Here is a 225,822-nt window from a genome sequence, read left to right as displayed (position 1 = left end):
GTGGGCGAAGTCAGGCTGGAAGGTGTGCGCGTGCCGGCCTCGGCCATCGTCGGCGGCGTCGAAGGGCAGGGCTTTCGCACGGCGATGAAAACGCTGAACAAGCAGCGCATCAACCTGGCCGCGCTGTGCATCGGCCCGGCGATCCGGCTGGTGGAGGAAATGGCGCGGCAGGCACAGTCGCGCCGGCAGTTCGGCCAGCCCATCGGCGACTTCCAGCTGGTGCAGCAGATGATTGCCGAGAGCAACACCGAGGTGCACGCGGCGCGCGCGCTGGTGCTGGAGACGGCGCGCAAGAGGGACGAGGGCATCGACGTGACGATGGAAGCGTCGATGTGCAAGCTGTTCGCCTCCGAGATGTGCGGCCGGGTCGCCGATCGGGCCGTGCAGGTCTTCGGCGGCAGCGGCTTCATCGCAGGCAACGTGGCCGAGCGCTTCTACCGCGACGTTCGGCTGTTTCGCCTCTACGAGGGGACGAGCCAGATCCACCTCGTCAACATCGCGAAGCGGACCCTGGCGCTGGCCGCGCAGGGCGCCGCTTCCTGAAGCACTGTTTACTTGTCGTGGTGCAGGTACGTCGCCTGCTTCGGCAGCAGCATGCTCACCAGGAACACCACGCCCATCATCGCCGTCACGTACCAGTAGAAGTACGACTCGTGCCCGATCGACTTCAGCCCCAGCGCCACGTACTCCGCGCTGCCGCCGAAGATCGCATTGCCCACCGCGTAGGACAGCCCCACGCCCAGCGCGCGGATCTCGGGCGGGAACATCTCGGCCTTCACGATGCCGCTGATCGAGGTGTAGAAGCTCACCACCGCCAGCGCGAGCGTGATCAGCACACCGGCCACCAGCGGGCTGCCGACGCTCTGCAGGTTGCTCAGCACCGGCACCGTCATCAGCGCACCCAGCGCGCCGAACAGCAGCATGTTGTTGCGCCGGCCGATGCGGTCGGACAGCGCGCCGAACACCGGCTGCATGCACATGTAGATGAACAGGCAGGCCGTCATCACGTTGCTGGCGGTCTTGATCGACATGCCCGCCGAGTTCACCAGGTACTTCTGCATGTAGGTGGTGAAGGTGTAGAAGATCAGCGAGCCGCCGGCCGTGTAGCCCAGCACCACGAAGAAGGCGCGCTTGTGGTTCGTGAACAGCTCGCGCATGGTGCCGGCGCCCTTGGCGGCGCGGGTCTTGGTGCTGGCGGTCTCGGTCAGCGTGCGGCGCAGCATGAGGGCCACCACGGCAGCCACGGCGCCGAGCACGAACGGAACGCGCCAGCCCCAGCTCTTGAGCTCGGCCTCGTCGAGCACCTGCTGCAGCACCACGACCACCACCACGGCCAGCAGCTGGCCACCGATCAGCGTGACGTACTGGAACGACGAGAAGAAGCCGCGCTGGCCGCGCATGGCCACTTCGCTCATGTAAGTGGCGGTGGTGCCGTATTCGCCGCCGACCGACAGGCCCTGCAGCAGCCGCGCCGCCAGCAGCAGCGCGGGCGCGGCGGCGCCGATCTGCGCATAGGTGGGCAGGCAGGCGATGACCAGCGAGCCCACGCACATCATGACCACCGAAGTGACCATCGATGTCTTGCGGCCCTTGCGGTCGGCCAGCCGGCCGAACAGCCAGCCGCCGATGGGACGCATCAGGAAGCCGGCGGCGAACACGCCGGCGGTGTTCAGCAGCTGCACGGTCGGGTCCGACTTGGGGAAGAAGGCCGGCGCGAAATAGATGGCGCAGAAGGCGTAGACGTAGAAGTCGAACCATTCCACCAGGTTGCCCGACGAGGCGGCAAAGATGGCGAAGATGCGCTTGCGCTTTTCTTCGAAGGTATACGGCGTGTTGTTGGCGGTCGCGTCCGGGCCGGAGGCGCCGACGCTCGCACTGGCGATGGTGGTCATGGAAAGGTGTCCTTGTCTCTGGCTGCGGCTCGCCGCAAAGCCGCGCGAAACCGTACCGGCAAGTCTGTCCGGCCGCCGCCGCGCTGTCGTCCGTAGCCGCCCGCCGCGCGGCTACGTATCGGTACGCAAGGGTAAATACCTAGAAAGGACTACAGCCCGTGTTCCCGCAGGAACCGGTCGAGCTGGTGGCTGTTCGCGAGCCCCAGCTTGGCGAACACGTGGGCGCGGTGCGTTTCCACCGTGCGCTGCTCCAGCGGCGCGAGTTCCAGGGCGATCTGCTTGTTGGGCTTGCCCTCGGCCACCAGCCGGGCCACCTGCATCTCGCGCGGCGTGAGCTTGTCCCACAGCGCCTGCGCGGCCTGGCGGGCCTGCCGGCGCACGGCGATCTCGCCGGCGCGCTGCAGGGCCCGGGCGATGCTGTCGAGCAGGCGCTCGTCGTTGCAGGGCTTCTCGAGCCAGCCGAAGGCGCCGTTCTGCACCGCCTCGACGGCCATCGGAATGTCGCCGTGGCCGGACAGGAAGATCACGACCAGCGGGCTGTCCTGCGCGCGCAATTCATCGAACACCTGCAGCCCGCTCACGCCCTCCATGCGCAGGTCGAGGATCACGCAGCCCGCGCGCTGCAGGTCGGCGCCGGCCAGGAAGGCCTCGCCCGAGGCAAAGGTCTGCACCGCGTAGCCGCGCGACAGCAGCAGCAGGCCCAGCGAGCGGCGCACGGCTTCGTCGTCGTCCACCACGCACAGGTTGTTGGCAAGGGCGTTCATGGGGGTGAGATCTCCAGCTCGAGGGTGAAAACCGTGCCACCGCCGTCCCGGTTGGCAAAGGACAGCCGGCCGCGATGGGCCTCGACGATGGTGCGGCAGATGTTCAGGCCCAGCCCCAGTCCGCCGGTCTTGGTGGTGAAGAAGGGTGCGAACACCTGCTCGGCCAGCGCTGCGTCGATGCCCGGCCCGCGGTCTGCCACGCGGATGTGCATGCGTCCTGCCAGCACCTCGGCCTCGACCTCCACGAGCCGCTGTTCCGGCGGCGTGGCCTGCATCGCCTGCAAGCTGTTGGACAGCAGGTTCAGCAGCACCTGCTCGAGCAGCACGCGGTCGCCGCGCACCTCGGGCAGCCCCGCCGGTATGCGGACTTCGGCGCGCGCCTGCCGCATCCGCATCTCGCCTTGCAGCAGCGCCAGCGCGTTCGCCACCAGCGCTGCCACGGCGCAGTCCTCGGTGCCGACGGTGCGCTGGCGCACGAAGCCGCGGATGCGCCGCACGATCTCGGCGCTGCGCTGGGCCTGCACCATGGTCTCGTCGAGGCTGCTGACCAGCAGCTGCTGGTTGCCCTGTTCGGCGAAGGCCTTGGCCGCGCTCGCGAAATTGCTCAGCGCCATCAGCGGCTGGTTCAGCTCGTGGGCCAGCGTGGAAGCCATCTCGCCGAGGCTGGCCAGGCGTTGGGCGTGCTGCAGCTGCTCGTCGTTCTGGCGCTGGCGCAGCTCGGCGCGCTTCTGCTCGGTGATGTCCACCACCGAGCTCATCCAGCCGCTGTGCTGGCCGTCGGCGTCGATCAGCGCGGCGGTGTAGACCATGGTGATCACGTCGTGCCCGTCGCGGTGCCGCAGGCGCGACTCGAAGCCCGAGCGCGCGGGCTGGCCGCTCATCATGGCGTCGTACTGGCGCCAGTGCTGCGCCACGTCGTCGGGGTGCCAGTAAGGGTAGGGCGGCAGCTTGCCGAGCAGTTCGTCGGCGTCGTAGCCGGTCATCTCGCAGAAGGCCGGGTTGACGTAGATGATGCGGCCCTCCAAGTCGCGTGCGCGCATGCCCACCAGCAGCGAGTCTTCCATCGCCTTGCGGAACGCGTGGGCCTCGTCGAGCTCGTGGGTGCGTTCGCGCACACGCAGCTCCAGGTCGCGCCGTGCATCGCGCTGCTCGGCGAAGCGGCGTTCGCGCAGCTGCCAGTACAGGCCGCCCAGCAGCAGCACGCCCGCGCACAGCAGGCCGAGCATCCAGGTGCGCTCGCGTGCGCGGGTGACTTCGGCGTGGTCGGCCATCACCGTCAGCGTCCAGCCCAGGTCGGGCAGCGGCTCGTCCACTGCGAGGAAGCGGCGCGGCTGGCCGCCGATGTCGGTGCGCACGAGGTAGCCGGGCTCGCCTTCGCCACGCTCCACCTTCCACGGCAGTGCCGCGAAGCTGGTGCGCGCGCCGTACTGCTGGTCGCGCTGCATGCCGTCGAGTTCCGCGGCGCCCAGCGTGCGCGTGGCCTGGTACATCCACGACGGCACTGAACTCAGGAACACGATGCCGCGCGCGTCGGTCAGCAGGATCGGGTCGCGCGAGAAGGTCCAGGCTTCCTGCAGCTGGCGCAGGCTGACCTTCACCGTCACCACGCCCAGCACCGCGCCGCCGTCGGGCCGCACCGGCGCGGAGATGAAGAGCCCCGGCTCGCCGGTGGTCTGGCCCACGCCGTAGAACAGGCCGTTGCGCCCCGCGCGCGCGTCGCGGAAGTAGGGGCGGTTGGCATACGACTCGCCGACGAAGCTCTGCGGCGTTGCCCAGTTGCTGGCCGCCAGCGTGAGTCCCTGCAGGTCGATGAGGTAGAGCGCGTCGGAGCCCGCCTGCCGGTTCACCTCTTCGATGTAGCGGTTGGCGCGCTGCTTCACGGCCGCGTCCTGGGGATGGGCCAGCGCGGCCAGCACGTCCGGATGGAGGCTCGCGGTGAATGGCAGGTAGCTGTACTTGCCGGCGGCGTCGCGCAGGCCCAGCACGTGGACTTCCATGGCGCGGCGGATCGAGTCGGCCTGGAAGTTCGCCTCGCGCCTCGCGGCCCACTGGCCCGCCACGCCGATCAGCAGCAGTGCCAATACGCCCGCGGCGATCCAGCCGGCCAGCGCGCGGTGGCGCGGGCGGGGCGGGGAGGGCGGAGGTGTTTCGGGCGTGATGGGCGGCGGGGGCGGCATGGACGGCACGGGGGATGGGGCCGATCGGCGCGGCCGGGGGATTTTGCCCTCATCCTTGCGCCTGCGCCCGCCCTCGCGGGCGCGACAATGCCAGCCTCCCAGATCGACCCGAACCCATGAGACCCGACCTCGATTCGCTGGCGCTTTTCCTGCGTGCCATTGAGCACGGCAGCCTGTCGAAGGCTGCCGCCGAGAGCCACATGGTGCTGTCGGCCGCAAGCCGCCGCCTCGCCATCCTCGAAGGCCAACTTGGCGTCGCGCTGCTCAATCGCACGTCGAAGGGCGTGACGCCCACCGGTGCCGGCGAGTCGCTCGCCATGCATGCGCGCCAGATCCTGCGCGACGTCGACCGCATGCGCGCCGACCTGTCCGACTATGCACAGGGCGCCACCGGCCGCGTGCGGCTGCATGCCAACGCGTCGGCCATGGGCCAGTTCCTGCCCGACGACGTGGCGAGCTTCCGCCAGCGCTACCCGGAGATCCGCGTGAGCGTGGAGGAGCACCGGAGCGTCTACATCGTGCAGGCCATCCGCGACCGGCAGGCTGACGTGGGCGTCATCACCAGCGAGGCGGCCGACCCGGCGCTCAACTTCATTCCCTACCGCACCGACCGGCTGGTGGCCATCGTGCGGCAGAAGCATCCGTGGCGCGGGCGCGAGGTGTCGTTCGAGGAACTGCTCGATTTCGATTTCGTGGGGCTCGAAGACGATTCCGCCATCTCCCGCACGATGGAAGACGCCGCCATGAGCGCGCGCAAGGTGCTGCGCCTGCGCGTGCGGGTGAAGAGCTTCGAGGCGGTGTGCCGGATGATCGAAGCGGGCATGGGCGTGGGCATCCTGCCCGAGGGCGCCGCTGTGACTTACCGCAAGGAGATGAAGCTGCGCTTCATCAATCTCACCGATGCATGGGCTTCACGGCGGATGTACCTGTGTACGCGGCAGGAGGCGTTGAGCTTTCCGCAGCGCCGGCTGGTTGATCACTTGCTGGCGCGCGGGATGCCTTAGAGCTCGCGCTCGGGGTCATTCGGGGCGACGCTCACGCCGACGGGGTACCTTGCTCCGCGAATGTCCCCCGGCCTGCGGCCTCCTCCTTTATTTCGCTGCGCAAGGCACCCCATCGACGTGAGCGTTCAGAGCCGCTGCTGACTGACACGACACTGGCCCATGAGGTCCGCGCGTGGCGCATTGCGGAAGCTGCATTTGTTGGCGGTTGCCGGGACTTCGTGCCGGATGGAACGGCTACTTCGCCGGGTTCTTCTCTACAGTGGATGCCCCTGTCACTCCATACCCCAACAAGGGAACAAGGAAGGCGCCACACACCAAACCACCGAGATGTTTGAAGGCTGCTTGCCTCGCGGCAGGTTGTCGGTGCGAAAGCAGCGATGCAGATGCGAGGTATCAAAAGGCGACGGCCGAGGTGTTATCAGCACCCCGACCGTCTAACCAAGTTCGTGCAACACCCTCTAAAGGACCGCACAAAAATGGCTACCAAGACTATAGCCCGGCCTCGCACGCCGGTAGCTTCCGAAGAAAACGCCCCAGACCCGACGGATCTTCTTGAAAACACCCTCTCTCAGCTCGAGGCTCTCCTGTGGGTCTGCCACGGGGAAGAGATCGACTGGTGCAGCGGGGATGGGCCTCGACAACTGAACAACCTGCTTTGGCTTGCGGCTGAACTCGCTCGCAAGGCTGGAGAACTGTTTCAGGTGAGCGAGAAGGCGCGACGCGGAATGCCTGAGATTGGCGGTTAGCGGTTGGGGTAGACCGCCGGCAGATCATCTCCTTTGATGGCGGATGGACCTCTGGCAGCACAATGTGAGCTTGGCGGTCACGCCCGCCGCCTCGTCAACTTGCAACAGCTTTTTTTTAAAGGACTGATGTCGATGATCTACGAACTACGCATCTATACCGCAATGCCTGGCCGGCTACCCGACGTTCTTGCCAGATTTCGCGATCACACCGCGGGCATCTGGAACCGGCTGGGAATTCGTCAACTCGGATATTGGACGACTGCAATCGGACCTGACAGCAACGCGCTTACCTACATGCTTGTCTGGGAGAGCCTGGCCGATCGTGAGGTCAAGTGGGGCAAGTTTGTCGTCGATCCCGAATGGGTCGAGGTCAGAAAGGCGAGCGAGGCAGCCGGACCGATCGTCGCGAAGATGGACAACTCGTTCTTGGCGCCAACCTCTTTCTCGCCTGCGAAATAGTCTCGTCCGCGGCGGCCGCTTACCGGGACACCGATCACCGAGGGATTGGAGCGCGAGAGAGCGCGCCGCAAACGATAGGAACATACTGCGCCCAGGTCGGCAATCTCGCCTTCGCGAGCGGCAGCTATGCAGCGATTGTGTTGAAAAACTCGGTCGCAGCGTTCGCCGCTGCCCCGCAGCAAAAATCGACCTCTCAGATCGCCCCAGGATCGACGATCGTGACTCGCGGAATGGTTTGACCACCCCTGCAAACAGGCCAAAGAGACCACTACCCGAGTTTTTCAACACAATCCAGCGGAAGCGAACTGTCGTTGGCCGAAGCTAGACTTCCGGGTCCGGCCAGGAGCGGTCAGCCGGCGCGGGATTGTCTGATCGTCAGCTTCCATACTCTGGGAAGCGGACGTACGCCGGGATCTGCAACTGCCGCACATGGAGTGGCGACAATAGAAGTACAGAAATGGCTGTAGACAGGGATATTAGAACCACATAACAACGAGCTCCGGTAAAAAAAGGAATTGACGTGTCTTCCCTTAAGGTCAGTCAGATAAAGCAGAAAGTGCGATCAATGTTCGAGGCACACCTCGACTTGGCAGACATCGGCGCTCAAGACTCGGAGCGTGATCAAAAGATCCTCAGTCGGTGCCTAGCCGCGTTAGCGGTCTACCTACAGGCCGGCTGCTCTGAAAAGGAGGCCGCGCTTGCTGTTTGGGATGGATCTGACGACAACGGCATCGATGCGGCATTTTTCGACCCGTCGGATCTTCGTGTGATTCTTGTGCAATCCAAATGGATCAATAAAGGCAGCGGCGAGCCCGAAGCGAAAGATCTAGGAGCATTCACGAAGGGTGCTCGTGACATCATCGAGCAGGACAATACGGGCTTTCGGCCTGCGCTCCATACTCGCTTCGGCGACATTGCATTGCGACTTGCCAATCCTGGTACATCCGTCCACTTAGTGGTTGTTTCGACCGGCGCCAGCGCGTTGGCGAAGCATGGCGCAGCAATCCTGAAAGCCTATGCGAAAGACATGAACGGCGATGATCCAGATGCGATCGCAACGTTCGAAGTCATGGGCTTGGCTGAGGTCTACTCGGGCCTTGCGCACGATCCAACGCAAAGCAACGTCGCCGTTGATGCAACCCTTCTCGATTGGTCATACATCTCGAGTCCCTATCAAGCTTACTTCGGTCTAATCGACGGCCTTCAATTAAAGGGGTGGTGGAAGACTCACGGCAAAGGGCTGGTCGCATCAAACATTCGGCATGCGCTTGGAAGCACTGAAGTAAACAATGAAATAAAACAGACGGCTACTTTGAGCCCCGAGAAATTTTGGTACTTCAACAACGGCATCACCCTAGTCGCGAGTGAGGCAGCGAAAGCTCCAGCGGGTGCTGCTTCGAGGGCGGCTGGAAATTTCTCATTTAAAGGTTCCTCTATTGTCAACGGGGCACAGACAGTCAGTTCGCTAGCAAAAGTGGATGACGATCACAAACTCGCACTTGTTCGCGTCCCTGTAAAAGTAATCCTATTGAAGGGAACTCCAGCTGGGTTTGGGGATGAAGTTACGCGAACCAACAATCTGCAGAACAAAGTTGAACCCAGGGATTTCGTTGCCCAAGATCCTGAGCAAAAGAGGATTCGACAAGAAATGGCGATCGAGGGGATCGACTACCAGTTCGTACGAAGCGAAGATGCAGTTCAGAGCCCGACTTCTTGCGAATTAATTGAGGTGACGACTGCCCTTGCATGTGCCGCAGAGGATCCCGCCCTCACGGTACAACTCAAGACAGGCATTGGGCGCTTTTTTATCGACTTGACTAAGGCCCCGTACAAGACCATCTTTAATCCGAGTGTCAGCGGCGCAAAAGCCTTTAATGCAGTGCTACTGAACCGCGAGATCGAAAAGTGGATCGAACAAACGAAGGGGGCGCTTGGAAAGAAGAGCGGTGTCGGCTGGGGAGCTCTGGTGCATGGCAATCGGATACTGACCGCAGCGGTCTTTAACAAGTACGGGACGTCGAAGCTTCTCCAGCCAATCGTAGCGTTTAGCGGCAGCTTATCGGTGCCCGACCTCGACAAGATTTGCGAAGACGCCTACATGAAAATGGTTGCCGGCATCGAGACTGACTACAACGGTAAGTTTCTTGCAGTTCTTTTCAAAAATCCGACGATGAGCAAACGTGTCTATGAGCTTGCGAGAGCGTGATCGTCTAGAAGGGGCCGGTCTAATGATGAAAGAACGAGCGCCTTCGTAGACTGACGAATCAGACTGCGCGATGCAGGGCGGAAGCGGACGCCCAGTGCTCGCGTCGCGTACAGCTGCAATGGGCGCACAGCAGTCATTCAGCGGGCCGCGCCGACTGCCTGCAACCAGTCTGAATCGAGCATTGAACGCAGTCATGCCAATGTCGACCGCGGCCGACGCCGGCCCTTCGGAGTTCTGCTTGTCCAGCACCCGTCTCTCACGAAAGCTCAGCGGTGCGCCCGCGCATGTCCATCTGCGATCCGCCGCAGCGGCCGAACCACCAACGCCACAGCCGCGCTCATCGTGCGCAGGGCACCGGGTGCTCCCCGCAGCGAAATAAAGGAGGAGGGCGAAGCCCGGGGGACATTCGCGGAGGGGAGTACCCGGTGCCCTGTGCACGCACCCCGAACAACGGCGGCGCAAAGAGCAAGAGCAAAAAGAATCAGCGCAGCGCTTCGACCAGATCGAGCACCATCCGGTCCGGCCCGAATTTCTCGACACCCTGCGTCAGCAGCGCATCGACAGCCTGCGCAATGCCATGGCTGGAAGACGACTGCTCCGCCATGTCGTTGTAGTACCCCAGGTCCTTCTTGGCATTGGCCATCGAGAACTTCAACGAGTCGGTGCTGCCCGTCAGCAGCTTGGGCTTGACGCGTTCCAGCGCCACGCCGTTGCCGCCGCCCTTGGCGAGCACGTCCACGAACACATCCGGCGCCACGCCCGCGCGCTGCGCACAAGCAGCCGCTTCGCACAGCAGCGCGACCGTGCCGAGCGACACGAAGTTGTGCAGCAGCTTCATCGCATGACCGGCGCCGATGCCGCCCACATGCGTGACGTTCTCGGCAAAGCAGCGCAGCAGCGGCAGGCACGAAGCCAGCACCTCGGCGTCGCCACCTACCAGCAGGTTCAGCCGGCCCTCGGCGGCTTCCTTCGCCGTGCGCGTCATGGGCGCGTCGATGAACCTGCCGCCCTTGGCGCTCACCGCTTGCGCCACCTTCGCGGTGGAGGCGGGCACGGCCGTCGAGCAGTCGATCACCACCGTGCCGGGACGCAGGGCAGTCAATGCACCCTTGTCGCCGAGCATCACCGCCTCTACCTGCGGCGTGCCCGTGACGCAGAGGATCAGCACGTCGACCTGCGCGGCCAGCGCGGCCACGTCCTTCACCGAGGTGGCACCCGCCTTCAGCAGGCCGTCGATCGGCTGGTTGCCCGCGTGCTCCAGCACGGTCAGCTGGTGGCCGTGCTTGACGATGTTGCTGGCGATGCCGTGGCCCATCAGGCCGACGCCGACGAGGCCGACTTTGCGTGGGGCTTGCTGTTCAGTGGTGGTCATGAATTGTTCATCCGTGCTTGATGGCGATGGTCTTGAGGGTCGTGAATCCGAGCAGGGCCTCGAAGCCCTTCTCGCGGCCGAAGCCACTCGATTTCACGCCGCCGAAAGGCAGTTCTACACCACCCGCCGCACCGTAATTGTTCACGAAGACCTGGCCGCAATGCAGCTTGTGCGCCATGCGCAGCTGGCGCGCGCCGTCGCGCGTCCACACGCCGGCCACCAGGCCGAAGTCCGTGCCGTTGGCCAGGCGCACCGCCTCGGCCTCGTCGGCGAAGGGCGTCACGGCCAGCACCGGGCCGAAGACCTCGCGCTGCGCGATGTCGCTGTCGTGCGGCACGTCGCGGAACAGCACGGCCTCCTGGTAGAAGCCGGTGGTCGAGGCGTTGGGCGACACCGTGCCGCGTGCCGCCACCTTCAGGCCACCTGCTTCTGCCGTCGCGACCATGTCGCGCACCTGGCGGAACTGCTTCTCGTTGATGAGCGGACCCATGTCCAGGTCTTCGGCGGGCGTGCCCGCGCGAACGGCCGCGAAGCGCTTCGCGAGTCGCTGCACCACTTCCTCGTAGACCGACTGCTCCACCAGCACACGGCTGCCCGCCGAGCAGGTCTGGCCGGCGTTCTGGATGATGGCGTTGAGCAGCACCGGCTCGGCCGCGTCAAGGTCGGCGTCGGCGAACACGATCTGCGGCGACTTGCCGCCCAACTCCAGCGTCACCGGGCAATGGCGCTCGGCCGCGGCCAGGCCCACGCTGCGGCCCGTCATGGTCGAGCCGGTGAACGAGATGTGGTCGATGCCCGGGTGCGCGCACAGCGCCGCGCCGGCTTCATTGCCGTAGCCCGTCACCACGTTGAGTGCGCCGGCCGGAAAGCCCACCTCGGTCGCGATCTCGGCCAGGCGCAGCAGCGACAGGCTCGCGTCTTCTGCCGGCTTCACCACGCAGGCGTTGCCCGCCGCGAGCGATGCGCCCACGCTGCGGCCCGCGATCTGCATCGGGTAGTTCCAGGGAATGATGTGCCCCGTCACGCCGTGGGGGATGCGCACGGTCAGCACGGTGTAGCCGCGCTCGTAGGGCAGGGTGTCGCCATGCAGCTTGTCGCAGGCGCCGGCGTAGTACTCGAAATAGCGGGCCAGCGCGGTCGCGTCGTTGCGCGCCACGCGCAGCGCCTTGCCGGTGTCGCGCGCTTCCAGCTGGGCCAGCTCCTCGTGGTGTTCCAAGACGGCGGCGCCGAGCTTGGCGAGCAGGCGGCCGCGCTGCAGCGCGGTCATGCCGCCCCAGGGGCCGTCGAAGTTCTCGCCCATGGCCTGGCGTGCGGCGCGCACGGCGGTGTCGACGTCGGCAGCCGTGCCGCGCGCGATCTCGCCGAATTTCTGGCCGTCACTCGGGTCGATCACGTCGATGGTGGCGTTGCCTTCGGACGGTACGTGGCGGCCGTCGATGTAGTGGGTGGCGTTCATGAGGTTGTCTCCTTGCGGCCGATCACTTCGGTTCGGGCCAGGGGTGTTGGGCTTCGCGGATCTGCTCGAAGGCGCGGCTGAACTGCAGCACGCCGAGGTCGTCGAAGCGGCGCCCGGCGATCTGCAGGCCGATGGGCAAGCCCTCGGCCGAATAGCCGCAGTTGATCGAAGCGGCAGGCTGCTCCGACATGTTGTAGGGCACCGTGAAGCCGATGTGCTCCAGCGGCAGCATCGGGTCGTTGGTCGGCGAGGCGTGGTCCGCGGGCGCGGGCATGTTGGGCGACACGGGCGAGATCACGAAGTCGTAGGCCTTCGTGGCGGCGACGGTGGCCGCGCGCGTGGCGACGAACTGGCTGTAGGCGTCGAAGATGTGCGCGCCCGAAAAGCCGGCGGCACTCTCGGCCCACTCGCGGATGTACGGCAGGATCTTCGCGCGCTTTTCCGCTGCCATCGCCTGCATGTCGATGCACGAGCGCATGCGCCAGAAGTGGTCCATGCCCTGCAGCATCTTCGGCGTCATGAAGGCACCGATTTCCTCCACATGCGCGCCGGCTGCCTCGATGCGCTTCGCGGCGCGGCGAACAGCCTCGGCGATCTGTGGGTCGAGCGGCAGGCCGCAGCCGGCGTCCATGTGCAGCGCCACGCGCTTGCCCTTGAGAAACGACGGGTCGACCTCGAAGGCGCTCCAGTCGATCGCCGGTGGCGGTAGTTCCGAGTAATCGCGGTCGTCGGGCTGCGCGATCGACGCCATCATCAGCGCCGAGTCGGCCACCGTGCGCGTCATCGGCCCGGCGCAGCGGCCCATGTAGGGCGTGCTCAGTGGAATGCGGCCGAAGCTGGGCTTGAGCGTGTAGATGCCGCACCAGCTCGCAGGCAGGCGCAGCGAGCCGCCGATGTCGGTGCCCACGTGCAGCGGGCCGTAGCCGGCGGCAGCCGCCGCACCCGCACCCGCGCTGGAGCCACCGGGCGTGCGCGACAGGTCCCACGGGTTGCGCGAGAGCTCGTGAAAGCTCGACAGGCCCGACGACAGCATGCCCAGGTCGGGCATGGTGGTCTTGGCGACCAGCACCGTGCCGTCTTCCTTCAGGCGGGCGGCGGGTGGCGAGTCTTGCAGCATCGGCACGAGGTCGTAGGCTGCGGTGCCCAGCGGCATCGGGTCGCCTTCGGTCGCGAGGTTGTCCTTGATGGTCACGGGCACGCCGTCGAGCGTGCCGCGCGGCTGGCCGGCCAGCCAGCGTGCTTCGGAGGCGCGGGCTTGCTCGAGCGCGCGCTCGGGGCGGAACAGCCATGTGGCATGCAGCTCGGGCTCGTACGCGGCGATGCGCTCGTTGACCGAGCGTGCCACTTCGACCGGCGAGAGTTCCTTGGCGGCGTAAGCTGCATGCAGCTCCTGCACGCTCAGGGAATACAAGGGCTTGGTCATCGCATCAGCCCCACGAGATCGCGGCCAGGTCGTTCACCACGATCGGCATGCTCGGCCACAGGCCCTTCACCTCCTTGCGCGCGATGGTCGGGAACACCGCCTGGTACAGGAAGCCGTTGACCGCGTCGGTGGCCAGCTCGCGCTGGGCCTCGGCCAGCAGGTCGGCGCGGCGCTTCTTGTTCTCTTCGTTCTGGATGGTGGCGAACAGGTCGCGGAACTTCTTCGAGTCGTAGCCCCAGTAGTAGTCGGGCTCGGTGTACTTCACGAGGTCGAAGGGCTCCACGTGCGCGACCATCGTCAGGTCGAAGTCGTGCGCACCGCCGAAGGTGCCGCTGAGCCACTGGGCCCATTCGACGTTCTGGATCTTCACGTTGATGCCGACCTGCGCGAGCTGCGCCGCGATCACCTCGCCGCCTTGCCGCGCATACGAAGGCGGTGGCAGCTGCAGGCGCAATTCGAGCGGCGTCTTCACGCCGGCCTCGGCCAGCAGCTTCTTCGCCTTCTCTACGTCGTAGGGGTTCAACGCCGTGGTGTCGATGAAGCCTGGCGCGCCCAGCGCGTAGTGGCTGCCGATGGGCTTGCCGAAGCCGTCCGCTGCGCCCTGGACGATCGCGTTGCGGTCGATGGCCGCCAGGATCGCCCGGCGCACGCGCACGTCGTCCAGCGGCTTCTTGCGGTTGTTGATGGTGAGGATCACCTTGCCGCGCGTGCCGACCTCGATCACCTGGAAGCGCGGGTTGCCCTTGAACTGGCTCACCGAGCGCGTGCCCGCGCGCGGGAAGATGTCGATGTCGTTGGCCATCAGCGCGGCGGTCTGCGCGGCGGTGTCCGACATGAAGCGGAAGACGAACTTCTCGGTCTTCGCGAGGTTCGGGTCGCGGTACGTTGGCGACTTCACCAGCGTGCACGAGGCGCCGCGCTGCCACGCGCTCAGCTTGTACGGGCCGGTGCCCACTGGCGCGGTGGCGTTGGTCTCGGCGCTCTTGGGCTCCACGATGCAGGCGGTCGACTGGCCGAGCATGAAGGGCAGGTCCGGGTTGGGCAGCGTGCTGTTCACGCCGACCATGTGCTCGTCGAGCACCACGGTGCCGATCTCGCTGAAGAAGCGCTTGTCCTTGTTGGTGCTTTTGGCGCCGCCCGCGCGGTCGAAGGAGAACTTCACCGTGTGCGCGTTGAATGGCTGGCCGTTCTCGAAGCGCACGCCCTTGCGCAGCTTGAAGACGAAGGTCTTCATGTCGGGCGACGAGGTCCAGCTCTCGGCCAGCATCGGCGTGACCGAGCCGTCGGCGTTCACCTTGGTGAGCGTCTCGAAGATGTTGTACTGCGTGATCTCCGCGATGGCCGATGCGGCGCCGGTCGTCGGGTCCAGGCCCGGCGGTTCGAGCGGCATGCCGATCGTCAGCGTGTTCTTGCCGGCCTGCGCGCGCGCCTGGGGCAGGAAGACACCCGGGATTGCCGCGGCCATGGCGGAAGTCATGAGTGTGCGTCGCTTCAACATTCGGTAGTTCCTGGAGGTGAGGGTGGTGGAAAGAAAGAACGACTGCCCGGCTAGCGGGACGGCGTGTGCAGAACGGCGGAAAGCAGGGTGCGCGTGTACTCGTGCTGCGCGTGCCGGAACAGGTCGGCCGGGCGACCTCGCTCGACGATGCGGCCCTTGAAGACCACGCACACTTCATCGCACAGGTGGTTGACCACCGCGAGGTCGTGGCTGATGAGCAGGTAGCTGATGCCGAACTGCTGCTGCAGGTCCTGCATGAGGTTGAGCACCTGGGCNTCGCACAGGTGGTTGACCACCGCGAGGTCGTGGCTGATGAGCAGGTAGCTGATGCCGAACTGCTGCTGCAGGTCCTGCATGAGGTTGAGCACCTGGGCCTGCACCGACACATCGAGCGCGCTGACGGGCTCGTCGGCCACGATGAGCTTGGGGCGCGTGATCAGCGCGCGCGCGATCGCAATGCGCTGGCGCTGGCCGCCCGAGAACTCGTGCGGGTACTTGTCCATGTCGGTGGTGCGCAGGCCGACTGCGGCGAGCGCTTCGGAGGCACGCTCGCGCTGCACGGCGCGGCTCGTTTCGGCCAGCGCCTCGAGCGGCTCGGCGACGATGCGCGCGACGGTCTGGCGCGGGTCGAGCGAGCCGTAGGGGTCCTGGAACACCATCTGGAAATCGCGCCGNGCCAGCGCCTCGAGCGGCTCGGCGACGATGCGCGCGACGGTCTGGCGCGGGTCGAGCGAGCCGTAGGGGTCCTGGAACACCATCTGGAAATCGCGCCGTGCGGTGCGCAGCTCGGCTTTCGGCAGCGTGTGCAGGTCGCGGCCTTCGAGGCGCACGCTGCCCGAAGTCGGCGTGTCCAGCGCCATCACGAGGCGCGCGATGGTCGACTTGCCCGAGCCCGATTCGCCCACGATGCCCACGCTCTTGCCGGCGCGCACTTCGAAGCTCACGCCATTGAGCGCCTTCACGGTCGGCGGCGGGCCGAAGAGCTTTTCGCGCGGCAGCGCGTAGTGGCGGTAGAGGTTGTTCACGGCCAGCAGGGGCTGGCCGGCGGCGGTGCTGGGTGGCTGGCTCATGCGGTGGCCGTCCTGGCGTTCGACGCGGCGATTTCGGCCAGCCGCAGGCAGCTCACGGCATGGTCGTTCGGCAGCATCGTGGTGCGTGGCCGCGTGCTCTGGCAGAGGTCGATGGTGTGGGCGCAGCGGCCCGAGAAGGCGCAGCCCCGGGGCATGTCGACCAGCTCGGGCACGCTGCCCTGGATGGTCGGCAGCCGGCCTGCGCGCACCGCGCCAATGGCGGGGCGCGCCGCGAACAGGCCGCGCGTGTAGGGATGGGCGCGACCGGCAAAGACCACGTCCGTCGGGCCGCTCTCGACCGCACTACCGCCATACATCACGAGCATGCGCTTCACGCTGTTGGAAATCACGCCAAGGTCGTGCGAGATCAGGATCAGCGCCATGCCCATTTCCTTGACGAGGCCCTGGATCAGGTCGAGCACCTGCTTCTGGATGGTGACGTCGAGCGCGGTGGTCGGTTCGTCGGCAATCAGCAGGTCGGGCCCGCAAGCGAGCGCCATCGCGATGCCGATGCGCTGGCGCTGGCCGCCGGAGAACTGGTGCGGATAGGCGTCGAGGCGCGAGGTCGCGTCGGGAATGCCCACGCGGTCGAGCAGGTTCAACGCCTCCTTGCGGGCCTGTTCCTTGGTCAGGCCGCGGTGCAGCCGCAGCGGCTCGCCCACCTGGCGCGCGATGGTGTGCACCGGGTTCAGCGCCGTCATCGGCTCCTGGAAGATCATGCCGATGCGGTTGCCGCGGATATGGCACATCTGCTTCTCGGGCAGGCCGACGAGTTCCTTTCCATCGAGCTTGATGCTGCCCGTGACCTTGGCGTTCGACGGCAGCAGGCCCATGAGCGACATCACGGTGATCGACTTGCCGCAGCCCGATTCGCCGACGATGCCCAGCGTTTCGCCGCGCTCCAGCGAGAACGAGATACCGCGCACGGCCTGCGCCGGCCCGCGCTGGGTCTGCAGGCCTATCTGGAGGTTGTTGACTTCGAGGAGGGGCATGGCGCTTACCGGGCTCTGGCCAGGCGCGGGTCGAGCAAGTCGCGCAACCCGTCGCCCAGGAGGTTCAGCCCGAGCACAGCGAAGGCGATCGCCATGCCGGGGAAGACGGCCAGCAGCGGCTGCTGGAACATGAGGGTCTGCGCCTCGCTGAGCATGCGGCCCCACGAGGGTTGCGGCGGTTGCGTGCCCAGGCCCAGGTAGGAGAGGGCGGCCTCGGCAAGGATGGCGATGGCGAAGCGGATCGTGATCTGCACGATCAGCACGGCCGAGATGTTCGGCAGCACGTGCTGCATCGTGATCGCGAAACTGCCCTTGCCGCAGGCGCGCGCGGCGGCCACATACTCGCGCGACCAGATGGCGTTGGCCGAGGCGCGTGTGATGCGCGCGAAGGTCGGGATGTTGTAGATGCCGATGGCCACGATGGCATTCACGATGCCCGCGCCGAACACGGCGGTCATCATGATGGCCGAGAGGATCGCGGGAAAGGCCAGCGTGAAGTCCGACAGCCGCATCACTGCTTCCTCGACCCAGCCGCGCTTGGCGGCCGCCAGCAGACCCAGCGCCGTACCGACCACGAGGCCGATGCCCACCGCGATCACGCCGACAAGGATCGATGCGCGTGCGCCGACCAGCAGCAGCGAAGCCACGTCGCGCCCGAACGCGTCGGTTCCGAGCCAATGCGATGCGGAGGGCACCTGCATCTTGTTCGCCATGTCCATCGCATACGGCGACCACGGTGTCCACACGAACGAGAGCAGGGCGGCGACGAGCAGCAGCGCGGCCAGCACGCCGCCGATGACGAAGCTGCGGTGCTTCAGCGCGCGCTGCCAGAAGCCAGGGAGCTTGATGAGCGCCGCAGCGCTCGGGGCGGTGATGACGGAGCTCATATGTCGCTGGCCTTGATGCGCGGGTCGATCACTGCGTACAGCACGTCGACCACGAAGTTCACGATCACCACCATGGCCGCCAGCAGCATCACGCAGTTGCGCACCACGATCAGGTCGCGGTTGCTGATGGCCTGGAAGATCAGCCGGCCCAGGCCCGGCAGGTAGAACACGTTCTCCACCACGATGGTGCCGGCCAGCAGCTCGGAGAACTGCATGCCCATGACCGTGATGACCGGGATCATGGCGTTGCGCAGCACGTGGGTCCACAGCACGGCACGCTGTGAGACACCCTTGGCGCGCGCCGTGCGCACGAAGTCCTCGCGCATCACCTCCAGCACTGCCGAACGCGTGATGCGCGCGAGGATCGCGGCCTGCACCACCGCCAGCGACAGCGCAGGCAGCAGCAGCGACTTGATGCCCGCGAAGAAGCCCTCGCCCCAGCCCTCGAAGCCGCCAGCGGAGAACCACTGCAGCTGCACCGAGAACACGAGGATCAGCAGGATGGCGAACCAGAAGTTCGGGATCGCGATGCCGACCTGGGCCATGCCCATCAGCCCGACGTCGCCGAGCTTGTTGTGGCGTGCGGCAGCCGTCACGCCCACCAGCAGCGCGATGACGACGGTCAGGGCCATCGCCATCATGGCCAGTGGCACGGTGAGCGCGAGGCGTTCGAGGATCAGGTCGAGCACGGGCGAGCTGTAGGCGTAGCTGTCGCCGAGGTTGCCGGTCAGCAGGCCGCCGATCCAGTGCCAGTAGCGCGTCCATGCGGGCTGGTCGAGACCGAGCTTGGTGGCCAGGGCGGCGACGGCTTCGGGCGAGGCGTCCGGCCCCATGAGCATCTGCGCTGCGTTGCCCGGAAGAATTTCCAGAACGAGGAACACGATGACCGAGGCGCCGATCAGCGTGCCGATCAGCGTCAGCGTGCGCTTGAGCAGGAAGAGGCCCATGTCAGTGACTCCGCTGCGTGGTGTTGTGTTGCGGTGTGTTCGGGGTGCGTGCACAGGCCACCGGGTACTCCCCTCCGCGAATGTCCCCCGGCCTGCGGCCTCCTCCTTTATTTCGCTGCGGGGAGCACCCGGTGTCCTGTGCACGAGGGCACGCTCTGGGTGCACGGCTGATCAACGACTGCTCTGTCCAACGCTCACGCCGACGGGGTGCCTTGCGCAGCGAAATAAAGGAGGAGGCCGAAGGCCGGAGGACATTCGCGGAGCAAGGTACCCCGTCGGCGTGAGCGCACCCCGAACGACGCACCCCGTACCGACCCCTGGCTTCCAGATGCGTCATGCAGAAATGCACTCGGCAATCGCGCGGCCCACGTCCACGGTGTTGGCCGTGCCGCCCATGTCGCGGGTGCGCGGACCTTCGCTCAGTACCGTCTCGATGGCCGACAGCACGGCGGCGGAAGCCTGCGCGTAGACGGGATCGTCGCCGCCGAGGTGGTCCAGCATCAGCGCGGCCGACCAGATCTGGCCGATGGGATTGGCGATGCCCTTGCCTGCGATGTCGGGCGCCGAGCCATGCACGGGCTCGAACAGCGACGGGAACTTGCGCTCCGGATTCAGGTTGGCCGAGGGCGCGATGCCGATGGTGCCGGTGCAGGCCGGGCCCAGGTCGGACAGGATGTCGCCGAAGAGGTTGGAGGCCACGACCACGTCGAACCAGTCGGGGTGCTGCACGAAGTGCGCGCAGAGGATGTCGATGTGGAACTTGTTCGTCGCCACGTCGGGGTAGCGCGTGGCCATCTCGGCCAGGCGTTCGTCCCAGTAGGGCATGGTGATCGAGATGCCGTTCGACTTGGTGGCGGCCGTCAGGCTCTTGCGCTTGCGGCGGCTGGCGAGCTTGAACGCGTAGTCGATGATGCGGTCTACGCCGGTGCGGGTGAACACGGCTTCCTGGATCGCCATTTCGCGCGGCGTGCCTTCGAACAAGCGGCCGCCGACCGAGGTGTATTCGCCTTCGGTGTTCTCGCGCACCACCAGGAAGTCGATGTCGCCGGGCTTGCGGTGTGCCAGCGGACCGGGCACGCCGGGCATCAGGCGCACGGGGCGCAGGTTGACGTACTGGTCGAAGTCGCGGCGGATCTTGATGAGCAGGCCCCACACTGCGATGTGATCGGGCACCTTGTCGGGCGCGCCCACCGCGCCGAAGTAGATCGCGTCGTGGCCCTGGATCTTGTCGGCCCAGTTGGCCGGCATCATCAGGCCGGTGCGCACGTAGTGGTCGGAGCCCCAGTCGAAGTGGTCGTAGGAGAAGTCGATGCCGAAGCGGCGGCCCACCGCGTCGAGCACGCGCAACCCTTCGGGCATGACCTCGACGCCGATGCCGTCTCCGGGAATGACGGCAATCCTGTGCTTTTTCTGCATTGACTCAACCTGTTCCAAGTTCGTTGCGTTCGGGGGCCGGCGCCTGCGACGCTGGGCTGTTGAAAAATTCTAGGAGCGAGGGGTGCGGGTGCGGTGGGGGTTGGCACTCAAACCGCATTGACAAGATCAGAAGGCGAAGCGTCGAGGTTTCAGAGAGGAGCTTGTCAATCCACTGTCACGAAATCGACTTCGATTTCGAAAAATTAGAAGGCTGGAAGAGCCTTGGGCGAACGCGATGCTGCTGCACGGAGCACTGGGACAGCCGTCGCCAGAGGGCTGACACGGCCTTGTGTCCCCCGTACCATGGCCCGATGCGAACACTCCAACTTCCCACTGGCGGCGAGATGCCCGTCCTCGGCCTGGGCACATGGCGGATGGGCGAAAACGCGGGTCATCGTGCGGCGGAGGTGAAGGCCGTGCGCGAGGCCATCGCCCTCGGCTACCGGCTCATCGACACGGCCGAGATGTACGGCGAAGGCGGGGCCGAAACGGTGGTGGGCCAGGCCATTGCCGAGGCCCTGCGCGTGGGCGACGCGCGCCGCGAAGAGCTCTTCGTCGTCAGCAAGGTCTATCCGCACAACGCCAGCCGACGCGGCACGCGCGACGCGTGCGAGCGCAGCCTGAAGCGGCTGGGCCTCGACGCCATCGATCTCTACCTGCTGCACTGGCGTGGCAGCCATCCGCTGCGCGAGACCGTCGCGGCGATGCAGTCGCTGGCGGCCGACGGACGCATCGGCCACTGGGGCGTGAGCAACTTCGACACCGACGACATGGAAGAGCTGACGCGGGCCGTGGGCGGCGGCCCGGGCTGTGCGGCGAACCAGGTGTACCTGTCGCTCGGCGAGCGCGGCCCCGAGTTCAGCCTGCTGCCCTGGCAGCGCGAACGCGGCATGCCGCTGATGGCCTACAGCCCGATCGACCAGGGGGCGCTGGCTGAAGACGATGGGCTGGGCGAACTGGCCGGCCGGCTCGGCGTGACGGCTGCGCAGCTTGCATTGGCCGCCGTCGTCGCACGGCCCGGCGTGGCCGCGATTCCGAAGGCGGTGCGCAGCGCGCACCTGAAGGAGAACCTGGCCGCCGCCGATCTGCAGCTCGATGCGGCGACCCTGGCCGAGCTGGACCGCCTGCATCCACCGCCGCGGCGCAAGACGCCGCTAGCGATGATCTGAGAAGAAGAAAGAAGGATCAGTGCGCCTCGGCCTGCTTGGCCGCGGCGATCACAGCCTGCTCGTCGTGCTTCGCGCCGTTGAGGAACAGGTTGAGCAGCACGGCCGCAATCGACGCCAGCAGAATGCCCGACTCGATCAGCGAGTGGATTGCGTGCGGCATCCATTGCTTGAAGTTGGGCGCGATCAGCGGAATCATGCCCACGCCGATAGCCACCGCGACGATCATCGCGTTGTGGCGGTTGGTCTTGAAGTCCACGCCTGAGAGGATGCGGATGCCCGTGGCGGCCACCATGCCGAACATCACGAGGCCCGCGCCGCCGAGCACCACGGTGGGCAACGACTCCACCAGCGCGGCCATCTTCGGCAGCAGGCCCAGCACGATCAGGATCGCGCCGCCGGCCACGCACACGTAGCGGCTCTTGATGCCCGTGACGGCCACCAGGCCCACGTTCTGCGAGAAACTGGTGTACGGGAAGGTGTTGAAGATGCCGCCGATCAGCGTGCCCAGGCCGTCGGTGCGCAGGCCGCGCGCCAGGTCCTTCTGGCTGATCTTGCGGTCGGTCATTTCACCGAGCGCGAGGAACATGCCGGTCGATTCGATCATCACCACGATCATGATCAGCGTCATGGTGAGGATCAGGATCGGGTCGAACTGCGGCATGCCGAAGTGAAAGGGCAGCACCACGTCCACCCACGCGGCCTTGCCGACCTTCTCGTAGGTCATGAGCCCGGTGGCCGAGGCCACCACCGCACCGATCACGATGCCCAGCAGCACCGAGATGTTGGCGATGAAACCCTTGGCGTATTTGACGATCAGCAGGATCGACACGAGCACCAGCGCAGCCACGCCGAAGCCGGAGAGGTCCGCGTACTTGGGGTTGGGCACGGTGGGCATGATCGCAAAGCCCTTGGGCACCGCGGGAATGGAGCTGCCGGGCGAGGTGACCTCGGCCAGCCACTTCGCATACACCGGGTCGACCAGCGCGGGCGCCGTCGGGCCCACGGGATTGCCGAAGATCCAGTTGATGCCCACGCGCATCAGGCTGATGCCGATGACCGTGATGATGGTGCCTGTGACCACCGGCGGAAAGAAGCGCAGCATGCAGCTCACCAGCGGCGCGATCAGTATCGACACCACGCCCGCGCCGATGATGGCGCCGAACAGCAGCTGCGCGCCGTTCTGGCCCGGGTTGGCGTTGGCGATGGCGACCATTGGCGCCACCGACGCGAAGGTCACGCCCATCATCACGGGCAGCTTGATGCCGAAGAACTGCGTGGCACCCAGCGCCTGGATCAGCGTGGCGATGCCGCAGCAGAACAGGTCGGCCGAGATCAGCAGCGCGACCTCGTCGGGCGAGAGCTTGAGCGCTCGGCCGACGATGAGCGGCACCGCGACCGCGCCCGCATACATCACCAGCACGTGCTGCAGGCCGAGGGCCGCGAGCTTGCCTGAAGGCAGGCGCTGGTCCACGGGATGGACTGTTGGAACAGTGGAAGAGGTCTCGGCCGTCATCGTGTATCTCCTGGCGCAGCAAGGGGAGAGAGCGTGAACGGCGCGGTGTTCCGTGGCGTCCACCTAGTGTGTACGCCAAACTGTATACAATTTATGCGGCAATCCGGATGCAGGAAAACCCGCATCGCGGGCGCCGGGCGAAGACGATCAGTTTTCCAGTTTCAGCCGCCGCATGAGCCAGTTCGCGGTGAACTCGAAGTGCTCTCGCATGTTCGACTCCGCCGTGTGGCCATCATCCCCAAATACCAGTTGCGTCACATTGAAGCCAAGAGCCGCAAGAGATGCGGGTTCATCTCTGGAGATGAGATCTTCGCGGGCGCCGTTCACCATGAGAATGGGTTTGTGCAACTGCACCGCGGTTGGCATCTTCAATTGATGTGAGAGTTGGAATGCTTCGTAGTATTCGCACATCGCCTGACGAGGCGTCGTCTGCGGATTCATGTTGGCAAACACGGTGTAGGGCGCGACGATCCATGCAGGCGCTGTCTTGCAATGCGCTTGTCCGAAGCTCGAGTCGCTGGGGCCGCCTATGTTGACGATCGCTTTGTAGAAGTCGTTCTTAAGCCCGCCAAGCGTTCCCAAGTAGCCCCCCATGCTCCAGCCGTACACGGCCACTCGGCTTGCGTCCAGATCGCTGCGGGTCTTGATGTAGTCCGCAACCGTGTCGAGCATCGCGGAGGACTCCGGACGGAATCCCAACTGGTTCTCCCCGGTGTCCGGATTCTCCACAATGAGGGTTGCGAACCCGCGGCTCATGAAGTAGTCGCTGTGCCGGATCATCTCCGTCTTCAGGTTGTCGAGGCCGCCCAGAATGACCAGCACCGGCAGCTTCTCGTTGCTGCCGCGTCGTACCGACGGTGCTCGGGAGTAGCCGATGAATTCTTTCTCTCCGGTCTTGAACGTGATCCGCTGGAGCGGTTTTCCCTGGACCGCGTAGGCTCGTTCGGTCGCCTGCAGATCCGCAGTGGGGACACGCTTGGGCAGTCGATTCATCCGCAGATAGAAAGCGGCCTTTTTGTATTCGGCCGATGCGGTCGTGCTGTCGCCCCGCTCTTCGGCCACGCGGGCTCGTTCCAGATGCAGCTGGGCGGGCTTGCTGAAAGTCGCTTGCCAGGCTGCCTGCGACGGCCCGGCATGTTCCGGCAGCGTTCCAGCGACGTCGTCGAACGTACTTGCGTCGATGCCGGCATCCTCGAGCCACCAACAGATGTTGAATTTGAACGAAGGATGCATGCGAGCGACGCCTCCCGGGTACTCCGCCTGTCCTTTCCTGCAGAACTCGGCCATGCTGTCCGCCGCCCTGGCCGAGGGGATGCCCTGCGCCGCGGATTCGTGCGGCGCTGCCGCGACAAGAAGGACGGCTCCGAAGGCCGTCAAGAATTTCAAGATCAATTTGTTCGTCACGGTCTTTCCTTTATTGGGGCGACGCACCGGGCAGCCAGCCATTGCCGCGGTACCAGGCGACCGTATCGGCAACGGTTTGCTCGATCGGGCGAAACTTCAGTTGAAGCTTCTGCTCGCTCTTCGTGTGGTTGAAATGACTGCGCCCCGCCTCCTTGCGCATCAGCCGCACCGTCGCCAGGCTGAGCAGGATGGGTTTGCCGCTGATCCGCGCATAGAGCTCCTGTGCCGCCGCCAGGAGATACAGGAGCGGGAAGGGCAAGTTGCGTGTCGGCGTCTTGATGCCCGCGATCTTCCCCAGCAAGGGCACCAATTCCTGCATCGTCATGTGGCGGCCGGCAGCCAGATAGCGTTCGCCGCGCTGCCCGTGCTCCGCGGCCGAAATCTGCGCCCTCGCCACATCGCGGGCATCGACAACGGAAAAGCTTCCAGGCAGCAACCCAGGCAATTTCCCAAGCACCACATCGTTGACAAATTGTCCTGACGAGGTGGGGCCGATATCGGCTGGCCCCCACATCCACCCTGGCAAGACAAAGCTCGCGTGCATGTCCGGGTGCGTCGCAAGAAAGGCCGACACGACTTGATCGGCCAGTATCTTGCTGCGGTAGTAGTCGTCGTCGGCATCTGCCAGGTCACGCAGACAGGTCTCGTCGATGGGCATGCCAGGTTCGCCATTCAGCACCGCGATGGATGAGGTCTGGACGAAGCGCCGGATGCCGGCGTCGTATGCCCGCTCGATGAGCTGCTGTGTGCCGTCCACATTGATGCGTTTGAGCTCTTCCCAGTGGCTGCCGCCCTTGAAGTTGTCCCGGAAGAAGGCGGCGGTGTGGAACACCACGTCGCATCCTTGCAGTGCCCTGGAGAAAGCGGGTACATCCGCCATGTCGCCCAGCACCAATTCGACGCCTTTCACCCCCGCAAACTGCTGCTGACCTTTGGTCTTCGAGCGGGCGAGGGCCTTGACGGAGACGCCGCGCGCGACCAGTTCGCGCACAAGGTTGTTGCCGAGAAGGCCAGTGGCGCCGGTGACAAACGCGGACCTCGGGCTCTTGGGTTTTTCCATATCGATTGAATTTCAAAGATCAAATGAGTTTTGAATGTACCTTCGACATTTTGAAATATCAAGTGATATCTGGAGCGGTGTGCAGCCTCGCCTCCGGAAGCACGCGCCCCGCCGGTCGATATCCAAAGTTCATGTGATATCTTTTGAGGCATGAGCCCCACGACAGCAAGAACGCGCCTGACCCGTGAGGAAAGCCGGGCGCAGACTCGCGAGCGTCTGGTCGATACCGCGCAGAACCTGTTCGTGTCGAACGGCTATGGGGGCGCGTCGATCCGAGACATCGCGGACAAGGCGGGCTACTCCCAAGGTGCCTTCTATTCGAACTTCTCGAGCAAGGAAGACGTCCTGCTGGAGTTGCTGCGACGGCACATGGAAGCGGAAGCGACGCAGCTTTCCACGGTCTTGGGCAACGACGCGCAACAGCCCGAACAGATGCTGGCCGAACTGGAAGCCTGGGCTTCCACGCTCAATCACGATGCCGACTGGTGCATGCTTTCCATCGAACTGCAGTTGCATGCCAATCGCAGCCCGACGTTCGCTGCGGAGTACCGGAAGGTGTGGGACAAACACCGCTCCGAAATCGGCGGCGTGATCGGCCTATTGTTCGACAAGCTCGGGCGCTCGCCCCCTGCCGCACCGGACGAACTGGCCGCGGCCTTCATGGCACTCTCGCATGGACTGGCACTGCAGCGGATGAGCACGCGCCCGGATCCCTCGGGCCGGCTGATCATGGTGTTCCTGCGCGGACTGATCGCAAGTGCGGAATGCCTGGGAACCGCAGCTGTCGCACCGGCCGACTCTTCTTCGCGCGAGCCCAGGAAGCGCGCTGCGAAGAAAGCTCGGCGCTGAATCACACCCGGGGTGCCCAGGACACCGTCGAGGTGTCTGTCTTGCAGGCCCTCCCTAGGCGAGCAGCGCCTTCACCAGATCGAGCTGCCGGTCGGGCTTCTCGGTGCCCAGTTCGAGGCTGGCCTCGATGCGCTCCAGGTGGTCATTCATGCTCTTCACGGCGGCCTCGGCATCGCCTTTGCGGCACAGGCGCAGGAAATCGGCGTGCTCGTCCGACGAGCAGTGCGGATCGTTCGACGAGTGGTACAGCATGGCGATCAGCGAGCTGCGTGCCACCAGTTCGCGCACCAGCTCGGCCAGCGTGCGGTTGCCCGTGGCCTCGGCCAGCGCCACATGGAAGTCGCCCAGCAGCTTCTCGCGCACGGTGCCCGTGGTAGTGGTCTGGCGCAGCGCTGTGCGTTCGAACTTGATGTGCTGCTCCAGCACTTGGTAGTCGCGCGGCCGTGCGGCGGCGACGAACAGGCGCACCACCTCGCTTTCGAGAATGCGGCGCACCGCGAACACCTCGCGGGCCTCTTCCACCGTCGGCTGGCAGACGAAGGCGCCCTTGTCGGGAATCATCTCGATGAGCTTGTCCTTCGACAGCATCAGCAATGCGGCGCGCACCTTGGTGCGGCTGACCGAATAGACCCGGCCCAGCGCCTCTTCGCGCAGCCAGGTGCCGGGCGGCAGGCGCTTCTCGACGATCGCGGTGGCGATGTCGTTGGCGATGCTTTCGATGGAGCTGTTCTTGTCGGCTGCGGCCGCGCCGTTCTCGGCTGGAACGGCGATGGCGGGGGGTACGGAAGATTTGGAACTGGCGCGGGGCATGCGCGGATTGTGGCCTAGCTCGAAAGCGTAAAGCCTTCCAGTGCGCCAACGATGGGCTTGGGCAAGGGCTTCGCCAGCTCCCCGCGCTTGCTGGTGCGCAGCTTCAGGGCGACGAGCGACTCGATGAGCTTGGTGCCCGCGGCCACGCCGTCGATCACGGGCACGCCGAGCACTTGCTCGATATGCGCGCACAGGTCGGTCATGCCGGCGCAGCCCAGCACGATGCAGTCGGAGCCGTCTTCCTCGAGCGCGCGCCGGCATTCGTCGACGATGCGTTCGCGCGCACGCGAGCCGGGCTCCTCGAGTTCGAGCACCGGCAGCTCGCAGGCGCGCACGTTGGCGCAGAAGCGCTCCATGCCGTAGATCTCGGCCAGGTGCCAGGCCTGGCCCATGGTGCGGCCCAGCGTCGTCACCACGCTGAAGCGGCTGCCCAACATGCTGGCCAGGTGCATCGCGGCTTCGGCGATGCCCACCACCGGTCCGCGCGCCAGTTCGCGCGCGGCCTTCAGGCCCGGGTCGCCGAAGCAGGCGATCACGTAGCCGTCGATGTTGCCCTCGCGTTCGCCCGCCGCGATCTCCTGCAGCAGGCCCGGCACGGCCAGCGCTTCGTCGTAGTGGCTCTCGATGGAGACCGGCCCCATGGCCGGGCTCACGGCGACGATCTCGGTGCCGGCGTGCGCCACCGCGCGGGCGCAGGCACCGATCTTCTCGGTCATGCTCCAGGTGGTGTTGGGGTTGATGATCTTGATGCGCACGGCGCTCCCTTTCTCTTCAGTTCAAGTCTTGTTGTTGCGGTTCAGCACGGCATAGAGCACGAAGCCCAGGCCCATGCCGATGAACCACGCATAGTTCGCGCCACCGCGCAGCGCCGGCACCATCACGCACAGGATCGGCACCAGTGCGGAGGGCACCAGCGCCTGGATCGCCTTCGGGTTGTAGCCGCTGCTGTACCAGTACTCACCCTTCGGGCTCATGCTGTAGAGCGCGTCCACGTCGATGCGCTGCTTGCGCACGATGTAGTAGTCGGCAATCAGAATGCCGAACAGCGGCCCGATGAACGAACCCAGCACGTCGAGCGTGTAGTGAATGACCTCGGGGCTGTTGTACAGGTTCCATGGCGTGAGAAACACCGAGCCTACGGCCGCGATCATGCCGCCCGTGCGCCAGCTGATGTGCTGCGGCGCCACGTTCGAGAAGTCGAAGGCCGGCGAGACGAAGTTGGCCACGATGTTGATGCCGATGGTTGCGATCATGAAGGTCAGCGCGCCCAGCACGACGGCGGTGGTGCTGTCGATCTTGCCCACGGTATGCACCGGATCGGTGATCAGTTCCCCAAAGACGGGCAGCGTGGCGGCGGTGGTGATGACAGTCAGCAGCGAGAAGAACACGAAGTTCACCGGCAGGCCCCAGAAGTTGCCCTTCTTCACCGCGTCGAAGCTCTTGCCGTAGCGCGAGAAATCGCCGAAGTTGAGCATCGGGCCGCTGAAGTAGCTCACCACCAGCGCAATGGCCGAGAGCATCACGGGCAGCGCGTCCCAGCCCTGGAACTTGATGCCGCCCAGGTTAAGGTCGATCTTGCTCCAGCCCGCCTTCCACACCAGCCAGCCGCACAGCACGGCCATGACCACGTACACCGCCGGGCCGGCCCAGTCGATGAACTTGCGGATGGCGTCCATGCCGTGCCAGAAGACGAAGGCCTGCAGCACCCACATGACCATGAACGCGACCCAGCCGAGGGCCGACAGGCCGACGAAGCCGTGTTGCGCGACATCGGCATACGGCGCCAGGCCCGGCGCCATGTGCAGCGCCAGCACCATGAACGCCGCCGATGCGAGGTACGTCTGCACGCCGTACCAGGCCACGGCGATCAGCCCGCGGATGATGGCGGGGATGTTGGCGCCCAGCACGCCGAAGGGCGCGCGGCACACCACCGGGTAGGGCACGCCCGTCACCTGGCTGGGCTTGGCCACGAGGTTGCAGAAGAACTGCACGATCACGATGCCGACCAGCAGCGACACCAGCACCTGCCAGCTCGACAGGCCCAGCGCGAACAGGCTGCCGGCCGTGATGTAGCCGCCCACGCTGTGCACGTCGGACATCCAGAAGGCAAAGATGTTGTATTGGCCCCAGGTCTGCTTCTTCAGCGGGGCGAGGTCTTCGTTGGTCAGGCGCGGGTGGTAGCCCGGCTTGATGACGGCGTTTGATTCCGCGTGCGGCGCAATGCCGGCTTCGCTTGCCCCCGCGGGGGCCTGGCTGACGACTGTGCTCATGGTCATTCCTCGTGCGAGTGAGTTGGATTGGGACCGGTTTTGACGCAAATTTCGCGCCGGATATTCGGATGCGTTATTTGTATACAAAAATTGCACTCAATCAAGGCCATTCGAGGAACCATATATCCGTAGATTCCCTGATGCGATGTCAATAGCGAATAACGCTAATATTTTGTTTGTATGTTTTAAATATATTAATAAGATATTTGAAATCGACCACCCTGTTACCCAAGGAGCACCATCCGTGACCAATCCCCGCTGGCAAGGCATCTTCCCCGCCATCACCACCAAGTTCCACGCCGACGAGAGCATCGATGCCGAGGGCACCGCNAGGAGCACCATCCGTGACCAATCCCCGCTGGCAAGGCATCTTCCCCGCCATCACCACCAAGTTCCACGCCGACGAGAGCATCGATGCCGAGGGCACCGCCCGGCACATCGACTTCCAGATCCGCAACGGCATCCATGGCCTCGTCACCTGCGGCTCGCTCGGCGAAGCCAGCACGCTGACGCTGGAAGAAAAGCTCCAGGTCGCGAAGATCGCGCTGGACGCCGCCGACGGCCGCATCCCGGTGCTGGCCAATGTGTCGGAAACCAGCACGCGCGAAGCGCTGCGCTACGTGGACGGTGCCAACAAGCTCGGCGTGGCCGGCTTCATGGTGATGCCCTCGGTGATCTACGTGGCCGACGCACGCGAGGCGATGCTCAATGTGCGCACCATCGCCAACGCCGCGCAGAAACCCATCATGGTCTACAACAACCCGGTGGCCTACCGCGTCGACCTCAAGCCCGAGCACATGGTCGAGCTGGCCGACTGCGAATGGATCGCGGCGATCAAGGAGAGCACCGACGACATCCGCCGCATCACCGACCTGCGCAACACGGTGGGYGACCGCTACCAGCTGTTCCTGGGCGTGGACGACCTGGCCTACGAAGGCCTGGCCCTGGGCTGCGACGGCCTGCTGGCCGGGGTGGGTTGCGCCTTCCCGCGCGAGACGGTGGCGCTGTACGACCTGATGAAGGCCGGCCAGTTCGCCGAGGCGCTCAAGCTCTACCAGTGGATGACGCCGATGCTGCACCTCGACGTGTCGACCAAGCTGCACCATCGCCAACGCCGCGCAGAAACCCATCATGGTCTACAACAACCCGGTGGCCTACCGCGTCGACCTCAAGCCCGAGCACATGGTCGAGCTGGCCGACTGCGAATGGATCGCGGCGATCAAGGAGAGCACCGACGACATCCGCCGCATCACCGACCTGCGCAACACGGTGGGYGACCGCTACCAGCTGTTCCTGGGCGTGGACGACCTGGCCTACGAAGGCCTAGCCCTGGGCTGCGACGGCCTGCTGGCCGGGGTGGGTTGCGCGTTCCCGCGTGAGACGGTGGCGCTGTACGACCTGATGAAGGCCGGCCAGTTCGCCGAGGCGCTCAAGCTCTACCAGTGGATGACGCCGATGCTGCACCTCGACGTGTCGACCAAGCTCGTGCAGAACCTCAAGCTCATCGACGTGCTGGTGGGCGTGGGCASCGAGCACATGCGCCGCCCGCGCCTGCCGCTCATCGGCGAGGAGCGCGCCTTCATCGAGGCCGTCGTGAAGAAGGCGCTCGCCACGCGGCCTGCGCAGTACCAATCGGTTATGTAATACGCCCCTCTTTTCATCGTCCCCAACCTAGGAAGAAGCATGAAGTCAAAAGCAAACATGGTTTCGTTTCTCGGCCTCGTGGCCATCGCCATCGCAGGTCAGGCACAAGCACAGGAGCAGGTGGTCAAGATCGGTCACAGCGGTCCGCTCTCGGGCCCCAATGCCTTCGCGGGCAAGGACAATGAAAACGGCGTGCGCCTCGCCGTCGAGGAACTCAATGCTAAGAAGCTCAGCGTCGGCGGCAAGACGCTGAAGTTCGAGATGGTGTCTGAAGACGACCAGTGCGACGCCAAGACCGGCGTGAGCGTGGCGCAGAAGTTCGTCGACGACGGCGTCAAGTTCGTCATGGGCCCGTACTGCTCGGGCGTGGCCATTCCGGCGTCGCGCATCTACAGCGACGGCGGCACCATGGTCTCCACGGTGGGCACCAACCCGAAGGTCACGCAGGGTGGCTACAAGAACCTCTACCGCATCATCGCGAGCGACAACCAGATCGGCGGCGCCATGGCGGTCTACGCGGCCAAGGTGCTGAAGGTAACCAAGGTCGGCGTGATCGACGACCGCACCGCCTTCGGCCAGGGCCTCGCCGAAGAGTTCACCAAGGAAGCGAAGAAGCAGGGCCTGACCGTGGTCGGCCAGGAGTTCACCACCGACAAGGCCGTGGACTTCACGGCCATCCTGACCAACATGAAGGCCAAGGCGCCCGAGGCCATCTTCTTTGGCGGCTATGCACCGCAGGCCGCGCCCATGGCGCGCCAGATGAAGCAGCTCGCCGTACCCGGCAAGCTGCTGGGCGGCGACACCGTGTGCAGCCCCGCCACCGGCAAGCTCGGCGGCGACGCGGTCAACGATCTGGTGTTCTGCGCGCAGGGTGGCTCTATCCTCGAGAAGGCGCAGAGCGGCCCGGCCTTCAAGGAGAAGTTCAAGAAGCGCTTCAACGTCGATCCCGACGCGTACGCTGCTTCGTACTACGACCAGGTGCTGTTCATCGGCGAGTCGATGAAGAAGGCCAACTCCATCGACCCCGACAAGGTGGGCGCCGAGCTCTACAAGACCACCTACAAGGGCGTGGCCGCAACCTATTCGTACGACGACAAGGGCAACATGAAGCAGGCGCCCATCACCGTCTTTACTTTCAAGAACGCGGCGCCCGTTCCCCTCGCCAGCTATTGATCGGACCCAGCCACATGCAACGCATCCAGGTCATCGATTCGCACACGGGCGGCGAGCCCACGCGCCTTGTGATCGGCGGGTTTCCCGATCTGGGCGGCGGCAGCATGGCCGAGCGCCGTGCGCTGCTGGCCGAGCGGCACGACAAGTGGCGCGCGGCGGCCGTGCTGGAGCCGCGCGGCAGCGACGTGGTGGTGGGGGCGCTGCTTTGCGAGCCCGTGTCGCCGGATGCGGCTGCCGGCGTGGTCTTCTTCAACAACGCCGGCTACATCGGCATGTGCGGCCACGGCACCATCGGGCTGGTCGCGAGCCTTGCGCACATGGGGCGCATCGGCGTGGGCGAGCACCGGATCGAGACGCCTGTAGGCACGGTCACGACCACGCTGCACGAAGACGGCTCGGTGAGCGTGCGCAACGTGCCGGCCTACCGGCATCTGCACCAGGTGGCGGTCGAGCTGCCGGGCCATGGCACCGTCCGCGGCGACGTGGCCTGGGGCGGCAACTGGTTCTTCCTGGTGAGCGAGCACGGCCAGCGCGTGGCGAGCGACAACCTCGCGGCGCTGACCGGCTACACCTCTGCCTTGCGCCGCGCACTGGCGGCGCAGGGGATCACGGGCGCGGACGGCGCGGAGATCGATCACGTCGAACTCTTTGCCAACGACGACGAAGGCGCGGACAGCCGCAACTTCGTGCTGTGCCCGGGCAACGCCTACGACCGCTCGCCCTGCGGCACCGGCACCAGCGCCAAGATCGCCTGCCTCGCGGCGGACGGCAAGCTCGCGCCGGGCGAAGTGTGGACGCAGGCCAGCGTGATCGGCAGCCGCTTCGAGGCCAGCTACGAGATGGCGGATGGCAAGGTCATTCCCACGCTGCGAGGCCGCGCGCACATCAGCGCCGAAGCCACGCTCCTGATCGAAGAAGACGATCCCTTCGGCTGGGGCATCCGGCTCTGACATCGGGCGGCATGGACGTGGATGTCATCGTCATCGGCGCCGGCATCGTCGGCGCGGCGTGCGCACAGGCGCTTGCACAGGCGGGGCGCAGGGTGCTGGTGCTCGATGCGCGCATCGGCGGTGCCACCGGCGCGGGCATGGGCCACCTCGTGGTGATGGACGACAACGCGGCCGAGCTCGAACTGAGCCGCCATTCGGTCGCGCAATGGCGCGAGCTGGCGCCGCGCATGAGCGACGACTGCGCGTACAGCGCCTGCGGCACGCTCTGGATTGCCGCGAACGACGAAGAGATGGTGGAGGCCGAGCGCAAGCAGCAGCGGCTGCGCGCGCACGGCATCGGCAGCCGGCTGCTCGATGCGCGCGAACTGGCAAGCGCGGAGCCCGCGCTGCGCAAGGGTCTGTCGGGCGCTCTCGAAGTGCCGGGCGACGGCATCCTCTATGCGCCGAATGCCGCGCGCTGGCTGCTCACCCAAAACACGGAATCGATCAGCGTCGAGCATGCGAAGGTCGAGGCCATCGAAGACGACGGCACGTTGCGGCTCGCCGACGGCAGCCGCCGCACAGCGGCGCAGGTCGTGCTGGCCAACGGCATCCAGGCGACGACGCTGTGCCCCGAACTGCCGATCCGCCCGAAGAAGGGCCATCTGCTGATCACCGACCGCTATCCGGGCACGGTGCATCACCAACTGGTCGAACTCGGCTACGTGACCAGCGCGCACCACAGCGACGGCGACTCGGTCGCCTTCAACGTGCAGCCACGGCCCACGGGGCAGCTGTTGGTCGGCTCGTCGCGCCAGTTCGACACGACCGACCCGGCGGTCGAGGCGCCGATGCTCGCGCGCATGCTCCAGCGCACGCTGGACTACCTGCCGGGGCTCGCGAACCTCAACGCGGTGCGCTCGTGGACCGGCATGCGCGCGGCATCGCCCGACGGGCTTCCGCTGCTGGGCAAGCACCCGTGGCGCGAGAAGCTCTGGCTCGCTGTCGGACATGAAGGGCTCGGTGTGACCACCGCGCCGGGCAGCGCGCATCTGCTTGCTGCGTTGATGACCGGCGCGACCCCCGACTTCGATGCGGCGCCCTACGCGCCGCGCGGCCTCCGGGAGATCGCATGAGCGGCCACACCCTGTTGAACATCGACGGCCATCTGGTGCGCGTGAAGGCGGGCAGCTCGGTCGCTGCCGCGCTGCGCGTGGCCAGCGGCATGGGCGTGGCGCGCACTTCGGTCACGGGCCAGCCGCGCGCGCCGTTCTGCGGCATGGGCGTGTGCCAGGAATGCCGCGTGCTGGTCGACGGCCGGCGCAGGCTCGCGTGCCAGACGGTCTGCATCGAAGGCATGCGCGTGGAGACGACGGAATGACGACCGGCATGGCACAGGAAGAATGCGACGTGCTCGTCGTCGGTGCAGGGCCGGCCGGCATGGCCGCAGCGGTGGCGGCTGCGCCCAGCGGCGCATCGATCGTCGTGATCGACGACAACCCCGTGCCCGGCGGACAGATCTGGCGCGATGGCCCCGGCGCGGCGTTGCCGCCTGCGGCGCGCAAACGGCGCGATGCGCTCGAGCACCATGCCAACATCCGCGTGCGCAGCGGCACGCGCGTCGTCGCCGTGCCCTTGCCGCATGAACTGCTGCTCGAAGACGCCGAAGGCGCCACGCGCATGCGGTGGAAGAAGCTCATTCTCTGCACCGGTGCACGCGAACTTCTGCTGCCCTTCCCCGGATGGACGCTGCCCGGCGTGACCGGCGCGGGCGGGCTGCAGGCGCTCGTCAAGGCGGGCATGCCGGTCGAGAGCGAACGCATCGTCATCGCCGGCAGCGGCCCGCTGCTGCTTGCCGCTGCAGCCACTGCGCGCGCAGCCGGCGCGAAGGTGCTGCGCATCGCGGAGCAGGCGTCGTTCGCCTCGGTCGCGCGCTTCGGCGCCAGCCTCGCTCGCTGGCCCGGCAAGGCCGCGCAGGCGGTGACATTGGCCGATCCGCGGTACCGCACTTCGTCGCGCATCGTCTCGGCGCACGGCGCGACGCAAGTCGAATCGGCGCGACTTCGCCAAGGCAGCAGCGAAATCGAGATTGCCTGCGACCGCATCGCCTGCGGCTTCGGCCTCACACCCAACACGCAGCTCGGCCAGCTGCTCGGCTGCGCGCTGAAGGCCCAAGCCCTGTGGGTCGATGCCCTGCAAGCCACCAGCGTTCCCGGCATCCATGCAGCCGGCGAGTGCACCGGCTTCGGCGGCAGCGAACGCGCACTGGCGCAGGGCACGATCGCAGGCCATGCGGCTGTCGGCAACGAACATGCAGCCAAGGCGCACGAAGGCGAACGCGCCCGCTGGAACGCCTTTGCCGCGCAGCTGCACCGCAACTTCGCGCTGGCGCCAGATATCAAGACGATGCCGCAGCCCGACACGCTCGTGTGCCGCTGCGAAGACATTCCTTTCTCCTCGCTGGCAGGTTGCACCGGCTGGACCGACGCCAAGCTGCATCGCCGCTGCGGCATGGGCGCCTGCCAGGGCCGCGTCTGCGGCGACGCGGCGCATTTCCTCTTCGGATGGACGCCGCCCGCGCCGCGCCCTCCGCTGTCGCCGGCCCGCATCTCGACGCTCGCAGGCTTGGCGAACGACGGCGACCGCCGACAATGACGCCGCCGCATCTGCAGAACAAGACCATGCCCGCCTCGAAGACCGCATCCCGCCCACCGCCCAAGCGCCGCGCTGCCGACCTGGCCTACGACGCCATCGAGACGCTGCTGTCGACCATGCAGCTGCAGCCCGGCAGCCAGGTCGTCGAGGCCGAACTCGCCGAGCGCACGGGGCTCGGCCGCACGCCGGTGCGCGAGGCGCTGATGCGCATGGTGTCCATCGGACTCATCGTGCAGCAACCGCGCCGCGGGCTGCTCGTGTCGGCCATCGACCTGGCCGACCACCTCGACGTGATCCAGACTCGGCGCGTGCTCGAACGGCTGATCGCCGCCTGCTCGGCGCGCCGGGCCACCGCGCAGCAGCGCACCGACATCGTCCGCTGCGCCCGGACCATGGTCGAGGCCGCGGCACGCGGCGACCTCACCGGCTACATGCGCGCCGACCATGCACTCGACCTCGTCAACCACCAGGCGAGCCACAACGACTCGGCAGTGAGGGCGGTGATCCCGCCGATCGTGCAGTGCCGGCGCTTCTGGTATGCCTACCAGCACGAAGGCGAGATCGTCGAGGGCGCCAACGCGCACCTCGAGCTGGCGCAGGGCATCGCGACCGGCGACGAAGCCGCCGCCGTCGCGGGCGCCGAGCGGCTGATGGATTACCTCGAAGTCTTCGCGCGCAAGATCATCGACAAGTAGGCCGAAGGGCCTCGCCTCCACTCGCCGCTGCACTGCGGGGAATTCCGCGTGCCTTGCCCGGGCCGGCGGCGCATACTGGCCCGCATGGCCGCCGCTCCCCGCGCCCAACCCGAAGAGTTCTTCACCGCCGAAGAATGGCAGTCGCTCACTGCGCGTTCTTCGTGGAAGGGCCTGTGGCTGGTGCTGCATTGCTGGGCCGTGATCGGCGCAGCAATGCTCGTGGGCATCGTGTGGCCTTGGACCCTTCCGCTCGTGGTGCCGGTAGTGGGCACGCGGCAGCTGGGGCTGTTCATCCTCATGCATGACGCGGCGCACGCGGGGCTGCACCGCAATCGCAAGATCAACGACTGGGTGGGCTATTGGCTGTGCTCGTCGACGCTGCGCGACTACCGGCCGTACCACCTGCAGCACCACCGCTTCGTGCAGCAGACCGAAGACCCGGACCTCGTGCTGTCGGCGCCCTTCCCCATCACGCGCGCGTCGATGTGGCGCAAGGTGGTGCGCGACCTGAGCGGACAGACGTTCTACAAGCAGCGCTTCGGGCATGTCGCCGAAGGCATCCGCAAGCGCGGGCCGGGTGAGTCGGTCCCTGCGGTGCTCGGCCGGGAGCTTGCGAAAGACAGGCGCTTTCTCATTGTCAACAGCCTCGGATTTCTGGCCTTCGCGCTCGCCGGCTGCTGGTGGGCATGGCTGCTGATGTGGCTGCTGCCCATGGCCACTTGGCTGCCGCTCGTGAGCCGCGTGCGCAACATTGCCGAGCATGCGCTGGTCGCGCAGAACGAGGCCGATCCGCTGCGCCAGGCCCGCACCACGCACGCCGGCTGGCTCGAACGCATCCTGGTGGCGCCCTACTGGGTCAACTACCACTGCGAGCACCACATGTTCACCAACCTGCCTTGCTGGACGCTGCCGAAGGCGCATCGCCTGCTGCAGAGGCAGGGCGCCATCGCGCGCATGGAAGTGCAGCCCGGCTACCTGAGCCTGCTGAAGCGCGCGACCTCGACCTCGGCTCAGCCGGCTTGACGCGCGGCCGGCATGGCTCGCACCACAGGCTGCGCCCCGCGCTGGCTGAGCCAGATGCTCGCAATGACGATGCCGATCCCCGTCACCTGCCACGCCGACAGCGCCTGCCCCAGCAGCGCCCAGCCCAGGATCATCGCCGTCACGGGGCTCAGGAAAGCCAGCGGCGCGATCGCCGAGGGCTCCAGCCGCGCCACGCCGCGGAACCACACGATGTAGGTCAGCGCGGCGCCCACGAGGCCGAGCCAGCCGAGGCCGATCCAGTTCTGCGCCGTCAGCGCGGGCAGCGGTGGCTCCAGCAGCAGCGCCACCGGCAACAGCAGCAGGCCACCGGCGGTGAGCTGCCACGCCGTGAAGGTGAGCGCCGACACCGGCGGCTGCCAGCGCCGACTCAGCACCGTGCCGAAGGCCATCGACACCGCGGCGGCAATGGCCGCGGCAATGCCGATGGCATCGAGCGCCGCATTCGGCGTGAGCACCAGCAGTGCGACCCCGCCGATGCCGACCACCGCCGCCGCGACCGACAGCGCGCGCATCGGTGAGCCCAGGAAGACGCTGGCCAGGAACACCACGAGCAGCGGCTGCACCGAAGTGATGGTGGCCGCGACGCCGCCCGGCAGCCGGTATGCCGCCAGGAACAGCATCGCCCAGAGGACCGAGAAGTTCAGCGCGCCGAGGATGAGGATGCGCCCCCACCACGCGCGCTCGGGCAGCTTGCGCACGATCAGCAGCAACAGCAGGCCGGCGGGCAGCGCGCGCAGCATGGCGACCGTCAGCGGGTAGTTCGGCGGCAGCAACTCGGTCGTGACGATGTAGGTGCTGCCCCAGATGGCAGGCGCGCTCGCGGTGAGCAGGAGGTCGGTGGTGCGACTGGTCATGCTCGCGCCGTATCAGTCGTCGGCCGGCTCGGGCTCGGGTGTGCCCCAGCCCAGCAGCTCGGCCAGCCGCTGCACGATCCACGTGGCCTCGGCCGCCGTCACGCCTGATTCGGGCGCGGCGAGCCCGGCGTGGATGCGCCGCAGGATCTCGCTTTCGACCGGCACCTCGGTGTGGTGCTGGATCTGCGCGTGGCCCACGAGATGGTTGGAGAGGTCTTCGCACATCTCGTAGCGCTCGCGCACCACGCCGATCGGCTCGCTCAGGCGCTGGCGTGTATCGGTGTAGACCGCGAAGAACGAGGGAGGAATGAAGATCTGGTTGTCGTCGGACATCGCTGCCTTATAGCTGCCCCAACGACAAAACGCGCCCGTGGGCGCGTTCGTCGTGGCTCCGGGGAGCCAGCGGGGGCCGGATCAGCCGCCCTTCTTGGCGCGCTTGCCGGGGTTCTTCTTGCTGCGCGTTGCGGTGCCGCGTTCGAGGCTGACCTTCTGGCCGCCACCGGAGCGAGGCACGGTGTAGCCGGGCATCGGCGTCGGCTTGGGGGTGGCAACGCGTTCGGCTTCGGTACGGAATGTCTTGGGCATGAAAAGCTCGGGTAAAAGTGATGTTCGAACCTGCAATTAGGCCACATCGGGAATTTCATATGCCAATAACCGCAACGGCGGGTGGTGTCGAGCGCGCGCGCTTCGTTTCGGGGTCGTTGATGCGCCATGTCTGCGTGATGGCGGGCACGGGGGCCATCGGGCTGATCGCGGTGTTCGCGGTCGACCTCATCAACCTGTTCTATATCTCGCTGCTCGGGGAGAAGGAGATTGCCGCGGCGGTCGGTTTTGCGGGCGTGGTGGGCTTCTTCCATGCGTCGCTGTGCATCGGGCTGACGATCGGCATCGCGGCGGTGGTGTCGCGCACCGTGGGGGCCGGCCGTGGCGAGGACGCGCGCCGCATCGCCACATCGAGCCTGGTGCTGATGACGGCGGTGTCGGTGGTGGCGGGCACCGGCACGGCGTTCTTCCTGCATCCCGCGCTGCAGGTGCTGGGCGCCCAGGGCGAGACGGCGCGGCTCGCGCATCGCTACCTCTCGGTGACGGTGCACACGCTGCCGCTGCTGGGCATCGGCATGGCGACTTCGGCGCTGCTGCGTTCCATCGGCGATGCGCGCCGCTCGATGACGGTGACGCTCGGCGGCGCCTTCGTGACGGCGGTGCTCGACCCGATCCTGATCTTCGGCTTCGGCCTGGGGCTCGACGGCGCCGCCATCAGCGCGGTGGTCTCGCGCATCGTGCTCGCGGCCATCGGGTTGCACGGCGTGACGATGAGGCACCGCATGCTCGGGCGCTTCGAGCCGTCGCGACTGGGCGGCGATGCGCGCGCGCTCGGCAAGGTGGCCGCGCCGGCGGTGCTGACCAACCTCGCCACGCCGGTGGGCGCGGCCTTCGTCACGCATTCGGTCGCGCAGTTCGGGCCCTCGGCGGTAGCGGGCGCGGCCACCATCGACCGGCTGACGCCGGTGGCCTTCGGATTGGTCTATGCGCTCAGCGGCGCGGTCGGGCCGATCCTCGCGCAGAACCTGGGCGCGGGGCAGTTCCGCCGCGTGCAGGAAGGGCTGCGCGACAGCCTGTTGTTCATGGTGGCGTCGGTGGCCGTGGCGTGGCTGGTGCTGGCGCTCGGGCAGGGCGTGCTGATCCGCGCGTTCTCGGCCGACGGGCAGGCGGCCGAGCTGATCTCGCTCTTCTGCAGCTGGCTGGCCGCGAGCTTCTTCTTCGCGGGCGGGCTGTTCGTGGCGAACGCCTCCTTCAACAACCTCGGGCATCCGCTGCTGTCGACCGCATTCAACTGGGGGCGCGCCACGCTGGGCACGATTCCGTTCGCGTGGTGGGGCTCGCACTACGGTGCGGCAGGCGTGCTGATCGGGCAGGCCGTGGGCTCGTCGATCTTCGGCCTGCTGGCGGTGATCGTGGCGTTCCGGCTGGCCGCGAAGCTGGCGCGGCAGGAGGCGCCCGCGCCCGCTGCGCCCGCTGCGGCCGCGGCGCCGCCGCTCGACGCGCCGGTGGCCCCGACCTCGCCGCAGGCCGGTGCGGCGGCTACTGCTCCAGCAGCCGCACCTTGACCGACTTGCCTTTGACGCGGCCGGCCGACAGCTTGCGCGCGGCTTCTTCGGCGATCGCGCGGTCAACCGCCACGTAGGTCGAGAACTCGTTGACGTTGATCTTGCCGACCTGGTCCTTGGCATAGCCGCAGTCGCCGGTCAGCGCGCCCAGGACGTCGCCGGCGCGGATCTTTTCCTTGCGCCCGCCCACGATCTGCAGCGTGGCCATCGGCGGCTTCAGCGGCTCGCCCTTGCCCGGCGTGAGCTCGGCCAGTTCGTGCCATTCGGATTCGCGGCCCTGCAGCTGCTCGATCTTCCCGACGAAGCCCATCTCGTTCATGCTGGCCAGGTTCAGCGCCAGGCCTTCCGAGCCGCCCTGCTGGCCCACGCGGCCGGTGCGGCCGACGCGGTGGATGTGGATTTCGGAATCGGGCGTCACGTCGACGTTGATCACGGCTTCGAGGTGCGAAATGTCGAGCCCGCGCGCTGCCACGTCGGTGGCAACCAGCACCGAGCAGCTGCGATTGGCGAACTGCACCAGCACCTGGTCGCGCTCGCGCTGCTCCAGCTCGCCGAACAGCGCCAACGCGCTGAAGCCCTGGGCCTGCAGCACCTCGACGAGGTCGCGGCACTGCTGCTTGGTGTTGCAGAAGGCCAGCGTGCTGACAGGGCGGAAATGGTCGAGCAGCAGGCTCACGGTGTGCAGCCGCTCGCTGTCCTTCACCTGGTACCAGCGCTGGCGGATCTTGCTGCCTTCATGCTGCGCCTGCACCGTGATCTGCTCGGGGCTCTTCATGAACTGCTGCGCGAGCTTGGCGATACCTTCGGGGTACGTGGCCGAGAACAGCAGCGTCTGGCGGGCCGAAGGGCACTGGCGCGCCACCGTCACGATGTCGTCGAAGAAGCCCATGTCCAGCATGCGGTCGGCCTCGTCGAGCACCAGGGTGTTGAGCGCCTCGAGGTTCAGGTTCTCGCGCTCGAGGTGGTCCATGATGCGGCCCGGCGTGCCCACGACGATGTGCGCACCGTGCTCCAGGCTGGCGATCTGCCCGCGCAGGGCGACGCCGCCGCAGAGCGTGACGACCTTGATGTTTTCTTCGGCACGCGCCAGGCGGCGGATTTCGGTCGTGACCTGGTCGGCCAGTTCGCGCGTCGGGCACAGCACCATCGCCTGGATGGCGAAGCGGCGCGGGTTCAGGTTGGAAAGCAGCGCCAGCGCAAAGGCGGCGGTCTTGCCGCTGCCGGTCTTGGCCTGCGCGATCAGGTCCTTGCCGAGCAGCGCCGGCGGCAGCGCGGCGGCCTGGATGGCCGTCATCTGCGTGTAGCCGAGCTGGGTGAGATTGGCCAGCATCTGGGGCGAGAGCGCCAGCGAGGCAAAGCCGTTGTCGGCTGGGGTGCCGCCGGCTGTGGGGTTGGGTGTGGTCATCGTTCAGCAGCCGGGAAGCGCAAAAAACAAAAGCCTTGCGGGCGCCCTTTGCGGGCACCGCAAGGCCTTTCGTCAGTTGCGGATCAGCGGCGGGGGGAGTTGTTGCCGCCGGTGGTCGGCGGCGGGCCGCGACGTTCCAGGTGACGGAAGGTGATACGGCCCTTGGTCAGGTCGTAGGGCGAGAGTTCGAGCGACACCTTGTCACCCGCCAGGATGCGGATGTGGTGCTTGCGCATCTTGCCGCCGCTGTAGGCGATCAGCTGATGGCCGTTGTCCAGCGTGACGCGGTAGCGCGAGTCGGGCAGGACTTCGGTCACTGCGCCATTCATTTCGATCAGTTCTTCCTTGGGCATATGTGGTTACCTCTGACTCGTTCGATGTTTGTTGGAGATGGAATTGGGCGTAATTGTTTCAGCCCGCGCACGGAAGCGCGAGAGGGGCCGTCTTCGAAACCTGGGGGGCGCGTTCGCGCACCCAGCCGAGGCCCTGGTCGATGGCGTAGCCGACGGCGGCGGCGTGGCTGGCAAAGCGCGGCGTGAAGCGCATCACGCGGTCGTGCATGCCGCTGCCGTGGCCGGAGCGGATCGAGACCGAAGCGGCGTACTTGCCGTCGTCCTGATGTCGGATGAGCGGGGAAACAAGGTACTTGCCCACCGCGATACTGTGTTGAATGATGTCCATGAAGCCTTGGCACAGCGCGCAGATGCAAAGCGCGAAGTGCCTGAAAAATAATTGAAAACGGGCGTGGGCCGGCCGGAATGGCGCGGCGGACGCGCTATTCGCTTCAACAGGAACGAAGGCAGTGGTGGCAATCATGGGCGCCCGGTCTGGCGCTCCAACACACTGTAAAAGCCGGCTTGGAAGTGAGAGGCCTGAAGAATCCAAGGGACAGTGCAGGTCAGCCGGCGGTATTGACGAAATTCTTCGTCGTGGTATCGAAACGAACCCGACATTATAGCTTGCAGGGCATGACAGTTGCTTGTCTTTAAAACAACGATCTCATCAAAAAGGCCCCGAAGGGCCGTTGCTCAAGCACTATTCGCTATCAAAAACATAGTTTGACGAGGCGCTGCGGGCCGCGCGTGGCGCGCGCAACAGTAGCATCAGCCCCGTGAACTGGCAGGCCGCCCCCACCCAGCCCACCGCGCCGACGCCGGCCAGTTCGATCGCCATGCCGCCCAGTGCCGAGCCGGCCGCAATGCCAAGGTAGATCGCCGATGCGTTGAGCGACAGCGTCATCGGCGCGCGCTCCGGCGCCAGCCGGATCAGCCGCACCGCCTGCGCCGGGCCGAACCCCCAGCCCGCAAAGCCCCACAGCGCCGACAGTCCCACGATCAGCGGCAGTGCCAAACCGCGCGGCAGCATCTGCGCCGAGAACGAGAGCCCACCCAGGATCAGCACCAGCATCAGCGCGAAGCCCTGTGCCATGCGATCGGCACCGAAGCGGTCGGTGGCCCAGCCGCCAGCCGCGGTGCCGATGGCTGCCGCCACGCCGATGGCGAAGAACACCGCACTCGCGCCTTCGGCGCCAAAGCCCAGCGTTTCCGAGAGGAACAGTGCGATGTAGGTGTAGAAGCTGAAGCCGCCCGTGGCCCACAGCATGCTGATCAGCAGTGCCGGCAGCACGCCCGGCTCGCGGGCCACGGCAAAGGCCGGCGCGCGCTTTGCAGCCACCGGGGCCTGCGCCAGCTGGCGCGGCAGCCCGAGGGCGAGGCCCAAGGTGGCAAGCGCCGCAGCCGCCGCGATCAGCAGGTAGGCCGTGCGCCAGCCGCCCCAGCCGGAGATCCACGCGCCCAGCGGCACGCCCAGTGCCACCGCCACCGTACCGCCGCCGGTCACGATGGCCAGCGCTCGGCCGCGCAGCGCGGGCGACACCATCGCGGCCGCCACCGCGCTCGCGGTCGGCAGGAACACGCCAGCCACCAGCCCCAGCGCGACCCTCGCGAATGCCAGCTGCGCAAAGCCGTGCGCCATCGATGCCGCCAGCGTCAGCGCCGAGAAGGCCGCGAGGCTGGCAATCAGCAGCGGCCGGCGACCGAAGCGCGCCAGCAGCGCCGCCATCACCGGCGAGCCGATCGCATAGCTCAGCGCGAACAGCAGCACCAGCTGCCCGGCCCGCGCGGCGCTGACCTGCAGGTCGGCCGCCAGCACCGGCAGCAGCCCCGCGACCATGAAGCTTTCGGTGCCGATGGCGAAGGCGCCCAGCGCGAGCCAGCCCAGGCTCAGGGGCAGGCGTTCAGGCGGTCGCGAGGTCGGGAGATCGGTGTCGTTCATGAGGAACTCCGTTGAAGCTGTGTTCGAGGCCTCCAGAGTACGTTTGCAATTGGCTCTTCAAAAGAACCACAATTGACGAAGTTCATGGAGCCACTTTTCGAACTCGCCATCCACCTGCCGGGCGCCGGCTCGCGCGAACTGCTGCGCGAGGTGCACCGCCAGCTGCGCGGCGCCATCCTCGACGGCCGGCTGCAGCCCGGCGCGCGCCTGCCCGCCACGCGCGCGCTGGCGCAGCGGCTGGGCGTGTCGCGCAACACTATGCTCGCGGCCTACGACCTGCTGCTGAGCGAGGGCTACCTGCTGGCGCGCCCCGGCGCCGGCACCTACGTGGCCGACACGCTGCCGGCCTCCCGGCGCGGCCGCGCCACCAAAGCCTCGACAGCCCGGCGCGACCCCCGTCTGGTGCCACTCACCCTTCCGGGCGCGGACCTCGCACCCACGCTGCAGCCATTGCCAGCGCGCGACGACTTCCGGGTCGGCCTGCCCGACGTGAGCGCCTTTCCCTTCGACATCTGGCGCCGCCTGAGCGACCGCGCGCTGCGCCGCATCGCACGCCAGACCGCCGACTACGCCGACCCGCAGGGCCAGGGCGCGCTGCGCGAGGCCATCGCGAAGCACGTGTCGTTCACCCGCGCCGTCGGCTGCACCGCCGGCGACATCGTGGTCACGGCCGGCGCGCAGCAGGCCTTCGGGCTGCTCGCGCGCATCCTCGTCGTACCGGGGCGCACGGTGGTCGCGGTCGAGCAGCTGTTCTATCCCTCGCTGCGCGAAGCCATGCTGGCCGCTGGCGCGAAAGTGGTGACGGTGCCGACCGACGACGAAGGAATGTGCGTGGACCGCATTCCGCCCGAAGCCCGCGTGGTCTGCGTGACGCCCTCGCACCAATTCCCCACCGGCGTGGCGATGTCGCCGCCGCGCCGTGCCGCGCTGCTGGCCTTCGCGCGGGCGCGCAACGCGGTCGTCATCGAGGACGACTACGACGGCGAATTCCGCTTTGCAGGCCGCCCGCTCGATGCGCTGCAGACCCTCGACCGCGCCGAGTCGGTCTTCTACATCGGCACCTTTTCCAAGAGCCTGTTCCCCGCGCTGCGGCTGGGCTTCGTGGTGGCGCCGCCCTGGGCCCGCGCGGCGCTGGTGCGCGCGCGCGAACTGGCCGACTGGCACGGCCCGGTGCTGGGACAGGAGGCGCTGGCCGCCTTCATCGCCGAAGGGCACCTGGCGCGACACATCCGCAAGATGCGCAAGCTCTACGGCGCGCGGCGCACCGCATTGCTCGAGGCCCTGACACGCCACGGTGCGGGCCGGCTCGAAGTGATTCCTTCGGACGCCGGCCTGCACCTGTCGGCCCGGCTGCACGGCGGTACGCGCGCCGATGCGGTAGTGGAGCGCGCCGCCGCGGCCGGCATCACGCTGCCGCCGCTCTCGCGTTTTGCGCTCGATCCGCACGCGCCCGGCGTGGCCAACGGCCTCGCCTTCGGCTACGGGCTGATCGCCGAGCAGCAGATCGACGGCGCGATCCGTCGGCTGGTCGCGTTGCTCTGAGGGTCAGGTCAGCCGATTCCGAGCATCCGCCTGTTGGCCGCCACGTCCACCCCGCCCGCCGCGAAGTCGTCGAACGCCCGGTCCGCCACGCGGATGATGTGGTCGGCGATGAACTTCGCGCCTTCGCGCGCGCCGTCTTCCGGGTGCTTGATGCAGCACTCCCACTCCAGCACCGCCCAACCCGGAAAGTCGTACTGCGCCATCTTCGAGAAGATGGCCTTGAAGTTCACCTGCCCATCGCCTAGCGAGCGGAAGCGCCCGGCCCGGTTGATCCAGCTCTGGAAACCGCCGTACACGCCCTGCTTGCCGGTCGGATTGAACTCGGCGTCCTTCACGTGGAAGATCTTGATGCGCTCGTGGTAGTGGTCGATGTAGGCCAGGTAGTCGAGCTGCTGCAGCATGAAGTGGCTCGGGTCGTACAGCAGGCAGGCGCGCGGGTGGTTGTTCACGCGCTCCAAAAACATCTCGTAGCTCACGCCGTCGTGCAGGTCTTCGCCGGGGTGGATCTCGTAGCCCACGTCCACGCCCACGGCGTCGAAGGCGTCGAGGATCGGCCGCCAGCGGCGCGCGAGTTCGTCGAAGGCTTCCTCGACGAGGCCCGGCGGGCGCGGCGGCCACGAATACAGGTACGGCCATGCCAGCGCGCCCGAGAAGGTCGCGTGCGCCGTGAGGCCAAGGTTGGCCGAGGCCTTCGCCGCGAAGTGCAGCTGTTCGACCGCCCACTGCTGCCGCCGCACCGGGTCGCCGCGCACCTCGGGCGCCGCGAAGCCGTCGAAGCCCGCATCGTAGGCCGGATGCACCGCCACCAGCTGGCCCTGCAGGTGCGTCGAGAGTTCGGTGATCTCCAGGCCGTGCTTCGCCAGCGTGCCCTTCACCTCGTCGCAGTAGGTCCTGCTCTCGGCGGCGCGCCGGAGGTCGAACAGGCGCGCGTCCCAGCTCGGGATCTGCACGCCCTTGTAGCCCAGCCTGGCGGCCCAGCCGGCGATGCCGTCGAGCGTGTCGAACGGGGCGGTGTCTCCCGCGAACTGGGCCAGGAATATGGCGGGACCCTTGATGGTTTTCATCGGCTTGTCTTCCTTCTTCGTTGGGGCGGCGTTGAAAGCATACTTGGCGTGTCGTCCGACCCCGTGCGAGAGGCCAACGAGCCAAAATGGACTTTCCTTTTCGCATCCATCGTCCGGTTCCCACTGACGACAGTCCCGCGATGACACAACCTGTTTCCGCCCGACTCAAGATCGGCCTGTCCGCCTGCTTTTCGCATGCCGACCCGGCCCGCTCGCTCTTCACCAACAAGACGCTGCAGTACGTCGAGCAGTCGATCGCGCACTGGCTCATGTCCGCCGGCGCGATGGTGGTGATGGTGCCCTGCCCCACCGGCGAAACCGCGCGCGGCGACACCAAGCTTTCACACTACGCAGAGTGGCTCGACGGTGTCGTGATGCACGGCGGTGCCGACGTCTGGCCCGGCAGCTACGGCGAAGTGCCGCTCAAGGATGCGTGGATCGGCGACCAGATCCGCGACCTCTACGACCTGGCGCTGGTCGAAGCCTTCGAGCAGGCCGGCAAGCCGATCTTCGGCGTGTGCCGCGGGCTGCAGCTCATCAACGTGGCCTTCGGCGGCACGCTCTACCAGGACATCGAGGCCCAGCACGCGGGCGGCCTGCGCCACCGCGACCCGGTCACCTACGACCAGAACTTCCACGAGATCGAACTGGTGCAGGGCACGCGGCTTTCCAAGCTCTTTCCGCAGGTGCAGAAGGCGCGCGTCAACAGCATCCACCACCAGGGCATCAAGGGGCTCGCACCGGGCTTCGAGATCGAGGCCTGGAGCCTGCCCGACCGCGTGCCCGAGGCCATCCGCCGCCGGTCCGACAAGGGCCGCAGCTACATCGCCGCGACCCAGTGGCACCCCGAGTTCCACAAGTACGGCAGCACCGAGACGGTCGACGACACGCCGATCCTGCATGACTTCTTGTGGGCCTGCGCGACTGCCCGGGTCGCGCCCAAGACGTCGCCGGGGTCCGGCCCCGCCAAGATCCGCGACCGCGCGGCGCGAGTGCTGCGACAGGCGTTGCTGCGGCGCTGACGCGATCGGGAGAATGGCCGCCCGCCGGGCCTAGCGCCGGTCGGAGCGGTTCGTGCTGCCGCTGACGCCGGCATCGATGGTGCCGAACACCGTGACACCGCTGCCCGGCGACGCACCGGCGGATCCGGCCGAGCCCGTTCCGGCACAGCCCGCCAGGACGGCCCCCATCGCAAGGGCGAACACAGCTGCAATGAATGACTTCACGGAAAACTCCAGGAAAAGGTGGGACTGCAGACCACTATAGGCCGCAGCCCTGGCCGGCCTTGTAACAGCCCCGGCCCTTGCTCCGTTGCTACTCCGGCTTCGCGCCAGACGCCTTCACCGCCGTGCCCCAGACGCCGATCTCGCTCGCCACGAAGCGGTCGAACTCGGCCGGCGTCGTGGGCGCGGGCTCGGAACCGCGCTCGCGGATGAAGCGCGCCATCTGCTCGCTCTTCAGGATGTCCGTGACTTCGCGGTTGAGCCGCTCGACGATGTCGGGTGGCGTACCGCGCGGCGCCATCAGGCCGAGCCAGCCCACGGCCTCGAAGTTCTTCGTGCCCGCCACGCCGCTTTCGCGCACGGTGGGCACGTCGGGCAATTGCGAGGAGCGCGTGGCCGAGGTCACGGCCAGCGCCACCGCCCTGCCCGACTTGATGTGCGGCAGCGCGGCCGTCACCGAGTCGACCATCAGCGGAATCTGGTTGCCCAGGAAGTCCGACTGCGCGGGTCCGCTGCCGCGGTACGGAATGTGCGTGATGAACACGTGCGCCGCCGACTTGTACATCTCGCCCGAAAGATGCTGCGTGCCGCCGATGCCGGCGCTCGCGTAGCTCAGCCGCCCCGGCTCGGCCTTGGCGCGCGCGGTGAGGTCGGCGAGCGTGCGGATGCCGCTCTCGGGCGTGGCGAGGAACACCAGCGGCACCTTGGCGATCAGCGAGATGCCGACCAGGTCCTTGCGCGGGTCGAAGCCCGGCTTGGCATAGAGCGTCTGGTTCACCGCCATCGCGCTGCCGGCCACCACCAGCGTGTAGCCGTCGGGCTGCGAGCGCACCACGAACTCGGTGCCGATGTTGCTGCCGGCACCGGCCTTGTTGTCGACGACCACCGGCTGGCCCAGCCGTTTGCCGAGCTGCTCGGCGAGCGCGCGGGCGAAGATGTCGGTGGCCTGTCCCGGCGGGAAGGGCACGACCAGCTTGACGGGCTTGTCAGGCCAGGCCGCGGCTTGTGCGAGGCAGGCTGTGCCCAGCAGCATCGCTGCAGCCAGGCCGGCGGCGAGATGTCGGCGCCGCATGGCTCAGGGCGCCGAAAGGTGTTTACCCACGATGCCCGCGAGCTCGAACATCGTCACCTGGTCCTTGCCGAACACCGGCTTGAGCTTGGCGTCGGCATTGATCGCGCGCTTGTTGGCCGCGTCCTGCAGGCCGTTGGCCTTGATGTAGTCCCACAGCTTCTTGATGACCTCGGTGCGCGCCACTGGTTCGGCGCCGATCACCGCGGCCAGTGAGTCGCTGGGCTTCAAGCCCGCGCCGGGCTTGCGCGGCGCGGCCGCCTTCTTCGCTGCCGGGGCCTTCTTCGCGGCGGGCGTCTTCTTCGCCGCCACCTTCTTGGCCGCGGGCGCGGCCTTGCCGAAGGTCTTGCGCGGCGGGAACTTGCTGCCGCCCTCGCGCGGCGCGAACTCGAAGGTCACCTTGCCCTCTTCGGCATTCCAGGTCAGGAAGGCCTTGAAGGCGCGGCGCGTGCGCATGCTCACGAACTTGTCGAGCAGGTCGGTCTTGCCGGTGGCGAGCAGCTTTTCCATCTGCGCGCGCTCCACTGGCTGCTGCAGGATGATCTTGCCGGTCTTGAAGGTGCAGCTGGGCGTCGGCTGCGCATTCGTCGGTACCGACTTCTCGCAGACGTAGTTGCTGCCGTGCTCGAACACCGGCGCGCCGCACACCGGGCACGGACCCACGGTGTCCTGCTCGCTGAAGTCGACGATCTCGCCGGTGTCGCCGTTCTTGTCGTCGCCGAAGTCGAATTCCAGCTTCCAGTTCTTCGCTTCCTCGTCGAACTTGAGAATGATCTCGGAGGTGAAGGGCCAGCCGGCCTTGGAGCGGAAGCCTTCCAGCGGGCCGATGTGCTTGTCGTGCAGCAGCGCCTCGGCCTCGGCCACCTCGAAGGTGCGCCCGGCCGGCGACTTGCCGAACGAGAAGCCGCAGGCGTCCTCGCCCGTGCCGCTCTTGCCGACGCAGCCGTAGCGGCGGTAGTTTTCCTTCACCACGCCGCCGCAGTTGGGGCACGGCGTCTGCAGGGTCGCGTAGTCGCCCGGCACGGTGTCGCGGTCGTATTCCTTCGCCTTCTTGACGATGTGCTCCGTCATCTCGGCGATCTCGCGCATGAAGGCATCGCGGCTCAGCGCGCCCTTTTCCATCTGCGCGAGCTTGTATTCCCACTCGCCGGTCAGCTCGGCCTTGGAGAGTTCTTCCACACCCAGGCCGCGCAGCAGCGTCATGAGCTGGAAGGCCTTGGCCGTGGGGATCAGCTCGCGGCCTTCGCGCAGCATGTATTTCTCGGTGATCAGGCCTTCGATGGTGGCCGCGCGCGTGGCTGGCGTGCCCAGGCCCTTTTCCTGCATGGCCTCGCGAAGTTCGTCGTCGTCGATGGTCTTGCCAGCACCTTCCATCGCGCCGAGCAGCGTGGCTTCGGAGTAGCGCGCCGGCGGACGCGTCTTCAGGCCCTTGGTGTCGACCGACTCGGCCTTCACGATCTCGCCCGGCTTCACCGGTACGAGGCGCTTGCCGTCCTTGTCGTCTTCCTTCTCGTCGTCCTGCGCTTCCTTGCCGTAGATGGCGAGCCAGCCCGGCTTCACCAGCACCTTGCCGTCGGTGCGGAACGGATACTTCCTGCCGCCCTGCTCCACCGTGCTGATGCGTGTGGTCACCTGGTACTCGGCGCTCGGGAAGAACACCGACATGAAGCGGCGCACGACGAAGTCGTAGAGCTTCTGCTCGGCATCGCTCAGGCCGCTGGGCGCCTGCAGGGTCGGGATGATCGCGAAGTGATCCGACACCTTGGCGTTGTCGAAGATGCGCTTGTTCGGCTTCACGTAGTTGCCGTCGACCGCCTGCTGGGCGAACGGCGCCAGGTGCTTCATGCCGCTGTTGGCGAGCATGCCCATGGTCTGCTTGACGACGGGCAGATAGTCTTCCGGCAGCGCGCGCGAATCGGTACGCGGGTAGGTCAGCGCCTTGTGGCGTTCGTACAGGCTCTGCGCCAGCGCCAGCGTGGTCTTGGCGCTGAAGCCGAAGCGGCCGTTGGCCTCGCGCTGCAGCGAGGTCAGGTCGAACAGCATCGGCGAGGCTTGCGTGGTGGGCTTGCTCTCTTCCGTCACCGTGGCGGGCTTGTCGCGCGAGGCGTCGGCGATGGCGCGGGCTTCCTGCTCGTTCCACACGCGGTCGGCGCGCTGCTCGGGATCGGGTTCGCCGTTGGCCAGCAGCGGCGCGTTGGCCTTCTTCCAGTCGGGGTTGAACCACTTGCCCGGGTAGTCGCCGGCCTCGGCCGCGAAGCTGCCGTGGATTTCCCAGTACTCGCGCGAGACGAACTTGCGGATCTGCTCCTCGCGCTCCACCACGACGGAGAGCGTCGGCGTCTGCACGCGGCCCACGGTCGTGAGGAAGAAGCCGCCGTCGCGCGAATTGAAGGCGGTCATGGCGCGCGTGCCGTTGATGCCCACGAGCCAGTCGGCCTCGGAGCGCGAGCGCGCGGCATCGGCCAGGCCCTGCATCTGCTTTTCGGTGCGCAGCGCGTCGAAGCCGTCGCGGATGGCCTGCGGCGTCATCGACTGCAGCCACAGCCGCTTCACCGGCTTGTGCAGGCCCGACTTGCCGCCGGCGTACTGCTCGATCAGCCGGAAGATCAGCTCGCCCTCGCGGCCCGCGTCGCAGGCGTTGATCAGTTGCGTCACGTCCTTGCGCTTGGCCTGCTTGACCACGGCGTTCAGGCGCGTCTTGGTCTTGTCGACGGGCTTGAGGTCGAAGTGCGGCGGGATCACCGGCAGGTTGGCGAAGCTCCACTTGCCCCGCTTGACGTCGAACTCCTCGGGCGCCTGGATCTCGACCAGATGGCCCACGGCGCTGGTCACGACGTAGCTTTCGTTCTCGAAATGCTCGTCGTGCTTGTCGAATTTCCCTGCCACCGGCGTGAGGGCGCGGACGATGTCCTGTGCCACCGACGGTTTTTCTGCGATTACCAAAGTCTTTGTCATCTAAGGGCTCTCTATACTCTGCGGCTTCCCGCGTGTGCACACGCGCACACGCGCATGTGTGCATATTCAAACTAACAGACTTCGGCGATGCCTTCCAAATCCCCACATTCCGCCGGCCGCCGCATCCAGATGCGGCGCTCGGATGTCCACGGCAACGGCGTCTTCGCCGTGCAGGATCTGGCCGAAGGCGAGACGCTGATCGAATACAAGGGCGAGGTCATCAGCTGGAAAGAGGCGCTGCGCCGCCATCCGCACGACCCTGCCCAGCCGAACCACACCTTCTACTTCCACATCGACGACGGGCGTGTGATCGACGGCAACGTCAAGGGCAACGATGCGCGCTGGATCAATCACTCGTGCGAACCGAATTGCGAAGCGGACGAAGTCGATGGGCGCGTTTATATCAAGGCGCTGCGAAACATCTCTGCAGGCGAAGAACTCAATTACGACTACGGCCTGATCATCGACGAGCCGTACACGCCGAAACTCCTGTCCGAATTTCCCTGCTGGTGCGGCTCGGAGGAGTGCCGCGGCACGCTGCTGACGCCCAAGGACGACGAGAAGAAAAAGAAGAAGAAAGCCAAGAAGGCCGAAAAGAAAAAGGCCGAGAAAAAAGAAGCGAAGAAGGCTGAAAAGAAGGCCGAGAAAAAAGCCGACAAGAAATCGGAAAAGAAGTCCGCGAAGAAAGACAAGTCCGACAAGGACTGACCATGAGCAGCAGCACAACGGCCGACTGGTTCGAAGACCGGATCGCCGCGGCGGTTGCACCGCTGCTGCCCGGCTTCGCCGTCGAGGCCGTGGCCGAAATCGATTCCACCAACACCGAGCTGATGCGCCGCGCGCGCGCCGGCCGCGTCGAGCCCGTGCTGCTCGTGGCCGAGCGCCAGACTGCGGGGCGCGGCCGCCTCGGGCGGCCCTGGCAGAGCGCGCAGCAGAACGAAGAGCCCGCGTCGCTGACCTTCTCTCTCGGCCTGCCGCTCGCGCCGGCCGACTGGTCGGGCCTGTCGCTGGCCGTCGGCGTTGCCGTGGCCGAAAGCCTCGACCCTTCGGGCGCGCACAAGATCGGCCTCAAGTGGCCCAACGACGTGTGGGTCGGCGACTGCAAGCTGGCCGGCATCCTCATCGAGACCGCGCTGCCGTCCACCGGCCGGCCGGATGCGTCGCGCTACCTCGTGATCGGCATCGGCATCAACATCGGTGCGCGCGAAGCCGAGGGCATGCGCACGCCGCCGGCCTGGCTGCGCCAGTGGCGCCCCGAGGCCACCGCGCCCGAGGTGCTGCACGAACTGGCCGAGCCGCTGGTGCGCAGCGTGCTCGACTTCGAAGCCCGCGGCTTCGCGCCGTTCGCCGAGCGCTTTGCCGCACGCGACGTGCTGCGCGGCCGCGAAGTGGCGCTCAGCGACGGCACCGCCGGGCTGTGCGAAGGCGTGGCCTGGGGCGGCGAGCTGCAGGTGCGCACCGACGCCGGCCTGCAGCTGGTCTCCAGCGACGAAGTCAGCGTGCGCCCTCGCGGCATGGGGTTCTGATCCGCATGAAGCTGCGCCTGTTGCTCGTCGTTCTGCTGATTGCCAACGCCGGCTATTTCCTTTGGGCGCGGGGCGATCTCGCCGGCTTCGGCCTGGTTCCCGCCGCGCTCAGCGAGCGAGAGCCGCAGCGCGTGGCGCGGCAGATCCACCCCGAATGGCTGCAAATCCGCAAGGAAGCGAGAACCGGCGCGCCGACGCCCTGATCCAGCGGGTCAGGAGGGCGTCTCGCTCTCGAAGCGCACCGTGAACAGCGCGCCCGGCGGCTGCTTGCCGGGATGCGCATCCTCCAGCTTCACCTGCGCGCGGTGCTGGTTCGCGATCTCCAGCACGATCGGCAGCCCCAGCCCCGAGCCGTCGGCCTCGTTGCCGAGCACGCGGTAGAAGGGCTCGAACACCAGCTCGCGGTCGCTCTCGGCGATGCCGGGGCCGTTGTCTTCCACCTGCAGCAGCAGCACGTGGCCGAAGGGGTCGGCCAGCACGCGCACGGTGATCAAGCCCGGGCGCTCGGGCGTCGAGGGCGTGTAGTTGATCGCGTTGTCGACGAGGTTGCGCACCAGCTCCTTCAGCAGCGTCGCGTTGCCGTCGAACACCACGCCCGGCGCGCCGGCCTCGGCGCCGTCGTAGCCCAGGTCGATTCGCTTCTCGATCGCGCGCGGCACGGCCTCGCGCACCACCTCGATGGTGAGCCGCGCCAGGTCGCAGGGCTGGTGGTGCGCGTTGGCGCTGTTGCCCTCGGCGCGAGCCAGCGACAGCAGCTGGTTCACGGTGTGCGTGGCGCGCTTGCTCGCACGGCCGATCTGCTTGAGCGACTGCTTCAGCTCGTCGGCATTGGCGCCTTCGCGCTGCGCCAGGTCGGCCTGCATGCGCAGGCCCGCCAGCGGCGTTTTCAACTGATGCGCCGCGTCGGCCAGGAATCGCTTCTGCGTGCCGATCGAATCGTTGAGCTTGTCCAGCAGCTCGTTGACCGAGGACACCAGCGGCACCACTTCCTGCGGCACCGACGATTCGTCGAGCGGGCTCAGGTCGCCCGGGCGCCGCTCGCGGATGCGCGCCTCCACCACCGACAGCGGCTTGATGCCGCGCACCAGCGCCAGCCAGATCAGCAGCACCGCCAGCGGCAGGATCGCGAACTGCGGCAGCAGCACGCCCTTGATGATCTCGGCCGCGAGCACCGACTGCTTCTCGCGCGTCTCGGCCAGCTGCAGCAGCGAGGGCGGCACGTCCTCGGCGCCGCTGGCGATCCACAGGGAGGCCACGCGCACCGGCTTGCCGTGCACGTCGCTGTTGTGCAGGAACACCTGGCCGGGCGGCAGCGGCTCGTCGAGCCCGGGCAGCGGAATGTCGCGCTCGCCGCTCAGCAGCGTGTCGTGCCCGTCGAACAGCTGGTAGTACACGTGGCCGGTGTCGTCGGCCCGCAGGATCTCGCGCGCCGACTGCGACAGCACGAACTGCGTGTGCCCGTCCTTCACCGTCACCAGCTCGGCCAGGGCCTTCACGTTGTGTTCGAGCGCGCGGTCGAAGGGTGCGTTGGCAATGCCCTGCGCCACCAGCCACGTGACGCCGATGCTCACGGGCACCAGCAGCAGCAGCGGCGTGAGCATCCAGTCGAGGATCTCGCCGAACAGGGAGCGCTGCGCGCGCTGGAAAAGCTTCACTGGGCTCGCCCCGAGGCTTCGCGCTTGGCAAGGGGCATCAGGGCTGGATCTTCTCGAGGCAGTAGCCCAGCCCGCGTACCGTCGCAATGCGCACCGGACCCTTCTCGATCTTCTTGCGCAGGCGGTGGATGTAGACCTCGATGGCGTTGAGGCTCACCTCCTCGCCCCATTCGCACAGGCGGTCGACCAGCTGGTCCTTGCTCACCAGCCGGCCGGCGCGCTGCAGCAGCACTTCGAGCAGGCCGAGTTCGCGCGCCGACAGTTCGATCATCTTGCCGTCGATGGTCGCCACGCGGCCGGCCTGGTCGTAGACCAGCGGGCCGTGGCGGATCGTGTTGCTGGTGGTGCCCATGCCGCGCCGGGTGAGCGCGCGTACGCGCGCCTCGAGCTCCTGCAGGCTGAAGGGCTTGGCCATGTAGTCGTCGGCGCCGTGGTCCAGGCCTTTGACGCGTTCCTCCACGCTGTCGGCCGCCGTGAGCACCAGCACCGGCAGCTGCGAGCCGCGCGCGCGCAGGCGCTTGAGGATCTCGATGCCGTGCAGGTTGGGCAGCCCGAGATCGAGGATCAACAGGTCGAATTCGTCGTGCGTCATGAGGGCGGTGTCGGCCTGCGAGCCGTTCGCCACGTGGTCGACCGCCGCGCCCGAGGTGCGCAGGCTGCGCAGCAGGGCATCGGCCAGCACCTGGTCGTCTTCGGCAATCAGAATCCGCATATGCGCCACCTCCGGCTGTATCGGCGCCCCTGGGCGCGCGTTGGTCTCCGCCTTGGAGTCTAGCCCGCCGTATAGGCTTCGAGTCCGATGGTTACCACGGTGGCAATGTCGTTTCCCACGCTGCCGCGGAACTCGCCTTCGGCCTGCGTCACCGCACTGCGGAAGGCGTCGAGCCAGGCCAGGCCGTCGGCCGTGAACAGCACGCGCCGCGCCCGCGCGTCGAGCGGGTCGGGACCGCGCGTCACCAGCCCCCAGGCTTCGCACTGGTCGACCAGCGCGCCCATGGCCTGCTTGGTCATGCCGGCGCGCTCTGCCAGTTCGGTCAGGCGCGAGCCTTCGCGTGCCAGGTGGCGCGTGATGTGGATGTGCGCCGCGCTCACCTGCGCGCGCGCCGCGAGGTTCGACAGGGCCAGCGGCACGCCGACGTCATGCGCCATCAGCTCCAGCACGCGCTCGTCGAAGCGGCGCATCGCGTGGCCCAGCAGGCGGCCCAGGTGGGTCTGGCGCCAGGCGTCGGGATCGGTCGGGAACGCGGCTTCGGACATGGCGCCAAATGGTAAAGCAAACTGACCAAAAAATGGGTTTACTCGAATCCATGAGCCCCTACACTACTGTTCAAGCATCCAGCCTGTAATTAAAAGCAGATGGATTGAAACCCAACACAAACCGTTGATATTCAAGGAGTTTCCACATGGACGCAGTCGTCAAGGGCGCAAGCATCTCGGTCGCCAACAGTGAAAAGGCCAAGGCCCTCCAGGCCGCACTGGCCCAGATCGAAAAGCAGTTCGGCAAGGGCACGATCATGCGGCTCGGCGAAGGCGAGGCGCTCGAAGACATCCAGGTGGTCTCCACCGGCTCGCTGGGCCTGGACATCGCCCTGGGCGTCGGCGGCCTGCCGCGCGGCCGCGTCATCGAGATCTACGGCCCTGAATCGTCGGGCAAGACCACGCTCACGCTGCAGGTCATCGCTGCCATGCAAAAGCAGGCCGGCACCTGCGCCTTCGTCGACGCCGAGCACGCGCTCGACGTGCAGTACGCCCAGAAGCTGGGCGTGAACCTGTCCGACCTGCTCATCAGTCAACCCGACACCGGCGAACAGGCGCTCGAAATCGTCGACTCACTGGTGCGCTCGGGCGCTGTCGACCTGATCGTGGTCGACTCCGTCGCCGCGCTCACGCCCAAGGCCGAAATCGAAGGCGAAATGGGCGACTCGCTGCCCGGCCTGCAGGCCCGCCTGATGAGCCAGGCGCTGCGCAAGCTCACCGCCACCATCAAGAAGACCAACTGCATGGTCATCTTCATCAACCAGATCCGCATGAAGATCGGCGTGATGTTCGGCTCGCCCGAAACCACCACCGGCGGCAATGCGCTGAAGTTCTACGCCTCGGTGCGCCTGGACATCCGTCGCATCGGCACCATCAAGAAGGGCGACGAGGCCATTGGCAACGAAACCAAGGTGAAGGTGGTGAAGAACAAGGTGTCGCCGCCGTTCAAGACGGCCGAGTTCGACATCCTGTTCGGCGAGGGCATCAGCCGCGAGGGCGAGATCATCGACATGGGCGTCACGGCCAAGATCGTCGACAAGTCGGGCGCCTGGTACGCCTACAACGGCGAGAAGATCGGCCAGGGCCGAGACAATGCCCGCGAGTTCCTGCGCGAGAACCCCGAGCTGTCGCGCGAGATCGAGAACAAGGTGCGCGAATCGCTGGGCATCCCGCTGCTGGCCGCCGATGCCGGCGCCACGCCCGAGAAGCCGCAGAAGGCCGCGAAGGCGGACAAGGCCGACAAGGGCGAGTAAGTACAGGCGCGGCTCCCCGGGGGCCGCGCGAGCGACCCCCGCATGGCATTCAACGCCCCGTCCCTCAAAGGCCGCGCACTGCGCCTGCTGAGCCAGCGCGAACATTCGCGCGCGGAACTGGAGCGCAAGCTGGCCAGGCACGAAGAAGAGCCCGGCACGCTGGCGAAGGCGCTCGACGAACTGGCCGCTAAGGACTTCATCAGCGAGCCGCGCGTGGTGGCCTCGGTGCTGAACCAGCGCGCCGCCCGCTCGGGTGCGCTGCGGGTCAAGCAGGAACTGCAGGCCAAGGGCATCGCGCCCGAGGCCATTGCCGAAGCGGTGGCCGGGTTGCAAGACACGGAGGTCGAGCGCGCCACCGCCCTGTGGCGCCGCCGCTTCGACGCCCCGCCCGCCGATGCGAAGGAGCGGGCAAAGCAGATGCGGTTCCTGATGGCGCGGGGCTTTTCAGGTGCCGTCGTGTCGAAGGTGCTCAGGAGCGATTTCGATGAAACCGGCGAATGACGCTGCGCAACCTTCCCGAGGCAGGCTGAATCAGTTCGCTTCGGGCACTTCGTCGAGCGAGGGCGTCTCGCTCTTGTGCGCGGCGATGTCACGCACATTCTTCTGCACCGCGACCGCACCGAACAGGCTCAGCAGGAATGCCATGGCATAGAAGCCTTTCTCGCTGGCAGCCAGCGTGGCATTGAACAGGCCGACGGCGAGCAGGGCGACCGACAGCAGCAGCGAGATCCAGCACAGGCCGTAGTAGATGCCGGTCACGGTCGTGCCTTCGAGGCGGTCGCGCACGGTCTTCTGCAGCGACACGGCGGAGAACAGGCCGTACATCAGGATGGTGAAGTAGTAGCCCTTCTCGTTGAGCTGCATGGAGGCGTTCCACAGCCCGATCAGGTAGACGATGGCGCCGATGAGCAGTGCGGCCCAGGAAGCGGCAACGAATGCCGCGGTCGGCTTCTGGAATTTGACGGCCATGGAATCCTCCTCGTGTAGATGGGTGCGCGATTATGGTGTGGAGCGCCAATGGCATGATCCGCCGCGCGCCGGCAGCTCGCACTGCAACCCACAAGAAGGACCGGCCGTCAACTTTCGGAGGAGCTTTTCCATGTCACCTGAGCCCATCGGCCAGCCGTCTCTCGTTCGCACCGGCGCCAAGGCCGGCCTTTCCTTCGCCGGCTCCGTGATCAAGGGCAGTCTCCTCGGCCTGGTCCTGGGCGGCGGCGTTTTCTTCTTCTACCTGGGCCAACTGCACGGGCCGGGCAACACGGCGGCGCGTGCCGGTGGGGCTGGCGCCATCCTCGCGCTCGTCACCTCGCCGCCGCTGCTGGTGGCCGTTTTGCTGCTGCTGTTCGTGGCCGTTTACGCGATGCTCGGCGTGCAGCAGGGCCGCGCACGAGCGATGCAGCATCTGGTCGCGGCGCGTGGCGAGGCGGTGTCGCAGCGGCTCGGTGGCGCGATTGCCGGGCGCATCGAGGCGATGCCGCGTGCCCACGGCACCCTGCAGCGCGCAGCCGAATGGCTGTCGGTCGATGCCTTGAGCAAGCAGCTCGCGCCGGTGCTGGGTGAGGGCAGGGCGGTGCGTTCGGTGGTGAGCTTCGTGCTCGACCGGCTGCCGCTGAGCGAGATGCTCGCCGAGTGGCAGCAAAGCCGCGCCGAGCATGGCGAGCCGCCGGTGGGCGAGGGCGCTGAGCAGGACCCGGCCCTGCGTGCCTTGCTCACGCGCCGCATCCACGAGACGCTGCAGGACATGGCGACGCCCTCGCGCAAGCCGCTGTACATCGCGCTGGGCGCGCACGCGGCGCTGCTGGGCGTCGGGCTCTGGCTGGTGAACTGACGAGGAGGCGCGGCGCTCAGAGCGCCAGCATCAGCTTCAGGTTCTGCACCGCGGCGCCGCTGGCGCCCTTGCCGAGGTTGTCGAGGCGGGCGATCACCACGGCATGGCGGTGGTCTTCGTTCGGGAACACGCGGATCTCGAGCTCGTTGGTGTCATTGAGCGCCAACGCCTCGAGCTTGCCGTCCTCGGTGGGCGGCAGTACCTTCACGAATTTTTCGGGCGTGTTGCTGCGCGCGTAGTGCGCGGCCAGCGCGTCCTGCAGGTCGCCGGCCTTCGGCTTGCCCGGGAGCAGGTCGAGGTGCAGCGGCAGTTGCACCAGCATGCCCTGTTTGAAGTTGCCCACCGACGGGATGAAGACCGGCCGGCGGGTGAGGCCGGTGTAGGTCATGATTTCGGGGATGTGCTTGTGCTTCAGGCCCAGCGCGTAGGTCTCGAACAGCGGGGCTTCGCCCTTTTCGTAGGCCTCGATCATGGTCCGGCCGCCGCCCGAGTAGCCGCTCACCGAGGGCAGCGAGATCGGGAAATCGGCGGGCAGCAGGCCTGCGTCGACCAGCGGACGCACCATGGCGATGGCGCCGGTGGCGTAGCAGCCGGGGTTGCCGACGCGCTCGGCCTTGGCCACTGCCTGCCAGTGGCCTTCCACCAGTTCGGGAAAGCCGAACACCCAGCCCGGGGCGATGCGGTGCGCCGTGGAGGCGTCGATGATCTTGGGCTTCCTGCCGGGCAGCTGGTCGATCAGCGCGACCGACTCGCGCGCCGCGTCGTCGTGCAGGCACAGCACCACCAGGTCGACGCCGGCCATCAGGTCGCGCTTGGCGTTGGCGTCTTTTCGCAGCTCGGGTGCGATGCTCACGAGTTCGATCTGCGGCATCGCCTGGAGCCGTTCGCGAATCTGCAGGCCGGTGGTACCGGCTTCGCCGTCGATGAAAACCTTGGCCATGATGGAGTGTGCTCGGGTGGCTAGAAGAAAGTACGTATTGACCGCAAACCCGCGTACGGTATTGGTGCGGCGCACCATGATACAGTCCGCGGTTGTTCGCCGCCCCCAGCCGTCAGGCTGCCGTCGCCCGCGAGCAACAGAGCCAACGAAGCCTCAGACCCCAGATCTCCTGTTCTCAACCTCCTCCTTCCGAGAGACATCCCTCATGAAGATTCACGAGTACCAAGGCAAGGAAATCCTTGCCAAGTTCGGCGTGCCGGTGCCGCGCGGCATCCCGGCCTATACGGTCCAGGAGGCGGTGGAAGCCGCCCAGAAACTTGGAGGCCCGGTCTGGGTCGTCAAGGCCCAGATCCACGCGGGTGGCCGCGGCAAGGGCGGCGGCGTCAAGGTCGCCAAGTCCATCGAAGACGTCAAGAAGCTCGCCGGCGAAATCCTCGGCATGCAGCTCAAGACGCACCAGACCGGCCCCGAAGGCCAGAAGGTCCGCCGCCTCTACATCGAAGACGGCGCCGACATCAACAAGGAATACTACGTCTCGGCCGTGACCGACCGCGCCACCCAGAAGGTGGCGTTCATCGCTTCGAGCGAAGGCGGCATGGACATCGAGGAAGTGGCCCACTCCTCGCCCGAGAAGATCATCACCGTGTTCGCAGACCCCGAAAAGGGCCTGACCGACGAACAGGCCAAGCAGATCGCCGACGGCATCGGCATGCCCGCCGATTCGACCGCCCAGACGGTCGACATCCTCAAGAAGCTCTACACCTGCTACATGGAGACGGACGCTTCGCTGGTCGAGATCAACCCGCTCAACCGTGACAGCAAGGGCAAGGTCATGGCGCTGGACGCCAAGTTCAACTTCGACAGCAACGCGCTGTTCCGCCACCCTGAAATCGTGGCCCTGCGCGACCTCGACGAAGAAGACGCGGCCGAAGTCGAAGCCTCCAAGTTCGACCTCGCCTACATCAGCCTCGACGGCAACATCGGCTGCCTGGTGAACGGTGCCGGCCTGGCCATGGCCACCATGGACACCATCAAGCTGTTCGGCGGCGAGCCGGCCAACTTCCTGGACGTGGGCGGCGGCGCCACCCCCGAGAAGGTCACCGAAGCCTTCAAGATCATGCTGAAGAACAAGAACGTGGAAGCCATCCTCGTGAACATCTTCGGCGGCATCATGAAGTGCGACACCATCGCCACCGGCGTGATCGCAGCCTGCAAGGCCGTGAACCTGCAAGTGCCGCTGGTCGTGCGCATGAAGGGCACCAACGAAGTCGAAGGCAAGAAGCTGCTGGCCGATTCGGGCCTGCCGATCATCAGCGCCGACACCATGGCGGAAGCGGCCCAGAAGGTCGTGGCAGCAGTCAAGAAGGCCTAAGGAACAAGTCATGTCGATCTACATCAACAAAGACACCAAAGTCATCACGCAAGGCATCACCGGCAAGACCGGCCAGTTCCACACCGAGAAGTGCCAGGAATACGCGAACGGCAAGAACGCCTTCGTGGCGGGCGTGAACCCGAAGAAGGCCGGCGAGTCGATCTTCAACATCCCGATCTTCGGTTCGGTGAAGGAAGCCGCTTCGCAGACCGGCGCCACCGTGTCGGTGATCTACGTGCCGCCGGCAGGCGCAGCGGCCGCCATCTGGGAAGCTGTCGAAGCCGACCTGGACCTGGCGATCTGCATCACCGAAGGCATCCCCGTCCGTGACATGCTCGAAGTGCGCAACAAGATGAAGGCCAAGGAAGCGGCTGGCGGCAAGAAGACGCTGCTGCTGGGCCCGAACTGCCCCGGCCTCATCACGCCCGACGAAATCAAGATCGGCATCATGCCCGGCCACATCCACCGCAAGGGCCGCATCGGCGTGGTCTCGCGCTCGGGCACGCTGACGTACGAAGCCGTGGCTCAACTGACGGAAATCGGCCTGGGCCAATCGTCGGCAGTCGGCATCGGCGGCGACCCGATCAACGGTCTGAAGCACATCGACGTGATGAAGGCCTTCAACGACGATCCGGACACCGACGCCGTCATCATGATCGGCGAAATCGGCGGCCCCGACGAAGCCGATGCGGCTCGCTGGTGCAAGGAACACATGAAGAAGCCGGTCGTCGGCTTCATCGCCGGTGTCACCGCCCCTCCCGGCAAGCGCATGGGCCACGCCGGCGCGCTGATCTCGGGCGGTGCCGACACGGCCGATGCCAAGCTGGCCATCATGGAAGAATGCGGCTTCACCGTGACGCGCAACTTCTCGGAACTGGCCAAGCTGCTCAAGGCGCAGCTCTAAGAGACGGCCCCGCGATACCGGCCGCAGAGCCGGGTCATGAGAGGACCACGCAGAAATAGAAAAGCGCCCGCACTCGATTGCGGGCGCTTTTTTCAATAAAACACAGTGGGATCAGAGACATGGAAATTCTTCAAAGCACCGATTTCTGGCTGGGTCTGCTCAAGATCGTCTGGATCAACATCATCCTGTCGGGGGACAACGCGGTGGTGATCGCCATGGCGGCGCGGTCGTTGCCGCCCGCACAGCAGAAAAAGGCCGTGCTCTTCGGCTCGGGCGCGGCCGTGGTGCTGCGTATCGTGCTCACGGTGGTGGCAGCCAAGCTGCTCGCCCTGCCTTACCTGCAGATCATCGGCGGCCTGCTGCTGCTGTGGATCGGCCTGCAGCTGCTGAGCGAGGAAGACGAGGGCGAGGGCGAGTCCAAGGAATACGGCAGCATGATGGCCGCGGTGCGCACCATCCTGCTGGCAGACCTGGTGATGAGCCTGGACAACGTGATTGCCGTCGCGGCCGCCGCGCAGGGCAGCATGGTCCTGCTGGTCCTCGGCCTGGCGATCAGCATTCCCTTGGTGATTTTCGGCAGCACGCTCATGATCAAGCTCATGGAACGCTTCCCGATCATCGTCATGCTGGGTGCTGCGCTGATCGGCTGGGTCGGCGGCGAAACCATCGTGCAGGACGCGATCCTGCGCGACACGCTGGCGGCCAACCCTTGGCTGCACTACGCGGCGGCTGCCGCCGGCGCAGTGTTCGTCGTGGCTGGTGGCCGCTTGCTGCAACGGCGCGCACGTGCCGCTGCTCACTGAGTTTTAAATAAGTCAGCACTGACAAACCATGGCGAGTGTCGGCGTTTCCCTGTTCTCCACTCGCCCTGCGCTGACCTGGGAATTCGCCTCCCTGACCGACGTCGGCCGAACGCGCGCCCATAACGAGGACGCCGTGCACGTGGACCCCGTCCTCGGGCTGGCCCTGCTGGCCGACGGCATGGGCGGCTACAAGGGCGGCGAGGTGGCTAGCGCCATGGCCGTCTCCCTGATGCACGCCAGCTTCGGCCGCTGGTTCGCCCAGGCCGGGATGCAGGCGCCTGCCCGCGTGGTCCGGCGGGCGCTGCAGGCGGCCACGGACGAGGCCAACGGCTCGATCCTGCATGCCGGCACGACCAACCCCGAACTGCAGGGCATGGGAACGACCCTGGTGCTGGCGGCGTTTCGGCCGCAGCGCGTGGTGGTCGGCCACATCGGCGACTCGCGGTGCTACCGCGTGCGCAACAACAAGCTGGAACTGCTCACGCGTGATCACTCGCTGCGTCAGCAGCAGCTCGACGCCGGCGCCATCACCGCCGAGGAAGCCCTGAATTCGCCCACGCGCAACCTGGTGACCCGCGCCATGGGTGTGGAGGCCCAGGTCTTGCTGGAAATGCACGAACACAGCGCAAGACCGGGCGATCTCTATATGCTCTGCTCCGACGGGCTCAGTGAGATGGTTTCGGACGAGCAGCTTTTCACGCTTCTAGGACACGATGTCGGGCTTCAGAAAAAAGTATCACTTTTGGTTGCAATTGCCAACGAGAATGGCGGACGGGACAACATCTCTGTTGTCCTGGCCAGCGCGAGCGTTGCATAGGCGCCTCGCACGGCCAGGTAGCAGGCCCCGGCGGCATCACGCCGATGCGCTTGTCGTCTTTCAAGCTTTGGATACCGGGGGTCGGCAATGCCGAGGATGATCATTTCGGTCGATGGCGTTGTCATCGGGCAAGTGGCGCTTGCCAAGGAGCGCACGACACTGGGACGCCGTGCCTACAACGACATCGTGATCGACAATCTGGCGGTCAGCGGCGAACACGCCGTGCTCCACATGAGCGGTGGCGAAGTCGAAATTGAAGATCTCAACAGCACCAACGGCACCTACGTCAATGCGCTCGCCATCCAGAAGCAGGCGCTCAAGGACAACGATGTCGTCGAGGTCGGCGGCTGCCGTATCCATTTCCGCGCGCGCAGCAACCTGGCCGTCAGCGCCAGCTCGGTCCGCACCGCATCGGCCGAGTTCCCGTCGGGGAACATGCCCCTGTCGTCGGCACCCACGGAATCGGGCGCGCTGGTCGAACTCGGCGTTCCGGTGCTGCGCGTGCTCTCCGGCGCCAACGAGGGGCAGGATGTTTCGCTGCAGAAGGTCGTCACCACCATCGGCAAGCCCGGTGTCGCGGTGGCGGTGGTCACGCGCCGGCGCATGGGCTACGTGGCCGCGGGCGTCGAAGGACGCGTCATGCTCAACGGCCAGCAACTGGGGGCCGAGGCGGTCGCGCTGCAGGAGCACGACGTGCTCGAGCTCGGCGGTGCCACACGCATGCAGTTCGTGCGCATCTGAGCCGCTTTTTCTCCCGGCCTGTTGCGGCAAAGCCCGTAGGGGTGCAGCGCCGTGAGAGGGCTGCGGCGGCACTGGCCGCGCGTCGCCATCACCTTGCTGCCGGTGCTGCTGGCGCTGGCGCATGCCACCGGCGCGTGGCCGCTGAGCGCACTCGAACGCCTTGACCGACTGATCTACGACATCCGCCTGCGCGCCACCATGCCGGGCACGTTCGATGCGCGCGTCGTGATCGTCGACGTCGACGACGCCAGCCTGGCGCGCCAGGGGCAATGGCCCTGGGCGCGCGACAAGATCGCTCGCCTCACCACGGAACTGATGGCCCGCCAGCAGGTGGCCGTGCTCGGCTTCGACGTCATGTTCCTCGAGCCGGACCGCAGCTCCGGCCTCGACAGGCTGCGAGAAATCGCCAGCGGGCCGCTGGGCAGCACGCCGGGCTTGGCCGCCGAGGTCGAGCGGCTTGCGCCCTCGCTCGATCACGATGCCACGCTCGCCGCGGCGCTCGAGGGCCAGCGCGTGGCGCTGGGCTACTACTTCACGCGGACCGAAACGCCGAGCGCCAAGGGGCAGCTGCCTCCTGCTCCCTCGTTGCCGGAGGGAGCGTTCCCCCCGGGCGGCGTTTACGCCACGAACTGGAATGGCTTCGGAGCCAGCCTGCCGGCGTTGGCGCAGGCCGCGCCCATCGCGGGTTTCCTGAATACGCTGGTTGGCGCCACCGGCGACGGCGTCATTCGCAGCGTGCCGCTCATCGCCCGCTACGAGGGCGACAAGGCGCAGCCGGGCTACTACGAATCGCTCGCGCTCGCGGTCTACCGCCTCGCGAACGGATTGCCGCCCGTGCAGCCCGCCTTCGCGCCCGGCGGCGCCAAGCCGCAGCTCGAATCGTTGAGAGTGGGCGCCCTGCGCATTCCGGTCGACACAACGGGCAGCATGCAGGTGCCGTTTCGCGGCCATGGCGGTGCGGACGGAGGATCGTTCCGCTATGTGCCCGCCGCCGACGTGCTCGAGGGCCGGCTCGGGCCGGGCGAACTGAAGGGCAAGATCGTGCTCGTGGGCGCTACCGCCCCGGGCCTGCAAGACCTGCGCGCCACCCCCGTCGAAGCCGCCTTTCCGGGCGTGGAAGTGCATGCCAACATCGTCTCCGGCCTGCTCGACCATCGGCTGCTCAGCGTGCCCGACTATGCCTCGGGCTACGAGACGCTGCTGGTCGCCGTTACGGGGCTCGTGCTGGCCTTCGGGCTGTCGCTGCTGTCGGCGCCGCGTGCCGTGTTGCTGGCCGCGGGGGCGATCGCCGTGCTGATCGGCCTCAACACCTGGCTGTACGCGAGCCACGGCCTCGTGTTGCCGCTGGCGTCGGCCCTGGCCATGACGGCGCTTGCCTTCGCCTTCAACATGAGCTGGGGCTACTTCGTCGAATCGCGCGCGCGGCGCGGCCTCATGCGGCTCTTCGGCACCTACGTGCCGCCCCAGCTCGTCAACGAAATGATGGCCCAGCCCGACCGCTACAGCATGCGCGCCGAGAGCAAGCCCATGACCGTCATGTTCTGCGACATGCGCGACTTCACCCGCCTGTCGGAGCAGATGGCGCCGGCCGAACTGCAGGCCTTTCTCAACACCGTTTTCAGCCGGCTCACCAACGTCATCAGCGCGCACCGCGGCACCGTCGACAAGTACATGGGCGACTGCGTCATGGCCTTCTGGGGTGCGCCCATCGACACGCCCGAGCACGCCACGCTCGCTGTGCGCGCCGCGCTCGACATGGCCGATGCCGTGCACGACATCAACCGCATTCACCGCGCCAGCGGCCGGCCCGAGATCAGCGTGGGCATCGGCATCAACAGCGGCGTGATGAGCGTGGGCGACATGGGCTCCACCACGCGCCGCAGCTATACCGTGGTCGGCGATGCGGTCAATCTCGCATCGCGCCTCGAAGGCCTGAGCGGGCACTACGGAATGGAAATCGTCGCCAGCGGCGCCACCCGCGAACTGGCGCCCGGCTACATCTGGCAGGAACTCGACAGCGTGCGCGTCAAGGGCAAGGCACAGGCCGTTGCCGTTTTTACGCCCCTGGCCGCGCGCACGCCCGAAGCGGCGAAAGAAACGCAGCAGTTGCTTGACCGCTGGAGCGAAGTGCTCGCGGCCTACCGTCGGCAGGACTGGGCGGTGGGCCGAAACTTGCTGGCTCCCCTGCTCGCCGCGGACGCGAAAAAAGTCCTTTACCAGCTCTACGCCCAGCGTTTAGCCTCGATGGCGTTGCGCCCGCAAGACCCGGATTGGGACGGCGCAACCCGGTTCGAAACCAAATGACGGCAGACACATACGAGGGGTCTCTCACAATGCAGGTTCGTGTGCTGGGTTGCTCGGGCGCCATCGCCAAAGACTGCCGCACCACCTCGTTCCTGGTCGACACGGACCTGCTCGTCGATGCGGGCACCGGCGTCGGCGATCTCACGCTCGAAGAGATGGCCCGCATCGACGACGTCGTGCTCACGCACAGCCACCTCGACCACATCGCCGCCTTGCCGCTGATGCTCGACGCCGTGGGCAGCCGCCGTACCCGACCGCTGCGCGTGCACGCACTGCGCGCCACCATCGAGGCACTGCGCACGCACGTGTTCAACAACGTCATCTGGCCGGATTTCGAGAGCATTCCCAGCGCCGATGCGCCCTTCGTGAGCTTTCATGACATCGCCGTGGGGCAGACGCTGCAGCTGGGCAGCCGCGAGCCCAAGCTCGTCGAGGTGCTGCCTGCGGTCCATACGGTGCCGGCCTGCGGCTTCGCCGTACGGCGGGCCGAAGGCGGCGCCCACTGGGTCTTCAGCGGTGATACCGAGCGCAACGCGCCGTTCTGGGAGCGCGTGAACGCGCTGGACGTGGCGATGCTGGTGATTGAAACGGCCTTCAGCAGCCGCGAGCATGCGCTGGCGGAGCGCAGCCAGCATCTCTCGCCTGCCGTGCTGGCCGATGAGCTGGCGCATATCGGGCCGGGGAAGCAATACCCGATCTACATCACACACACCAAGCCGGCGGAGACGGACGAGATCATGAGCCAGATTGAGACGCTGGCGGTCGGACAGGTGGCGGGGTTGGCGCAGCGGGATATTCGCTGGTTGAAGGCGGATGGGGTGCTGACTTTCTGACTTTTGGCTGCGCACTGGAATGACAAAATTGTCAACATGTGTAGCATCTCGAAGCAAGTTATGTCACACCATGTAACGCAAATGTGAACAAAGATGACGCGTTCGGTCACTACAACGCTCCGCAGGGGGTGGCACAGATGCTGCGGAAGGTACCTCGCTCCGGGCAGGTTCCCGGGCGTAACAACCAACCAACCTGGAGTTAGTTCAATGAATCGTCGTACTCTCGCTCGCCGCGCACAGGCCGGCTTTACCCTTATCGAATTGATGATCGTTGTGGCGATCATTGGTATCTTGGCAGCGGTGGCTCTGCCGGCATATCAGGACTACACGACGCGTGCCAAGGTCAGCGAAGTGATCCTGATGGCAGCGCCTGCAAAATTGGCAGTTTCCGAAACCAGTTCTTCGCTCGGGGATCTTGCTTCTGTTACCGCAACTAATACCGGATATTCGTTCCCGGGTGCTACGAAGTACGTTAGCAACGTCGTGATCACGGCAACGACCGGCGTTGTCACGGTCACGTCCGCCGTGCCTGGTGCAGCAGGTGACATCATTCTGACGCCAACCGTAGTCGCGGCTGGCACCGGTCAGTTGAAGTGGAAGTGCACGACCACTATCACCGAAAAGTTTGTCCCGGCTGAATGCCGCGCCTAATCCTTTGGATCTGCGGACTATGAGTTGAAAGGCGGCCTTCGGGCCGCTTTTTCTTCGCTATCTCCAAGGCGTCGACATACATGTTCGCATCGTTCTCAAGCCGGCCTGCTGCAAGACGGCCGGTTTGGCCTGAACGCGCCGCTGCATATGGGATATGCACCGTTTTGGTAATCGCTTGGACGCTATATGCCGGCAAGGACGTTCCTTGGGATGCGCTCCACTATCACCTGTATGCGGGCTTTAGCGCGCTCAATGAGCGCCTGTCGATCGACTTCTACCCGGCCGGTTCGCTGACCTATCTAAACCCCTACGCACACCTTCCGCTCTACCTGATGGTGCACGCTCAGTGGCCATCGATTGCCATCGGCGTCACTTTCGCGTGCCTGCACAGCGTAATGCTGTGGATGACTTACGAATTAGCGCGCGCCGTCAGCCGCCGAGGTGATGGTACGAGCCCCGCTATCGTGGTATGGACCGCAGTCGGTCTCGCCCTGCTCAACCCTGTACTGCTGCAGGAAATCGGCTCGTCGTTTACCGACGTTACGACGGGTACGCTGGCGCTCGGCGGATATGTCGCACTTGCAAACGCCTTCATCGGGGGCCGTCTCCGCCTCGTCGCCTTGGCCGGAGTGCTGCTCGGGGCTGCCGCGGCGTTGAAATTGTCCAATGCTTTCTTGGCACTTGTCCCGGCCCTGCCACTCGTGCTGGGCTGCGTGGCGACGGCTCGATTGCGAGTGCGCACAGTGCTGATATTTACGGTCTGTGCGAGCGGGGCTGCGCTCTTCATCTTCGCGCCATGGGCATGGCGTCTCGAACAAGCTTTCGGCAATCCGTTCTTCCCGATGCTGAACGACGTCTTCCATCCACTCGACACCATGAAAGGGGCGATGCGCAGCCAGACCGCCCCGCATACTTCGGCTGTCGAAGCGTTGGGACGATTGTTCAACGCCATGCGCGACCCGCGCTTTCTGCCGCCGTCGCTGGTCGAAGCGCTTGCCCGACCATTCGAAATGTTGCGTCCGCGGCGGCTAATTCACACCGAAACCATGGCGCCTGACGCGCGCTATGCAGGCCTGCTGCTGTTATGTGTATCGGCGCTGGCGGCCGTCGCATGGCGGCGCTGGCACGGCGTGAAGGCGGCCATGGCGTCCTCCGATCAAGCCTTTACCTTTCTGGCGGCGGCGTTCCCTATTGGGTGGGTGATATGGCTAGCCATCAGTGGCAACAGCCGTTACTTTCTGCCCATGGCATGCGTTTCGGCTGTGCTCCTAGCAGCGGGGCTGCATCGCGTGTTTGCCGATGCGCCGCGTGTGCTGGCCTATGCGCTGGCCGCGGTCTTCGGTGTCCAGGGGCTGCTGCTGTGGCAAGCGACCGAATTCCGCTGGGGCGCGCAGCCATGGGGCGGGCAGTGGGTGCAAGCGACGATTCCGCTGCACCTGCAGACGGAACCGTACCTCTATCTCCCGATGGATCCGCAATCGCAGTCGTTTCTTTTACCGTCGTTAGCGCCCGGCTCCGCTTTCTTGGGCATCAGCACCGGCCTTACGCCGGAGGGGTCTGATGGCCGGCAGACGCTGACGTTGATCAACACCAATCTCGCACGACTGCGCATGCTCAAACTCGTGAAGGCCATCGAATCAGACGGGCGCCCTGTGGCACCCGCCGCGTCGACTTTCGACTACCCGCTACGCCGTTTTGGGCTGCGTGTCGATACCTCGGACTGCGACTACATCAACTATCGGGGCAACCCGGACGTTGTCGAGCGACTGGGCCCTCGCTCCGGCCCGCGCGATCAAGTCTACCTATACACCTGCCGTGTAGTGTCGGGACCGAGCCTGACCGAAGCCGAGCGCGAGCGCAAAGTCGTCACCGATCTTGTGCTCGATCGGGTCGAAGACGCGTGTCCCGAGTTATTTCCTTCGCGGAGGGCCAGCCTGCGCAGCGGTGCTATCTGGCGCCGCAACTATGCCGATGTAGTCATTTGGGTCAACGATGATGGCCTTGTGCGATTTGCCGATCTGCTTCGTGGCGGCGGAGATTTCGTCGCTATTGGGCGTGAAGAGGACTGGATCAGATCGCCGCAGAAACTCACCTGCTGGCGCTCGGAGGGCCGCGCTCATGTCGAATTTGGGAAAGGCTGAAATGACGATGCAAGTTCAGCTAACGTCGGGCGGCCGCACTGCAGAAGTATCAAATGCAGCCCACTCGCCAGGCTTCGTATTGGCTGGGCGTAGCGGAGAACGACCCATGGAAGCTAGCCTTGTATTGCATTATTCGAGCGAGCAGTCTGATCGTGACGACCGCGCGCCGGGCACGCCCGTGGGCGAAGTCGCCGCATGCTCGATCTCTGATCCAGCATCACGCTTCGCGGTGCCCGCTGCGGGGATCGAACCGCAGTTCGAACTAACGATCCTGATGCCCTGCCTTAACGAGGCGCGCACGCTGCCAACCTGTATCGGCAAGGCAAAAGCCTTCCTGGCGCACTCGGGCGTTCGTGGCGAGGTGCTGGTGGCCGACAACGGCTCGACTGATGGGTCGCAGACATTGGCCATGTCGTGTGGCGCAAGGGTCGTCGACGTGCCTGTTCGCGGCTACGGGGCGGCGCTGATCGCCGGCATCGACGCTGCGGCAGGCCGCTACGTAATCATGGGCGATGCCGACGACAGTTACGACTTCAGTGCGCTTGCCCCCTTTGTCGCCGAACTGCGCCAAGGGAGCCAACTCGTGATGGGGAACCGCTTCCGCGGTGGCATCCTGCCCAGCGCAATGCCTCCATTGCACCGCTACCTGGGCAACCCGGTACTGAGCTTTATGGGACGGTTTTTTTTCAAGTCCAAGATTGGTGACTTCCACTGCGGCTTGCGTGGCTTCGAGCGCCAGGCCATTCTGCAGTTAGGGCTGTGTTGCGAGGGCATGGAGTTCGCCAGTGAGATGGTCGTCAAAGCCTCTTTGCATGGGTTGCGCGTCGCCGAAGTGCCGACCGTCCTTTCTCCGGACGGGCGAGACCGTCCTCCACATTTGCGCACTTGGCGTGACGGCTGGCGCCACTTTCGCTTCCTGCTTCTGTTTACGCCGCGGTGGTTGTTTCTGTATCCGGGTGTGGTGTTGGCCCTGTTGAGTCTCGCGCAGTTGCTGCTTGCGCAGTCCCACCCGGGCAACTTGGGTCGCTGGCCAGTAGGCATTCATACCCAATTGTTCGCCGGTGCCGGCATGGTGCTCGGCTACCAGACCATGTTGTTTGCCATGGGTGCCGTACTTGCGCGCCATTGCGCGCGGCTGAACACGCCGCACCCGCGGGAGCGATGGGCGCTGCGCGCGGCCAGCGGAGGATGGCTATCGATAGGGGGCGCACTGGCGACGTTGTTCGGACTGACAATGTGCGCGAGCCTAACGTGGCAGTGGGGGCGCACCGGCTTCGGCGCGCTGGATCCCGAAACCGCGATGCGCCAGGTCATTCCTGGTATAGCGCTGCTGTTGATGGGCACGCAATCATTGTTGGCCGCAATTTTCTTTGCAGCACTTCGAAGCGCTTTCGACCTGCGGCAAGAGGTTATGCATACGGATGTCGCCGTGAAACATGTATCGGATGATTCCCCTCAGACGGTGGACAGAGCACAGCGTTCCAAGGTGAGCGGATGACCCCTCTCTACGTAACACGGCCGCAGTTGCCGTCTCTCAAGGACCTGCAGCCCCTGCTTGAAGATATCTGGTCAAGCCGCGTGTTGACTAATGGCGGCAAGTACCACCAACGGTTTGAAGAGGCCCTTGCTGAGCATCTCGGAGTGCAGCATGTATCGCTATTTACGAATGCGACCATCGCTTTGGTGACAGCACTTCAAGCCTTGCGCATCACCGGTGAGGTCATCACGACGCCCTACTCGTTCGTCGCTACCGCGCATTCATTGTTATGGAACGGCATACGCCCGATCTTCGTCGACATCGATGAAGAGTCGCTCAACATAGACCCTGTAAAGATCGAGGCAGCTATCACTCCGCAAACGACGGCGATTCTCGCTGTCCATTGCTACGGGCGTCCCTGCAACGTAGAAGCTCTTCAAAAAATAGCCGACACCTACGGGCTCAAACTGATCTATGACGCCGCTCATGCATTCGGGGTGTGCGACGCGGGTGGATCGCTGTTGCGGCATGGTGATCTTTCGATAGTGAGTTTTCATGCCACCAAGGTAATGAACACCTTCGAAGGTGGCGCGATCATCTGTCCTGATCGGAAGTCCAAGGAGCGCATCGATCATCTCAAGAATTTCGGATTTGTTGACGAGGTCACGGTGGTTGCTCCGGGCATCAACGGAAAGATGAACGAACTGCAGTCGGCGATTGGTATCCTTCAACTCGCCGAAATTGGCAATGCAATATTGTCACGCCAACGCGTGTCCGCGCGGTACCGAGAGGAACTCTCGACCATTCCGGGTCTTAGATTGTTGGAGGATGATCCAGCGATCACGGCTAACTATGCGTATTTTCCCGTCCTGATCGAGAACGACTTCTGGTGTGGAAGAGACGAACTCTACGAGCATCTGAAGCGCTCGGCTGTCTTTGCCAGGCGGTACTTTTATCCTTTGATTACGACGTTCCCGATGTATCGCGGACTCCCCTCTGCCGCGAGTTCAAACCTTCCTATCGCGACGCGCAAGGCCGACCAGGTTCTTTGTTTGCCGCTCTATCCAGAGCTTTCGAGGATCGATCAAGATCGAGTAATCGCAGCGATCAAGGGGGATGGAAAGTGACATGGCTAACCGAGCAAGAAATAGAACGAATGGGATTCGCCTTTGTGGCATCCGATGCAACGCTTTCAGCTAAGGCGTCCTATTTCAACTGCGGCCAAATCGCAATCGGCAGTCGGTCTCGGATCGATGACTTCGCAATTCTCTCCGCAGGCGATGGAGGCATCACAATTGGCTCCAACGTGCACATCGCAGCGTTCTGCCTCCTTGCAGGAAAGTCGGAAATCCGACTTGATGACTTCTCGGGTCTTTCCTCGCGAGTTTCTATCTATTCGAGTTCCGACGATTACTCCGGTGCCGCCTTGACCAACCCTACGGTCGCGAAAGAGTTCACTGGCGTGCGATCGGCGCCCGTCCACCTTGGCAAGCACGTCATCCTCGGAAGCGGCAGTGTGGTGTTGCCTGGCACACATTTCGGTGAGGGCGCTGCATTAGGAGCATTGAGCCTCGCCAATGGAAAGTACGAAGCGTTTGGTGTATTCGCCGGCGTGCCCGCTCGTCTTGTGCGTGATCGACAGCGAGGCTTGATCGAGAAGGAGCGCCAGTACAGGGTGTTTCTTCAAGATAAGAATGATGAGCAGCCCAAGGGATAAGTACTATGCCCACGGCTCGCAGCTATATGGCGCGGGCTTGCTGATCCTGCTGCTGCCGCTCTATCTGACTCAGCTTGGCGCAGAGCAGTTCGCGCTCATGATGATGTTCTTTGCTGCGCAGGGTTGGATCCAGATCGCAGATTTCGGCTTCCCACTTGCCTTGTCTCGCGAAGTTGCCATATCGCGCAGGGAGCATCGACCCGACAGGATCGGGTCGATGCTAGCGTCTTTGCAGCTTCCTATGTTGCTGGGCATGGTGCTGCTCGGTATCGCAATCCTTGGGATTAGCAAATGGATCGCAGGGCGCGGGGGCGAGGGAATTTTCGTCAATACCGGCGTTGCGAGTCTCTCGATATTGGCCGTTACTCTGGCGCTCTCCTTACGCTGGGGCAGCGAGCTTTACCGTGCGGCGCTGGGGGGCGCAGAACAGTTCGCGGGATTGGCTGTGTTGAACGTCTTTTCTGCTACGGCGCGATTGGCCGGCGCACTAGTTGTTCTTAAATGGGCAGGTGGAGGAGTTTTTGTCTGGTTGATTTGCCAAGCAGTCCTATCGGCCGTAGAGATGCTGTCGCTGGTACTCCTGTGCCGACGGAAACTGCATCTGCAGTTCGGTAATAGCTGCAGCGAGTCGACGAGGGTCCTGCATGCCTTATGGCCCATCGCGGCACAAATTTCAGCAGCCTCAGCGATCTGGATCTCGATCACTCAGCTGGATAAGTTGGTGCTTTCCCAAACACTTTCGTTGCACAAATACGGGGCGGTGGGGATCGCGGCGGCAATCCCTGCTGGTTTGTTGACACTTGCGATTCCACTATTACAACTTTCTTATCCTGCTTTGGTCCGACTTCATGGTCGTGAGTCCAGACGCGAGCAAACAGACCTCTATCTATCGTTGACCGCAGCTACGTGCTGCCTTCTTTTTCCCACGGCCCTGGTCTGTGTCGCCTTCTCTGAAAAACTACTAATGGTATGGTTCGCTGGGCGCTTGGATGCTGTCGGATTTGATGCAGCTTCTCTGATTCCACTATACGCAGTTGGGGCTTCGCTTCTTGCACTCTCGTCGATGCCATATGGTCTGCTCAATGCAGCGGGCGAATTGCGAAGACACGTTGCTGCGTCACTGGCCCTCGCGGCGTGTATAGCTGTAGCGCTCGTCACCGGTTCGTTGCACTCAGGTGCTAACGGTGCTATAGCCTTGTGGTGTGGAAGTTTCGGGCTGTTCTTTCTGATCTGGCCGCAGGTTGTCCATCGCAGGCATCTCGAAGGAGGCTGGTGGCCCTGGGCACGGACAGTCGCCCTGTTCGCTTTGCCGCTCGGTATTGTGGCGTATGCACTGAAGTGGCTTTTTCCAGACTCCAGTTCGCTGCTTCTACGCTTCGGCGAGCTTGCAACAGTTTGGATTGTTCTTCAGGGGCTTGCTCTTTGCATGCTCTGGACTTGTCATCGGCACTGGAAGCAGTTCCCGCAGACTCGGAAACTGACCGATCCTGCTTCCTGACACTCTCTCCAATAAAAATGCTGCTCAAATTCTGGCGAGCGTTCTTTCTCGGCCTCAATTTCCTGCCGTTTCCGAGGTCTCGCTACTGCTGCATTTGCGAGCGCGGCGTGTTGCGCTTTGTTCCGTATCGCGGAGGAAGCATGTTCTTGCCGCCTCTTGCTCGTGTCCTCAACGTGGTCGGAAGCGATGTCGATCACTTCGAGTGTCCCCATTGTGGGGCGAGTGATCGAGATCGGCACTTGGCACTCTATCTTCGCGCTACCGGGCTGACTGCGCGCATTGCCGGCGCGAGAGTCTTGCATTTTGCACCGGAGAAACATGTCGCGGAATTAATCGTAGCGCATCAACCGGCACTATATATCCAGGCCGACAAGTTTCCAACTCGCGCAGGTATTGTCGAGCTGGACCTCACCCGGATTGCTGCAGAGGATCAAAGCTTTGACTTCGTGATAGCCAATCATGTAATGGAGCATGTGGACGACGCGCAGCAGTCCTTAGTGGAGATATATCGAGTGCTCGCTAATGGTGGTTTTGCGATTCTCCAAACGCCCTTTGCATCGACGCTTACTAGAACTTTCGAGGATTCTGGTATCCAGGACAAGAGCGCGCGTCTACAAGCCTATGGGCAGGAAGATCACGTACGCATGTACGGCCGCGACATCGAAGCTGTATTCACGTCTCAAGGCCTAGTCAGTCGGATTAAGACCCATCAGGTACTTCTTCCGGAAATAGACGCTGCGCGATACGGCGTAAATCCAGCAGAACCATTCCTGCTTTTTCAAAAACTACTCAAGAACTAAAGTCATGAGTCAAGATGAACGATTGCCGATCGTCACGGTCTGCGTGGCGACGTTCAATCAAGCTCAATATCTTGAGCGCTGCATTCAAAGCATATTCGCTCAAGATGCTGTGATTGACGGCTCGCTGAAGGTGGAAGTGATCGTCGGTGACGATTGTTCAAGCGATACGACGGGCGCTGTACTCGAAGGCCTGCAATGTCGATACGGCACGTCGTTGATTATCGTTCGCCATGAATCGAATATCGGCCCCGCCTTCAACTACCTTTCAATCCTCTCTAAAGCTTCTGGCGACTACATCGCGCATCTCGATGGCGATGACTATTGGGAGCCAAGCAAGCTCCGTGTACAGATTAAGTTCCTCGATCAGCATCCGGACAATGAAGCGGTGTGTACCAATGCCCGCGTCGTGAACAAGCATGAGGAAGAATGCGGGATATTCACTAATGTCGAGTCACGGGCAGTCGACCTGGATTACCTGACTGGGTCAGGAAACTTTCTCAATCACAGCTCGCTACTCTATCGACGCGCGGCGCTCTCAACAGTTTGCAGCCTCATCCCGCCTTTCATTGACTATGGCATCTTGCTCGCGCTTGCGCGCAGGGCACCGATCGGATTCATCGCTCAGCCTCTGGTTTGTTATCGCGCGGGCTTGCCTGGCTCAATACAGCGGCTACAAGGAGGGCAAGTGCAGGATCTTTATCGCGAGGCCTTGTTTGCGGCGCTGCCATTCATTGAAAAAAAAGTCGCTCGAAGAAGTGCGGCGAACTATGTGGCATACAGGATTGTATTTGCGCTACGCGGTAGGGGCGTACGATTGGACATGGCCACGCTCACACAGTTGGCTGCAATCGCCCACACTTCCCGCCAGTTCCTTGCAACCTTCGCGGCGGTCAGAATCGGTGTGCTTGCCACGAAAGCTTTCCATGCTTGGAGCGTGCGAAGGTTATGCGGCGGACCCTATGTTCATCATCCGAGATATTGAGCGAGGACCTAACGGCGCGAAGCGAACGGAGAATCGCGACGAGCGACTAGTTCGAAAGCCACAAGCAATCTGAACAGCAGTTCGTCTCTCAGGAACTGCCTTCTGCGCTCCATCGAGAAAATTACGCGAAATGCATCTCGCGCCCCCTGGATTGTCATGCGATCAAGGGATCTCTTCTGAGAGGCCGAGATATCACTTCCAAAGCTGGAAGCAAACTCGCGTAGATGAGCTTGCATGATGCCTAACCAACTCTGGCGCCTGATTGCTTGCATGATTCTCAAGTACCTGGCTGCCCCCGACGACATGCCCAACGCATTTTGCCTGTGCTGCCGATATCGAATTTGCGGAACGGGGTCGTACAAGACCTCTCCGAAGGCTGCCACGACGAGATAGCACCACCAATCGTGATAGCGAATTTGCTCCGGGCGGTTGGTTCGCAGAATGAGAGTGACCGCGGCTCGATTGAGAGCGACGGTACACCCGGTCGCAATATTTTCGACCAGAGCGTTGTCAAAACTTGGTTTGCGTGGCCAGAGGGGAGAGCGCCCCAAGGACTCAAGATGTTCAGAAACAAGGAGGAGACCCGAACAGTAAAGTCTTGGAATCTCTTCTCTGCCAGCTAGCGCCGTGCAGCCAGTGGCAATCTTCTTTGGCTCCCAGACATCATCCTGATCGGAAAAAAAAACGGAAGTCGACGACTCGGGAATCATCTTCAGCAGACATAAAAAACTTGATGCGAATCCTATGTTCTTGCCTTGCACCAGTCTGATCCGGTCGTCCTTGAAGGCGACGACCTTGGCAACAGTTTGATCCGTGGAACCGTCATCCCTGATAAGTAGGGTCCCATCGTCGGGAAGCTGCTTGAGAATGGAGCGGACTTGTTCTTCCAAAAACTGCTCGCCGTTGTAGGTGGACATTAAAACGGCTACTGTCACGTTGCTTCCAATCTGATGAGGGTGCTAGCTTTTAAGTGAGTGACGATACCAACAAAAAGTAGACGGTCAATAAACCGTCCGCATGTTGGCGCACCCAAGGCCGTCATCTTCTGGTTGCCGCCGGTCTCCTGGATGAGGGTCGTGACCTGCTCCCATTGTTCGACCACTCATGTGTCCATCGTAAAGATTGCCAGTGAAGCAGCGAGCGCCCATCACGAGCGCCCTGTTTGTGCGCGACTGGCAATGCTCCCTTCTATCGGCAGCCGAAGCGACTCGGCTGCAGCACTCAATCTGCCGTCGGCACTTCCCGCCAGTTCAGCAACCGCAGCGTGGTACCGGCCGGCGGCGTGAAGCCAACGTTGCGCAGGTCTCCGCGCACGTCACCGGAGATCAGGCGCACCCTGCCGTCGACGCCCACGAACTTGAGGTCGGTGATCGCGGTGCTGTACTGCGCGTACGCGGCGCCGCTGGCCAGCACTGTGCGGCCGGTGTTGAAGTCGATGGCGTAGACCCGGCTCTGGCCCGAGGGGCTGCACGCATCGCCGCTGGTGAGCAGCGAAGAGAACGCCACGATGCCGTTGAAAGAGGTCGGGCTCGCCACCAGGCGCAGGCCGATGCGGCCTTCCGTGCCCAGGTCGAGGTACCAGCCGAGCGAATCGGTGGGTACGACCGTGCCGCTCACAAGATCGGTGACCGCGGTGAGCGAACTGCGCGTCACGGGCATCGTGCTGTCGGCCGGCTTGAAGGCGGTGGCGGTTCCGTCGATGACGGCATAGAAGCTCTGTGCCGCGGCGGAGTTGATATCGCTCGAATCGAGCAACTGGCCGGTGCCTACCATCACATAGCGCTTGCGGGTCGAGGGCTGGATCTGCACCAACGGGCGCGAGGTGATGGGTTGGGCGTTCGGGGTCGTGGCGCCATCGGTGAAGAGGGCGATCTTGGCCGGTGCCGGGTAGGCTGCGGTCGAGCCCGCGGGGGCGGTCACGTCGAAGCGCCAGAGCTGGCCGTTGAGGTCGCCGACGTAGATTGCGTCGGCCGTGCCGTCGGTCAGGTCGGAGATGAAGGCCGTGGCGTGGGTCATGCCGTTGGCCGTCGCGCCGGTGCTCACCTTCTGCAGCAGCGCGCCGGTTTGCGGATGTACGAAGTAGAGATAGCCGTTGTGGCTGCTGTTGTCGTTGTGGTAGCCCGAGGTCAGCACTACCACCCAGCCGTAGCGCTTGGTCTTCAGGATCAGCGGCGCGCCGTAGCTGAAGCCCATGTCCGCATCCGTGAACTCCCACAGCACCTTGCCTGCCACGATGGTTTCATCGGTCATCGCGGCCGGATCGGTCACGTCGATGGCGTAGAAGCTCTTGCCGCCCTTGCCGAGGCCGCCGACCAGCAGCGAATGCCAGTTCGACCCCGTGGCCGCAAAGGTGCCGCCGGCACGGGCGAAGTCGACGTCGACCACTTCGGGCGTCGCATCGACGTAGTACTTGTGCAGGTAGTTCGGATTGCCCAACTGGGCTAGGCCGTCTGCAGCAGGCGTGGCAGGGGAGCTGGGGCCGTTGAAGAGGGCGCTCGGCACATAGGCGAACTGTTCGAGGCCGGCGTTGGTGCCGGTGAGTTCGCCGCGGAATGCGTGCAGCATGCCGTCGTTCGCGGCGGCATAGACCATCGTGGGGCGCGCGGCCTTGGCCGTCTTGAAGGCTGCGTAGCCAGGGTTCACTGCGTCGGAGTAGCTCGATGCGGGCGGGCCGACGGGCTTCACCTTCGAGTTGACGATGTCGCCCAGCAGCTTGCTGCGAAGCCGGTAGGGCTTGGTTCCGTCGGAGGCCGTCTTTTCCTGACTGCGATCGCCGCGCAGGTAGTTCAGGTAGTTGGCGCTGTCGTCGCCGGTGACGTAGAGCGTGTCGAGCGCGGCTGCCTGGCTGCCTGTTCCGGTAGTGAGGCTGCCGATGCGGAAGGGCACGCCGGCCGTGCCACTCCATGTGGCGATGCGGCGGTTGGTGTCCCAGCCCGTGCCGGCGAACTGTGTCGCGAGCTTGTCGGTGCTGCTCCATGCTGCCGTGAGCGAGGGCGTGCCGTCGGCGGCAAAGCTGATGCTGCTCGCGCTCACGACGCCACTCCAGTCCTGGGCGTCGTATTGGGAGGCATACGAAGCCGAGCCCGTGGCCGCAACCTGCAGGGCCGAGAGTGAGAACGAGGTGGTGTACGCCTGGATGGCATTCACGATGCGCTCGAAGGCTTGCGTCAGGCCGCTCACCATGGTGTCGGGTCGGCCTGCGGCAAAGTAGTTGTCCGGACGCGGCTGCGTCAGGTTCGCGGCGCGCGCGTCGGTCAGCGTCTCGCCGCTGGTCGACCACCAGTCCAGCGGAATGGTGCCAGCGAAGGTGTAGGGGTCGAAGTTGGCCGGCAACTTCTTCTGGTCCAGTCCGCCGAACTTGGCGGCAAGGTAGAACTGGTTGTTGTATTGGAAGGGCTGCTCCAGAACGTCCACCCAGTAGGTGCTGACGGTCTGCTTGCCGATGGTGTTGGCTTGCCCCGCCACGTCGGGACGGATGTCCTTGGTGTTGGCGTCGAAGGCCAGACCCGCGATGTAGGCGGAGTTGTTGCGGCCGCTGTAGTCGTTGGTGTTGCCGAGGTCGCCCAGGCCCTGCAGCGCGCCGACGCGGTTGGTGGCCGTGACCGCGTTGACGGTGGTGTCGGCCGCCACTTCATCAGGCATGGTGGGCTCGCGGGTGCGGTATGTGGTGTTGCCGGCCACGTTCTTGTCGACGTGGGTGTAGATGTCGCCGATGCCCAGCACGAAGTTGCGTTGGCACGAGTACTGGATCGGGTCGGCCCAGTTGGTGATCACGGGGAAACCGTCGACCCAGCTGGTCTTCGTCGGGGCATCGGCAGTCCCCATCGAGCTCCAGGCCGCGACATTGCCGAGGTTCCTGTAATACCGCATGACCGCGTAGTAAAGCTCGCTGACCGGATCGTAGTTCTTGTAGTCGCCCGGAAGGATCTGGCCGAACTTGTTCAGGTAGTTCATCACGCCGCTGTCCGAGATGGTCACGCCGGTCGCCGTCGTGGTCGCGGTCGCATCGGCGGCGTCGGGGTTGCGGATGAAGGTGCCGTCGGTCTCGCTCCACTCCTTGCTCGTATTGGCCGCGGGCGCCTGGCCAGGGGTCGGCGCGGTCGGTCCGACGAATTTCTGCTGGGCGCGCAGCACGCCGCCGTCTCGCTGGTCACTACTGTCGTTCAGGTAGCCGAAGGCGCTGAAGCGCATCTTGTTGGAGTACTTCTGGATCAGGCCTTCGGGTTTGTAGTTGGTGCCGTAGGCCTTGCAATTGGCTTCGAGTCCGCCGGCTGCGGCCGAAGGGTCGCACACCTTCACGCGCATCGTGAAATCGCCGTCGGCTGGCCCGGTCTGGGTGAATCGCGTGAAGGTGTTGTTCGACGAGGGGGTGCGCCACTGGAACTGCATTACCGCGCCGCCGGACTTTTCGTAGTACTCGATCTGCACGCGAAACTGCTGGCCCGCGGTGAGAGCGATGGTCGCCGAGTCGTTGGTGGTCGGTGCGTGATCGGTCCAGTTGTCGATGCGTAGGTCGTTGTTGCCGAAGTTGCCGTTGCCGGTCTTGATCCAGACTCGTACACCGTCGTCGCTGATGGTGCGGAAGGTGTAGTTACCTGCCTCGGGCGCCGTGTAGGTTCCGCTGAAGCGCACTGAGAAGTTGTCGGCATTGATGCCGGCCACCGGAGCGCCGGTGCCCCAGTCGTGGTCGGCCGTATCCGCGGTGACGGTGGCGATCACCGGGTTGTTGAGGTTCACGTTGTTGAAATACTGCGCCGTCATCGTGCGGTTGCCGCCCGTGGCGGTCATGTTCATCTTGAAGCCGCGGTTGGTGATGCTCGTTGTCAGCGCGGTGGCGCTATTGAACGGCGTGGCGCCTGCAATGGCACTGGCTGGAACCGTGCGATCGGGGAACAGGCTGCGATTGCCGTGCCAGGCTTTCTCGAGGATGGTGGTGGTGGCCGTGTCAACCACGCGCCGTCCGCCCGTCATGGCCCAGCGGAAAGGATCGATCGTGGCTGTAGAGGCCCAGTTCAGGAAGTTGCCGCTCCACTTGTCGTCGTTGGCGCCCGTGCATGTGCGGTTGGTGGCGGCACCGGCCGGGTAGAAGTAGCTGGAGTCGCCCTTGTCGGTAGTGCTGACGCCGTTGGCAGTGGTGTCGACCTGGTACAGGTAGCACTTGCCCGGATCGAAGTAGCCCAGGTAGTTGGTATCGCTGGAGTAGTCGCCGACGTGGGCCGTGCGCGATGCCGTGGGCCATTCCACCGACAGCGCCAGCGCCAGGTTGCCCGGAACCTCCGAGGTCGAGAACACCGGCTGGTTGGCGAGGTTGGCCGCCGAGGCGATCAAGGTGCTGCAGAGCACCAGGCCGAGGCCGGTGGCGATGCCCGCGCGGCGCAATGCGCGAACGGACGAACGAATTCTTGTTTTCATGATTCGCCTGTGCCCTATTCGGGCTTGGTGAAGGAGGCTTGCAGGAACACCTGCGTGTCGCGTGGACCGTCGGCGCGAACGGAGATCCGGTAGATGGGCGGGCTGGGAATGGACGGACCGGGCGTGCTCAGCTGGCTCTGGTCGCCGCCCAGCGTTTCGGTGCTCGACGGGGTATAGACGCAGCCGCTCTTGCCGATGGTCGAGAAGGCGCCGGTCGTGTTGCACATGCGGTCGATCACGTAGCGCACGGTGACGCCGCCGTTGCCCGTGATGGCCCCGCCGGTCGGCGTGAAGGTGTTGCCCGCCACGTCGAGCCCGGTCAGCGTGGTCTTCTTCAGCAGCACCTGTGGGATGCCGTGTTCATTGGCCTGCAGCTGGACCGCGCTGTAGTTCGCCGTTGGCAGATTGGCGGCGGTCGCGGTCGTTTGGACGAGCGCGCCGCCGGTCTGAAACTCCGTCATCGCCTTCGCGATGGCGAGCTCGCCCTGGTTGACCAGGTCGCGCTTGAAGGCGAGGTTGCCGGCGCCGAAGAGCGAGTTGCCCGTCGACCGCATGATGGCCACGCCACCAGCGAGCAGCACCACGAGGATGATCAGGCAGAACAGCAGCACCACGCCACGCTCGCGCGCCGGGCCGTGCATCTTGGAAGGTGTTTTCATGGGAAAGGCAGCAACAGCATGTTGCGAAGCGGGATGGTCGTGTCGATGACGCGGTAGCGGAAGTTCCGGTCGGAGGTCGCAATGGTCAGGGTGCGCTGGCTCGCCGTGGCGAGATCGCCGAAGATGGTCAGACTGGCCGGGGTGACGGGTTCCTTCTCGAACAGGCTGCCTCGCATGACCAGCGCGACGCGCGCCGCCACGATGTGGCGCATGCGGTCGGGCGTGAGCATGAGGGTGTCGATGGTGTAGCCCGCAGCGGCTGGATCGATCCATGTGTCGACGGTGCCGTTGCTGTCGGTGTCGACGCCGTACACCGCGTACATGGCGACGACGCCGTCGGCCAGCGCCTGCATGGCCGAGGCGTCGGTGCCCTCGTCGCTGCCGGTGCCGGCTGCTCGCAGCAGGTCGTAGGCGACGAGCGTGCGATTGGCGTTCACGCCGAGCAGCTGGAACTGCAGGTTGTTGGCGCCCACATTGCCGAGCGGGGTGAAGAGCGCCGTGCCGTCCGCCGCGAGCGTGGCAAGCGACGTGGTGGCACCGGTCGAGGTGAAGTAGCGTCCGCCCATGGGCAGGACTTCGTTGCCCGCCGCGGCAAATGCCGTCGCGTCCGTCACGTTCACCTGTTCGATCAGGCAGTCGGTCTTGCCTTCCAGACTCACCAGTCCGATGTCGCCGTTGGCAAGGCCGATGGTGTTGTCCAGCCGCAGGTTGTTGTTGCCCGGGAAACCGGAGCGAATGCGGCGCGGCACGTCGCCCGCCGCCGCGTTGCCACCCATGACCACGAGGGTGTCCGAGGCGCCGGCAGTGGCGCCCTTGGCAATCAGGAACGGCGCCAGCCGCAGATTGCCCGCCGCGGCGGCTCCTGAGCCGCCGAGGAGAGTGTCGAACGGCGCCGGAAACGCGGACGCGGTTCGCGGCAGGATGGTGGTGGCGGTGCCGCCGATGATGCGCGAGGCGCTCAGCCGGCAACCGAAGAGCCCACGGGTTCCAGTCTGCGCAAAGCCGGAGCCGGCACTCCGCAGTACGCGGTCGATCATGTAAGTGGCGTAGGAGCCGCTCTGGTTCATGTCGTTGGTCGAGGTGGTGCTGCGCTTGTGCGTCTCGCCGACCGTGACGACGCTGGTCACGGCGAGCACAACGACCAGGCCGATGACCATGGCCACCATCAGTTCGATCAGCGTCAGGCCACGCTGCGCGGCGTGGGCAAAGGGCTTGGAGCGGGCGTTCATGGTGTGAGCGGCAGCGCGACGCGCGTGGTGAGGCGGCTGTCCTGTTCGCTGCTTGCGCGCTGGGGGGGGCGCCAGGTGATGAGGATGTCGGCGGTTTTGGCCGCGGTGTCCGCGGTGATCGTGACGCTGCCACCGGGCAGGCCGCCGGCTTGCGGGTTGCTGGCGCGGGCGTTCCACGACGGGCTTCCGGCCGCGGGGTCGATCGCCACCGTGCGCGTGGTCCACATGGTGGTCGCGATGTCGTTGGCGATCAGGGCGGCGCGGTTGCGGTCTTCCGCATCGATCGACAGGCTGATCGCGCGCGCCTGCAGGCCGATTAGGCCCAGGATGCCCAGCGAGAACAGAAGGATCGAGATGAGGACTTCGATCAGCGCGACGCCGGATTGCGAAGCGCGCGCGGAAGAGGGCGTGGAGTGCTGGTGTTTCATCACGCTGGGCATCCGTCGGGCTGGGTATTGGAAAGCGTCTTGGCCGGGTCGCACAGGCGCACTTGCCCGCCCAGGGCGACCAGCACGCGCATCGGGCGGTCGGCATTGGGGATCGTGATGTCGTAGGCTGCAGCCGCGGCGCTGCATGCCACGCCGGTGCCGGGCGTGGCGTTGTCGACGACGCGTCCCAGGGAGTTGAAGCACAGCGTCGCGGGGCCGGTGATCCGGACGTTCGGAGCCAGGCCGGTCAGGCCGCCGCCCTCGATGAACGTGGGGTCGTTTTCCTCGCCCGTGAGGAGCGGCACGAAGTTGACCGACCAGTTGGCGCCGTTGGCCACGGCGGTGAGACCGTCCGAGGGATTCGTATCGGCTGTCAGCGAAAACACGGTCTGGCGGCTGCGCCGCAGAGCCTCGGTCTGCGCAAGGCGAAGACCGTTCTGCAGCGCGTCGGCGACGGTGCGTATGCGGCTGTTGCGTATCCATTCATTCATTGCCGGGAACGCCAGCGCCAGCAGGATGCTCAACAGCACCACAGTCACCATCATCTCGATCAGCGTGAAGCCGCGCACACCGTGCGGCCGATGTATGGGCGTCTTCATCAGCAACCCGACTTCTTCGTCGTCCAGCCGGTGGTGCACTGCGTCCAGCCCGAACCCACATGAGTCGTGGCGCGGGTGTTCTGCTGGTCCACGGTGAACGTGAAATCATTGGTGGGACCGCTGCCCACGGCCTGCGCCGTGAACGTCGTGGCAGTCAGCGTCGGGCAGGAGATGGTGAAACTGCCTGCCGCAGGCGGCGCGGCGCACGGCGATATGAACGTGGTGCCGACGGAGCTGTAGGTCCGGTTGTCCTGGAAGAACCGTTCCATGTTGGCGCGCAGCGTCGAAAGGGCGTTCTGGGCATCCACGAGCTGCCCGCGAAGCACGTAGTCCCGGTAGTTGGGGATCGCGATGGCTGCCAGGATCCCGATGATCGCCACGGTGATCATCACTTCGATCAGCGTGAAGCCGCTCGCAGGGGAGTGATGCGCGGCAATTCGATAGGGGGGCTTTTTGTTCATCAAGGGACACCTTCCGGGGGCCAAAATGGCCGGGCGCGCATGACGCGCAACAATTAAAGACAATTGTTAGAGAATGTCTCTTGCTGTCCTTTTTCGCAAAGCCGCTCGTCTCCCGTCCACGGCCATTCGTCGGCCCGTCCGGTCGGCACAATCGGCGAAATGACTTCCCGCGCAGCGCCTACCGAGGCAGCCGCTCTCACACCGAAAGCCGTCCGAGCCGTACGCGCCGGGCTGGTCTCGTTTCCATTTCTCTGCCCGCTCGTGGCCGGTCCTTCGGTCCAGGCCTGGCAGTTGCTGGCCACCTGGATCTGCCTCGCGGCATTGCTTCTAGCTATTCCTCCCGCAGTGCCAGCGCGCGGCATCTGGGCCTGGCTCGGCGTCGCAACGGCGGCGGTCGTGCTTTTCTCCTCTCCGTACGCCACAGCTGCTTCATGGCTGCCCGCCGCGGCCGTGCTCGCCGCCATGGCGGCGGCAGCTTGCGCGGGGGCGGGTCTGGCGGGCGGCGGGACGACCACTCCGAGAGGGCTGGCAATGGGCCTGCTCGTCGCCGGCCTGGTCAGCGCCGTCCTCGGCCTGCTCCAGTACTACGGCCTCGCCGAGCCCTTGGCCCCCTGGACCACCTCACCCCCGCTCGGCCAGGCCTACGGCAACCTGAGGCAACGCAACCAGTTCGCCACGCTGATCAGCATGGCGCTCGTCGCGGCGCTGTGGCTCTACGCCATGCAGGCGTCGCCGCGCAACCGGCGCGGGCTAGTGGTTGCCGCCTTGTTGTTGCTGGTAGCTCAGGCGGCCTCAACCTCCCGGACAGGTTTGCTACAACTGCTGTCGATCATCGGCGTCGCGAGTCTCGTCGCCTGGAGGGAGCGCCGAAGTATTCCTGGACGGGAGCGCGCTCGTTTCAGCTTGCCGCCACCGATCGCATTGCTGGCCGCGATTCCGCTCTATTTCGCCATCTGCTGGGTGCTGCCGCACCTGGTCGGCGGTGGCGGGGTGGAAGGAATGTTGCAGCGCCTCGAGAAGGGCGCTCCCGATGACCACAGCCGCCTGATCCTCTGGCACAACGTGCTTTCGCTGATTGCCGAGCGTCCCTGGACGGGCTGGGGCTGGGGCGAACTGAGCTTTGCCCACTACAGCACGCTGTACCCAGGCCCGCGATTCTCCGAAATCCTGGACAACGCCCACAACCTGCCCCTGCACCTTGCCGTCGAGCTCGGCATTCCCGCCGCCGTGCTGATCTGCGGCGGCTTCATCTGGATGGTGCTTGCCGCCAAGCCGTGGCGCGAGCGCGATCCGGCGCGCCTGATGGCCTGGGGCGTGCTGGCCATGATCGTGCTGCACAGCCTGCTCGAGTACCCGCTCTGGTATGGGCCGTTCCAGTTGGTATTCGGCCTGTGCCTCGGCATGCTGTGGCCGGGCCGGACGTCCGTTCGATTTTCAAAGGCGCCAGGGCTGTCTGCCTTTGCTGCGGCAGCGCTCATGGCGATCGTCGTGTACGCAGGCTGGGACTACATCCGCATCAGCCAGATCTACATGCCTCGCAGCGAGCGCCTGCCGGCGTACGAGGACGACACGCTCGCCAAGCTGCGAGGCTCGTGGCTCTTCGCACGCCAGGTGGATTTTGCCGAGCTGACGCTCACGACGGTGACCCCTGCCAACGCGGCCGGCATGCATGCGCTCGCCGAACGCACGCTGCACTTTTCACCGGAGCCGCGCGTCATCACCAAGCTGATCGAAAGCGCGGAGTTGCTTGGGCGCGAAGACGAAGCGCGGGCCCAGGCCGAGCGTTTCAGGATCGCCTTTCCCGCGGCGTTCAATCGCTGGCTCGAGGAGCCTGCGGGCGATGCGCCCGCGCCTTGAGCATCGGGGACGTGCCCGGTGACTTAACCCGCCACCCAGCTCCCCGACTTCCCCCCATGCTTCTCCAGCACATGCACATCGGTAATCCGCATCCCCCGGTCCACCGCCTTGCACATGTCGTAGATCGTCAATAGCGCCACCTGCACCGCCGTCAGCGCTTCCATCTCCACCCCCGTCGGCCCGACGGTCTCGACGGTCGCCGTGCAGGCCACCTGAGGCGCTGCCCCCGCATCGGCGATTGCAAACGCCACCGCCACGCGCGTCAACGCCAGCGGATGGCACAGCGGAATCAGGTCGCTCGTCTTCTTCGCAGCCTGGATGCCCGCGATGCGCGCGATGCCGAGCACGTCGCCTTTCTTGGCTGTTCCGGACTCGATCAGCGCCAGCGTCGCCGGTTGCATCTCGATGCGGCCGGTGGCCACGGCCACGCGGTGGGTGGCGGGCTTGGCGGCCACGTCGACCATATGGGCCTGCCCCTGGGCGTCAAAATGGGTGAGAGAGCTCATGTGTGAACGATCGGGTTGGAGGTGCATCATACGAGCCCGAGCCACAGACGAGGAATGCCGCGCTTGACTCCACACCACCCCAGAAAACGCCAGCTGAAGCCCGCCCTGCGGTCGCTGTGCGCTACGTTCCTGATAGCTTCCCAGGTGCTGTTGCCGACATCGGCCCTGGCGCAGATGCAGGTGCTGCCCGGCCTCGGCGACGGCGGCGAGATGACCGCCAGCGCCGAGCGCCACCTCGGCGACCAGATTGCCCGCGAGTTGTACCGCGACACCGACTACATCGACGACCCGGTGATCGCCGCCTACGTGCAGGACATCTGGCAGCGCCTGCTGGCGGCCGCCCGCGCGCGCGGCGAGCTCACGCCCGAGCTCGACGAGCGCTTCGCCTGGACGATCCTGCTGGGCCGCGACCGCAGCATCAATGCCTTCGCGCTGCCGGGCGGCTACCTGGGGCTCAACCTCGGCCTCGTCGCCGCGGTCGGCAGCCGCGACGAACTGGCCACGGTGCTCGGACACGAGCTTTCGCACGTCACGCAGCGCCACATCTCGCGCATCATGACCCGGCAGGGCAAGCAGATGCCGTTGATGCTCGCCGGCCTGATCCTCGGGATGATTGCGGCCGGCAAGAGCCGCAACGGCGATGCTGGCCAGGCCGTGATGATGGGCAGCCAGGCGCTCTTTGCGCAGAACCAGCTGAGCTTCTCGCGCGACATGGAGCGCGAGGCCGACCGCATCGGCTTCGGCGTGATGACGCAGGCCGGCTTCGCGCCGCAGGGCGCGGCCGCGATGTTCGAGAAGCTGCAGTACGCCTCGCGCCTCAACGACAACGGCTCGTACCCCTACCTGCGCAGCCATCCGCTGACCACCGAGCGCATCTCCGACATGCAGGGCCGCTTCCAGTTCCGCATGGACGCGGCGCCGCCGGTGCCGCTGGCGATGGACCACGCCATGATCGCCTCGCGCGCCCGCGTGCTGACGCGTCCGGGCGTCGATGTGCTCCGGCTCTGGGTCGAATCCGCCTCCAGCGGCGAGTTCGCGAAGAGTTCGCCGGCCCAGCAGGCCGGCACGCTGTACGCGGCGGCGTTGTCGGCAAAGGAGATGCGCGACTACAAGACGGCCCGTGCGATGGCCGAGCGTTTGGCCGCGCGCACGGCGGACGATCCCGCCGCGGCGAAGCAGGCGCGTTGGCTCGGCGCGGAGATCGAACTGGCCGCAGGCGCTGCGCCGAAGGCGGCCGCGCTGCTCGATGCCAGGTCGAAGGAGCGGCCCGAAATGCTGCTCGCGGCCGAAGCCGCGGCGGCGATGCGACAGCCCGCACCGATGGTTCCCGTGCTGCGCGACTGGGTCGCTGCGAACCCGCGCGACGCGGGGGCGTGGCACGCGCTCGCCAACCTCTACGGTGCGCAGAACGACACGCTGCGTGCGGTGCGCGCCGATGCCGAGGCGAACGTAGCGATCCTCGACTACCCGGCCGCGCGCGACCGTTTCAAGGCCGCGCAGGAAATCATCCGCCAGTCCAAGGTGGTCGATCACTACGAGGCGTCGATCGTCGACACCCGCGCACGAGCCGTGGAGGTGCTGGTGAAGGAGCAGGCGGCCGAGCCGCCGCTGAAGTAGCCACTCCGCTCAGCGCCTGCTGGGCACCAGCCCGCCCAACGCGGCCTCGATCAGCAGCCCCAGCAGCGAATACAGCAGCGAACCGATCAGCGCGGCCACGAAGCCGTTGACGTGGAAGCCGCCGAGCAGCCCCGACGCGGCCCAGAAAAGCAGCGCGTTGATCACGAACAGGAACAGCCCGAGCGTGATGACGGTGACGGGCAGCGTCAGCACCACCAGCACCGGCCGCACGACCATGTTGAGCAGGCCGATCACCGCGGCCGCGATCAGCGCGGAACCGAAGCTGGCGACCTGGACGCCGCTGTAGAGATAAGCCACCGCCAGCAGCGCGACGGCGCTGAGCAGCCATTTGAGGATGATGCGCATATGGCGGGCAGGATACCCCAGGGCCCGCAAAACAACGAGCCCCGGTGCGTTGCCGCACCGGGGCTCGTCGGGGAGTTTCGTGCTGCCTTACTCGGCCAGCTCGTTCGCCAGCACCAGCAATGCGCCCATGCCCATCACGGCGCCGGGAAAGGCCCAGCCCGATTGGTGGGCCGGTGTCTGCTCCGGCGTCACCGGTTCCAGGTCGACGCCGATCTTCGGGCGGCGCGCATCGACCACGTGGACGGCCGAATGCTCGCGCTTGAGCTGTGCCGTCAGTTCGGCCAGCGGGCCCTTGGCCAGCACCGGCGTCACCTGGCCGCCATTGCGTTCCAGCAGCGGCAGCATCTGCGCCTGCACCTTGCTGAACCACTTGGCGCGCCAGTTCTCGCGCGCGCTGTGGCTCACCCACTTGCTGATGCGATGCGTCATGCGCGGCGCGCAGGCCACGAGCACCCAATGGCGTGCCACGACGCTGTTCGCGTCCGGCGCGAGTTCGGCGAACTGCTCACAGGCGTAAGTGACGTCGTCGACATAAAGAATGACCTTTTCCATGGGTGCTCCTTCAGGTAGTTAGAGTGACAGAGACTGGTTCGGACACGAAGTTCGGGGCAGGGGAGCGACCACCGGCGTTCAGCCGGCCGTCACTGCCTGTTCTTCAGGCTTGTTGCGGGCATGCCGCGCGGCCACCCATTTGCCGATCGCCAGCACCAGCAGCGCACCGGCCACGCCGGCCGCGTACTTGACCACGTCGGTCTGCGGCACCTTCGGCACCCAGGTCCAGGCGGCGGTGTTCGCCAGCGCGGGGTCGGACACGGCCATCGTGCCGGCGATCCAGCCCAGCAGCATGCCGCCCAGCGTGATGATCATCGGGAAGCGGTCCATCAGCTTGATGACCAACTGACTGCCCCAGACGATGATCGGGATGCTCACGAGCAGGCCGAAGATCACGAGCGGCATCTGGTGGCTGTCGCCTGCACCTTGCGCGGCGCCGGCAATGGCGATCACGTTGTCCACGCTCATCACGAGGTCGGCCACGATCACGGTCTTGACCGCGCCCCACAGCTTGTCGCTGCCGGTGATGTTGCCGTGTGCGTCGTCATGCTCGGGGGCCAGCAGCTTTACGCCGATCCACAGCAGCAGGATTGCGCCCACCAGCTTCAGGAACGGAATGGCCAGCAGGGTCAGCGCGAAGAAGATCAGGATCACGCGCAGCACGATGGCGCCGGCGGTACCCCACAGGATGCCCTTGGTGCGTTGGGCCGGCGGCAGCTTGCGGCAGGCCAGCGCGATGACGACGGCGTTGTCGCCGCCCAGCAGGATGTCGATCATGATGATCTGACCGACCGCGACCCAGAACTCCGGGGTCATGAACATTTCCATAGATTCCTCTTTTGTCTTCGCGCCCCTGTCTCTCCCTTCAGAGGCGACGACGGAGGCGCATGCAGATGCGTTTCGATTCATCCCATGCAGGGAAGGTCGAAAGCGAGGAATGAAGACCGGGTGACACCGGGGGCTCCAGAGACTGGCGACGCTTCGACCAAACCTGCACAGGTTCAAATCGAAGGTCTCGCTCGACAGCGCTGCGTGCGAGTGCACGTACGTTGTCCGGCAGGCCGGAAGTGTTTTGCTTCGTATTGACGACCTGACGATTCGCGCTGTCGTGGACAGCGGTCGGGAGCTACTCCCCTTCGTGGGGGAATTAGAGCATCGAAGCTCGCGGCGGCGCAATCGAAAGTTTTCAGGGATTTAAAGAGAACTGCTTCAGAAGGCGCATGAATATTGGTGATGGCGCTCTTGTTTTTATAGCGATCTTGTCCCTTCGCCGCTTCGGGACATTGCCGGACTATGATCGCCGTCCGCTGCTTTTTCATGCCCCATGGCTGCCATACACATCACCGACATCGAGGCCGCCATCAACCACTGGCGCGAGAAGACGCCGTCGCCCGACGGCGTCACGCTCGGCCCTGAATTGCGCGCGCTGGCCGAGGTCTACGCGCTCATGGTCTTCCATCACGAGGACGAGGTCGACGAGCTCGGTTTCCCGCCCAAGGCCTGGGCCGCCTGGATGGCCTGGTACGAGAGCACGCCCGACACGCCCTGCATCGCGATCTGCTCGACCAGCCAGGGCGACGACGAATGCAAGGGCTGCGGCCGCAGCTTCGACGAGGTGCAGCACTGGCCCGCCATGACGCCCGTCGAAAAGCGCGCCACCTGGCGCCGCATCACGATGGAAGACTCGGCCTGGCGCTTCAACCGCTACGCCGAGCGTGCGCGCGAAGCCGATCCCTCTGCGGTATCCGGGGCCGAGCCCGAGTTCGACTCCGACGACGAGAAGAACTGGGCCCCCTGACCATGCGCCGCCTCGCGCAAGCCCCCAACCTCGCAATCGCGGCCGTGTGGGCGCACGCCTTGCGCGAAGAAGGTGTGGCCGCCACCGTGCAGCGCGAATTCCTCGGTGCGGTGATGGGCCAGCTGCCGCCCGACCAGTGCCTGCCCGAGATCTGGATCGACGACGAAACCCAGTTCGACCTGGCCAGGCGCCTGCTGCATGAATTGCAGCACCGCCCGCAGCGCAGCTGGCGGTGCGTGTGCGGCGAGCAGGTCGAAGGCGGCTTCGAGCAGTGCTGGCAGTGCGGCGAGATGATGCCAGCCGTCTAGCTTCGGCGAGCCCTATTTCCAGCGCAGCAGTTCGACGTCGATGGAATTCGTGCCGTCGCCCAGCGTCAGCGTGTTCTCCTGGATCGTCGCCTGCAGCTGCATGCTGCGCTGCGCCAGCGCGGCCAGCGCCTGCGAGGCATTCGTCGGCACGCGATAGACCTTCAGGTTCTGCGGCCGCGTGAGCTTGTTCTCGATGCCGCGCCACCAGATCTCGGCCGCGTGGTTGAAGCAGTAGACGATCACCTCGTCCGCCTTGCCGCAGGCCTTGATGATGGGCTTGTCTTCCGGCTGGCCGACCTCGATCCAGATCTTCACCTCGCCCGTGAAGTCGCGCAGCCAGACGTCGGGCTCGTCGACGTTCGACAAACCGGCGCCGAAGGCCAGCGTGCCGTCGCCGTTGCAAATGTCCTGCAGCTGGTGCGCGTTGAGCGCGAGCGCGACGAGCCGGATCATCATCCGTTCGTCGGTCTCGCTGGGGTGGCGCGCCAGGGTCAGCGCGTGGTCGGCGTAGTAGCCGTGGTCGATGTCGGCCACCGCGAGGGTGGCCTTGAAGATGGTGGATTTGAGGGCCATGGGTGCGCGAGTTTATTAGTTGGGCCCGATCGGGCACCCGCCGTGCGTCAGAACGCCACCGAGGCCTGCAGGTAGACCGTGCGCGGCTGTCCCACGTACTTGCCGCCGTTGTTGTCCACCGAGCGGTTGAAGTAGCGGCGGTCGAACAGGTTCTTCACGCCCACCGCGAGCTTCAGGTTGCTCATCGACGGGCCGAAGTCGTAGGCCGCGCGCAGGTTCATCGTGGCGTAGCCGGGGATGTCGCCCAGCCGGCCGGTCGCGTCTTCCAGCGTGACGTATCTGGCGCCGTCGTCGGGCGAGCCCGGCGAGCGCTGCTTCGACTGCGCGTAGATGTCGGCGTTGAAGGTCCACGGCCCGCGCTCGTAGCGCGCGCCCAGCGTCGCCACCTGGCGCGAGTAGAACGGCAGGTCGCGCCCCGCGAAGGCGCCGGCCTTCGAGATGGCCTGCGTGTACGTGTAGGTGCCCGACACCGACAGCCCCTTGAGCGAATCGCTCAGCGTGCCGAGGTCGTAGCGCAGCGCCGACTCCAGCCCGCGGTGGCGCGTCGCGCCCAGGTCGGTCCATTGGCCGACGTCGCCGGTGATGGAGCGCGCCAGCAGCAGTTCCTTGTCGAAGTTGATGTTGAACAGCGTGAGTTCGCCGCTCCAGGCCTCGCCCTTGTAGTGCGTGCCGATCTCGTACGTCTTGGCCTTCTCGGGATGCAGCCCGGTGGTCGACTGCGCGAGCTGCGCGTACTGCTGCGGCCCGAACGAGACGCCCGCGTTCGCGAACACCGACCAGCGGTCGCTCATGCGATAGAGCACCGACAGCGTGGGCAGCCATTCGTCGGAGTCGATCTTCGGATAGATCGCGTTGGTGATGCGGCCGTTGGTGAGGCTGTAGACATCGTTGAACGAGCGGATTGATTCGTGGCGCACGCCGGGCGTGATCGTCCAGTTGCCGAAGTCGATGCGGTCGTCGATGTAGAACGCGTGCGCGGTCGTGCCGCCCTTGCTGGTCTGGTAGGCCGGGTTGGCCAGGCCGAAGGCGTTGAAGCCCGGGCGCGGCTGGTAGTAGGCGCTGCGCGTCGCCACTTCGGACGCCTCTTCCTTCAGGTAGCGGTAGCCGACGCTGACTTCCTGCACCACGCTGCCCGAATCGATCAGGCGCGAGTAGCGGGGCTCGACGGCGAAGGTCTTGTAGTTGCGCGGCGCCGAGGTGAGGCGGCGCCGGCCGCTGCTGGTGCCGGTGCCTTCCTGCTCGAGGAAGCTGCTGCGGTACGAGTCCGTGTAGTAGGTCAGCATCTCGAACTTGTTGATGCCGTCGTTGTGCGTGTACTTCACCGAGCCGTCGGTGCGGCGGCCGGTGAACTCGTCGAAGGGGCGGTCCGACTGAAAGGGGTTGGCCGCGAACTGCGCCGTCGTCAGGCCGCCGGGCATGCGGCCCTTGCCTTCGAAGTGGTGCAGCGTGATGGCGACGTCGTCGGTCTTCGAGATGCGGTAGGCGCCCTTGAGCATCAGGTCGTCGATGCTGGTGTGGTCGTTGCTCTGGCGGAAGCCGTCGCCGTGCGTGCCCGAATACAGCAGCGCCAGGCCCAGACCGTTCTCGTTGGTGCCGCCGATGAAGAGGTTGGGCGTGGTCTTGGTGCCGCCGTCGTGGCCCGCGCTTTCCACGCCCACGCTCACCTCGCCCGAGAACCGTTTCGGGATCGCGCGCGACACGAAATTGATGATGCCGCCCACGTTCTGGGGACCATAGCGCACCGAGCCCGCGCCGCGCACCACGTCGACCGCTTCCAGGTTGCCCAGCGACAGCGGCGCCAGCGACAGCTGCGGCTGGCCGTAGGGCGCGTAGGCCAGCGGCACGCCGTCGAGCAGCACGGTGGAGCGCGGCGACAGGCGCGAGGTCAAACCACGCACGCCCACGTTGAGCGAAATGTCGCTGCCACCGGTGCCGTTGCTCTCCTGCACCTGCACGCCGGGCATCTGGCGCAGCACATCGCGCACGTTGGACGAGCCGCTTTCCTGGATCTGCTTGCGCTCGATGATGCTTCGGGCACCGGGGTGCTCGAGCACCTTGGTTTCGCTGGGGCTGCCGAGCCAGTCGCCGGTGACGGTGATGGTTTCCAGCGGCTTGGTCGCGTCGGCTGTTGAGGGCTCGGCCTCGGCGGCGAAGCCCTGCAGGCTCAGGAGAAGCAGCGCCATCGCAACGGCTGTGCGTTTGTGCGTGAACAACAAGGGAGATTCCTCCTACGGGTTTTCTGATGGTGAAGAAGCAGGTCGTGCGCGGCGTGGAGCCGTTCAGGGCGCCGTCCTGCCCCGGGAAAGCGTGTCGTTGTCGCGGGCGGCGCTCGCCATGGCGCGCCGGCGCCACCACAGCCAGACGCCGCTCAGGCCCAGGCCGCCGAGCGCCAGGCCCAGCAGCGCGATGAGCGCCTCGTGCAGCGGTCCGCCCAGTTCGCCGGTGTGCAGCGGGTAGATCGCCGCCACCGCGCCGTTGCCCGCGTCGAGGTCCTGCCATTTGCGTGCGGCCAGCACCTCGCCGGTCACCGGGTTCAGCCACACCGAGCCGATGCCGTTCGGATGCGGGTCGTCCGACAGGCGGAAGCGCACACGCATCGGCCGGCTGGTCTTGGCGGGCACCTGTATGAAGCCGATGGGCTGGCCCGGGTACACCTGTCGGGCACGGGTTACGAGCTCGTCCAGCGGGAGGCGCGGGCCATCGGCCGCGCCCTTGGCGATCACCGGCGGCTTCAGCGGCGGCTGCCCCATCGCGCCGGAGATGGCATCGCCCAGCGGCCGCCACGCCATGTACGCGCCCGTGGCCACCGACACCGCGATCAGCAGCCCGAGCACCGCGCCGCCGGTACGGTGCAGATCGAACAGCCCGCGCAGCAGCCCGCGGTTCAGCACGATGCGCAGCGACGGTGGCCAGCGCACCGGCCACCACAGCACGATGCCCGTGACCAGCAGGAACAGGTAGGCCAGCGCGGCGAAGGCGAGCACGCCCTTGCCGGTGTCGTCCAGCAGCAGGCTGCTGTGCAGCTCGAACAGGATGTTGTAGGCGCCCTCGTGCGTGCCGCGCCGCCCCTGCTCGGCGCCGGTGGCGGGGTCGAGGTAGAGCGTGCCTTCCCACTTGCCGCGCACCAGCACCCACAGCGTGTCGGTGGGCTTGCGCGGTGGGCGCAGCGTGAAGTTGGCGTCGGGACCGAACTCGGCCGCAAGGCGCTGGCGCAGGGGCTCCAGCGGAAGCGCGGCCGTGGTGGCATCACCGGCCGAGCGGGCGACGAAGAAGTCGGGATGAGCCTGGCGGTCGAGCGGCAGCGCCACCACCAGCACGGCGCCGAGCAGGGCGGTGAGTGCGAGGATCGGACCGAGCGTGAGGCCGATCCAGCGATGAACCTTGAGCCAGAGACGTCTCAGAGGGGGGCGCATGACCAACAGAGGGGCGGCGGGCCCCTCGGAGAATGTTGTTGGCTGGCGCCCCGCGGGGGCGTTGGCTGGAAAAGATAACCACCGACGCAAAACAGCCGCCTTCAGGCGGCTGTTGCATCGATACAGGAGGCTTAAATTCTACTGGCGAGTTCCGCCGCCTTGCCCACGTAGCTGGCGGGAGTCATGGCCAGCAGGCGGGCCTTTTCCTCCTCCGGAATTGCGAGCGAGCGGATCAGTCCATGCAGCGCCTCGGCCGTCACGGTCTTGCCGCGCGTCACTTCCTTGAGCTGCTCGTAGGCGCCCTGCACGCCGAAGCGGCGCATCACGGTCTGGATCGGCTCGGCCAGCACTTCCCACGAGGCGTCGAGGTCTTCGGCCAGCGCTTCCTCGTTGAGTTCGAGCTTGCCCAGGCCCGTGGCCAGGCTCGCGTAGGCCAGCGTGGCGTAGCCGAAGGCCACGCCGATGTTGCGCAGCACCGTGCTGTCGGTCAGGTCGCGCTGCCAGCGGCTGATGGGCAGCTTCTCGCTCAGGTGGCGCAGTACTGCGTTGGCCAGGCCCAGGTTGCCTTCGGCGTTCTCGAAGTCGATCGGGTTGACCTTGTGCGGCATCGTCGAGGAGCCGATCTCGCCCTTCTTGAGCCGCTGCTTGAAGTAGCCCAGGCTCACGTAGCCCCAGATGTCGCGCGAGAAGTCGATCAGGATCGTGTTGATGCGCGCGACGGCGTCGAACAACTCGGCCATGTAGTCGTGCGGTTCGATCTGGATGCTGTACGGCTGGAAGTTCAAGCCCAGGCCCAGCGGCGCCGGCGTTTCGATCACCTTGCGGCTGAAGGCTTCCCAGTCGAACTCGGGCCAGGCGGCCAGGTGGGCGTTGTAGTTGCCGACCGCGCCGTTCATCTTGCCCAGCAGCTGCACCGAGGCGATCTGCGCGCGGGCCTTCGACAGGCGCACCGTCACGTTGGCGATTTCCTTGCCGACCGTGGTCGGGCTGGCGGTCTGGCCGTGCGTGCGCGACAGCATCGACACGCCGGCGAACTGGTGCGCCATTTCGCGCAGCTTGGTGATCAGGCCGTCGATGGCCGGCAGCACCACCTTGTCGCGCGCGGCCTGGATCTGCAGGGCATGGCTGGTGTTGTTGATGTCCTCGCTGGTGCAGGCGAAGTGCACGAACTCGGCGGCTGCGAGCAGCTCGGGCCGGGCTTCGAACTTGGACTTGATCCAGTATTCGACCGCCTTCACGTCGTGGTTGGTGGTTTTCTCGATTTCCTTGATGGCCAGTGCGTCGGCCTCGGAAAAGTGGGACACGAGGCCCAGCAGGTATTTGCGGGCGCCGCCCGTGAGGGGCTTGAATTCGGCGAAGCCGCAGTCGGACAGCGCAATGAACCACGCCACCTCGACTTGCACGCGGCGGTGCATATAGCCCTGCTCGCTCATCAGCGGGCGCAGTGCCGCGAGTTTGGCCGCATAGCGGCCATCAAGGGGGGAGAGGGCGGAGACGGTGGAAAAGCTCATGCCCGAATTTTAGGCGGCCGCCGGTCCGTGGGGTGGTCCCGACAGATTGGGGCCGATTCAGGGCTCTGGTTTCCTCGTTCACCTAAAATGACTCCCCAACAAACGTCATTCAAGCAGGGAGAGAGTCTTCATGAAACTGATCGGATCCGTCGCCAGCCCTTATGTGCGCAAGGTGCGCGTGGTGCTGGCGGAGAAGCGGCTCGATTACCAGTTCGTGCTCGAGGACGTCTGGGCCGCCGACACCACGATCTCCCATTCCAACCCGCTCGGCAAGGTTCCCTGCCTGATCATGGAAGGCGGCGAGGCGATGTTCGACTCCCGCGTGATCGTCGAATACCTGGACACCCTCTCGCCGGTCGGCAAGCTGATTCCCCAGCAGGGCCGGGAGCGCGCCGAGGTCAAGACCTGGGAGGCGCTGGCCGATGGCGTCATGGACGCCGGCGTGCTCTGGCGCCTGGAAGCCACCTGGGCCGGGCGCAGCGACGGCGAGCGCAGCGCGGCCTGGATCGAGCGCCAGCGCAACAAGGTAGAGGGCGGCATTGCCGCGATGGCCAAGGGCCTGGGTGACAAGCCTTTCTGCAGCGGCATCCACCTGAGCCTGTCGGACATCGCGGTGGGCTGCACGCTGGGCTGGCTGGACCTGCGCTTTCCCGATATCGACTGGCGGGGGGAGCACGGCAACCTGGCCAAGCTGTACGACAAGCTGATGCTGCGGCCCAGCTTCATCGACACCAAACCCTGAAAAAGGCGCCGCGAGGCGCCTTTTTCACGTCTGCGGCTGGAAGACAAAAATGCTGCGAGGCGCCCCGACGCGAAGGAGGGAGGGAGGGAGGAGGAGAAGAATCGCCTCGGGATTTCGACCGAACGGCAAGCGCCCGGAAGACCTCGCAACATGAAAACGGGTGGGCAATCACTGCCCACGCGATTTAGGAGCGCGGCATCCGCTGCACGGTTCCCGCTCGTTTGGTAAACGTTTGTGTCTCCGAATTCACCATGACCGGACGTGTCGGTGTCAATTGGGGCCGAGCTGCTTCTCGATGACGTTCACGAAGCCGTTTTCATCGGGCGCCGTCATGCTCGACCACGCCTGTACGACCTTGCCGTCGCGCCCGATCAGGTATTTGTAGAAATTCCACTTCGGCGTGGTGCCCGAGGCCTGCGCGAGCTGCTTGAACAGCGGATTGGCATCGGTGCCGCGCACCGACGACTTGGCGAACATCGGGAATTTCACCCCGAAAGTGCTTTCGCAGAAGTCGGCAATTTCCTTGTTGGAGCCCGATTCCTGGGCGAAGTCATTCGACGGAAAGCCCAGCACCACGAGCCCGCGCGAGCGGTATTTCATGTCCAGCGACTCCAGCCCCTTGTATTGCGGGGTGAAACCGCAGAAGCTGGCCGTATTGACCACCAGAACCACCTTGCCGGAATACTGGCACAAGGACTGGGGTTTTTCGTCCTGCAGCCTTGGGAAGGTGTGTTGCAGGATTGCAGGGCATCCTGCGGCCTCTGCCGGAGCGGGTGCCGCATAGGCTGTCTGGGCGTGGGCCGGCAGCATCGAAAAGAGGCCCGCCACGAGGGAAACCGCAGGGGCGCATCGCCAGAGCGTCGACAATAAGAAAAGGGTTCGCATCGCGGGATCCTGGTTCAAAAAGGAGATGTGCATCCGTGCCGCAACGGCGCGTATAGCCGCATCATCGCGCGTCTGTCATGGTCGCGCCAAACGGGCCGACTAAAATCGGCGGCCATAGAAAGACATTGATGCTCTATCCGGAACTCTTCAGACAACTCGAATCCGTCCGTTGGGACATGGACAAGGACATTCCCTGGCAGTCGTTCGACGCTTCCTTGCTGTCGGAAGAGCAGGCCCAGACTATCAAGATGAATGCCATCACCGAGTGGGCGGCGTTGCCGGCCACCGAGATGTTCCTGCGCGACAACCGCCACGATAGCGACTTTTCCGCTTTCATGTCGATCTGGTTCTTCGAGGAGCAGAAGCATTCGCTGGTGCTCATGGAATACCTGAAGCGCTTCAGCCCCAAGCACGCGCCCACCGAGCAGGAACTGCACGAAGTGCGCTTCGACTTCGACCCGGCCCCGCCGCTCGAAACCCTCATGCTGCATTTCTGCGGCGAAATCCGCCTCAACCACTGGTACCGCCGCGCCGCCCAGTGGCACACCGAGCCGGTCATCAAGCACATCTACACCACGCTGAGCCAGGACGAAGCCCGCCACGGCGGCGCCTACCTTCGCTACATGAAGCGCGCGATGGAGAAGTTCGGCGACGAGGCCCGTGCCGCCTTCACCAAGGTCGGCGTGCTGATGGCCAGCGCGCGCCGCACCGCGCAGGCGCTGCATCCGACGAACCTGCACGTCAACAAGGCGCTGTTCCCGAACGACACCATCCAGAGCCGCATGCCCGACCCGGACTGGCTGGAGCACTGGCTCGACAAGCAGATCAAGTTCGACGCCGTCTGGGAAACCAAGGTCGGCGAACGCATCTTGCACAACCTGAGCCTGCTGATGAACCGCAGCTTCAAGACCGTGCAGGAGCTGAATCGCTACCGCAAGGAAATCACGGCCACCCTCGGCCCCAAGCCTGAATACCAAGGCGCGTAGCTGTTGTTCGCCCACAGGCTGCGCGCACTTCGTGTCGCTTCGCCAACCCCCTGCCGGGGGCGGGCGTGCGCGGCGGCCCTGGCGGAAATGCCGCCCACTCTTTAGGGGTTGTCACAAACCTCGGCTGTCATCCGTCTTATGGCCATGGACGACCCGACCCTCACCTTCGACAGCCACCGCGGCCGCCTGCAGGGCATCGCCTACCGCATGCTCGGCTCCATGGCCGAGGCCGAAGAGGTCGTGCAGGACGCCTGGCTGCGCTGGCACGAAGCCGACAAGGCCAGCTTCGACAGCGCCGAAGCCTGGCTCGTGACCGTCGTCACCCGCCTGTCGATCGACCGGCTGCGCGCCGCCAAGGTCCAGCGCGAGCACTACATCGGCGCCTGGATGCCCGAGCCCGTGCTGACCGATGCGCCCGAAAGCCCCGAACAGCTGCTCGAGCGCGCCGACAATATCTCCGTCGCCTTCCTCGCCGTGCTGGAGCGCCTCGCGCCCGAGGCCCGCGCCGCCTTCCTGCTGCGCGAAGTGTTCGACGCCGACTACGACGAAATCGCCCGCACGCTCGGCAAGAGCGAGGCCGCCTGCCGCCAGCTCGTGCACCGCGCCAAGGCGCAGGTGCAGGAGGGGCGCCCGCGCTTCAGCGTGCCGCGCGAAACGCACCAGCGCTTGCTGCGCGCCTTCGCCGATGCCGCCGCCCGCGGCAGCCTGCAGGACCTGAAGGCGCTGATGGCCGAGGACGTCGAACTCATCGGCGACGGCGGCGGCAAGGTGCAGAGCTTCAGCAAGATCCTGCGCGGCAGCCAGCGCCTGGCGCAGCTCTACTTCGCGCTCTGGCGCCGCCTGGGGCCGGCGGTGCGCATGGAGCTGGTCGAAATCAACGGCGAGCCCGGGCTGCTGCGCTTCGTCGACGGCGCACTCGAATCGGCCCAGACCTTCGAGATCGAGGACGAGCGGATCGTGCGCATCCGCGCGCAGCGCAACCCGGACAAGCTGGCGCACATCGCACGCCTGTATTTTTCTTCGCCGAAAGAATAATTTCGCGCGGCGTGTCACAAGGCGCTCGGCCGGCACGTCTTCAGGGGGTAGGCAGATTCGTTTCAACCCACTCACTGGAGTCAGAGCACCATGAACAGCACCCCCCGTCTCAACTGGTACAAGACCGTCCCCAAGGCCTTCCAGGCCATGCTCGGCGTGAACGGCGCCTACGAGGCCACCACGCTCGGCAAGACGCTGCTCGACCTGGTCTACGCCCGCGTCTCGCAGATCAACGGCTGCGCCTATTGCCTCGACATGCACGTGCGCGACCTGCGCCAGCAGGGCGAAGACTGGCAGCGCATCAACAGCCTCGCGACCTGGCGCGAAGTGAGCTTCTTCAACGAGCGCGAGCGCGCCGCCTTCGCCTGGGCCGAAACGCTGACGCGCCTGTCCGAACACCATGGCGCCCGCGACGCCGAGTTCGAGGCGCTGCAAGCGCATTTCAGCGAAGTCGAGATTGCCGAGCTTTCCGTCGCCATCGCGCAGATCAATGCCTGGAACCGCATGGGCGTCGGCATGCGCATGCCGGTGGCCGTCAAGGCCATCCCCTGAGCCGTCGCCGAGGCGGCCTCGGAGCAGCCCTCAGCGGCGCTCCACCACCATCGGCGAGATGCGCAGGCTCTCGCGCAGCTGCGTGACCGCCTCGCCGGCCGCATTGCGCGAGGTGAAAGGACCGGCTTGCAGCCGGTGCGTGCCAGCCTCACTGAAAACCCGCAGCTGCGATGCCAGCGAAGGCACGCCGCGGGATGCCTGGTTCTGCAGGCTCTCGGCGCCTTCGCGCTCACGGAACGCGCCGAGCTGGACCCAGAAGCCCGGCAGGGCGGTGGACGGTGCGGGCGCTCCTGCCGGCAGCGGCGGCGGTGAAGGTGCGGCCTGCAGCGGCGCGAGGTCGTTCACCACGATGGCCTGGCGCGGCGGCGTGGAAGGCGGCCACTGTGCCGATTCGGTTTCGGCGCCGGGCGGATTGGCGGTCGCCATCGGTGTCTGCGGCGCGACCGGCATCGTCGATGCGGGCGGCGGCATGTCGCTGTCCGCCGCGGCAATCGGCGCCACCCATTCGGCCGGCACCCGCACTTGCTGCGCGCTCGCCACACGCGCTGGCGGCACCCGCGCGGAGACGGGCACGGGGGCGGGCGCCGCGGCGTAGGCCGTGCCGGCGTCGCGCCGCCACGCACCGGTGCGGATGTCCTCGTTCGTGATCCGCTCGATCTCCACCGGCGCCACGCCGCGCAGCAGGTCGAGCTTCAGCGCGGCCGTGTAGCTCAGGTCGATGACGCGGCCGTCCACGAAGGGCCCGCGGTCGTTCACGCGCACGATCACCTCGCGCCCGTTGGCGGGGTTGCGCACGCGAACGTAGCTCGGCAGCGGCAGCGTCTTGTGCGCGGCCGTCATGGCGTACATGTCGTAGGGCTCGCCGCTCGAAGTGGATGCCGCATGGAACTTGCGGCCGTACCAGGAGGCCAGCCCCGATTCGCGGAAGGGCCGGTCGTCGGTGATCGGCTGGTAGCCGCGGCCCAGCACGGTGTACGGCTTGCTGGTGCCGCCGCTGGCACGGATGGATTCGATGCGGGGCTCGGCGTCGGGCACGCTGGCGAGGTCCGGCGGAATGTTCGTGCCTGGCCCGTCGCGGCCGCCGGCAACGCCGCCGCCGCTGCGTGGACCGCTGGCGCAGCCCGCAAGAAGGATGGCGATTGCGACTGCACACACTGCCGCAGCTTCTCGATACGGTTCGCGCCAGAAACACCGCGGAACCGGCTTTGCCGGGCCGCCGGTGTTGCCCCCTGCAAGGGGGGAGGCGAAGCGACACGAAGTGCGCGAAGCCTGGGGGTGAGCCAAGTCAGCCAAATACGGCCTTCCATAGCGCCAGCATCGCGTCGCGTTCTGCGGCCAGTGCGGGCGGGGTGACCTGGGTCGGCTCTTCGTTCAGGCGCGCGCGATGCTGCACGCGGCGCAGCTCGCGATAGGCCCGTGCCGCGTTGCGGCCCACGCCTTCGGGCAGCAGCCCCGCGAGTTCGGCGCGCAGCAGCAGGGCGATGTTGCCCACGTTCGGAATCAGCTCGGGGTGCTCGCCCGACGACGACAGCACCAGGAACTGCACCGCGAATTCGGCGTCGACCATGCCGCCGGGGCTGTGCTTCACGTCGAACCGGTCGGCTTTCACGGGCCGCGCGCCCCGCAGCTTGTCGCGCATGGCGATGATCTCGGCCTTCAGCGCCTCGCGGTCGCGCGGCGACACCAGCACGGCCTCGCGCACCTGGTCGAAACGCGCGCCGAGTTCGGCGCCGTGGTCCTCGCTGCCGAGCACGAAGCGTGCGCGCGTCATGGCCTGGTGTTCCCAGGTCCACGCGGTGTTGCTGCCGCGGCCGAGCTGGTACTTTTCGTAGGCCTCGAAGCTGGTGGTCAGCAGGCCCGAGTTGCCGTTGGGCCGCAAGGCGGTATCGATCTCGAACAGGTCGCCTTCGCGCGTCTTCACCGTGAGCCAGTTGATGAGCTTGCGCACGTAGGCGGCGTAGACCTCGCCGGCGCGCTCGTCGTCGTCGTCATAGACGAACACGATGTCGAGGTCGCTGCCGTAGCCCAGTTCCTTCCCGCCCAGCTTGCCGTAGCCGATGATCGCGAACTGCGGCACCTCGCGGTGCCGGTTGCGCACGTGCGGCCAGCACCAGTGGGCGGTCACGCGCAAGGTGGTGTCGGCCAGCGCGCTCAGGTCGTCGGCCACCTGCTCGACCGTGATGCGGCCATCGACGTCGCGTGCCAGCGTGCGGAACACCTCGGCGTGGTGGGCGTGGCGCAGCAGGTTCAGCAGGCGTTCTTCGTCGGCTTCGCCGGTGCGGGTGAGCGAGGCGTGGCGCGCCTCGAGCTCGCGCTCGAACTCGGCGGCCACGAAGCGGCCCGACAGCATTTCGTCGCTCGCCAGCTCGTCGATCACGCCCGGGTGCTGCATCAGGTAGCGCGCTGGCCACTTCGCGGCGCCGAGCAGGCGCAGCAGGCGTTGCTGCACGGCCGGACGTTCGACCAGCAGCGCGAGGTAGCTCTCGCGGCGCAGCAGCGGTTCGATCCAGTCGGCCCAGCGCAAGGCCGCGTCGACGTGGCGCGGCGTTTGTCCCGGGCCGTCGCCATCGGGCTCCTTGAGCCATTGGCCGGTGCGCTGCACCAGCTGGCGCAGCCGCCCGCGCGTCTCCTCGCGCAGGGCGAGCACGCGCGGCGTTTCGCACCAGTCGCGGATGCGGTCGGCGAAGGCGGCCGGCAGATCGTCGAGCAGATCGGCGAGATCGGCCGGCGCGGCGGAGGCCTTCTTGCCATTGCACTTGCCGTTGCAGGGCTTCTCGCCGCCGAGCAGCTTGTCGAACTCCTGCGCGACGAACTCGCGGTGCGTGTCGAGCTGCTCGAGGAAGGCGCAGCAGTCGTAGCCCATGGTCTGGGCAATCCAGCGCAGGTCGTCGTCGGACACCGGCAGCGCGTGGGTCTGCTGGTCGTCGAGGTACTGGATGCGGTGCTCCACGCGGCGCAGGAACTCGTAGGCCGCGGCCAGCGCGTCGGCGGTTTCCTGCGGCATGAGGTTGGCGCGCGCGAGGCGCTGCAGCGCATCGAGTGTGGGCCGCGTGCGCAGTTCGGGGAATTGGCCGCCGCGCACCACCTGCAGCAGCTGCACGGTGAACTCGATCTCGCGGATGCCGCCGCGCGACAGCTTCACGTCGTTGGCGCGCTCGGGCCGCCCGGCGCTGCGGCGCGCCGACTGCTCGCGGATCTGCCGGTGCAGCACGCGCAGCGAATCGAACACGCTGTAGTCGAGGTAGCGCCGGAACACGAAGGGCAGCACCGCACCGCGCAGCCCCTGGGCCTGGCCCGCGAGCACGATGTCGCGCGGCGCCACCACCCGGCTCTTCATCCAGGCGAAGCGCTCCCATTCGCGGCCCTGCACCTGGAAATATTCTTCCAGCGCATCGAGCGAGACCACGCTCGGGCCCGAATTGCCATTGGGCCGCAGCGCCAGGTCGACGCGGAACACGAAGCCGTGCTCGGTGGTGTCGCCCACCAGCGCGTAGATGCGCTTCACGGCCCGCCCGAAGTATTCCTGGTTCGACAGCCGGCCGCGGCCGTCGGCATCGCCGGCGGTTTCGCCGTCGACGTCGTAGAGGTAGATCAGGTCGATGTCGCTCGACACGTTGAGCTCGCGCGCGCCGAGCTTGCCCATGCCGACGATCCACAGCTGCGAGCGCTGGCCCTCGGGGCCGAGCGGGGCGCCGTGCGCGGTGTCGAGTTCGTGGCAGGCGTCCTGGCACGCAATATCGAGTGCCAGCTCGGCCAGTTCGGTGACGGCGGTGGTCACCACGGCCAGCGGCGCCTGTTCGTCGCAGTCGAGCGTCACGAGCCGCTCCATCACGAGCTGCCGCACAATCCGCAGTGCATCGCCGACGTTGTCCCCACGCCGGCGCAATGCCTCGTAAGCCACCATCATCGACTCGCGCCGCGGCGCACCAGGGGGAAGCAATGAAAGCTCGGCCGCATACCTGCGACGCAGGCGCTGCACGAAGCGTGAGTAAGAAGATGACGCGGCCTGCGTCGAAGTGTCTGGCAAGTGGTTCACACTGATGCTGGTTTCCGTGGAACCCCTCTGAATGCTGGCGGTCATAATTCCCGACACAGCGCGATCCTCAATGAACGACACGGCGTCTTCCCCTTCACGTCTGCTCAAATTAACCGCTGTGACAGCGCGCTGGCTGCTGAGTCTGTTGATCGCTGCATGGCTTCTGCTGGCGCTGTCAGTCGTTGTCCTACACGCGTGGATTGTGCCGCGAATCGGCGATTTCCGCGGTGCACTGGAGGCACAGGCTAGCAAGGCGATCGGCGTGCCGGTCCTGATCGGATCGATCACCGCCCGCTCCGAAGGGCTTTTCCCGGCTTTCGAATTGCGCGACGTGGTGCTGCTCGACGCCGGCAAGCGCGAGGCCCTGCGCCTCGTGCGCGTGGTGGCCAGCGTGTCGCCGCGCTCGCTCTGGAGGCTCAACTTCGAGCAGCTCTACATCGAGGGTCCGCAACTCGACGTGCGGCGCGACACTCAGGGAAAACTCCATGTGGCCGGTTTGCACATGGCGACTGACACGAGCGGGGAAACCCGCGGCGCCGACTGGTTTTTTGCCCAGCGCGAACTGGTCATCGAAGGCGGCACCGTGCGCTGGACCGACGAGCAGCGCCAGGCCGAACCCCTGCTGCTGACGGACGTGCGCTTCGTCGCGCGCAACAGCGCCCGGCGCCACGGGCTGCGGCTCGACGCCACGCCGCCGGCCGGCTGGGGCCAGCGCTTCACCCTGCGCGGCCAGTTCCGCCAGCCGCTGCTGTCCATCCGCAGCGGCCACTGGCAGACCTGGGATGGCCAGCTCTATGCCGACCTGCCCTACATCGACGTGACCCGGCTCGGCCAGTACGTGTCGCTCGACGCCCGCATCCGCGAAGGCAACGGCGCGCTGCGCGTGTGGGCCGACGTGGACGACGGCCAGGTCGTCGGTGGCGCGGCCGACCTGGGGCTCGACAAGGTCGACGTATCGCTCGCCAAGGGCCTGCAGCCGCTGGTGCTGCGCGCCGTCACCGGCCGCCTCGCGGGGCAGCTCACCGAGGAGACGCTGGAGTTCTCGACCACCGCGCTGCAGTTCGACACCAGCGACGGCCTGCGCTGGCCCGGCGGCAACCTGCGGCTGCAGCACACGCCGGGCAAGGGCCGCACGCCCGAGCACGGCGCGCTGCGTGCCGACCGCCTCGACCTGGCCGCGCTGGCCCTCATCGCCGACCGGCTGCCGCTGGGCGATGCCACGCACCGCATGCTCGACGCCTACGCGCCGCGCGGCCTCGTCGAGCGCGTCGACCTGAACTGGCAGGGCCCGCTGGGGGCGCCCAGCCGCTACCAGGCCAAGGGCCGCGTCAGCGGACTGCGCATCGCCTCGCAGCCCGGCAAGCTGGATGCGGCGGCCACACCGCCCAAGACCCGTCCCGGCACCCCCGGCCTGAGCGGCGCCGCGGTGGACTTCGACGCCTCCCACACCGGCGGCACCGCCACGCTCGCCATCGCACAGGGCACGCTCGAATTCCCGGGCGTGTTCGAAGAGCCGGTCATTCCCATCGACCGGCTCTCGGCGCAGCTGCAATGGAAGCTCGACAACGGCAACGCGCAGCTGCAGCTGTCGAAGCTGCGCTTCGCCAACGCCGACGCCGAGGGCGATGCCGAGGCCGCCTGGCGCACCAGCGACCCGGCCGTCTCCAGCGGCCACGGGCGCTTTCCCGGCGTGCTCGACCTGCAGGGCAAGCTGACCCGCGCCGACGGCACGCGCGTGTTCCGCTACCTGCCGCTCGACATTCCGCAGCACACGCGCGACTACGTGCGCAACGCCGTCACCAAGGGCGTCGCCAGCAGCGTCGACTTCCGCGTGCGCGGCGACCTGCACGACATGCCCTTCATGGACCCGAAGCAGGGCGACTTCCGCATCGCCGCCAAGGTGGCCGACGTCAACTACGCCTATGTGCCGCCGTCCTCCGCGCCGCTGCGCAACGGCACGCCCGCCCCGGTGTGGCCGCCGCTCACCGGCCTGTCGGGTGAGCTCGTGTTCGAGCGCGCCGGCATGCTGGTGCGCAACGCGCGCGGCCGGATCGTCGGTGCGCCCGGTGTCGAGATCACGAAGGCCGAGGCGCAGATCGCCGACATGTCGCACCATGCCTCGATGCTGCGCGTCGATGCACAGGCCAAAGGACCGCTCGGCGAGGTGCTGCGCGCGGGCGCGCCGTTGGCCGGCGAAACCGGCGAGATCATGCGGACCGCGCGCGCCACCGGTTCGGCCGACTACAAGCTGCACCTCGAACTGCCCCTGGCGGCCATGGAAAACTCCAAGGTGCAGGCCACTGTGACGCTGGCCGACAACGAGCTGCAAGTCGTGCCCGAGGCGCCTTCGCTCACGCAGGCCAAGGGCACGCTCAGCTTCACCGAGACCGGCTTTTCGCTGGCCGGCGTGCAGGCCAGGCTGCTCGGCGGCGACATCCGCGTCGAAGGCCGCGGCCGCTTCACCGGCCCGAATCGCGAGGTGGCCCTGAAGGCGCAGGGCACGGCCACGGCCGAGGGCCTGCGCGGCGCGCGCGAGGTCGACTGGCTCGCCCGCCTCGCGAAGAAGGCGACCGGCAGCACGCCCTATGCGGCCACTTTCTCGATGCGCGACGGCACGCCCGAGTTCTCGCTCACCAGCAGCCTGCAGGGCCTGGCGCTGCAACTGCCGCCGCCGCTCGTGAAGACGGCCGAAGAGCAGATGCCGCTGCGCATCGAGAAGAAGGTGCTCGCGCGCGAAACCACGAAACAGGGCGCCATCGTGGCCACGCAGGACCAGCTCTCGCTCGACCTCGGCCGCGTCGGCGCCGTCCAGTACGTGCGCGATCTCGTCGGCAACGAGGCGCGCGTGCTGCGCGGCAGCATCGGCGTCGGCCTCGCGGCCGGCGAGACGGCCAGCCTGCCCGACAAGGGCGTGTTCGCGAACGTCAACGTCGCCAAGCTCGACATGGCGGCATGGCAGGCGCTGCTCGGCGAGGCGACCGGCACCGGCACCGAGACGGCGGAGCGCGCCGACGATCCCTCGCAGGCCTATCTGCCCACGCGCATCGCGGTGCGCGCGCAGCAGCTCGGCATCGCGGGCCGCACGCTGCACAACGTGGTGCTCGGCGGCACGCGCGACGGCGCCGTCTGGCGCGCCAACATCGACGCCACCGAACTCAGCGGCTATGCCGAATACCGTCACGCGCAGGCCGGGCGCCTCCATGCGCGGCTCGCGCGGCTGAAGATCGCACCGTCCGAGGCCACGCAGGTCGAGACCCTGCTCGACGAGCAGCCCGGCACCCTGCCGGCGCTCGACATCGTGATCGACGATTTCGAGCTGCTCGGCAAGCGCCTGGGCCGCGCCGAGATCGACGCGGTCAACCGCGGGGGCGCGAGCCGCGAATGGGCGCTCAACAAGCTGACCTTCACCATGCCCGAGGCCAGCTTCGCGGCCAAGGGCAGCTGGGCGGCGGTGCCCGGTGCCGCGGCCGGCCAGCGCCGCACCGCCATGACGTTCAAGCTCGACATCAGCGATGCCGGCGACCTGCTCACGCGCTTCGGCATGCCGGGCGTGCTGCTGCGCGGCCGCGGGCGGATCGAGGGCGACGTCAACTGGCGCGGTTCGCCGTTCTCGCTCGACTACCCGAGCCTGGGCGGGCAGCTGCAGGTCGACGTGGAGCAGGGCCAGTTCCTCAAGGCCGACCCGGGCCTGGCCAAGCTGCTCGGCGTGCTGAGCCTGCAGGCGCTGCCGCGCCGGCTCACGCTCGACTTCCGCGACGTCTTCAGCCAGGGCTTCGCCTTCGACTTCATTCGCGGCGACGCGAAGATCAACAAGGGCATCGCCAGCACCAACAACCTGCAGATGAAGGGCGTCAACGCTGCCGCCCTGATGGACGGCTCGGCCGACATCGTGCGCGAGACGCAGAACCTGCGCGTGGTGGTGGTGCCCGAGATCAATGCGGGCACGGCCGCGCTCGTGGCCACCGCCATCAACCCGGCCATCGGCCTGGGCACCTTCCTCGCCCAATGGGTATTGAGCAAGCCGCTGGCGGCGGCCGCCACGCAGGAGTTCCATATCGAAGGCACCTGGGCCGACCCCAAAATAGCGAAGGTGCCGCGCACGCTGCAACTGCTGCCCCAGAGCATTCCGGCCATCCCCGGCCTGCCGGGTTCGCCGGCCGCGAACGAGGGCAAGAAAACGGAGACCACGCAATGAAAGTCGCAGCCATCCAGATGGTGTCGGCCATCGCCCGCGAAGCCAACCTCGCTCGCGCCCACAGCCTGCTCGCGCAGGCGGCCGCGGCCGGCGCCGAGCTGGCGGTGCTGCCCGAGTATTTCTGCATGATGGGCGCACGCGACACCGACAAGCTGGGCCTGCGCGAGACCGCCGGCGCAGGCGCGGTGCAGGGCTTCCTGGCCGACGCGGCGCGCGAGTTCGGCCTGTGGATCGTCGGCGGCACGCTGCCCATCGAGAGCACCGACGCCGAGCACGTGTTCAACAGCTCGCTGGCCTTCTCGCCCGAGGGGCGGTGCGTGGCGCGCTACGACAAGATCCATCTGTTCTTCTTCGACAACGGCACCGAGCGCTACGACGAGCGCCGCGTCATCGCGCCCGGCACGCAGCCCGTGGTGTTCGACCTGCCCTCGCGCGACGGCCACAGCTGGCGCGTGGGCATGAGCGTGTGCTACGACCTGCGCTTTCCCGAGCTCTACCGCGCGCTCGCGAAGCAGGGCGCCGACCTGCTGCTGGTGCCCAGCGCCTTCACGCGCACTACCGGCGCCGCCCACTGGGAGGTGCTGCTGCGCGCCCGCGCCATCGAGAACCTGGCCTGGGTGGTCGCACCCGCGCAGGGCGGCACGCACGAGAACGGCCGCCGGACCTGGGGCCAGTCGCTGATCGTCGACCCCTGGGGCGAGGTGGTGGCGCAGCAGGCCAGCGAAGAAGGCGTGGTGCTGTTCGACATCGATGCCGCAAGGGTCGAGAGCACGCGCGCCCAGCTGCCCGTGCTCTCGCACTGCGTGATCTAGCGATGTCTGATGCGCTGCTGACCGTCGCACCGCAGCGGTGGGCGCTGCTGGCGTTCGCGCGGCTGCGCTCGCTGTGGCAGCGCTGGTTCCTGTGGTTGCTGATGGCGGTGCTGGTGTCGGTATTGCTGGTGACGGTGGTGTGGCTCGCCGGCCGGCACGAGGTCGAGCAGGTGCAGGCCGCGCTCGACCGCGACACCGCCGATGCCGTCTCCGACCTGCGCAGCGGCTTCCAGCGCAATGCGCAGAGCCTGCGCGCCACGCAGGCCCCGGGCGCCGACCGCACACAATGGTCCACGGCCGCGGCCGCGCTGCTGCGCGAGCACCGCGAATGGCTGCGGCTCGAATGGCGCGATGCCGCCATGCGCACGCAGCAGGCCGTCAACACGCCCTACCGCATGCGCCTCCTCGACGAGGAGAGCCGCGGCCCCGAGCAGTCCGACGTGACGCTGGCCTGCGCCGCTGCGCGCAAGCTCGGCGCGCCGGCCTATTCGCCGAGCCACTACGTGCCGATCGCCGGTGGCGGCGGCATCGAAGTGATGGAGCTGTGCCTGCCGATCGATGGCGGCGGCTACCTCGTGGCGAGCTACTCGCTGCGCGATGCGCTGATCGAGCTGGTCGGCTCCACGCTCACGCGCGGCCAGGAAGTGGCATTCACCGAGGCCGACGGCACGCGGCTGGTGGCGCTCGGCAGCTCGCGGCGCGTCGGTACGCGGGTGTTCACCTCGCAGCAGCTGATCGACCTGCCGGGCGCCGCGCTGATGCTGCGCGTCGACGGCTGGCGCGCCGCGCCCGACCTGTTCCCGAACATGCTCACCGCGCTGGTCACTGCGATCTCGATCGCGCTGGTGTCGGTGCTGGTGCTGCTCGCGCGCGACACGCGCCGGCGCCTGCGCGCCGAGCGCGACCTGGCCGACGCGCTGGCCTTCCGCAAGGCGATGGAAGACTCGGTCATCACCGGCCTGCGCGCGCGCGACCTGCAGGGCCGCATCACCTACGTGAACCCGGCCTTCTGCGAGATGGTCGGCTTCAGTCCCGAGGAGCTCATGGCGGACAGCGCCGACGCACCCTATTGGCCGACCGAACTGGCGCACGAGTACCAGCAGCGGCAGGCGCGGCGCCTTGCCGGCGGCATGCCGCCGCGCGAAGGCTTCGAGTCGGTCTTCATGCGCAAGGACGGCACGCGCTTTCCGGTGCTGATCTTCGAGGCGCCGCTCATCAACGCCCACAAGGTGCAGACCGGCTGGATGAGCGCGTTCATCGACGTGAGCGAGCAGCGCCGCATCGAGGAGCTCTCGCGCGCCAGCCAGGAGCGGCTGCAGGCCAGCGCACGGCTGGCGACCGTCGGCGAGATGGCGTCGTTGCTGAGCCACGAACTCACGCAGCCGCTGGCCGCCATCGCCAGCTATGCGAGCGGCTCGCTCAACCTGCTCGGCCCGCATGCGAAGGGCGACCAGGGCGAAGTTGCGATGGCGGTGAAGCGCATCGCCGAGCAGGCCGACCGCGCGGGCCAGGTCATTCGCAGCGTGCACGACTTCGTTCGCCGGCGCGACCGCACGCGCGAGGCCGTCGCGCCGCAGGCGCTGATCGACGCGGTGCTGCCCCTGGTGCGGTTGCAGGCGCGCAAGCTCGGCGTGACCATCGAGGTGGTGCTCGAAGACCGCCTGCCGGCGGCCATGTGCGACCGCACGCTGGTCGAGCAGGTGCTGCTGAACCTGGCACGCAATGCGATGCAGGCCATGGACGGCCCCGACAACATCGGCAGCCGCGTGCTGCGGCTGCGCGTGGCGCGTGCCGTCGCAGTGGGTGGCACGGTGCAGGAAGACGGGCGGCGCTGGCTCGAGTTCTCGGTGGCCGACCTGGGCAGCGGCATCGGCGAGGACGTGGCCGAGCGGCTCTTCACGCCCTTCTTCACCACGCGCGCCGACGGCATGGGGCTCGGCCTGAGCCTGTGCCGCACGGTGGTGGAGCAGCACGGCGGGGCGCTGGTGTTCGAGCCGAACAAGCCGCGCGGCACCGTATTCCGTTTCACGCTGCCGGCCGCTTGACGGCGCCCTTCAGACAATCAATCTTCCGCTGGACCTCATGACATGCAACCACTGATCGACGGCTTGATCTTCATCGTGGACGACGACGCCAGCGTGCGCGAGGCGCTGGCCTGGCTGCTGCGCTCGCGCCGCCTGGCCAGCGAGCATTTCGGCAGTGCCGAGGCGTTCGAGCAGTTCCTCGACCAGGGCCCGCTGCCGGCGCAGCCGCTGTGCCTGCTGCTGGACGTGCGCATGCCCGGCACCAGCGGGCTGGTGCTGTTCGACCGGCTGGCCGAGCGCGGCCTGCTGCCAGCGATGCCGGTGATCTTCCTGACCGGCCACGCCGACGTGCCGACGGCCGTCGATGCGGTGAAGCGCGGCGCTTTCGATTTCTGCGAGAAGCCGTTCTCGGACAATGCGCTCGTCGACCGCATCGAGCATGCGTTGAGTGCGTCGCTGCAGGCGCTGGAAGTGCAGCGCCTGCGCCGTGGGCTGAGCGAGCGCATCGCCGAGCTGACCGATCGCGAGCGCGACGTGATGCGGCTCGTGGTCGAGGGCCTGCCGAACAAGCTGATCGCCGACCAGCTCGCGATCAGCGTGCGCACGGTGGAAGTCCACCGCGCGCGCGTGTTCGAAAAAATGGAAGTGAAGTCAGCCGTAGAACTAGCCAACCGCCTCAGAGATCTTTAACGGCGGCTTTAACGACGGCGCCCGGCCTCTTCCAAGCGAACACCGCGGAACCGGCTTTGCCGGGCCGCAGGTGTTGCCCCCTGAAAGGGGGTTGGCGAAGCGACACGAAGTGCGCGAAGACTGGGGGTCAGGCTTTCTCGGCGACGAAGATCTCGACGCGGCGGTTCTGTGCGCGGCCGGCGGCCGTGCCGTTGTCCGCCAGCGGCTCGCGCGAGCCGCGGCCGTCGGTGGTGATGGCCGTGGTCGACACGCCGCGGCTCACGAGGTGGTTGCGCACGCTGTCCGCGCGGCTCACCGAGAGGCGCTCGTTGCCTTCCTCGCTGCCGGTGTTGTCGGTATGGCCCACCACGCGCACGCTGGCGGCGGTGGCGCTCTTCAGGCCTTCGGCGACCTTGTCGAGCACCTGCGCGAGGTTGCGCTTGACGTTGGCGCGGCCGGAGTCGAACGACAGCTCGTTCGGGATCACCACGTGCAACTGATTGTCGGCGGTCTGCTCGATCACCGCGCCCGTGCCCTTGGTGGAGGTTTCGAGATCGGTCTTCAACGCGGCCAGGCGGGCCGTCCAGCTGTTGGCTGGCGCGGCCGTTGCGGCGGCCGGCGCGGCGGTGGCCGGCGGCTGCGACTGCGAAGCGCAGCCCGCGATGAAAAGCAACGCGGCCGCGGCCGCACTCGAAACAACGAACTTCCTCATGAGATTCCCTCTTAATGGACCAATGGAACGGTAGTGGCGGGAACCGGCCTTTCAGCGCGGCCGGTTTCCCCATGCGGTGAACGCTCAGCCTCGCGGCCCGCGCTCACCCATGTAGATTTCGACGCGGCGGTTCTGCGCCCGGCCTGCGTCGCTGTTGTTGTCGGCAATGGGCTCGTGCGAACCGCGGCCTTCGATGCGGAAGATCGCCGCGTTCACGCCGTGCGCCACGAGGTAGTCGCGCGTGCTGGCCGCGCGTTCGACCGACAGCGGGTTGTTGACGGCGTCCGAGCCGGTGCTGTCGGTGTGGCCGATGATGCGCACCTCGGCGTTCGGGTTGTTGCGCAGGCCGTTGGCGAACTGGTCGAGCACCGGCGCGAAGTTCGGCTTGATGTTGGCGCGGCCCACGTCGAAGGACACGTCGCTCGGAATCTGCAGCTTCAGCTCGTTGTTGGGCGTCTGGGTCACGGCGACACCGGTGCCCTGCGTGGCGGCTTCCATCTGGCGCTTCTGGTTTTCCATGCGCTGCGACCACAGGTAGCCGCCGAGCGCGCCGGCGGCCGCGCCGACCACGGCGCCCGTGCCGATGGCACCGCGGTTGCCGCCGGTGGCCGAGCCAATGGCGGCGCCGCCCAGTGCACCGATGCCGGCGCCGATGCCGGTGTTGCGCTGGGTGTCGGTCATGCCTCCGGCGCAGCCGGACAGGATGAGCGCGGTGGCGGTGGTTGCGAGGACGAACTTTTTCATGGCAATCCCTTTCTAGGTTGAATCAGGCGGGCCACAGCTTAGCTTCCGGGAGTACGCGATGGTACGGGCTCCAAGCCCTCCCGAAAACAAGAAAAGTGTCGCCGTTGCGCATGAATGCTGCGATGATTGCTACTAAAGTAATAGCGATGGGGTGATTGTCCGACACGGCTGCGCGGCGCGGGACTGCGCAAGCAATTCACGTTTCCGGCGGCGGGTTCCCGTTGGTGGCGTCGCGGCCGGCTTCGGGTGGGTCCTCGTCGTGCAATTCGCCCTTGTTGCGGCCGGAAAACATGGTCCACCAGATGATCAAGATGAACACGAGTCCCGCGGCGAGGGCTTCAAGCAGAATCAAACCCATGAGAAATGGACTCCAGTGGCTGGTCGGGCTTGTGATCGTAGCAACGCTCGCCGCCTGTTCCACCGGCCCGCGCACGCCCGAGGCCCCCGCCCGCCCCTCCGCCACCCCGCCGCGCGACCTCGGTCCGCTCACCGGCTCGCTCGCGCACCCCAAGAGCCGCTGGGTGCCGGTCGGCTGGACGGAACTGCCGGGCTTCGGCGAAGACCCGCTGCACGAGGCGTGGATCGCGCTGCTGGCGAATTGCGTGCGACCCAACGCCGCCTTCGCGCCGCTGTGCCGCGACGTGCGCCAGCTGACCATCGCCACGCCCGAAGAGCAGCGCCAGTGGATGACCGAGCGGCTGCAGCCCTACCGCGTCGAGGCGCTGAACGGCCAGACCGAAGGCAAGCTCACCAGCTACTACGAGCCCGTGTACGAAGCCTCGCGCGTGCCCACCGCCACCTTCAACGTGCCGATCTACCAGGCCCCGGACGGCCTGGTGCCGCGCCGCCCCTGGTACACGCGCCAGGAGATCGAGACCCTGCCCGAAGCGCAGGCCGCGCTGCGCGGCCGCGAGATCGCGTGGATGGCCGACCCCATCGACGCGCTGATGCTGCACATCCAGGGATCGGGGCGGCTGCGCATCACCGAGGCCAACGGATACCAGCACACCGTGCGCATGGCCTTCTCGGCCACCAACGAGCAGCCCTACCGCAGCGTGCAGCAATGGCTGATCAGCCAGGGTGTGACCAAGGTCGGCAAGTGGCCCGACGACACCAAGGCCTGGGCCGCGCAGAACCCGCAGCGCGTGTCGCAACTGATGTGGAGCAATCCGCGCTACGTGTTCTTCCGTGAAGAGACGATGAGCGAGGTCGACGCCGCCTTCGGCCCGCGCGGCGCGCAAGGCGTGCCGCTCACGGCCGGCCGTTCCATCGCGGTTGACCGCGAGAGCATCCCGTACGGCACGCCGGTGTGGCTGGCGTCCAGCGGGCCGGCGGCGCAGCTGCAGAAACTGGTGGTGGCGCAGGACACCGGCAGCGCCATCCTCGGCGCGGTGCGCGCCGACTACTTCGCGGGCACCGGCGCCGATGCGGGCCGCCTCGCGGCGAGCATGAACCAGCCGCTGCGCCTGTGGGCGCTGTGGCCGAGGCAGTCGCCCGCTCCCTGAGCAGGGCACGGCACTTGGTAGATCAATTCAACCTGACGGGAGGCTGAGGGTTTCATTGAGCCGTCATACGAAGTGCCTAACTTCACGGGCTGGTTTCCTCCAATCCACGAAGAAAGACATTGCGCATGACCGCAAATACCCGCACCGACGATCCCTCGGTCGACCTCGACGACATCGGCACCAACCCCACGTCGAACCCCTCGTTCACCGACCTGATCGCCTCGCGCCTGAGCCGCCGCCACCTGTTCGGCCTGGGCGTCGGCACCGCCGGCACGGCACTGCTGCAGGCGTGCGGCGGTGGCGGCGGCGGCGGAGGTGCGGGCTTCCCGGTCCTGCCTCCGGCGCCGGCCCCCGCACCGCCCGCACCTGCACCCGCGCCCGCGCCGGGGCCTGCGCCGGCCACCCCGATGAAGCTCGGCTTCAACGCCGTCGCCAAGAGCCTCGCCGACGTCGTGACAGTGCCTGCCGGCTACACCGCGAGCGTGCTGTATCGCCTGGGCGACCCGATCGCCGCGGGCGTCGCTGCCTACAAGAACGACGGCACCGACGACGCGACCACCTACGACCGCCGCGCCGGTGACCACCACGACGGCATGACCTTCTTCGGCATGAACGCGTCGAACAAGTGGGACGCTGCCAGCGCCTCGCGCGGCCTGCTCGCGATGAACCATGAAGCCATCACGTCGCTGTTCCTGCACCCCACCGGGCAGACCATCACCGGCAGCGGCAACGCGGCCGTCCGTACCGTCTCCGACGAAGTGCTGCGCGAGTTCTACCTGCACGGCGTGAGCGTGATCGAGGTCAACAAGAACGGCAGTGCCTGGAGCTACAAGCAGGATTCGAGCTTCAACCGCCGCGTGCACACGTTGACGGAAATGCAGTTCTCGGGCCCGGCCGCGAAAACCGACTACCTGAAGACCAAGTACTCGACCGACGGCAGCAAGACCCGCGGCACGCTCAACAACTGCGCCAACGGCACCACGCCCTGGGGCACCTACCTGACCTGCGAAGAGAACTGGGCCGGCTACTTCCGCCGCATCGCCGCGACCGACAACCCCAGCCGCAGCGCCAAGGAAATCGCCTCGTTCACCCGCTACGGCGTTGCCGGCACCGGCCGCGAACTCTGGGCCACCGTCACGCCCGACACGGCCGACAGCATCTACGGCCGCTGGAACACCCAGGTGGTCGGCGCCACCGCCACCGACGACTTCCGCAACGGCGCCCACACCTACGGCTGGGTGGTCGAGATCGATCCGTTCAACCCGTCCAGCACCCCGAAGAAGCGCACCGCCCTCGGCCGCTTCGGCCACGAAGGCGCCTGCCTCGGCCCGGTCGTGGCCGGCAAGCCGCTGGTCTGGTACATGGGCGACGACTCGCAGAACGAATACCTCTACAAGTTCGTCTCCACCAAGGGCTGGGACGCGGCCGATGTCGGCGGCGGCATGGCTGCCGGCGACAAGTACATGGACGACGGCAAGCTCTACGTGGCCAAGTTCAATGCCGACGGCACCGGCAACTGGCTGGAGCTTTCGCTCGGCGTGAACGGCATCACCTCCGGCAACGCGGCCTACCCCTTCGCCGACGCCGCCGACGTGGTGGTCAATGCCCGCCTGGCGGCCGACGTGGCCGGCGCGACGAAGATGGACCGCCCCGAGTGGACGGCCGTCAATCCGAAGAACGGCGAGGTGTACCTCACCCTCACCAACAACGCCGCGCGCGCCATCGCCAACACCGACGCCGCCAATCCACGCTACTACAACGACCCCAAGGGCACGGCCCAGACGGCGCAGAAGGGCAACCCGAACGGCCACGTCATCCGCTTCGCCGATGCCGGCGGCAACCCGGCGGCCACCACCTTCAACTGGGACGTCTACCTGTTCGGCGCCCGCTCCACGGCGTCGGCCGACATCAACCTGTCCAACCTCGTGGCCGACAACGACTTCTCCAGCCCCGACGGCATGTGGTTCAGCCAGGCCGCCCCCGGCCTGCTGTGGCTCGAGACCGACGACGGCAAGTACACCGACGTGACCAACTGCATGCTGCTCGGCGCCCTGCCGGGCAAGGTTGGCGACGGCGCGGCGAAGACCATCATCAACGTCGATGGCGCCACCACCGCCACGCAGGCCACCTTCGTCGGCAAGGCGCCGGGCACCGACGGCCTGCGCCGCTTCCTCGTCGGGCCGGTGGACTGCGAAATCACCGGCATCGCCGAATCGGGCGACGGCCGTGCGCTGTTCGTGAACATCCAGCACCCGGGCGAGAACACAGCCAAGGCCGACATCGGCGATCCGTCGAAGTACCTCAGCCACTGGCCGCAGGGCGGCACCGCGCGCCCGCGCTCGGCGACGCTGGTGATCACCAAGGACGACGGCGGCCTGATCGGCCTCTGATCGTCGCAACAACCCGCCCCCATTCGGGAAACACCGAGGAACCGGCTCTGCCGGGCCTCCGGTGTTGCCCCCGGCGAGGGGGAAGGCGAAGCGACACGAAGTGCGCGAAGCCTGGGGGAGTACCTACTCTCTCGGCAACGGCAGCGCCGTTTTATATCTGACCTGCTTCAGTGCAAAGCTGGAGCGGATCTTTTCGACCCCTGGAATCGGCGTGAGCTGTTCCAGGATGAATTTCTCCAGCGCCGCCATGTCCGCCACCGCGATGCGGATCAGGTAGTCGCTGTCGCCCGTCATCAGGTAGCACTCCATCACTTCGTCGTGCTCGGCGATGCGCTGCTCGAAGTCGGCGAGCGACTGCTTGCTCTGCGTCGTGAGGCTGATCGAGATGAACACGTTGAGCCCCAAGCCCAGCGCCTTGGCGCTGAGGAGCGCCACATAGCGGCCGATCACGCCGTTCGCTTCGAGCACTTTCACGCGGGCCAGGCAGGGCGATGGCGACAGGTGCACGCGCCGCGCCAGCTCCACGTTCGACAGCGCGCCGTCGCGCTGCAGCTCGTCGAGAATGCGCAGGTCGATGGCGTCGAGTTGCATGAAGTGCCGGAAAGTAGAAGATTGGCGGAATTTTATGCTGCGACGCTTGCAGGGAATTGGCTTTGCCAGTAGCTAATTTTTCGCGCTGCGGCCTAAAGTGCCGATATGAACGCCCCGATTTCGCCCGACCAGATGCGTGCCCTGCTGCTCGACACGCCGCTCTCGCACGACCCCGACCCCGCCGAGACCGCCGAATGGCGCGACGCCTTCCTGGCGCTGGCGCAAACGCAGGGGCCGCAGCGCGCGAAGCAGATGCTGGTCGAACTGGCGCGCCTCGCGCGGCAGCAGCGCATCGGCTGGCAGCCCGAACTCGCGACGCCGTACGTCAACACCATCGGGGTGGAAGACCAGCCGCCGTTCCCCGGCGACCTCGCCATCGAGGAAAAGCTCGCATCGCTGATGCGCTGGAACGCGCTCGCGATGGTGGCCAAGGCCAACCAGGCGTATGGCGAACTCGGCGGCCACATCGCCAGCTATGCGAGCGCGGCCGACCTGTTCGAGACCGGCTTCAACCACTTCTTCCACGCGCGCAGCGAGCAGCATCGCGGCGACCTCGTGTTCTTCCAGCCGCACAGCGCGCCGGGCGTCTATGCGCGCGCGTTCCTCGAAGGCCGTCTCGGCGAAGAAGACCTGAAGCACTACCGCCAGGAGCTGACGGCTCCGGCCTTTACGCAAGGCAGCGGCGCACGCGGCCTCAGCAGCTATCCGCATCCGTACCTGATGCCGGACTTCTGGCAGTTCCCCACCGGCTCGATGGGCATCGGCCCCATCAGCTCGATCTACCACGCGCGCTTCATGCGCTACCTCACGCACCGCAACCTGCTGAACTGCGAAGGCCGCAAGGTGTGGGGCGTGTTCGGCGACGGCGAGATGGACGAGCCCGAATCGATGAGCGCGCTGACGCTCGCCGCGCGCGAGAAGCTCGACAACCTCGTGTGGGTGGTCAACTGCAACCTCCAGCGCCTGGACGGCCCGGTGCGCGGCAACGGCCGCATCATCGACGAGCTCGAAAAGCTCTTCGCCGGCGCGGGCTGGAACGTCGTCAAGCTCGTGTGGGGCAGCGACTGGGACGGCCTCTTCGCGCAGGACGTGAGCGGTGCGCTGGCCCGTGTGTTCGCCAACACTGTCGACGGCCAGATGCAGACCTTCGCGGCCAAGGACGGCCGCTTCAACCGCGACAACTTCTTCGGCCAGAACCCCGAACTCGCGCGCCTGGCCGAAGGCATGACCGACGAACAGATCGACCGCCTGAAGCGCGGCGGCCACGACCTCGTGAAGATCCATGCGGCCTACGCGGCGGCGGCCCGGCACAAGGGCCAGCCCACCGTGATCCTCGCCCACACCAAGAAGGGCTACGGCATGGGCAGCGCCGCGCAGGGCAAGATGACCACGCACTCGCACAAGAAGATGGGCGACGTGGACCTGATCGAGTTCCGCGACCGCTTCAACCTGCCGCTGACCGACGCGCAGGCCATCGCGATGGATTTCTACCGCCCGGCCGAGGACAGCGCCGAGATGCGTTACCTGCGCCAGCACCGCGAAGCGCTCGGCGGCGCCATGCCGCGCCGCGAGACCGCCTGCGACATCGTGCCCAAGCCCGACATCGCAAGCTACGCGCAGTTCGCGACCGCTGCGGCCGGCAAGGAGATGAGCACCACCATGGCCTTCGTGCGCATGCTGGGCAACCTCATGAAGGACTCCGCGCTCGGTCCGCGCATCGTGCCCATCGTGGCCGACGAGGCGCGCACCTTCGGCATGGCCAACCTGTTCAAGCAGGTCGGCATCTATTCGAGCGTGGGCCAGCGTTACGCGCCCGAAGACATCGGCTCGGTGCTGAGCTACCGCGAAGCGACCGACGGGCAGATTCTTGAAGAAGGCATCAGCGAAGCCGGCGCCATCGCGAGCTGGACCGCAGCGGCCACCAGCTACAGCGTGCACGGCCTGGCGATGCTGCCCTTCTACATCTACTACTCGATGTTCGGCTTCCAGCGCGTGGGCGATGCGATCTGGGCCGCCGCCGACCAGCGCGCACGCGGCTTCCTGCTGGGTGCCACGTCGGGCCGCACCACGCTCGGCGGCGAAGGCCTGCAGCACCAGGACGGCAGCAGCCACCTCGTGGCCGCGACCATTCCCAATTGCAAGGCCTACGACCCGGCGTATGCGGGCGAGATGGCGGTGATCGTCGATGCGGGCATCCGCGAGATGATGGTCGAGCAGAAGGACGTGTTCTATTACGTCACGCTCATGAACGAGAACTACGCGCAGCCCGATGTGCCCGAGGGCGCGGAGCCGGACATCCTGCGCGGGTGCTACCGCTTCGGCGTGTATTCGCCAACTTCGGGCAAGGCGAAGAAGAAGGTCACGCTGATGGGCTCGGGCGCGATCCTCACCGAGGTCGTCAAGGCCGCGCAGCTGCTGGCCGACGAAGGCATCGAGGCCGAGGTGTTCAGCGTCACGAGCTGGAGCGAGCTTTCGCGCGACGGGCTGGCCTGCGAGCAGCGCGCACTGGCTGGCGAAGAAGCCGGCACGCCCTTCATCGCGCAGCAGCTCGGCAAGGGCAAGGCACCGGTCATTGCCGCCACCGACTACGTGCGCGCCGTGCCCGAGAGCGTACGCGCCTTCCTGCCCGAAGGCCGCCGCTACCTCACGCTCGGCACCGACGGCTTCGGCCGCAGCGACACGCGCGCGGCGCTGCGCGACTTCTTCGGGGTGGATGCCGCGAGCATTGCAAACGCCGCGCGGCACGCGCTGAACTGAGCGTCGGCGGTCGCGCAGGGCCTGCGTTAGAGTCGCAGGCCCCACCTCCATCGCACCCATGACCGCCCGCTTCCAGTCCCTCGCCCCCGCCGTCCGCCTCGCCGACCAGGTGGCAGATGCGCTCGCGGCCGAGGTGCGCAGCGGGCGTCTCTCCGAAGGCGACCGCCTGCCGACCGAGGCCGCGTTGGCAGAGCAGTTCGGCGTGAGCCGCACCGTGGTGCGCGAGGCCGTGTCGCGGCTCAAGTCGCTGGGGTTGCTCGATTCGCGCCAGGGCAGCGGCGTGTACGTGCGCCCCGCCGGTGTCGAGCCGCTGCGCTTCGAGATGCCGCACGTCGCCTCCCGCGAAGCCGTCATCCAGATGGTCGAGGTGCGCCGTGCGCTCGAGGCCGAAGTGGCCGCGCTGGCCGCCGAGCGCCGCACGCCCGACGACGTGCAACGCATCCGCGAGGCCATAGCCGCACTGCATGCGGCGGTCGAGGCGGGCGGCAACGGCGCCGAGGAGGACGTGCGCTTCCACCGCGCCATCGCCGAGGCGGCGCGCAATCCCTTCCTGATCGGCACGCTGCAGTACCTGCGGCAGTTCCTGCATGGCGCCACCCGCGTCACGCGCGCCAACGAGGCGCGCCGCGCCGACTTCGCGCGCGAGGTGGCGCAGGAGCATGCGCGCATCGTCGAGGCCATCGAGGCCGGCGATCCGCTGCGCGCGCGCGAGGCGGCCAAGAACCACATGGACAACGCGATCCGCCGCATCGAGCTGGCCGATCCCGCGTTCTGGCAGCAGGAAGGCGCGCAACTCGCGCGGCCCCTGGTCGAAGGCTGGCCTGTCGGCAGCTGAGTCCGCCGACACACAAAGACACCAGAAAGTCGCCGCAAGAGGCGTTGCCTTCGGGTTTCCCCGGGTCAATCAACAAAACTCAAATTTGTATGATGACCTGACAAATCAAGCGGGACAAACCTTTTCATGACTTCTTCCACCCTCCCGGCCGGCGCCGCGCACGCCACGCCGTCCGCCACAGCCGATGCCGCGCTCGAAAAGCGCACTTACGCCAAGGTGTTCTGGCGCCTCGTGCCCTTCCTCATGCTCTGCTACGTGGTCGCGTACCTCGACCGCGTCAACGTCGGCTTCGCCAAGCTGCAGATGGGGCAGGACCTGGGCTTCAGCGAAACCGTGTTCGGCCTGGGTGCGGGCATCTTCTTCCTCGGCTACTTCCTGTTCGAGGTGCCGAGCAACCTGCTGCTCAACCGCGTCGGGGCACGCATCTGGATCGCGCGGATCATGATCACCTGGGGCCTGCTCTCGGCCTGCTTCATGTTCGTGAAGACGCCGACCAGCTTCTACATCCTGCGTTTCCTGCTCGGCGTGGCCGAGGCGGGCTTCTACCCCGGCGTGATCCTGTACCTCACGCACTGGTACCCGGCCCACCGGCGCGCGCGGATCATCGCGGTGTTCATGTCGGCGATTCCGGTGGCGGGCATCTTCGGCAACCCGCTGTCGGGCTGGATCATGGACAGCTTCCACGGCGCGGCGTCGCTGAGCGGCTGGCAATGGATGTTCATCATCGAGGCCGTCCCGGCCGTGATCGTGGGCGTGATGGTGCTGGTCTACCTCGACAACGGCATTGCGCAGGCACGCTGGCTCAACGCCGCGGAAAAGGCGCTGCTGCAGCGCGAGGTGGCGCGCGATGCCGAGCACGGCGCCAAGGGGCCGCACTCGGTGGCTGGCGTGTTCCGCGATGTGCGCATATGGTGGATGGCGTTGATCTACTTCGCCTTCGTCATGGGCCAATATGCGCTGACTTTCTGGTTGCCCACGCTGGTCAAGGCCACGGGTGTGAAGGGCAACCTCCACATCGGGCTGCTCAGCGCGATCCCGTTCGTCTGCGCCATCGTCGCGATGAACCTCTTCGGCCGCAGCGCCGACCGTCGCCAGGAGCGCCGCTGGCACCTGATCGTGCCCGCGCTGATGGGCGCCATCGGCTTCACGGTCGCGGCTTCGTACACGCAGAACACCGCCGTGTCGCTCGCCTTCCTGTCGCTCGCCGCGGCCGGCGTGCTGACCTGCGCGCCGCTGTTCTGGTCGCTGCCTACCGCCTTTCTGTCGGGCACGGCGGCTGCGGCCGGCATCGCGGCCATCAACTCGGTGGGCAACCTCGCGGGCTTCGTGAGCCCGTACCTCATCGGCTATCTGAAAGACCTGACGGGCAGCACGCAGATCGGCATGTACGTGCTGGCCGCGGCGCTGGTGCTCGGCGCCATCGGCGTGTGGCTCACGCCCAAGCAACTCGTGAATCGCTGATCGAAAGAACATCCTGATGACCTCTTCCTCCAACTCTCCAGTCGTCGGCCTCGTGGGCCTCGGCGCCATGGGCGCTGGCATGGCGCAATCGCTGCGCCGCGCGGGCCACGCGCCGCACGTGTTCGATGTGCGCCGCGAAGTGGCCGAAGCCTTCGCACGCGACGGCGGCACGGCCTGCGACACGCTGGCCGCGATCGGCGCGCAGTGCGACATCGTGGTCAGCGTGGTCGTGAATGCCGCTCAGACCGAGTCGGTGCTGTTCGGCGATGGCACCACGCCCGGCTGCGCCGCCTCGATGAAGCCCGGCAGCCTGTTCGTGATGTGCTCCACGGTGGACCCGAACTGGTCGGTGGCGCTCGAGGCGCGCCTTGCAAAGCTGGGCATCCTGTACCTCGACGCGCCGATCTCCGGCGGCGCCGCCAAGGCCGCGAGCGGCCAGATGACGATGATGACCGCCGGCACGCCCGCCGCCTACGAGAAGGCCGGCGCCGTGCTCGACGCGATGGCCGCCAAGGTCTACCGCCTGGGCGACTCGGCTGGCGCGGGCAGCAAGGTGAAGGTCATCAACCAGCTGCTGGCCGGCGTGCACATCGCGGCCGCGGCCGAGGCGATGGCGCTGGGCCTGCGCGAGGGCGTGGACCCGGCCGCGCTCTACGAGGTCATCACGCACAGCGCGGGCAACAGCTGGATGTTCGAGAACCGCATGGCGCACGTGCTCGCGGGCGACTACACGCCGCTGTCGGCCGTCGACATCTTCGTGAAGGACCTGGGGCTGGTGCTCGACGTGGCGCGGGCCAGCAAGTTTCCGCTGCCGCTGTCGTCCACCGCGCACCAGATGTTCATGCAGGCCTCGACCGCGGGCTACGCGCGCGAGGACGACAGCGCGGTCATCAAGATCTTCCCGGGCATCGAAGTGCCAGCTCCGAAAAAACAAGCCTGAAAGAAAGCAGAGAAGAGACACATGAACATCCTCATCACCGGCGGCTGCGGCTTTCTCGGCGCCCGCCTCGCCCGCACGCTGCTTGCGGGCGGCAACTTCGCATTGGCCAGCGGCGCCGCGCGGCCCGTGTCGCGCATCACGCTGGCCGACCGCGTGCCGCCGCCCGCCGACCTGGCCGGCGACGCGCGCATCCAGTTCGTGCAGGGCGACCTGCTCGAACAACTCGGCAACGGCGCGCTGCCCATCGCCGACACGCAGCTCGTGTTCCATCTCGCCGCCGCCGTCAGCGGTGAATGCGAGGCCGACTTCGACCTCGGCATGCGCAGCAACCTCGACGCCACGCGTGGCCTGCTCGAAGCCGCGCGCCACGCGGGCCACTCGCCGGTGTTCGTGTTCTCCAGCTCGGTCGCGGTGTTCGGCGATTCGCCCGAGCAGCGCCTGCCCGCCGTGATCGAAGACACCACGCTGCCCACGCCGCAGAACAGCTACGGCATCCAGAAATTCATCGGCGAGCAGCTGGTAGCCGACTTCACGCGCAAGGGCTTCGTGCAGGGCCGCAACGTGCGGCTCATGACGGTGTCGGTGCGCCCCGGCCGGCCCAACGGCGCGGCCTCCAGCTTCCTGAGCGGCATGCTGCGCGAGCCGCTGGCGGGCGAGCGAGCGCGCTGCCCGGTGTCGCCCGACACGCCGGTCGCGCTGGCTTCGCCCGGTAACACCGTCGCGGGCATCGTGCGCGCGGCCACGGCCAGCGCCGCCGAGTGGGGTGCGCGCACCGCCATCAACCTGCCCGCGCTGACGACCACCGTGCGCGAGATGGCGCAGGCGCTCGAACGCATTGCCGGCAAGGAGGCAACCGGCCTCATCGACTGGGAGCCCGACGCGGCCATCGCGAAGATCGTCACCAGCTGGCCCAGCCGCATCCACGCCGCACGCGCCGAGGCGCTGGGCCTGAAGGCCGACGCGAGCTTCGACGCCATCCTGCGCGACTACGTGCGAGAGAACGCGCAGGCCGTGAAGCTGCCGCTGAAGGATTGAAAGCCATGGCCAAACTCGTGCTCGGCTGCATCGCCGACGACTTCACCGGTGCCACCGATCTCGCCAACAACCTCGTGCGCGCGGGCATGCGCGTGGTGCAGGCCATCGGAGTGCCCGAAGGCCCACTCGACGCCGACGTGGATGCGGTGGTCGTCGCCCTCAAGTCGCGCACCATCGCTCCGGCCGAGGCCATCGCGCAGTCGCTCGACGCATTGCGCTGGCTGCAGGCGCAGGGCGCGCGGCAGATCTACTTCAAGTACTGCTCCACCTTCGACAGCACGGCGCAAGGCAACATCGGCCCCGTGACCGAGGCGCTGATGGACGCGCTGCAGTGCGACTTCACCATCGCCACGCCCGCCTTCCCCGACAACAAGCGCACCGTATTCAAGGGCTACCTGTTCGCGGGCGAGGTGCTGCTCAACGAGAGCGGCATGCAGAACCATCCGCTCACGCCGATGACCGACCCGAACCTCGTGCGCGTGCTGCAGGCGCAGTGCAAGCGCAAGGTGGGGCTGATCGACTACGCGGTGGTGGCACGCGGCGCGGCTGCCATCGACGAGCGCATCGCGCAGCTGAAGGCTGAGGGCGTGTCCATCGCCATCGTCGACGCGGTGTCGAACGACGACCTGCTGCGCATGGGCCCGGCGCTCGCGAAGATGCCGCTGCTCACCGCGGGCTCGGGCGTGGCCATCGGCCTGCCGGCCAACTTCGGGCTCGCGCCGTCGTCGCAGGCCAGCGCGTTGCCCAAGGCCGGTGGCAAGACGGCCGTGGTCTCGGGCAGCTGCTCGCTCGCGACCAACCGGCAGGTGCTCGATTTCATCCAGCGCGGCGGCCAGGCGATGGCCATCGACCCACTGCGCATCGCGGCAGGCGTGGACGTTGCGGCCGAAACGCTGGCCTGGGCCGCACCCCTGATCGACAAAGGCCCCGTGCTCGTCTACTCGACTGCCGAGGCCGGCGCCGTGAAGTCGGTGCAGGGGCGGCTCGGTGTCGAGGAAGCAGGCGCGATGGTCGAACGCACCATCGCCGCCATCGCGCGCGGCTTGGTCGAACGCGGCGTGCATCAGCTGGTGGTGGCCGGCGGCGAAACCTCCGGTGCCTGTGTGCAGGCGCTCGGCATCGCGCAGATGCAGATCGGCCCGCAGATCGACCCCGGTGTGCCGTGGTGCCATGCGCGCTCCGACGCCGCGCCCGAGACGGGCGTGCACATCGCACTGAAGTCCGGCAACTTCGGCAGTGACGATTTCTTCACCAAGGCCTTTACAGTGCTTGCATGACATCTGCTCTCGGAGTTTGCGCACTTTGTGTCGTTTCGGGGTGCGATCACGCCGACGGGGTACCTTGCTCCGCGAATGTCCCCCGCCCTTCGGGCTCCTCCTTTATTTCGCTGCGCAAGGCACCCCGCCGTCGTGATCGATCAGAGCACTGGTTGATCGGCCGCAAACCAGCAGCGTGCCCTGTGCACAGGGCACCGGGTGCTCCCCGCAGCGAAATAAAGGAGGAGCGAAGCGGGGGACATTCGCGGAGGGGAGTACCCGGTGGCCTGTGCACGCGCCCCGAACATCAGCGCCCAGAACGTAAGCGACGAAACTCGACATGAAAGAACCCGAAGCAAGAGAAGAAATCTGCCGCGTAGGCCGCAGCCTGTTCGAACGCGGCTACGTGCACGCCACGGCCGGCAACATCAGCGTGCGGCTGGACGACGATGGCTTCCTCATCACGCCAACCGACGCCTGCCTCGGGTTTCTCGACCCGGCGCGGCTTGCAAGGCTCGATGCAAATGGCCAGCAGACCAGCGGCGACCGCGCCAGCAAGACCATCGCGCTGCACACGCGAATCTACGCAGCCGCACGCAAATTCGATGCGAAAACGGCCTGCGTGATCCACACGCACAGCACGCACTGCGTGGCGCTCACGTTGAACAATCCGGGTGACGAGCTGCTGCCCGCGCTCACGCCGTATTTCGTGATGAAGGTCGGCCATGTGCCGGTCATTCCGTACCACCGGCCCGGCGCGCCCGAAGCGGCCGAACAGGTGGCGCAGGCCATCGAGCGCCTCGGCGCTGCCGGCACGCCGATCCGCGCCGTGATGCTCACGCGCCTGGGCCCCAATGTCTGGCACGACACGCTGGCCGCTGCCATGGCCGTGCTTGAGGAACTAGAGGAAACCGCCCGGCTTCAAATGCTTGCGAGCGCCGCAAGGCCTGCACCGCTGAACGCCGAACAGATCGATGAACTGCGCCGCACCTTCGGGGCGCGCTGGTAGTAGAAACACCCCATGCCCCAATTCGCCGCCAACCTCTCGATGCTCTATCCGGAGCTCGCCTTTCTCGACCGCTTCGACGCCGCCGCGAAAGACGGCTTCAAGGCCGTGGAGTACCTCTTCCCGTACGACTTTTCGAAGGACGAGATCCTCGCAAGGCTGAAGCACAACGGCCTGCAGCAGGTGCTGTTCAACGGCCCGCCCGGCGACTGGAACGGTGGCGAACGCGGCCTGGCCTGCCTGCCCGGACGCGACGCCGAGTTCCGCGAAGGCATCGCCAGGGCCATCGACTACGCCGTGGCACTCGACTGCCCGCGCATCCACGTCATGGCCGGCCTCGTGCCCGAAGGCCTGGAACGCGATGCGCTGCGGCCCGTGTACCTGGACAACCTGCGCTGGGCCGCGGCCGAAGCTGCCAAGGCAAACCGCGATGTGCTGATCGAGCCGATCAACACGCGCGACATTCCAGGCTTCTTCCTCAACCGCCAGGACCAAGCGCACGAGATCGTCGAGGCCGTCGGCGCACCGAACCTCAAGGTGCAGATGGACCTGTACCACTGCCAGATCGTCGAAGGCGACGTGGCCATGAAGATCCGCAAGTACCTGCCCACCGGCCGCGTCGGCCACATCCAGATCGCCGGCGTGCCCGAGCGCCACGAGCCCGACATCGGCGAGCAGAACTATCCGTACCTGTTCGACGTGATCGACGAGGTGTCGGCGCAGTGCGGATGGCAGGGCTGGGTCGGCTGCGAATACCGGCCGCGCCGCGGTTCGGAGCCGGGCGGCACCTCGGCCGGGCTCGGCTGGTTGCGCGCCTTGCAGCAGCGCGCATGAAGTTCGAAGCGTTGCGCATTCCGGTGCCGCTGCGAGGTTTCGCGGCGGGCGATGCGCAACTGTTCGACGTCACGCTGGCCGGCGACAGGGTCGGGTCCATCGTGGCCAGCGCCCAGCAGCAGCACGCGCGCGGCACGCTGCTGAGCGCACTGGTCGAGGCGCATGCGCACATCGACAAGAACTACACCGTGCAGGACGTGGGTGCGGCGCAGGGCAACCTGTTCGCCGCCATCGACCGCATGAACAAGCACCGCGACAGCTGGACCGGCGAGTCGCTGCGCTTGCGCATGGAGCGCGCGCTGCACGACGCATGGCAATCGGGCACGCGCGCGCTGCGCACGCACCTCGACTGGGTGCAGCCCGAGCCGCCCGCCGCCCTGCCCGTGTTCGAGGCACTGCGCGAAGAATGGCGCGGCCGCGTCGAGCTGCAGTTCGTTTCGCTCACGCCGCTCGACCTGTTCGCCGACCTCGCCGCGGGCGAGCGCATCGCACGCGAGGTGAAGCGTGCGCGTGGCGTGCTCGGCGCGTTCGTCTACCGCAACGAAGGCATCGTCCACAAGCTGGGGCGCGTGTTCGACCTCGCGCAGCAGCACGGGATGGGTCTCGACTTCCATGTCGACGAAGGCCTCGACGCCGAAGCCAGCGGCCTGCGCAGCATCGCGCAACTGGTGCGTGCGCGCAATTTCAGGAACGGCGTGGCCTGCGGCCATGCCTGCTCGCTGTCGGTGCAGGGCGATGGCGTTGCCAACGAAACGCTGGCGCTGTGCGCCGGCGCGGGCATTCACCTCATCGCGCTGCCCACCACCAACCTCTACCTGCAAGGCGCGTGGGACCGCACGCCCGTGCAGCGCGGCATCACGCGCATCCGCGAGGCGGCGGCATGGGGCTTGCGTGCGAGCCTGGCAACCGACAACGTGCAGGACGCCTTCTATCCCTACGGCAGCTACGACCTTCTGGAGACCTTCGGCCTCGGTGTGCAGATGGCGCACCTGGCGCCGGCCTCCGACTGGCTCGACGCCGTCACCGTGAGCCCCGCGAAATCCCTGGGGCTCGCATGGGACGGGCGCATCGCGCCGGGCTGCCCGGCGGACCTGCTGGTGTTGGCGGCCACCGACGAACACGAACTCATCGGTCCGCGCGGGCGGCAACGCATCGTCATCCGCGCCGGCCGGGTACTGGAGAAAACACAATGAGCATGGGCAAGCCAATGGCCAACTACGCCGCCGCCAGGCGCGTCGGCGATTTCGTCTTCATGAGCGGCGTGGTCGCGGTCGATCCGGCCACGCGCCGCGCCGTCGCAGGCTACGACGACATTCCCGAAGCAGCCCGCATCGCGCTGCAGGGCGTGGGCTACGCCACGGGCCAGATGTCGGTCGACGTGTTCGAAGCGCCCATCGTCGCGCAGAGCTGGTTCGTGCTCGAACGCATCCGCCAGATCGCGGCCGAGCATGGCGGCACGATGGAAGACGTGGTGAAGCTGGTGCAGTACTTTCGCCACCTGCCGCACTACGCGTTCTACAACCGCGTGCGCGGGCTGTTCTATCCGGGCGAGCCGCCGGTGAGCACGGTGGTCGAGGTGTCGCGTTTCCTGCCGGGGGACGAGGTGCTGGTGGAGGTCGAGGCGACCATGTACCTGCCAAAATAGGCACTCCCCCAGGCTTCGCGCACTTCGTGTCGCGCGCGCCTTCCCCCTCGCCGGGGGCAACACCTGCGGCCCGGCAAAGCCGGTTCCGCGGTGTTCCGCGAAAAGTCCCGCCCTACCTGACGCCCGCGCCCTTCAGCAAAAACTCCGTCACCTGCTCGATCAGGTAGCGCCGGTCCTTGTCGTCGCCCTGCTGGGCCACGTTGCGGAAGTACGCGGCCTGGGTGGCGTGGTCGGCATAGAACTGCGTCACGGCCCAGATGTGGAACAGCACCAGCATCGGGTCGGCCTTGTCCATCAGGCCCTGGTTCATCCAGTTCTGGATCACGGCGGCGGCCTGGTCGGTGCGCTGCTTGCTCGTGTCCATCATGTCGTCGAGGACCGGCGCGCCGCGCAACATCTCGGCGGTGAAGATGCGCGATCGCAGCGGATGCTCGAACGAGAACATCATCTTGCGCTCGATCAGGTCGCCCAGCACCTTGCGCGGGCCGAAGGCCTCGTCGCTGAAGCCGAACACCACGATCCAGTCGTTGAGGATGTCCTGCAGCACCTGGCGATACAGCGCTTCCTTGCTCTCGATGTAGTAGTGCAACTGCGCTTTCGAGAGCCCGGCCTTGTCGGCAATGGCCTGCGTCGATGCGCCGGCCAGCCCCTCGCTGGCGAACACCTCGATGGCGGCCTGGTTGATGAGGCCGAGCACCTGCGTGTACTTGCGCGAGCGGCCGCGCGTGGCGGGGGCTTCGTTGTCGCTTTCTTCGTTGACGGGAGGACGCGCGCTCACAGTTGGAGTTCCAGTTCCTGCCCCTTGGCGCGCGAGCAGCACAGGGCGATCTTGTGGCGGCGCTCGCTGCCCGTGAGGCAGAAGTCGCGATGCTCGGCGCCTTCGCCGTCGCCCTCGACCACGCAGGTGCCGCACAGGCCCTGCTGGCACGACACGGGAATGTCGATGCCGACTTCGTGCAGCGCGTCGACGGCGGCCTGATCTGCGGCAACGGGCACGCTGATGCCGCGCCGTGTGAGCTTCAGCGTGAAGGGCAGGCCGGTTGGGGTGCTGGCATCGGTGGGTGCGGCGAAATATTCGGCGTGCAGCGCGTCCTCGGGCCAGTGCGCGGCCGCGTCGCGCACCGCCTGCATGAAGCCGCCGGGGCCGCACACGTACAGGTGCGTGCCAGACGCGGGCTGGGCCAGCAGCGCTCGCAAGTCGATGCGCTGCGAGGCGTCGCCCTGGTCGAGATGCAGCCGCAGATGCGGTGCCAGCGCGGGCGCGCGCAGCGCCTCGGCGAACGCCAGATGCTCTTCGCTGCGCGCGAACACGCATAGCGTGAACCCGGCGCCGCGCGCGGCAAGCGCCTGCGCCATCGCCAGCAGCGGCGTCATGCCGATGCCGCCGGCCATCAGCAGATGGTGCGCGGCCTCCTCGCGCAGCGGAAAAGTGTTGCGCGGCGCGCTGATCGCGAGCAGGTCGCCTTCGCGCACACGCTCATGCATCGAGGCCGACCCGCCGCGGCTGTCGAGTTCACGCTTCACGCCGATCATGTACGAGTTGGCGCCGGAAGGCGCGCGTGCCAGCGAATACTGCCGCGAGAACCCACCAGGCATGTGCACGTCGATGTGCGCGCCGGCCTCGTAGGCAGGCAGCGGCCGGCCCCACGGATGGGCCAGTTCGAAGGCCAGTATTTCAGGCGTCTGCCGCGAGATGCGTTCGACGCGGACGGTGAGCGTGCGTTCGAGGCTCATGGTGATGTGTCTCCCTGCTTTCTGCGTTTTCTAGATGCTGCCCAGCTTGCGCGACACGCGCTCGATGAAGTGGCTGCGGTCGCTTGCAGTCACGGCGTTCATGTCATGCAGCTGCAGCCACGTCACCTTGCAGCGCCATGCGAACAGCGCGCGCAATGCGCGCGTGAACAGCCGCCGGCCCGGGTCGCCGATCACCATCACGAACCAGCGCGGCGAGCCGCCGGTGGTCACCACCGTGAGCCGCTGGATGTGCCGCAGCCCCGACTTCGCGATCTGCCCCTTGCGCTGCGCCGGCAGGAAGGCCACGCCCGGAAGCCACACCCGTTCGAGCCAGCCCTTGAGCATCGACGGCGGTCCGTGGAACCAGGTCGGAAACACGAACACCAGGTGCTCGGCCCACAGCAGCGCCTCGACGTGGGGTTTCACGCGTTCGCGGATCAGGTCGGGGTTGTCGAGGTACGCGATGCGCTCTTCGCGGGTCAGCGTTGGGTCGAAGCCCTCGGCGTACAGGTCGATGGCCTTGACGGGGTGCCGCGGCTGGAGCGCCTCGAGCGCGGTGCGGTAGAGCGCGTGGTTGAAGCTGTCAGGGTTCGGATGGCAGTGGATGACTAGCGTTTTCATGGTTGAGGGCCGGTTCGCTCAGCGGTTTTTGTCGCTGGCGAGACGGGGTCAGAGCCCAGGGGATAAAAGGTCGCGCAGTGCCTTATGGCAACCCAGGCGCCGGCATCTGACCCCGGCGCAAGCCCCGCGCGACCCTCGAGAAAAAACGAAACTGCCTACTTGCCTGTCAGCTTCTTGCGGACGTCGACACCGACGCCCTTGTTCACGAACTGTGTGGTGACGACCTTCGACAGGTCGACCTCGCCCGGCTTGTACAGGCCGGCCTTGACCATCTTGTCGTAGAAGTCCTTCACGCGCGCCTCGTCCATCGCGCCGATGCCCTTGGCGAGCGATTCGCCGCTGTCGACGATGCCCATCTTCTTCATCAGCTCGATGGAGCCCTGCGATGCGGCCACGGGCGAATCGGGGTTGATCTTGGCGATCATCTCGTTGGCCGCCTTGTTGTCGCCGTAGAGGTAGTTGTTCCAGCCGATGATCGAGGTCTCGACGAACTTGCGCACCGTCTCGGGCTTGGTCTTGATCAGGTCGGCGCGCGTCTCGATGGTGGTCGAGTAGGTCGAGAAGCCGTTGTCGGCCAGCAGCTGCACCACCGGGTCGAAGCCGGCTTGCGCTTTGATCGACAGCGGCTCCGAAATCGCGTAGCCCTGCTGGATCGATTTCTTGTCGGCCAGGAACGGGCCGACGTTGAAGGTGTAGGGCTTGAGCTGCGAGTCCTTGAAGCCGTGCTCCGACTTCATCCACTGCCAGAAGCTGAATTGGCCGTCCTTGCCGATGAAGGCCACGGGCGCCTTGGCCATGTCCTTGAAGGTGTCGAAGCCCTGGCCCGGGTGCGCGAACATGGCCTGCGGGTCTTTCTGGAAGAAGGCCGCGACGACCACGGTGGGCACGCCGTTCTTCACGTTGTCGAAGGACTGCAGCAGGTTGCCGGTCATCAGGAAGTCGACCTTGCCGGCCGGCAGCATCGGCCGGTTGTTGACCATTGGTCCGCCCTGCTGGATGTCGACGTCGAGGCCGTACTTCTTGTAGGTGCCATCCGCCAGCGCCTGGTAGAAGCCGCCGTGGCCGGCCTGCGCCTTCCAGTTGGTGGCGAATACCACTTTTTCCTGCGCCTGCGCGGCGAAGGCTGCGGCCGAGAGGGCCAGGGCGAGAGCGAGCGGACGAATGGTCAGGGCGGGGACGCGCATGGCAGTGGACTCCTGGGGTTGAATGCGACTTGAGATTTTCATGTCAGTTGTTTGTTGCGCAAGGGGCTTTGTTCTTGTCTTGGCGCCTTTGTTCGGGGCGCGTGCACAGGCCGCCGGGTACTCCCCTCCGCGAATGTCCCCCGGCCTTCGGCCTCCTCCTTTATTTCGCTGCGGGGAGCACCCGACGCCCTGTGCACGAGGGCACGCCGCCGGTGCTTCGCCGATCAACCGGTGCTCTGAACGCTCACGTCGATGCGGGGGCCTTTTTCGCGAAATAAAGGAGGAGCCCGAAGGCCGGGGGACATTCGCGAAAAAGGTCACCGTGTCGGCGTGAGCGCGCCCCGAATGGCGGCACACGTCACGCACAACACAAAGAACAAGACCCCGAAGTTCCATCTCAGCGCTCGACAGCCATGTCCGGCGTCCATCCGCGCGTCTTGCCGGGGTTCATCAATCCCATCGGATCGCTGCGCTTCTTGAACTCGATCTGCTGCGTATCGATGGTCTTCATGCCGCCGTCCTCGATGGTGACGACGTGCGGATTGAAGATCTTGCAGCCGCCCTGCGACTCGATCTCGCGGATCAGCTCGTACTGGTGGGCCTCGCCCTTCCAGCGCACCAGCAGGATGCCGAAGGTGCCGCACTCGCCGTTGGCGCGCGCGAAGTCCTGGTGCTGCAGCACGTCGTCGCCGAAGATTTGCAGATGCCGCTCGACCACCGACGGATCGAAGGGCTGGGCGTAGGCAACCTGCAGGTAGGTCCAGCTGCGGTCGGCCTTCAGTGCCTGCAGCGTCGTGTGGTTGAACGCGCACTCGTAGGCTGGAGGCAAACCGTCGGCGAGCAGTTCGGCTTCGGTGCCGGCAACGGAGATCGTGCCGCCCTGTGCCTCGGCGAGGGCGCGGAAGTCCGCCATCGACTCGGGCGAGACCATGGCGAACACCGCATGCCGGTCGCGCGGAAAGCGGTCGCGCATCGCCGTGTAGTAGGGCGAGAAGCGCGCCTCGACCGTGGACAGCAGGAAGATGTCGAGCGAGGGCGCCTGTGCCGCGATCCCGAAGGCTAGCGCGCCGCGGTACGTTTCGAACAGCACCGTGCAGTGCACCCATTCGACGGCCGGGCTCAGCGCGACCTCGACGTCGAGGATCACGCCGTTGGTTCCGTAGGCGTGGTGCACTTGCTGGATCTCATCGCCATGCAGCTCGATGACGCGCGGCTCGCGCTCCACCGTCATCACGCGCGCGCGCAGCAGGTTGCCGGGGTCGCGCAGGATGCCGTGGCGGAACGAGCCGATGCCGCCGAAGCCGCCCGCGATGAAGCCGCCGATGCTGGCCACGTGCCAGGTCGAGGGCCACATGCGCAGCGCCTGGCCGGTCTCGCGCGCCGCGAGGTCGATGTCGTGCATGCGCGCGCCGGCTTCGACGCGGATGCGGCCGTCCTGGATGTCGAGCACGCGGCACATCTGCGTCACGTCGAGCACGATGCCGCCCTCGAGCGGTACGCACTGGCCGTAGTTGCCGGTGCCGCCGGCGCGCACGGTGAGCGGCAGCTTCCACTTGGCCGCAACCGCAGCCGCCTGCCGCACGTCGTCCTCGGTGCTGACCTTGACGACGAGGTCGGCCACGCAGCCCGCGAGCTGCGCGGTGAGGATGGGGCTGTACCAGTAGAAGTCTTTCGACAGCTGTTTGCGCTGGGCCGGCGCGGTGATCAGGTTGAGGCCGCGCAGGTCATTGCGCACGGCTTTCCAGTCGATGACGGCGTGCATCGCTCTAGCGTTCACGGCGCATCTCGCTTTCGTGCCAGTGGCCGAGCACGAGGCGTGACAAGGCGGCGAACACGATGAAGATCACGATGCCCAGCAGCGACACCAGCAGCAGCGCCGCGAACATCATCGGGATCTCGGTGCGGAAGCTCGACTCGAGAATGCGCGAAGCCAGCCCCGTTTCCTTGCCTGCCGTGCCGGCCGTGAACTCGGCCACCACCGCGCCGATCAGGCTCAGCCCGCCCGCGATCTTCAGGCCCGCCATGAAGTACGGCAGCGCGCTGGGCGCGAGCAGGTAGCGGAAGGTCTGCCACGGCGAGGCCTTGTAGAGCTGGAACAGGTCGCGAAGATTGCTGTCGGCGCTTTTCAGGCCGATGACGGTGTTCGACAAGATCGGAAAGAAGGCCACGATCCACGCGCACAGCAGCAGCGCCGCAGTGGTGTTCGACACGTAGATCAGGATGAGCGGCGCGATCGCGATGATCGGCGTCACTTGCAGGATCACGGCGATAGGGAACAGGCCGATTTCCACCCACTTGAAGAGCGCGAACGAGATCGCCAGAAGCACGCCACCGACGATGGCCGCACCGAGCGCGAGCAGCGTGAGCTTGACCGTGAACCACAGGGCGCTGGAAAGCGAATCCCAGTTGTCGAACAGCGTGCGAAGAATGAGCGAGGGTGCGGGGAGGATGTAGTGCGGGATGTTGTTGGCGCGCACGGTCCATTCCCAGAGCAGCAGGAGCGCCGCGATGATGACGACGGGCACCACGATGCGCAGCATCGACTCGCGGCGGCGCAGCTTGTCTTCGTGGGCGCGCAGCGTGGCCTCGGAGGGGGCGTCGTCTGCTGTGGGGTCGGCGTTGGCGATCAGCGTGGCCATTTCAGTTTTCCGCGGTCAGGCCACCGGGTACTCCCCTCCGCGAATGTCCCCCGGCTTCGCCTCCTCCTTTATTTCGCTGCGGGGAGCACCCGGTGCCCTGTGCACGATGGGCGCGGCGCTTGTGCTGGCTGATCAACCAGTGCTCTGAACGATCACGTCGGCGGTGGGCTGCTTTTCGCGAAATAAAGGAGGAGGCCGAAGGCCGGGGGACATTCGAGAAAAGAAGCACGCCGTCGGCGTGAGCGCGCCCCGAACAACGCACTGCAATGCGCAACCGGTCAATGATCGATGTCGAGGCCATGCAGCGCTCCATGCAGGGATTGAGACACCGCCGTGCAATGCGCGTTGTAGCGGCTCGATGTGCGGAACTCTTCGCCGCGCGGGTAGGGCTCGTCGATGCGGATCTCGTCGATCACGCGCCCCGGTCGAGCCGCCATCACGACGATGCGGTTCGACAGGTACACCGACTCGTACACGCTGTGCGTGACGAACACCACCGAGAAGCGGTGCTCGCGCCAGATGGCGAGCAGGTCGTTGTTGAGCTTGATGCGCGTCATCTCGTCGAGCGCGGCAAAGGGTTCGTCCATCAGCAGCAGGCGCGGATGCGTGACCAGCGCTCGCGCGATGGACACGCGCATCTTCATGCCGCCCGACAGCTCGCGCGGATACACGTCGGCAAAGCGCGAGAGGCCGACCATCTCCAGCGCCTGCTGCACCACCGGCGCCGCCGCGTCGCGGCTCATGCCGGCGAGCTTGAGCGGCAGCCACACGTTGTCGAACACCTTGGCCCACGGCATGAGCGTGGGCTCCTGGAACACGAAGCCCAGGTCGCGGTCGCTTTGCGTCTTGCCGGTGTTGGCGCCCGACCAGTGCATGTCGCCCGAGCTGAGCCGCGTGAGCCCCGCGATGAGGCGCAGCGCGGTGCTCTTGCCGCAGCCCGAGGGGCCGAGGAAGCTGATGAAGTCGTGCTCGCCGATATCGAGCGACATGCCCTGCAGCGCGAGCGTGCCGTTCGCAAAACGCTTGCTGACGTTGCGCAGGGTGACCAGTGGCGGCGGGGTGGGGATGGACATCATTTCCAGGCCGGTTCGTTGGCGAGGCGCGAGAGCGGAAAGCGGTCGACCTCCTGCAGCAGCTCGACGAAGCGGCGGCCCACGTGGTCGAGCACCGCCGCGCCCTTCTCGGCCGTGGCGCGCGTGGCATCGCCGGCGGCGCCCGCGGGGTTGATGTCGTGCATCTGCCAGCCGAGCTTGCCGCTGGGGGTGATCGAGAGGAACTTGTTCTCGGCGGCCAGTTGCTCCGTCATCGAGCTGAAGTTCTGGAACCGGTCCTGGCGCACGCAGTCGGGCGCGAGGTGCAGCATGACCGAGCTTTCGAGGTCGCCGGCGTGGATGCCGTGCCGGCCCTCGTGCGCGGTGAACAGGCCCTCGGGCAGGCCCAGCGTGTACCAGTTGGCGGCCACGACCATCATGTCGTGTTCCTCGCGCAGGTCGCGCGCCACGATGTCCATCACGCTCATCTGGCCGCCGTGGCTGTTGTAGAGCACCAGCTTGCGCACGCCGGCCTTCGCGACGCAGGCGCCGATGTCCTTCCACAGCGAGATCAGCGTGTTGGCGGACACCGTGAGCGTGCCCGGGTAGCGCGAATGCTCGTTGCTCTTGCCGTAGGGCACGGTGGGCAAAAACAGCACCGGCAGGTCGTCGGGCAGGTGCGGCAGCGTGGCGCGGACCATGCCGTCGATGGTGGCGGTGTCGGTCGACATCGGCAGGTGCGGGCCGTGCTGCTCGGTCGCGCCCACGGGCAGCACGGCAATGAGCCGTTCACGGTCGAGGCGGGAGAACTCTTCGCTGGTCAGGTCGGACCAGAAACGGCTGCGCAAGGGGACCGGGTTCATCGTGGCGTACCTCGTGGTGACGGGCAGTGGAGCGCGGATGATGATCTAAATTATCCAATCGGTCAAAAAAAGTTGGATCGCGGGTTACCCACGCCGCGGCCGCCGAATGCAGCACCCCTTGATGGCGGCTCTCCTTGGGCATATAAGTCGTTCATGTTTCCTCGGCTTGTCGCAAGGCGGAAAGGGGACGCTATGAAGAGACGCATCTACTGGCTGATGCCGGACCTGGCGAGCGCCAGGCGGGCGATGGACGATCTGGTGCGGGCGCGCGTCGACGTTGCGCGCATTCATTTCGCCGGACCGGAAGGCATGGACATGGCCGGGCTCCATGCGGCCAACGTATGGCAAACCTCGGACGTGGTCCACGCTGCCAAGACCGGATGGGCGGTCGGCAGTGCCTGCGGCATCGTCGTCGGCCTCTTGGCCGCCCTGATGTTTCCGATCTTCGGCGACGACCCCGAATGGGAAGTGGCCGTGCTGGTGGCCGTCGTGGGTGGCGTGGTCGGGACCTGGTCGGCCAGCATGATCGGCATTTCCATTCCGAGTCCCAGGCTGCAGCGTTTCGAGGGCGCCATCGCGCAGGGCCAGATCCTGCTGATGGTGGACTTGCCGCGTTCGCGCATGCGGGACATCGAGGCGCTGCTGCAGTCAGCGCATCCCGAGGCCCGGTTCGAGGGCGAAGAGCCGCGAATCCCGGCGTTTCTCTGAAGCGCGAATGAGCCCTGAACCCATGATGCCGAGCCGAGGGACCGCACATGATCATGGCCGTCGCCCTGTTGCTCATCGTGCTCGGCTCGGTGCTGTTCCACGTCTTCAATCCATGGTGGACGACGCCCCTGGCTTCGAACTGGCAGCCGATGGACGACACCCTGACCATCACGCTGGTGATCACGGGGATCTTCTTCGTCGTCATCAACCTGTTCGTCGCCTACATGCTGGTGCGCTTTCGCCATCGCGAGGGGCACCGGGCGGCGCATGAGCCCGAGAACAGGAAGCTCGAGCGCTGGCTGATCGGCGGCACCACCGTCGGCATCATGGCGCTGCTGGCGCCCGGCCTCGTGGTGTACGCGAACTACGTCAGGGAGCCCCGCGACGCGCTCGTGCTGGAGGTGCTGGGCCAGCAGTGGCAATGGCGCTTCCGCTTCCCGGGGCCGGACGGCAAGCTGGGCGCGACCGACGCGCGCTTCGTCAGCGCCACCAATCCGTTCGGGATCGACCCGGGCGACCCCGCCGGGCAGGACGACCTCCTGATCCCCGGCGACGAGGTGCACCTGCCGCTCGGCAAGCCGGTGCTGGTGCTGATGCGCTCGAACGACGTGCTGCACGACTTCTTCGTGCCGCCGTTCCGCGCCCGGATGAACATGGTGCCGGGGCAGGTCAGCCGCTTCTGGTTCACGTCGACCGTCGCAGGCCGCTACGAGGCGCTCTGCGCGCAGCTGTGCGGCGTGGGCCATCCCAACATGCGCGGCTACGTGGTGGTGGAGGCCCCGGCGAACTACCAGACCTGGTATGCGGCGCTGCCGAGCTTCGCCAAGTCGCAGGCCAAGGCGCCCGAGGCGCCGGCCGCCCCGGGCGGCCCGGCCGGCGGCGGCGCACGCGTCGAGCAGGGCCGCGCGCTGGCGGACGCCAAGGGCTGCGTGGCCTGCCACACGGTCGACGGCAGCCCGCGCGTGGGACCGACCTGGAAGGGCCTGCACGGCAAGACCGAGACCATGGCGGACGGCTCCACCGCGCTGGTCGACGAAGCCTATCTGCGCAGCTTCATCCGCGATCCGCAGGCCCGCCATGTGAAGGGCTTCCCGCCGGTCATGCCCAAGATCGAAATGACCGATGAAGAACTGGCCGCGCTGGTGGCCTACATCCAGAGTCTGGGCAGCCCGCCGGCGCAGGCTGCCGCCGAACAGAAGGCTGCGCGATGAACTCTTCCATGCCCACGGGGCAGGCCATGTCCCACGCCGACGACGCCGAGCATCCCGCGCCGCAGAGTTTCCTGACCCGCTACGTCTGGAGCCAGGACCACAAGGTGATCGCCGTCCAGTACGCCTGCACCGCCATCGCGGTGGGCGTGGTGGGCGTGGTGCTGTCCAACCTGATGCGGCTGCAGCTCGGCTTTCCGGGCCAGTTCGACTTCATCAACGCCGAGCGCTACTACCAGTTCGTGACCATGCACGGGATGATCATGGTGATCTACCTGCTCACGGCGCTGTTCCTCGGCGGCTTCGGCAACTACCTGATCCCGCTGATGGTGGGGGCGCGGGACATGGTCTTTCCCTACCTCAACATGTTGAGCTTCTGGGTCTACCTGCTGTCGGTGGTGGTCCTGATGGCGAGCTTCTTCGTCCCGGGCGGACCTACCGGCGCGGGCTGGACGCTGTATCCGCCGCAGTCGATCCTGCCCGGCACGCCGGGCCATGCGGGCGGCATCGTGCTGATGCTGGTGTCGCTGCTCATCTTCATCGTGGCGACCACGATGGGCGGCCTCAACTACGTGACCACCGTGCTGCAGGCGCGCTGCGAAGGCATGACGCTGCTGCGCATGCCGCTCACGGTGTGGGGCATCTTCGTCGCCACCATCCTTGCGCTGCTCGGCTTTCCGGCATTGTTCGTCAGCGGCGTGATGCTGCTGCTCGACCGGACGCTGGGCACCAGCTTCTTCATGCCGGCGCTGGTGTCGATGGGCCAGGTGACGGGCTACAAGGGCGGCAGCCCGCTGCTGTTCCAGCACCTGTTCTGGTTCTTCGGCCACCCAGAGGTCTACATCGTGGCGCTGCCGGCCTTCGGCATCGTCTCCGACCTGATCAGCGTGCACGCGCGCAAGTGCATCTTCGGCTACCGCATGATGGTGTGGGCCATCGTGGCCATCGGCGCGCTCAGCGTGGTGGTCTGGGCGCACCACATGTTCGTGAGCGGCATGAACCCGTACTTCGGCTTCTTCTTCGCGACCACCACGCTGATCATCGCGGTGCCCACCGCGATCAAGGTCTACAACTGGATCCTGACGCTGTGGCGCGGCGACATCCACCTGACGGTGCCGATGCTGTTCGCGCTGGCCTTCCTCTGCACCTTCCTCATCGGCGGGCTGACCGGGCTGTTCCTCGGCAACGTGAGCGTGGACATCCCGCTCTCGGGCACCTACTTCGTGGTGGCGCACTTCCACATGGTGATGGGCGTGGCGCCGCTGCTGGTGGTGTTCGGCGGCATCTACCACTGGTTTCCCAAGGTCACTGGCCGCATGCTCGACGACCGGCTCGGCCGGCTGCATTTCTGGATCACCTTCCTCGGCACCTACGCGGTCTTTTTCCCGATGCACTACCTCGGCGTGCTGGGCATGCCGCGGCGCTACTACAACTTCGACGGCTACAAGTTCATTCCGCCGTCGGCGTTCAGCCTGAATGAAGTCATCACCGTGATCGCGATGATCATCGCCCTGGCCCAGCTTCTGTTCATCGCCAACCTGGCCTGGAGCGCCTGGCGCGGCCGACCGGCCGACGCCAACCCATGGCGCGCCGCCTCGCTCGAATGGCAGACGCCGACGACGCCGCCGGGCTACGGCAACTGGGGGCCGCGGCTGCCGGTGGTCTACCGGTGGGCCTATGCCTATGGAGAGCCGGGCGCGGCGGAGGATTTCATCGCGCAGAACGCGCCGCCGCAAGCCGGGGCCGGGGAGCCCGAGCCCGAAGGCCAGAGCGAGGTGCGGGGAGCGCCGGCATGAGCGCGGTTGCTGCCTGGAGCGACCGCGGCTCGCCCCGCGATGCGCGCGCGAGCGCGGCCAGCATCGGCCTGTGGGTCTTCATGGGCGTGGCTACCGCGCTGTTCTCGCTCTTCATCGTGGCCTACGTGATGCGCATGAGCGGCGACGACTCGATGACGATCGCGCTGCCGTGGCAGCTCTGGCTCAGCTCGGCGCTGCTGGTGGCGGGCAGCGTGGCGCTGCAAGGGGCCGGTGGTGCATCGCGCGGCCTTGACCCGATGCGGACGCGTCGCCTGCTGCTGGCGGGCGGCCTCTGCGCGGCGGGCTTCCTGAGCGTGCAGCTGTGGGCCTGGCAGGCGCTGCTGAGCGCTCAGGTGATGCCGGCCGGCAATCCGGCGGGCAGCTTCTTCTATTTGTTGACCGCGATGCACGGACTCCACCTGGCGGGTGGGCTGGTCGGGTGGGCCTGGACGGCGCACGCCGCATGGCCCGATCCCGCCAGGGCCGCATGGCGCATCGCGCTGTGCGCGCGCTACTGGCACTTCATGCTGGCGGTGTGGCTGGTGCTGTTCGCGCTGCTCGGGTGGGTGACGCCGGAGGTGGCGCGCTTCGTCTGCGGCACATCCTGAGGAGGCATCCATGAACAACACCGCAACCGTCGCCGCAACGCCGTTGAATCCGACCCTTGCCGCAAGCGGCTGGCGCGGGCTGATTGCCGACTGGTCTTCCGATCGCCAGGCGTTCCACGTCTCGTGGGGCAAGGCGATGATGTGGATCTTCCTGCTCAGCGACACCTTCGTCTTCAGTTGCTTCCTGACCGGCTACATGACGGTGCGCGTCTCGACCACCGTGCCGTGGCCCAACCCGAGCGAGGTGTTCGCGCTCCACGTGGCGGGCGCCGACATCCCGTTGCTGCTGATCGCGATCATGACCTTCGTGCTCATCAGCAGCAGCGGCACGATGGCGATGGCCGTCAATTTCGCCTACCGCCGCGACCGCGTGAACGCCGCCACGCTGATGATCGTGACCGCGACCTTCGGCGAACTCTTCGTCGGCATGCAGGCCTTCGAGTGGTCCAAGCTGATCCTGCATGAAGGCGTGCGGCCCTGGGGCAACCCGATGGGCGCGGCGCAGTTCGGCTCGGCCTTCTTCATGATCACGGGCTTTCACGGGCTGCACGTGTCGGCCGGCGTGGTCTTCCTGTTCACCGTGGCCTTCAAGCTGATCCGCGGCGACTACGACAAGAAGGGCAACTACCAGATCGTCGAGATCGCCGGCCTGTACTGGCACTTCGTGGACCTCGTGTGGGTCTTCATCTTCGCGCTGTTCTATCTCTGGTGAGGACGATCATGAACCCCGACACCGGCCAACAACATCCGATCGGCCTCTATCTCAAGATCTGGGGGCTGCTGTTCGTGCTCAGCACGATGTCGTACCTGGTCGACTACTTCCATTTCCACGGGTACCTGCGCTGGACCCTGATCATTGTCTTCATGCTGCTGAAGGCGGGGCTGATCGTTTCGGTCTTCATGCACATGGCCTGGGAGCGGCTGTCGCTGGTCTATGCCATCCTGGTGCCGCCCCTGTGCCTGCTGGTCCTGGTGTGGTTGATGGCGGCGGAGGCCGGCCACACCTTCCTGACACGGATGGCGTTCTTCCACTGACGGCGGCGCGGGCGGCAGCCCGGCTCCGACCGGCTCAGCGCCGCACCACGTAGCGCGTCACCACCGGCGGCGACTCGCCCAGGTGGAACGCCAGCCGGCGCTCGCGCAGCGCCATGTCGGCGGCGGTGGCGCGGTTGAAGCGACGCAGGTGGTCGGTCCACGATTCGTCGACGATCTGCTCCACGTAGCGTTCCGGCTGCGCGATGTCGTGCAGCAGCTCCCAGCCGATGGCGCCCTGGCTCAGGCGCGCGCGGCGGGTCTGCTGCATCACGAGGTGGAAGGCGGCGGCGCGGGCCGGGTCGATCATGAATTCCACGGTGATGACCACGCGGCCGTCTTCCTGCGGCGCCTCGGCGGGCGGGCCGGCGGCCCAGCCGGCCTGGGCGGGGCTGGTGTCGTCCTCGCCGCTCACGTCGGTCACCCAGCGCAGCGCGGCGAGCATCAGCAGCGTGCCGCTGACGGCCGCCACGCACAGGCTGGCGACCAGCGTGGTGACCGTGGCCACCTGGCCCCAGAGCGCCGCGCCGATCGCGCTCGCGCCCATGATCGCCATCTGGTACATCGACATGCCGCGCGCGCGCACCCAGTCGGGCAGCGCGAGCTGGGCCGACACCGACAGCGAGTTGGCCACCGTGATCCACGCCATGCCGCCGAAGAACATTGCCGGCACCGCGATCCACGCATTCGGCGCGAAGGCCATGACGGCAGTGGCGCCCGACTGCAGCAGTGTGCCGCGCAGCACCAGCTGGTCGCGCCCCATCGCCTGGCGCAGCCGCGGCAGGAACAGCACCGCGACGATCGCGCCCGAGCCCATGGCCGCCAGCAGCAGCGTGAAGGTGCCGGCGCCGCCGCCCTCGAGGTTGCGCGCCAGCAGCGGCAGCAGCGCCAGCAGCGCGGTCGAGTGGAAGAAGAAGATCGAGATGCGCGTGAGCACCGCGCGCATGCGCTGCGACTGCCGCACGAACTGCACGCCCACGCGCATCGCGCTGATGAGCTTCTCGCGGCCCAGCGGGTTGGGCGTGTGCTCGCGCCGCCAGCGCAGCACCACGAAGCCCGAGGCCACCGACAGCACCGCGTTGAGCGCGAACACCCACACGGTGCCGGCGCTCGCGATCAGCATGCCGGCCGTAAGCGGGCCGACGATGCGCGAGGCGTTCATCGCGATGCCGTTCAGGCCCAGCGCGGCCGGCAGCTGCGGGCGCGGCACCAGCTCGGGCACGATGGCCGCGAACACCGGCCAGCGCAGCGCCAGGCCGATGCCGTTGGCGAAGGTCAGCGCCAGCAGCAGCGGCGCGGTCATGAGGTCGAGCGCCAGCGCGGCGCACAGCACGATGGCCGTGCCGGCCAGCCAGAACTGCGTGGCCACCAGCCAGCGCCGGCGGTCGAGGATGTCGGCCAGCGCGCCGCTGGGCAGGCCCAGCAGGAACACCGGCAGCGTGGAGGCAGACTGCACCAGCGCCACCCAGATCGGCGAGGTGGTCAGCGAGGTCATCATCCACGCGGCGGCCACGTCGTTCATCCACATGCAGATGTTGGCGACGAGCCAGGTGCTCCACAGCATGCGGAACACGGGGAGCTGGAGGGGCACGAGGGCCGCGAGCTTCGCTGGCTGCGGCCGCGCGGGCGGGATGGGCGTCTCTTCGGGGGATATGGGTGGCATGTGGCGCTATTTTGGCGCGCCCGCCGCCGTCATCCCCTGTCGCTGCGGGCGAGGCGGTGTTCGAGGCGGCGCAGCATCGTGGTCAGCACCAGCGTCATCACCCAGTAGATGACCGAGATCGCGAGGTACGGCTCCCAGTAGCGCGCATAGGCGCCGGCCACGGTGCGCGCCGCGTAGGCCAGCTCGGCCAGTCCGATGGCCGAGACCAGCGACGTGTCCTTCAGCAGCGCGATCGCGTTGTTGCCCAGCGGCGGCAGCATGCGACGGAAGGCCTGCGGCAGCACCACGTAGCGCATCACCTGCGCGGGCGAGAAGCCGATCGAGCGGCCCGCATCGAACTGTCCGCGCGAGATCGACTGGATGCCGGCGCGGAACACCTCGGAGATGTAGGCCGCCGAATTGAGCGTGAGCGCCACCACGCCGGAGATGAGCGCGCCGTGCTCCTGCTTGAGCGTGCGCGCGAGCTCGCCGTCGATCAGGATGCCCGTCGTCGGGTGGATGAACACCGGCATCACCGCGAAGTGGATCAGCAGGATCTGCACGAACAGCGGCGTGCCGCGGAAGAAGCTCACGTACACCGTGGCCGGCCAGCGCAGGAAGAAGCGCGCGATCCAGGTCCAGGGGGCGTGGCGCGGATGCGCCAGGCGCGCGAGCGCGAGGCACAGGCCCCAGCTCGAACCCAGCAGCACGCACACCACGGTCATGCGCAGCGTCATCCAGGCGCCTTGCCAGAACAGGTCCTTGTATTCGACCAGGATGTCCCATCGGAACCATCCGAAAAGAAGAATTGGTTGTTCCATCTATCGCCTCCGCTTCATCGCGTCAAACTCAAAAAACAAACGGCCGCATCGTGGCGGCCGTGATCGGATCACAGGCGGGGTGCGGCTCAGCGGACGTTCGGGTCCTTGTTGAACCACTTCTTGTAGATCGTCGCGTAGCTGCCGTCGGCGCGGATGGCCGCGAGGCCGGCGGTGAGCTTGTCGAGCAGGGCCTTGTCGCCCTTCTTCACGACGATGCCGAAGCCCTCTTCGGGGAAGGACTTGTCGTCCAGCGTCTTCAGGTCGGGGTTCTGCGCCACGCGATAAGCGATGACGCCGTTGTCGCCCATGGCGGCATCGACGCCGCCGCCGGCCAGCTCGGAAATGATGAGCGGCGTGCTCTCGAAGCGGCGGATGTCGGGGTTGGTCTTGCCGAACTCGCGCGAGGCGATGTCGTCGGCGGTGGAGGCGCTGACCACGGCGATCTTCTTGCCGGCGAGGTCCTTCAGTGAGGCGACCTTGCTGTTCTTCGGCAGCGCGATCAGCTGGCGGGCCGCGAAGTACGGCGGCGTGAAGTCGTAGCTCTGCTTGCGCTTCTCGTTGATGGTGACGCCCGAGATCACGAGGTCGACGTCGCCGTTGTTCAGCGCGCCGAAGATGCCGGTGAAGGGCGTGTTGACGATCTTGATCTTCAGGCCCTGCTGCTTCGCGATGGCGTTGATGATGTCGATGTCGAAACCGACGATCTGCTTGTCCTTGTTCTCGAAGGCGAAGGGCGCGTAGGTGGCGCTGGAGGCTACGGTGAGTTCGCGGTTCTGCGCCTGGGCACTGAATGCGAGCGTGGCGGCTGCGAGGCCAAGGGCCAGGGCGCGGCGGAGGAGATTCATTCGGGGTCCTTGTTTTTCGCCGTCCGGCGGGAGGTGGTGGGCGGGGATTTTAGGCTGCCGCTATCGGGCGGCCGCGTCGCCCCATGCACTCAGCGTGCCAGATGCCCCAGCGGCAGCGCACTGCTCGCCTTCACCTCGCCCAGCGAGAAACTGGTGTGCAGGTCCTTCACGTTCGGCAGGTTCATCAAGTGCTGGCGCGCAAAGGACGAGAAGCTGTCGAGGTCCTGCGCCACCACCTGGAGTTCGAAGGTGCCGGTGCCGCTGATGTAGTGGCAGGCCACCACCTCGGGCATCCTGCGGATCGCATCCTCCAGCTTGCGGGTGGCCTCATGGGTGACGCGCTCGGTGTCCACGCGCACGAAGGCAAGCACGCCGAGACCGATCTTGTGGCGGTCGATCTCGGCGTGGTAGCCCTTGATGACGCCTGCCTCCTCGAGTGCCCGCACCCGACGCCAGCAGGGCGCGGCCGAGAGGCCCACGCGTTGCGCAAGCTCGGCGTTGGTGAGGCGACCGTCGGCCTGCAGTTCTTGCAGGATTGCGAGGTCGAACTTATCGATGCTTTCCATTGGCGCGGATTTTAAGCAAGATTCTTTCTGGAAGCCGCTTTTTCGAGGCAAAGAACGCAAACACCTGTCGCCGACCCCGGCATACACTTTGCGTGACCATGGGCTCGCGCCCTATCGGGCACAGACCCAAGCAATCAGCCAGGCCCACAAGGCCCTGCCATACGGAGACAGACACCATGAACGCCCCGCTGCCCGAGCACATCCGCAAGGCGCTAGAAACCGTCACGCTCGACGACAAGTACTCCCTCGACTACGGCCGTGCCTTCATGAGCGGTGTCCAGGCCCTCGTGAAGCTGCCCATGCTGCAGCAACTGCGCGACAAGCAGGCCGGCAAGAACACCGCCGGCTTCATCAGCGGCTACCGCGGCTCTCCGCTCGGCGGCTACGACCAGGCGCTGTGGAAGGCCAGCAAGTTCCTCAAGGAACGGAACATCGTCTTCCAGCCCGGCGTGAACGAAGAGCTGGCGGCCACCGCGCTCTGGGGCACCCAGCAGCTGGGCTTCTCGCCCGCGGGCACCAACAAGTTCGACGGCGTGTTCGGCATCTGGTACGGCAAGGGCCCGGGCGTGGACCGCTGCTCCGACGTCTTCAAGCACGCCAACATGGCCGGCACCACCGAATTCGGCGGCGTGATCGCGGTGGCGGGCGACGACCACATCTCCAAGAGCAGCACGGCCGCGCACCAGAGCGACCACATCTTCAAGGCCTGCGGCACGCCGGTGTTCTTTCCGGCCAACGTGCAGGAAATCCTCGACCTGGGCATCCACGCCTTCGCCATGAGCCGCTTCTCGGGCGTGTGGTCGGGCATGAAGACGATCCAGGAGATCGTCGAATCGAGCGCCACGGCCATGATCGACCCCGAGCGCGTCGAGATCGTCATCCCCACCGATTTCGAGATGCCGCCCGGCGGCCTGCACATCCGCTGGCCCGACCATGCGCTGGAGCAGGAAGCCCGGCTCATGCACTACAAGTGGTACGCCGCGCTCGCCTACATCCGCGCCAACCGGCTGAACCACAACGTGATCGAGGGCCCGAACGACCGCTTCGGCATCATGGCCAGCGGCAAGGCCTTCAACGACACGCGCCAGGCGCTGATCGACCTGGGCCTGGACGACGCGGCCTGCCGCCAGCTCGGCATCCGCCTGCACAAGGTAGGCGTGGTGTGGCCGCTCGAGGCGCAGCTCACGCGCGAATTCGCCACCGGCCTGCAGGAGATCCTGGTGGTCGAGGAGAAGCGCCAGGTCATCGAATACCAGCTCAAGGAAGAGCTCTACAACTGGCGACCCGACGTGCGCCCCAACGTGGTCGGCAAGTTCGACGAGGGCGAGGTGCACGCGGCCGAGGGTTACTCGGGCGGCGAATGGTCGATGCCCAACCCGACCTCGCACACGCTGCTGCGCGCCAACGCCGACCTGAACCCGGCGCTCATCGCCAAGGCCATCGCCTCGCGCCTGAAGAAGACCGGCCTGCTGGCCGCGGCCGGCGCCGACATGGCCGCGCGCATCGATGCCCAACTCGCCATCCTCGAAGCCAAGGAACGCTCGATGGTGGTGCAGCAAGCCTCCACCAGCGTGGCCGACGCCACGCGCCAGCCCTGGTTCTGCTCGGGCTGCCCGCACAACACCAGCACCGTGGTGCCCGAAGGCTCGCGCGCCATGGGCGGCATCGGCTGCCACTTCATGGCGACCTGGATGGACCGCTCCACCATCGGCTTCACGCAGATGGGCGGCGAGGGCGTGCCGTGGGTGGGCCAGCAGCCCTTCACCACCGACCAGCACATCTTCGCGAACCTGGGCGACGGCACCTACTTCCACAGCGGCCTGCTTGCCATCCGCCAGAGCATCGCGGCGGGCGTGAACATCACCTACAAGATCCTCTACAACGACGCGGTCGCCATGACCGGCGGCCAGCAGGTCGGCGAGCGTCCGGAAGGCCACTCGGTGCTGCAGATTGCCGAGAGCCTGCATGCCGAGGGCGCCGCGAAGGTCGTGATCGTGACCGACGAGCCCGAGAAGTACGAGGGCGTGAACATCCCCGGCGACCACGTGCAGGTGAAGCACCGCGACCTGCTCGACGAGGTGCAGCGCGAGTTCCGCAAGATCCCCGGCACCACGGCCATCATCTACGACCAGACCTGCGCGACCGAGAAGCGCCGCCGCCGCAAGCGGGGCACGGCCGTCGATCCGGCCAAGCGCGTGGTCATCAACGAACTGGTCTGCGAAGGTTGCGGCGACTGCAGCGTGCAGAGCAACTGCCTGTCGGTCGAACCGCTGGAGACCGAGTTCGGCCGCAAGCGCACCATCAACCAGAGCAGCTGCAACAAGGACATGAGCTGCCTGAAGGGCTTCTGCCCGAGCTTCGTCACCGTCGAAGGCGGCCAGCTCAAGAAGAAGGGCAAGAACAAGGGCGCCACGCCGGCCGAGTTCGGTCTGCTGCCCGAGCCCGCGATTCCGTCGCTGGTCGGCGGCAAGGTCTGGGGCGTGGTGGTGGCGGGCGTCGGCGGCACCGGCGTGATCACCATCGGCCAGCTGCTCGGCATGGCGGCGCACATCGAGGCCAAGGGCATCGTCACGCAGGACGCGGCCGGCCTCGCGCAAAAGGGCGGCGCCACCTGGAGCCACGTGCTCATCGGCGACACGCAGGACGACATCCGCACCACGCGCGTCGGCACCGCGGCGGCCGACCTGATCCTGGCCTGCGATCCGCTGGTCACGGTCAACGGCGAAACCATGGCGCGCATGCGCGAAGGGCGCACGCACGTGGCGCTCAACAGCCACAGCTCGCCGACGGCGGCTTTCGTGCGCAACGCCAACTGGCAGAACCCCGAAGACGCCTGTGCTGCGGAAATCGCGCGCGCCGTGGGTGTCGACGGCATGGGCACCTTCGACGCCGATGCCGCCGCCACCGCGCTGATGGGCGACAGCATCTACGTCAACCCGATGATCCTGGGCTACGCCTGGCAGAAGGGCTGGATCCCGCTGGCGCACGAGTCGCTGATGCGCGCCATCGAGCTCAACGCCGTGGCCGTCGAGAACAACAAGACGGCCTTCGAATGGGGCCGCCAGGCGGCGGTGCGTCCTGAAGAGCTGCAAAAGCGCGTGCGTCCCGGCCAGGTCATCGAGTTCAAGAAGCGCGAATCGGTCGAAAGCCTGGTCGCGCGCCGCGTCGAATTCCTGACCGGCTACCAGAACGCCGCCTACGCCGATGAATACAGGCTGTTCGTCGGCAAGGTGCAGCAGGCCGAATCGGCCGTCGGCAAGAGCACCGCGTTGACCGAAGCAGTCGCGCGCTATCTGTTCAAGCTGATGGCCTACAAGGACGAGTACGAAGTCGCCCGCCTGCATACCGACCGTGCCTTCCTCGACCGCGTCGAAGGCATGTTCGAGGGCGACTACAAGCTCAACTACCACCTGGCGCCGCCGCTCATCGCGAAGAAGGACGCCAAGGGGCAGCTCCAGAAGCAGAAGTTCGGTCCCTGGATGCTCACGGGCTTCCGCTTCCTCGCGAAGCTGAAGGGCCTGCGCGGCACGGCGCTCGACATCTTCGGCCGCACCGAAGAGCGCAAGACCGAGCGTGCGCTGATCGGCGAGTACCGCGCCAGCATCGAGGAAGTGATCGGCGCCCTGCGTGCGGACAACCACGCGCTGGCGCTGGAAATCGCGGCCCTGCCCGAGCAGATCCGCGGCTACGGCCACGTGAAGGATCGCAACCTGGCGGCAGCCCGTACCCGCTGGAGCGAGCTGATGGCCAAGTGGCGCAACCCGCAGGGGCAGCGCGCGGCGGCCTGATCTTCAGGGCTGGTCGACATGCAACGGGCGCCCGATGGGCGCCCGTTGCTATTTAAAACGTAGCAAACGGCGCGCAATCCACCGCCCGGAAAGCCCTCCTTGCCGCGCCGGATAAGCGCGCGGAGCGGTCATCTGCGCCGAATACAATGTCCGGTGCTGTGCGCGGCCAAGCCCCGCCGCGCTTTGACTTGCGGTCCGCCTCCTTCGCGGCCGCGAAGCCCAAGGAACCGCGGGCACGTCCTGCGCTCCCATCGTTTTCTCTTCCCTCTGCTGGAGACTCTCTTGTTCATTTCCTCTGCTTTCGCCCAGACCGCGCCCGCTGCAGCCGGCGGCGGTGACATGTTGTCCTCCCTCGGCAGCATGCTGCCGCTGGTGCTGATGTTCGTGGTGCTGTACTTCGTCATGATCCGGCCCCAGATGAAGCGCCAGAAGGAAGCCCGCGCCATGATCGAGGCCCTGGCCAAGGGCGACGAAGTCGCCACCGCCGGCGGCGTGCTCGGCAAGATCACCTCGATCGGCGACCAGTACCTCGGCCTCGAAATCGCCAATGGCATCGAGATCAAGATCCAGCGCAGCGCCGTGGTGCAGGTCCTGCCCAAGGGCGCCGTCAAGCAATAAAAGCGTGAGCTGAACCTTGCGCCTTGCGGCGCAGGGCCCCAATTCACGCCGTGTTCCGTTTCAGAAAAAGCGCTTTCTCATGAACCGTTACCCGGTCTGGAAGTACGCGATCATCGTGGTCGTGTTGCTCGTGGGGCTCATCTACGCCCTGCCCAATTTCTTTGGTGAGGCGCCTGCGGTGCAGGTGTCGGCCGCGAAGTCGACCGTCAAGATCGACGCGTCGACCCGGGCCAGGGTGCAGGAGCTGCTCAAGACGGCCGGCCTCACGCCCGAGCTGCTGAGCCTCGAGCCCACCGCGGTGCGGGCGCGGTTCGCCACCACCGACGACCAGATCAAGGCGCGCGATACGCTGCAGCAGGCCCTGGTGCCGAACGCGGACGAACCCTCTTACGTGGTGGCGCTGAACCTCGTGTCGCGCTCGCCCTCGTGGCTGACCGCGCTGCACGCCTTCCCGATGTACCTGGGCCTCGACCTGCGCGGCGGTGTCGACTTCCTGCTGCAGGTCGACATGCGCGGCGTGCTCGACAAGAAGGCCGAATCCTTCGCCGGCGACATCCGCATGGGGCTGCGCGAAAAGAAGGTGCGCGGCAGCGCCGTGAACCGCAACGGCCAGACCGTCGAAATCACGCTGCGCGACGCCGACAGCGTGGAAACCACCCGGCGCCTGATCCAGGACACGATGCCCGACCTCAGCACCGTCGAGAGCCAGCAGGGCACCGAATGGCGCATCGTGGCCAGCATCAAGCCCGAGGCCGCGCGCCGCATCCAGGACGCGGCGCTCAAGCAGAACGTCACGACGCTGCATAACCGGATCAATGAACTCGGCGTGGCCGAACCGGTAATCCAGCAGCAGGGCATCGACCGCATCGTCGTGCAGCTGCCCGGCATGCAGGACCCGGCCCAGGCCAAGACCATCATCGGACGCACCGCCACGCTCGAAATGCGCATGGTGGACGAAAGCGCCGAAGGCCGCTCGGCCGAACTGAGCGGTGGGCCGGTGCCCTTCGGCTCCGAGAAATTCCTCGACCGCCAGGGCCGCCCGGTGATCGTGAAGAAGCAGGTGCTCGTCACCGGCGAGAACCTCACCGACGCGCAGCCCGGCTTCGACCAGCAGAGCAACCAGCCCAAGGTCGACCTGACCATGGACGCGAAGGGCGGCACCATCATGCGTGACGTGAGCCGCGAGAACTACAAGAAGCGCATGGCCATGCTGATCTTCGAGAAGGGCAAGGGCGAAGTGCTCACGGCCCCGTCGATCAACGGCGAACTCGGCAACCGCTTCCAGGTGTCGGGCTCGATGACCGTGTCCGAAGCCAACGACCTCGCGCTGCTGCTGCGCGCCGGCTCGCTGGCCGCGCCGATGGAAATCATCCAGGAGCGCACCATCGGCCCGACGCAGGGTGCGGAGAACATCAAGAAGGGCTTCGACAGCGTGATGTACGGCTTCGCCGCGATCATGGTGTTCATGTGCATCTACTACGCACTGTTCGGCCTGTTCTCGTCGATCGCGCTGGCCGTCAACCTGATGCTGCTGGTGGCCATCCTCTCGATCCTGCAGGCCACGCTCACGCTGCCGGGCATCGCGGCCATGGCGCTGGCCATCGGCGTGGCGATCGACTCCAACGTGCTCATCAACGAGCGGGTGCGGGAAGAGCTGCGCAACGGGGCGTCGCCGCAGGCGGCGATCCATGCGGGCTACGAACGCGCCTGGGGCACCATCCTCGACTCCAACGTGACCACGCTGATCGCGGGTATCGCGCTGCTGGCATTCGGCTCGGGTCCGGTGCGCGGCTTTGCGGTGGTGCACTGCATCGGCATCGTCACCTCGATGTTCTCGGCCGTGTTCTTCTCGCGTGGCCTCGTGAACTTCTGGTACGGCCAGAAGAAGAAGCTCAAGACGGTGTCCATCGGCACGGTCTGGCGGCCGAAGACCGACGGCGCGGCCGTGGCCGAAACCAAGTAAGAGGCAGAAGAGACAGCCATGGAATTCTTCCGCATCCACAAGACCATCCCGTTCATGCGCCACGCGCTGGTGCTGAACATCATCTCCTTCGTCACCTTCGCGCTGGCGGTGTTTTTCCTGTTCCACCGCGGGCTGCACCTGTCGGTGGAGTTCACCGGCGGCACGGTGATGGAAGTGGCGTACACGCAGTCGGCCGACGTCGGCAAGGTGCGCGACATCGTCGGCAAGCTGGGCTACACCGAAGTTCAGGTGCAGAGCTTCGGCAAGTCGGTGCAGATCCGCCTGCCCGTGAAGAAGGGCGTGACCTCCGCCCAGCAGAGCGCACAGGTGATGGACGCGCTGAAGGTGGCCGAGCCGACGGTGGAGCTGCGCAGCAACGAATTCGTCGGCCCGCAGGTCGGCGACGAACTCACCACCAACGGCCTGAAGGCCCTGGGCATGGTGGTCGTGGGCATCATGATCTACCTGGCGTTCCGCTTCGAGTGGAAGTTCGCGCTGGCCACCGTGCTGGCGAACCTGCACGACGTGGTGATCATCCTGGGCTTCTTCGCCTTCTTCCAGTGGGAGTTCTCGCTGGCGGTGCTGGCGGCGGTGCTGGCGGTGCTGGGCTATTCGGTGAACGAATCGGTCGTGATCTTCGACCGGATCCGCGAGAACTTCCGCCGCTACCGGAAGATGTCGACCACCGAGATCATCGACAACGCGATCACCTCGACCATCAGCCGGACCATCATCACCCACGGCTCCACCCAGCTGGTGGTGCTGTCGATGTTCTTCTTCGGCGGCCCGACCCTGCACTACTTCGCGCTGGCGCTGACCATCGGCATCTGCTTCGGCATCTACTCGTCGGCCTTCGTGGCGGCGGCGATCGCCATGTGGCTCGGCGTAAAGCGCGAAGACCTCATCAAGGGCGGCCCGACCAAGCGCGACGGCGAATCCGAGGACGACCCGAACGCCGGCGCCGTGGTCTGACGGATACTTCGGGGTTCAAACTACCCTGGCCTTCCCGACTTTTCAATGAGCATTGCGCGGTCCGCCTCTTCCCTGCAGCTCGCACGCGAGACGCGTGAGCGTTTCGTGTCGGCCACCGAGGGCGCCATTGCGCCGCTGGCCGGCGCGATCCGGGACCGGCTGACGGCCCTGGCCTCCGAGGCCGGCAACGCCCGTTCCATGCAGGAAAACCGCGACGACTTCGTCGCGTTTCAGGGCCACGCCACGCAATGGGTGACGCTCGCGCAGGCCGGCTGGCGCAAGGCGCTGGGCACCACATCCGGCGCCATGACCGCGCCTGCGGCGCTGCGGCTCGAACTGATCGGCAATGAAGTGGTGGAGAGCAACATCCTCTCCTCGCGCCTCGCGCAGATGATCCACGACAAGGCCAGCTTCGAACTCAGCGACCTGCGCCTGCGCATCCAGCACCTCGAAGGCACGACCGAGCTCGACGCCAAGGACGTGCTCAAGCCCGAGACGCTGGCCAAGCTGCTGGTCGACCAGTGGCTGGCGGCAGGCCTGAGCCGCGGGTTGTGGGCCCGTGTGCAGGACACGGTGCAGCAGGGGCTGGTCGAGGTGATCGTCAAGGCCTACGAGAGCGCCAATGCCTATCTGATCGCCAATGGCGTGATGCAGGAGATCGATCTCAAGAGCTTTGTCCGGCGCACGGGCAATGCAGGCGGCGGCGGATCGGGCGTCGCGCCGGTCGACAGCGGCATGACCGGCGGTTCCACCATTGCGCAGCGCCCCGGGTACGGATTCGAAGGACATCAGCAGCCGTCCATGCCCTCGACCATGGCGCCCACCTCGACCACCGGCGGCTCGCCGCTGATGATCGCGCGGCAACGTGCGCAGACCGCGCTGCTGAGCCTCAAGCGCTTCGTGACCGCGCGCATCGGCGGCGACGCGGGCGGTGCCGCCGCACAGTTCCAGGCCGGGGGCGCGGAAGGGCGCGCAACGGGTGGCGGCAGCCAAGGCAGCCAACCGGGCCAGAGCGGCGGCGCGGCGCCCCGCGTGTTCTCCAGGACCTTCGCCGGCGCCATCGCCGACGCCGAAGTCGCCTACCGGATGGCCGCCACGCAGTACATGGATGGCGCGGGCGAACAGGCCACGCTGATCCAGCAGACCGCCGTCGACCTGCGCCGGCGCTCCACCGAGCTCAAGAAGCGCGCGCCCACCACAGCCGACAAGGCCACGGTCGAGATCGTGGCGCTGATGTTCCAGGCCATCCTGGCCGAAGAGCGCATTCCGTTCTCGGCGCGCGTGTGGTTCGCGCGCCTGCAGATGCCGGTGCTGCGCGTGGCCATCGCCGAGCCCGAGTTCTTCGGCACGCTGCAGCACCCCGCGCGCATGCTGATCGACCGCATGGGCTCCTGCGTGATGGGCTTCGACGCGGCCGCCATCACCGGCAGCGCGCTCGAAGGCGAGATCCGCCGCGTCGTGCAGGTGATCGAGCAGTACCCCGAAACCGGCCAGCGCGTGTTCAAGCTGGTGTTCGACGAATTCGTCGCCTTCCTCAACCGCTACTTGACCCAGAGCGACACCACGCAGCGCGTGATGAGCGTGGCGCAGCAGGTCGAGCAGAAGGAGACGATGGCGATCCAGTACACCATCGAGCTGCGCAAGATGCTCAACGACATGCCGGTGCGCGACGAGATCCGGGAGTTTCTCTTCAAGGTCTGGGCCGAGGTGCTCGCCATCGCCGCGCTGCGCTACGGCGCGCAGGGCGAACAGACCGTGATGCTCAAGCGCGTGGCTTCGGAGCTGGTGTGGGCCGCGAGTGCCAAGCCCAACCGAACCGACCGCGCCCGCGTGATCCAGGACTTGCCGCAGCTGCTGCAGCGCCTGCGCCAGGGCATGGCCCTGCTCGGCATCGTGGACGAGCCGCAGGAGGCGCACATCAAGACCATCGGCGCCACGCTGTCCGACGCCTTCCTGTCGAAGACCGAGGCGATCCCGCAGGCCAAGATCGAAGCGATGGCCGAGCGGCTGGCACACCTGGAAGATTTCGTGACCGACGTGGGCGGCACCGCCGACCTGCCGCTCGATGCCCACAGCATCGAGTTGCTGCTGGGCGTGGATGCGGCCTCGATCGAGGTCATTCCCGACGCCGCCGGCACCAAGGTGCCCGAGGACATGCTCGCCTGGGCGCATGAGCTGCAGGTGGGCAACTGGTTCATGCTGGACCACAACGACCGCGTGAGCCAGGTGCAGTTTGTCTGGCGCAGCGATCGCAAGCAGCTGCACCTGTTCGCGTCGGCGGATGGACGCAGCTTCCTGATCCAGGCGGGGCGGCTGGCGACCTACCTGCAGGCCGGGTTGCTGGTGCCGGCGGAAGAAGAAACGCTCACGGTGCGTGCCACGCGCGAAGCGCTGGCCAAGCTGGATGCGAATCCCGAGCGGCTGCTGAACTAGCAGCCAGCTCCCGCGGCGCCTAGTGTGCCGTGCGGCCCTCGCGCGACTCGCAGAGCTCATCGAGCACCAGCGCATCGGGTTCGATGCCCGTGCTCCAGTGCACCATCAATACGATGATCTTCAGCTCGTCGAGCGCGACCGGGTCGCCGGGCGCCGCCATGGCGCGCTCGACGACGATCTCGCGCAGGCCGCAGGGCAGCACGTTCGACGATTCGAGAAAGCGGATGAAGCCGAGGCACTCGGCGCCGAGGTGCTCCTGCTCGGCCTGCGAGTAGATGCGCATCGCATCGGCGGACTGCGGCATGGCCGCTTCGGGAGTGCCCCGAAGAACGACCGTGGCGCTGGCCTCGTCGTTGGCGCTGCGCTCGATCTGCATGCCTTGCGTGGCAAGGCTCAGGCCGTCGAGCCAGTGAAGGGCCTCGCGGATTTCCTCTGCCTCGAAGCCGTGTGCGCTGAGCTTGCGGCCCAGCTGATCGGGTTCGGGACAGGCATCGCCGCGCCAATAGTTTTCGTACACAAAAACAAGCACTTCGAACATGAGCCCAATATAGCCGAGGAACGTTGCTCACCCCCAGGCTTCGTGCACTTCGTGTCACTTCTCCTTCCCCCTGCCGGGGGCGGGCCGGCCGCTTCGGGCGGCCGTGCGCGGCGGCCCCTGCAAAAAAAGGGCGCGGCCTGGGGCCTGGGAATCAGCCGATGGCCGTTCTCTGGAAGAGCCCGCCGGGCAGGCGTGCGATATGGCCGTCCAGCTCGAGCTCGAGCATCTTCGCCTGGAGTGCCGCGGCGCTCCAGCCGGTGCGTGCGCTGAGGGCATCGAGGCTCACCGGGTCGTGGCCGAGGGCCTCCAGAAGCGGGTCTTCGTCGGTGGCGACGGCAGCCGTGCTTCCGTTGCCGGACGTGGGCGCCGCCGCCGCTCGCGGCTGCAGGGGCGGCAGCTCTTCGAGAATGTCGTTGACCGATTCCACGAGCTTCGCGCCCTGTCGGATCAGTGCATGGCAGCCGCGCGATTGCGGCGAATGGATCGAGCCCGGGATGGCGAACACTTCCTTGCCCTGCTCGGACGTGAGCCGCGCCGTGATCAGCGAGCCCGACTGCAGCGCCGCCTCGACCACCAGCGTGCCGCGCGCCAACCCGGCGATGAGCCGGTTGCGCTTCGGAAAATTCTGCGTGAGCGGCGGCGTGCCCAGCGGCAGCTCGCTCACGATCAGCCCCTGCAGCGTGATGCGGTGCGCCAGGTCGCGATGCCGCGCGGGGTAGACCCGGTCGAGCCCGGTGCCCACCACGGCCACGGTTGCGAGCCGGGGCGCATCGCCGGCCGCATCGAGCGCGCCCTGGTGCGCCGCGCCGTCGACGCCCAGCGCGAGGCCCGACACCACGGGCAGCCCCGCCTCGCCCAGCGCCCGCGCGAAGCTGCGCGCGTTGGTGGCGCCCTGCGGCGTCGGATTGCGGCTGCCCACGACGGCGATGCTGTGGCCGAGTTGCGTGAGGTCGAAGTCTGCGGCGCCGAGCACGTAGAGCATCAGCGGCGGGTCGGCCATTTCGAGCAGCGAGGCCGGATAGCCGCTGTCGCCCAGCGTCACGATGCGGCGCGAGACGCCGCCATCGGCCGCCTGCAGCCATTGCCAAGTCTGGTCGATCTGTGCCTGCAGGCCGGGAGGCGGCTGCAGCAGCGCTTCGGCCTGCGCCGAGGAGACGACCTCGCGCAGCGCGGCAGGGGGCTGCGCAAAGATGCCGTCGGGCAGCCCGAAGGCCGCGAGCAAACGGCGTGCGGCACCGTCACCGATGCCGGGCGTCAATGAAAGCCGCAGCCAGCCTGCGAGTTCTGCGCGTTCCAAACGAATGTGCGAGGAATGAAGCCGGGGTCGCTGGTCAGGGGTTGACGAGGAAGTCGCCGGCGCGCGGAGTGTCGTTGATTTCGAGCACCAGCGCATAGGACACCTTCTCGAAGGTGCGGAACACCATCAGCAGGCCGATGCGTTCGTTCGGCAGCTTGATGGTTTCCTTGCGGGCGCCGGTGCGGTCGAGGATGGTTTCGCCGTTCTTCAGGATGGCCAGCACGTGGCCGTTGTCGATGCCGTCGCGCGTGCCCTTGTTGATGGCCACTACCTGGTTCTGCGCCGCGAACTGCACCGCGTTGCCATAGACCGACACGATGCGGCCGTCCACCTGGGTGGAGGGCGCGCGCGGCGCGTAGCTCAGCAGCTGGCGCGGCGGCTCGGGCAGCAGGCGGTCGCCGGCGCGCATTTCCTCGCGCGACGCGACGATGTCGATGCTGGCGGGCACCACCGTGATGACGTCCTTGTCTTCCACCGTCTCGACCGTGGTCGACTCGCCGCGCTGCAACCGGGCCTTGCCCAGGTACTGCGCCTCGTAGCCGAGGATTTCGCCCGTGCCCGGGTCCTTCAGCGGCGTGGCGTTGCGGAAGATCCGGAAGTTCTGCACCGGTCCCGGCACCTCGACCAGCGGCGCTTCGGCGCTGCCGCGGGCATAGGCCCGGTCGCCGCGCGACAACAGCACACGGCTGTCGTTGCCCGCGACGATGCGCGGCGCGCTTTCCAGCGTGCCGGCGTCCACCACGATGGGCTCGCTGAGGAAGGGCTCGATGATGCTCGGGTTGAGCGTGGGCAATGCCATGCCGGCCAGCGAGTCGAAACGGGTGCGGGGTGACAGCTTGATGGTTCCGCCGTCGCCGCTGAAGCCGCCGCGGCGGGTGGTCAGGCGGGCGCGGCCGCCGCTCTTGTCCAGGTAGAGCACCTGGCCCGGATAGATCCGGTGCGGGTTGGCGATTTCATTGATGTTCATGCCCCACAGCTCCGGCCAGCGCCAGGGGCGCAGCAGGTAGAGGCGGGAGATGGCCCAGAGCGTGTCGCCGGGCTTGACGGTGTATTCGTCCGGCGCCTTGGGCGACAGTTCGCTCAGCGGCACGCCGGCCTGGGCGGTCTGCTGCGCCGTGGCGCGCTGCTGCGGGGTGACGGGGTAGTTCTGGGCCCAGGCTGTCGTGGCGCCGCAACTGCCGATGACCGCCAGGGCTGTCAGCGTGGCGAGGAGGGAGGGGCGCTGGCGTTCGGTGAGTCTGAGCTTTTTCATGTCTGGATGGGTGAGCGCCCACAGTAGCGCGGCGCATACGAATCTCACAATTTGCTACGAATTCTGCGCTGAAGCCCTTTGGAGGGCAACGATTTCGGGCCCCTGCGGCGCCTTGAGTCGCGGAAATGGCGAAAATAGCCACAACTTTCCCCCGATTTCATGGCCAAACGAATCATTCTGAGTTACCCGGACAAACGCCTGCACACGGTGGCCAAGCCGGTGCAGGGCGTCGACGCGCGCGTCAAGGCCCTGGTCGCCGACATGCTGGAAACCATGTACGACGCCAGCGGCATCGGCCTGGCGGCGACCCAGGTCGACGTGCACGAGCGCGTCGTCGTCATCGACATTTCCGAGGAGCGCAACCAGCCGATCGTGCTGATCAACCCCGAGATCACCTGGGCCAGCGACGAGAAGGTGCTGAACGAAGAGGGCTGCCTCTCGGTGCCCGGCATCTACGACGGTGTGATGCGTTCCACCTCGGTGAAGGTGCAGGCGCTCGACGAGAACGGCGAGTCGCGCACCATCGAGGCCGACGGCCTGCTGGCCGTGTGCATCCAGCACGAACTCGACCACCTGCTCGGCAAGGTGTTCGTCGAATACCTTTCCCCCCTGAAGCGCAACCGCATCAAGAGCAAGCTGCTCAAGCAGCAGCGCGAAGACCTGCGCGAACGGGCCTGATCCCATGCGCGTACGTGGTTTCGGTTCCCTTGCCGCGATGGCGGTCGTCGCCGTCGCGGCCCTGGGGCTTGCCGGCTGCGCCAACGAACCCACGCGCGTCCAGCCGGGCGCCACGGCCGCCGACACCCTGCAGCGCCTGGGCGCGCCCACGGGCCGCTACCCGCTGACGGGCGGCGGCGAGCGGCTGCAGTACTCGCGCATGCCGGCCGGCTTCGAGGTAACCGACATCGATGTCGACGCCTCGGGCAAGGTGGTCTCGGTGACGCAGGTGCTCAGCGAGGCGCGCTTCGGCCATGACATCAAGGTCGGCCAGTGGCGCCAGAACGATGTGGTGGCCTTCTACGGCCGCCCCTATGAAATCACCCGCGTCAGCTCCTTCGACGGTGTCGTCTGGACCTGGCGCTACAAGGCCGTGAACGAGCGCCGCATGCTGTACATCTATATCGATCCGACCGGCGTGGTCCGGCGCTATCACACGGGGGACGATCTCGAGCTCGATCGGATCCGCGATTGAGCCGCCTCAGAGTCGTTTTCGCGGGCACGCCCGAGTTCGCGCGTGTCGCGCTGGAGGCCATTGCCGCCGCCGGCCATGACGTGGTGCTGGTGATGAGCCAGCCCGACCGGCCCGCCGGCCGCGGCATGAAGCTGCAGGCGTCGCCCGTCAAGCAATGCGCCGTTGCCAACAATTGGCCCGTGGCCCAGCCGCGCAGCCTGCGGCTCGATGGCAAGTACCCCGACGAAGCCTCGGCCGCGCGCGACACCCTGCTGGCCGCCAGGCCCGACGTGATGGTGGTCGCGGCCTACGGCCTGATCCTGCCCCAGTGGGTGCTCGACCTGCCGGTGCACGGCTGCCTCAACATCCATGCGAGCCTGCTGCCGCGCTGGCGCGGCGCCGCGCCGATCCACCGTGCCATCGAGGCCGGCGACGCGCAGACCGGCATCACCATCATGCAGATGGACGCCGGGCTCGACACCGGCGACATGCTGCTGCGCGAGGCCGTCGACATCGGCGACGACAACACCGCCCGCCTGCACGACCGGCTGGCCGAACTGGGCGGAAGGATGATCGTCGAGGCGCTCGCGGATATCGGCGCGCTCGTCCGCACGCCGCAGCCGGCCGAAGGCGTTACCTACGCCAGCAAGGTCGAGAAGCACGAGGCGCTGATCGACTGGGCCCAGCCGGCCGACGCCATCGTGCGCCGCATCCGCGCCTTCGACCCCTTTCCCGGCGCCAACAGCCCGCTCGACGGCGAAACCATCAAGCTCTGGGCGGCCCATGCGGTGCCGTACCCCGCGGCATCGGCCGCGCCGGGCACGATCCTCGCCGTCACCGATGCCGGCGTGGCCGTGGCGGCGGCTGCCGATTCGGTCGTCACCGTCACCGAACTCCAGCGGCCGGGCGGCAAGCGCCTCGCCGTGGCCGATTTCCTGCGCGGCTTCGACCTGAAGCCCGGGCAGGTGTTCGGCTGATGTTTCTCTCGCAAAGCATCCGCGGCCGCCCGGAATTCCGCATCGGCATGCGCGACATGTCTCCGGTGGCGCTCGGCATCGGCGCCTGGGGGCTGATGACCGGCGTGGCCATGGTCAAGTCGAACATGAGCGTGCTCGAGGCCGTGGCGATGACCCTGCTGGTCTACGCGGGCAGCTCGCAGCTCGCGGCCATTCCGCTGCTGTTCGCGGGCGCGCCGGCCTGGGTGATCCTGGCCACGGGCTTCTGCGTCAACCTGCGCTTCGTGGTGTTCAGCCTGCACCTGCGGCCCTACCTCATGCACATGCCGCGCTGGCGCCGCATGCTGCACGGCTACCTCACGGCGGACATGAGCTACGCGCTCTTCACTAAGAAGTACCCGAAGCCGCCGCTGACCATCGCCGAGCAGGAAGCCCAGGAGGCCTACCTCACCGGCAACTACTTCGTGACCTGGTGCGCCTGGATGGGCATGAGCCTGCTGGGCGTTGCGCTGGCCAACTTCATTCCGCAGAAATGGGGCCTGGGCTTCGCGGGCGTGCTGAGCCTGGTGGCCATCGTCTGTTCGATGGCGACCACGCGGCTGCGCGTGCTGGCCGGGCTGATCGCCGGCGCCACGGCCGTGGCGGCCTATGCGCTGCCGCTGAAGCTCAACATCGTGGCCGCCATCGGCGTGGCCGTGCTGCTGTGCTTCTGGCTCGAGAAGCAGCTCGGGCTCGACCCGAACGCGGAGGACGACAAGTGAGCAGCGCCGGCGCAACCACCGACTGGTGGACCATGGCCGTGATCGTCGGCCTGGCCCTGGTCACCGTGCTCACGCGCTGCTTCTTCTTCATTCTCGACCGGCCCTGGGGCCTGCCCGACTGGGCGCACCGCGCGCTGCACTACGCGCCGGCCGCCGCACTCGCGGGCGTGATCGCACCCGAGATCGTCATGACGCAGGGCCACCTGATCACCACGCTGCACGACGCCCGCCTGTACGCGGCGGTGGTCGGTGCCGCCTATTTCTACTGGCGGCGCGGCGTGCTCGGCACGATGCTCGCGGGCATGGCGGTTTATCTGCCGCTGCACTTGGGCTTGGGCTGGTAGGCGGCTAGTCGAGCTTCACGCCCGCGGTCTTGATGATGTTGCCCCAGCGCTCGCTCTCGGCCCGCGAGAGCTTGTAGAAATCCTGCGGCGTCCCCGGCAGCGCCTCGAAGCCGAAGTCCGCGAACAGCTTCACCACCTTCGGCGCCTTCATCGCCTTGTGCAGCTCGGCGTTGAGCCGCGCCACCGCTTCCGGCGGCATGCCGGCCGGGCCGATCAGGCCGTGGAAGGCGTAGGCGTTGACGTCGGGGAAGCCGGCCTCGACGAAGGTCGGCACCTCGGGCAGGGCGCCCGCGCGCTGCGGCAGTGCGATGGCCAGCACGCGCACCTTGCCCGACTTGATGATCGGCAGTCCCGAGGCCAGGTCCAGCATCATCGTCGGCACCTGGCCGCCCATCACGTCGGTCATGGCCGGCGCTGCACCCTTGTACGGCACGTGCGTGATGCTCAGGCCGGCCTTCTGCTTGAAGAGTTCCATCGCCATGTGGTGCGGCGAGCCGTTGCCGGGCGAGGCGTAGCTCACCTTCTCGGGGTTGGCCTTCACGTAGCGCACGAACTCGGCCACGTTCTTCGCGGGAAAGTCGGGGTGCACCACCAGGGCGACCGGGAAGCGGCCGATGGTGCCGATGTAGGTGAAATCGCTCGCGGGCTTGTAGGGCAGCTTGGCGAACATGTGCTCGTTGAAGAGCAGCGCCGCGTTCTCGGCCTGCATGATGGTGTAGCCGTCGGGCTTGGCCTGCATCATCACGCCCACGCCGATGTTGGTGGAGGCGCCCGGCCGGTTGTCGATGATGAGCGGCTGCCCGAGCGAAGGCTGCATCGCCTCGGCCAGCGTGCGCGCGAGGTTGTCGGTGCCGCCGCCGGCCACGTAGGGCACGATCCATTTGATCGGCTGGGTGGGATAGGCGGCCGGCTGTGCGGATGCGAGGCCGGTGGCCAGCGCGAAGGCCGAGGCCAGCAGGGGAAGAAGGAATCGCTTCATCGTCTCTTGTCTCCGTTGCTTGTTTTGGAATCGGTTCAGCTCACTCGCCGCGCAGGACCTGCCACAGCTCGCGGTCGCGCTCGGCGGTCCACACCACCGGGTGCTCGATGCCGCGCAGCTCGTCGTATGCGCGCGAAACATCGAAGGGCAGCACGTGCTGGAACACGGGCCAGTCGCCGAAGCGCGGCGTCATCGCCGCTTCTGCCCGCGCGAAGCAGCCCTTGAGCGTCTCGCCCGCCGCGATGCCGGCTTTCACGCTCTCCAGCAGCGTCGAGAGAAACGCCTTGGTGAGCCCGATGGCCTCGGCGCATGCGGCTTCGTCCTGTAGCACCGCGCCACGGCCGGGCACCAGCACGCGCGGCTTCAGCGCGGCCACAGCGTCGAGCGTGCCGGCCCAGTCGCCGATGTAGGCGTCGCCCGCATATACGCCGCAGCGGTTCTCGACCACGTCGCCCGAGAAGAGCACGCCGCAGTCGGGCAGCCACGCGACCGCGTCGCCGCCCGAATGGCCGCGGCCCAGGGACATCAGCCGCAACTCGCAGCCGCCGCCCAGCGGCAGCGTGGTCTCGCGATCGAAGACCTTCGTGGGAATGGTCAGCCCCGGTATCTCCTCGACGCCCGCGAACAGGCGCGGAAAGCGGCCGACCTCCGAGTCGAAGTCGGCCTGGCCGCGCGTGCGAATCCAGTAGAGCGTGCCGCTGCTGGCGACGATCTCGCGCACCTCGTCGAAGGCGCTCGCGCCCATCACGCGCACCGCGTGGTAGTGGGTGAGCACGATGGTGCGGATAGGCTTGTCGGTCACCGTGCGGATGGCGGCCAGGAAGTCGCGCGCCATGCGCGGCGTGGGGCGCGTGTCGATCAGCACCACGTGCTCGTCGCCGACGACGAAGCCGCAGTTGGGATCGAAGTCGCTGATGTAGCCATAGGCGCCGGGCCCGAGCTCCTGCAGCCGGGGCTTCTGCTCGCGGGTGTCGGAAGCGGAAGCGAAGGAAACGGTCGTGGTCATGGGGTGTTCGTTGTCGTGGGGTCTTCTTCGGCCGCCGCCTGGATACAGGCGAGCAGCACGTCGTGGTCGGCGCACTGGTTGGCCAGCAGCAGCACGAGGCGGGCATTGAGGTCGGCGCTCTGCGCTTCGCTGCGGCCTTCGTGTGCCGCGAGCAATGCGGCGTAGAAGCCGTCGGGATCGGGGATGCGGGGCTCGGTGATCATGGGTTGCTGTTGTCGTGGGCAAGCGCGATGCGCAAGGCGGCGGCGATGGTTTCCGGGGTCGGGTTCGCCAGCACGGCCGCGCGGTAGGCGTCAGGCCGAACGAGGACGAAGCCGCCCGTGTCGCCGATGCCGAGATGGCTCGCGAGCTTCTCGTCGGCCTGCAGCGTGGGCAGGCCGCTGTTGCCGCCCACGGCCAGCAAGTGCAGTGGCAGCGACGCAGTGGCCTCGAGCGCCGCATTGGCCTGCTCGCGCGTCGGCGCGAACCACAGGCCAATGCAGTGTGTGCCCTCGGCCAGCAGCTGCATCAACGTCGTCTCGCGCCCATCGGCCCAGCGCAGCGGCAGGTTCTGCACGGATCGTCCGCCCTCGGGCAACTGCGGCGCGGCCGGGTACTCGTTCGCGACCGACATGCGCCCGGTGTTCACCAGCGCGCGCGCAAACGGATGCCGCGCGGCCAGCGCCACCACGGCGCGGCGCAGCGTGTGCTCGGCCGGCGAGCGCGGCGCAAGGAAACGGGCCGAGCGGCTCGTGACCTGCAGGTTCTGCTTCGCGGCGGGCTGCCGCTCGGCGTCGTAGCTGTCGAGCAGTGCATCGCCCGCCTTGCGCTGTGCGACGAGTGCCAGCTTCCAGCCGAGGTTTGCCGCATCTTGAATCCCGCTGTTCCCGCCGCGCGCACCGAACGGGCTCACCACATGTGCCGCATCGCCGATGAAGAACACGTGGCCGTGCCGGAAGCTGTCGAGCAGGTGGTCGCGGTAGCCGTACGGCCCGATCCATACGAACTCGAACTCCACGTCCGGCCCGAGCTGCTCGCGCAGCCGCGCGCCCGCCACCTCGGGCTGGCTGATGTGGGCCGTGTCGCAGTCCTCCGGCATCTGGTAGTCGATGCGCCACACGCCGTCGGCCATCAGGTGCTGCCACACGCCGCGGCCTTCGTTGAACGGTGCGTCGACCCAGGTCCAGCGCTCGGTCGGCAGCGGCTTCCTGAAGCGCACGTCGCTGATGCACCAGCGGTCGGTGCTGCGCGAGGCGTGCGCCTCGATGCCGAGCTGCGTGCGGATCGGGCTGTTGGCGCCGGTGGCGTCGATCAGCCGATCGGCCTCGATCGTGTAGCTGCCTGCGGGCGTCTCGATGTCCAGGCGCACGCCGTCGGTGAGCTGCTCGACGTGCGTCACGCGGCTCTTCCAGCGCACGTCGGTCAACCCGAGCTCGAGGATGCGCTCGACCAGGAACCACTCGACATAGAACTGCTGCAGGTTGATGAACGGCGGCTGCTTCGAGACGCTGTTCGCCTGCAGGTTGAAGTTGTAGACCTCCTGCTCGCCCGAGAAGGTGCGCCCGAACGACCAGGTGATGCCCTTGGCCGCGATGCGCTCGTAGATGCCGAGGCGCTCGAAGATCTCCAGGCTCTTCTGCGCGTAGCAGATGCCGCGCGACGATGCGCCGCGCACGCCGACGGTGTCGTCCTCGTCGAGCAGCACGGCGTGCACGCCGCGTTGCGCGAGGTCGCAAGCGAGTGTCAGCCCCGAGGGCCCCGCGCCGACGATGACGATGGGGTGCCGCACGACCGTCGTGCCGTTCAGTTCGGGCGGAGGCGTGAAAGGCCAGCTCGGCAGCTCGTAGGCCGGCGCGAATGCAAAGGTTTCCATGATGTTCTAGAGCGCGTGCGCGAACTCGGCGATCGCATCCGCCGCCTTCGGGATCAGCTCTGGCTGCCCCGCGAGATAGTGGTTGCCGCCGACGATGTCGACGTTGCGGATGCGCGATCCACCTGCCGCCATCCACGCGTCGCGCGTGCTCGGAAAGGTCGACTGGTCGCCCGTATAGGTCAGCAGCAGCTTCGGCACCGTGGTGCGCGCGAGGTTGGTCGGTCCGTCGGCCTGCGAGCGCGACGACCATTGCGAGAGGAACGCCGTGAGGGAGGTGGTGCGCCCCATCGCGTTGGCCGAGTAGTTCACCTGCCGCGCGTCGCCCCACACGCTGCCGGGCAAACGATCGTTCGCATCGAGCGACAGGTCCACGCAACGCGGGTCGGCATGCGTGCGGTAGACGACGAAGGCCTGGTCGCGCGGCGCGCCCGGCGTGCTGCGCAGCAGCGCGAGCCGGTCGATGGCCCACTGCTCGATGCGGTCCAGCCGCGCCTTCTGCGCCGCGCTGAAACGCGCGAGAAACGCGCTGTCGTAGGGCATGCGATGGCGCGCGTCGTACATGTCGAGTTCTGGGTCCACCGAGAGCGGGTCGTGCTCGTCGGTGACCGACGGATCGATCCAGTCGCGCATCAGCCGCGTGCGGCCCAGGTGGGCGGCGCACAGCGCGATGCCGTCCACGGGAGGCAGGTCGCTCGGGTGCAGGTGCGTGGGGTCGCCGTCGGGCAAATGAGTGGCCGTGAGCTTCTCGGCCTGCGCCTGGTAGAAGCTTGCGAGCGCCGCGCCGCCCGAATTGCCGACGAGGAACACCTTCTCGTAGCCGGCCGCGCGCAGGTACTGCACGCCTGCGCCCAGGTCTTGAATGGCGCGCTCCATCAGCAGCACCGTGTCGTTGCCTACGAAGCGCGAGTTCAACCCCATGCAGCAGATGCCGCGCTCGGCCAGCGGGCCGATCAGGTAGTGGCCCATGAAGTTGCTGGTCGGGTGCATCACGATGGCCGCGATTTTTTTCGGCCCCGCCGGCGCACGGTAGGCGCCGTAGATGCGCGGGCGCAGCATCTGCAGGCCCGACTGGCTTTCCATCGATGCGCCGGGCTTGACGTCGATGACGGCGAGTTGCAGATCAGACATTCGATACACCCCTTGCAGCACGCAGCTCGGCCTTGCGCGCGGTCCACGCATCGAGGTCCGCATGGGCGCGCAGCGCATGTGCGTCCATCTCGGCCTGCGGCACGGTCGGCGTGGTCAGCTCCACGCGGATGCCGTTGGGGTCGAAGAAGTAGATCGATTCGATGATGTGGTGGTCGGTCACGCCCAGCACCTCGACGCCCGCGCCTTCGAGCCGCGCCTTGGCGGCCAGCAGGTCGGCCACCGAATCGACGCGCAGCGCAATGTGGTTCACCCACGAAGGCGTGTTGGGCGAGGGCAGCGCGGCGACGTCGTCGCCGAGATCGAAGAAGGCGATGTACGAGCCGTCGCGCATCTGGAAAAAGATGTGCACGTAGGGGCAGTACTCGCCCGTGCTCGGCACGTGGTCGCTCTTGATGACGTGGGCCAGCGGCAGGCCGAGCAGGTCTTCGTAGAAGCGGCGGGTTTCCTCGCTGTCGCGGCAGCGCCAGGCGAAGTGGTGCAGCCCGCGCACGGGTGGTGGGGTCGGCATGGCTCGTGTCTCCGGTAAGCCCCGATTGGGCGATGCCGCGTCTTATGATGCAATCGAAATTAATTCATCGATTGATGAAATAACCATATATATGAACCTGACCCTGCGCCAGTTGCGCGCCTTCGCCGCCGTGGCCGAAAGCGGCAGCTTCACCGCCGCGGCGCAGCAGCTGCACCTCACGCAGTCGGCGCTCAGCGTGCTGGTGCGCGAACTCGAACGCGAGATGGGCGTGCAGCTGCTCGACCGCAACACCCGCAGCGTGCAGTTGTCCGAAGCCGGGCGCGAGTTCCTGCCGTCGGTGCATCGCCTGCTCGGTGACCTCATGAGCGCGGTGGCCGGCGTCACCGATCTTCGTGACAAGAAGAAAGGCTTGTTGCGGCTTGCGGCGCCGCAGCTCATGGCCTGCACGCTGATGCCGCGCGTGATCGCGGTCTACCGCGCGCAGTACCCCGACGTCGATGTGCGCCTGGCCGACACGCTGCCCGAGCACCTGCTGACCGGCGTGATGGCCGGCGACGTGGAGCTGGCCGTGGGCCAGGACGTGGCCGTGGACAGCGCCATCGAGCGCCGCCCCCTGTTCCGCGACCGCCACTGGCTGATCTGCCCGCCCGACCACGCCTTCGCCAAGCGCCGCAAGGTGCGCTGGCACGAACTCGGCCCCTACACCTTCATCGCCCCCACGCGCGACTTCCGCCAGCGCGTGCTGCCCGAACTGGCGCCGGCCGAGCGCGACTACATGCTGCGCCCCGGCACCCAGGAGGTGTCGTACATGACCACCGCGCTCGGCATGGTGGCCTCGGGGCTGGGGCTCACGGTGTGCCCGACCTACTCCGCGCCGCTGGTGCGCGCGCACGGCCTGCAGATGGTGCGGCTCGAATCGCCCGACTTCCACCGCGAGGTGTGCGTCTACAGCGCGGCGCGGCGCAGCCTTTCGCCGGCCGCCACGGGTTTTGTCGAGATCCTCGAGCAGTTCGCCAGGGCGCAGCAAAAGGCCTGAAAAGCATCGGCCCGCGGCAACAGCCGCTCAGGGCGGCGACGGGGCCAAATCTACAATGCAGGCCGACCCGTCTTCCACCTCCTCCAGACCCATGAACGTCATTCGATTCACCGACCTCTGCGCACAGGGCAAAGCCGCCGGCCAGCGCGTCTTCATCCGTGCCGACCTCAACGTGCCGCAGGACGATGCCGGCAACATCACCGAAGACACGCGCGTGCGCGCTTCCGTGCCGTGCATCCAGCTGGCGCTCGACGCCGGCGCGGCCGTGATGGTCACCTCGCACCTGGGCCGCCCGACCGAAGGCGAGTTCAAGCCCGAAGACTCGCTGGCCCCCGTCGCCAAGCGCCTCGGCGAACTGCTCGGCCGCGATGTGCCGCTGGTGGCCAACTGGGTTGACGGCGTCGACGTCAAGCCCGGTCAGGTCGTGCTGCTCGAGAACTGCCGCGTCAACAAGGGCGAGAAGAAGAACGACGAGGCGCTGGCCCGCAAGCTCGCCGCGCTCACCGACATCTACGTGAACGACGCTTTCGGCACCGCGCACCGCGCCGAAGCCACCACCTACGGCATCGCGCAGTTCGCGAAGATCGCCGCGGCCGGCCCGCTGCTGGCGGCCGAGATGGATGCCATCAGCAAGGCGCTGGCGCAGCCCAAGCGTCCGCTGGTGGCCATCGTGGCGGGCTCGAAGGTCAGCACCAAGCTCACCATCCTCAAGAGCCTGTCGGCCAACGTCGACCAGCTGATCGTCGGTGGCGGCATCGCCAACACGTTCATGCTGGCCGCCGGCCTGAAGATCGGCAAGTCACTGGCCGAGCCCGACCTGATCGACCAGGCCAAGGCGGTGATCGAGGCGATGCGCGCGCGCGGCGCCGATGTGCCGATCCCGGTGGACGTGGTCACGGCCAAGACCTTCGCGGCCGATGCGGCCGCCACCGTCAAGGACGCGAACGACGTGGACGACGACGACCTGATCCTGGACATCGGCCCCAAGACCGCCGCGATCCTGGCCGCGCAGCTGCGCGAAGCCGGCACCATCGTCTGGAACGGCCCGGTGGGCGTGTTCGAGTTCGACGCGTTCGCGGGCGGCACCAAGGCCATCGCGCAGGCGATTGCCGAGAGCAGCGCCTTCTCGATCGCCGGCGGCGGCGACACGCTCGCGGCCATCGCCAAGTACGGCATCGAGAAGCAGGTCGGCTACATCTCGACCGGCGGCGGTGCCTTCCTCGAAGTGCTGGAAGGCAAGACCCTGCCGGCCTTCGAAATCCTGGCCAAGCGCGCGGCGGGTTGATCCCGGCGGCGGGGAATCTCGCGAGGGTGACTTCCGTCAGACACACAAAGTGTATACAGTAGCGAATACAAAACGGAGACTACCTTCATGAGCACGGACCGCATCCCCCGCCACGCCACCAAGATCGTTGCCACGCTCGGTCCGGCGTCCAACACGCCGGAACTGCTGGAAAAGATGATCCTGGCCAAGGTCAGCGTGGTGCGGCTGAACTTCAGCCACGGCACGGCGCAGGACCACATCGACCGCGCCGCCATGGTGCGCGAAGCCGCCCGCAAGACGGGCCGCGAAGTGGCCATCATGGCCGACCTGCAAGGCCCCAAGATCCGCGTCGGCAAGTTCGCGCAGGGCAAGGTCTGGCTGGAGCCGGGCGCCAAGTTCGTGCTCGATGCCTCGCGCACCGAGCCCGGCGACGCCGATGCCGTGGGCCTCGACTACAAGGACCTGCCGCGCGACGTGAAGCCCGGCGACAGGCTGCTGCTGAACGACGGCCTGATCGTGCTCACGGTGGACGCCGTCAAGGGCGAGGCCGTGCACACCACCGTCAAGCTGGGCGGCGAGCTGTCGAACAACAAGGGCATCAACAAGCAGGGCGGCGGCCTCACGGCCCCCGCGCTCACGGCCAAGGACATGGAGGACATCAAGACCGCGATGAGCTTCCAGGCCGACTACGTGGCCGTGAGCTTCCCGAAGAACGCCACCGACATGGAAATGGCGCGCCAGCTGTGCAACGTGGCGGCGGCCGAGTTCGGCCACAAGCCCGGCATGATCGCCAAGATCGAGCGCGCCGAGGCCATTCCGAAGCTGGAGGAAATCCTGCGCGCCAGCGACGGCATCATGGTCGCGCGCGGCGACCTCGCGGTGGAAGTCGGCAATGCCGCCGTGCCGGCGCTGCAGAAAAAGATGATCCGCATGGCGCGCGACATGGACAAGGTGGTGATCACCGCGACCCAGATGATGGAGTCGATGATCACCAACCCCGTGCCCACGCGCGCCGAAGTGAGCGACGTGGCCAACGCCGTGCTCGACGGCACCGACGCCGTGATGCTCTCGGCCGAGACCGCCTCGGGCCGCTATCCGCTCGAAACCGTGCAGGAGATGAGCCGCATCTGCGAAGCCGCCGAAGGGGCCGAAGACAAGACGCTCGACGCCGACTTCAGCGGCAAGACCTACAGCCGCATCGACCAGTCGATCGCCATGGGTGCGCTGTTCACAGCCCACCACCTGGGCGCCAAGGCCATCGTGGCGCTGACCGAGTCGGGTGCCACGCTGCTGTGGATGAGCCGCCACCGCGCGCACATTCCCATGTACGCGCTGACCTCGCGGCTGGCCACGCAGCGCAAGCTGGCGCTGTACCGCAACGTGCGCCCGCTTCTGATGGACTCGCAGACCGACCGCGACACCGCGCTCGAACAGGCCGAGGCCCATCTGAAGAAGCGCGGCATCGTGCAGAGCGGCGACGTCTACGCGATCACCTGCGGCGAACCGATGGGTGCCCCGGGCGGCACCAACATGCTGAAGATTTGCCGCGCGAGCTAGGCACTCCCCCAGGCTTCGCGCACTTCGTGTCGCTTCTCCTTCCCCCTCGCCGGGGGCAACACCTGCGGCCCGGCAAAGCCGGTTCCGCGGTGTTACTGGCACTCAACCGTTACGAAATAGGAAGCTGTAGGCGTTCAGGGCGGGCACGCCGCCCAGGTGCGCGTACAGCACCTTCGAGCCGGCAGGGAATTCGCCCAGCCGCACCTTCTCGATCATCCCGTGCATCGACTTGCCCTCGTACACGGGGTCGGTCAGCATGCCTTCGAAGCGCGCGCACAGGCGGATGGCCTCCAGCGTGCCGTCGTTGGGCAGCCCGTACTCGGGGCCGCCGAAGCGGCGGTCGAGCACCACGTCCTTTTCGGTGATGTCGCGGCCCAGCTCGACCAGCTCGGCCGTGTTCTTCGCAATGCGAAGAATCTGGTCGTAGGTCTGCTGCGGCTTGGCCGAGGCGTCGATGCCGATCACGCGGTCGGCCCGCCCGTCGGCCGCGAAGCCCACCACCATGCCGGCCTGCGTGCTGCCGGTGACCGAGCAGACCACGACGTAGTCGAACTTGAAGCCCAGCTCGGCTTCCTGCTGGCGTACTTCCTCGGCGAAGGCCACGAAGCCGAGGCCGCCGCGCGGGTGTTCCGAGCAGCCCGCGGGAATCGGGAACGGCTTGCCGCCGGCCTTGCGCACGTCGGCCATGGCCTCTTCCCAGCTCTTGCGGATGCCGATGTCGAAGCCCGCCGCATCGAGCCGCACGTCGGCACCGAGGATGCGCGACATCTCGATGTTGCCGACCCGGTCGTACACCGCGTCCGAGTAGTTGACCCAGTTCTCCTGCACCAGCACGCACTTCATTCCGAGGTGCGCGGCCACGGCGGCGACCTGCCGCGTCTGGTTCGACTGGATGCCGCCGATGGACACCAGCGTGTCGTAGCCGCCCTCGAGCGCCTCGGGGATCAGGTATTCGAGCTTGCGCGTCTTGTTGCCGCCGAAGGCCAGGCCGCTGTTGCAGTCCTCGCGCTTGGCATACAGGTCGACCTTGCCGCCGAGGTGCGCGCTCAGCCGCTTCAGCGGGTGGATCGGCGAGGGGCCGAAGGTCAGGGCGTGGCGGGGAAATTTCTTGAGATTCATGGCAGAGGCTCCGGTGCGTTGAGGCCTTCGATCGTAGGAAGAACGGCTCGCAACGTGCTTGCGAAATTTTCTGGATTCGATCGACAAAAAAATGCACGATGACCAGATCGAATGTTTTTATTCCACAGAAAAAGTAATGAGCACAACAAAATTGCGTATTCCGCCGGAGCTGGATCGCACCGACCGCGCCATCCTTCGCGCCCTCCAGCGCGACGCCTCGCTGTCGAACGTGGCGCTGGCCGCCAAGGTCAACCTCAGCGCCGCCGCCTGCCTGCGCCGCGTCGAGCGGCTCAAGGCGGCGGGGCTCATCAAGGGCATCGTCGCGCTGCTCGACCCCGACGCGCTCGACCTCGGCATGCTCGTGATGATCGGCGTGGTGCTCGACCGCTCCACGCCCGATTCCTTCGCCGACTTCGAGAAGGCCGCGCAGAAGGTGCCGGGCTGCCTCGAATGCCACGTGGTCACGGGCGAGTTCGACTACTTCATGCTCGTGCGCACGCGCGACAGCGACAGCTTCAACCGCCTGCATGCCGAGCAGCTGCTGTACTTGCCGGGCGTGCGGCAGATCCGGACCTTCGTGGTGCTCAAGCAGGTGCTGTCGACCACGCAGCTGCCGATCTGAGGACAGGGGCGCCAAATCAGCGTCAGTGCCGTCCCACAAGGGGGCTCGGTAGAATTGCGGCAGTTTTCTCTCGTCTTTCCGCCTTCTTCTTCCCCTAATTCCAGCGAGGTATTTCCCCATGGCACTCGTCTCGATGCGCGAACTGCTCGACCATGCCGCAGCCAATGGCTACGGCATTCCGGCCTTCAACGTCAACAACCTCGAACAGGTCCAGGCCGTGATGGAGGCCGCCAAGGAAACGGGCGCGCCCGTCATCCTGCAAGCCAGCGCAGGCGCGCGCAAGTACGCCGGCGAAGCCTTCATCAAGCACCTGATCCAGGCCGCCATCGAGCAGTACCCGAACATCCCGCTGGTCATGCACCAGGATCACGGCCAGAGCCCGGCCATCTGCCAGGGCGCCATCGACCTCGGCTTCTCCTCCGTCATGATGGACGGCTCGCTGCACGAAGACGGCAAGACGCCGGCCTCGTTCGACTACAACGTCGACGTGACCCGCAAGGTGGTTCAGCTGGCGCACAAGGTCGGCGTGACTGTCGAAGGCGAACTGGGCTGCCTGGGCTCGCTCGAAACCGGCCTGGCCGGTGAAGAAGACGGCATCGGCGCCGAAGGCGTGCTCGACCACTCGGCCCTGCTGACCGACCCGGAAGAAGCCGCCCAGTTCGTCAAGGCCACGCAGCTCGACGCGCTGGCCATCGCCATCGGCACCAGCCACGGCGCCTACAAGTTCACGCGAAAGCCCACGGGCGACATCCTGTCGATTTCGCGCGTGAAGGAAATCCACGCCCGCCTGCCCAACACCCACCTGGTGATGCACGGCTCGTCGTCGGTGCCGCAGGACCTGCTGGAAATCATCCGCAAGCACGGCGGCAACATGAAGGAAACCTACGGCGTGCCGGTCGAGGAAATCCAGGAAGCCATCAAGTATGGCGTGCGCAAGATCAACATCGACACCGACATCCGCCTGGCCATGACCGGTGCGGTGCGCAAATTCCTGGCCGAGAACCCCGAGAAGTTCGACGCCCGCGAGTGGCTCAAGCCCGCGCGCGAAGCCGCCAAGCAGATCTGCAAGCAGCGCTACATCGAGTTCGGCTGCGAAGGCCAGGGCGCGAAGGTCAAGGGCGACACGTTGCAGGTGGTCGCCGCCAAGTACGCCAAGGGCGAACTGGCGCAAGAAGTCATTTAATTAAGCTCGCCCCCAGGCTGCGCGCACTTCGTGTCGCTTCGCCTACCCCCTACCGGGGGCGGGCCGGCCGCTTCGGGCGGCCGTGCGCGGCGGCCCTCCCGAATGATCGGGGGCTTTTTTCGCGATCTGCGGGCCACCGTCGATGGAGGCTTTTTTCTGCGCGCACAATCCGAATTCCGCTATCCCGTTTTCACCGCAACTGCCTCATGACCACCGTCCACACCTCCTCCATCCAGAGCCTGCCCCTGCTTGCGCGCGGCAAGGTGCGCGACAACTACGCCGTCGGCGAAGACCGCATCCTGATGGTCGCGAGCGACCGGCTCAGCGCCTTCGACGTGATCATGGGCGAGCCCATTCCCGGCAAGGGCGAGATCCTCACGCAGATGGCGCTGTGGTGGTTCGACCGGCTCGGCCAGCTGTGTCCCAACCACCTGACCGGCGACGCGCCCGAGAGCGCGGTCACGCCCGACGAGGTGCCGCAGGTCACGGGCCGCTCGATGCTGGTCAAGCGGCTGAAGCCGATCCCGGTCGAGGCCGTGGTGCGCGGCTACCTCGCCGGTAGCGGCTGGAAGGAATACCAGGAAAGCCGCTCGGTCTGCGGCGTGCCGCTGCCCGAGGGCCTGACCAACGCCAGCAAGCTGCCGCGCCCGATCTTCACGCCCGCCGCCAAGGCCGCGGCCGGCGAGCATGACGAGAACATCAGCTACGAGCGCGTGGTCGAGATCGTCGGCCCCAAGCTGGCCCAGCAGATCCGCGAGACCAGCATCGAGATCTACGAAACCGCCGCGCAGATCGCGCTGGCCAAGGGAATGATCATTGCCGACACCAAGTTCGAGTTCGGCCTGGACGAAGCCGGCACGCTGGTGCTGATGGACGAGGTGCTCACGCCCGACAGCTCGCGCTATTGGCCGGTCGAGGGCTACCAGGCCGCGCTGGCCGCCGGCACCAACCCGCCGAGCTACGACAAGCAGTTCGTGCGCGACTGGCTCGAAGCCACCAAGATCAACGGCAAGCCCTGGGACAAGACGCCCCCGGCGCCGCGCCTGCCGGCCGAGGTCATCGAGAAGACGGCGGCCAAGTACCGCGAGGCGCTTGAGCGCCTGACGGGCTGATCCCGGTCTTTTTCTTCTTTCAGCGCCCGCTGGTGCTCAGCGTTGCCACGGTCCGACCGCTGGCGTTGAGCAGCGCAAGGCGGTCGGCGCCAGCGAGGCTGTAGCTCGCCGTGCTCTGCAGCGCCGAGATGAACTGCGCCTCGTTGGCGCCGCGCGCCGGGTCGGTGCAGGCCATGCGAGTCGAGGCCAGCTGGCCGATCTTCAGGGAGATGCCGCTGCGCGTGAACGTGCCCGAAAGGCGGTTGCAGCCGCCCGAGCCGCTGAGGCGCCCGCTGCTGCGATCGAACTGCACCTGCGCACCGTTGCCGGGCGCGACGGGCTCGTCGCCCAGCTGAACCAGTTGCCAGGCCGGCCCTTCGATCGGCTCGTCGAGGCTGATGCCGCTCCCGCAGCCGGTCAGGACGGCCAGCAGCGCCGTCGCGGCGAGAACGGGGGGCGCGGTGCGGCGGGCGAGGCGGGCGAAGGAGCGCATGGCCGGTCTTTCCTTTTCGAATTTGCAACAAGTTGAATCGGGCGTGATCGTATGCGACGAGGCCCCGCTCGCCAATGCCGCCGCGTTCACGGGGGAGGCCATGAAAAAAGCGGCCCGCAGGCCGCTTTCGCATCAGCTCAGCACCACGCTGCTCAGGCGGCGCCGGTAGGTTGCCACCACCGGATCGTCCGGCGGAATCTGCCCGTCGGCCACCTTCACCTTCGGCGGCTCGATCACATCGAGGATCGCGATGTAGGTCTTGCGGGCGAGGTCTTCGCTCCAGGTCTTGTCGCGCATGAGGATGTCGAGCAGCTCGTCCATGGCGTCGGTCCAGCGCTGCGCGGCCATCAGCAGGCGGGCGCGGCCGAAGCGGGCGTCGAAGTCACGCTTGTTGGCGGCGATCTTCGCCTCGAAATCGGCCATCGCGGGCGCCGTGCCTGTAGGCGGTGCTGCGAAATCGATAGCGTCCATCCAGCGCTGCAGCGCATCGAAGCGGCGCACCAGCGTGGTCTTGGCGATCACGGGCGCAAAGGCGACCTTGGCGTCGTCGTGGCGGCCTTCCTGCAGCAGCAGCTTGATGTAGTCGAAGCGGGCGTCGTCGTTGGCGGGGTCGGTGGCCACGGCGTGCTGCAGTCTTTCGAGAGCGCTCCCCGTGTCGCCTTCGGCCAGCGCTTCCTGCGCGGCTGCTTCCTCCGAGGCGGCCTCGGCCTCGTCGGCGCCCGGCACGTGCTTGTCGAGGAACTCGCGGATCTTCTCGGCCGGGATGGCGCCGACGAAGCCGTCCACCGGCTGGCCGTCCTTGAACATCACGCAGAACGGAATGCTGCGCACGCCGAACATCTCCGACAGCTGCGACGAGATCTGCGGCACCTTGTCGGCGTCCAGCTTGGCCAGCGTGAAGCGGCCGGCGTACTCGACCTCGAGCTTTTCGAGCACCGGGCCGAGCTGTTTGCAGGGGCCGCACCATTCGGCCCAGATGTCCAGCAGCACCGGCGTGGCGACGGAGCCTTCGATCAGTTCGGCCTGGAAATTTTCGAGAGTGATGTCGATCATCGGAACCAACTGAGGGTGAAACGTAAAATTGAAACCATGAACGAAACCATTCAGGTCGGTGTAGTGATGGGCTCGAACTCCGATTGGGAGACGATGCGCAACGCGGTCGAGATTCTCCAGCAATTCGGAATCGGGCACGAAGCCAAGGTGGTCTCGGCCCACCGGATGCCCGATGCGCTGTTCGCATACGCCGAAAGCGCCGCCGGGCGCGGGCTCACGGCGATCATTGCGGGCGCGGGCGGCGCGGCGCACCTGCCGGGTATGCTGGCCTCGAAAACCACGGTGCCGGTGCTCGGCGTGCCGGTGGCCAGCCGTCACCTGCAGGGCGTCGATTCGCTCTACAGCATCGTGCAGATGCCCAAGGGCGTGCCGGTGGCCACCTTCGCCATCGGCAATGCGGGCGCAGCCAACGCGGCGCTGTTCGCGGTGGCGATGCTGGCGGTGAACGACCCGGCGCTGCGCGCGAAGCTCGACGTCTTCCGCACGGCGCAGACCGCCGCCGCCGAAGCCATGACGCTGCCGCCGGCCCCCGCCGCGGAGGCACCCCCCGTTTCTCCTTTCTCGCCGCAAGGCGGAGGTGCCCTGTGAGCCAGAACGGCGACCTGCCCATTCTTCCGGGCGCCACGCTCGGCGTGCTCGGCGGCGGCCAGCTGGGGCGCATGTTCGCCCACGCGGCTCAGCGCATGGGCTACTTCACGGCGGTGCTCGACCCCGACACCGACAGCCCCGCCGGCCGCGTGAGCCATCACCACATCCACACCGACTACGACGACATCGACGGCCTCGCCCGGCTCGCGGGCCTGGCCGACGCGGTGACGACCGAGTTCGAGAACGTGCCGGCGCCCTCGCTGGAGCACCTGGCCGTCGCGCGTCCGGTATCGCCCGGCGCCTCGGCCATCGCCATCGCGCAGGACCGCATCGCCGAGAAGGCCCATTTCACCCGCTGCGGCGTGCCCTGCGCGCCTTACGCAGTCGTCGAAACCGCGGCGCAGCTTGCCGCCGTCGACGACGGCCTGCTGCCCGGCATCCTGAAGACCGCGCGGCTGGGCTACGACGGCAAGGGCCAGCAGCGCGTGAAGACGCGCGCCGAGCTGGTCGATGCCTGGCAAGCCACGGGCTGCGTGCCCTGCGTACTCGAGAAGATGCTGCCGCTCGAATTCGAATGCTCGGTCATCCTCGCGCGCAGCCGCGACGGCCAGATCGTGCACTTCCCGCCGCAGCGCAATCTGCACCGCGACGGCATCCTCGCCGTCACCGAGGTGCATCCGCAGAACATGCCGAAGACGGTGGCGCAGGGCGCGATCAACTCGGCCAAGAGCATTGCCAACGGTTTGGACTACGTCGGCGTGCTGTGCGTCGAGTTCTTCGCGCTGGCCGACGGCTCGCTGGTCGTCAACGAGATGGCGCCGCGCCCGCACAACAGCGGCCACTACACGATGGAAGCCTGCGACGTGTCGCAGTTCGAGCTGCAGGTACGCACGCTCGCCGGCCTGCCGCTGGCGGCGCCGCGCCAGCACAGCCCCGCGATCATGCTGAACCTGCTGGGCGACCTGTGGTTCCCCGCGGGCGACGACAAGGCTGCCAAGCCCGTGTCGCCGCGCTGGAGCGAAGTGCTCGCGCTGCCGGGCGTGCACCTGCATCTCTACGGAAAGATCGACCCGCGGCGCGGCCGCAAGATGGGCCACCTCACGCTCACCGGCGCCACGCTCGAAGCCGTGCGCACCACGGCCTCGCAGGCCGCGCAGCTGCTGGGCCTGCCGGCGGTGATCACCGCCGACCTCGCATGATCCTCGACGGCCACGCCCCCGAAGCCATCGCCGAAGCCACGCGCGTGCTGCGCGCGGGCGGGCTGGTCGCGTTCCCGACCGAAACCGTCTACGGCCTGGGCGCCGACGCGAGCAGCGACATGGCCGTGGCCGGCATCTTCAAGGCCAAGGGGCGGCCCTCCGACCACCCGCTGATCGTCCACGTGGCGGCCGGCATCAAGGGCACCGAGTCGTTGTCGCGCTTCGCCCAGCCGCTGCCGCTTTTCGCGCAGAAGCTCGTGCAGGTCTTCTGGCCCGGTCCGCTCACACTGATCGTCACGCGCCAGCCCGGCGTGGGCGCGGCGGCGGCGGGCGGACAGGACACCATCGGCCTGCGCTGCCCTTCGCATCCCGTGGCGCAGGCGCTGCTCGCAGCCTGTGCGGAGCAGGGCGTGCCCGGCCTCGCGGGGCCGAGCGCCAACCGCTTCGGCCGCGTCAGCCCGACCACGGCGCAGCATGTGTTCGACGAGTTCGGCGATGCGCTGCTGGTTGTGGACGGCGGCGCGTGCGAGGTCGGCATCGAGTCGACCATCGTCGACTGCAGCCGCGGCGCGCCCGTGCTGCTGCGGCCGGGCCTTATTACGCGCGCGCAGATCGAGGCCGCCTGCGGCGAGAAGCTCAGCGACCGCGAAGTGCTCGAAACGCCCGACCCGCGCGCCTCGGGCACGCTGGAGGCGCACTACGCCCCGAACGCCAAGGTGCGCCTGATGGACGCCAAGGCCATCCAGACCGGCCTCGACGTGCTGGGCGCCAACGCCGCGCACATCGCCGTCTGGTCGCGCGCCGTGGTGCGCAGCCGTTCGCAGCGCGTGCTGCTGCGGCGCATGCCCGACGACGCGGTGGCGAGTGCCCAGCTGCTGTTCGCGGTGCTGCGCGAGTTCGACGCGCAGGGCGTCAAGCTGATCTGGGTCGAGTCGCCGCCCGACACGCACGAGTGGGAAGGCGTGAAAGACCGCCTTCAACGCGCTTCAATGGCCTAACCCCCAGGCTCGCCCACTTCGTGTGGCCGCCAACCCCCTTGCAGGGGGCAATACCTGCGGCCCGGCAAAGCCGGTTCCGCGGTATTCCTGGAATGGGCTCTTCGCTCAGCCTCCGGCCGCCAGTACGCCCTGGAAGAAGCCCCGGGCCGAGGCCAGGCAGAACGGCGGCGCTAGCGTGCCGTGGTACGCGAGCATGACCGCCTGCGCCTTGTCGGACGCGCTGCCCGCTGTGTTCTGCGCCAGCAGGTCCTTGGCCTGCGCGAAGCCGGCGCGCGCGGTCGAGTAGGCGTCGATCGCGGCCGAATCCTCCAGGTCCACCACCGCCAGCGCGGCGGCCGGCACGCCCTTGGCGCGGAAGTAGCCCGAGGTGGCGCGGGTGCTGAGGAAGTTCACCGTCGGGTCATTGGCGCCGCCGCACATCAGCATCGGCCGGGTCGGCACCCAGTTGCGCAGGTCGTTGGCGACGGCCGCCTTGCGGAAACCCGTGGCCGGCTTGCAGTCCAGCGGCGAGGTCGTGCTCAGCGACGCCGCCGTGGCCGGCAGTGCGTTGCCAGGGCAGGGCGCGGCCAGGATGTCGCCGGCCGCTTGCGTCAGGAAGCTCTGCTTGATCAGGTTGTTGGCGCCATAGAAGATCGACAGCGAAGGGCTCACCGGCCCCGGCGTTGCATTCGCCGGGAACAGCGCCAGCTGCGGCAGCTTGCCGCTGGAGAACAGCGTGCCGGGCGTCAGGCTCGGCAGCAGGGTGTCGATGCCGGTGGCGTACTGCGCTTCGTAGATGTCGCTGGTGGCGTTGTAGACGTTGCCGAACTGCTGCTGCCAGCTGGTCGACAGCAGCGGCACGAACAGCGTGGAGCCCAGCGCCGGCCAGCCCAGGTAGGTGTAGTCGGACAACAGGCTGATGGCCGAGGGCGCCGACAGCGGCGCCGATGCCGTCACCGTCTTGCCCGTCGCCTGCATCTCGCGGTGCGCCGCCATCGCGACATAGCCGCCCTGCGAGTAGCCGGTGATGAACAGCGAGCCGGCGTCGTTCGCGTCGATGCCCGAGAAGGTCTTGCGCGCGGCCGTGAGCGCGTCGACCATGTCCTTGCCTTGCTGGTCGCCGTCGAGGTACGGGTGGTAGGGCAGCGTCGACTTGTCGTAGCCCGCGTAGTTGGGCGCCACCACGATGTAGCCCTGCGCCGCGAACATGGCGGCAATCATCAGGCCCTCGCCTGCGGCCGGCTGCGTGCTGTCGGTCCACTTGGCGAGGTTGTAGGCCTTGGCGGCGGTGGTGCCGTGGGCATAGAGCACCACGGGCCGCTGGCCGCCGCAGGCCACGTCGGCGCCGGTGGGCACCATGATCGCGGCGGTGGCGTTGGTCGCCTCGTTCTTCGCGCCGATGGTGCGGTATTCGAGGTAGCGCACGTCGATGCCGCACTTGGGCGTGCCGGCCACCTGCAGCACCGACCTGCCCTGGTCGCTGGCCTGGAGGTTGGCCTTGAACTGGTCGGCGGTCAGCTTGGCCGTCTGCTCGGGCGGGTTGGTGACCACCGAGCCCCGGCCGGTGTCGGCTGCGGGCGGCGGAAAGCCAACGCCGATGCCTACTCCGCCACCATCCCCGCCGCCGCAGGCGGAGAGCAGCAGCAAGGTTGCGCTTGCGAGCGCCGTCCAGGCGGCTGTCTTGCGCATCAGGACGAACGAGGGGGGGCGTGGCTTGGTCAAGGCATGTCTCCTGCGTTGGATTTGTACTGAATAGAACGACCGTCCGATTCTGTGCAGTGCCATGGCCGCGCGCAAGCGGCATTTGCCATCAGAAGATTTCAGTACCCGGCAGGGTCGCGCAGGCCCGCCAGCTGCCGTCAGTTGTCCTGCGAGGCCCAGTCGACCAGCGCGTCGAACGCGGCGCGCGCGGCCCCCGCGTTCTCGCCGTTGGCGATCGCCACCAGCACGTAGCGCCGGCCGCTCGCACCGTCCACGTAGCCGGCTACGCCCGAGGCATCGCGCAGCGTGCCGGTCTTCAGGTGGGCCGAGCCGCCCGAGCGCAGCGTGCGCTTCTTCAGCGTGCCATCCACGCCCATCGCGGGCAGCGAGGACATCAGCTCCGGCATCACCGGCGAACGCCATGCCACCTGCAGCATCTTGCCGAGCGCGGCCGCGCTGATGCGCTCGTCGCGCGACAGGCCCGAGCCGTTCTCGAACACAGGCTGCGCCTCGCCCGTGCCGATGCGCTCGCGCCACCACTGGCCCAGCGCCGCGCGCGAAGCCTCGAAGGTGCCGCGGTTCTTCTGCGTGAGCCCGATCGTGAGGAACAGCTGCTGCGCCATCACGTTGTTGCTGTACTTGTTGATGTCGCGGATCACCTCGGCCAGCGGCGGCGACTCGAACTCGAAGGCCGGCTTCAGCCCCGCCGGCACGCGCCCTTCGCGCATCTGCCCGCCCACGCGCCCGCCCATCTCGGCCCACATGCCGCCGATGGCCCGCATGGCGTAGGTGCGCGGGTCGCCGTACGCCACGGCCCAGCTCTTCTCGCCGCAGGCGGCCGGGAAGCCGCCGTTGAAGCGGATGCGGTTCACGTCGGAGAAATCGGCGCGCAGCGTGCCGCGCCAGTCGCCGCATTCGCCGGGCACGAGCGCCACGGTGGGGGGCATCGCCACGCTTGCGAGCGGGGGCTCGTAGCTCACCCGCGCGATCTGGCCCGTGCGGTCGGGCGCGAAAGTCATGTTGACCGACTTGAAGTTCACGAGCAGCGCGTCGGGCGAGGCGTTGTAGGGCCGCAGCGGCTCGCCGTCGAAGGCGGACGGGTCGCCCTCGACCGTGGTCTCGAAGGCGCTGCGGTCGATCACGATGTCGCCGCTCACCGTGGTGATGCCCAGCCCCTGCACGTGGCGCAGCAGCAGCCACACGCGCTCGAGCACCAGCTTGGGGTCGCCCTGGCCCTTGATGTACAGGTTGCCGTTGAGCACGCCGTTGTTCACCGTGCCGTCGACATAGACCGGCGTGGTCCAGCTGTAGGCCGCGCCGAGCAGGTCGAGCGCGGCGTAGGTGGTGACGAGCTTCATGATCGACGCCGGGTTCACCGGCGCCTGCGTGCGCCAGGCCAGCCGCGGCTGGCGCGTGCCGTCGGCTTCGGCGACCAGCATGGTCACGGACTCGCGCGGCACCTTGGCGCGGGCGAGGGCGGCGTCGACCTGGGTCGGGAGGGACTGCTGGGCGAATGCACTGGCCGAGGCCAGCGTTGCGAGGGTCAGCGCGAAGGCGGCGCGGCGGAAGGCAAAAGGCATGCGCCGATTATCTCGGCGAGAACAGGTGCAGCTTCGCGTGGTACAGCAGCATGACCGTCTTGGCGTCGGCGATGCGGCCGTCGGCCACCATCGCCAGTGCCTCGTCGATGCCAAGTTCCAGCACCTCGATGTCCTCGCCCTCTTCCGCCAGCCCGCCGCCCGCGCCGATGCGCATCGAGGACTCGTACGGCGCGACGAAGAAGTGCAGCTTCTCGGTGACCGAGCCCGGGCTCATGAAGCTCTCGAAGATCTTCTGCACGGCGCCGAGGCGGTAGCCGAGCTCTTCCTCGACCTCCGCGCGGATGCGCTCCTCGGGCGCGGCGTTGTCCAGCAGGCCGGCCGCGGCTTCGATCAGCAGGCCGTCGTGGCCGTTGACGAAGGCCGGGTACCGGAACTGCCGCGTCAGCAGCACGCTGCGCTGCGCGAGGTTGTAGGGCAGCAGCGTGGCGCCGTTGCCGCGATCGTAGGTCTCGCGGTGCATGCGCTGCCACTGGCCGTCGTTGCGCCGCCAGTCGAAGGCGGTGGTGCGCAGCGTGTACCAGTTGTCGGAAAGGAGGGTGACTTCGTGCACCCGGACGCGGTCTTGGATGGTCATGACTGCGAGCATATGTGCATATTCGTGCAAAAACAATGAAAAACGTGCAATCCGTCGGTCACGCCGGTACCATCGGGCAATGCTCACCAGCCAGCGCAAGCAACACATCCTCTCGGTCCTGAAGCGCGACGGCAACGTCGTCGCGAAGGCGCTCAGCGACGAACTCGGCCTGTCGGAAGACACCATCCGCCGCGACCTGCGCGAGCTGGCGGCCGAAGGCTTGCTGCAGCGCGTGCACGGCGGGGCGCTGCCGGTCGCGGCGGCCGAAGCCGACTTCGCCCGGCGCCAGCAGCTCGCGCCCGACGAAAAGGTCGCCATCGGCCGCGCGGCCGCGCGCCTCGTGAAGCCGGGGCAGGTGGTGTTCATCGACGGCGGCACCACCGCCGTGCAGCTCGCGCGCCATCTGCCGGCGAACCTGCAGGCCACCGTGGTCACGCACAGCCCGTCGGTGGCGGTCGAGCTGGTGGCGCATGCCGGCATCGAGGTGGTGCTGATCGGCGGGCGCCTCTTCAAGCATTCGGTGGTGGCGGTCGGCTCGGCGGCGATGGCGGCCATTGCGCGCATCCATGCCGACACGTACTTCATGGGTGTCACCGGCGTGCACGCCGAGGCGGGGCTGACGACGGGCGACCTGGAAGAAGCCGAGATCAAGCGCGCGCTGATGGCAGCGGCGGCCGAGACGGTCGTGCTGGCCTCGTCGGAAAAGATCGGGGCGGCGTCGGCGTGGGTGGTCAACCCGGTGGCATCGGCCACCAGCCTGCTGGTGTCGCCGGACGTGCCGGCCCGGGCGCTGGCGCCGCTGCGCAAGGCGGGGCTGGCGATTCTGCGCAGCGATAACGGCGCGTGAGCCCGGGAATTGGCCGTCCCTCGATAATCGGCGGATGCCCCTCGCCTTGCCCAAGCTGCTCGCCTTCGACACCAGCACCGAGCACCTGTCGGTGGCCGTGCTGCACGGCGACACGCTGCACGCCCACAACGGCGTGGGCGGCGCGCAAGCCTCGACCACCCTGCTGCCGCTGATCCAGCGATTGCTGGGCGAAGCCGGGCTCGCGCTGGGCGAACTCGATGCCATCGTCTTCGGCCGCGGCCCCGGTTCGTTCACCGGCCTGCGCACCGCCTGCTCGGTGGCGCAGGGGCTGGCCTTCGGCGCCAACGTGCCGCTGCTGCCGGTCGACACGCTGCTCGCCGTGGCCGAAGAAGCGCGCCACGCCTTCGGCGCGAAGCAGGTGGTCGCTGTGCTCGATGCGCGCATGGACCAGCTCTACGCCGCGCGCTACGACTTCGAGGCCGACGGCCCGCTCGGCGGGAACGACGAGCCCCTGCTGCTGTCACCCGAAGCACTGGAAGTGCCCGCCGGCTGGGCGCTCGCCGGCAACGCCTTCGCCGCCTACGGCCCGCGTCTGGCCCCGGCCGCCGCCCGCCACGACGCGCTGCCGACCGCCACCGCGATGCTGCGGCTGGCCCCCGCGCTGCTCGTGGCCGGGCGCACCGTGCCGGCGGCACAGGCCTGGCCGCTCTATGTTCGCGATAAAGTGGCGCAAACCACCGAAGAGCGCGCCGCCATCAAGGCGGCCGCAGCCGCAGCAGCCCATTGATCGCATGAGCGCCGTCCTCCAGCCCGTCGAAGCCCGCCTCGAACCGCTCACCGTCGAGCGGATCGATGCCGTCTGCGCGGTCGAGCAGACGGCCTACAGCCATCCGTGGACGCGCGCCAACTTCACCGACTCCATGGCCGTGGGCTACCACTGCCAGTGCCTGCTGGCGCCCGGCATGGCGCCCGGGGTGAGCTCGCCGCTCACCCAATTGGGCGAGACGCTGATCGGCTACTACGTCGCCATGAAGGGCGTCGACGAGGTGCACCTGCTGAACATCACCGTGGCGCCGGCCTTCCAGCGCCAGGGCTGGGCGCCGCTCATGCTCGAGGCATTGGGCGGCTGGTCGCGGGCCGAGGGCGCGCAGTGGCTCTGGCTCGAGGTGCGCCAGAGCAACCAGCGCGCACTCGACATCTACCTGCGCAACGGCTTTCGCAGCGTCGGCGTGCGCAAGGGCTACTACCCGGCGCATGACGGCAAGCGCGAGGACGCGGTCGTCATGAGCCTGCGCTTGAATGAAACAGGCAGCGCCTGGGGAGCCTTGCGATGAGCGCGGTGCAGACATTGAAGCTCGACGCCCGCCGGCGCGCGATGCTCGACGAGATGGGCGTGAAGGTCTGGTGGCCGGTGCCCGAGGCCGCCGAGGCGGCGCTTGGAAGGGCTTCCGCTGCAGCCGCCGAAGAGATGGCGGTCGTCCGCGAGCGCGTGGAGGCTGAAATGCCGGTGGCCGCACCGCCGCCGCTCGTGGCCCGGCCCGTCGCGGCACCCGTGCCGCCCCCCGCACCGGCTGTCCGTCCGGCCGCTGCGCCACTGGCCGGAGGCGCCGCCGTGCTGGTCGAGGCGCCCTGCCGTCTCTATGCCGACGCCGGCACCGAATCCACACAGGGCGGCTGGCTGGTCGTGGCCGACATGCCGCCCGAGGCCGACGGCCGCCACGGCGAACCCTTCGCGGGCGACGCCGGCCGCCTGCTCGACAACATGCTGCGTGCGCTGAAGCTGCACGACGGCAAGACCCCCGTGCACCTCATGCGCACCCACCGTGGCGTGGCCGCCGGCCAGCCCGGCAGCCCGCGTGCCATGGACGAGGCCTTCGACGAGCATGCCGCCGCGCTCGCACCGCGCATCGTGCTGGCAATGGGCCCGCTGGCCGCGCAAAGCCTGATGCGCAGCGGCGACCCGCTGGGCAAGCTGCGCGGCCGCGCCATGCCGCTGGCTTCCGCCGGCGGCGCATCGGTGGTGGCGACCTACCACCCTGCCTACCTGCTGCGCAATCCCGCCGACAAGGCACGCGCCTGGGCCGACCTCTGCCTGGCCGCTGAACAGGGCTGACCCCCAGGCTTCGCGCACTTCGTGTCGCTTCGCCAACCCCCTTGCAGGGGGCAACACCTGCGGCCCGGCGAAGCCGGTTCCGCGGTGTTCGCAGGCAGGTGGCGGGCGAGTGCGCGGGCATCCTTAAAATCGGACCCCATGACTTTCCTCGACAAGCTGGCCGCCGCACAGCAAAAAAACGGTTCCTTGCTTTGCGTGGGGCTCGATCCGGAGCCAGCCAAATTCCCGGGACAGCTCAAGGGCGACGCCAGCCGCATCTATGACTTCTGCGCGCGCATCGTCGACGCGACGGCCGACCTGGTCATCGCCTTCAAGCCGCAGATCGCCTACTTCGCGGCCCACCGCGCCGAAGCCCAGCTCGAACAGCTGATGGAGCACATGCGCCGCAATGCGCCCCACGTGCCCGTGATCCTCGACGCCAAGCGCGGCGACATCGGCTCCACCGCCGAACAGTACGCCCTGGAGGCCTTCGAGCGCTACGGCGCCGATGCGGTGACGCTGTCGCCTTTCATGGGCTTCGACTCGGTCGCGCCGTACCTCAAGCACGAAGGCAAGGGCGCGTTCCTGCTGTGCCGCACCAGCAATCCCGGCGGTTCCGACCTGCAGGGCCAGCGGCTGGCGGATGTCGAAGGGCAGCCCTTCCTGTACGAACACGTGGCCAGGCTGGCGCAGGGGCCGTGGAACCTCAACGGCCAGCTCGGGCTGGTGGTGGGCGCGACCTACCCGGCGGAAATCGAGCGCGTGCGCGAACTCGCGCCGACCGTGCCGCTGCTGATTCCGGGCGTCGGCGCCCAGGGCGGCGACGCGGTCGCCACAGTGCGTGCCGGCTGGCGCGCCGATGCGCCGATCATCGTGAACTCGTCGCGCGCCATCATCTACGCGTCGTCGGGCGATGACTTCGCCGATGCGGCGAAGAGCGCCGCGCGCACGACGCGGGACGCGCTGGAATCCGCCAAGCCCTGATCCTTCAGGCTCTGCGGAGGCGGGTGAACAGCTCGAACTCCCAGTTGCGCATGCCCAGCAGCAGGGTATAGCCCTCGCGGTCCTTCGCCGACAGCTTCTGGTCCGTCTGGTGCTGCTGCGCGAAGTCCTGCGCCACGCGCTGCAGCCGCTCCAGGAAGGCCGGGGCCAGGGAACGGCTGATCGAGCCGTGCACCAGCAGCAGCCCCTCGGCCGGGCCGTCGAAGCCGCCGCGGTAGTAGTCCAGCACCACGTTCTCGCGGAAGAACTCCATCACCGGGCCGTGCGGCCGCCAGCGGAAGGTCTTGGCGAGCTTCAGGCGATACCGGTTGAGCGGGCGCAGCTCGATGATGCCGATGCGGTCCAGCTGCGCCAGGCAGCCGATGCACTCGGCCTCGCTGATGCGGTAGGCCGCCACGATCTGCTCCAGCGTCCACTGGCTCAGCACGCTGATGGCCACCAGCAGCAGCTTCTTGTCCTTGACCACGGCCTTTTCCTGCTCGTGCGTGAGCTCCTTCAGCAGCGGCTGGGCATCGGCCACGCGGCGCGCCAGCTCGGCGAAATCGATCTTCAGCGCGCGGCAGATGGCGTCCACGCGCGACAGCGGCATGTCGCTCTTGGCCAGCATCCGCTTGACGCTGGATTCGGCCATGTCGAGCGACCGCGCCAGGTCGGCGTAGGTCATGCGGGCGCTCTTGAGTTCGTTCTTGAGGGCTTGGACGAGATCGACGGTGGTGCTCATGGCCCGGAAGCGTACACGGGCGCCGATAAGTATCAATTGGAGATACCGGCAGGAGTGAATTAGTGCCTCGTATCGATTCTCGATGCCTGTGGAGCGGCCCGCGCCTAAATTCGCGGCTCGTACCGACCCACCCACCGAGGACCGCCATGCTCCTGCCTCTTGCCAGCCGACTCAGCCGCCGCGAACGCGGGTTGCTATTCACCTTCGCGCTGCTCACTCTGATCGCCTTCTTCGGCCCCGAGCTGCCGGCCGCCGAGGTCGCCATCGCCTCGGTGTTCGCCGACAACCGCGCCTGGCACGGGCTGCCCAACGCCATGGACGTACTGAGCAACATCCCCTTCGTCGTGATTGGCCTGTGGGGCCTGTACCGGCTCAACCGCATCGACCGCTCGCACCAGGAGGCGCTGTCGCAGTTTCCGCTGGCCCCGCCCGCCAGCGATCCGCCGGACAACACGCTCGACTGCGCCTGGCTCTTCTTCGCCGGCCTGATCGCCACCGCCGCGGGCTCGGCCTTCTTCCACCTCGTGCCCGACGCCCCCCGGCTCGCCGCGGACCGCGCCGGCATGGCGGTGGCCTTCGCCGGGCTGATCGGCGTGGCGGTCTGCGAGCGGGTGAGCCAGCGCGCCGGCTGGCCCGCCGCCTGGTTCGTGCTGACCGCCGGCCTGCTCTCGGCCGAGGTGTTCCAGGAAACCGGCAACGTCATGCCCTGGGCGCTCGTGCAGTTCGGCGGCATGGCGCTGGTGGTGACGCTGGCGCTGGCCACGCCGATGCGCAAGTCGCTCGGCCTGAAGCTCGGCTGGGTCATCTTCTTCTACGTGCTGGCCAAGGCGTTCGAGCTGGCCGACCACCCGATCTACGAATTCACGCAGCACACGGTGTCGGGCCACACGCTCAAGCACCTGACCGCCTCGCTCGCCGGGCTGCCCGTGGTGTTCGCGCTGCGCAAGCTGGAGATGCGCTGGGAAGCTGCGCTGCGGCACAATCCGGGCGCCGCCGCCGTGGCCGCATGAGGAGCACTCTTCGAATGACAAATCCCGCAGCCGCAGCCACGCCCGTGGCTCACGAGGAGAACGCCCACGCCAACCAGTTCGCCCTCCTCAGGCAGCGGCGCTTCGCGCCTTTCTTCTGGACCCAGTTCGCGGGCGCGGCGAACGACAACCTGTTCAAGTTCGCCTTCACCGTCATGGTGACCTACCAGCTGCAGCTGAGCTGGATGCCGCCGGCCATGGCGGGGCTGGTGATCGGCGCGCTGTTCATCCTGCCGTTCCTTCTGTTCTCGGCCACCTCCGGCCAGCTCACCGACAAGTTCGACAAGACGAAGATGATCCGCTTCGTCAAGAACCTCGAGATCGCGATCATGGTGCTCGCGGCCTGGGGCTTCGTGCGGGCCGACGCGGTGGTGCTGCTGGGCTGCGTGTTCCTCATGGGCCTGCACTCCACGCTGTTCGGGCCGGTCAAGTTCGCCTACCTGCCGCAGGTGCTCGACGCGCGCGAGCTCACGGGCGGCAACGGCATGGTCGAGATGGGCACCTTCGTCGCCATCCTGCTCGGGCAGGTGGCGGGCGGGCTGCTGGTGGCGGTGCCGCAGATCGGCCACATGAGCGTGGCGGTGGGCTGCGTGCTGCTGGCGCTGGTCGGCCGGGGCGTGGCGCAGGCCATACCAAAGGCGCCGGCCACCGACCCGGGGCTGGTCATCAACTGGAACCCGATCAGCGAGACCTGGCGCAACCTCAAGCTCGCGAACCAGAACGTGGTGGTGTTCCGCTCGCTGCTGGGCATCTCGTGGATGTGGTTCTTCGGCGCGGTGTTCCTGAGCCAGTTCCCGAGCTTCGCGAAGGAAGTGCTGCACGGTGACGAGCAGGTGGCCTCGCTGCTGCTGGTGGTGTTCTCGGTGGGCATCGGCGTTGGCTCGCTGCTGTGCGAGACGCTGAGCCGCCGGCAGGTGGAAATCGGCCTGGTGCCGCTGGGCGCGATCGGCATGAGCGTGTTCGCCGTCGACCTGTACTTCGCGTCGCGCGGCCTGCCGGCCGTGCCCGAGATGGGCATCGGCGCCTTCGTGCGCCAGGGCGCCCACTGGCGCGTGATGGCCGACCTGGCGCTGCTGTCGCTGTTCGCGGGCCTCTACAGCGTGCCGATGTACGCGCTGATCCAGCTGCGCAGCCAGCCCACGCACCGCGCGCGGATCATCGCGGCGAACAACATCCTCAATGCACTGTTTATGATCGGCAGCTCGGTCATCGCGGGCGCGTTGCTGGGCGCGGGCTTCACCATTCCGCAGATCTTTTTGTTCACCGGCATCGCCAACGCGGTGGTGGCGTTCTACATCTTCATGCTGGTGCCCGAGTACCTGCTGCGCTTCGTGGCCTGGGTGCTGTCGCGCTTCGTCTATCGCTTCGACATCAAGGGCGAGTCGCACATTCCCACCGAGGGCGCGGCGGTGCTGGTGTGCAACCACGTGAGCTTCATCGACGCGGTGCTGCTGATGGCGGCGAGCCCGCGGCCGATCCGCTTCATCATGGACCACCGCATCTTCAAGGTGCCGGTGCTGGGCTGGCTGTTCAAGCTGGCTAAGGCCATTCCGATCGCGCCGCAGAAGGAAGACCCCGCGGCCTACGAGGCGGCCTTTGCCAAGGCGATCGGCGTGCTGCGCGAGGGCGACCTGCTCGCGATCTTCCCCGAAGGCGCGATCACCCGCGACGGCGAGCTGCAGCCGTTCAAGGGCGGTGTGATGAAGATCCTTGAAGGCGCGCGCGCCCAGGGCATCGAGCCGCCGGTGATCCCGATGGCGCTGACCAATCTCTGGGGCTCGTACTTCAGCCGCATCGAGCTGCGCGGCGGTGAGCGCGTGGCCATGGCCAAGCCCTTCCGCCGCGGCTTCTTCAGCCGCGTGGGACTGAACGTCGGCGGTCCCGTGCCGCCGGTGGAAGTGCAGCCCGAGTCGCTGCGCCAGCGTGTGAGCGCCCTGCTGGCCGCCTGAGGCGCAGCTCCTTTCCGGCGCGCAAGGCACCGGAAAGTATCGATTGCAGATACCGGCGGCGCTGAAAACCGCAACTGGTGCAAGCATTCAAGCCCCGCGGTGCGGGAGCGAACCATCATTCGCTCACCTTCACTACGCCGCGAGGCACACATGCAACCCCTCTCATCGACCACGACCGTCTTCATCCAGCGCGACACGCGGGCCTGGCAGTTCCAGGCCTGGGCCTCGTTCGCGATCGCCGTCTTCCTGTGCGCCACCGGCCTGAGCTGGCTGCCGGGCGAGGCGCTGGACCGGGCGTTCATGGTGATGGGCTACGTGTTCTGCCTGAGCACCGCCTTCATGCTGGCCAAGTTCGTGCGCGACAGCCAGCAGGCCGCCGAGCGCAGCGCCGAAGCGACGCGCGACGTGCCGATGTGGAAGCTGGTCGTCTGGGGCAGCTTTTTCACCGCGATGGGCCTGACCGGCTGGGGCCTCGTGCGCATGGAGATCAACGAGGCCTACAAGGCCTTCCTGGGCGTGAGCTGGCTGTTCCTGATCAGCTCGGCCTTCACGCTGGCCAAGACGCTGCGCGACCGCCACGAAGCCGACATGGCCGAAGCCCGCCTGCAGGGCCGCCGCATGGCCCGTGCCGAAGCTGCTTCTTCTTCTGCTGCCGATTAACCCGCGTCCGATCAACGAAAGCCCATCATGAAAAAGTCGATTGCCGCCGTTCTCGTCGCCGCCTGCACTGCCTTTGCCGGCGTCTCGGCTCCCTTGCAAGCCCAGGCGCAGAGCGACGCCTCCGTGGCCCTCTCGCTGATGCCCGTGGCGTCGGTGGTGGTCGCAGCCTCTGCTGTGGGGGCCTCGGCCACCACGGCGGTCGCGCTGCCCGCCGCGCTGTCGGTGGGCGGCTCGACGCTCACCGTGATCGCGATCGAAGCCTCCGCCGACGGCACGGTGTACCTGCTCGAACGCGCCTCGGACGGCGCGCGCGCCAGCATCAAGGTCGCGGGCCGCGCGGCCGAAGGCGTGTCGAAAGCCGTGGGCACCAGCGTCCTCGTCAGCGTGATCGGCACGGGCGTCGTGCTGTCGGCCGCCGGCGAGGTGCTGGCCTTCGTGCCCAATGCCATCGGCCGTGCGCTGCTCCACAACGAGAGGTTGTCGTGAAATCCGCGTTGGCCGTGTTCGCTTGGCTCGCCGTCGCAGCCGCGATGGCCGTGCCGATGCAGGCGCAGGCCGGCCGCTCATGCGAGCAGGCCAAGCCAACGCCTGAAGTGATCGTCAAGGGCATGCAGCTGGCCGAGCGCACCTCGCAGGCGCTCGACGCCAGCGGCGCGCGCGTCGTGATCCTGGCGCGCGCGGGGCAGGACCTGAGCAAGTACGGCCTGCGCTACTCGCACCTGGGCTTCGCCTACAAGACGGATGCCGGCCCGTGGCGCGTGGTGCACAAGCTCAACCAGTGCGGCACCGCGGTGGCCGCCGTCTACCGCCAGGGGCTCGGCGAGTTCTTTCTCGACGACCTGTGGCGCTACGAGGCGGCCTGGGCCGTGCCCACGCCGCAGGTGCAGGCGCAGCTGCTGGTCGCGCTGAACGAACCGCCCGCGCGCATCGTGCGGCTGCATACCGCGCCCTACAGCATCGTGAGCTACGCCTGGGGCCGGAAGTACCAGCAGTCGAACCAGTGGGCCGTCGAGACGCTGGCCGCCGCCATGGAGCCCGCCACCATCGGCAGCCGCGCGCAGGCGCAGGCCTGGTTGCAGTTCAAGGGCTACGAGCCGACCACGTTGAAGCTCGGCCCGCTCACCCGGCTGGGCGGGCGCGTAGGCTCGGCCAACGTGGCCTTCGACGACCATCCGAACGACAAGCGCTTCTCGGACCGCATCGAGACCGTGACGGTCGATTCGGTGTTCGCATGGTTGCCGCGTGCCGGGCTCGGCGCGGCGCCGGTGACCTTGAAGCTTCAATAAGAACGTGGAGAAAACAACATGAGCAAATCCTTGCGCCTTTCCGAAAAATGGTTCCGCCGCGGCCTCTGGCTGGTGGCCCTGGTGTTCGCGAGCTTCCTCATCGGGCTCGGCAGCACCGTCGTGAGCGACCTGCCGCAGGTCGAGCGCGTGCGCGGCATCGACGACTTCATCGACAAGCCGGCGGCCGAGCCGCTGCGCGCCACCGTCAAGGCCTCGGAAGCCGCCGAGCTGCAGGCCGCGCGCGACCTCGACCAGATCCGCCTGCAGCTCAACGCCGCGCAGCAGGCCAGCGCCAATGCACGCGAGACCTTCGGCAACTGGATCTCCACACGGCGCGCCACCGCGCAGCCCGACCAGGACACCGAGCTCATCGCGCGCACCAAGGCGCTCGACGCCTTCAAGCAGAAGGAGGAGGAGCTACAGCGCAAGGTCAACGCGCAGCAGAAGATCGCACTCGACGCGCGCCAGGCCGAGCAGCGCGCCTCCGAGGCGCTGTCGGTGCTGGAGCGCGACGCGCAGGTCAAGCTCGACGCCGAGTACCGCCGCATCGAGCTGCGCGTGTTCGCCTACCGGCTGGCGCTCACGCTGCCGCTGCTCGTCGTGGCCGGCTGGCTCTTCGTGAAGAAGCGCAAGAGCACCTGGTGGCCGTTCGTGTGGGGCTTTATCTTCTTCGCGCTGTTCGCCTTCTTCGTCGAGCTGGTGCCCTACCTGCCGAGCTACGGCGGCTACGTGCGCTACGTGGTGGGCATCCTGCTCACCGTGCTGGTGGGGCGCTACGCGATCATCGCGCTCAACCGCTACCTGGCGCGCCAGAAACTCGCCGAGCAGCAGCCCGACCAGGTGCGCCGCGAGGAGCTGAGCTACGACGTCGCCCTGGCGCGCCTGGGCAAGAGCGTATGCCCAGGCTGCGAACGGCCGGTCGACCTGAAGAACAACGAGATTGACTTCTGCCCGCACTGCGGCATCGGCCTGTTCGACCACTGCGGCCAGTGCGAGACGCGCAAGAGCGCGTTCTCGAAGTTCTGCCATGCCTGCGGCACCTCGGCGGGCGCGCAGGCGCAGTCGCCGCACACACCTGTGACCGGCACTGCGCAATCGGTCACGCCGGGTGCCCCGGTTCTGCCGGCCACGTAGCGGAACCGCCGCACGGGCGTGCTACAACCCGAGGCTGCGGCACGCAACGCCGTGCCGCGGGTTTTCCCATTCACATTGACGGAGTACACCCATGAGCATTTTCGGCAAGATTTTTTCCAAGATTTTTCCGTCGGCCAACGCCGCTGAAGTCGTCGCCGCACCGCCGGCGGCTGCACCGGGCGCGCCGGCCGCTGCCGCACCGCCGCCTGCGATCCCGCTGGGCGACGTGCCCGCCGTCCTGGACGCGATGCCTGGTGCCGCCGGCCTGAACTGGCGCACCTCGATCGTCGACCTGCTCAAGTTGCTGGGCCTGGACAGCAGCCTCGCCGCGCGCAAGGAACTGGCCAGCGAAATTCTCTACAGCGATGGCGAGCCGGGTTCGGCCGAATGGAACATCGGCCTGCACAAGCAGGTGATGAGCCGCATCGCCGCCAATGGCGGCACGCTGCCAGCCGAACTGCGCGACTAAGAAGATCGGTACCTGGGAATTTTCTTTTTCCAGAAACACCGCGGAACCGGCTTCGCCGGGCCGCAGGTGTTGCCCCCGGTAGGGGGTTGGCGAAGCGACACGAAGTGCGCGTAGCCTGGGGGCGAGCCTGTTTCAGGTCCAGCCTGCGTCCACCACGTAGTCCTGTGCGGTGCACATGCGCGAATCGTCGGCCGCGAGGAACAGCGCCATTGCAGCGATGTCTTCCGCCATCACGCGGCCCGGCAGGCATTGGGCCGCATCGATCTCCGCGCCCGATTCGGGCTTCACCCACAGCTTGATCTGCCGCTCGGTCATCACCCAGCCCGGCACGATCGAATTCACGCGGATGTTCTGCTTGCCCAGGTCGCGCGCCAGCGAACGCGTGAGGCCGCGCGCGGCCGCCTTGCAGGCCTGGTACACCGGGTAGCCCCGGCCCTTGATCATCCAGCTGATCGAGCCGAAGTTGATGATCGATCCGCCGCCCAGCGCACGCATGTCGTCCGCCACCGCCTGCGCGGCGAAGAACTGGTGCTTGAAGTTGACGGCCACGAGGCGGTCGAAGTCCTCGCTGGTCACGTCGGCCATCTCGTGGCGGCGGTCGTTGGCCGCGTTGTTCAGCAGCACGGCGATCGGGCCGAAGCGTTGGCGCACCGCGTCGATGGTGGCGCCGAGCGCGGCCGTGTCGGTCACGTCGCAGGCCTGGAACAGCGCAGGGTGCTCGCCCTGCAGCTGCGCTGCGAGCGCGTTGCCGGCGGCGGCGTCGAGGTCGCAGAAGCCGACCTTCGCGCCCTGCGCGTGGAAGGCCCGCACCAGCGATTCGCCGATGCCGCTCGCGCCGCCGGAAATGAACACGGTGCGCCCGGCCAGCGACGGATAGCGGGCGGTGTAGGGGGAAGATGCGTTGGTCATGGGAATGCGGCAACAGCAGTGGAAACGGAAGGCAAGCGTAGCGGATGAGCGGGCCCCCGGCGAGCCCGGGGTTGCCGGTCGGCGTATGGCTTCCGGCGAATGGGCAGCGCCGGCCGGCGTGGCTACGCTCCTGCCCATGACGAACACCTTTCACCGCCGCGCCGTCCTGGCGCTCGCGCTTCTTCCCGCCGCCCTGGCGGTGCGTTCCGTGCGCGCACAGGCGCCGGCGCCCGTGCAGCTCTTCAAGGTGGTCTCGCCGCGCGACGAGGTGATCGTGGGCGCCGACGCGGCGCTGCTCGGCGCGGGTTCCGGCCCCGCCGTGGAGCGGCTGGCCGCGCAGCTGGCGGCCAAGGGCCAGCTCACGCTGTGGCAGTACGCCTCGCACAAGGACTCGGGCGGCGCGCTGGTGCAGGCGCCGCTCAGGCAGATCGTGGTCTTCAAGAACGAGGCGCTGCGTATCGAGCCCTACGCCACCCCGCTGCCCATCCAGGCCCCGAAGTAAGAAGAAGCCTCAGACGCCTCGCGCCCGCTCCGACTTGAAGCGCGCGCGGAACTCGGTGAACGTGCCCGCGTCGAGCGACGCGCGAATCTCGGTCATCAGGTTCAGGTAGTAATGCAGGTTGTGGATGGTCGTGAGCATCGGCCCGAGCATTTCGCCGCAACGGTCGAGGTGATGCAGGTAGGCGCGGCTGAAGCCCTCGCGTCCGCCGTCGTTCCAGCTCACGCCCGATGTGCCGGCGCACGCATGGCAGGTGCAGCTCGGGTCGATGGGCTGCGGATCGCTCTTGTGGCGCGCGTTGCGCATCTTCAGGTCGCCGAAGCGCGTGAACAGCGTGCCGTTGCGCGCATTGCGCGTGGGCATCACGCAGTCGAACATGTCGACGCCGTCGGCCACGCCCTGCACCAGGTCCTCGGGCGTGCCCACGCCCATCAGGTAGCGCGGCTTGTTCGCGGGCAGCCGGTGCGGCGTGTGGCCCATGATGTGCAGCATCTCTTCCTTGGGCTCGCCCACGCTCACGCCGCCGATGGCGTAGCCCGGGAAGTCCATGTCGACCAGCGCTGCGAGCGATTCCTCGCGCAGGTTCTCGAACATGCCGCCCTGCACGATGCCGAACAGCGCATTCGGGTTCTCCAGTCGTGCGAATTCGCTCTGGCAGCGCCTGGCCCAGCGCAGGCTCAGCTCCATCGAGATGCGCGCCTCGGCCTCGGTCGTGATGTGGCCCTTGGTGTCGTAGGGCGTGCACTCGTCGAACTGCATCACGATGTCGCTGTTCAGGATGGTCTGGATCTGCATCGAGACCTCGGGCGTGAGGAACAGCTTGTCGCCGTTGACGGGCGAGGCGAACTTGACGCCTTCCTCGCTGATCTTGCGCATCGCGCCCAGCGACCACACCTGGAAGCCGCCCGAATCGGTGAGGATGGGCTTGTCCCACTTCTCGAAGCCATGCAGCCCGCCGAAGCTCGCCATCACGTCCAGGCCCGGGCGCATCCACAGGTGGAAGGTGTTGCCCAGGATGATCTGCGCGCCCATTTCCTCGAGGCTGCGCGGCATCACGCCCTTGACGGTGCCGTAGGTGCCCACGGGCATGAAGATCGGCGTCTGCACCTTGCCGTGGTTGAGCGTGAGCGTGGCGCGGCGCGCGTGGCTGTCGGGGTCGGTCTTGAGGAGTTCGAAGTTCAGCATGTCGTTCAGTCCGTTTGTCGCGCGAGCAGCATGGCGTCGCCATAGCTGAAGAAGCGGTAGCCGTGGGCGATGGCATGGGCATACAGCGCCATCACGTGCTCGTAGCCCGCGAAGGCCGAGACCAGCATCATCAGCGTGCTCTTCGGCAAGTGGAAGTTCGTCACCAGCACATCGACGTGTTCGAACACGAAGCCCGGCGTGATGAAGATGCGCGTGTCGCCCGTGGCTTCGCCGCTCTTGGCCCACGATTCGAGCGTGCGCACCGTGGTCGTGCCGACCGCAACGACCCGGCCGCCGCGTGCCTTGCATTCGGCAATGGCGCGCTGCGTGGCCTCGGGCACTTCGTAGCGCTCGGCATGCATCGTGTGCTCTGAAATGTTCTCGGTCTTCACCGGCTGGAAGGTGCCGGCGCCCACGTGCAGCGTGACGTTGGCGCGCTGCACGCCGCGTGCTTCGAGCTCGGCCAGCAGGCCTTCGTCGAAATGCAGCGCGGCCGTGGGCGCGGCCACCGCGCCGGGCACGCGTGCGAACACGGTCTGGTAGCGGCTCTCGTCGTCGGCCGAATCGGTGTGCGTGATGTAGGGCGGCAGCGGCACGTGGCCGCAGCGCTGCATCAGCGCGTAGGGATCTTCGCCCGCATCGCTCTCGAAGCCGAAGCGGAACAGCGCGCCCTGCTCGTCGGGCCAGCGCCCGAGCAGGGTGGCGCGAAAGCCGCCGGCCATCTCGAGCGTGGTGCCCACGGGCGGCTTCTTGCTGACCTTCATGTGGGCGACCACCTCGTGGCCCTGCAGCACGCGCTCGACCAGCAGCTCGAGCTTGCCGCCGGTCGGCTTCTCGCCGAACAGGCGCGCCTTGACCACGCGCGTGTCGTTGAAGACCAGCAGGTCGCCCGCGCGCAGCAGCGAAGGCAGGTGTTTGAAGATGCGGTCGACTGGCGCGGGCCCGGTGCCGTCGAGCAGACGGGAGGCGGTGCGTTCGGTGGCCGGGTGTTGCGCCACCAGCTCGGGCGGCAAGGCGAAATCGAAATCGGAAAGCGTGAAGGCGCGCATGGTGCTTGAGGGCCGGACGGGCCCGTGCCAAGGAGGCATGGGAAGAGAAGGATGCAGGAAGCGAGCGATTGTCCCATGGGTCGGGATCACGGGCCCGGCAAGGGGTTGCCGAGGCAGAATCGACGCATGGTCGATTCCTCCGTCGCGCGCGTCCCGCCAGCCCCTGCTCCTCCTTCCGAAGGCGAGCTCTTCAAGAAGATCCTGGGCGGCGCTTGGATGGGACTGCACCCCGACATCCGCCGGCGCTTCGACAAGAACCCCTCGCCCGGCAAGGCGCTGCACTACCTGGGCGCGCTCAGCGAACTGCGTTGCTCGCGCTTCGGCAAGCTGCTGGGGCACCTCACGCAGCCGATGATCCAGGGCGCGCTGATCCCCTACAGCGACAGCCACTTTCCGGTGGAGATCCAGGTCTACGCCAGGCCCGGCGACCCCGCCATCTACAAGCAGCGCATCTACCGCCTGCACGGGCGCAAGCCGATCCAGTTCACCAGTTTCATGCGCGAGAGCGAGCGCGGCGAGGTGCTGGAGTACGTCGGCATGGGCCTGGGCATGAAGCTGGTGCTGAGCGTGGAGAACGGCAGCCTGCATTTCCAGAGCGACGGCTATTTCTGGGACGTGTTCGGCTGGCGCATTCCGCTGCCGGGCCTCTTCACGCCAGGCAAGACTTTCCTCTGGCACCACAACGAGACGCCCGAGCGCTTCAACATCCGCATCGAGATCCGCCACTGGCTGATGGGCACCACCTTCACGCAGGTCGGCGTGTTCGAGGAAGTGGCCGAGCCGCAGGCGGTGGCCGCATGACGCTCGACACGCACCTGCTGGCCTTGCAGCTCATGGCGGCTCAGGGCGTGCTGGGCGCCTTCGACACGCTCTACCACCACGAGGGCACGGAGGCGCTGCCGCGGCGCGGCACGGCGGCGCGCGAGCTGGCGATCCACGCGACGCGCTCGTCCATCTACTGCGCGCTGTTCCTCGGACTGTCGGCGTGGGCCTGGCACGGCGTGTGGGCGTGGGTGCTGCTCGCGGTGTTCGGCGTCGAGATCGTGCTCACGCTGTGGGACTTCGTGGTCGAGGACGGCAGCCGCCTGCTGCCGCCCACCGAACGGGTCACGCACACGGTGCTGGCCATCAACGCCGGCGCGTTCATCGCGCTGCTGGCGATGAGCGCGGTCGGCTGGGCCGCGCAGCCGACCGCGATGGTGTGGCAGCCGCACGGCTGGCTCAGCGCATTCCTGGCGTTGTGCGGCGTGGGCGTGGGGCTCTCGGGCCTGCGCGATGGCTTCGCAGCGCGCGCGCTGTTCGGGCAGCAGAAGCAGGCGCAGGCGCGCGATGCCCTGGCGCCGGTGCGCTTCGGCACCAAGCCGCAGCATGTGCTGGTGACGGGCGGTACCGGCTTCATCGGCCAGATCCTCGTGCGCCACCTGTTGGCCGACGGCCATGCGGTGACGGTCTGGACGCGCGATGCGCGCTCGGCCGCCTGGGGCTTCGGCGGCGCGGTGCGCTGCGTGCAATCGCTCCACCAGGTCCCGGCGGCCGACGATGTCGACGTGGTCGTCAACCTCGCGGGCGCGCGAATCCTGGGCATGCGCTGGAGCGAACGGCGACGGCAGCAGCTGCTCAGGAGCCGCGAAGGGCTGACGCAGCAGCTGGTGGCATGGATCGCCACGCGGCCGCGCAAGCCGTGGCTGCTGCTCTCGGGCTCCGCCATCGGCTACTACGGCGTCCAGCCGCAGGGCGACGCTGCCGAACTCGCCGAAGATGCGCCGCCGCAAGACATCTTCATGTCGCAGCTGTGCCGGCGCTGGGAGCAGGCGGCACGCGCCGCTGTCGCGCACGGTGTGCACGTGGCCTGCATGCGCTTCGGCTTCGTGCTCGGCCACCAGGGCTCGCTGCCGCAGTTGCTGATGCCGGTCCGGCTCGGCATGGGCGGGCGGCTGGGCAGCGGGCGGCAATGGCTGTCGTGGGTGCATGTGCATGACCTGGTCCGCGCGATGGCGCATGTGTGGAGCGTGACCGAACGGGCCGCGGCCCCAGCGACAGCGCAGGCTTTCAATTTCACCGCGCCCGGCGCGCTGAGCCAGGAAGAATTCACCCGCGTCGCCGCCAGCGTGCTGCACCGCCCCTGCTGGATGCCCACGCCTGCCGCGCCCGTCAAGCTGCTGCTTGGCGAGCAGGCCGACCTGCTGCTCGAAGGCCAGCGCGTGGTGCCCGCGCAGTTGCTGCGCACCGGCTTCCAGTTCATGTTCCCCGATGCCCGCAGCGCCTTGACGGACCTTTGCCGCCCGCGCTAGAAGCCCGTCCGTGCCTCCCAAGAAAGCCCCGTCCCCTGCAGCTTCCGCGAGTGCCGCCGCGCCGGCGCCCGCAGGCCCGCCCGGCAGCGGCCTGAGCCAGGTGCAGCGCGCCTTGCGCAAGCTAGGCCTCGTGCGCGACATCGACTTCGCGCTCTACCTCCCCATGCGCTACGAGGACGAGACGCGCATCGTGCGGCTTGCCGACACGCGCGACGGCGACATGGCGCAGGTCGAAGGCGTGATCACCGAATGCGAGGTGGTGTACCGCCCGCGCCGCCAGCTGCTGGCGACCATCGACGACGGCAGCGACACCTGCCAGCTGCGCTTCTTCAACTTCTATCCGTCGCAGCAGAAGCAGCTGGCGGTCGGCGCGCGGGTGCGGGTGCGCGGCGAGGTGCGCGGCGGCTTCGTGGGGCGGCAGATGATGCATCCGACCGTGAAGGCGGCCGGCACCGCATTGCCGAACGCGCTCACGCCGGTCTACTCGACCGTGGCCGGTCTCGCGCAGCCGGTGCTGCGGCGCGAAGTGCGTTCGGGCCTGGCGCGCGCGGTGCTCGACGAGACCATTCCGGTGCAGATCGGCCTGCGCGGCGCGTGGGACCTGCGCAGCGCGCTGAGCTTCCTGCACTACCCGACGCCCGACGTGTCGATGGCCGCGCTCGAAGACCACAGCCACCCGGCATGGCAGCGCATCAAGGCCGAGGAACTGCTCGCGCAGCAGCTGTCGCAACTGCAGGCGCGGCTGGAGCGTGCGGCGCAGCGAGCGCCGGTGCTGCCTGCATCGACCGAGCCGGTCGCCACCTCGCTGCATGCGCAGCTGCTCGCGGTGCTGCCCTTCGGCCTGACCGGTGCGCAGCAGCGCGTGGGCGAGGAGATCACGGCCGACCTGCACCGTCAGATCCCGATGCACCGCCTGCTGCAGGGCGACGTGGGCTCGGGCAAGACCGTGGTGGCGGCGCTGGCGGCGGCGCGCTGCATCGACGCGGGTTTCCAGTGCGCGCTGATGGCGCCCACCGAAATCCTCGCGGCCCAGCATTTCGGCAAGCTGGTCGGCTGGCTCGATCCGCTGCTCGCTGCGCGTGGTCTGCGCGTGGCTTGGCTCACGGGCAGCCAGAAGAAGAAGGAGCGCGACGAGATGTCGGCGGCGGTGGAGAGCGGCCAGGCTGCGCTGGTCATCGGCACGCACGCGGTCATTTCCGAGAAGGTGCGCTTCAAGAATCTCGCGCTGGCCATCATCGACGAGCAGCACCGCTTCGGCGTAGCCCAGCGCCTTGCGTTGCGCGGCAAGGCCGGCGGCGGCACTTTCAGCCCCCCTGAGGCTTCGCCTCACCCCCCCGAGGGGGGGCAATCCGGCTTGGGGCGGCCCGGCGCCGGATTGGAGCCGCATCTGCTGATGATGAGCGCCACCCCCATCCCGCGCACGCTCGCGATGAGCTACTACGCCGACCTCGACGTCTCCACGCTCGACGAGCTGCCGCCGGGCCGCACGCCCATCGTCACCAAGCTGGTGGCCGACCATCGGCGCGACGAAGTCATCGACCGCATCCATGCGCAGATCGCGCAGGGCCGGCAGGTGTACTGGGTGTGCCCGCTGATCGAGGAGAGCGAGGCGGTCGACCTGCGCAACGCGACCGAAACGCGCGACGAGCTGGCCGACACGCTGGGTGAGCCCATCCAGGTCGGCCTGCTGCATTCGCGCATGCCCACGGCCGAGAAGCAGGCGGTGATGGCCGCATTCACCGCCAACGAGATCCAGGTGCTGGTGAGCACGACCGTGATCGAGGTGGGCGTCGATGTGCCCAATGCCTCGCTGATGGTGATCGAGCATGCCGAGCGTTTCGGCCTGTCGCAGCTGCACCAGCTGCGCGGCCGCGTGGGGCGCGGTGCGGCGGCCTCGGCCTGCGTGCTGCTCTATGCGCCGGGCGACAGTGGCCGTGTCGGCGAAGCGGCGCGCGCGCGGCTCAAGGCGATGGCCGAGACCGGCGACGGCTTCGAGATCGCGCGGCGCGACCTGGAGATCCGCGGCCCCGGCGAATTCCTGGGCGCACGCCAGTCGGGCGCGCCGCTGCTGCGCTTCGCCGACCTGACGACCGACACGCTGCTGCTCGACTGGGCGCGCGAACTGGCACCGGTGATGCTGCAGAAGCATCCCGAACTGGCGCAGCGCCACATCGACCGCTGGCTCGGCACCAAGGCCGAGTACCTGAAAGCCTGATTCCGGGACCGCAACGCAAATGAACCTTCGATTCGTGGAAGCCTTCCACTGGGCGGTGGCGCTCAAGAGCGTCACGCGCGCCTCCGAGAAGCTGCACCTGACCCAGTCGGCCCTGTCCAGCCGCATCGCCGCGCTCGAGCGCGAACTCGGCGTGCTGCTGCTCGACCGGCGCGACAAGCAGTTCCGCCTGACCGTGGCAGGGCAGCGCTTCCATGCCTTCGCGCAGAAGCTGCTCGAGATGCAGATGCACATCAAGGCCGAGATGGGCTCGGGCGCGGCGCGCGAGACGGTGCTGCGCGTCGGCGCCATCGAGTCGGTGGTGCACAGCTGGCTCACCGGCTGGCTCAAGCACATGCAGGCCACCCATCCGGACTTCGAGCTCGAGCTCACGGTCGAAACCACGCCGGTGCTGGTCGACCAGCTGCAGCGCGGCAAGCAGGACCTGGTGTTCGCCGCGCTGCCCGCCGCCGGCGACGGCGTGCGCACGCGCGCCGTGCCGCCGATGCCCATGTGCTTCGTCGGCCACCGCGAGCTGCACCTGAAACGGCGCTACCGCCTGGCCGACCTGCTGTCGCTCGACCTGCTGACCTTTCAGCGCGGCTCGCAGCCGCACGTGGCGCTGCTCGAGCTGTTTCGCGAGGCCGGCAGCCCGCCGCCGCGCGTGCACGCGATCTCCTCGATCTCGGCCATGGCCCAGCTGGTCGAGGCGGGATTCGGCGTCGCCACGCTGCCGCGCGCGGTGGTCGAGCCGCTGGCGCGGCGCCTGCCGCTGCGCGTGCTGCCGTGCGAAGACACGCTGGAGCCGCTGCCCATTTATGCGAGCTACCGCGACGACCCGTCGTCGCCGCTGCCGGAGGCCGCGCTCGGCTCCGCCGTGGTGCACGCCTCGCACCGCCAGGGGTCATCGAAAAAATCGATGAGCTGAGCGAGAAACTTTGCGTTGGCGTTCGTGAGCGCGGATTCCCACAATCCGGCAAATCACAACACAGCGATGCATTGCGCATCGGGAACGCCATGTCGAGCCGCCATTCCTTCGAACAACAGCCCGGTCCCTCGAGCAGCGCGCTGGCCGTGCGCCTTGCCGCCCGCAGCGGCACGCTGAACACGCACACCAGCGGACTCGCCAGCGCTCACGCGCAGGGCAACCTGGTGATCCTGCCGAAGTCGCATGCCGGCGACTTCCTGCGCTTCTGCCAGGCCAACCCCAAGCCCTGTCCGCTGCTGGGCGTGTCCGAGGCCGGTGACCCGGCGCTGCCGGTGCTCGGCGAGGACATCGACATCCGCACCGACCTGCCGCGCTACCGCGTCTGGCGCGAAGGCGAACTGGTCGACGAGCCCACCGACGTGCGGGCGCTCTGGCGCGACGACCTGGTGAGCTTCGTGATCGGCTGTTCCTTCACCTTCGAGCATGCGCTGATGGCCGAGGGCATCGCGCTGCGCCACGTTGCGCAGGGCCGCAACGTGGCGATGTACCGCACCTCGGTCGAGACCGTGCCGGCCGGCCCGTTCCACGGGCCGATGGTGGTGTCGATGCGGCCGCTGCGTGCGGCCGACGCCATCCGCGCGGTGCAGATCACCTCGCGCTTTCCGGCGGTGCACGGCGCGCCGGTGCACATCGGCGATCCGGCGCTGATCGGCATCCGCGCCATCGGCGTGCCCGACTACGGCGACGCCGTGGAGGTGATGCCCGACGAGCTTCCCGTGTTCTGGGCCTGCGGCGTGACGCCCCAGGCCGTGCTGGCGGCCGCGCGGCTGCCGTTCGCGATCACCCATGCACCGGGCGCGATGCTCGTTACCGACCTGCTGCACCACCGCCTGGCGGCCTTCTAGGCTGCTTTTTTTCACCCGAGACCCTGGAGACAACGATCATGAAGAGCACCCTCGATGCTGCCCCCGCGGCCGGCGATGCGCCTGCCGGCGAGAACTGGCTGCGCACGCTCAATCCCAACGAGAAACGCACGCTCGCCGCGTCTTTCAGCGGCTACGCGGTCGACGCGTTCGACTACTACACGCTGCCGCTGGTCACGCCGATCCTGCTGTCGCTGTGGGGCATGAGCAAGACCGAGGTTGGGCTGATCGGCACCGCCACGCTCGTCGCCTCGGCCATCGGCGGCTGGGCGGCGGGCATCCTCGCCGACATCTATGGCCGTGTGCGCATCCTGCAGCTGACGATCCTGGTGTTCGCGATCTTCACCTTTGCCTGCGGCCTGTCGCGCACGCCCGAGGAACTGCTGATCGCCCGCACGCTGCAGGGGCTGGGCTTCGGCGGCGAATGGGCGGTGGGCTCGGTGCTCATCGCCGAGATGATCCGGCCGGCCTATCGCGGCAAGGCCGTGGGGCTGGTGCAGAGCAGCTGGGCCATCGGCTGGGGAGCGGCGGTGCTGGTGTCGATGGCGCTGTTCTCGTTCCTGCCGCCCGAGATTTCGTGGCGCGCGATGTTCCTGCTGGGCCTGCTGCCGGCGCTGCTGATCGTCTTCATCCGCCGCTCGATCCGCGATCCGGAAATCTACGTGCAAAGCCGCGCCGCCGTGGCGCGCGGCGAACGCAGCGGCAATTTCCTCGCGATCTTCAAGCCCGGCATGCTCGGCACCACGGTGCTTGCGAGCCTGCTGTTCACCGGCATGCAGGGCGGCTACTACGCCATCGGCGTCTGGCTGCCGACCTTCCTGAAGAACGAGCGCCATCTCACCGTGCTGGGCTCGGGCGGCTACCAGTTCATGTTCATCGTCGGCGCCTTCATCGGCTACCTGTGCGGTGCCTACCTGTCGGACCGCCTTGGCCGGCGCCGCGCCTTCATCCTGTTCGCCATCGGCGCCGGTTCGCTGGTCTATGCGTACACGCTGCTGCCCATCACGGACGGCCTGATGCTGCTGCTGGGCTTTCCGCTGGGCTTCTTCATGTCGGGCATCTTCAGCGGCGCGGGTGCCTTCCTGGCCGAGCTGTTTCCCAACGAGCTGCGCGGTTCGGGGCAGGGCTTTTGCTACAACTTCGGACGCGGCATCGGCGCCACCTTTCCGGCGTTGGTCGGCCTGCTGAGCGACCGCATGCACCTGCCGCTGGGCACCGCCATCGGCGTGTGCGCGGCCGTCGCCTACGCCATGGTGGTCCTGGTGGCCCTGTGCCTGCCCGAGACGCGCGGGCGCGATCTGCGCCAGAACTGATCCGGCGCATTCCCCCTTCGTTCGCGTGACCGCCTGCCCCCGGCAGGCAGGCCGCCTGCATTGAACCGAGAGCGCGCATCACCGCGCGCCGGGACGAACATGAACATCGACTTGAACAGCGACCTCGGCGAGAGCCTGGGCGCATGGCGCATGGGCGACGACGCCGCCATGCTTTCCCTCGTGAGCAGCGCCAACGTGGCCTGCGGCTTCCATGCGGGCGACCCGGCCGGCATCCTGCGCACGCTGCGCCAAGCGGAGGAGCGCGGCGTTGCGATCGGCGCCCACGTGGCCTACCGCGACCTCGTGGGCTTCGGGCGCCGCAACATGGACGTGGACAGCGCCGACCTGCGCGCCGACGTCATCTACCAGATCGGCGCGCTGAAGGGCTTGGCCGCCGCGGCCGGCACCACGGTGCGCTACGTGAAGCCGCACGGCGCGCTCTACAACACCATCGCCCACGATGAGCGCCAGGCGCGCGACGTGATCGCCGCCATCCGCGAGATCGACCACGGCCTGTGCCTGGTCGCGCTCGCGGGTTCGCCGCTGCTGGGCTGGGCGCGCGGCGAGGGCCTGCGCGCCGTGGCCGAGGCCTTTGCCGACCGCGCCTACACGCCGCATGGCACGCTGGTGTCGCGCCGCGAACCCGGCGCGGTGCTGCACGACGCCGATGAAGTGGCCGATCGCATGCTGCGGCTGGCCACCGAGGGCGTGGTCACGGCCATCGACGGCAGCACGGTGCGCATCGAGGCCGAGTCGGTCTGCGTGCACGGCGACAGCCCCGGCGCGGTCGAGATGGCGCGCCAGGTGCGCGTGCGGCTGGAGCAGGCGGGCGTGACCATCCGTCCGTTCGTGGACGCTGCATGACGATGCGCTTCCTGCCCGTCAACCTGAATGCGGTGCTGGTCGAGCTCGACGACCTGCCGCAGACCCTCGCGCTGCTGGCCTCGCTGCGTGCCGAGCCTGTCGCCGGCATCGAAGAACTGGTGCCCGCCGCGCGCACGCTGCTGATCACTTTCCGTCCGGCCGCGATTGCGGCTGACGAACTCGCGCGGCGGGTCGGGCAGCGCAGCCTCGACGCCCGCGAGACGCGCATCGACAAGCGCATCGAGATCCCCGTGCGCTACGACGGCGAAGACCTGGCCGAGGTGGCCAGCCTGCTGGGCATCACGCCCGAGGAAGTCGTGCGCCGCCACACCGGCAGCGACTACACGGTCGCCTTCACCGGCTTCGCACCGGGCTTCGCCTACCTGTCGGGCGGCCACCCGAGCCTGAACGTGCCGCGCCGCCCGGTGCCGCGCACGCGCATCCCGGCCGGCGCGGTCGGCCTGGCGGGCAGCTTCAGCGGCGTCTATCCGCAGGCCAGCCCCGGCGGCTGGCAGATCATCGGCACCACCGATACGCCGATGTGGGACTTGTCGCGCGAGACCCCCGCGCTGCTGCAGCCGGGCGACACGGTGCGCTTCGTGGATGCCACAGCGCAACCGAGGGCCGAGCCTGTGGCCGTGGCGCCCGCACCTTCGCGGCCCGCCGCGGTGGAAGGCGGCTGCGCCTTCGAGATTCGCACAGCGGGCCTTCAGGCGCTGCTGCAGGACGGCGGCCGCCCTGGCCAGGCCCGGCAGGGCGTCTCCGCTTCCGGTGCGATGGACCAACGTGCATTGCAGGCCGCCAACCGGCTGGTCGGCAACGCATCGGACACTGCGTGCGTGGAGATCGCCCATGGCGGCTTCCAGTTCGCCTGCCGTGGCGAAGCGGTGGTGGCCATCGCGGGCGCCGACGGGCCCGTCACGCTGACCCGTGCCGACGGCGCGAAATGGCCGCTGCCGCGCTACCAGCCCATCGCGCTGGCCGACGGCGACATGCTGGCGCTGGGCGAGCCGTGCGCCGGCATGCGCAGCTACCTCGCCGTGCGCGGCGGCTTCGACATCGCGCCGGTGCTCGGCAGCCTCTCGACCGACACGCTGGCCCGCATCGGCCCGGCTGCCATCGTCGTGGGCGACCTGCTGCCCGTGCGCGCGGTGGCCGCGGGTGCCGTGGTCGGCGCACCAGAAACCCCGCCGACAGATTTGCCCACCGTGCAGGAAGAAGTCGTGCTCGACATCGTGCCCGGCCCGCGCGCCGACTGGTTCACGGCCGATGCGCTCGCGCTTCTGTGCAGTCAGCCGTGGGTGGTCACGCCGCAGTCCAACCGAGTGGGCATTCGCCTCGCCGGCGAAGAGCCGCTGGCACGCGCCAACCACGCCGAGCTGCCCAGCGAGGGCACGGCCCGCGGTGCGATCCAGGTGCCGCCCAGCGGCCAGCCCGTGCTGTTCATGGCCGACCATCCGCTGACCGGCGGCTATCCCGTGATCGCCTCCGTCGCCACCTATCACCTCGACCGCGCGGGGCAGATCCCCATCAACGCCCGCGTCCGCTTCAACCCGCTGGCCGCGCCCATCGCTTCGTGAAAGCCTTCCGATGAAAAAACTCCTGATCGCCAACCGCGGCGAAATCGCCGTGCGCATCGCGCGTGCCTGTGCCGACCACGGCGTGCAGTCGGTCGCGGTGTACGCCGATGCCGACCTGAATGCGCTGCACGTGCGCATGGCCGACGAGGCCTACGGCCTGGGCGGCGACCGCCCCGCCGACACCTACCTGAACATCGCCAAGCTGCTTGCGGTGGCCGCGCGCTGCGGCGCCGACGCGGTGCACCCGGGCTACGGCTTTCTCTCCGAGAGCGCGGCGTTCGCGCAGGCCGCCATCGACGCCGGCCTCACCTGGGTCGGCCCGTCGCCGGCCGCCATCGCGATGCTGGGCGACAAGGTGCAGGCCCGCAAGCTCGCGATGAAGGTCGGTGCGCCGCTGGTCGCGGGCACGGCCGATCCGGTGGGCAACGCGGGCGAGGTGCTCGCGTTCGCGGAAAAGCACGGCCTGCCGGTCGCGATCAAGGCTGCGTTCGGCGGCGGCGGCCGCGGCATCAAGGTGGCGTGGCGGCTCGACGAGGTGGAAGGCCTCTACGAATCTGCGGTGCGCGAGGCGGTGACGGCCTTCGGCCGCGGCGAGTGCTATGTCGAGCAGTTCCTCGACCGGCCGCGCCACGTCGAGGCGCAGGTGCTGGCCGACACGCACGGCAACGTGGTGGTGCTCGGCACGCGCGACTGCTCGCTGCAGCGGCGCAACCAGAAGCTGGTGGAAGAGGCGCCCGCGCCTTTCCTCAGCGACGCGCAGCGCGAACGCATCCACCAGTCGGCGCGCGACATCTGCGCGGCGGCCGGCTACACGGGCGCCGGCACGGTCGAGTTCATGCTGAGCGCGAGCGGCGCGATCTCTTTTCTCGAGGTGAACACGCGGCTGCAGGTGGAGCATCCGGTGACCGAGGAAACCACGGGCATCGACCTCGTGATCGAGCAGCTGCGCATTGCCGAGGGGCTGTCCTTGTCGATCACACAGACGCCCGCGGCGCGCGGCCATGCCTTCGAGTTCCGCATCAATGCCGAAGACGTGGGGCGCGGCTTCCTGCCGTCGCCGGGGCCGGTCAAGGTGTTCGATGCGCCCTCGGGCCCCGGCGTGCGCGTCGATGCCGGCGTCGATGGCGGCTCGCAGGTGCCGGGCACCTTCGATTCGCTGATGGCCAAGCTGATCGTCACCGGCGCCACGCGCGAGCAGGCCATCGCGCGGGCGCGGCGCGCGCTGAAGGAGTTCCGCATCGAGGGCGTGCCCTCGGTGCTGCCATTCCATCGCGCCGTGATGGCGCACCCCGACTTCGTGTCGGGCGATGCCTTCAAGGTGCACACGCGCTGGATAGAGACCGACTTCGCGAACGGCGAGGCCGCTGCGATGCGGCCCGACCCGATGCCCGACACGGCGCTGCTGCGCACGGCGATCGAAGTGGATGGGCGACGGATGTCGCTGGGCCTGCCGGCCGTGCTGTTGAGTGGTTTGTCGTCTGCGGCTGCTGGCGGTGCGGGCATCGCCACGGCAGAACCAGCAGTGGCAGACGCCGCCGCCGTGGCCGCGCCGGTGTCGGGCACGGTGCAGGGCTGGAAGGTGGCCGATGGCGACGAGGTCGCGGCGGGCAGCGTCATCGCCGTGATGGAGGCGATGAAGATGGAAATGCAGGTGCTCGCGCACCGGGCGGGGCGCATCGCTTTCTCGGTTGTTGCGGGCGGATACGTGGCCGCTGGCGCCGCCATTGCAACCATCGGCTGACATCGCGAGCCGGCTTGGGCAGTGATGAAAACCCTACTCGCCGCTGACGCAGTTGTTGCATCGCAACATGCTTTCGTGGCGCTTTTTTCTTGCCATAGGACGAAAGAGTTCGGATTCCAGAAAGCGCGAATCGGGTGATTACTTCCCGATGAAATCTTTCGCGCTCAATGCCTCGTGCGACATGTTTTCACCCGGAAAACCGTCTCTGAAATGATTGAAACGGCTTGTACATTGATTCGGAGTTAACGCTGCCGATTCATTCAAGACGTGGAGAAGTTCATGAGCACGGTCGATCCCCTGGGCGATGCATCTCCCCTCACTTCCGGCCAGATGGCCATGTGGCTCGGCGCGAAGTTCGCCTCGCCCGACACCAACTTCAACCTCGCCGAAGCCATCGACATAGAAGGCTGGATCGACCCCGCCGTCTTCATGGCGGCCATGCAGCAGGTGACCCGGGAAGCCGAAGCCACGCGCCTGCGCTTCGTCGATACCGCACAGGGAGCGCGCCAGGTCGTCGCGCCGGTGTTCACGCGCGAGATTCCCTACTTGGACTTCAGCGGCGATGAAGATCCGGCCGCTTCGGCGCAGGCCTGGATGCACGCCGACTTCAGCCGCAACATCGACCTGGCGGAAGGGCCGCTGTGGCTGTCCGCGCTGATCCGCATCGCACCTGAACGCCACATCTGGTACCACCGCAGCCATCACATCGTGCTGGACGGTTTCGGCGGCGGGCTGATCGCGCGCCGTTTCGCGGACATCTACAGCGCACGCATCGCCGGCACCGACGTGCCCGAGGCTTCGCGCCTGGCGCCCATCTCGCAGCTGGCCGAGGAAGAAAAGGCCTATAGCGAGTCCGGCCGCTTTCCGCGCGACCGCCAGTACTGGACGGAACGCTTCGGCGATGCGCCCGATCCGCTGAGCCTCGCCTCGCACCGCTCGGTCAACGTCGGCGGCCTGCTGCGCCAGACCGCGTACCTGCCGGCCGCGAGCGTGCGGGCCTTGCAGGGCATCGCGCAGCAACTGGGCACCACGCTGCCGCAGATCCTGATCGCCACCACCGCGGCCTACCTGTACCGCGCCACCGGCGTCGAGGACATGGTGATCGGCATTCCGGTCACGGCGCGCCACAACGACCGCATGCGGCGCGTGCCGGCGATGGTGGCCAACGCGTTGCCGCTGCGGCTCGCGATGCGCCCGGACCTGCCGGTGCCGGAACTGATCCACGAGGTCGGGCGGCAGATGCGGCAGATCCTGCGGCACCAGTCCTACCGCTACGAACACCTGCGCAGCGACCTGAACATGCTCGTGAACAACCGGCAACTGTTCACCACGGTGGTCAACGTCGAGCCCTTCGACTACGACTTCCGCTTCGCCGGGCATGCGGCCAAGCCGCGCAACCTGTCCAACGGCACGGCCGAGGACCTGGGCATCTTCCTGTACGAGCGCGGCAACGGGCAGGACCTTCAGATCGACTTCGACGCCAACCCGGCGGTGCACACCGCGCAGGCGCTGGCCGATCACCAGCGCCGGCTGCTGGCCTTCATGGCGGCGGTGATCCATCAGCCTGATCAGGCCATCGGCCAGGTCGACCTGCTGCAAGCCGGCGAGCGCGAGCAGCTGCTGGTGACGTGGAACGACACGGCCCGCCCGGTGCCCGACACGAATCTCGTCGCGCTGATCGAGGCGCAGCTCGCCGCCAACCCGCAAGGCATCGCGCTGCGCTTCGACGGCGAGGCGATGCGCAACGACGAGCTGAACCGACGCGCCAACCGCCTCGCGCACCTGCTGTGCGCGCGCGGCGCGGGACCGGAGCGCACCGTGGCGCTGGCCATTCCGCGTTCGATGGAGCTGATGGTGGCCTTGCTGGCCACGCTGAAGACCGGCGCGGCCTACCTGCCGGTGGACCCGGACTTTCCGCAGGACCGCATCGCCTTCATGCTCGGCGACGCACGGCCGGTGTGCCTGGTGACGACGGCGGCACTCGCGGAGTCGCTGCCGGCCGATGCCCCGAAATTGCTGCTCGATGTAGCGCAAACGTTTGCGGAACTGGGGACTTATGCCGACACCGATCCCGGCATCGCCATCGATCCCTCGCACCCCGCCTATGTGATCTACACCTCCGGCTCCACCGGAAGGCCCAAGGGCGCGGTCGTGTCGCACCGCGCCATCGTCAACCGCCTGCGCTGGATGCAGGACCGCTACGGCCTGCAGGCCGACGACCGCGTGCTGCAGAAAACGCCGTCGAGCTTCGACGTGTCGGTGTGGGAATTCTTCTGGCCGCTGATCGACGGCGCCACGCTGGTGCTGGCCAAGCCGGGCGGCCACAAGGACGCGGCCTATCTCGCGGCGCTGATCGCGGAGGAGGCCATCACCACCATCCACTTCGTGCCGTCGATGCTGGAGGTCTTCCTGCAGGAGCCCACGGCCTCTGCGTGCACCACGCTGCGGCGCGTGATCTGCAGCGGCGAGGCTTTATCGCCCGCGCTGCAGTCGCAGTTCCAGCAGCGCCTGTCGTGCGAATTGCACAACCTCTACGGACCGACCGAAGCTGCCGTCGATGTCACTTCATGGGAATGCCCGCGCACGCCCGAAGAGGAACCGTCGTCGTCGAGCGTGCCCATCGGCCGGCCGATCTGGAACACGCAGATGCACGTGCTCGACAGCGGCCTGCAGCCGGTGCCGCCCGGCACCACCGGCGAGCTGTACATCGCGGGCATCGGCCTGGCGCGCGGCTACCTGAACCGCCCGCTGCTGAGCGCCGAGCGCTTCGTTGCCAACCCCTATGGCGAACCCGGCAGCCGCATGTACCGCAGCGGCGACCTCGCGCGTTGGCGCAGCGACGGCAGCCTCGATTTCCTGGGTCGTGCCGACCAGCAGGTGAAGATCCGCGGCCTGCGCATCGAGCCGGGCGAGATCGAGTCGGTGTTGCTGCGGCATCCGCAGGTCGCCCAGGCCGCGGTGGTCGCGCGCGAGGACGTGGCGGGCGAGAAGCGCCTCGTGGCCTATGTCGTGGCTGCGGATGCGGCCGATCCGCAGGCGGCCGAGCTGCGCGACCACCTGGCGCAGGCCCTGCCCGAGTACATGGTGCCCTCGGCCTTCGTCAGCCTGCCGGCCCTGCCGCTCGGCCCGAGCGGCAAGCTCGACCGCAAGGCGCTGCCGGCGCCCGAGCTGCAGGCGGCCACGCCGTACGCTGCGCCGCGCACGCCCACCGAGAAGATCCTGGCGGGGCTCTGGGCCGAGACCCTGCACCTGCCGCGCGTCGGCATCGACGACAACTTCTTCGAGCTCGGCGGGCACTCGCTGATGATCGTGCAGCTGATCTCGATGATCCGGCAGCAGTTCATGATCGACCTGCCGCTGGACACGCTGTTCCAGGTCTCCACCATCGCAGGCCTCGCGGAGATGCTGGACCAGGCCTCTGGCGCGCGGCCCAGCCTCGTGCCGATGCCGCGCCCGGCGCGCATTCCGCTGTCCTTCGCGCAGCGCCGCCTGTGGCTGATGAACCAGCTCGAGAACGCGAACCCGGCCTACAACATGCCGCTGGCCCTGCGCCTGTCGGGCGTGCTCGACCGCGCGGCGCTGCAGTCGGCGCTCGACGACCTGGTGCAGCGCCACGAAAGCCTGCGTACCATCTATCCGAACGAGGACGGGCTGCCGTACCAGCACATCCTCGACGGCCCGCAGGCACGCGCGGTGCTGGCCGAAGCGGACAGCAGCGAAGAAGAGATCGCTGCCCAGCTGCACGCCGCGGCCCGCCTGGGCTTCGACCTCGGCAGCATGGCGCCCCTGCGTCCCCATCTGTTCAGGCTGGCGGCCGACGAGCACGTGCTGCTGCTGCTGACGCACCACATCGTCGGCGATGGCGCGTCGCTGCTGCCGCTGGCGCGCGACCTGAGCATTGCCTACGCCGCGCGCAGCGAAGGCAAGGCGCCCGGCTGGGTGCCGCTGCCGCTGCAATACGCCGACTACGCGCTGTGGCAGCAGGACCTGCTCGGCAGCGAGGACGACCCCGAGAGCATGGCCGGGCGCCAGCGCGAGTTCTGGCGCGAGACCTTGCGCGGCCTGCCCGAGCGGCTGAGCCTGCCGGTCGACCGCCCGCATCCGGCCGTTCCCAGCTACCAGGGCGACGTGGTGCCGATGCACATTCCGCCGCATGTGCACGAGCGCATGCTGCAGCTGGCGCGCGACGGCCAGGCCAGCGTCTTCATGGTGCTGCAGGCGGCGCTGGCGGGCCTGCTGAACCGGCTGGGCGCGGGAGACGACATCGTCATCGGCACGCCGGTCGCCGGGCGCAGCGACCATGCGCTGGACGACCTGATCGGCTGCTTCGTCAACGCGCTGGTGCTGCGCACCGATGCCTCGGGACAGCCGGGCCTGCGCGAGCTGATCGCGCGGGTGCGCACCACCAACCTCGCCGCGTACGCGAACCAGGAGTTCCCTTACGACCGCATCGTGGAGCTGCTGCGCCCGGAGCGCTCGGGCGCCAACCTGCCGCTGTTCCAGGTCATGCTGGGATTCCAGAGCAGCAACAGCCGCCTGTCCTTCAGCCTGCCCGGCCTGTCGATCACGCCGCAGCCGGTGGCGGTCGACACGGCGAAGTTCGACCTGTCCTTCATCCTCGACGAGCAGCGCGGCGCCGACGGCCTGCCGGGCGGCATTGCCGGCGGCATCCAGTACAGCACCGACCTGTTCGAGCGCAGTACCGTCGAGGCCATCGCCGAGCGGCTGGTGCGTTTGCTGGAACAGGCCTGCGATGCGCCAGACACCGCGTTGGGCAGCCTGGACATCCTGAGCGCCGAAGAAAGCCGGCGCCTGCTGTCCGACTGGAGCGGCAGCACGCGAGACATCGCGCCGCTATCGCTGGCCGCCATGGTGGCATCGCATGCCGCCGAGCGCCCGCATGCGGCGGCGGTGGTGCTCGACGATGCGACGCTCAGCTATGCCGAACTCGATATGCGCGCCAACCGGCTTGCGCACCTGCTGCACGGCCGGGGCATCGGCGTCGGCGCCATCGTCGCGGCAGTGCTGCCGCGCTCGCTCGACCTCGTGGTGGCGCACCTGGCCATCGTCAAGGCCGGCGCGGCCTACCTGCCCATCGACCCGAACCACATGACTGGGCGCAGCGCCTTCGTGTTCGAGGAGGCCGCACCCGCCTGCGTGCTGACCCACGCTGCGCTGCTGCCGGAACTCGCCGGCATCGCGCATTGCCTGGCGCTCGACAGCGACGAGACGGTCGCCGCGCTGGCGATCCAGTCGGACGCCGCACCGGCGCATGCGCGCACGGCCGAGCCGCAGGATGCCGCGTACGTCATCTACACCTCCGGCTCCACCGGCCTGCCCAAGGGCGTCGTGGTGCCGCACGCGGGCCTGAGCAGCCTCGGCGCGGCGATGGCGCAGCGCTTCGCCATCGGCCCCGACTCGCGCGTGCTGCAGTTTTCTTCCAGCGGCTTCGACGCTTCGGTGATGGACCTGCTGATGGCCTTCCACGCCGGCGCCGCGCTGGTGCTGCCGGGGGCGCAGCAGCTGCTGGGCCCGGAGCTGGCCGACCTGCTCCACAGGCAGGCCGTGAGCCACGCGCTGATCCCGCCCGCCGCGCTCGCCACCCTGCCGCATGGCGAATTCCCGCACCTGCAGACGCTGGTGGTGGGCGGCGATGCCTGCCCCGCCGCGCTGGCTGCGCGCTGGTCGCAAGGCCGCCGCATGATCAACGCGTATGGCCCGACGGAGATCACCATCTGCGCGAGCATGAGCGCGCCGATGAATGCCGAAGAGCCGCCGTCCATCGGCCGGCCGGTCTGGAACACGCGCTTGTACGTGCTCGACGACAGCCTGCAGCCGGTGCCGCCCGGCGTGGCGGGCGAGCTCTACATCGCCGGCAGCGGGCTGGCGCGCGGCTACCTGAACCGTCCGCTGCTCAGCGCCGAGCGTTTCATCGCCAACCCCTTCGGCGAACCCGGCAGCCGCATGTATCGAAGCGGCGACCTGGTGCGCTGGCGCAATGACGGCGGCCTCGATTTCCTGGGCCGCGCCGACCAGCAGGTGAAGATCCGCGGCTTTCGCATCGAGCCGGGCGAAATCGAGTCGGTGCTGCTGCGACACCCGCAGGTGACGCAGGCGGCAGTGATCGCCCGCGAGGACGTGCCGGGCGAGAAGCGCCTCGTGGCCTACGTGGTCGCCGCGGCCGACCCGCAGCCGGCCGAGCTGCGTGCCCACATGGCGCGGGCGCTGCCCGACTACATGGTGCCCTCGGCCTTCGTCCACCTGCCGCTGCTGCCGCTGACCCAGAGCGGCAAGCTCGACCGCAAGGCGCTGCCGGCGCCCGAGCAGCGGGCCGCGGCGCACTATGCCGAACCCCGCACGCCCACCGAGCGGCAGCTGGCCGCGCTCTGGGCCGAGACACTGCACCTGGAGCGCGTGGGCATTCACGACAACTTCTTCGAACTCGGCGGGCATTCGCTGTTGGCCATCCAGCTCGGCATGCGCATCCGCCAGCAGCTGCGCGCGGACTTTCCGCACGCCGAGGTCTACAACCGCCCGTCGATCGCCGAGCTTGCCGCATGGCTCGACAACGCCGCCGGTGCGGCCGAGGCGCTCGACCTGTCGCGCGAGCTCGACCTGCCCGCGCACATCCGCAGGCAGGATGCCGCGCCGCCGCTGGACGCGAAGCGGGTGTTCCTGACCGGCGCCAGCGGCTTCGTCGGCAGCCACCTGCTGGCCGCGCTGCTGCGCGACACATCGGCCTGCGTGGTCTGCCACGTGCGCGCCGCCGACGAGGAGGCGGGCAGGCGCCGCCTGCAGCTCACGCTGGCCCAGCGCCAGCTCGGCGCGATCTGGGACGATGCGCGCATCAAGGTCGTGACCGGCGACCTCGGCCAACCGCGGCTCGGCCTCGACGACAGCGCCGTGCGGCTGGTGCGCGACGGCTGCGACGCCATCTACCACTGCGCCGCGCAGGTCGACTTCCTGCATCCCTACGCGAGCCTGAAGCCAGCCAACGTCGACAGCGTGGTGACGCTGCTCGAGTGGACCGCGCAGGGCCGGCCCAAGAGCATGCACTACGTCTCGACGCTGGCGGTGATCGACCAGAACAACGGCAAGGAGGGCGCCGTCACCGAGCAGTCGGCGCTGGCCTCCTGGAGCGGGCTGGTCGACGGTTACAGCCAGAGCAAGTGGGTCGGCGACGCGCTGGCTCGCGAGGCGCAGGCGCGCGGCATGCCGGTGGCGATCTACCGGCTGGGCGCGGTCACGGGCGACCACACGCACGCGATCTGCAACGCCGAGGACCTGATCTGGCGCGTGGCGCATCTCTATGCCGACCTGGAAGCGATTCCCGACATGGACCTGCCGCTCAACCTGACGCCGGTGGACGACGTGGCGCGCGCCATCCTCGGCCTCGCGGGCCGGCAGGCGTCATGGGGCCAGGTGTTCCACCTGATGAGCCAGGAGGCGCTGCGGGTGCGCGACATTCCTCCGGTGTTCGAGCGGCTCGGCATGCGGCTCGAACCGGTGGGGCTCGAGCCCTGGCTGGAGCGCGCGCACGCGCGGCTCGCCGTCGGGCAGGACCGCGACCTTGCCGCGGTGCTGGCCATCCTCGACCGCTACGACACCTCGGCCACGCCGCCGCAGGTCAGCGGCGCGGCCACGCATGCGCAGCTCGAAGCCATCGGCGCCGCGATCCGGCCGGTCGACCGCGAGCTGCTGCAGCGCTACTTCGTCGATCTCGGCATCGACACCAAGGCGCGCCGGGCCCTGGAAACCAGCACGTCCTAGGAGGAGCGACATGGCACGCTATCTCATCGCCGCAACCGCCTTGCCGGGACACGTGCTGCCGATGCTGGCCATCGCCCAGCACCTGGTGGGCCTCGGGCACGAGGTGCGGGTGCACACCGCGAGCCGGTTCAGGGCGCAGGCCGAGGCCACCGGCGCTACGTTCACGGCCTTCGAAGCTGCGATCGATTTCGATCATCGCGAGCTCGACCAGCGTTTTCCGCAGCGCCAGCGCCTGCCGTCGGCTCATGCGCAAATGTGTTTCGGCCTCAAGCACTTCTTCGCCGACGCCATGGCCGCGCAATGCGCCGGCCTGCGCGCGATTCTGGAGAGCTTCGAGGCCGACGCCATCGTGGTCGACACGATGTTCTGCGGCACCTTCCCGATGCTGCTCGGGCCGCGCGAGCAGCGCCCGGCGGTCGTGGCCATCGGCATCTCGGCGCTGCCGCTGTCCAGCTGCGACACGGCCTTCTTCGGCACCGCGCTGCCGCCGTCGTCCACGCCGGAAGGGCGCGTGCGCAACCGGACGATGCACGCCAACCTCAAGCAGGCGATGTTCGGCGAGGTGCAGCGCTACTTCGATGCGCTGCTGACATGCGCGGGCTCGCCCGCACTGCCGGATTTCTTCATCGACGCCATGGTCAAGCTGCCCGACCTTTACCTGCAGCTGACGGCCGCATCCTTCGAATACCCGCGCAGCGACCTGCCCGCCTCGGTGCGTTTCGTCGGCCCGCTGCTCGCGCCCGCCAGCCGCGACTTCACGCCACCCGACTGGTGGCATGAGCTGGACGATGGCCGCTCGGTCGTGCTGGTCACGCAGGGCACGCTGGCCAACCAGAACCCGGCGCAGCTGATCGTCCCCACCCTGCAGGCGCTGGCCGGCGCGAAGGACATCCAGGTCATCGCCACCACCGGCGGCCCGCTGCCGGCCGCGCTGGGCATGGCCATTCCGGCCAATGCCCGCGTGTTGCCCTTCCTGCCTTACGACCGCCTGCTGCCCAAGGTGCATGCGATGGTGACCAACGGCGGCTACGGCTCGGTCAACCACGCGCTGAGCCTTGGCGTGCCGCTGGCGGTGGCCGGAGCCACCGAGGAAAAGCCCGAGATCGCGGCGCGCGTGGCCTGGTCGGGCGCAGGCATCAACCTCGGCAACGGCCAACCGGCCGCGCGCCAAATCGGCGACGCGGTGCGCAGGCTGTTGAGCGAACCGACATACCGCCAGCGTGCGGGCACGCTGCGCGAAGACTTCGCGCGCCACCACGCGCTGGGCGAAATCACCGCGGCCCTCGCGGCGCTGCACACGGCTGCCCCCGAGTCCGTGGAAATGGCTTGAACCCCTGCAAGGAAATCGACGATGAGCAATCCGTTTGACGACAAGAACGCCACCTTCCTCGTGCTGGTCAATGAAGAAGGACAGCACTCGCTGTGGCCGAGCTTCATTGCAGTGCCCACCGGCTGGGAGATCGCGCTGGCCGCGACCGACAGGGCGGCCTGCAGCGCTTTCATCGAGGCGAACTGGACCGACATGCGGCTGCGGTCCCTCGCGGCCAGGGATCGCGACGCCATCAAGGCATGAGGGCGTTCGCCCTGCATCGGCGCGGCGCTGCGTGGGCGTATGCGTCGCGATTCCGGGTGCCGGCTGCAGATAGTGAAGCGGCCGAGGGCTTTGCGCAGAACAAGGAACACGCCGAGCCGGCGGCGCGAGATGGGAGGCGGACAGCCTCGAGCCTTGCGCCGGCTACAGGCTGGAATGCTCGACCCGCTTCCGGGAAATAAGCACCAGGACGCTGTCACTCCAGCGTCGCGAAGCGGCCTCTTCGGACGTCCCCAATATGGGGCGACGATCCCCGAATCGGGGCGGCTCGCATCTTGCGCATCACATTTGTTTTCGACATGGGTGCATGAGCCTTGTATACCACTGGCATGATTCGTGCGGCTCGGGGCTGGCATGGCCTTTTGGCGGCCAGGCGTGCGCTCGAGATCAAACCCACAACTACTCTTCTTTGTTCAGGAATCATGAAATTCAGCAGATTGCAAATCGTTCTGGGACTCGCGCTCAGCGGTCTCATGGCAACCGGCGCAGTCCATGCGCAAAGTGCGTTGGACACCATCCTGAAGAACAAGAAGATCGCGATCGGGGTTCCTCCTGATTTCCCGCCTTATGGATCCATGGACCGGGACTTCAAGATGCATGGCCTGGACATCGACATGGCCAACTACATCGGGGCCAAGCTCGGCGTGGAAGTCGACCTGATACCCGTGACCAGCGCCAATCGCATTCCGTATCTGCAGAAAAGAAAAGCTGCATTGGTCATTGCCACCTTGGGCAAGAACCCGGACCGCGAGAAGCAGATCGACTTTGCCGCCGCGTATTCGCCTTTCTATCAAGCCATCTTCGGAGCGAAGGCCTTGAACATCAAGAGCTTCGCCGACCTCTCGGGGAAGTCGATCGCTGTCACACGCGGTTCGGTCGAAGACCAGGAGCTCAACAAGGTTGCGCCAGCGGGTGCCGATATCAGGCGCTTCGACGACAACACCAGAACCGTTGCGGCCTTCGTGTCCGGACAGGCCCAATTGATCGCCACGGGGGCATCCGTCGCGAACACCGTCATGAGCAGCAATCCCTCGCTTGGCATTACCTACAAGCTGCTGCTGAAAGAGAGCCCGAACTACATCGGGGTGGCCAAGGGTGAAGATTCGTTGCGGCTGAGGGTGAACGGCATCATCGACGAGGCGAAGAAGAGCGGCGAACTGGACAAGTTGTCGATGAAATGGCTGGAGCGCCCGGCGGGCGATCTGCCGCAGTAGATCTTCCAGATCCGATTGCATCCTTTGTGCGAGCGCGTCGGATCTGCCCGGTTCGGCCAGCGCCCCATGGCTCCCAAAGCGTTGGACAACTTCCGGATCGGTCAGCACCTTGTTGAGGGCTTGATTGAGGCGCGCGATGGTTGCAGGAGGCGTGCCGGCCGGCGCAAACAGCCCATACCATTGGACGACATCCACTCCCGCGATGCCTAGCTCTGCAAGTGTCGGCACGCCAGGAAGAGCATCCAGGCGCTTTGGACCTGCCACAGCCAAGGCGCGCAGCTGACCCGTCCGGATGAATGGAGATGCCGTGAACAAGCTGGGGAACATGATCTGCGAGCGACCTTCGACCGCTTCCGCGATTGCAGGTGCGGCACCCTCGTAGGTCGTGCTGGCCATCGAAGTCCCGCTGCTGAGCTGAAAGAGCTCGGCAGCGAAATGCGGCGGCGTCCCGTCGCCGGCCGATGCGTAGCGCAGGCTGCGAGGCGTTTTCTTCAGCTGCGCGACCAACTGGTGCACGTCCAGTATTCCCCCGCCCGGGTGAGTGACCATCAAGGTCGAGGAAGAACCGACGAGCCCGACGGGTTCGAAGTTGGCGACCGGATCGTAGTCCCGCCTCTGCAGGGCGGGATTCATCGCATGCGTGCCGACATAGCCGAACATCAGCGTGTGGACGTCGGGCACCCCGCCAATGCATATCGACCCAGTGCGGTCGCGGTTCATTGAAGAAGGTGTCGCACCGTGCCGCGGCGATGCATTTGCGAACCGGCGCATGCGTCATTCCGAAAATGAAATTCAGCCGCTCATTTTCAGAGGCAATCCGGCGGGCGATTTCTTCATCTTGTAGGCCACACTAGTCGCCTCGATGGAGGTTCCCTCCAGCCAGTCCGGTCCGGCTTCAGGATCGGCTCTTTCCTCAGACAAGCAGGTGCCGGCGCGAGTCAAGCCCTGCGCGAACTTGGGAGTGAACTCCGCAACCTGATCGAGCTGCGAGCTCGCATCCGAGCGCTGCATGGCGAAGCCGCTGATCGTGCCAGTCGAACATGCACGAGCAAGACGGCGAGCGATGACATTCAGTGGCCTTGCGCGCATCGCAGGTGACAACGAATGTCACTTCCTGTCGTTGCATGTCCCTCGCGCCGCGCGCAATGCATCCATCGGATTTACCAATTCGATCGCATCGAGCGATCGGGGCGAGTGGCACGCAGATTGCGGAATCACTTCTTTACACACTCACGAGAGATGACACA

Annotated in this window: 201 protein-coding genes and 5 pseudogenes (1 of these 206 running past the window's edge); 115 read left to right on the top strand and 91 right to left on the bottom strand. The window is 67.2% G+C overall.

Annotated elements, in window-relative coordinates:
- A protein-coding gene (locus ASD05_RS14460; protein WP_056593339.1) for an acyl-CoA dehydrogenase family protein crosses the window boundary here: on the top strand, window positions 1–543 show its 3' portion. 624 nt of this gene lie to the left of the window's left edge; 543 of the gene's 1,167 nt are visible here — the last part of the coding sequence; its start codon lies beyond the left edge, outside the window; the stop codon is at window positions 541–543.
- 8 nt (window positions 544–551) lie between these two features.
- On the opposite strand, the gene ASD05_RS14455 is transcribed toward ASD05_RS14460, so the two are convergent.
- The 3 genes from ASD05_RS14455 to ASD05_RS14445 all read right to left on the bottom strand — a co-directional run bounded on the left by ASD05_RS14455 (window position 552) and on the right by ASD05_RS14445 (window position 4,833).
- A complete protein-coding gene (locus tag ASD05_RS14455) occupies window positions 552–1,892 on the bottom strand; it encodes an MFS family transporter (RefSeq protein ID WP_056593336.1) in 1,341 nt (446 codons plus the stop codon).
- Window positions 1,893–2,041: 149 nt separating this feature from the next.
- On the bottom strand, window positions 2,042–2,656 hold the full coding sequence (locus ASD05_RS14450) for a response regulator transcription factor (protein ID WP_056593333.1): 615 nt from the start codon (window positions 2,654–2,656) through the stop codon (window positions 2,042–2,044).
- Complete coding sequence (locus tag ASD05_RS14445) at window positions 2,653–4,833, bottom strand: sensor histidine kinase (RefSeq protein WP_056593329.1); 2,181 nt, start codon at window positions 4,831–4,833, stop codon at window positions 2,653–2,655. Before ASD05_RS14445 ends, ASD05_RS14450 begins: the two co-directional genes overlap by 4 nt.
- A gap of 116 nt (window positions 4,834–4,949) precedes the next feature.
- Between ASD05_RS14445 and ASD05_RS14440 the strand changes: the two genes are divergently transcribed.
- The 4 genes from ASD05_RS14440 to ASD05_RS14430 all read left to right on the top strand — a co-directional run bounded on the left by ASD05_RS14440 (window position 4,950) and on the right by ASD05_RS14430 (window position 9,248).
- Window positions 4,950–5,837 (top strand): LysR family transcriptional regulator, encoded by an 888-nt coding sequence (locus ASD05_RS14440; protein ID WP_056593326.1) that lies wholly within the window; start codon window positions 4,950–4,952, stop codon window positions 5,835–5,837.
- 476 nt (window positions 5,838–6,313) lie between these two features.
- Window positions 6,314–6,583: a hypothetical protein gene (locus tag ASD05_RS29490; RefSeq protein ID WP_082572057.1), complete on the top strand. Its 270-nt coding sequence runs from the start codon at window positions 6,314–6,316 to the stop codon at window positions 6,581–6,583.
- A gap of 132 nt (window positions 6,584–6,715) precedes the next feature.
- The gene (locus ASD05_RS14435; RefSeq protein ID WP_056594446.1) at window positions 6,716–7,042 is read left to right on the top strand and encodes an NIPSNAP family protein; all 327 of its coding nucleotides are present in this window, start codon (window positions 6,716–6,718) and stop codon (window positions 7,040–7,042) included.
- A 520-nt stretch (window positions 7,043–7,562) separates the two neighbouring features.
- A complete protein-coding gene (locus ASD05_RS14430; protein ID WP_200955430.1) occupies window positions 7,563–9,248 on the top strand; it encodes an AIPR family protein in 1,686 nt (561 codons plus the stop codon).
- 481 nt (window positions 9,249–9,729) lie between these two features.
- On the opposite strand, the gene ASD05_RS14425 is transcribed toward ASD05_RS14430, so the two are convergent.
- The 11 genes and pseudogenes from ASD05_RS14425 to ASD05_RS14385 form a co-directional block, all read right to left on the bottom strand.
- Window positions 9,730–10,620: an NAD(P)-dependent oxidoreductase gene (locus ASD05_RS14425; RefSeq protein WP_056593320.1), complete on the bottom strand. Its 891-nt coding sequence runs from the start codon at window positions 10,618–10,620 to the stop codon at window positions 9,730–9,732.
- Window positions 10,621–10,627: 7 nt separating this feature from the next.
- Window positions 10,628–12,076, bottom strand: coding sequence for an aldehyde dehydrogenase family protein (locus tag ASD05_RS14420; RefSeq protein ID WP_056593318.1), 1,449 nt, complete (start codon window positions 12,074–12,076; stop codon window positions 10,628–10,630).
- 22 nt (window positions 12,077–12,098) lie between these two features.
- Window positions 12,099–13,499, bottom strand: a complete 1,401-nt coding sequence (locus tag ASD05_RS14415; protein WP_056593315.1) for an amidase — start codon at window positions 13,497–13,499, stop codon at window positions 12,099–12,101.
- A 4-nt stretch (window positions 13,500–13,503) separates the two neighbouring features.
- Window positions 13,504–14,997, bottom strand: a complete 1,494-nt coding sequence (locus ASD05_RS14410; protein WP_056593311.1) for an ABC transporter substrate-binding protein — start codon at window positions 14,995–14,997, stop codon at window positions 13,504–13,506.
- 50 nt (window positions 14,998–15,047) lie between these two features.
- Window positions 15,048–15,272, bottom strand: a pseudogene (locus ASD05_RS30720) (peptide ABC transporter ATP-binding protein); the annotation flags it as partial.
- 1 nt (window position 15,273) lies between these two features.
- Window positions 15,274–15,671: pseudogene (locus ASD05_RS30715) on the bottom strand (ATP-binding cassette domain-containing protein); the annotation flags it as partial.
- Window position 15,672: 1 nt separating this feature from the next.
- Window positions 15,673–16,067 (bottom strand): ATP-binding cassette domain-containing protein (locus ASD05_RS30710; protein ID WP_235507964.1); only part of this gene is annotated, 395 nt, incomplete at its 3' end.
- Window positions 16,064–17,059, bottom strand: coding sequence for an ABC transporter ATP-binding protein (locus ASD05_RS14400; protein ID WP_056593305.1), 996 nt, complete (start codon window positions 17,057–17,059; stop codon window positions 16,064–16,066). The genes ASD05_RS14400 and ASD05_RS30710, both read right to left, overlap by 4 nt.
- A gap of 5 nt (window positions 17,060–17,064) precedes the next feature.
- Complete coding sequence (locus ASD05_RS14395) at window positions 17,065–17,946, bottom strand: ABC transporter permease (protein ID WP_056593296.1); 882 nt, start codon at window positions 17,944–17,946, stop codon at window positions 17,065–17,067.
- Complete coding sequence (locus tag ASD05_RS14390) at window positions 17,943–18,893, bottom strand: ABC transporter permease (protein WP_056593294.1); 951 nt, start codon at window positions 18,891–18,893, stop codon at window positions 17,943–17,945. Before ASD05_RS14390 ends, ASD05_RS14395 begins: the two co-directional genes overlap by 4 nt.
- A gap of 333 nt (window positions 18,894–19,226) precedes the next feature.
- Window positions 19,227–20,309, bottom strand: a complete 1,083-nt coding sequence (locus ASD05_RS14385; RefSeq protein WP_056593291.1) for a tartrate dehydrogenase — start codon at window positions 20,307–20,309, stop codon at window positions 19,227–19,229.
- Between the two features lie 311 nt (window positions 20,310–20,620).
- Between ASD05_RS14385 and ASD05_RS14380 the strand changes: the two genes are divergently transcribed.
- Window positions 20,621–21,478 carry an aldo/keto reductase gene (locus ASD05_RS14380; RefSeq protein ID WP_056593288.1) on the top strand — a complete coding sequence of 286 codons (858 nt, stop codon included), beginning with the start codon at window positions 20,621–20,623 and terminating at the stop codon, window positions 21,476–21,478.
- Window positions 21,479–21,494: 16 nt separating this feature from the next.
- Here ASD05_RS14380 and ASD05_RS14375 read toward each other — a convergent pair whose 3' ends face one another.
- The 3 genes from ASD05_RS14375 to ASD05_RS14365 all read right to left on the bottom strand — a co-directional run bounded on the left by ASD05_RS14375 (window position 21,495) and on the right by ASD05_RS14365 (window position 25,455).
- Window positions 21,495–22,991, bottom strand: coding sequence for a nucleobase:cation symporter-2 family protein (locus tag ASD05_RS14375; RefSeq protein WP_056593285.1), 1,497 nt, complete (start codon window positions 22,989–22,991; stop codon window positions 21,495–21,497).
- Window positions 22,992–23,138: 147 nt separating this feature from the next.
- The gene (locus tag ASD05_RS14370; protein ID WP_056594443.1) at window positions 23,139–24,395 is read right to left on the bottom strand and encodes an alpha/beta hydrolase; all 1,257 of its coding nucleotides are present in this window, start codon (window positions 24,393–24,395) and stop codon (window positions 23,139–23,141) included.
- 10 nt (window positions 24,396–24,405) lie between these two features.
- Entirely contained in the window at window positions 24,406–25,455 is a 1,050-nt protein-coding gene (locus tag ASD05_RS14365; protein WP_056593282.1) for an SDR family oxidoreductase, read from the bottom strand.
- A gap of 150 nt (window positions 25,456–25,605) precedes the next feature.
- Between ASD05_RS14365 and ASD05_RS14360 the strand changes: the two genes are divergently transcribed.
- On the top strand, window positions 25,606–26,304 hold the full coding sequence (locus tag ASD05_RS14360; protein WP_056593279.1) for a TetR/AcrR family transcriptional regulator: 699 nt from the start codon (window positions 25,606–25,608) through the stop codon (window positions 26,302–26,304).
- A 54-nt stretch (window positions 26,305–26,358) separates the two neighbouring features.
- Here ASD05_RS14360 and ASD05_RS14355 read toward each other — a convergent pair whose 3' ends face one another.
- Genes ASD05_RS14355 through ASD05_RS14345 form a run of 3 tightly spaced genes read right to left on the bottom strand, consistent with a single transcriptional unit; the run spans window position 26,359 to window position 29,384 of the window.
- Complete coding sequence (locus ASD05_RS14355; protein WP_056593276.1) at window positions 26,359–27,114, bottom strand: GntR family transcriptional regulator; 756 nt, start codon at window positions 27,112–27,114, stop codon at window positions 26,359–26,361.
- 14 nt (window positions 27,115–27,128) lie between these two features.
- Window positions 27,129–27,869, bottom strand: a complete 741-nt coding sequence (locus tag ASD05_RS14350) for an aspartate/glutamate racemase family protein (RefSeq protein ID WP_056593272.1) — start codon at window positions 27,867–27,869, stop codon at window positions 27,129–27,131.
- A 21-nt stretch (window positions 27,870–27,890) separates the two neighbouring features.
- Entirely contained in the window at window positions 27,891–29,384 is a 1,494-nt protein-coding gene (locus tag ASD05_RS14345; protein ID WP_056594437.1) for an NCS1 family nucleobase:cation symporter-1, read from the bottom strand.
- 344 nt (window positions 29,385–29,728) lie between these two features.
- On the opposite strand from ASD05_RS14345, the pseudogene ASD05_RS14340 reads away from it, so the two are divergent.
- From ASD05_RS14340 to ASD05_RS14300, 9 genes and pseudogenes are all read left to right on the top strand, one after another.
- Window positions 29,729–30,484 (top strand): annotated as a pseudogene (locus tag ASD05_RS14340) (dihydrodipicolinate synthase family protein); the annotation flags it as partial.
- A gap of 4 nt (window positions 30,485–30,488) precedes the next feature.
- Window positions 30,489–31,028 (top strand): annotated as a pseudogene (locus ASD05_RS14335) (dihydrodipicolinate synthase family protein); the annotation flags it as partial.
- Between the two features lie 39 nt (window positions 31,029–31,067).
- Entirely contained in the window at window positions 31,068–32,201 is a 1,134-nt protein-coding gene (locus ASD05_RS14330) for a branched-chain amino acid ABC transporter substrate-binding protein (protein ID WP_056593269.1), read from the top strand.
- Window positions 32,202–32,215: 14 nt separating this feature from the next.
- The gene (locus tag ASD05_RS14325; protein ID WP_056594434.1) at window positions 32,216–33,151 is read left to right on the top strand and encodes a 4-hydroxyproline epimerase; all 936 of its coding nucleotides are present in this window, start codon (window positions 32,216–32,218) and stop codon (window positions 33,149–33,151) included.
- Window positions 33,152–33,162: 11 nt separating this feature from the next.
- Window positions 33,163–34,266 (top strand): NAD(P)/FAD-dependent oxidoreductase, encoded by a 1,104-nt coding sequence (locus ASD05_RS14320; RefSeq protein ID WP_056593267.1) that lies wholly within the window; start codon window positions 33,163–33,165, stop codon window positions 34,264–34,266.
- Window positions 34,263–34,511, top strand: a complete 249-nt coding sequence (locus ASD05_RS14315) for a (2Fe-2S)-binding protein (RefSeq protein WP_056593263.1) — start codon at window positions 34,263–34,265, stop codon at window positions 34,509–34,511. Before ASD05_RS14320 ends, ASD05_RS14315 begins: the two co-directional genes overlap by 4 nt.
- Window positions 34,508–35,785 carry an FAD/NAD(P)-binding oxidoreductase gene (locus tag ASD05_RS14310; protein ID WP_056593259.1) on the top strand — a complete coding sequence of 426 codons (1,278 nt, stop codon included), beginning with the start codon at window positions 34,508–34,510 and terminating at the stop codon, window positions 35,783–35,785. The genes ASD05_RS14315 and ASD05_RS14310 overlap by 4 nt, the downstream gene beginning before the upstream one ends.
- Complete coding sequence (locus tag ASD05_RS14305; RefSeq protein ID WP_056593257.1) at window positions 35,782–36,480, top strand: GntR family transcriptional regulator; 699 nt, start codon at window positions 35,782–35,784, stop codon at window positions 36,478–36,480. Before ASD05_RS14310 ends, ASD05_RS14305 begins: the two co-directional genes overlap by 4 nt.
- Window positions 36,481–36,564: 84 nt before the next feature.
- Window positions 36,565–37,503 carry a fatty acid desaturase family protein gene (locus tag ASD05_RS14300; RefSeq protein WP_056593254.1) on the top strand — a complete coding sequence of 313 codons (939 nt, stop codon included), beginning with the start codon at window positions 36,565–36,567 and terminating at the stop codon, window positions 37,501–37,503.
- Here the strand turns inward: ASD05_RS14300 and ASD05_RS14295 are convergent.
- From ASD05_RS14295 to ASD05_RS30470, 3 genes are all read right to left on the bottom strand, one after another.
- Window positions 37,491–38,378: an EamA family transporter gene (locus tag ASD05_RS14295; RefSeq protein ID WP_056593248.1), complete on the bottom strand. Its 888-nt coding sequence runs from the start codon at window positions 38,376–38,378 to the stop codon at window positions 37,491–37,493. The genes ASD05_RS14300 and ASD05_RS14295 overlap by 13 nt on opposite strands.
- A 12-nt stretch (window positions 38,379–38,390) precedes the next feature.
- Window positions 38,391–38,711: a hypothetical protein gene (locus ASD05_RS14290; protein WP_056593241.1), complete on the bottom strand. Its 321-nt coding sequence runs from the start codon at window positions 38,709–38,711 to the stop codon at window positions 38,391–38,393.
- A gap of 81 nt (window positions 38,712–38,792) precedes the next feature.
- Window positions 38,793–38,963, bottom strand: coding sequence for a hypothetical protein (locus tag ASD05_RS30470; protein WP_007828646.1), 171 nt, complete (start codon window positions 38,961–38,963; stop codon window positions 38,793–38,795).
- A gap of 59 nt (window positions 38,964–39,022) precedes the next feature.
- Here ASD05_RS30470 and ASD05_RS14285 point away from each other — a divergent pair, with 59 nt between their 5' ends.
- Window positions 39,023–40,486, top strand: coding sequence for an MATE family efflux transporter (locus ASD05_RS14285; RefSeq protein WP_056593237.1), 1,464 nt, complete (start codon window positions 39,023–39,025; stop codon window positions 40,484–40,486).
- Here ASD05_RS14285 and dbpA read toward each other — a convergent pair.
- The 4 genes from dbpA to ASD05_RS14265 form a co-directional block, all read right to left on the bottom strand.
- Entirely contained in the window at window positions 40,461–41,891 is a 1,431-nt protein-coding gene (gene dbpA, locus ASD05_RS14280) for an ATP-dependent RNA helicase DbpA (RefSeq protein WP_056593233.1), read from the bottom strand. The genes ASD05_RS14285 and dbpA overlap by 26 nt on opposite strands.
- A gap of 83 nt (window positions 41,892–41,974) precedes the next feature.
- Entirely contained in the window at window positions 41,975–42,244 is a 270-nt protein-coding gene (gene infA, locus ASD05_RS14275) for a translation initiation factor IF-1 (protein WP_007828652.1), read from the bottom strand.
- A gap of 58 nt (window positions 42,245–42,302) precedes the next feature.
- Window positions 42,303–42,572 (bottom strand): hypothetical protein, encoded by a 270-nt coding sequence (locus tag ASD05_RS14270; RefSeq protein WP_056593222.1) that lies wholly within the window; start codon window positions 42,570–42,572, stop codon window positions 42,303–42,305.
- A 354-nt stretch (window positions 42,573–42,926) separates the two neighbouring features.
- Window positions 42,927–44,165: an MFS transporter gene (locus ASD05_RS14265; protein WP_056593219.1), complete on the bottom strand. Its 1,239-nt coding sequence runs from the start codon at window positions 44,163–44,165 to the stop codon at window positions 42,927–42,929.
- Window positions 44,166–44,249: 84 nt separating this feature from the next.
- On the opposite strand from ASD05_RS14265, the gene ASD05_RS14260 reads away from it, so the two are divergent.
- Window positions 44,250–45,707, top strand: a complete 1,458-nt coding sequence (locus tag ASD05_RS14260; protein WP_056594431.1) for a PLP-dependent aminotransferase family protein — start codon at window positions 44,250–44,252, stop codon at window positions 45,705–45,707.
- A gap of 8 nt (window positions 45,708–45,715) precedes the next feature.
- On the opposite strand, the gene ASD05_RS14255 is transcribed toward ASD05_RS14260, so the two are convergent.
- Window positions 45,716–46,771: a sugar phosphate isomerase/epimerase family protein gene (locus ASD05_RS14255; RefSeq protein ID WP_056593217.1), complete on the bottom strand. Its 1,056-nt coding sequence runs from the start codon at window positions 46,769–46,771 to the stop codon at window positions 45,716–45,718.
- A 140-nt stretch (window positions 46,772–46,911) separates the two neighbouring features.
- On the opposite strand from ASD05_RS14255, the gene ASD05_RS14250 reads away from it, so the two are divergent.
- Window positions 46,912–47,793, top strand: coding sequence for a gamma-glutamyl-gamma-aminobutyrate hydrolase family protein (locus ASD05_RS14250; RefSeq protein ID WP_042672665.1), 882 nt, complete (start codon window positions 46,912–46,914; stop codon window positions 47,791–47,793).
- A gap of 30 nt (window positions 47,794–47,823) precedes the next feature.
- Here ASD05_RS14250 and ASD05_RS30465 read toward each other — a convergent pair whose 3' ends face one another.
- The 3 genes from ASD05_RS30465 to ASD05_RS14240 form a co-directional block, all read right to left on the bottom strand.
- Window positions 47,824–47,997, bottom strand: a complete 174-nt coding sequence (locus tag ASD05_RS30465; RefSeq protein WP_200955429.1) for a hypothetical protein — start codon at window positions 47,995–47,997, stop codon at window positions 47,824–47,826.
- Window positions 47,998–48,085: 88 nt separating this feature from the next.
- The gene (locus ASD05_RS14245; RefSeq protein WP_235507962.1) at window positions 48,086–49,066 is read right to left on the bottom strand and encodes a tripartite tricarboxylate transporter substrate binding protein; all 981 of its coding nucleotides are present in this window, start codon (window positions 49,064–49,066) and stop codon (window positions 48,086–48,088) included.
- Window positions 49,067–49,069: 3 nt separating this feature from the next.
- A complete protein-coding gene (locus ASD05_RS14240) occupies window positions 49,070–52,018 on the bottom strand; it encodes a DNA topoisomerase III (protein ID WP_056593215.1) in 2,949 nt (982 codons plus the stop codon).
- 87 nt (window positions 52,019–52,105) lie between these two features.
- Between ASD05_RS14240 and ASD05_RS14235 the strand changes: the two genes are divergently transcribed.
- The 3 genes from ASD05_RS14235 to ASD05_RS14225 are packed head-to-tail and all read left to right on the top strand — an operon-like array spanning window position 52,106 to window position 53,747.
- Window positions 52,106–52,726, top strand: coding sequence for an SET domain-containing protein (locus ASD05_RS14235; protein WP_056593212.1), 621 nt, complete (start codon window positions 52,106–52,108; stop codon window positions 52,724–52,726).
- Between the two features lie 2 nt (window positions 52,727–52,728).
- Complete coding sequence (locus ASD05_RS14230; RefSeq protein ID WP_056593209.1) at window positions 52,729–53,544, top strand: biotin--[acetyl-CoA-carboxylase] ligase; 816 nt, start codon at window positions 52,729–52,731, stop codon at window positions 53,542–53,544.
- A gap of 5 nt (window positions 53,545–53,549) precedes the next feature.
- On the top strand, window positions 53,550–53,747 hold the full coding sequence (locus tag ASD05_RS14225) for a hypothetical protein (RefSeq protein ID WP_056593206.1): 198 nt from the start codon (window positions 53,550–53,552) through the stop codon (window positions 53,745–53,747).
- A 9-nt stretch (window positions 53,748–53,756) separates the two neighbouring features.
- Here ASD05_RS14225 and ASD05_RS14220 read toward each other — a convergent pair whose 3' ends face one another.
- The 3 genes from ASD05_RS14220 to ASD05_RS14210 are packed head-to-tail and all read right to left on the bottom strand — an operon-like array spanning window position 53,757 to window position 56,456.
- Complete coding sequence (locus ASD05_RS14220; protein WP_056593203.1) at window positions 53,757–55,199, bottom strand: sensor histidine kinase; 1,443 nt, start codon at window positions 55,197–55,199, stop codon at window positions 53,757–53,759.
- A gap of 37 nt (window positions 55,200–55,236) precedes the next feature.
- The gene (locus ASD05_RS14215) at window positions 55,237–55,911 is read right to left on the bottom strand and encodes a response regulator transcription factor (RefSeq protein WP_007828698.1); all 675 of its coding nucleotides are present in this window, start codon (window positions 55,909–55,911) and stop codon (window positions 55,237–55,239) included.
- A gap of 59 nt (window positions 55,912–55,970) precedes the next feature.
- Complete coding sequence (locus ASD05_RS14210; RefSeq protein ID WP_007828700.1) at window positions 55,971–56,456, bottom strand: MarR family winged helix-turn-helix transcriptional regulator; 486 nt, start codon at window positions 56,454–56,456, stop codon at window positions 55,971–55,973.
- Between the two features lie 146 nt (window positions 56,457–56,602).
- Here ASD05_RS14210 and recA point away from each other — a divergent pair, with 146 nt between their 5' ends.
- Together recA and recX are read left to right on the top strand one after the other, a co-directional pair.
- The gene (gene recA / locus ASD05_RS14205; protein WP_007828702.1) at window positions 56,603–57,709 is read left to right on the top strand and encodes a recombinase RecA; all 1,107 of its coding nucleotides are present in this window, start codon (window positions 56,603–56,605) and stop codon (window positions 57,707–57,709) included.
- A 42-nt stretch (window positions 57,710–57,751) separates the two neighbouring features.
- Entirely contained in the window at window positions 57,752–58,210 is a 459-nt protein-coding gene (gene recX, locus ASD05_RS14200) for a recombination regulator RecX (protein ID WP_056593201.1), read from the top strand.
- A 30-nt stretch (window positions 58,211–58,240) separates the two neighbouring features.
- Here recX and yiaA read toward each other — a convergent pair whose 3' ends face one another.
- The gene (gene yiaA / locus ASD05_RS14195) at window positions 58,241–58,678 is read right to left on the bottom strand and encodes an inner membrane protein YiaA (protein WP_056593199.1); all 438 of its coding nucleotides are present in this window, start codon (window positions 58,676–58,678) and stop codon (window positions 58,241–58,243) included.
- Between the two features lie 130 nt (window positions 58,679–58,808).
- Here yiaA and ASD05_RS14190 point away from each other — a divergent pair, with 130 nt between their 5' ends.
- Window positions 58,809–59,537: a hypothetical protein gene (locus ASD05_RS14190; protein ID WP_056593196.1), complete on the top strand. Its 729-nt coding sequence runs from the start codon at window positions 58,809–58,811 to the stop codon at window positions 59,535–59,537.
- A gap of 16 nt (window positions 59,538–59,553) precedes the next feature.
- On the opposite strand, the gene argC is transcribed toward ASD05_RS14190, so the two are convergent.
- On the bottom strand, window positions 59,554–60,477 hold the full coding sequence (argC, locus tag ASD05_RS14185) for an N-acetyl-gamma-glutamyl-phosphate reductase (protein WP_056593193.1): 924 nt from the start codon (window positions 60,475–60,477) through the stop codon (window positions 59,554–59,556).
- Between the two features lie 205 nt (window positions 60,478–60,682).
- On the opposite strand from argC, the gene sucC reads away from it, so the two are divergent.
- The 15 genes from sucC (at window position 60,683) to ASD05_RS29475 (ending at window position 77,517) form a co-directional block, all read left to right on the top strand.
- Entirely contained in the window at window positions 60,683–61,849 is a 1,167-nt protein-coding gene (sucC, locus tag ASD05_RS14180; protein WP_007828709.1) for an ADP-forming succinate--CoA ligase subunit beta, read from the top strand.
- 10 nt (window positions 61,850–61,859) lie between these two features.
- Window positions 61,860–62,753: a succinate--CoA ligase subunit alpha gene (gene sucD / locus ASD05_RS14175; protein ID WP_007828710.1), complete on the top strand. Its 894-nt coding sequence runs from the start codon at window positions 61,860–61,862 to the stop codon at window positions 62,751–62,753.
- Between the two features lie 119 nt (window positions 62,754–62,872).
- Window positions 62,873–63,556 carry a TerC family protein gene (locus ASD05_RS14170; RefSeq protein WP_007828712.1) on the top strand — a complete coding sequence of 228 codons (684 nt, stop codon included), beginning with the start codon at window positions 62,873–62,875 and terminating at the stop codon, window positions 63,554–63,556.
- 28 nt (window positions 63,557–63,584) lie between these two features.
- The gene (locus ASD05_RS14165) at window positions 63,585–64,373 is read left to right on the top strand and encodes a Stp1/IreP family PP2C-type Ser/Thr phosphatase (protein WP_056593191.1); all 789 of its coding nucleotides are present in this window, start codon (window positions 63,585–63,587) and stop codon (window positions 64,371–64,373) included.
- 87 nt (window positions 64,374–64,460) lie between these two features.
- Complete coding sequence (locus ASD05_RS14160; RefSeq protein ID WP_056593188.1) at window positions 64,461–65,114, top strand: FHA domain-containing protein; 654 nt, start codon at window positions 64,461–64,463, stop codon at window positions 65,112–65,114.
- Between the two features lie 51 nt (window positions 65,115–65,165).
- Window positions 65,166–67,418, top strand: a complete 2,253-nt coding sequence (locus tag ASD05_RS14155; RefSeq protein ID WP_056593185.1) for a CHASE2 domain-containing protein — start codon at window positions 65,166–65,168, stop codon at window positions 67,416–67,418.
- Window positions 67,419–67,447: 29 nt separating this feature from the next.
- Window positions 67,448–68,251, top strand: coding sequence for a 3',5'-cyclic-nucleotide phosphodiesterase (locus ASD05_RS14150; protein ID WP_056593182.1), 804 nt, complete (start codon window positions 67,448–67,450; stop codon window positions 68,249–68,251).
- A gap of 207 nt (window positions 68,252–68,458) precedes the next feature.
- Window positions 68,459–68,902 carry a pilin gene (locus tag ASD05_RS14145; protein ID WP_056593179.1) on the top strand — a complete coding sequence of 148 codons (444 nt, stop codon included), beginning with the start codon at window positions 68,459–68,461 and terminating at the stop codon, window positions 68,900–68,902.
- An 80-nt stretch (window positions 68,903–68,982) separates the two neighbouring features.
- A complete protein-coding gene (locus ASD05_RS14140; protein ID WP_157610093.1) occupies window positions 68,983–71,043 on the top strand; it encodes a hypothetical protein in 2,061 nt (686 codons plus the stop codon).
- A 106-nt stretch (window positions 71,044–71,149) separates the two neighbouring features.
- On the top strand, window positions 71,150–72,541 hold the full coding sequence (locus ASD05_RS14135) for a glycosyltransferase family 2 protein (RefSeq protein WP_235507960.1): 1,392 nt from the start codon (window positions 71,150–71,152) through the stop codon (window positions 72,539–72,541).
- Window positions 72,538–73,647 carry a DegT/DnrJ/EryC1/StrS family aminotransferase gene (locus ASD05_RS14130; protein WP_056593171.1) on the top strand — a complete coding sequence of 370 codons (1,110 nt, stop codon included), beginning with the start codon at window positions 72,538–72,540 and terminating at the stop codon, window positions 73,645–73,647. Before ASD05_RS14135 ends, ASD05_RS14130 begins: the two co-directional genes overlap by 4 nt.
- A 29-nt stretch (window positions 73,648–73,676) precedes the next feature.
- Window positions 73,677–74,237, top strand: a complete 561-nt coding sequence (locus tag ASD05_RS29485) for an acyltransferase (RefSeq protein ID WP_200955428.1) — start codon at window positions 73,677–73,679, stop codon at window positions 74,235–74,237.
- Entirely contained in the window at window positions 74,218–75,735 is a 1,518-nt protein-coding gene (locus ASD05_RS14125) for a lipopolysaccharide biosynthesis protein (RefSeq protein WP_235507958.1), read from the top strand. The genes ASD05_RS29485 and ASD05_RS14125 overlap by 20 nt, the downstream gene beginning before the upstream one ends.
- A 17-nt stretch (window positions 75,736–75,752) precedes the next feature.
- Window positions 75,753–76,535, top strand: a complete 783-nt coding sequence (locus ASD05_RS29480) for a methyltransferase domain-containing protein (protein ID WP_082572054.1) — start codon at window positions 75,753–75,755, stop codon at window positions 76,533–76,535.
- Window positions 76,536–76,539: 4 nt separating this feature from the next.
- Entirely contained in the window at window positions 76,540–77,517 is a 978-nt protein-coding gene (locus tag ASD05_RS29475; RefSeq protein WP_082572053.1) for a glycosyltransferase family 2 protein, read from the top strand.
- Between the two features lie 8 nt (window positions 77,518–77,525).
- Here ASD05_RS29475 and ASD05_RS14120 read toward each other — a convergent pair whose 3' ends face one another.
- The 7 genes from ASD05_RS14120 to ASD05_RS14090 all read right to left on the bottom strand — a co-directional run bounded on the left by ASD05_RS14120 (window position 77,526) and on the right by ASD05_RS14090 (window position 86,305).
- On the bottom strand, window positions 77,526–78,434 hold the full coding sequence (locus tag ASD05_RS14120; protein ID WP_056593163.1) for a glycosyltransferase family 2 protein: 909 nt from the start codon (window positions 78,432–78,434) through the stop codon (window positions 77,526–77,528).
- Window positions 78,435–78,738: 304 nt separating this feature from the next.
- Complete coding sequence (locus ASD05_RS14115) at window positions 78,739–82,929, bottom strand: PilC/PilY family type IV pilus protein (RefSeq protein ID WP_056593160.1); 4,191 nt, start codon at window positions 82,927–82,929, stop codon at window positions 78,739–78,741.
- 14 nt (window positions 82,930–82,943) lie between these two features.
- Complete coding sequence (locus tag ASD05_RS14110; protein ID WP_056593156.1) at window positions 82,944–83,588, bottom strand: hypothetical protein; 645 nt, start codon at window positions 83,586–83,588, stop codon at window positions 82,944–82,946.
- Window positions 83,585–84,817: a PilW family protein gene (locus ASD05_RS14105; protein ID WP_056593153.1), complete on the bottom strand. Its 1,233-nt coding sequence runs from the start codon at window positions 84,815–84,817 to the stop codon at window positions 83,585–83,587. The genes ASD05_RS14110 and ASD05_RS14105 overlap by 4 nt, the downstream gene beginning before the upstream one ends.
- Complete coding sequence (pilV, locus tag ASD05_RS14100) at window positions 84,814–85,245, bottom strand: type IV pilus modification protein PilV (RefSeq protein ID WP_056594420.1); 432 nt, start codon at window positions 85,243–85,245, stop codon at window positions 84,814–84,816. Before pilV ends, ASD05_RS14105 begins: the two co-directional genes overlap by 4 nt.
- Window positions 85,245–85,844: a GspH/FimT family pseudopilin gene (locus ASD05_RS14095; RefSeq protein ID WP_056594417.1), complete on the bottom strand. Its 600-nt coding sequence runs from the start codon at window positions 85,842–85,844 to the stop codon at window positions 85,245–85,247. Before ASD05_RS14095 ends, pilV begins: the two co-directional genes overlap by 1 nt.
- Window positions 85,844–86,305: a type IV pilin protein gene (locus ASD05_RS14090; protein ID WP_056593145.1), complete on the bottom strand. Its 462-nt coding sequence runs from the start codon at window positions 86,303–86,305 to the stop codon at window positions 85,844–85,846. The genes ASD05_RS14095 and ASD05_RS14090 overlap by 1 nt, the downstream gene beginning before the upstream one ends.
- A 159-nt stretch (window positions 86,306–86,464) precedes the next feature.
- Between ASD05_RS14090 and ASD05_RS14085 the strand changes: the two genes are divergently transcribed.
- Complete coding sequence (locus tag ASD05_RS14085) at window positions 86,465–88,162, top strand: PglL family O-oligosaccharyltransferase (RefSeq protein WP_056593143.1); 1,698 nt, start codon at window positions 86,465–86,467, stop codon at window positions 88,160–88,162.
- Window positions 88,163–88,185: 23 nt separating this feature from the next.
- On the opposite strand, the gene moaC is transcribed toward ASD05_RS14085, so the two are convergent.
- Window positions 88,186–88,668, bottom strand: a complete 483-nt coding sequence (moaC, locus tag ASD05_RS14080) for a cyclic pyranopterin monophosphate synthase MoaC (protein WP_007828763.1) — start codon at window positions 88,666–88,668, stop codon at window positions 88,186–88,188.
- 54 nt (window positions 88,669–88,722) lie between these two features.
- Between moaC and ASD05_RS14075 the strand changes: the two genes are divergently transcribed.
- Window positions 88,723–90,285 carry a M48 family metalloprotease gene (locus ASD05_RS14075; protein ID WP_082572052.1) on the top strand — a complete coding sequence of 521 codons (1,563 nt, stop codon included), beginning with the start codon at window positions 88,723–88,725 and terminating at the stop codon, window positions 90,283–90,285.
- Window positions 90,286–90,294: 9 nt separating this feature from the next.
- On the opposite strand, the gene ASD05_RS14070 is transcribed toward ASD05_RS14075, so the two are convergent.
- The 3 genes from ASD05_RS14070 to ASD05_RS14060 all read right to left on the bottom strand — a co-directional run bounded on the left by ASD05_RS14070 (window position 90,295) and on the right by ASD05_RS14060 (window position 92,031).
- A complete protein-coding gene (locus ASD05_RS14070) occupies window positions 90,295–90,651 on the bottom strand; it encodes a phage holin family protein (protein WP_056593141.1) in 357 nt (118 codons plus the stop codon).
- 87 nt (window positions 90,652–90,738) lie between these two features.
- Entirely contained in the window at window positions 90,739–91,203 is a 465-nt protein-coding gene (locus ASD05_RS14065) for a hypothetical protein (RefSeq protein ID WP_007828775.1), read from the bottom strand.
- A gap of 78 nt (window positions 91,204–91,281) precedes the next feature.
- Window positions 91,282–92,031: a TerC family protein gene (locus ASD05_RS14060; RefSeq protein WP_056593138.1), complete on the bottom strand. Its 750-nt coding sequence runs from the start codon at window positions 92,029–92,031 to the stop codon at window positions 91,282–91,284.
- Between the two features lie 496 nt (window positions 92,032–92,527).
- Between ASD05_RS14060 and ASD05_RS14055 the strand changes: the two genes are divergently transcribed.
- Together ASD05_RS14055 and ASD05_RS14050 are read left to right on the top strand one after the other, a co-directional pair.
- Window positions 92,528–93,001 carry a DUF3717 domain-containing protein gene (locus ASD05_RS14055; RefSeq protein WP_056593135.1) on the top strand — a complete coding sequence of 158 codons (474 nt, stop codon included), beginning with the start codon at window positions 92,528–92,530 and terminating at the stop codon, window positions 92,999–93,001.
- Window positions 93,002–93,003: 2 nt separating this feature from the next.
- Entirely contained in the window at window positions 93,004–93,309 is a 306-nt protein-coding gene (locus ASD05_RS14050) for a putative signal transducing protein (protein ID WP_056593133.1), read from the top strand.
- 12 nt (window positions 93,310–93,321) lie between these two features.
- On the opposite strand, the gene ASD05_RS14045 is transcribed toward ASD05_RS14050, so the two are convergent.
- From ASD05_RS14045 to purB, 4 genes are all read right to left on the bottom strand, one after another.
- Entirely contained in the window at window positions 93,322–93,882 is a 561-nt protein-coding gene (locus ASD05_RS14045) for a YaeQ family protein (protein ID WP_056593131.1), read from the bottom strand.
- A gap of 47 nt (window positions 93,883–93,929) precedes the next feature.
- Window positions 93,930–96,065 carry a TonB-dependent receptor family protein gene (locus ASD05_RS14040; RefSeq protein WP_056593125.1) on the bottom strand — a complete coding sequence of 712 codons (2,136 nt, stop codon included), beginning with the start codon at window positions 96,063–96,065 and terminating at the stop codon, window positions 93,930–93,932.
- Between the two features lie 96 nt (window positions 96,066–96,161).
- Complete coding sequence (locus ASD05_RS14035; RefSeq protein WP_056593120.1) at window positions 96,162–97,295, bottom strand: PepSY-associated TM helix domain-containing protein; 1,134 nt, start codon at window positions 97,293–97,295, stop codon at window positions 96,162–96,164.
- A 131-nt stretch (window positions 97,296–97,426) separates the two neighbouring features.
- On the bottom strand, window positions 97,427–98,806 hold the full coding sequence (gene purB, locus ASD05_RS14030; protein WP_056593117.1) for an adenylosuccinate lyase: 1,380 nt from the start codon (window positions 98,804–98,806) through the stop codon (window positions 97,427–97,429).
- Window positions 98,807–98,936: 130 nt separating this feature from the next.
- On the opposite strand from purB, the gene ASD05_RS14025 reads away from it, so the two are divergent.
- Complete coding sequence (locus ASD05_RS14025; protein WP_056593115.1) at window positions 98,937–99,548, top strand: glutathione S-transferase N-terminal domain-containing protein; 612 nt, start codon at window positions 98,937–98,939, stop codon at window positions 99,546–99,548.
- 270 nt (window positions 99,549–99,818) lie between these two features.
- Here ASD05_RS14025 and ASD05_RS14020 read toward each other — a convergent pair whose 3' ends face one another.
- Window positions 99,819–100,433: a glutathione peroxidase gene (locus tag ASD05_RS14020; RefSeq protein WP_056594410.1), complete on the bottom strand. Its 615-nt coding sequence runs from the start codon at window positions 100,431–100,433 to the stop codon at window positions 99,819–99,821.
- A gap of 128 nt (window positions 100,434–100,561) precedes the next feature.
- Here ASD05_RS14020 and ASD05_RS14015 point away from each other — a divergent pair, with 128 nt between their 5' ends.
- The 3 genes from ASD05_RS14015 (at window position 100,562) to ASD05_RS14005 (ending at window position 103,006) form a co-directional block, all read left to right on the top strand.
- Entirely contained in the window at window positions 100,562–101,419 is an 858-nt protein-coding gene (locus ASD05_RS14015; RefSeq protein WP_056593111.1) for a hypothetical protein, read from the top strand.
- Window positions 101,420–101,563: 144 nt separating this feature from the next.
- Window positions 101,564–102,454: an RNA polymerase sigma-70 factor gene (locus ASD05_RS14010; protein ID WP_007828795.1), complete on the top strand. Its 891-nt coding sequence runs from the start codon at window positions 101,564–101,566 to the stop codon at window positions 102,452–102,454.
- A 90-nt stretch (window positions 102,455–102,544) separates the two neighbouring features.
- Window positions 102,545–103,006 carry a carboxymuconolactone decarboxylase family protein gene (locus ASD05_RS14005; RefSeq protein WP_056593107.1) on the top strand — a complete coding sequence of 154 codons (462 nt, stop codon included), beginning with the start codon at window positions 102,545–102,547 and terminating at the stop codon, window positions 103,004–103,006.
- A 30-nt stretch (window positions 103,007–103,036) separates the two neighbouring features.
- Here the strand turns inward: ASD05_RS14005 and ASD05_RS14000 are convergent, their stop codons facing one another.
- Entirely contained in the window at window positions 103,037–104,161 is a 1,125-nt protein-coding gene (locus tag ASD05_RS14000; protein WP_056593103.1) for a septal ring lytic transglycosylase RlpA family protein, read from the bottom strand.
- 130 nt (window positions 104,162–104,291) lie between these two features.
- Complete coding sequence (gene glnE, locus ASD05_RS13995) at window positions 104,292–107,087, bottom strand: bifunctional [glutamate--ammonia ligase]-adenylyl-L-tyrosine phosphorylase/[glutamate--ammonia-ligase] adenylyltransferase (RefSeq protein WP_042672691.1); 2,796 nt, start codon at window positions 107,085–107,087, stop codon at window positions 104,292–104,294.
- Between the two features lie 25 nt (window positions 107,088–107,112).
- Here glnE and ASD05_RS13990 point away from each other — a divergent pair, with 25 nt between their 5' ends.
- Genes ASD05_RS13990 through ASD05_RS13975 form a run of 4 tightly spaced genes read left to right on the top strand, consistent with a single transcriptional unit; the run spans window position 107,113 to window position 114,763 of the window.
- On the top strand, window positions 107,113–111,237 hold the full coding sequence (locus ASD05_RS13990; RefSeq protein ID WP_056593099.1) for a YhdP family protein: 4,125 nt from the start codon (window positions 107,113–107,115) through the stop codon (window positions 111,235–111,237).
- Window positions 111,234–112,049 (top strand): carbon-nitrogen hydrolase family protein, encoded by an 816-nt coding sequence (locus tag ASD05_RS13985; RefSeq protein WP_056593096.1) that lies wholly within the window; start codon window positions 111,234–111,236, stop codon window positions 112,047–112,049. The genes ASD05_RS13990 and ASD05_RS13985 overlap by 4 nt, the downstream gene beginning before the upstream one ends.
- A 2-nt stretch (window positions 112,050–112,051) precedes the next feature.
- Entirely contained in the window at window positions 112,052–114,094 is a 2,043-nt protein-coding gene (locus ASD05_RS13980; protein ID WP_056593093.1) for a two-component system sensor histidine kinase NtrB, read from the top strand.
- A gap of 42 nt (window positions 114,095–114,136) precedes the next feature.
- Window positions 114,137–114,763 (top strand): response regulator transcription factor, encoded by a 627-nt coding sequence (locus ASD05_RS13975; protein WP_007828807.1) that lies wholly within the window; start codon window positions 114,137–114,139, stop codon window positions 114,761–114,763.
- Window positions 114,764–114,890: 127 nt separating this feature from the next.
- On the opposite strand, the gene ASD05_RS13970 is transcribed toward ASD05_RS13975, so the two are convergent.
- The 3 genes from ASD05_RS13970 to ASD05_RS30460 all read right to left on the bottom strand — a co-directional run bounded on the left by ASD05_RS13970 (window position 114,891) and on the right by ASD05_RS30460 (window position 116,556).
- Window positions 114,891–115,454 carry an OmpA family protein gene (locus tag ASD05_RS13970; RefSeq protein WP_056593088.1) on the bottom strand — a complete coding sequence of 188 codons (564 nt, stop codon included), beginning with the start codon at window positions 115,452–115,454 and terminating at the stop codon, window positions 114,891–114,893.
- A gap of 84 nt (window positions 115,455–115,538) precedes the next feature.
- The gene (locus ASD05_RS13965) at window positions 115,539–116,198 is read right to left on the bottom strand and encodes an OmpA family protein (RefSeq protein WP_056593085.1); all 660 of its coding nucleotides are present in this window, start codon (window positions 116,196–116,198) and stop codon (window positions 115,539–115,541) included.
- 196 nt (window positions 116,199–116,394) lie between these two features.
- Window positions 116,395–116,556, bottom strand: a complete 162-nt coding sequence (locus tag ASD05_RS30460; RefSeq protein WP_200955427.1) for a hypothetical protein — start codon at window positions 116,554–116,556, stop codon at window positions 116,395–116,397.
- Here ASD05_RS30460 and ASD05_RS13960 point away from each other — a divergent pair.
- The gene (locus ASD05_RS13960) at window positions 116,555–117,703 is read left to right on the top strand and encodes a murein transglycosylase A (protein WP_056593080.1); all 1,149 of its coding nucleotides are present in this window, start codon (window positions 116,555–116,557) and stop codon (window positions 117,701–117,703) included. The two genes, ASD05_RS30460 and ASD05_RS13960, sit on opposite strands and share 2 nt — an antisense overlap.
- Window positions 117,704–117,828: 125 nt before the next feature.
- A complete protein-coding gene (locus ASD05_RS13955) occupies window positions 117,829–120,093 on the top strand; it encodes a PhoX family protein (RefSeq protein ID WP_056593076.1) in 2,265 nt (754 codons plus the stop codon).
- 123 nt (window positions 120,094–120,216) lie between these two features.
- Here the strand turns inward: ASD05_RS13955 and ASD05_RS13950 are convergent, their stop codons facing one another.
- The gene (locus ASD05_RS13950; protein WP_056593071.1) at window positions 120,217–120,684 is read right to left on the bottom strand and encodes an Lrp/AsnC family transcriptional regulator; all 468 of its coding nucleotides are present in this window, start codon (window positions 120,682–120,684) and stop codon (window positions 120,217–120,219) included.
- Window positions 120,685–120,789: 105 nt separating this feature from the next.
- Here ASD05_RS13950 and mdeB point away from each other — a divergent pair, with 105 nt between their 5' ends.
- From mdeB to ASD05_RS13900, 10 genes are all read left to right on the top strand, one after another.
- Entirely contained in the window at window positions 120,790–123,441 is a 2,652-nt protein-coding gene (mdeB, locus tag ASD05_RS13945) for an alpha-ketoglutarate dehydrogenase (protein WP_056593068.1), read from the top strand.
- A 58-nt stretch (window positions 123,442–123,499) separates the two neighbouring features.
- Entirely contained in the window at window positions 123,500–124,276 is a 777-nt protein-coding gene (locus tag ASD05_RS13940) for a FadR/GntR family transcriptional regulator (RefSeq protein ID WP_056593064.1), read from the top strand.
- A gap of 126 nt (window positions 124,277–124,402) precedes the next feature.
- The gene (locus tag ASD05_RS13935) at window positions 124,403–125,737 is read left to right on the top strand and encodes an MFS transporter (protein WP_056593060.1); all 1,335 of its coding nucleotides are present in this window, start codon (window positions 124,403–124,405) and stop codon (window positions 125,735–125,737) included.
- 16 nt (window positions 125,738–125,753) lie between these two features.
- A complete protein-coding gene (ltnD, locus tag ASD05_RS13930; RefSeq protein ID WP_056593057.1) occupies window positions 125,754–126,677 on the top strand; it encodes an L-threonate dehydrogenase in 924 nt (307 codons plus the stop codon).
- A 21-nt stretch (window positions 126,678–126,698) separates the two neighbouring features.
- A complete protein-coding gene (gene denD / locus ASD05_RS13925; protein ID WP_056593053.1) occupies window positions 126,699–127,712 on the top strand; it encodes a D-erythronate dehydrogenase in 1,014 nt (337 codons plus the stop codon).
- Between the two features lie 5 nt (window positions 127,713–127,717).
- Entirely contained in the window at window positions 127,718–128,989 is a 1,272-nt protein-coding gene (gene otnK, locus ASD05_RS13920; RefSeq protein ID WP_056593050.1) for a 3-oxo-tetronate kinase, read from the top strand.
- A gap of 319 nt (window positions 128,990–129,308) precedes the next feature.
- On the top strand, window positions 129,309–129,977 hold the full coding sequence (locus ASD05_RS13915; protein ID WP_056593047.1) for an aldolase: 669 nt from the start codon (window positions 129,309–129,311) through the stop codon (window positions 129,975–129,977).
- A 12-nt stretch (window positions 129,978–129,989) separates the two neighbouring features.
- Window positions 129,990–130,808, top strand: coding sequence for a 2-oxo-tetronate isomerase (gene otnI, locus ASD05_RS13910; protein ID WP_056593043.1), 819 nt, complete (start codon window positions 129,990–129,992; stop codon window positions 130,806–130,808).
- Entirely contained in the window at window positions 130,805–132,001 is a 1,197-nt protein-coding gene (locus tag ASD05_RS13905; RefSeq protein ID WP_056593040.1) for an amidohydrolase family protein, read from the top strand. Before otnI ends, ASD05_RS13905 begins: the two co-directional genes overlap by 4 nt.
- Window positions 131,998–132,453: a RidA family protein gene (locus tag ASD05_RS13900; protein WP_056593038.1), complete on the top strand. Its 456-nt coding sequence runs from the start codon at window positions 131,998–132,000 to the stop codon at window positions 132,451–132,453. Before ASD05_RS13905 ends, ASD05_RS13900 begins: the two co-directional genes overlap by 4 nt.
- A gap of 112 nt (window positions 132,454–132,565) precedes the next feature.
- Here ASD05_RS13900 and ASD05_RS13895 read toward each other — a convergent pair whose 3' ends face one another.
- The 8 genes from ASD05_RS13895 to ASD05_RS13860 all read right to left on the bottom strand — a co-directional run bounded on the left by ASD05_RS13895 (window position 132,566) and on the right by ASD05_RS13860 (window position 140,525).
- On the bottom strand, window positions 132,566–133,231 hold the full coding sequence (locus tag ASD05_RS13895; protein WP_056593034.1) for a TetR family transcriptional regulator C-terminal domain-containing protein: 666 nt from the start codon (window positions 133,229–133,231) through the stop codon (window positions 132,566–132,568).
- Complete coding sequence (locus ASD05_RS13890; RefSeq protein ID WP_056593032.1) at window positions 133,228–134,187, bottom strand: PDR/VanB family oxidoreductase; 960 nt, start codon at window positions 134,185–134,187, stop codon at window positions 133,228–133,230. Before ASD05_RS13890 ends, ASD05_RS13895 begins: the two co-directional genes overlap by 4 nt.
- Before the next feature lie 30 nt (window positions 134,188–134,217).
- On the bottom strand, window positions 134,218–134,808 hold the full coding sequence (locus ASD05_RS13885; protein ID WP_056593030.1) for an NAD(P)H-dependent oxidoreductase: 591 nt from the start codon (window positions 134,806–134,808) through the stop codon (window positions 134,218–134,220).
- Window positions 134,809–134,963: 155 nt separating this feature from the next.
- Window positions 134,964–135,992, bottom strand: a complete 1,029-nt coding sequence (locus ASD05_RS13880) for an ABC transporter substrate-binding protein (RefSeq protein WP_056593027.1) — start codon at window positions 135,990–135,992, stop codon at window positions 134,964–134,966.
- Between the two features lie 397 nt (window positions 135,993–136,389).
- Complete coding sequence (locus ASD05_RS13875) at window positions 136,390–137,754, bottom strand: FAD-binding oxidoreductase (protein ID WP_082572051.1); 1,365 nt, start codon at window positions 137,752–137,754, stop codon at window positions 136,390–136,392.
- A gap of 4 nt (window positions 137,755–137,758) precedes the next feature.
- The gene (locus ASD05_RS13870; RefSeq protein ID WP_056593021.1) at window positions 137,759–138,631 is read right to left on the bottom strand and encodes an ABC transporter permease; all 873 of its coding nucleotides are present in this window, start codon (window positions 138,629–138,631) and stop codon (window positions 137,759–137,761) included.
- A gap of 278 nt (window positions 138,632–138,909) precedes the next feature.
- Window positions 138,910–139,704: an ABC transporter ATP-binding protein gene (locus ASD05_RS13865; protein WP_056594406.1), complete on the bottom strand. Its 795-nt coding sequence runs from the start codon at window positions 139,702–139,704 to the stop codon at window positions 138,910–138,912.
- Window positions 139,704–140,525: a creatininase family protein gene (locus ASD05_RS13860; RefSeq protein ID WP_056593018.1), complete on the bottom strand. Its 822-nt coding sequence runs from the start codon at window positions 140,523–140,525 to the stop codon at window positions 139,704–139,706. Before ASD05_RS13860 ends, ASD05_RS13865 begins: the two co-directional genes overlap by 1 nt.
- A 192-nt stretch (window positions 140,526–140,717) precedes the next feature.
- Between ASD05_RS13860 and ASD05_RS13855 the strand changes: the two genes are divergently transcribed.
- The 6 genes from ASD05_RS13855 to ASD05_RS13830 are packed head-to-tail and all read left to right on the top strand — an operon-like array spanning window position 140,718 to window position 145,880.
- Window positions 140,718–141,233, top strand: a complete 516-nt coding sequence (locus tag ASD05_RS13855; protein WP_056593015.1) for a hypothetical protein — start codon at window positions 140,718–140,720, stop codon at window positions 141,231–141,233.
- Between the two features lie 47 nt (window positions 141,234–141,280).
- Window positions 141,281–142,444 carry a cytochrome c oxidase subunit II gene (locus ASD05_RS13850; protein ID WP_056593012.1) on the top strand — a complete coding sequence of 388 codons (1,164 nt, stop codon included), beginning with the start codon at window positions 141,281–141,283 and terminating at the stop codon, window positions 142,442–142,444.
- Between the two features lie 26 nt (window positions 142,445–142,470).
- Complete coding sequence (ctaD, locus tag ASD05_RS13845) at window positions 142,471–144,237, top strand: cytochrome c oxidase subunit I (protein WP_056594404.1); 1,767 nt, start codon at window positions 142,471–142,473, stop codon at window positions 144,235–144,237.
- Window positions 144,234–144,845 (top strand): bb3-type cytochrome oxidase subunit III, encoded by a 612-nt coding sequence (locus ASD05_RS13840; protein ID WP_056593009.1) that lies wholly within the window; start codon window positions 144,234–144,236, stop codon window positions 144,843–144,845. The genes ctaD and ASD05_RS13840 overlap by 4 nt, the downstream gene beginning before the upstream one ends.
- Before the next feature lie 10 nt (window positions 144,846–144,855).
- Window positions 144,856–145,557, top strand: a complete 702-nt coding sequence (locus ASD05_RS13835) for a heme-copper oxidase subunit III family protein (protein ID WP_056593006.1) — start codon at window positions 144,856–144,858, stop codon at window positions 145,555–145,557.
- Between the two features lie 8 nt (window positions 145,558–145,565).
- Complete coding sequence (locus tag ASD05_RS13830; RefSeq protein WP_056593004.1) at window positions 145,566–145,880, top strand: cytochrome C oxidase subunit IV family protein; 315 nt, start codon at window positions 145,566–145,568, stop codon at window positions 145,878–145,880.
- A gap of 34 nt (window positions 145,881–145,914) precedes the next feature.
- Here ASD05_RS13830 and ASD05_RS13825 read toward each other — a convergent pair whose 3' ends face one another.
- From ASD05_RS13825 to ASD05_RS13810, 4 genes are all read right to left on the bottom strand, one after another.
- Window positions 145,915–147,540, bottom strand: a complete 1,626-nt coding sequence (locus ASD05_RS13825; RefSeq protein WP_056593002.1) for an MFS transporter — start codon at window positions 147,538–147,540, stop codon at window positions 145,915–145,917.
- A gap of 29 nt (window positions 147,541–147,569) precedes the next feature.
- Window positions 147,570–148,340, bottom strand: coding sequence for an amino acid ABC transporter permease (locus ASD05_RS13820; RefSeq protein ID WP_056592999.1), 771 nt, complete (start codon window positions 148,338–148,340; stop codon window positions 147,570–147,572).
- 86 nt (window positions 148,341–148,426) lie between these two features.
- Window positions 148,427–149,185: a basic amino acid ABC transporter substrate-binding protein gene (locus tag ASD05_RS13815; protein WP_056592998.1), complete on the bottom strand. Its 759-nt coding sequence runs from the start codon at window positions 149,183–149,185 to the stop codon at window positions 148,427–148,429.
- 89 nt (window positions 149,186–149,274) lie between these two features.
- Window positions 149,275–149,751, bottom strand: coding sequence for an Lrp/AsnC family transcriptional regulator (locus ASD05_RS13810; protein ID WP_056592996.1), 477 nt, complete (start codon window positions 149,749–149,751; stop codon window positions 149,275–149,277).
- Between the two features lie 176 nt (window positions 149,752–149,927).
- On the opposite strand from ASD05_RS13810, the gene ASD05_RS13805 reads away from it, so the two are divergent.
- The 5 genes from ASD05_RS13805 (at window position 149,928) to ASD05_RS13785 (ending at window position 159,525) form a co-directional block, all read left to right on the top strand.
- Window positions 149,928–153,539 (top strand): indolepyruvate ferredoxin oxidoreductase family protein, encoded by a 3,612-nt coding sequence (locus ASD05_RS13805; RefSeq protein ID WP_056592993.1) that lies wholly within the window; start codon window positions 149,928–149,930, stop codon window positions 153,537–153,539.
- A 282-nt stretch (window positions 153,540–153,821) separates the two neighbouring features.
- Entirely contained in the window at window positions 153,822–154,157 is a 336-nt protein-coding gene (gene yajC / locus ASD05_RS13800) for a preprotein translocase subunit YajC (protein WP_007829092.1), read from the top strand.
- Window positions 154,158–154,236: 79 nt separating this feature from the next.
- On the top strand, window positions 154,237–156,120 hold the full coding sequence (gene secD / locus ASD05_RS13795) for a protein translocase subunit SecD (protein ID WP_056592991.1): 1,884 nt from the start codon (window positions 154,237–154,239) through the stop codon (window positions 156,118–156,120).
- Between the two features lie 18 nt (window positions 156,121–156,138).
- Window positions 156,139–157,092, top strand: a complete 954-nt coding sequence (gene secF, locus ASD05_RS13790; protein ID WP_056592987.1) for a protein translocase subunit SecF — start codon at window positions 156,139–156,141, stop codon at window positions 157,090–157,092.
- Between the two features lie 45 nt (window positions 157,093–157,137).
- Entirely contained in the window at window positions 157,138–159,525 is a 2,388-nt protein-coding gene (locus ASD05_RS13785) for a DUF1631 family protein (RefSeq protein ID WP_056592985.1), read from the top strand.
- 19 nt (window positions 159,526–159,544) lie between these two features.
- Here ASD05_RS13785 and ASD05_RS13780 read toward each other — a convergent pair whose 3' ends face one another.
- From ASD05_RS13780 to ASD05_RS13770, 3 genes are all read right to left on the bottom strand, one after another.
- Entirely contained in the window at window positions 159,545–160,063 is a 519-nt protein-coding gene (locus tag ASD05_RS13780) for a DUF494 family protein (RefSeq protein ID WP_056592983.1), read from the bottom strand.
- 151 nt (window positions 160,064–160,214) lie between these two features.
- Window positions 160,215–161,360: a DNA-processing protein DprA gene (gene dprA / locus ASD05_RS13775; protein ID WP_056592981.1), complete on the bottom strand. Its 1,146-nt coding sequence runs from the start codon at window positions 161,358–161,360 to the stop codon at window positions 160,215–160,217.
- A 34-nt stretch (window positions 161,361–161,394) separates the two neighbouring features.
- Entirely contained in the window at window positions 161,395–162,612 is a 1,218-nt protein-coding gene (locus ASD05_RS13770; protein WP_007829086.1) for a LysM peptidoglycan-binding domain-containing protein, read from the bottom strand.
- Window positions 162,613–162,771: 159 nt separating this feature from the next.
- On the opposite strand from ASD05_RS13770, the gene def reads away from it, so the two are divergent.
- Genes def through ASD05_RS13745 form a run of 5 tightly spaced genes read left to right on the top strand, consistent with a single transcriptional unit; the run spans window position 162,772 to window position 165,844 of the window.
- Window positions 162,772–163,290: a peptide deformylase gene (gene def / locus ASD05_RS13765; protein ID WP_056592978.1), complete on the top strand. Its 519-nt coding sequence runs from the start codon at window positions 162,772–162,774 to the stop codon at window positions 163,288–163,290.
- A gap of 4 nt (window positions 163,291–163,294) precedes the next feature.
- The gene (locus ASD05_RS13760) at window positions 163,295–163,804 is read left to right on the top strand and encodes a hypothetical protein (RefSeq protein WP_056592974.1); all 510 of its coding nucleotides are present in this window, start codon (window positions 163,295–163,297) and stop codon (window positions 163,802–163,804) included.
- Window positions 163,801–164,760, top strand: a complete 960-nt coding sequence (gene fmt / locus ASD05_RS13755; RefSeq protein WP_056592971.1) for a methionyl-tRNA formyltransferase — start codon at window positions 163,801–163,803, stop codon at window positions 164,758–164,760. Before ASD05_RS13760 ends, fmt begins: the two co-directional genes overlap by 4 nt.
- The gene (locus ASD05_RS13750) at window positions 164,760–165,500 is read left to right on the top strand and encodes an AzlC family ABC transporter permease (protein WP_056592968.1); all 741 of its coding nucleotides are present in this window, start codon (window positions 164,760–164,762) and stop codon (window positions 165,498–165,500) included. The genes fmt and ASD05_RS13750 overlap by 1 nt, the downstream gene beginning before the upstream one ends.
- Window positions 165,501–165,532: 32 nt before the next feature.
- Window positions 165,533–165,844, top strand: coding sequence for an AzlD domain-containing protein (locus ASD05_RS13745; protein WP_056594401.1), 312 nt, complete (start codon window positions 165,533–165,535; stop codon window positions 165,842–165,844).
- A gap of 4 nt (window positions 165,845–165,848) precedes the next feature.
- On the opposite strand, the gene ASD05_RS13740 is transcribed toward ASD05_RS13745, so the two are convergent.
- From ASD05_RS13740 to ASD05_RS13715, 6 genes are read right to left on the bottom strand one after another with little or no spacing between them, the layout of a single operon-like run.
- Window positions 165,849–166,823: a Bug family tripartite tricarboxylate transporter substrate binding protein gene (locus ASD05_RS13740; RefSeq protein WP_056592965.1), complete on the bottom strand. Its 975-nt coding sequence runs from the start codon at window positions 166,821–166,823 to the stop codon at window positions 165,849–165,851.
- A 40-nt stretch (window positions 166,824–166,863) separates the two neighbouring features.
- Window positions 166,864–167,829: an MBL fold metallo-hydrolase gene (locus tag ASD05_RS13735; protein WP_056592962.1), complete on the bottom strand. Its 966-nt coding sequence runs from the start codon at window positions 167,827–167,829 to the stop codon at window positions 166,864–166,866.
- Window positions 167,826–168,032 (bottom strand): DUF2783 domain-containing protein, encoded by a 207-nt coding sequence (locus ASD05_RS13730; protein WP_056592959.1) that lies wholly within the window; start codon window positions 168,030–168,032, stop codon window positions 167,826–167,828. The genes ASD05_RS13735 and ASD05_RS13730 overlap by 4 nt, the downstream gene beginning before the upstream one ends.
- A complete protein-coding gene (locus ASD05_RS13725; RefSeq protein WP_056592954.1) occupies window positions 168,029–169,681 on the bottom strand; it encodes an FAD-dependent monooxygenase in 1,653 nt (550 codons plus the stop codon). Before ASD05_RS13725 ends, ASD05_RS13730 begins: the two co-directional genes overlap by 4 nt.
- 6 nt (window positions 169,682–169,687) lie before the next feature.
- Entirely contained in the window at window positions 169,688–170,809 is a 1,122-nt protein-coding gene (locus ASD05_RS13720; RefSeq protein ID WP_056592950.1) for an alpha/beta hydrolase family protein, read from the bottom strand.
- A complete protein-coding gene (locus ASD05_RS13715; RefSeq protein WP_056592947.1) occupies window positions 170,802–171,338 on the bottom strand; it encodes a VOC family protein in 537 nt (178 codons plus the stop codon). The genes ASD05_RS13720 and ASD05_RS13715 overlap by 8 nt, the downstream gene beginning before the upstream one ends.
- 91 nt (window positions 171,339–171,429) lie before the next feature.
- Here ASD05_RS13715 and ASD05_RS13710 point away from each other — a divergent pair, with 91 nt between their 5' ends.
- The 3 genes from ASD05_RS13710 (at window position 171,430) to pyk (ending at window position 175,156) form a co-directional block, all read left to right on the top strand.
- Window positions 171,430–172,335 (top strand): LysR family transcriptional regulator, encoded by a 906-nt coding sequence (locus tag ASD05_RS13710; RefSeq protein ID WP_056592945.1) that lies wholly within the window; start codon window positions 171,430–171,432, stop codon window positions 172,333–172,335.
- 91 nt (window positions 172,336–172,426) lie between these two features.
- Window positions 172,427–173,620 (top strand): phosphoglycerate kinase, encoded by a 1,194-nt coding sequence (locus ASD05_RS13705; RefSeq protein ID WP_056592942.1) that lies wholly within the window; start codon window positions 172,427–172,429, stop codon window positions 173,618–173,620.
- Between the two features lie 87 nt (window positions 173,621–173,707).
- Complete coding sequence (pyk, locus tag ASD05_RS13700) at window positions 173,708–175,156, top strand: pyruvate kinase (protein ID WP_007829060.1); 1,449 nt, start codon at window positions 173,708–173,710, stop codon at window positions 175,154–175,156.
- Between the two features lie 102 nt (window positions 175,157–175,258).
- Here pyk and ASD05_RS13695 read toward each other — a convergent pair whose 3' ends face one another.
- Entirely contained in the window at window positions 175,259–176,275 is a 1,017-nt protein-coding gene (locus ASD05_RS13695; RefSeq protein ID WP_056592939.1) for a 1-aminocyclopropane-1-carboxylate deaminase, read from the bottom strand.
- A 136-nt stretch (window positions 176,276–176,411) separates the two neighbouring features.
- Here ASD05_RS13695 and ASD05_RS13690 point away from each other — a divergent pair, with 136 nt between their 5' ends.
- The 3 genes from ASD05_RS13690 (at window position 176,412) to ASD05_RS13680 (ending at window position 179,192) form a co-directional block, all read left to right on the top strand.
- Complete coding sequence (locus tag ASD05_RS13690) at window positions 176,412–176,897, top strand: Lrp/AsnC family transcriptional regulator (RefSeq protein ID WP_042672759.1); 486 nt, start codon at window positions 176,412–176,414, stop codon at window positions 176,895–176,897.
- A gap of 118 nt (window positions 176,898–177,015) precedes the next feature.
- Complete coding sequence (gene fba, locus ASD05_RS13685; RefSeq protein WP_056592936.1) at window positions 177,016–178,080, top strand: class II fructose-bisphosphate aldolase; 1,065 nt, start codon at window positions 177,016–177,018, stop codon at window positions 178,078–178,080.
- Window positions 178,081–178,286: 206 nt separating this feature from the next.
- The gene (locus ASD05_RS13680) at window positions 178,287–179,192 is read left to right on the top strand and encodes a phosphoribosylaminoimidazolesuccinocarboxamide synthase (protein WP_056592934.1); all 906 of its coding nucleotides are present in this window, start codon (window positions 178,287–178,289) and stop codon (window positions 179,190–179,192) included.
- Window positions 179,193–179,211: 19 nt separating this feature from the next.
- Here ASD05_RS13680 and ASD05_RS13675 read toward each other — a convergent pair whose 3' ends face one another.
- On the bottom strand, window positions 179,212–179,664 hold the full coding sequence (locus ASD05_RS13675; protein WP_056592931.1) for an META domain-containing protein: 453 nt from the start codon (window positions 179,662–179,664) through the stop codon (window positions 179,212–179,214).
- Window positions 179,665–179,796: 132 nt separating this feature from the next.
- Entirely contained in the window at window positions 179,797–180,717 is a 921-nt protein-coding gene (locus ASD05_RS13670; RefSeq protein ID WP_056592928.1) for a tetratricopeptide repeat protein, read from the bottom strand.
- 36 nt (window positions 180,718–180,753) lie between these two features.
- Between ASD05_RS13670 and purE the strand changes: the two genes are divergently transcribed.
- Genes purE through ASD05_RS13655 form a run of 3 tightly spaced genes read left to right on the top strand, consistent with a single transcriptional unit; the run spans window position 180,754 to window position 183,502 of the window.
- Window positions 180,754–181,305 carry a 5-(carboxyamino)imidazole ribonucleotide mutase gene (purE, locus tag ASD05_RS13665; RefSeq protein WP_056592925.1) on the top strand — a complete coding sequence of 184 codons (552 nt, stop codon included), beginning with the start codon at window positions 180,754–180,756 and terminating at the stop codon, window positions 181,303–181,305.
- On the top strand, window positions 181,302–182,504 hold the full coding sequence (locus ASD05_RS13660) for a 5-(carboxyamino)imidazole ribonucleotide synthase (protein ID WP_056592923.1): 1,203 nt from the start codon (window positions 181,302–181,304) through the stop codon (window positions 182,502–182,504). The genes purE and ASD05_RS13660 overlap by 4 nt, the downstream gene beginning before the upstream one ends.
- Window positions 182,501–183,502 (top strand): L-threonylcarbamoyladenylate synthase, encoded by a 1,002-nt coding sequence (locus ASD05_RS13655; protein WP_056592919.1) that lies wholly within the window; start codon window positions 182,501–182,503, stop codon window positions 183,500–183,502. The genes ASD05_RS13660 and ASD05_RS13655 overlap by 4 nt, the downstream gene beginning before the upstream one ends.
- Before the next feature lie 105 nt (window positions 183,503–183,607).
- On the opposite strand, the gene ASD05_RS13650 is transcribed toward ASD05_RS13655, so the two are convergent.
- The 3 genes from ASD05_RS13650 to ASD05_RS13640 all read right to left on the bottom strand — a co-directional run bounded on the left by ASD05_RS13650 (window position 183,608) and on the right by ASD05_RS13640 (window position 187,357).
- Window positions 183,608–185,170, bottom strand: a complete 1,563-nt coding sequence (locus ASD05_RS13650; RefSeq protein WP_056592916.1) for an alpha/beta hydrolase family protein — start codon at window positions 185,168–185,170, stop codon at window positions 183,608–183,610.
- Between the two features lie 170 nt (window positions 185,171–185,340).
- Window positions 185,341–186,762: a D-alanyl-D-alanine carboxypeptidase/D-alanyl-D-alanine-endopeptidase gene (gene dacB, locus ASD05_RS13645; RefSeq protein WP_056592913.1), complete on the bottom strand. Its 1,422-nt coding sequence runs from the start codon at window positions 186,760–186,762 to the stop codon at window positions 185,341–185,343.
- 7 nt (window positions 186,763–186,769) lie between these two features.
- Window positions 186,770–187,357, bottom strand: coding sequence for a GDP-mannose pyrophosphatase (locus ASD05_RS13640; protein WP_056594398.1), 588 nt, complete (start codon window positions 187,355–187,357; stop codon window positions 186,770–186,772).
- Between the two features lie 79 nt (window positions 187,358–187,436).
- On the opposite strand from ASD05_RS13640, the gene ASD05_RS13635 reads away from it, so the two are divergent.
- The 5 genes from ASD05_RS13635 to pyrF all read left to right on the top strand — a co-directional run bounded on the left by ASD05_RS13635 (window position 187,437) and on the right by pyrF (window position 191,241).
- A complete protein-coding gene (locus ASD05_RS13635; protein WP_056592909.1) occupies window positions 187,437–188,204 on the top strand; it encodes a DeoR/GlpR family DNA-binding transcription regulator in 768 nt (255 codons plus the stop codon).
- Between the two features lie 34 nt (window positions 188,205–188,238).
- Window positions 188,239–188,952, top strand: a complete 714-nt coding sequence (tsaB, locus tag ASD05_RS13630) for a tRNA (adenosine(37)-N6)-threonylcarbamoyltransferase complex dimerization subunit type 1 TsaB (RefSeq protein ID WP_056592907.1) — start codon at window positions 188,239–188,241, stop codon at window positions 188,950–188,952.
- A 4-nt stretch (window positions 188,953–188,956) separates the two neighbouring features.
- Window positions 188,957–189,499, top strand: a complete 543-nt coding sequence (rimI, locus tag ASD05_RS13625) for a ribosomal protein S18-alanine N-acetyltransferase (protein ID WP_056592904.1) — start codon at window positions 188,957–188,959, stop codon at window positions 189,497–189,499.
- Entirely contained in the window at window positions 189,496–190,278 is a 783-nt protein-coding gene (locus tag ASD05_RS13620; protein WP_056592901.1) for a uracil-DNA glycosylase family protein, read from the top strand. Before rimI ends, ASD05_RS13620 begins: the two co-directional genes overlap by 4 nt.
- Before the next feature lie 138 nt (window positions 190,279–190,416).
- On the top strand, window positions 190,417–191,241 hold the full coding sequence (gene pyrF, locus ASD05_RS13615) for an orotidine-5'-phosphate decarboxylase (RefSeq protein ID WP_056592897.1): 825 nt from the start codon (window positions 190,417–190,419) through the stop codon (window positions 191,239–191,241).
- Between the two features lie 4 nt (window positions 191,242–191,245).
- On the opposite strand, the gene ASD05_RS13610 is transcribed toward pyrF, so the two are convergent.
- Complete coding sequence (locus tag ASD05_RS13610; RefSeq protein ID WP_056592893.1) at window positions 191,246–191,980, bottom strand: helix-turn-helix domain-containing protein; 735 nt, start codon at window positions 191,978–191,980, stop codon at window positions 191,246–191,248.
- A gap of 146 nt (window positions 191,981–192,126) precedes the next feature.
- Between ASD05_RS13610 and ASD05_RS13605 the strand changes: the two genes are divergently transcribed.
- The 7 genes from ASD05_RS13605 (at window position 192,127) to ASD05_RS13575 (ending at window position 198,506) form a co-directional block, all read left to right on the top strand.
- Window positions 192,127–192,990 carry a hypothetical protein gene (locus ASD05_RS13605; RefSeq protein WP_200955426.1) on the top strand — a complete coding sequence of 288 codons (864 nt, stop codon included), beginning with the start codon at window positions 192,127–192,129 and terminating at the stop codon, window positions 192,988–192,990.
- A gap of 14 nt (window positions 192,991–193,004) precedes the next feature.
- Window positions 193,005–194,957: an MFS transporter gene (locus ASD05_RS13600; protein WP_056592890.1), complete on the top strand. Its 1,953-nt coding sequence runs from the start codon at window positions 193,005–193,007 to the stop codon at window positions 194,955–194,957.
- A gap of 150 nt (window positions 194,958–195,107) precedes the next feature.
- Complete coding sequence (locus ASD05_RS13595) at window positions 195,108–195,617, top strand: YiaA/YiaB family inner membrane protein (protein ID WP_056592887.1); 510 nt, start codon at window positions 195,108–195,110, stop codon at window positions 195,615–195,617.
- A gap of 27 nt (window positions 195,618–195,644) precedes the next feature.
- The gene (locus tag ASD05_RS13590; RefSeq protein ID WP_056592884.1) at window positions 195,645–196,103 is read left to right on the top strand and encodes a hypothetical protein; all 459 of its coding nucleotides are present in this window, start codon (window positions 195,645–195,647) and stop codon (window positions 196,101–196,103) included.
- 44 nt (window positions 196,104–196,147) lie between these two features.
- Entirely contained in the window at window positions 196,148–196,903 is a 756-nt protein-coding gene (locus ASD05_RS13585) for a DUF2145 domain-containing protein (protein WP_056594391.1), read from the top strand.
- A gap of 18 nt (window positions 196,904–196,921) precedes the next feature.
- Window positions 196,922–198,037, top strand: a complete 1,116-nt coding sequence (locus ASD05_RS13580) for a serine endopeptidase (protein WP_056592881.1) — start codon at window positions 196,922–196,924, stop codon at window positions 198,035–198,037.
- Window positions 198,038–198,128: 91 nt separating this feature from the next.
- Window positions 198,129–198,506: a DUF3597 domain-containing protein gene (locus ASD05_RS13575; RefSeq protein WP_009124759.1), complete on the top strand. Its 378-nt coding sequence runs from the start codon at window positions 198,129–198,131 to the stop codon at window positions 198,504–198,506.
- 132 nt (window positions 198,507–198,638) lie between these two features.
- Here the strand turns inward: ASD05_RS13575 and ASD05_RS13570 are convergent, their stop codons facing one another.
- A complete protein-coding gene (locus ASD05_RS13570; RefSeq protein ID WP_056592878.1) occupies window positions 198,639–199,415 on the bottom strand; it encodes an SDR family NAD(P)-dependent oxidoreductase in 777 nt (258 codons plus the stop codon).
- A 136-nt stretch (window positions 199,416–199,551) separates the two neighbouring features.
- Between ASD05_RS13570 and ASD05_RS13565 the strand changes: the two genes are divergently transcribed.
- Entirely contained in the window at window positions 199,552–199,917 is a 366-nt protein-coding gene (locus ASD05_RS13565; protein ID WP_056594387.1) for a hypothetical protein, read from the top strand.
- A 9-nt stretch (window positions 199,918–199,926) separates the two neighbouring features.
- Here ASD05_RS13565 and tgt read toward each other — a convergent pair whose 3' ends face one another.
- Window positions 199,927–201,099, bottom strand: coding sequence for a tRNA guanosine(34) transglycosylase Tgt (tgt, locus tag ASD05_RS13560; protein WP_056592876.1), 1,173 nt, complete (start codon window positions 201,097–201,099; stop codon window positions 199,927–199,929).
- 5 nt (window positions 201,100–201,104) lie between these two features.
- On the bottom strand, window positions 201,105–202,148 hold the full coding sequence (queA, locus tag ASD05_RS13555; RefSeq protein WP_056592873.1) for a tRNA preQ1(34) S-adenosylmethionine ribosyltransferase-isomerase QueA: 1,044 nt from the start codon (window positions 202,146–202,148) through the stop codon (window positions 201,105–201,107).
- A 126-nt stretch (window positions 202,149–202,274) separates the two neighbouring features.
- On the opposite strand from queA, the gene ASD05_RS13550 reads away from it, so the two are divergent.
- From ASD05_RS13550 to ASD05_RS13490, 13 genes are all read left to right on the top strand, one after another.
- Complete coding sequence (locus ASD05_RS13550) at window positions 202,275–202,949, top strand: DUF4166 domain-containing protein (protein WP_056592870.1); 675 nt, start codon at window positions 202,275–202,277, stop codon at window positions 202,947–202,949.
- On the top strand, window positions 202,946–204,439 hold the full coding sequence (locus ASD05_RS13545) for a TIGR01777 family oxidoreductase (protein ID WP_056592867.1): 1,494 nt from the start codon (window positions 202,946–202,948) through the stop codon (window positions 204,437–204,439). Before ASD05_RS13550 ends, ASD05_RS13545 begins: the two co-directional genes overlap by 4 nt.
- A gap of 10 nt (window positions 204,440–204,449) precedes the next feature.
- Window positions 204,450–206,654: an ATP-dependent DNA helicase RecG gene (gene recG / locus ASD05_RS13540; RefSeq protein ID WP_056592864.1), complete on the top strand. Its 2,205-nt coding sequence runs from the start codon at window positions 204,450–204,452 to the stop codon at window positions 206,652–206,654.
- Between the two features lie 19 nt (window positions 206,655–206,673).
- Window positions 206,674–207,579 (top strand): LysR family transcriptional regulator, encoded by a 906-nt coding sequence (locus tag ASD05_RS13535; RefSeq protein ID WP_056592861.1) that lies wholly within the window; start codon window positions 206,674–206,676, stop codon window positions 207,577–207,579.
- A gap of 89 nt (window positions 207,580–207,668) precedes the next feature.
- Window positions 207,669–208,484, top strand: a complete 816-nt coding sequence (locus tag ASD05_RS13530; protein WP_056594384.1) for a putative hydro-lyase — start codon at window positions 207,669–207,671, stop codon at window positions 208,482–208,484.
- A 38-nt stretch (window positions 208,485–208,522) separates the two neighbouring features.
- On the top strand, window positions 208,523–209,815 hold the full coding sequence (locus ASD05_RS13525; RefSeq protein WP_056592857.1) for an MFS transporter: 1,293 nt from the start codon (window positions 208,523–208,525) through the stop codon (window positions 209,813–209,815).
- Window positions 209,816–209,914: 99 nt separating this feature from the next.
- Window positions 209,915–210,679, top strand: coding sequence for a LamB/YcsF family protein (locus ASD05_RS13520; protein ID WP_056592852.1), 765 nt, complete (start codon window positions 209,915–209,917; stop codon window positions 210,677–210,679).
- Window positions 210,680–210,681: 2 nt separating this feature from the next.
- Entirely contained in the window at window positions 210,682–212,259 is a 1,578-nt protein-coding gene (pxpB, locus tag ASD05_RS13515; RefSeq protein ID WP_056594382.1) for a 5-oxoprolinase subunit PxpB, read from the top strand.
- 10 nt (window positions 212,260–212,269) lie between these two features.
- The gene (locus ASD05_RS13510) at window positions 212,270–214,000 is read left to right on the top strand and encodes an acetyl/propionyl/methylcrotonyl-CoA carboxylase subunit alpha (RefSeq protein ID WP_056592850.1); all 1,731 of its coding nucleotides are present in this window, start codon (window positions 212,270–212,272) and stop codon (window positions 213,998–214,000) included.
- A 279-nt stretch (window positions 214,001–214,279) separates the two neighbouring features.
- The gene (locus ASD05_RS13505) at window positions 214,280–221,770 is read left to right on the top strand and encodes a non-ribosomal peptide synthetase (protein ID WP_056594379.1); all 7,491 of its coding nucleotides are present in this window, start codon (window positions 214,280–214,282) and stop codon (window positions 221,768–221,770) included.
- 10 nt (window positions 221,771–221,780) lie between these two features.
- A complete protein-coding gene (locus ASD05_RS13500; protein ID WP_056592847.1) occupies window positions 221,781–223,100 on the top strand; it encodes a glycosyltransferase in 1,320 nt (439 codons plus the stop codon).
- A 21-nt stretch (window positions 223,101–223,121) separates the two neighbouring features.
- Window positions 223,122–223,343, top strand: a complete 222-nt coding sequence (locus ASD05_RS13495; RefSeq protein WP_056592844.1) for an MbtH family protein — start codon at window positions 223,122–223,124, stop codon at window positions 223,341–223,343.
- Window positions 223,344–223,783: 440 nt separating this feature from the next.
- A complete protein-coding gene (locus ASD05_RS13490; RefSeq protein WP_056592841.1) occupies window positions 223,784–224,575 on the top strand; it encodes a transporter substrate-binding domain-containing protein in 792 nt (263 codons plus the stop codon).
- Window positions 224,576–224,650: 75 nt separating this feature from the next.
- Here ASD05_RS13490 and ASD05_RS29470 read toward each other — a convergent pair.
- Both ASD05_RS29470 and ASD05_RS13485 read right to left on the bottom strand, forming a co-directional pair.
- A pseudogene (locus ASD05_RS29470) lies at window positions 224,651–225,295 on the bottom strand (Bug family tripartite tricarboxylate transporter substrate binding protein); the annotation flags it as partial.
- A gap of 72 nt (window positions 225,296–225,367) precedes the next feature.
- Complete coding sequence (locus ASD05_RS13485; protein WP_056592838.1) at window positions 225,368–225,586, bottom strand: hypothetical protein; 219 nt, start codon at window positions 225,584–225,586, stop codon at window positions 225,368–225,370.
- Window positions 225,587–225,822: the final 236 nt, after the last annotated feature.

This window comes from Variovorax sp. Root434 (assembly GCF_001426595.1).
In the GTDB taxonomy this organism is placed as follows: domain Bacteria; phylum Pseudomonadota; class Gammaproteobacteria; order Burkholderiales; family Burkholderiaceae_C; genus Variovorax.
The sequence above is the reverse complement of the archived record's forward strand: the minus strand, read 5'-3'. Positions and strand labels throughout refer to the sequence as shown.

Bases quoted from the DNA above. Each gene is read 5' to 3' on its own strand.
- ASD05_RS14455 (WP_056593336.1), bottom strand. From the start codon at position 1,892: ATGACCACCATCGCCAGTGCGAGCGTCGGCGCCTCCGGCCCGGACGCG.
- ASD05_RS14450 (WP_056593333.1), bottom strand. From the start codon at position 2,656: ATGAACGCCCTTGCCAACAACCTGTGCGTGGTGGACGACGACGAAGCC.
- ASD05_RS14445 (WP_056593329.1), bottom strand. From the start codon at position 4,833: ATGCCGCCCCCGCCGCCCATCACGCCCGAAACACCTCCGCCCTCCCCG.
- ASD05_RS14440 (WP_056593326.1), top strand. From the start codon at position 4,950: ATGAGACCCGACCTCGATTCGCTGGCGCTTTTCCTGCGTGCCATTGAG.
- ASD05_RS29490 (WP_082572057.1), top strand. From the start codon at position 6,314: ATGGCTACCAAGACTATAGCCCGGCCTCGCACGCCGGTAGCTTCCGAA.
- ASD05_RS14435 (WP_056594446.1), top strand. From the start codon at position 6,716: ATGATCTACGAACTACGCATCTATACCGCAATGCCTGGCCGGCTACCC.
- ASD05_RS14425 (WP_056593320.1), bottom strand. From the start codon at position 10,620: ATGACCACCACTGAACAGCAAGCCCCACGCAAAGTCGGCCTCGTCGGC.
- ASD05_RS14420 (WP_056593318.1), bottom strand. From the start codon at position 12,076: ATGAACGCCACCCACTACATCGACGGCCGCCACGTACCGTCCGAAGGC.
- ASD05_RS14415 (WP_056593315.1), bottom strand. From the start codon at position 13,499: ATGACCAAGCCCTTGTATTCCCTGAGCGTGCAGGAGCTGCATGCAGCT.
- ASD05_RS14410 (WP_056593311.1), bottom strand. From the start codon at position 14,997: ATGTTGAAGCGACGCACACTCATGACTTCCGCCATGGCCGCGGCAATC.
- ASD05_RS14400 (WP_056593305.1), bottom strand. From the start codon at position 17,059: ATGCCCCTCCTCGAAGTCAACAACCTCCAGATAGGCCTGCAGACCCAG.
- ASD05_RS14395 (WP_056593296.1), bottom strand. From the start codon at position 17,946: ATGAGCTCCGTCATCACCGCCCCGAGCGCTGCGGCGCTCATCAAGCTC.
- ASD05_RS14390 (WP_056593294.1), bottom strand. From the start codon at position 18,893: ATGGGCCTCTTCCTGCTCAAGCGCACGCTGACGCTGATCGGCACGCTG.
- ASD05_RS14385 (WP_056593291.1), bottom strand. From the start codon at position 20,309: ATGCAGAAAAAGCACAGGATTGCCGTCATTCCCGGAGACGGCATCGGC.
- ASD05_RS14380 (WP_056593288.1), top strand. From the start codon at position 20,621: ATGCGAACACTCCAACTTCCCACTGGCGGCGAGATGCCCGTCCTCGGC.
- ASD05_RS14375 (WP_056593285.1), bottom strand. From the start codon at position 22,991: ATGACGGCCGAGACCTCTTCCACTGTTCCAACAGTCCATCCCGTGGAC.
- ASD05_RS14365 (WP_056593282.1), bottom strand. From the start codon at position 25,455: ATGGAAAAACCCAAGAGCCCGAGGTCCGCGTTTGTCACCGGCGCCACT.
- ASD05_RS14360 (WP_056593279.1), top strand. From the start codon at position 25,606: ATGAGCCCCACGACAGCAAGAACGCGCCTGACCCGTGAGGAAAGCCGG.
- ASD05_RS14355 (WP_056593276.1), bottom strand. From the start codon at position 27,114: ATGCCCCGCGCCAGTTCCAAATCTTCCGTACCCCCCGCCATCGCCGTT.
- ASD05_RS14345 (WP_056594437.1), bottom strand. From the start codon at position 29,384: ATGAGCACAGTCGTCAGCCAGGCCCCCGCGGGGGCAAGCGAAGCCGGC.
- ASD05_RS14330 (WP_056593269.1), top strand. From the start codon at position 31,068: ATGAAGTCAAAAGCAAACATGGTTTCGTTTCTCGGCCTCGTGGCCATC.
- ASD05_RS14325 (WP_056594434.1), top strand. From the start codon at position 32,216: ATGCAACGCATCCAGGTCATCGATTCGCACACGGGCGGCGAGCCCACG.
- ASD05_RS14320 (WP_056593267.1), top strand. From the start codon at position 33,163: ATGGACGTGGATGTCATCGTCATCGGCGCCGGCATCGTCGGCGCGGCG.
- ASD05_RS14315 (WP_056593263.1), top strand. From the start codon at position 34,263: ATGAGCGGCCACACCCTGTTGAACATCGACGGCCATCTGGTGCGCGTG.
- ASD05_RS14310 (WP_056593259.1), top strand. From the start codon at position 34,508: ATGACGACCGGCATGGCACAGGAAGAATGCGACGTGCTCGTCGTCGGT.
- ASD05_RS14305 (WP_056593257.1), top strand. From the start codon at position 35,782: ATGACGCCGCCGCATCTGCAGAACAAGACCATGCCCGCCTCGAAGACC.
- ASD05_RS14300 (WP_056593254.1), top strand. From the start codon at position 36,565: ATGGCCGCCGCTCCCCGCGCCCAACCCGAAGAGTTCTTCACCGCCGAA.
- ASD05_RS14295 (WP_056593248.1), bottom strand. From the start codon at position 38,378: ATGACCAGTCGCACCACCGACCTCCTGCTCACCGCGAGCGCGCCTGCC.
- ASD05_RS14290 (WP_056593241.1), bottom strand. From the start codon at position 38,711: ATGTCCGACGACAACCAGATCTTCATTCCTCCCTCGTTCTTCGCGGTC.
- ASD05_RS30470 (WP_007828646.1), bottom strand. From the start codon at position 38,963: ATGCCCAAGACATTCCGTACCGAAGCCGAACGCGTTGCCACCCCCAAG.
- ASD05_RS14285 (WP_056593237.1), top strand. From the start codon at position 39,023: ATGCCAATAACCGCAACGGCGGGTGGTGTCGAGCGCGCGCGCTTCGTT.
- dbpA (WP_056593233.1), bottom strand. From the start codon at position 41,891: ATGACCACACCCAACCCCACAGCCGGCGGCACCCCAGCCGACAACGGC.
- infA (WP_007828652.1), bottom strand. From the start codon at position 42,244: ATGCCCAAGGAAGAACTGATCGAAATGAATGGCGCAGTGACCGAAGTC.
- ASD05_RS14270 (WP_056593222.1), bottom strand. From the start codon at position 42,572: ATGGACATCATTCAACACAGTATCGCGGTGGGCAAGTACCTTGTTTCC.
- ASD05_RS14265 (WP_056593219.1), bottom strand. From the start codon at position 44,165: ATGAACGACACCGATCTCCCGACCTCGCGACCGCCTGAACGCCTGCCC.
- ASD05_RS14260 (WP_056594431.1), top strand. From the start codon at position 44,250: ATGGAGCCACTTTTCGAACTCGCCATCCACCTGCCGGGCGCCGGCTCG.
- ASD05_RS14255 (WP_056593217.1), bottom strand. From the start codon at position 46,771: ATGAAAACCATCAAGGGTCCCGCCATATTCCTGGCCCAGTTCGCGGGA.
- ASD05_RS14250 (WP_042672665.1), top strand. From the start codon at position 46,912: ATGACACAACCTGTTTCCGCCCGACTCAAGATCGGCCTGTCCGCCTGC.
- ASD05_RS14245 (WP_235507962.1), bottom strand. From the start codon at position 49,066: ATGCGGCGCCGACATCTCGCCGCCGGCCTGGCTGCAGCGATGCTGCTG.
- ASD05_RS14240 (WP_056593215.1), bottom strand. From the start codon at position 52,018: ATGACAAAGACTTTGGTAATCGCAGAAAAACCGTCGGTGGCACAGGAC.
- ASD05_RS14235 (WP_056593212.1), top strand. From the start codon at position 52,106: ATGCCTTCCAAATCCCCACATTCCGCCGGCCGCCGCATCCAGATGCGG.
- ASD05_RS14230 (WP_056593209.1), top strand. From the start codon at position 52,729: ATGAGCAGCAGCACAACGGCCGACTGGTTCGAAGACCGGATCGCCGCG.
- ASD05_RS14225 (WP_056593206.1), top strand. From the start codon at position 53,550: ATGAAGCTGCGCCTGTTGCTCGTCGTTCTGCTGATTGCCAACGCCGGC.
- ASD05_RS14215 (WP_007828698.1), bottom strand. From the start codon at position 55,911: ATGCGGATTCTGATTGCCGAAGACGACCAGGTGCTGGCCGATGCCCTG.
- ASD05_RS14210 (WP_007828700.1), bottom strand. From the start codon at position 56,456: ATGTCCGAAGCCGCGTTCCCGACCGATCCCGACGCCTGGCGCCAGACC.
- recA (WP_007828702.1), top strand. From the start codon at position 56,603: ATGGACGCAGTCGTCAAGGGCGCAAGCATCTCGGTCGCCAACAGTGAA.
- recX (WP_056593201.1), top strand. From the start codon at position 57,752: ATGGCATTCAACGCCCCGTCCCTCAAAGGCCGCGCACTGCGCCTGCTG.
- yiaA (WP_056593199.1), bottom strand. From the start codon at position 58,678: ATGGCCGTCAAATTCCAGAAGCCGACCGCGGCATTCGTTGCCGCTTCC.
- ASD05_RS14190 (WP_056593196.1), top strand. From the start codon at position 58,809: ATGTCACCTGAGCCCATCGGCCAGCCGTCTCTCGTTCGCACCGGCGCC.
- argC (WP_056593193.1), bottom strand. From the start codon at position 60,477: ATGGCCAAGGTTTTCATCGACGGCGAAGCCGGTACCACCGGCCTGCAG.
- sucC (WP_007828709.1), top strand. From the start codon at position 60,683: ATGAAGATTCACGAGTACCAAGGCAAGGAAATCCTTGCCAAGTTCGGC.
- sucD (WP_007828710.1), top strand. From the start codon at position 61,860: ATGTCGATCTACATCAACAAAGACACCAAAGTCATCACGCAAGGCATC.
- ASD05_RS14170 (WP_007828712.1), top strand. From the start codon at position 62,873: ATGGAAATTCTTCAAAGCACCGATTTCTGGCTGGGTCTGCTCAAGATC.
- ASD05_RS14165 (WP_056593191.1), top strand. From the start codon at position 63,585: ATGGCGAGTGTCGGCGTTTCCCTGTTCTCCACTCGCCCTGCGCTGACC.
- ASD05_RS14160 (WP_056593188.1), top strand. From the start codon at position 64,461: ATGCCGAGGATGATCATTTCGGTCGATGGCGTTGTCATCGGGCAAGTG.
- ASD05_RS14150 (WP_056593182.1), top strand. From the start codon at position 67,448: ATGCAGGTTCGTGTGCTGGGTTGCTCGGGCGCCATCGCCAAAGACTGC.
- ASD05_RS14145 (WP_056593179.1), top strand. From the start codon at position 68,459: ATGAATCGTCGTACTCTCGCTCGCCGCGCACAGGCCGGCTTTACCCTT.
- ASD05_RS14140 (WP_157610093.1), top strand. From the start codon at position 68,983: ATGTTCGCATCGTTCTCAAGCCGGCCTGCTGCAAGACGGCCGGTTTGG.
- ASD05_RS14135 (WP_235507960.1), top strand. From the start codon at position 71,150: ATGGAAGCTAGCCTTGTATTGCATTATTCGAGCGAGCAGTCTGATCGT.
- ASD05_RS14130 (WP_056593171.1), top strand. From the start codon at position 72,538: ATGACCCCTCTCTACGTAACACGGCCGCAGTTGCCGTCTCTCAAGGAC.
- ASD05_RS29485 (WP_200955428.1), top strand. From the start codon at position 73,677: ATGGGATTCGCCTTTGTGGCATCCGATGCAACGCTTTCAGCTAAGGCG.
- ASD05_RS14125 (WP_235507958.1), top strand. From the start codon at position 74,218: ATGAGCAGCCCAAGGGATAAGTACTATGCCCACGGCTCGCAGCTATAT.
- ASD05_RS29480 (WP_082572054.1), top strand. From the start codon at position 75,753: ATGCTGCTCAAATTCTGGCGAGCGTTCTTTCTCGGCCTCAATTTCCTG.
- ASD05_RS29475 (WP_082572053.1), top strand. From the start codon at position 76,540: ATGAGTCAAGATGAACGATTGCCGATCGTCACGGTCTGCGTGGCGACG.
- ASD05_RS14120 (WP_056593163.1), bottom strand. From the start codon at position 78,434: ATGTCCACCTACAACGGCGAGCAGTTTTTGGAAGAACAAGTCCGCTCC.
- ASD05_RS14115 (WP_056593160.1), bottom strand. From the start codon at position 82,929: ATGAAAACAAGAATTCGTTCGTCCGTTCGCGCATTGCGCCGCGCGGGC.
- ASD05_RS14110 (WP_056593156.1), bottom strand. From the start codon at position 83,588: ATGAAAACACCTTCCAAGATGCACGGCCCGGCGCGCGAGCGTGGCGTG.
- ASD05_RS14105 (WP_056593153.1), bottom strand. From the start codon at position 84,817: ATGAACGCCCGCTCCAAGCCCTTTGCCCACGCCGCGCAGCGTGGCCTG.
- pilV (WP_056594420.1), bottom strand. From the start codon at position 85,245: ATGAAACACCAGCACTCCACGCCCTCTTCCGCGCGCGCTTCGCAATCC.
- ASD05_RS14095 (WP_056594417.1), bottom strand. From the start codon at position 85,844: ATGAAGACGCCCATACATCGGCCGCACGGTGTGCGCGGCTTCACGCTG.
- ASD05_RS14090 (WP_056593145.1), bottom strand. From the start codon at position 86,305: ATGAACAAAAAGCCCCCCTATCGAATTGCCGCGCATCACTCCCCTGCG.
- ASD05_RS14085 (WP_056593143.1), top strand. From the start codon at position 86,465: ATGACTTCCCGCGCAGCGCCTACCGAGGCAGCCGCTCTCACACCGAAA.
- moaC (WP_007828763.1), bottom strand. From the start codon at position 88,668: ATGAGCTCTCTCACCCATTTTGACGCCCAGGGGCAGGCCCATATGGTC.
- ASD05_RS14075 (WP_082572052.1), top strand. From the start codon at position 88,723: ATGCCGCGCTTGACTCCACACCACCCCAGAAAACGCCAGCTGAAGCCC.
- ASD05_RS14070 (WP_056593141.1), bottom strand. From the start codon at position 90,651: ATGCGCATCATCCTCAAATGGCTGCTCAGCGCCGTCGCGCTGCTGGCG.
- ASD05_RS14065 (WP_007828775.1), bottom strand. From the start codon at position 91,203: ATGGAAAAGGTCATTCTTTATGTCGACGACGTCACTTACGCCTGTGAG.
- ASD05_RS14060 (WP_056593138.1), bottom strand. From the start codon at position 92,031: ATGGAAATGTTCATGACCCCGGAGTTCTGGGTCGCGGTCGGTCAGATC.
- ASD05_RS14055 (WP_056593135.1), top strand. From the start codon at position 92,528: ATGGCTGCCATACACATCACCGACATCGAGGCCGCCATCAACCACTGG.
- ASD05_RS14050 (WP_056593133.1), top strand. From the start codon at position 93,004: ATGCGCCGCCTCGCGCAAGCCCCCAACCTCGCAATCGCGGCCGTGTGG.
- ASD05_RS14045 (WP_056593131.1), bottom strand. From the start codon at position 93,882: ATGGCCCTCAAATCCACCATCTTCAAGGCCACCCTCGCGGTGGCCGAC.
- ASD05_RS14040 (WP_056593125.1), bottom strand. From the start codon at position 96,065: ATGGCGCTGCTTCTCCTGAGCCTGCAGGGCTTCGCCGCCGAGGCCGAG.
- ASD05_RS14035 (WP_056593120.1), bottom strand. From the start codon at position 97,295: ATGCGCCCCCCTCTGAGACGTCTCTGGCTCAAGGTTCATCGCTGGATC.
- purB (WP_056593117.1), bottom strand. From the start codon at position 98,806: ATGAGCTTTTCCACCGTCTCCGCCCTCTCCCCCCTTGATGGCCGCTAT.
- ASD05_RS14025 (WP_056593115.1), top strand. From the start codon at position 98,937: ATGAAACTGATCGGATCCGTCGCCAGCCCTTATGTGCGCAAGGTGCGC.
- ASD05_RS14020 (WP_056594410.1), bottom strand. From the start codon at position 100,433: ATGCGAACCCTTTTCTTATTGTCGACGCTCTGGCGATGCGCCCCTGCG.
- ASD05_RS14015 (WP_056593111.1), top strand. From the start codon at position 100,562: ATGCTCTATCCGGAACTCTTCAGACAACTCGAATCCGTCCGTTGGGAC.
- ASD05_RS14010 (WP_007828795.1), top strand. From the start codon at position 101,564: ATGGACGACCCGACCCTCACCTTCGACAGCCACCGCGGCCGCCTGCAG.
- ASD05_RS14005 (WP_056593107.1), top strand. From the start codon at position 102,545: ATGAACAGCACCCCCCGTCTCAACTGGTACAAGACCGTCCCCAAGGCC.
- glnE (WP_042672691.1), bottom strand. From the start codon at position 107,087: ATGACCGCCAGCATTCAGAGGGGTTCCACGGAAACCAGCATCAGTGTG.
- ASD05_RS13990 (WP_056593099.1), top strand. From the start codon at position 107,113: ATGAACGACACGGCGTCTTCCCCTTCACGTCTGCTCAAATTAACCGCT.
- ASD05_RS13985 (WP_056593096.1), top strand. From the start codon at position 111,234: ATGAAAGTCGCAGCCATCCAGATGGTGTCGGCCATCGCCCGCGAAGCC.
- ASD05_RS13980 (WP_056593093.1), top strand. From the start codon at position 112,052: ATGTCTGATGCGCTGCTGACCGTCGCACCGCAGCGGTGGGCGCTGCTG.
- ASD05_RS13975 (WP_007828807.1), top strand. From the start codon at position 114,137: ATGCAACCACTGATCGACGGCTTGATCTTCATCGTGGACGACGACGCC.
- ASD05_RS13970 (WP_056593088.1), bottom strand. From the start codon at position 115,454: ATGAGGAAGTTCGTTGTTTCGAGTGCGGCCGCGGCCGCGTTGCTTTTC.
- ASD05_RS13965 (WP_056593085.1), bottom strand. From the start codon at position 116,198: ATGAAAAAGTTCGTCCTCGCAACCACCGCCACCGCGCTCATCCTGTCC.
- ASD05_RS13960 (WP_056593080.1), top strand. From the start codon at position 116,555: ATGAGAAATGGACTCCAGTGGCTGGTCGGGCTTGTGATCGTAGCAACG.
- ASD05_RS30460 (WP_200955427.1), bottom strand. From the start codon at position 116,556: ATGGGTTTGATTCTGCTTGAAGCCCTCGCCGCGGGACTCGTGTTCATC.
- ASD05_RS13955 (WP_056593076.1), top strand. From the start codon at position 117,829: ATGACCGCAAATACCCGCACCGACGATCCCTCGGTCGACCTCGACGAC.
- ASD05_RS13950 (WP_056593071.1), bottom strand. From the start codon at position 120,684: ATGCAACTCGACGCCATCGACCTGCGCATTCTCGACGAGCTGCAGCGC.
- mdeB (WP_056593068.1), top strand. From the start codon at position 120,790: ATGAACGCCCCGATTTCGCCCGACCAGATGCGTGCCCTGCTGCTCGAC.
- ASD05_RS13940 (WP_056593064.1), top strand. From the start codon at position 123,500: ATGACCGCCCGCTTCCAGTCCCTCGCCCCCGCCGTCCGCCTCGCCGAC.
- ASD05_RS13935 (WP_056593060.1), top strand. From the start codon at position 124,403: ATGACTTCTTCCACCCTCCCGGCCGGCGCCGCGCACGCCACGCCGTCC.
- ltnD (WP_056593057.1), top strand. From the start codon at position 125,754: ATGACCTCTTCCTCCAACTCTCCAGTCGTCGGCCTCGTGGGCCTCGGC.
- denD (WP_056593053.1), top strand. From the start codon at position 126,699: ATGAACATCCTCATCACCGGCGGCTGCGGCTTTCTCGGCGCCCGCCTC.
- otnK (WP_056593050.1), top strand. From the start codon at position 127,718: ATGGCCAAACTCGTGCTCGGCTGCATCGCCGACGACTTCACCGGTGCC.
- ASD05_RS13915 (WP_056593047.1), top strand. From the start codon at position 129,309: ATGAAAGAACCCGAAGCAAGAGAAGAAATCTGCCGCGTAGGCCGCAGC.
- otnI (WP_056593043.1), top strand. From the start codon at position 129,990: ATGCCCCAATTCGCCGCCAACCTCTCGATGCTCTATCCGGAGCTCGCC.
- ASD05_RS13905 (WP_056593040.1), top strand. From the start codon at position 130,805: ATGAAGTTCGAAGCGTTGCGCATTCCGGTGCCGCTGCGAGGTTTCGCG.
- ASD05_RS13900 (WP_056593038.1), top strand. From the start codon at position 131,998: ATGAGCATGGGCAAGCCAATGGCCAACTACGCCGCCGCCAGGCGCGTC.
- ASD05_RS13890 (WP_056593032.1), bottom strand. From the start codon at position 134,187: ATGAGCCTCGAACGCACGCTCACCGTCCGCGTCGAACGCATCTCGCGG.
- ASD05_RS13885 (WP_056593030.1), bottom strand. From the start codon at position 134,808: ATGAAAACGCTAGTCATCCACTGCCATCCGAACCCTGACAGCTTCAAC.
- ASD05_RS13880 (WP_056593027.1), bottom strand. From the start codon at position 135,992: ATGCGCGTCCCCGCCCTGACCATTCGTCCGCTCGCTCTCGCCCTGGCC.
- ASD05_RS13875 (WP_082572051.1), bottom strand. From the start codon at position 137,754: ATGCACGCCGTCATCGACTGGAAAGCCGTGCGCAATGACCTGCGCGGC.
- ASD05_RS13870 (WP_056593021.1), bottom strand. From the start codon at position 138,631: ATGGCCACGCTGATCGCCAACGCCGACCCCACAGCAGACGACGCCCCC.
- ASD05_RS13865 (WP_056594406.1), bottom strand. From the start codon at position 139,704: ATGTCCATCCCCACCCCGCCGCCACTGGTCACCCTGCGCAACGTCAGC.
- ASD05_RS13860 (WP_056593018.1), bottom strand. From the start codon at position 140,525: ATGAACCCGGTCCCCTTGCGCAGCCGTTTCTGGTCCGACCTGACCAGC.
- ASD05_RS13855 (WP_056593015.1), top strand. From the start codon at position 140,718: ATGAAGAGACGCATCTACTGGCTGATGCCGGACCTGGCGAGCGCCAGG.
- ASD05_RS13850 (WP_056593012.1), top strand. From the start codon at position 141,281: ATGATCATGGCCGTCGCCCTGTTGCTCATCGTGCTCGGCTCGGTGCTG.
- ctaD (WP_056594404.1), top strand. From the start codon at position 142,471: ATGTCCCACGCCGACGACGCCGAGCATCCCGCGCCGCAGAGTTTCCTG.
- ASD05_RS13840 (WP_056593009.1), top strand. From the start codon at position 144,234: ATGAGCGCGGTTGCTGCCTGGAGCGACCGCGGCTCGCCCCGCGATGCG.
- ASD05_RS13835 (WP_056593006.1), top strand. From the start codon at position 144,856: ATGAACAACACCGCAACCGTCGCCGCAACGCCGTTGAATCCGACCCTT.
- ASD05_RS13830 (WP_056593004.1), top strand. From the start codon at position 145,566: ATGAACCCCGACACCGGCCAACAACATCCGATCGGCCTCTATCTCAAG.
- ASD05_RS13825 (WP_056593002.1), bottom strand. From the start codon at position 147,540: ATGCCACCCATATCCCCCGAAGAGACGCCCATCCCGCCCGCGCGGCCG.
- ASD05_RS13820 (WP_056592999.1), bottom strand. From the start codon at position 148,340: ATGGAACAACCAATTCTTCTTTTCGGATGGTTCCGATGGGACATCCTG.
- ASD05_RS13815 (WP_056592998.1), bottom strand. From the start codon at position 149,185: ATGAATCTCCTCCGCCGCGCCCTGGCCCTTGGCCTCGCAGCCGCCACG.
- ASD05_RS13810 (WP_056592996.1), bottom strand. From the start codon at position 149,751: ATGGAAAGCATCGATAAGTTCGACCTCGCAATCCTGCAAGAACTGCAG.
- ASD05_RS13805 (WP_056592993.1), top strand. From the start codon at position 149,928: ATGAACGCCCCGCTGCCCGAGCACATCCGCAAGGCGCTAGAAACCGTC.
- secD (WP_056592991.1), top strand. From the start codon at position 154,237: ATGAACCGTTACCCGGTCTGGAAGTACGCGATCATCGTGGTCGTGTTG.
- secF (WP_056592987.1), top strand. From the start codon at position 156,139: ATGGAATTCTTCCGCATCCACAAGACCATCCCGTTCATGCGCCACGCG.
- ASD05_RS13785 (WP_056592985.1), top strand. From the start codon at position 157,138: ATGAGCATTGCGCGGTCCGCCTCTTCCCTGCAGCTCGCACGCGAGACG.
- ASD05_RS13780 (WP_056592983.1), bottom strand. From the start codon at position 160,063: ATGTTCGAAGTGCTTGTTTTTGTGTACGAAAACTATTGGCGCGGCGAT.
- ASD05_RS13770 (WP_007829086.1), bottom strand. From the start codon at position 162,612: ATGAAAAAGCTCAGACTCACCGAACGCCAGCGCCCCTCCCTCCTCGCC.
- def (WP_056592978.1), top strand. From the start codon at position 162,772: ATGGCCAAACGAATCATTCTGAGTTACCCGGACAAACGCCTGCACACG.
- ASD05_RS13760 (WP_056592974.1), top strand. From the start codon at position 163,295: ATGCGCGTACGTGGTTTCGGTTCCCTTGCCGCGATGGCGGTCGTCGCC.
- ASD05_RS13750 (WP_056592968.1), top strand. From the start codon at position 164,760: ATGTTTCTCTCGCAAAGCATCCGCGGCCGCCCGGAATTCCGCATCGGC.
- ASD05_RS13745 (WP_056594401.1), top strand. From the start codon at position 165,533: ATGGCCGTGATCGTCGGCCTGGCCCTGGTCACCGTGCTCACGCGCTGC.
- ASD05_RS13740 (WP_056592965.1), bottom strand. From the start codon at position 166,823: ATGAAGCGATTCCTTCTTCCCCTGCTGGCCTCGGCCTTCGCGCTGGCC.
- ASD05_RS13735 (WP_056592962.1), bottom strand. From the start codon at position 167,829: ATGACCACGACCGTTTCCTTCGCTTCCGCTTCCGACACCCGCGAGCAG.
- ASD05_RS13730 (WP_056592959.1), bottom strand. From the start codon at position 168,032: ATGATCACCGAGCCCCGCATCCCCGATCCCGACGGCTTCTACGCCGCA.
- ASD05_RS13725 (WP_056592954.1), bottom strand. From the start codon at position 169,681: ATGGAAACCTTTGCATTCGCGCCGGCCTACGAGCTGCCGAGCTGGCCT.
- ASD05_RS13720 (WP_056592950.1), bottom strand. From the start codon at position 170,809: ATGTCTGATCTGCAACTCGCCGTCATCGACGTCAAGCCCGGCGCATCG.
- ASD05_RS13715 (WP_056592947.1), bottom strand. From the start codon at position 171,338: ATGCCGACCCCACCACCCGTGCGCGGGCTGCACCACTTCGCCTGGCGC.
- ASD05_RS13710 (WP_056592945.1), top strand. From the start codon at position 171,430: ATGAACCTGACCCTGCGCCAGTTGCGCGCCTTCGCCGCCGTGGCCGAA.
- ASD05_RS13705 (WP_056592942.1), top strand. From the start codon at position 172,427: ATGAACGTCATTCGATTCACCGACCTCTGCGCACAGGGCAAAGCCGCC.
- pyk (WP_007829060.1), top strand. From the start codon at position 173,708: ATGAGCACGGACCGCATCCCCCGCCACGCCACCAAGATCGTTGCCACG.
- ASD05_RS13695 (WP_056592939.1), bottom strand. From the start codon at position 176,275: ATGAATCTCAAGAAATTTCCCCGCCACGCCCTGACCTTCGGCCCCTCG.
- ASD05_RS13690 (WP_042672759.1), top strand. From the start codon at position 176,412: ATGAGCACAACAAAATTGCGTATTCCGCCGGAGCTGGATCGCACCGAC.
- fba (WP_056592936.1), top strand. From the start codon at position 177,016: ATGGCACTCGTCTCGATGCGCGAACTGCTCGACCATGCCGCAGCCAAT.
- ASD05_RS13680 (WP_056592934.1), top strand. From the start codon at position 178,287: ATGACCACCGTCCACACCTCCTCCATCCAGAGCCTGCCCCTGCTTGCG.
- ASD05_RS13675 (WP_056592931.1), bottom strand. From the start codon at position 179,664: ATGCGCTCCTTCGCCCGCCTCGCCCGCCGCACCGCGCCCCCCGTTCTC.
- ASD05_RS13670 (WP_056592928.1), bottom strand. From the start codon at position 180,717: ATGATCGACATCACTCTCGAAAATTTCCAGGCCGAACTGATCGAAGGC.
- purE (WP_056592925.1), top strand. From the start codon at position 180,754: ATGAACGAAACCATTCAGGTCGGTGTAGTGATGGGCTCGAACTCCGAT.
- ASD05_RS13655 (WP_056592919.1), top strand. From the start codon at position 182,501: ATGATCCTCGACGGCCACGCCCCCGAAGCCATCGCCGAAGCCACGCGC.
- ASD05_RS13650 (WP_056592916.1), bottom strand. From the start codon at position 185,170: ATGCGCAAGACAGCCGCCTGGACGGCGCTCGCAAGCGCAACCTTGCTG.
- dacB (WP_056592913.1), bottom strand. From the start codon at position 186,762: ATGCCTTTTGCCTTCCGCCGCGCCGCCTTCGCGCTGACCCTCGCAACG.
- ASD05_RS13640 (WP_056594398.1), bottom strand. From the start codon at position 187,357: ATGACCATCCAAGACCGCGTCCGGGTGCACGAAGTCACCCTCCTTTCC.
- ASD05_RS13635 (WP_056592909.1), top strand. From the start codon at position 187,437: ATGCTCACCAGCCAGCGCAAGCAACACATCCTCTCGGTCCTGAAGCGC.
- tsaB (WP_056592907.1), top strand. From the start codon at position 188,239: ATGCCCCTCGCCTTGCCCAAGCTGCTCGCCTTCGACACCAGCACCGAG.
- rimI (WP_056592904.1), top strand. From the start codon at position 188,957: ATGAGCGCCGTCCTCCAGCCCGTCGAAGCCCGCCTCGAACCGCTCACC.
- ASD05_RS13620 (WP_056592901.1), top strand. From the start codon at position 189,496: ATGAGCGCGGTGCAGACATTGAAGCTCGACGCCCGCCGGCGCGCGATG.
- pyrF (WP_056592897.1), top strand. From the start codon at position 190,417: ATGACTTTCCTCGACAAGCTGGCCGCCGCACAGCAAAAAAACGGTTCC.
- ASD05_RS13610 (WP_056592893.1), bottom strand. From the start codon at position 191,980: ATGAGCACCACCGTCGATCTCGTCCAAGCCCTCAAGAACGAACTCAAG.
- ASD05_RS13605 (WP_200955426.1), top strand. From the start codon at position 192,127: ATGCTCCTGCCTCTTGCCAGCCGACTCAGCCGCCGCGAACGCGGGTTG.
- ASD05_RS13600 (WP_056592890.1), top strand. From the start codon at position 193,005: ATGACAAATCCCGCAGCCGCAGCCACGCCCGTGGCTCACGAGGAGAAC.
- ASD05_RS13595 (WP_056592887.1), top strand. From the start codon at position 195,108: ATGCAACCCCTCTCATCGACCACGACCGTCTTCATCCAGCGCGACACG.
- ASD05_RS13590 (WP_056592884.1), top strand. From the start codon at position 195,645: ATGAAAAAGTCGATTGCCGCCGTTCTCGTCGCCGCCTGCACTGCCTTT.
- ASD05_RS13585 (WP_056594391.1), top strand. From the start codon at position 196,148: ATGGCCGTGCCGATGCAGGCGCAGGCCGGCCGCTCATGCGAGCAGGCC.
- ASD05_RS13580 (WP_056592881.1), top strand. From the start codon at position 196,922: ATGAGCAAATCCTTGCGCCTTTCCGAAAAATGGTTCCGCCGCGGCCTC.
- ASD05_RS13575 (WP_009124759.1), top strand. From the start codon at position 198,129: ATGAGCATTTTCGGCAAGATTTTTTCCAAGATTTTTCCGTCGGCCAAC.
- ASD05_RS13570 (WP_056592878.1), bottom strand. From the start codon at position 199,415: ATGACCAACGCATCTTCCCCCTACACCGCCCGCTATCCGTCGCTGGCC.
- ASD05_RS13565 (WP_056594387.1), top strand. From the start codon at position 199,552: ATGACGAACACCTTTCACCGCCGCGCCGTCCTGGCGCTCGCGCTTCTT.
- tgt (WP_056592876.1), bottom strand. From the start codon at position 201,099: ATGCTGAACTTCGAACTCCTCAAGACCGACCCCGACAGCCACGCGCGC.
- queA (WP_056592873.1), bottom strand. From the start codon at position 202,148: ATGCGCGCCTTCACGCTTTCCGATTTCGATTTCGCCTTGCCGCCCGAG.
- ASD05_RS13550 (WP_056592870.1), top strand. From the start codon at position 202,275: ATGGTCGATTCCTCCGTCGCGCGCGTCCCGCCAGCCCCTGCTCCTCCT.
- ASD05_RS13545 (WP_056592867.1), top strand. From the start codon at position 202,946: ATGACGCTCGACACGCACCTGCTGGCCTTGCAGCTCATGGCGGCTCAG.
- ASD05_RS13535 (WP_056592861.1), top strand. From the start codon at position 206,674: ATGAACCTTCGATTCGTGGAAGCCTTCCACTGGGCGGTGGCGCTCAAG.
- ASD05_RS13530 (WP_056594384.1), top strand. From the start codon at position 207,669: ATGTCGAGCCGCCATTCCTTCGAACAACAGCCCGGTCCCTCGAGCAGC.
- ASD05_RS13525 (WP_056592857.1), top strand. From the start codon at position 208,523: ATGAAGAGCACCCTCGATGCTGCCCCCGCGGCCGGCGATGCGCCTGCC.
- ASD05_RS13520 (WP_056592852.1), top strand. From the start codon at position 209,915: ATGAACATCGACTTGAACAGCGACCTCGGCGAGAGCCTGGGCGCATGG.
- pxpB (WP_056594382.1), top strand. From the start codon at position 210,682: ATGCGCTTCCTGCCCGTCAACCTGAATGCGGTGCTGGTCGAGCTCGAC.
- ASD05_RS13510 (WP_056592850.1), top strand. From the start codon at position 212,270: ATGAAAAAACTCCTGATCGCCAACCGCGGCGAAATCGCCGTGCGCATC.
- ASD05_RS13505 (WP_056594379.1), top strand. From the start codon at position 214,280: ATGAGCACGGTCGATCCCCTGGGCGATGCATCTCCCCTCACTTCCGGC.
- ASD05_RS13500 (WP_056592847.1), top strand. From the start codon at position 221,781: ATGGCACGCTATCTCATCGCCGCAACCGCCTTGCCGGGACACGTGCTG.
- ASD05_RS13495 (WP_056592844.1), top strand. From the start codon at position 223,122: ATGAGCAATCCGTTTGACGACAAGAACGCCACCTTCCTCGTGCTGGTC.
- ASD05_RS13490 (WP_056592841.1), top strand. From the start codon at position 223,784: ATGAAATTCAGCAGATTGCAAATCGTTCTGGGACTCGCGCTCAGCGGT.
- ASD05_RS13485 (WP_056592838.1), bottom strand. From the start codon at position 225,586: ATGCAGCGCTCGGATGCGAGCTCGCAGCTCGATCAGGTTGCGGAGTTC.